This window comes from Haliea sp., assembly GCF_041395985.1.
GTDB lineage: Bacteria > Pseudomonadota > Gammaproteobacteria > Pseudomonadales > Halieaceae > Haliea.
The window spans coordinates 283946-510962 of record NZ_JAWKZJ010000001.1 but is presented as its reverse complement, the minus strand read 5'-3'; the positions used below and the strand labels follow the sequence as shown (position 1 = coordinate 510962).

Genomic DNA, 227017 nt, shown 5'->3' with positions numbered 1-227017 from the left:
CTGCGCGAAGTCTCTTCCGTGTACGACTACATCCTCATCGACTGTCCACCGTCCCTCAATATGCTCACGCTCAACGGGCTGGTCGCTGCCGACGGTGTGCTGATTGCAATGCAGTGCGAATACTTCGCCCTGGAGGGCCTGTCGGCGCTGGTGAATACCATCCAGCGCGTTGCGGAGTCCGTGAACCCGCTGCTACGCATTGAGGGAATCCTGCGTACGCTGTATGACCCCCGCAACAGCCTGACCAACCAGGTCTCCAACCAGTTGCACGAACACTTCGGTGAGGCAGTTTATCGTACGGTTATTCCGCGCAACGTGCGCCTCGCCGAGGCACCCAGCCACGGTCTGCCGGTGATGTATTACGACCGGCACTCCCGCGGGTCCCGGGCCTATATGGCCCTTGCGGGAGAAGTCATTCGCCGCGAGGAAAAGCGCCGCGCCGCCGCTGCAGGCACCGTGGTCAAGGAATAGGAGAGCACAATGTCAGCCAGAAAACGGGGTTTGGGGCGCGGCCTGGATGCGCTGCTGGGTGCTGGCACACAGCCCCGTGACGCGGGAGACGGTGAGGCCCAGGTCCCAGGTGATGACAAGGGCCAGCAGCAGGTGCTCAAGGATTTACCGGTAGACCTGATACAGCGCGGAAAATACCAGCCGCGCCGTGATATCGACCCGGAATCCCTGCAGGAACTGGCGGACAGTATCCGTGCCCAGGGCATCATGCAGCCCATTGTGGTGCGCCCGATCGGCGACCGCAAATACGAAATCATCGCCGGCGAGCGCCGCTGGCGTGCTGCCCAGCTGGCGGGCCTGGACCACGTTCCCGCCGTGATCCGGGACGTCAGCGATGAAGCCGCCATTGCCATGGCGTTGATAGAGAACATCCAGCGCGAGGACCTGAACCCGATTGAGGAAGCCATCGCGCTGCAGCGTCTGCAGCAGGAATTTCAGCTCACCCAGCAGGAAGTCGCCGATGCGGTGGGCAAATCCCGTTCCACCGTCACCAACCTGTTGCGGCTTATGTCACTGCAAAGTGATGTGCGTCTGCTGCTGGAGCGTGGCGACCTGGAAATGGGGCACGCCCGGGCACTGCTGGGTATCGAAGGTACCGCGCAATCGCAGGCCGCGAGAACCGTGGTCGGTAAAGGCCTTTCCGTGCGCCAGACCGAAGCGCTGGTGCGCGGCTTGTTGGCGCGCAAGGATGCGCCGCGGGAAGAGGCACCGCGTTTGGACCCGAACATCCGCCAGCTGCAGGACGACCTGTCGCAGAAAATCGGCGCACGCGTGCAAATCCAGCACGGCGCCAAGGGCAAAGGCAAGCTGGTGCTGACCTATAACAGCCTGGATGAACTGGATGGCATTCTGAGCCATATCCACTAGGCGCGGGGGCGGCGTTCACCACAGCATCTAGTGGCTGCCGGCACGCGCGCTACCAGATAAAGTAGGTCTCCCCGTATTCGCGGCAAAACGGGGCAAACGGGCGCCAACATGCTGCCAACGTCAGGGATATTTCGTACCCGGAAGCGCCGGATTTGGTTGAACCTGCCAGCCAATGCCCCTATAATGCGGGCGCCCAAAACGAGGAACAATTGTGTGGCAGTTGGCAAGGGGCTCGGCAGGAGTTTCGCGTGAGCGCGAACAGCATTCCCTCCCCCCCGGTCCACCGTGTAGCGCTGCTGCAGTTGGCCACGCTCGTTCCTTCGTGCCTGCTGGTCTGGTTGGCACTGGATGAAACGACGGCACTGTCAGCGTTATGTGGCGGTGCGGTGGCGGTGGTGCCACAGGCCTGGTTCGCTGCAAAGCTGTTTCGCGCGCGCGGCGCCCGTTCAGCCTCCGAGATAGCGCGGTCGGCACTGAGCGGCGAGATCGGAAAGTTCCTCTTGAGCGCGGTGGGGTTTGCCGCCGTGTTCGTTGTGTTGCGGCCGCTGGAAGCTGCCGCGGTGTTCGCCGGATACGTGGCGATGCTGATAGTACAAACGATAGGAAGCTGGTGGTTTTTGATGCGCCGCCAGCAGAAACAAACCGAAACACCGAAACAAGAGTTGTGATCGATGGCAGGCGAGAACCAGACGGTTTCAGAGTACATTGTCCACCACCTGACCAACCTGACCTATGGCAAGCTGCCTGCCGGTTATGAGCGCTACGACGGTTCCATCGTGGGTGATGGCGGCGCGTGGGTCATGGCGCACGGCGGTGCCGAGGCCGCTGCCATGGGTTTCACCGCAATCCACGTGGATTCAATGGCCTGGTCTATCGGACTCGGTATCCTGTTCAGCTGGCTGTTTTATCGCGTTGCCAAGAAGGCCTCCTCCGGTGTCCCCAGCGGTCTCACCAGCGCGGTGGAAATGATCGTCCAGTTTGTTGATAACACCGTGCGCGACACCTTCCACGGTCGTAACCCGCTGATCGCCCCGCTGTCCCTCACCATCTTCGTCTGGATATTCCTGATGAACCTGATGGACCTGGTGCCCGTGGATGTCGTGCCCGAATTGATGATGGCGCTGGGCGTTGAATACCACAAAATCGTGCCCTCTACCGATCCCAATATCACGTTTGGCATGGCCATCGGTGTGCTGATCCTGATTCTGTATTACTCCATCAAGGTCAAGGGCTTCGGGTTTGCCCGGGAACTGGCCATGAACCCGTTCAATCATCCGCTGTTCATCCCCGTGAACCTGTTCATGGAGATTGTCGGTCTGCTGGCCAAGCCCTTTTCGCTGGCACTGCGACTGTTCGGCAACATGTATGCCGGTGAAATGATATTTATCCTGATTGCAGCCCTGTTCAGTGCCGGCCTGGCCTGGATGGTGCCGGCAGGCCTGCTGCAGATCGGCTGGGCGATCTTCCACATTCTGGTGATCACCCTGCAGGCTTTCATCTTCATGGTGCTGACGATCGTTTATCTCAGCATGGCCCACGAAGACCACTGATTCACCTTTAACTTTGGTTATTAACGCTAGGAGAAAATCATGGAATTAGTTCTTATTGCTGCTGCAATTATGATCAGCCTCGGTGGTCTGGGTGCGGCTATCGGTATTGGCATGCTGGGCGGCAAACTCATCGAGGGTTCTGCGCGTCAGCCTGAACTGGCTCCCAAACTGCAGGTGACGTTCTTCCTGGGCGCTGGCCTGGTGGACGCTATTCCGATTATCGGCGTGGGTCTGGCGATGTACCTGATCTTCGTTGTCGCCCCTGGTATGGCCTGAGCACGACCAACAACGCAACCGTGAGCGGGGCGGCCGTACCGGCTGCCCCACCATATCTGTGAGGAGTATGGCGTGAATATCAACCTTACGCTTATCGGACAGGTCATCGCCTTTTTCGGCTTCGTCTGGTTCTGCATGAAGTTTGTCTGGCCGCCCATCATTGCGGCCATGCAGGAGCGCGAAAAGAAGATTGCGGATGGCCTGGCAGCCGCTGATCGTGCCAGTCACGATCTGGAACTGGCGCAGGAAAAAGCGCTTGAGCGGTTGAAAGAAGCCAAGCACGAAGCGGCCGGCATTGTCGATTCCGCCAACAAGCGTGCCAGCCAGATTGTGGAAGAAGCGAAAACAGCGGCGATAACGGAAGCGGAGCGGGTTAAAACTGCTGCGCGCGCGGAAATCGAGCAGGAAACCAACCGCGCCCGCGAGGCCCTGCGCGCGCAGGTTGCCGCGCTGACGCTGGCGGGAGCAGAGAAAGTGCTCGGTGCAACGATTGACCAGGACGCCCACGCGGACCTGGTGAATAAACTGGCTGCAGAGCTTTGATGGTGAGGACGTTATGGCCGAACTGACCACGCTGGCCCGCCCCTACGCGAAGGCGGCATTCGAGTACGCCCGCGACAGCCAGAGTCTGGCCGAGTGGTTGCCGCAGTTGCAGCTTGCTGCTGCCGTCAGCCGCGACAGTCGCATGCAGGCGCTGTTGCGCGATCCGGAGAAGGACGGTGCGCAGCTGGCAACCCTGCTGGCCGACGTGTGCGGCGAGGATCTCGGTCCCGCCCTGCGCAACTTCCTGAACATTCTGGCGCAGAACAAGCGTCTGCTCCTTTTGCCGCAGATCACCGTGTTGTTTGCCGGCTACAAGGCGAACCACGAAAAGTCAGTGGATGTTGAGGTCGTGTCTGCGTTTGATCTGGCGGACGATATGACTGACAAGCTGGCCTCCGCCCTGAGCAAGCGCCTGGAGCGGAAAATAAACGTGCACACCTCGACAGATCCCAAGCTGTTGGGCGGTGTGTTGATTAGGGCCGGCGATCTGGTGATCGATGGTTCCGTACGCGGTCGGCTGAACAAGCTCGCCGCGGCAATGAATTTGTAGGATTGAGGAACAGAGCATGCAGCAACTGAATCCGTCAGAAATTAGCGAGATGATCAAGCAGCGCATCGACCAGCTTGATGTGTCATCCGAGGCGCGCAACGAAGGCACCGTGGTATCGGTGACCGACGGTATTATCCGCATTTACGGTCTCACCGATGTGATGTACGGTGAAATGATCGAGTTCGAGGGCGGCATCTTCGGAATGGCGCTGAACCTGGAGCGCGACTCCGTCGGCGCGGTGATCCTCGGCGATTACAAGAATCTGGCCGAGGGCCAGTCCTGCCGCTGCACCGGTCGTATTCTTGAAGTGCCCGTGGGCCCCGAACTGCAGGGCCGCGTGGTCGATGCACTGGGTAACCCGATCGACGGCAAGGGCCCGATTAATGCCAAGTTGACCGACGCCCTGGAAAAGGTGGCGCCCGGCGTTATCGCCCGCCAGTCGGTGGACCAGCCCGTGCAGATCGGCCTCAAGGCTATCGACGCCATGGTGCCGATCGGTCGTGGTCAGCGTGAATTGATCATCGGCGACCGCCAGGTGGGCAAGACCGCTATTGCCGTCGACGCGATCATCAACCAGAAAGGTACCGGCATTAAGTGTATCTACGTGGCGATCGGCCAGAAGGCTTCCTCGGTGGCCTCGGTGGTACGCAAGCTGGAAGAGCACGGTGCCATGGAGCACACCATCGTGGTGGCCGCGACGGCCTCCGACCCGGCGGCAATGCAGTTCCTGGCGCCTTTCGCCGGTTGCACCATGGGCGAGTACTACCGCGATCGCGGTGAAGACGCCCTGATCATTTATGACGACCTGACCAAGCAGGCCTGGGCCTACCGCCAGATTTCGCTGCTGCTGCGTCGTCCGCCCGGCCGTGAAGCCTACCCCGGCGACGTGTTCTACCTGCACTCACGCCTGCTTGAGCGCGCGGCACGGGTGAATGCCGATTACGTGGAGCAGATGACCAAAGGTGCAGTGAAAGGCAAAACCGGCTCACTTACCGCGCTGCCGGTCATTGAAACCCAGGCGGGTGACGTTTCCGCGTTCGTACCGACCAACGTGATCTCCATCACCGACGGGCAGATCTTCCTTGAGGCCGACATGTTCAACGCAGGCGTACGCCCGGCGATGAACGCCGGTATCTCGGTCTCCCGTGTGGGCGGTGCGGCGCAAACCAAGATCATCAAGAAGCTGTCCGGCGGTATCCGTACCGCACTGGCCCAGTACCGCGAACTCGCGGCCTTCTCCCAGTTTGCATCGGACCTCGATGAAGCCACCAAGGCCCAGCTGGACCAGGGTGAGCGGGTCACCGAGCTGATGAAGCAGGGGCAATATGCACCACGTTCCATCGCCGACATGGGTATCGTGCTTTACGCTGCCAACGAGGGTCACCTGCGCAGCGTTGAAGTGAACAAGATTCGCGATTTCGAAGCGTCCCTGCTGTCCTTCATGCACAGCGAGTACGGCGACCTGATGAAGAAGATTGTCGAAACCGGCGATTACAACGACGAGATCGAGTCTGCCTTCAAAACGGCGATCGAAAAGTTCAAGGCCACGCAAACCTGGTAACCCCGAGGACAGCAGATGGCAGTCGGAAAAGAAATCCGGACAAAGATCCACAGTATCCGGAGTACGCAGAAGATCACCAGCGCCATGGAAATGGTGGCGGCGAGCAAAATGCGCAAAGCCCAGGAGCGTATGGCGCTGGGCAAGCCCTATGCGCGTCGTATGCGTGCGGTGGTCGGGCATATTGCCAACTCCGCGCCGGAGTACCGGCACGCCTACATGGTCGAGCGCGAGGTCAAGCGCGTGGGTTTTGTGGTGGTGTCAACCGATCGCGGCCTGTGCGGTGGTTTGAACATCAACCTGTTCAAGGCCACCGTCAAGGCCATGAAAGGCTGGGCGGACCAGGGCGTGGGCATCGACCTGTGCCTGATTGGCGCGAAGGCGGCGGCGTTCTTCAAAAGCTACGGCGGTAACGTCAAGGCGGCCGTGCGTGACATCGGTGAAGAGCCCACCTTGGGTGACCTCATCGGCAGTGTGAAGACCATGCTGGACGCCTATGAGGAAGGGCAGATCGACCGCCTGTTCCTGGTCAGCAACGAGTTCGTCAACACCATGACCCAGAGCCCGAGTGTCGAGCAGTTGCTGCCCCTGCTGGCGGAAGACAGCGCGGAAATGAAGCACCACTGGGACTACATCTACGAGCCCGATGCGATGCAGCTGCTGGAAAGCCTGTTGACGCGCTATATCGAATCGCAGGTGTACCAGGCGGTGGTGGAAAACGGTGCCTGCGAGCAGGCCGCGCGAATGCTGGCCATGAAGAACGCGACGGACAACGCCGGTGAACTGATTGATGACCTGCAATTGATCTACAACAAGGCACGACAGGCGGCGATCACCCAGGAGCTGTCGGAAATCGTCAGCGGTGCGGCGGCAATCGGCTAGGACCTAACCTATTTGGTAGCGCCGGGCTGTTCCTGCGCTGCCACCCAGAATTGAACTTTGATGCAGAGGATCCGGACATGAGCAGCGGACGAATCGTACAAATTATCGGTGCCGTCATCGACGTGGAGTTCCCACGTGAAGACGTACCCAAGGTCTACGATGCACTGTTGGTTACCGAAAAAGGCCTGACCCTGGAAGTCCAGCAGCAGCTGGGCGATGGCGTTGTGCGCACCATTGCCATGGGCTCCTCGGAAGGTGTGAGCCGCGATCTGGCGGTGGAAAACACCGGTGGCCCCATCGCAGTGCCGGTTGGCGTTGAAACGCTGGGCCGGATCATGGACGTGCTCGGCAACCCGATCGACGAATGCGGACCCATCGGTGAACAGGAGCGCGCCTCCATCCACCGCAAAGCGCCTGCCTACGATGAGCTGGCGGCTTCAGAGGAACTCCTCGAAACCGGGATCAAGGTAATCGACCTGGTCTGCCCCTTCGCCAAAGGCGGCAAGGTTGGCCTGTTCGGCGGCGCCGGCGTGGGCAAGACCGTGAACATGATGGAGCTGATCAACAACATCGCCACCGAACACTCCGGCCTGTCCGTGTTTGCCGGTGTGGGTGAACGTACCCGGGAAGGTAACGACTTCTACCACGAAATGCAGGAAGCGGGCGTGGTCAACGTCAAGGACTTCCCCAAGTCCAAGGTGGCCATGGTCTACGGCCAGATGAACGAGCCGCCCGGCAACCGTCTGCGTGTGGCCCTGACCGGCCTGACCATGGCGGAAAAATTCCGTGACGAAGGGCGTGACGTACTGCTGTTCGTCGACAACATTTACCGCTACACACTGGCGGGAACCGAGGTGTCGGCGCTGCTTGGCCGTATGCCCTCTGCGGTGGGTTACCAGCCCACGCTGGCCGAGGAAATGGGCGTGCTGCAGGAGCGCATTACCTCCACCAAAACCGGCTCGATCACCTCGATCCAGGCCGTATACGTGCCTGCGGACGACCTGACCGACCCGTCACCGGCGACCACTTTCGCCCACCTTGACTCCACCGTGGTATTGTCACGGGATATCGCCGCCAAGGGTATTTACCCGGCGGTAGACCCGCTGGACTCCACCAGCCGCCAGCTCGACCCGCTGGTGATCGGTCAGGAGCACTACGACGTGGCTCGCGGCGTGCAGACGGTGCTGCAGCGTTACAAGGAGCTGAAAGACATTATCGCCATCCTCGGTATGGACGAGCTGTCTGAAGAAGACAAGCAGACGGTTGCCCGCGCGCGGAAAATCGAGCGCTTCCTTTCACAGCCCTTCCACGTGGCGGAAGTGTTTACCGGTGCACCCGGCAAATACGTTTCCCTGAAGGACACCATTGCGGGCTTCAAGGGGATTCTGGCGGGTGAGTACGATCACCTGCCCGAGCAGGCCTTCTACATGGTCGGCAGCATCGACGAAGCGATTGAGAAAGCGAACAAGCTGTAAGGTTTGCGAACGAGGGGCTGGAGATGGCAATGACAATTCACTGCGACATCGTCAGCGCGGAGGAAGAAATCTTCTCCGGGCTGGTGGAAATGCTGGTGGCGACCGCCGAGCTGGGTGAGATGGGCGTGACCTACGGCCACGCGCCGCTGCTGTCCTCGCTGATCCCCGGGCCGATCCGCATCGTCAAGCAGGGCGGTGACGAGGAAGTGTATTATGTTTCCGGCGGCTTCATTGAAGTGCAGCCGGGCGTGGTGTCCATCCTTGCAGACACGGCCCTGCGTGCCGGCGATGTCGACGAGGCTGCCGCTGAGGAAGCGCGTCGCGAAGCCCTGCACACCCTCACCAACCAGTCGGGCGATTTCGACTACGGCCGCGCATCCGCGCAGCTCGCAGAAGCTGCCGCCCAGCTGGCCGTATTGCGCAAGATGCGTAACCGCGCCGGGCGCGGCTGAACCACCTTCCAGGGCCCTGTTCACCAGGGCCTTTTTGTTCTACGTCACACTTTTTGCCACAGCCTGAACAATCCGGTTGTTTCCATTTTCCCCCGCGTTAACATGCTAGCTGTCTGACAGTACAGCGCAGCCGCGCCCGACCTTGGTTGCGCCGGCAATAACAAAGGGATCCCGCTATGACTCTGGAAGTAATCATTCTGGCTGCCGGCCAGGGGTCGCGCATGCGCTCCAGTACGCCCAAGGTCTTGCACCTGTTGGGGGGCAAGCCGCTGCTGCAGCACGTGGTGGACGCCGCGCGCAGTCTCGAGCCCAGCGCAATCCATGTGGTGGTCGGGCACGGCGCGGACGCAGTCCGCAAGGCGATGGACGGCAGCGGCTTGTGCTGGGTCGAGCAGGCCGAGCAGCTCGGTACCGGGCACGCGGTACTCCAGGCCTTACCGGGGGTGCGCGATGAGAGCACGGTGCTCGTGTTGTATGGCGATGTGCCGCTGGTAGCACCCGATGTATTGCAGACACTGGTGGAGGCTGCGCAGGATGCTCCCGCGCTGCTGACCGCGGTGCTGGATGACCCGACAGGCTACGGCCGTGTTCTGCGCGATGGGGACAATGTGTTTTGTGCCGTGGTCGAGCACAAGGACGCCGGCCCCAAGGAGCTCGCGGTGCAGGAAGTCAACACCGGCATTCTGGCTGCACCCGCCAGCCTCTTCAGGCGTTTTCTGCCAAAGGTCGGTAACAGCAACCAGCAACGGGAATACTACCTGCCCGATGTGCTGTCACTGTCGGTTGCAGACGGTATTGCCGTGGGCACGGCGACCGTGGCCGATCCGCTGGCGGTGCTGGGGGTCAACGACCAACTGCAGCTGAGCCGCCTGGAGCGTGAGCTGCAGCGGCAGCGTGCCGAAGCGTTGATGACAGCCGGTGTGCGTCTCGCTGACCCCGCGCGTATCGACATTCGCGGTAACCTGCGCTGTGGGCGCGATGTCTTTATTGATGTGAACTGTGTGTTTGCCGGTGAGGTGATTCTGGAGGACGGTGTACACATCGGCCCCAACTGTGTGATTACCGCCAGCCGCATCGGCTCCGGCACGGAAGTACGCGCCATGAGCCATCTGGAAAAAGCCACGGTTGCAGATGACTGCACCGTCGGCCCCTACGCAAGGCTGCGCCCGGGCACCGCGCTGGCGCAGGGCGCACGCGTGGGCAACTTTGTGGAAACCAAGAAAGCGCGCATCGGTGCCGGCAGCAAGGTGAATCACCTCTCCTACATTGGCGATTGTGAGATGGGTGAGGGCGCTAATATCGGCGCAGGCACCATCACCTGCAATTACGACGGCGTCAATAAGCATATTACCCGGATCGGGGATGGCGCCTTTGTCGGTTCCAACGCGACACTGGTGGCACCTGTGGAGATTGGGTCCGGAGGCTTTGTGGCCGCTGGCTCGACCATTACCCGCGCGGTGCCCGAGGCTGAGCTGGCGGTTGCACGCGGCAAACAGCGGAATATTCCTGGCTGGAAACGGCCCGGCAAAGTGAACAAGGACTGAATCATGTGTGGAATAGTAGCGGCGGCGGCGCGGCGTGAAGTGTCGGAGATCTTGCTCGAGGGGCTGCGGCGGCTGGAGTACCGCGGCTACGATTCAGCCGGCATGGCGTTGGTGGACAACGAGCACAATCTGTTGCTGCACAAGCGCCAGGGCAAGGTGGCCGAGCTCGAGCAGGCCCAGGCCATGGACCCGAAGTACGGCTGCGTCGGCATCGCCCACACGCGCTGGGCAACGCACGGGGTTCCCTCGGCGGCCAACGCGCACCCGCATATTTCCGGGGAGCGTGTGGCGGTGGTGCACAACGGCATCATCGAGAACCACGAAGCCCTGCGCAAGGAACTGCAGGCGCAGGGCTACAGTTTCCAGTCGGGTACCGACACCGAAGTGATCGTCCATCTCCTGCACCAGCAGCTCAACCAGGGCAGTACCTTGCTGGAGGCCTTTCACGCGGTGGTACCGCGGCTGCAGGGAGCCTATGCCCTCGCTGCGGTGGATACCCGGCATCCCGATGAGGTTGTCGGCGCCCGGGAGGGCAGCCCGCTGGTGGTGGGCGTGGGGATCGGTGAGTACTTCCTGGCGTCTGACCAACTGGCCCTGCGCCAGGTGACCGACCGCTTCGTCTATCTCGAGGAAGGCGACGTGGTACGCATCACCCCAACCTCGCTGCAGATCTTTACCTCAGCGGGGGAGCCGGTTGAGCGCCGCATGACGCAGATCTCGGCGCTGGAAGAAAGCACCGGGCTGGGTGACTACGAGCATTACATGCTCAAGGAAATCCATGAGCAACCGCGTGCGCTGGCCAACACCATTCCCGTGGCGGGTACCCGCGACATCGACGACAGCGTCTTCGGGGCGGCCGCGGCCGCACTGTTCGACCAGGTGCGTGCGGTACAGATTGTTGCCTGTGGCACCAGCTACCACGCGGGGATGGTTGCCCGCTACTGGCTGGAAGAGCTCGCCGGGCTTCCCTGTACCGTGGAGGTGGCCTCCGAGTTCCGGTACCGCAAGCGGGTTCCCCTGCCGGGCACCCTGCTGGTGACCGTGTCGCAGTCCGGCGAAACGGCGGATACCTTGGCCGCCCTGCGCGACGCCACGGAGGATGCCTATCTCGGCAGCCTGGTCATCGCCAATGTGGACCACAGCTCACTGGTGCGTGAATCCGACCTGGTGTTTCTCACCCGCGCCGGCGCTGAAATCGGCGTGGCTTCCACCAAGGCCTTTACCACACAGTTGGCGGCCTTCCTGATGTTGACGCTGGTACTGGGCAAGCGCCATGGCCTGCCCACGGAAGCGGCCAGCGAGCTGGTGTCCGCGCTGCACACGCTGCCCGATTATGTGGAGCAAACCCTGCGCCTGGACCCGGTCATCAAGCACATGGCAACGGCCCTGATCATGAAGCACCACGCGCTGTTTCTGGGCCGCGGCATCCAGTACCCGATTGCCCTGGAGGGCGCGCTGAAGCTCAAGGAAATCTCCTACATACACGCCGAAGCCTACCCGGCTGGAGAGCTCAAGCACGGCCCCCTGGCGCTGGTGGACGCCGACATGCCGGTGATTGCCGTGGCGCCGGGCGATGCCCTGATGGAAAAGCTCAAGTCCAACCTGGAAGAAGTACGCTCTCGGGGCGCCGAGCTGTATGTCTTCGCTGACAGCGCGGCGCATTTTGCCGAGGAGCCCCGGGTGCATGTGATCGCGCTGCCGAGTTGCCCGGAGGTGCTAAAGCCCATTGTGTACACCGTCGCCCTGCAGCTTCTGGCCTATCATGTGGCCGTGCAGAAGGGCACCGATGTGGACAAACCGCGGAATCTGGCGAAGTCGGTGACGGTGGAGTAGACCCTCAAGGCCAGATAGCGCGCGAGCTTCGGCTTGACCTTGTCCCGTGTTTCGGCAACGCTGCAGAGACGCTCGCTCCACTGAGAGGCATGCATGGCCGACCGGATCCTGATTGTCGAAGACAACCGCGACATCCTCGCCAGCGTCGTTGACTACCTTGAAATCAAAGGCTTCGAAGTCGATGCCATTGAAAACGGCCAGGCCGCTCGCGCGCTCATCCAGGCGCACCCGTATGATCTGGTGGTGTTGGATATCGGCCTGCCCGGGATGGATGGTTTTACCTTGTGCAAAGAGCTGCGTGAGCGTGACCGCAACCCGTTGCCGGTGATTATGTTGACCGCGCGGGACGCAGTGGAAGACCGGCTTCTGGGTTTTGAGGCCGGTGCCGATGACTACCTGGTAAAACCCTTTGCCCTGCCCGAGCTGTACCAGCGCATCAAGGCCGTACTGAAACGTTCCCAGCGCAATTTCGAGCGGGTGTTGCAGGTGGGTGAGCTTTCACTGGACACTGCCTCGCGGCAGGTTCACCGCAGCGCGCAACCGGTCAAGCTGGACCGCAAGGGCTTTGTGTTGCTCGAGCTGCTGATGAAGCACTGGCCCGATGTTGTGTCACACGAAGACCTTAATCATGCGTTGTGGGGTGATGCGCCACCGGACAGTGCCGCGCTGAAGTCGCATATCTACCGCCTGCGCCAGGCCGTAGACGGGCCTTTTAACAGCCCCATGATCCGCAATGTGGCGGGCACCGGTTACACACTGGTGACCGATGCCCAGTAGATTTCGCTATTCCATTCGCGCGCGCCTGCAATGGAGTGTCATGGCGCTTATCGTGTCGCTCACCGCGCTCTGCGGGGTGTGCATGGTCTTGCTGGTGTTCTGGTTTGAGCGCACGCTGTTCTACAACCATCTGGTGGGCGACCTGAACAGCGACATTGTGCAGCACCAGGCCGTGCAAATCCCGATCAGTGTGCCGCACGGTGACAGCACGTTCTACAAGCTGCCAGGTACCGATCACCCGTTGTTGCCCGAGGCATTCCACAACTATCCGGAGGGGAATTTCGAGGTGCTCGGTGGCTCTCGCGCCTACAGCCTGATAGTGCGTCATGAGGCACCCTGGGTGTATGTGCTGGCGCAGGACCAGAGCGAGTTCGAGCGCTACGAAGTACTGGCCATTGCGGGTATTGTTGTCGGTTTCCTGCTGATATCCGGGCTTGGCTACCTGCTGTCTCGCTATATTGCCACGCAGGTCTTGCTCCCCGTAATGACGCTTGCCGCCTCAGTGACGGACGACGCCACGCCAGGGGGTGGTCTGGCGGCTTTCCCGCCGGAGGCCTATCCGAATGACGAGGTGGGCGCCCTGGCCCGCGCTGTGCAGGGCTATGCCGATCGTGTGGCGGATCTGCTGGAGCGCGAAAGGCAGTTCACGGGCGATGTCAGCCATGAATTGCGCACGCCGATGATGTCGATTCAAGCCGCCAGCGACCTGTTGCAGGAGATCACCGGGAAAGACCCTGCACAGCAGAAAGTGGCGGCGCGTATCCAGCGGGCGATCAATGATATGCAGCAGCAGATTGCGCTGTATCTGCAGCTTGCGCGCGACCCGGAGGAATGCCAGCGAGAGGCAAGCTGCACGCTGGCTGAAGCTGCCCAGGAGGCACGGGTGCTCTGGTGTGGGCGCGCGGAGGAAAAGGGTATTGCGCTTGTCTGCGAGCAGCAACCTGAGCGGGCAACCGCCCGCGTGCCGCAGTTTCTTATCGGCGCCGTGCTCAATAACCTGTTGCACAACGCCCTTAATCACACCGAGCAGGGTGCCATCACCCTTGAGGTGGGTGAGCATTCGGTTGCCGTGCGCGACACCGGCAGCGGTATCGATCCCGCCGTAGCAGCACGCATTTTTGAACGCGGTGTCCGCTCTCAGCAGGGCCCGGGTTCACGCTACGGGTTGGGGTTGTCTATATCAAAACGTATCTGCGATCACCAGGGCTGGCAGATCAGCGTGCAACCCAACCAGCCACGGGGTACCACTTTCACCGTAACCGTGTCTTAACGCCCATCCGCCCAGTATTTTTCCTGCTGTGACTTTTTTGTCACCTGCCACTCCCTAGTCTCCTGCCATCACTGTGATGCTCGCTGTGCCTGTCCTGCAGCAGATCGCAGGTTAAGGAGCTTACGCATGACATTGAAACCTCTGGGAATGAGCCGGTTTACCCTGCTGCTTGCCACCTACTTCGTACTGGTCATCAACATCCCGCTGACGGCGCGTCTGGCCACTATTCTGCAGCATACGGAAGGTTTGAGCCTGGGTATGGTGCTCTCGCTGCCGCTGTTCTTTGGCTCGGTCTTCTACCTGCTATTCAGCCTGTGGACCTTTCGTTACCTCGCCAAGCCCTTCGCCGTTGTCATGTTGCTGGCATCCTCACTGGTCAGCTACGCGATGTACTACTACGGCACCGTGTTCGATATGGACATGATCCGGAACCTGGTGGAGACCAATCCGGGTGAGGTACACGCCTATCTCAATCGTAATCTGGTTCTGTGGTGGCTACTGACCGGTGTAGTGCCTGCTGGCTTGCTCATCGCCATGCCCCTGCGCAGTCGCACCCCGGTTCGCGAGGTAGCGCAAAAGCTGGTCACCATGTCGATGGCGCTATTGGTGATCGTCGGTATTGCCGCGCTGTATTACAAGGATTACGCCTCACTGGGACGCAACAACCACGAATTGAACAAGCTGATTATCCCCACGCACTATCTGTACAGTGCTGGCAAGTTTGTCAGCCGCACTTACCTTGCTCCCCCCCGACCCCATCAGGTGATGGGTGAGGACGCCACGATCGCGGACGCCCACCCGGCGCGCAAGAAACGCCTGTTGGTGCTGGTGCTGGGCGAAACGGCGCGCGCACGCAATTTTGAGCTGAATGGTTATCCGCGGCCCACCAATCAGTTCACCCGTGATCTTGGCCTGGTCTTCTTCAGGCACGTGTCGTCCTGCGGTACGGCCACCGCGGTATCAGTGCCCTGCCTGTTTTCGCGACTCGACCGCACCGATTATGACGCCGGGGTAGCGAAGACCCAGGACAACCTGCTCGACGTGATTCAGCGTTCAGGGGTGGCCGTACGCTGGCTGGAAAACGACGGTGGTTGCAAGGGCGTCTGTGCCCGAGTGCCAACCCAGGCCTTCGAACCCAGCCCCGGCGTGCCGTTCTGTGACGGGGAATACTGCCGTGATGAAGTACTGCTGGAGGGCCTCAAGGCGCAACTGGCGGCACTGGGCGACAAGGACGCACTGGTGGTGCTGCATCTGGCTGGCAGCCATGGACCAACCTATAACCAGCGTTACCCGGATGCATTCCGGCGCTTCACGCCGGACTGTCCGCGCAGTGACATACAGAACTGTTCAGACCTGCAGATCGTCAATAGCTACGACAACACACTGTACTACGACGACTATGTCATGAGTCGTGTCATCGCATTGCTGGGCGAGCAGACCCAGTGGCAGGCGGGCTTGCTGTATGTGTCGGATCACGGTGAATCCCTGGGCGAAAACGGCCTATACCTGCACGGCATGCCCTATGCCCTGGCACCGCAGGAACAGACCCACATTCCCATGTTGCTCTGGATGTCGCCGGAATTTGCCGCCTCGCCGGGTTACGACGCGCGCTGCGTGGCGCGCAGCGCTGAGCAGGACACGTTATCCCATGACAACGTGTTTGATGCCGTCCTTGGCCTCATGCAGGTAGAAACCAGTCTCTATCGCCCAGAGTGGGACATGCTTCGCTCCTGTCGGGTGCCTGAGCTGCTGGCGGATGAATCCCGCGAAGTGGCGCCGCACGAAGGCGCCGCAGCCCGTAAGGGCTGAGCGTCCACGTCATCGCCTTCAACCCCCGAGTATTTTTGCCATGTCCATTGCCCTTCCCAGGCTGCTCGAGCGCATGCTGCGGCCTTTGTGGCTGTTTCTGTTTGCTGGCCTGCTGCTCACCACCACCAGTCGTGCAGGCCTTCTGCTGTGGCAGATCGACCGCTTCGGGGGCGTTGCCGATGTCCTGAAGGTCCTCGGGTTCGGCCTGCGCATTGACTTTGTGATGCTCTGCTACTGGATGATACCTGCGCTGTTGATGCTGCTGATCCTGCCCCTGCGTTTTCGGTCGGTGTGCGCTGCCGTCTGGCTGGCCCTCGGCTTTACGCTGCTGGCCTTCATGGAAGCGATCACGCCCGGGTTCATAGCCCAGTACGATCTGCGTCCCAATCGATTGTTTGTTGAGTATCTTCAGTACCCGCAGGAAGTGTTCGGGATGCTGCTCGGTGGGTTCATACTGGAAACCCTCTGTGGGCTCGCTGTGCTGTTGCTGGTACCGTGGCTGGCCTGGCGTGCGATACGTCGTGTTGCGCCGACTTCAGACGTGGCTGCCACCGGGTGGCTCAGGTTGCTGGTGCTGTTACTGCTGTTGCCGGTCCTGGTACTCGGTGCGCGTGGCACGCTGCGGCACCGGCCGATCAATCCCGGATTCACCGCGTTCAGCAGTGATCCACTAGTGAATGACCTCACACTGAATTCGCTGTATTCGGTCGCCTATGCAGTACGTGCCATGCGTAATGAGGTGGATGCATCCGGGCTGTACCCGCCGCTGCCGGATGCGGTGGTGTTTGCCGAGGTGCGCCGGGCCATGGGCGTGGCTGACGCGCAGTTTTTGTCCACCGACTACCCCACCTGGCATCTGCAAAAACCGTCCGTGACTGCACCACGCCTGCGTAACCTGGTTATTGTGTTGGAGGAGAGTCTGGGTGCGCAGTACCTCGGCACACTGGGCGGAGACGACCTTACGCCGGCCTTCGACGCGCTGGCTGAGCAGGGCTGGTTGCTGGAGGAGCTGTACGCCACCGGCACACGCTCCGTCCGTGGCATCGAGGCTGTGGTGACCGGTTTTGTGCCTACCCCGGCACGCAGCGTGGTGAAACTGCCGCGGTCACAGCAGGGTTTCTTCACGCTGGCTTCGCTGTTGCGCGAGCGCGGTTACGACACCTCATTCATCTACGGCGGCGAGGGCCATTTCGATAATATGGCGAGCTTCTTTCTCGGCAACGGCTTTGAGCGCGTGGTGGACCGGCGGCACTACGAGAACCCCGAATTCATGGGTTCCTGGGGGGTGTCTGATGGCGACCTGCTGCGCAAGGCGCACGAGGAATTCAGCCGTCTGCACGCAACCGGTGTGCCCTTTTTCAGCCTGGTGTTCAGCTCGTCCAATCACACGCCCTATGATTATCCGCTGAACGCCATAACTCCTGTGGAGCAACCGCCAAACACCAAGCGCAATGCGATCCGCTATGCCGATCACGCCCTCGGCGAATTCTTTGCCCTCGCACGTTCGAGCGACTACTGGGATGACACCCTGTTCCTGGTGGTGGCTGACCACGACGACCGGGTTTTCGGCAGACAGCTGGTGCCCGTGGAGCACTTCAGAATCCCCGGCTTGCTGATTGGGAACGGCATTCCGGTACAGCGTGATGCAAGAGTGCTGAGCCAGCTTGACCTGCCGCCTACGCTGCTGTCACTGCTGGGCATTGAGGCGGAGCACCCGATGGTGGGCCGGGATATGACACAGCTGCCGCCCGCTTATGAAGGACGCGCAATCATGCAGTACGGTGCCAACCAGGCTTATTGGCGCGGCGATCAGGTGGTGGTTCTGCAACCTGGAAAGGCACCGCAAACCTTTCGCTTCCAGCGAGAGGGGTTCACCTTTGGGCAGCCAATTGCCAACCCCGAACTGGAGCGTGAAGCCCTGGCGCACGCCCTCTGGGGCAGCCTCGCGTACCGACGCGGACTCTACCCACCCACCGTCGAGCGGTCGCGCTAGCGCACAGGCTGCCGGAGTTGCGGTGGGCCTGCTGTGGAGTGTGATCCTGCTTTTCTAACACATGCAATCGCCCGGGGAACACGCGGTTCCCGCAGCCCGGGTTGTACTCCTGCGCCCGCGGCGGGCTACACTGGGCCCTCTGCAGGAGGGCCTGGCATGTTTCACTACGACTTTTACCAGAAGAATATTCGCATACTCGGCGTTATCGCCATTCTCGTAAGCCTGGGTGCCTGGGCCATGGACTGGTTGGATGTGGTTTACGCCTGCCCCTTCTGCCAGGTGCAGCGTACGGTGATCGGCCTGCTCGGCGTTCTTATGCTGTTGGCTTCCAGCCATTTCATCGTCAAGTATGTCGCCTCGGTCATCGGCTTTTTTGGTACTGGTGTGGCGATGATGCAGCACTTCCGCGGCTGGGTGAGAATCCACAAGGGCGAATTCAGCTGGTACGAGCCGTTCTATCTGGATGCGTTTCTGCTGTCGGCGGCGGCGATGTTCATCATCATTGCGCAGCTGTGGATCATTTGCCTGAGAGACCGTCACATTCCTTAGCGGGGAACGTTCCGGCGCCATTCCAGAGCCTGGCAAGGCTGGTCTTCCGCGCGTCTCGCAGGTACTGTATCGGGCCAACTAACAACTGTTAATTAGCCTGAACGGGAGCCGCGTAATGAAGACCCTGGAAACCCTGCTGACTGAGACCTCGGACAAGATATTCACGATCACACTGAACCGGGAAAAGAACCTGAACGCCCTGTCCTCACAGGTGCTGGAGGAACTGGAGTACGCGCTCAATTCTGTGCGCTCCGACCCGGCCGTCTCGGTGATTGTGATCCGGTCAAAGGGCCGGGCCTTTTCCTCGGGTTACGAGCTCGGCAGTGAACACTGGGTCACATCCCAGTACCCGGGGCATACCGAGAACATCGATATCCAGGCCGATCGCCGCGATATTCACGACCTGGTGGATTACTGGATGCGGATCTGGCGCTACCCGAAGCCCATTGTGGCGCAGGTGCAGGGCGACTGCCTGTCGGGGGCCGGCGAACTGCTCGCGGTCTGTGATCTTGCCATCGTCAGCGAACGGGCGCGGTTTGGTCACCCGGCCGCCTGTGACCTGGGCATTCCGCCTTCGATCATGTTCTGGCCCATCCTCATTGGCCTGCGCAAGACCAAGGAGCTGTTGCTGACCTCCAAGCTGATCGACGCGCAGGAAGCGCTGAGCATCGGGCTGGTCAATGAAGTGGTGCCCCACGACGAGCTGGAAGCGCGTGTGCAGGCGATTGCCGCGAAGATTGCCAAGGCACCCTCGGACAATTCGATTCTCCTGAAGAGCATCTCCAACACCTGGTTCGAAAATATGGGTATGCAGCAATCCATACGCACCGGTGCTGACATCGACGCCATTTATCACCAGAACCGCAGCTACACCGACTTCTTCAAAACCCTGGAAGAAGAGGGTGTGCGGGAAGCGTTTGCCAAACGCGCGCGCCTGTACAGCTGAGGGGGCATTATGAGCCACGCAAAGAACGGCAGTCTGCCGGTATGCAGCACCTACGACGCGCTCTGCGAACAGTTCTCATGGTCGATACCGGACATGTTCAATATCGCGGATGCGATCTGCGATCGCTGGGCGGCGGACGAGCAGCGCGTCGCCATCACATTCGAGGATGCCGACCGGCAGGTGCGGCAGGTGACCTACCGCAGCCTGCAACAGCACGCCAACCGACTGGCGAACCTGTTTGCGTCCCTGGGGATTGTGCGTGGGGACCGGATCACGGTCTGTCTGCCGCAGCGCCCTGAATGCGCGATAGCGCACATTGCCTGCTTCAAGTCGGGCATTGTGTCCTGCCTGGCGTCGGTGCTGTTTGGCGAGGAGGCCCTGAAACACCGTATCAATGGCAGTCGCTCGCGCTTGTGCATTGTGGATGCCGATAACTACGCCAAAATCGAGGCCATTTTTGACGACTGCCCGACGCTGGAGCACATCCTGGTAGTGGGTGAGGTGGATGCCGCCGCGCCGCTGGAATTCTACGCCGCCACACGTGACCTGTCGGACCAGTGGGTGAATGTGGCTACGCGCGCGGAGGAGCCGGCCTGGATCAACTACACCTCGGGCACCACAGGCCTGCCCAAAGGGGTGGTGATGCCGCACCGCGCGGTGCTCGGCAACGTGTCCATTTTCGAGTACCTGTTCGACTATTACCCGCAGCCCGGGGATGTGCTGTGGTCCCAGGCAGACTGGGCCTGGGTGGCTGGCTTCGCCGATATCTTCCTGGTAGGCACCTTCCACGGCTGCAGAATCGTGTCCACCAGTATGAAGGGGTTCGACCCGGTCGAGGCCTTCCGCATTCTCTCGGAACACAAGGTCACCGTGTCGCTGCTCACGCCCACCATGCTCAAGCTGATGCGTGAAGCCAGTGCCCGTGTCGAAACCGACCAGGTGCAGTTGCGCGTTGTGCTGTCCGGCGGGGAAGCGGTTGGCGCCGAGCTTGCCCACTGGGCTGATGAACATTTCAACCTGACGATCAACGAGGGCTTCGGGCAGTCCGAGTGCAACGGCATGATTGGCAGCAATCCGAAGCTGATGCCGGTGCGCCACGGTTCTCTCGGCAAACCGACACCCGGAGCGGTGTGCGCCATTGTGGATGAGCAGGGCAACGAAGTGCCCGATGGAGAGCGCGGCGAGATTGCGATCCAGCGGCCTCACCCGGCCATGTTCCTGCACTATCTCGATGACCCGGCGGCAACCGCGAACAAGTTTCGCGGAGACTGGATGGTCACCGGCGACATCGGCAGCCGCGATGCGGAAGGTTACTTCTGGTTCCACGGCCGTTCCGACGATGTCATCACCAGCTCGGGTTACCGCATCGGCCCCACTGAAATCGAGGATGTACTGCTGTCCTCGCCGGCGGTAAAGATTGTGGCTGTGGTGGGTGTGCCGGATGAGCGCCGCACCGAACTCATCAAGGCCGTGGTGGTGCTCGCTGAAGGCGCGCAGCCCTCAGAGGAACTCACCGCCTCACTGCAGGAGCTGGTGAGAAAGAAACTGGCGAAGCACGAGGTGCCACACATTATCGAGTATGCCGACAGCCTGCCGATGACGCCCACGGGCAAGATTCTGCGGCGGGAGCTGCGCGGCACGTAACGGCAGTCTGTAGCTTCAAGTCAAGGATGTACCATGCAAGTCCCTCTACTGAATGAGCGCGACATCGAGTTCCTGTTGTTTCAGGTATTCGATACTTCAGAGGTCCTGACACGTGAGCGCTATCGCGAGCACACGCGGGAAACGGTCAGCATGACGCTGCAAACTGCGAGGAATGTAGCGGAGAAGTATTTCTTCAATCATTATGCCAAAGGCGATGCGCAGGAACCGGTGTTCGATGGCACGATGGTGACAACGGTAGCGGAAACCCGACAGGCTTGGTCTGCGTTTGCTGACGCCGGCTTCTTTGCCGCCACCTGTGACTTTGAGGAGGGCGGCATGCAGCTGCCCTACATCGTGATGCGCGCGGCCAATGCCTATTTCTACGCGGCCAACCCGGCTACCGCCGGCTACTGCCTGCTGTGTATCGCGGCCGCTGACCTGCTGGAAACCTTCGGCAGCGAGGCACAGAAAGCGGCCTATCTCCCGCACATGCGCTGCGGGCGGTTCACGGGCACCATGGCTCTCACCGAACCGGCGCAGGGGTCCTCACTGCAGGATATTACCACCCGGGCGAAACCGGCGGGCGATGGCAGCTACCGCCTGTTCGGGCAGAAGATGTATATCTCCGGTGGTGACCACGACCTGACGGAAAATATTATCCACATGGTGTTGGCCAAGACCCTGTGTCCGGAAACGGGCAGGGAAGGCATCTCCCTGTTTATCTGCCCCAAAGTGCTGGTGAATGCTGATGGCTCGCTGGGTGAGCGCAATGACGTGGCGCTGGCCGGTCTGCTGCACAAGATGGGCTTCCGCAACGCGACCTCGACGGTGCTGAATTTCGGTGAAAAGGACGGCGCAGTCGCCTACCTGCTGGGTGACCTGAACCGTGGCCTCGCACACATGTTCCAGATGATGAACGATGCGCGGATCGCGGTGGGCCTGTTTGCCACGGCGCTGGGCTATCAGGGCTACAACTACTCGCTACTCTACGCGAAACAGCGCAAACAGGGGCGGACGGCGCGGCCCGCGAAGGCGCAGCCGCGCGGCGCCCAGGTCGAGATTATCGAGCACGCGGATGTGCGTCGCATGCTGCTGGCCCAGAAGGCCTATGCGGAGGCCTCTCTGGCGATGACGTTCTACGCCAGCGTGCTGTTTGAAGACAGTCGCTCCGCACGCACTGCCGCTGACCGCGAGGCCGCTGAGTCGCTGCTCGACCTGGTCACGCCGGTGATCAAGTCCTGGCCTTCCAAATATTGCCTGGCCGCCAACGACCTGGCCATACAGGTACTTGGCGGGGCGGGTTATACCCGGGACCATCTGGTCGAGCAGTACTACAGGGATAACCGGCTCAACCCGATACACGAGGGCACAGAGGGCATACAGGCCATCGACCTGCTGGGACGCAAGATCGGCGCTGAGGGTGGCGCGGTGTTCAATCGCCTGATGGCGGCGATCAGGGCCGACCTCGAGCTTGGTGCGCAGGACGCGGATGCGGTGGTTGGCGAAGTCACAGCGACGCTGCAGGATGCGGTGGCCGCACTGACCCGTGTCACCGAGGCGCTGCTGCCCGACATTGCCCGGGACCGGACCGCCGCATTGGCTAACGCCGCTGTGTACCTTGATTTCTTCGGGCGGGTATTCGCTGCCTGGATGTGGCTGAAGCAGGCGCTGGCGGCCGCCGACAGCTTGCGCTCAGGCGCCCTGGCAACAGAAGAAGAGCACTTTTACCGCGGCAAGCTGCAGGCCGCGCGATTCTTTGCGCGCTGGGAACTGCCAAAGTATCAGCATGAGACACAGATCCTGTTACAGCAGTATGATGAAGCGTTGAGTATGCCGGCCGAGTGGTTCTAGTCGCGAGGAGCATGCAGCGCCGATGATTTCCTTCAAGCAGCTTCGCTATGCGCTCGCCGTTGCCCGCACGCTGCATTTCAAAAAGGCGGCGGAGCAGTGCGCCATCTCGCAGTCCGCCTTGAGTACGGCCATTGCCGAGCTGGAGTCACAGCTGGGTGTGCAGCTGTTTGAGCGGGATAACAAGAAGGTGCTGCTGACACCGGTGGGTGAACAGATTCTTGCGCGCGCCACCGCGATTTCCCTGGAGATCGATGATATCTACCGGCTGGCCACGGTTGCCCGGGAGCCGCTGAGTTTTCCCATGACCATGGGGGTCATTCCCACCATCGGGCCCTACCTGCTGCCGAAAGTCCTGCCTGCGGTGCGCCGTGAATATCCGGACTTTCGCCTGACCATCGCGGAGGAGCAGTCCCATGTACTGGTCGACAAGGTGCGCAGCGGTGAACTGGATACGGCCGTGCTCGCCCTGCCCTATGCGCATGAGGGCTTGCTGGAGTTTCCGTTCTGGGATGAAAACCTGGTGGTCGTCACCCACCGCGACAATCCCCAGCATCTGCCCTCACCGGTGCGCGCCGCGGACCTGCGGGAGGCGCGTTTGATGCTGTTGAAAGACGGGCACTGCCTGCGCGATCACGCGCTGGCGGCCTGCCATCTGCAGGCCTCAAGCCTGGACGAAACGTTGGAAGGGGCCAGCCTGTATACGCTGATTCAAATGGTGGCGGGCCACATGGGCTCCACACTGGTGCCGGAAATGGCGCTGGACCAGTTGTTGTCAGACAGCTCCGAGCTCACGGCGATTCCGCTGGAGGAGCCTGGTCCTCATCGCAGCATTGCCTTTCTGGCGCGGCCCAATTTCGGTGGCGTGAGTAACATCATGTCGCTGCGGGTTCTGTTCCGGAAGGCATTAATGGCGCATGCAGCGTCGATGCCGGGGTAAGGCTTGTGGGGAAAAGGGCGCTGCCGCGTGACGATGGGCAGCACCCGGGTGCGGATCAGTCGGGATTGGCGGCGCGGAACTCGCGAATTTCGGTGTTGAACTGCCCCGCCAGGGCCTCTTCAGCGGACACCGCCTCGTTGTAGGCTTCCACGTCTTTTTCGTAGGCGGCCTTTAGTGCCTCGGCATCGCTGGCCTTGCCTTCCTCAATGGTTTTCTTGGCAGCAGTGAACTGCGTTTCCAGGCAGCCCATGTACTCGAGGTTGGCGGCTTGGAACGCTTTCACTGCCTGCTGCCCGGCAATCATGTCGTCCATGGTTGCAGAGCTGCCATCGGGCAGTGTGGGGGATTCCGGCTGCACACATTCCGCCATGGCCATGGAACTGCCCAGTGCCAGCAGGGCCAGCAGGGATTTTGCAGTGTTCATGCTTGTACTCCTTATTGGATGGTAGGCAAACCTTAGCAGTCCCGCGTGTGACTGCCAAGATGGTGCCCTGTTCATTCCTTGCCGACCCAGAGTTTCGGCAGGTCGTATTCCCGTTCCAGCTGTCGGGCAACCGCCTGGGCGCTGCTGTCGGAAGCCAGCCCCACCACCCGCACCCGGTACAGGGTTTCGCCATTGCGTTGCGCGCTGCTCACGGTGACTTTCCCCGCGCCCGGCTTGAGGCGGGTGGACCAGCGTTCTGCCACACTGCGCTCACTGTAACTGCCGAAGTTGACGAACCATTCGCCGCTTGCGGCGGGAGCTGCCGGCTTCGCAGGCGCGGGTGCGCTGGCTGGCTTGCTCGCCGCAGGCGGTGTGGCGCGTGCCGTGGCGGCGCGCTGGACAGTCAGCTGCTGCTCCAGGCCGGCCAGGGTGTCGCTGAGCTGGCGGTTTTCATCGCGCAGGCTCGCCAGGCTCTCGGACAGCTGGCGGTTTTCGCTCTGCAGTGCCTCCAGGCTGGCGCGGGCATCGCTGACGTCATCGGGTTTCGCCGCCACCGCCAACTGTGCCTGCAGTTCGCGAATCTGCTGTTCCATTGCAGCGCGTTGTTTCATCACACCGTAGCCGCCGGCCGCCAGCAACACCAGGGCCAGTGCCGCCACCGCGATAAGGCCAATGGGCCAGGTGTCGGTGAAGCGCGCGGGCTCCGTCGCGTAGCGGACGTCTTCCTCAAACTCATCGTCTTCCCAGCCGTCGTCATAATCACCGCTGTCGATGCTGGCGTCGTCCCGTGCAGCGTCGCCGGGGCGCCGGCTGGCCGGCGGCTGCTGATCCGGCGCCCGCCCGGTGACCGGCAGTACCGGGGGCACCGGTGGCACACCGCGTTCTTCATCGTCGAAGTCGACTCCTGCGTCCAGTGAGTCGTCTCCTGCATCGTCGTCGCGTCCTGCGCGCGGAGCGTCTTCCTCACTGTCGTGAGAAAAGCTGGGCAGGTCGTCGTCGCTGGCGTCATCATCCATCCAGGGGGTCCAATCCTGGTCCGCGGAGTCCTCCTGGTTGGGATCGTCGCGCCTGTTGTCGTTCATCTGTTCACTCCGGTGTGCCCTGTGGCCTCGGCGAATAGTACCAGAGCCCCGTCCGCATTGCGCTTCGCCGCGCCACTCGCGATGCAATCCCCCCGATCCGATCGTTCGCCCGCGGGCGAATTTGGGTAGAATGGGTCGATGGACGTATCTGACATTCTCTCCCCCCTCAACGCCGCTCAGCGGGAAGCCGTTGCCGATGAAAGCCCCAACCTGCTGGTACTCGCGGGCGCCGGTAGCGGCAAGACCCGCGTGCTGGTGCACCGCATCGCCTGGCTGATCCGGGCGCAGGACGTGTCACCCTGGTCGATACTCGCGGTGACCTTCACCAACAAGGCCGCGCGCGAGATGCGTTCGCGCATCGAGGAGATTCTCACGCTACCCGCCCACGGGATGTGGGTGGGCACCTTCCACGGTCTGGCCCACCGTCTGCTCAAGGCGCACTGGAAGGAGGCGCGCCTGCCGCAGAACTTCCAGATACTCGATAGCGACGACCAGCTGCGACTGGTGAAGCGGGTCTGTCGAGAGCTGAACCTGGACGAGTCTCGCTGGCCCCCGCGGCAGGCACAGTGGTATATCAATGCCCAGAAAGATGAGGGGCTGCGCGCCGCGCACGTGGATGTGCCGGCCGGGGATCTGTTCGGGCAGACCATGTTGCAGGTCTATCGCGCCTACGAGACCGCCTGCGAGCGCGCCGGCCTGGTGGACTTTGCCGAACTGCTGTTGCGGGCGCATGAACTGTGGCTGCACAATCCGGGGGTGCTCAACCATTATCGGGGCCGCTTCCGCCAGATCCTGGTGGATGAGTTCCAGGACACCAATACTATCCAGTACGCCTGGCTGCGGGTGTTGGCCGGCGATCGCATCCCGGTGGTGGCAGTGGGCGACGACGACCAGTCCATCTACGGCTGGCGCGGTGCCAAGATCGAGAATATCCAGCGCTTCGGAGACGATTTTGCCCACACGCATACCGTGCGACTGGAGCAGAATTACCGTTCGACACAGACCATCCTGCGTGCCGCCAATGGCGTGATTGCCCACAACGCGGGCCGGCTGGGAAAAGAGCTGTGGACGGATGGTGAGACGGGCGACCCCATCTCCCTGTACGCGGGGTTCAATGAGCAGGACGAGGCGCGTTTCATTGTCGAGCAGGCAGAGGCGTGGATCAGCGAAGGCCGTGAGCGGGCCTCGGTAGCGATTCTGTATCGCTCCAATGCGCAGTCCAGGGTGCTGGAAGAAGCCCTGATTCGCAGCGGTATCCCGTACCGTATTTACGGTGGCCAGCGCTTCTATGAGCGCCTGGAGATCCGCAACGCCCTGGCCTATATGCGATTACTTACTAACCGGGGAGACGACGCCGCGCTTGAGCGTGTAATCAATACCCCACCTCGTGGCATCGGCAGTAAAACGCTGGAAACGGTGCGTGAAATCGCGCGTGAACAGGCCATACCGATGTGGCGGGCCATCGATGTGGCGCGTGCGGAGAAGCGTCTGCCGCCGCGCGCCCTCAGCGCCCTGGAGGGCTTCCAGGTGCTGATCAACGAGCTGGACTCCGGCACGGATGAGCTCACCCTGGATGAACTGGCGGAACAGGTGATCGAGGGCTCGGGCCTGGCGGACTTCCACCGCAACGAGAAAGGCGAGAAGGGACAGGCCAGGGTGGAAAACCTGGAAGAGCTGGTGAGCGCGGCGAAGCAGTTTGCCCCCGAGGGCGATGAGCTCTCACCCCTGCAGCAGTTTCTGGACAGTGCCGCACTGGATGCCGGTGATGCCCAGGCGGATGATTTTGAAGACAGTGTGCAGTTGATGACCCTGCACTCCGCCAAGGGCCTCGAGTTCCCGCTGGTGTTCCTGGCCGGTATGGAGGAAAACCTGTTCCCCCACCGCATGTCGCTGGAGGAGCCGGGTCGGTTGGAGGAGGAGCGCCGCCTGGCCTACGTGGGCATCACCCGGGCCATGCAGCGGCTGGTCATTACCTACGCCGAGTCCCGGCGCATCCACGGCAGCGAGAGCTACAACACGCCGTCGCGCTTCATTCGAGAGATTCCGGTTGAGTTGCTGCAGGAGGTCCGCCTGCATACCAGCATCAGCCGGCCGGTGAGCAGCCTGACCCAGGCCAGCGTGCCGGACACTGGCTTGAGCCTGGGCCAGCGCGTCCATCACCCGGTGTTCGGTGAGGGCACGGTACTGAATTTCGAGGGGAGCGGCGGCAATGCGCGGGTACAGGTCAATTTCGATGACGAGGGCAGCAAGTGGCTGGTGGTGCAGTACGCCAAGCTGCAGCCGCTGTGACTGCCGGTTTGTTCGCGCGCCCGGCAGTGCTATGCTCCAGTGCCCTAAGCAGCTGATTTTCCAACGATAAGTAGAACACTATGCCGCAACCCCGCTTCGAACGACGCTTCACCCCCGCGATCATACTGTTGTTGCTGGCGGCGCTGGTGCTGGTACTGGGGTTGTGGGCGGCGGAGCGTGCCGGTGGTATCAGCGCACTGGCGGGTCGGGATGGCACCCAGTCGGGCAGCGGCGGCGAGCAGGCGCACTACAGCTGGAAAATTGTCACGACCTGGCCGAAGAATTTTCCCGGCCTGGGCGCCGGGGCCGAGAACTTCGCCCGCATGGTGGGCGAAATGAGTAACGGTCGCCTCACCGCGCGCGTCTATGGCGCAGGCGAAATGGTGCCGGCATTCGAAGTGTTCGATGCCGTCAGCCAGGGCGTGGCCGATGCCGGACACGGCGCAGCGTATTACTGGAAGGGCAAGATACCGTCTTCGGTGTTCTTCACGGCCATTCCCTTCGGGATGACGGCGCAGGAGATCAACGCCTGGTTGCACTACGGCGGCGGCCTTGAACTGTGGCGAGAGGCCTACGCCCCTGCCAACATCATTCCCTTTGCCGGCGGCAATTCCGGTGTGCAGATGGCAGGCTGGTTTCGCAAGGAAATCAATTCGCTGGCTGACCTGCAGGGCCTGAAAATGCGCATTCCCGGCCTTGCCGGCGACGTGTTTACCGCGGCCGGCGGAACGTCAGTCCGCATTTCCGGTGGCGAGCTCTACACGTCGTTACAGACCGGGGTGATTGATGCTGCCGAGTGGGTCGGCCCCTATAACGACCTGGCTCTGGGTCTGCACGAGGTGGCCAAGTACTACTACTATCCGGGCTGGCACGAGCCCGGCGCCATGCTGGAGCTGATTATCAACAAGGACTCCTACGAGGCGCTGCCCCCCGACCTGCAGGCTATCGTGACCGCCGCGGCCCGCGCCGCGAACCAGATGATGCTGGACGAGTTCACGGCACGTAACAATGCGGCCCTCCGGGAACTGGTGGAGAAACACGGTGTACAGCTGCGGCAGCTGCCGGACGATGTGATGCAGGCCCTGTACCAGGCCAGTGAGCAAACCATGCAGGAGTTGGTGTCGAGCGACCCCCTGGCGGCGCGGATCCATGCCTCATTCAGGGCGTTCTATGAGGGGGTCAGAGCCTACCACCACATTTCAGAGCAGGCCTACATCAATGCGCGGGATGCCGTGCTGGAGAGCGAATAATCAGCGCTTAATGGCGCGCGTGCGGCCCTTCTCGTCAATCGCAACGAAGACAAACTCACCTTCGGTCACCTTGATCGGCTCACCGTCGTGTTTTGAATTGATCCACACTTCGACCACGATACGCACCGAGCTGCGCCCGACTTCCAGCACATCGCAGTAGCAGCTCACCACGGCGCCCACGTGCACCGGGGTAAGGAACGCCATGCCCTCGATGGCGACGGTGGCCACCCGCCCGCCGGCAACATCACTCGCGGTGATGGCGCCTGCCATGTCCATCTGTGACAGCAGCCAGCCGCCAAAAATGTCGCCATTGGCATTGGTGTCCCTGGGCATGGCCACGGTCTGAATGGACAGCTCGCCCTGAGGTACCGGTGTGTCGTCGATGTCGTTCATGTGTCGCCCGAATCCGTTTGCGAAAGAAGGGTATACGCAGCCGATGCTATTTCAGCGCAGCCGGCAACCAGGTTGCCAGCGGTGGCCAGACCCACAGGGCTGCCAGCACCAGCAGCTGGATGAGTATAAAAGGAATGACCCCGCGGTAGATAGCGCTGGTGTGCAGCGCGGCCGGGGCCACGCCGCGCAGGTAGAACAGGGCAAAGCCGAAGGGGGGCGTGAGGAAGGACGTCTGCAGGTTGATGGCTATCATGATACCCAGCCAGATCGGGTCCAGCCCCATCATCAGCAGCACCGGGCCGACTATGGGCACCACGACAAAGGTGATCTCGATAAAGTCGAGGATGAAACCCAGCAGGAAAATCACCAGCATCACGATCAGTGTGGCGCCGAAGACGCCCCCGGGCATGCGGTCAAACCAGTGGTGTATGAGATCTTCGCCGCCAAAACCGCGAAACACCAGTGAAAACACGGCGGCGCCGATCAGGATCATGAACACCATGCAGGTCACTTTCATGCTGTCGATAACGGCTTCCCGCAACCGCGGCAGCGGCATCTCGCGCTTGTACCATGCAAGCAGCAACGCGCCGGTCGCGCCGACGCCGGCGGCCTCTGTGGGGGTGGCGGCGCCGGCCAGAATGGACCCCAGCACCAGGCTGATCAAGAGCAGCGGCGGCGCGAGGCTACCCAGTATTTCCGCCGCCGATACCGGCTCGGTCTCGACGTTGGGCGCGCGGCGCGGGCTCAGGTGCGCGACCGCAATGATATAGGCGAGGTACAGTGCCACCAGCAACAGCCCCGGCAGCAAGGCGCCGACGAACAGGTCGCCGACCGAGACGGTTTTCGGGTTGAAAATACCCGCGTTCAGCTGCGCCTGCTGATAGGCATTGGACAGCACATCGCCCAGCAGTACGAGCGCGATGGAAGGCGGGATGATCTGCCCCAGCGTGCCCGTTGCGCAGATGGTGCCGGCCGCCAGGGCGGGGTCATAGCCTCCCTTGAGCATGCTCGGCAACGACAGCAGCCCCATCGTGACCACGGTGGCGCCAACGATGCCGGTGCTGGCCGCGAGCAGCATGCCCACCAGCACCACCGCGATGCCCAACCCACCGGGAAACGCCCCGAAACTGCGCGACATGGTGCCCAGCAACTGCTCGGCAATGCGTGACTTTTCCAGGATAACGCCCATCAGAATAAACAGCGGCACGGCGATCAGAGTGTCGTTGTTGATGGTGCCAAACATGCGCGCCGGCAGTGCGGCCAGAAACGCCGGGTCGAAGTGGCCGGCAATCACGCCGACGGCGGCGAAGGCCAGCGAAGTACCTGCCAGGGTGAAAGCCACAGGAAACCCGAGCATGAGCAGCAGGCAGATGCAGGCAAACAGGTACAGCGCGATAGTGCCGTCCACTAGCCTGGCTCCCCGATCAGCAGGCGGGCGTTGCGCAGGGTTTCCGCCAGCGCCTGCAAAAACAGGTTGAGCGCGAGCAACGGCAGCAGGGTTTTCAGCAGGAATACCGCCGGGATACCACCGGGCTCGGGGGACGTCTCGCGGATTGCCCAGGAGGCCATCACGTACTCCCAGCTGGAAAACAGGATAAAACCGCACAGGGGCATCAGGCAGGTGATGCTGCCAATGCTGTTGATCCACGCTTTGCCGCGGGGAGAAAAACGGCGGTAGAAAATATCCACACGGACGTGAGCATCGTGTTTCAGCGTGTACGCGGCGCCCAGCATGAACAGGCAGCCATGCAGGTACATGATGGCTTCCTGCGCCATGATTGAGCCGGAATTGAAGCCGTAGCGCAGCACCACCACGGTGGTGGTGACCAGCGCCATGGCGAGCACCAGCCAGGCAAGCAGGCGCCCCGAGGCTTCGGTAAACCGATTGATGACTAGAGCCACAAGGGCGAGCAGACGCATCTGTTATTGGTCTTTTTGAACAAACCGGTGCAGGGTATCATAGGCTGTAGATTCAGGCGAAAGCTGTGTATCCGGCGCGCGCCACCTACGGACAGAAATCCATGCTGACACTTATATCCCCGGCAAAAACGCTGGACTTCGACACGCCCCCGAGCACCCGCAAGAGCACCCAGCCGCAGTTTCTGCAGGAGGCGGAGGCTCTGGTGGAGGATGCGCGCCGGCTGGCGCCGGATGACATCCGTGAGCTGATGGGTGTCAGCGACAATATTGCCCAGCTCAACTATGCCCGATTCCACAACTGGGCGCCGCCCTTCACGCTGGACAACGCCAAGCAGGCGCTGCTGGCATTTCGCGGTGATGTCTATACCGGCCTTGATGCCGACACCCTGAGCAGTGCACAGCTGGCGTTCGCCCAGAAACACCTGCGCATCCTGTCAGGCCTGTATGGCCTGTTGCGACCGCTGGACCTGATGCAGCCCTACCGGCTGGAAATGGGCCTGCGCTTTGCCAACCGTCGCGGTGCCAATCTGTACCAGTTCTGGGGTGATGGCCTGACGCGCAGCCTGAACAGTCAGCTGGGCAAGAGTGGCAGCCGCGTGCTGGTCAATCTGGCCTCCAACGAGTACTTCAAGGCAGTGCAGCCCCGGGCCCTGGATGGGGACGTCATTACCCCTCAGTTCAAGGAGCTCAGAAACGGCAAATACAAGGTCATCAGTTTTTACGCCAAGAAGGCGCGCGGTCAGATGGCGCGCTTCATAATCGAGCACAGCCTGAATGATCCCGAGGCGCTGAAGGCGTTCAGCGTTGACGGCTACCGCTACAACCCTGCTGAGTCGGGGCCGCGGGAGCCGGTATTCACGCGCAAGGCGCCACCGGGCTGACTGCCGTCAGCCGCTGGGTAATAACACTAACAGGAACAGCCCATGAATCACTCCACGACCCACCAGGTCATCATTATCGGCGCTGGCATGTCTGGCCTCTGCATGGGCGTGCGCCTGAAAGCCCTGGGCATCGAGGATTTCCTGATCCTGGAAAAATCGGCGGGCGTGGGCGGCACGTGGCACGACAACACCTACCCCGGTGCCTGCTGCGATGTGCCCTCGGTCCTCTACAGCTACTCGTTCGAGCCCAACCCCAACTGGTCGCGCAAGTATTCACCGCAGGGTGAAATCCGCGCCTATTTCGAGCACTGTGCCGACAAGTACGGATTGCGTGAGCGACTGCGCCTGTCCACCGCGGTCAGCAGCGCCGAGTTTGACGAAGCCAGCGGTGCGTGGTTAGTGACGCTGGAGAACGGTGAACAGCTGCGTGCCAGGGCGGTGGTCAGCGGCCTGGGCCAGCTGAACATTCCCCACACACCCGCCTTTGCCGGGGCAGATTCGTTTGCCGGGGAGCAGTTCCACTCCGCCCGCTGGCGGCACGATATCGATCTCAAGGGCAAGCGCGTGGCGGTCATCGGCAACGCGGCCAGTGCGCTGCAGTTTATTCCGCAGATTGCGCGTGAGGCTGCGCAATTGCATGTCTACCAGCGCAGCGCCAACTACGTCGTCAAGCGCAATGACCGCGAGTACACGGCAGGCGAAAAGCGGCGCTTTGCGCGCTGGCCCTGGCTGCAGAAACTGCACCGTGCGGCCGTGTACCTGCGCGGTGAGCTGTTGTTCTACCCGGTGCTGCGCAACAGCAGCCTGCTGCGCCCCCTCTGGGAGAAATGGGCGCGCGAGCACCTTGAAGAACACATTGACGACCCTGTGTTGCGTCGTCAGCTGACACCCGACTATCCGGTCGGCTGCAAGCGCATTCTGGTCGCGGACGATTACTACCAGGCCTTCGCGCGCGACAACGTCGAGCTGGTGACTGCGGCCATCACCGGCGTGGATGAAGCCGGGGTGCTGTCGGCGGATGGGGTCTCCAGGCCGGTTGACGTGATTATCTATGGCACCGGCTTCAATACCTCGGCCATGCTCTCCGGCGTTAACTTTGTCGGCAGCGACGGGCGCAGCCTCGCCGAGGCCTGGCAGCAGGGCGCCGAAGCCTATCGCGGTGTCTGTGTGGCGGGTTTCCCGAACCTGTTCATGTTGTACGGCCCCAATACCAACCTCGGCAGCAACTCCATCATCTTCATGGTGGAACGCCAGGTGCGCTACGTGGCCGCCTGTATCGAAAAGCTGTTGACCCACGACCTGCGCGCACTCGCTGTCAATCCCGCGGCCATGCGAGCCTACAACGATCACATGCAGGGGGAACTGGCGGGTACGGTGTGGGTGGCCAACTGCGACAGCTGGTACAAGAACGCAGCGGGCAAGGTCGTCAACAACTGGCCGAACTCAACGCTCTATTACTGGTGGCATATGCGCTCGCCGGACTTCGCCGACTTCGACATGCGCTGAGCGGGGGCTCAGCCTTCGCGACGGAACGGCAGAAGGCTCGCCGCCTCGTCCCGGTAGGCTTCAATATGGGGGCGCTCCCTACGGGTGAAGTCGGCGACGGCTTCGGCCAGTCGTGGGTCCGCAATCCAGTGGTTGGAGTAGGTGAGTATCGGGCGGAAGCCGCGCTGGATCTTGTGTTCGCCCTGCGCACCGGGGTCAAAGCGTTGTAGCCCCTCGGCAATGCAGTAATCAATGCCCTGGTAATAACAGGCCTCAAAGTGCAGGCAGTCGAAATCTGCGCTGCAGCCCCAGTAGCGACCGTACAGCGTCGTGGATGAGCGAAAATACAGCGCTGCAGCCACCGCCTGGCCACTGTGCCGGGCGACCACCATGATCGTCTGGTCACCCAGTGAGGGTGCGGTCTGCAGGAAGAAGTCCCGCGTCAGGTAACCGCCGTGGCCGCTGCGCCGCGCGTAGGTGGTCTGGTAGAAGCGGTGAAACTGTCGCCAGTCGGCTGCGGTAATCTCCGCGCCGCGCAACAGCTGCAGGCTCAGGCCCTGCTGCGTCACGCGCTCGCGCTCGCGGCGCAGGTTCTTGCGCTTGCGGCTGGCGAACGCGCCGAGGAAGTCCTCGAAGCTGGTGTAGCCGTCGTTGAACCAGTGGAACTGTGTGGTCATGCGCTGTGGCAGCCCCGCTGCCAGCAGTTGCCCGGACACGGCCTTCTCAGGGAACAGCAGGTGCCAGGAGGACAGCCCGCGCGCGCGGGCAAACTGCTCTATCGCGGCCAGCACACAGGGCCACAGGCTGGCGCTATCCTCCCCATCGGCCACGCACAGGCGCGGCCCCGTGGCGGGCGTAAATGGTACGGCAGACACCAGCTTGGGATAGTAGGCCAGCCCTGCCCGCTGCCAGGCGTCCGCCCATGACCAGTCAAAAACGTACTCGCCATAGGAGTGTGCTTTCAGGTAGAGCGGCAGCAGACCGATCAGCCGGTTTTCCCGGCGCAGCAGCAGATGGCAGGGTTGCCAGCCGGTGTCAGCCGTTGTACAGCCGGTAATCTCCAGACCGTGCAGGAAGCGGTGCTGCAGAAACGGATAGTCCACGCCCGCCACCGCGTCCCAGTCAGCGGCGCTGACCTGTGCAAGGCTGTCGATGAATTCCGCATTCGGCATCGCGGCCGCCCCGCCCTGTACAGTGCCGTCGCTCACGCGGCGTTGTCGAGCAGATAATGCAGTGCAATGCCCATGAATACTGCCAGCCCCACCCAGTTGTTGTGACGAAAGGCACGAAAGCAGGCGTCCCGGTCACGCTCCCGTATCAGGTACTGGTGATAACCGAATAGCAGTCCGGCAACAAGTAGACCCAGGTAATAGGCGCCGCCGAGCTCGAAGCGCTGCCCGGCCAGCAGCCAGGCCAGCAGGCAGAGGGTCTGCAGGGCGCCCAATACGAGGCGGTCAGCGTCGCCGAAGAGCACGGCAGTCGATTTGATGCCCACCTTGATATCATCATCGCGATCGACCATGGCGTACTGGGTGTCATAGACCATCGTCCACAACAGATTAGCGATGTACAGCAGCCAGAGCGCTGAGGGCAGCGCGTTCTGCTGTGCGGCAAACGCCATGGGGATGGCCCAGGAGAACGCCGCCCCCAGTACGACCTGCGGCCAATAGGTGTAGCGCTTCATGAAGGGATAGGTGGAGGCCAGCAGCAGGCCGACGACCGAGAGCAGCGTGGTCAGCGTGTTGGTCAGCAAGACCAGGCCGAAAGCGGCCAGGCAGAGCAGCAGGAAGAGAACGCGCGCCTGGGTGACCGAGACTTCGCCGGTGACCAGCGGGCGCTCCCGGGTGCGCGCCACGCTGCCGTCCCAGTGGCGGTCCGCCAGGTCGTTGACGATACAGCCCGCGGAGCGCATCAGCAGGGTGCCAAGGCAGAAGATCACCACCAGGCGCGGCTCGGGCTTGCCCTCTGCGGCGATCCAGAGCGCCCCTAGGGTCGGCCAGAGCAGCAGCAGGGTGCCAATGGGCCGGTCGAAACGCACGAGCTTGAGCAGAGCGGACGCGGAAGTCAGTACGGGCATGCTTCGGGAGCTGTGAAGAAACCAGCGGCAAGCTTACTGCTTTACGCCGTGGATTGCAGCGTTCACTGTGCCTCGCTGGCTGCGGTGCACCGCCAATGACGCCTCCCAGGGGGTGAACCCCTGCAAAAATACCTCACTGACCAGCAGGCGCTTGCCGCTGATACTGAAGCAGGAGCGGCGTGCCCAGGCGGGCACGGTCTGTTTCACCCAGGGCGCGATATAGGCGCTGTCACCGCCCAGTCGTGCGAGCTCAAAGGGGCTTCGCTGCATGCCGGGATAACGAAACAGAATCGCACCGAGAGAGCGGTTCTGCAGTTTGCGCAGGTGAGCCAGTTCTCCGCTCAGGCTGCTGATGGGGAATACGCTGCGCGCGAACACCACAGCCTGTGAGTCCAACTGCAGCAGCACCTCGCGTACCAGTGCGCGCTGTCGCGCCGGTACCTGCAGCAGATGCTGCTCCGAGGGCAGAGGCACCTGCCAGCCCTGGTAGAGCCTGCGCACGCTGAAGGCGCCTGCCTCGAGAGCGATCAGGCGCGCGGTGAGCGAGCCGTCATCGAGCAGCCAGCGGCGGCAGGGCGCAGCGAGCTCTGCGCTGGTGAACCGTTGCTCGGGGCGCCATCGGGGGTCGCGGCCCGAGTCTGCCGGCAGGGAAGCGGGTACGATAACAGGGTCTCCGGAAATGCAAAGGCGCGAGCATGCGCCAGCTGCTGCGGGCATGCAAGGGTGTTAAACCGCGGCGAGGTTCCGTCCATGCCGCGCCTCCAAAGCGCTTGCACAATTTTCCTGTAACTCTATAGTGTTGCGCTTCAAATCAGGTCGTCCCCTGCCGCCGGTTGCATCGCGCGGCACCGTTGCGGGCGACCCGCGTAACCGACTGAGAGCGAGTGGCATTATGAGCAAGTGGGAATGCATAGTCTGTGGCCTGATCTACGACGAAAAGGAAGGCTGGCCTGACGACGGCATTGCACCTGGCACCAAATGGGAAGACGTACCCGAGGACTGGCTCTGCCCGGATTGTGGCGTGGGCAAGGAAGACTTTGAGCTGATCGAGGAGACACCGGTCGACGAAACACCGCACCATGAGGAACCGGTGGCCGACAAGGTACACCCCCCGGTGGTCATCATCGGCACGGGCCTGGCCGGTTACGGTGTGGCCAAGGAATTCCGCAAGCATGACAGCGAAACCCCGTTGATCCTCATCACCTCCGACGATGGTCGTGCCTACTCGAAGCCCATGCTCTCCACGGGCTACACCAAGGACACCAGCGCCGACGACCTCGCGCAGTTGGATGCCGGGTCCATGGGCAAGCAGTTGAAAGCCAGCGTGTGGACCATGACTCGCGTTGCAGGTATTGATACTGCCAACCAGGTGATCAAGGTCGGCGATGCGGAAACCGCGATTCACTACGGCAAGCTGGTGCTGGCACTGGGTGCGCAGACCATACAGCCGCCGATAGAGGGCGATGCGCTGGAACGGGTCTATTCGGTGAACGACCTGCTCGACTACGACGACTTCCGCACGGCGATGCAGAAGAATGCCGTGCGCAAGGTGTGCATCATTGGCGGTGGCCTTATCGGCTGTGAGTTCACCAATGACCTGCTCAACGGTGGCTACGAGGTAGAGGCGGTGGATCCCCTCGGCTACTGCCTGCCTACGCTGCTGCCGGAAACGGCAGGCAAGGCGGTGCAGGCGGCGCTGGAGGCCAAGGGCGCCCGCTTCCACTTCGGCCCGCTGGTCACCGCGGTCAACCGCGCGGAACAGGGCGTGGTGGTGAGCCTGAACAATGGCGAACGTATCAGCGCAGACATCGTGGTGTCTGCGGTGGGCGTACGGCCCCGGGTAGATCTAGCCAAAGCCGCCGGTCTGGAAGTGAACCGCGGGATCGTCACCAACCGCCTGCTGGAAACCAGTGCGCCCAATGTCTATGCCCTGGGCGATTGCGCCGAAGTGGCAGGTCACGTGCTGGTCTACGTGGCGCCGCTGGTGGCCTGTTCCCGCGCGCTGGGCAAGACCCTCGCCGGTGAGCCCACCGAGGTGGTTTACCCGCCCATGCCGGTGACCATCAAGACACCGGCCTGTCCGGTCGTTGTGGCCCCGCCGCCGGCCGGCGCCGACGGGGAGTGGCAGATCGATGCCGATGGCAGCGATGTGCGTGCAGAGTTCCGCAACGCTGCGGGTGAGCTGCTCGGCTTTGCCCTGACCGGTGACGCGACCAAGGCAAAAATCGAGCTGCAGAAAGCCCTGCCGGCCATACTGCCCTGAGCCGCGGCCCGCTGGATGTCCAGCGCGCCCGGCGGCAACTGGAGGCCTGGCTGGAAGGTGCCGTTGTCGGCCTGAACCTGTGCCCCTTTGCGCGCCCGCTGCTGGGTTCGCCAGCGCTGCGTATTGTAGTGTGCGGGGCCAACGGGAGCGCTGCAGGCCAGCGCGAGATGGACGCTTGCCTGCTCGCTGAGTTTGACCTCCTGCTGAACAGCACACAGGATGAGGTGGCAACCACGCTGCTGGCCTTCACCGGGGCGCTGGCTTCCTTCGACGCGTACCTGGATTACCTCGATCATGCGAACACGCTGCTGCAGGTCGCCGGTCTGGAAGGCATTGTGCAGCTCGCGAGTTTTCACCCGGAGTACCAGTTCGCGGGTGAGCCAGCCCAGGCAGCCAGCCACTACAGTAACCGGGCGCCGCTGCCAGTCATTCACCTGCTGCGCGAAGACCTGCTGGAAGAGGCGCTGGCTCGCTGGCCCAATCCCGAGCGTATTCCCGAGACGAACATTGCCCGTTTGAACAGTATCGGGCGCGCCGCGCTGGCGGCGCAGCTGGCGGAGTGGCAGGCACTGTAGCTGCAGTCAGACCTCGGCGAACTTCTCCCGCTGCGCGGTCCAGCGCTGAATCAGCGCTTCGATGACCGCGGGGTCCCCCTGCTGCAGGGTGTGGGCGATGGCGTGAACCGCGTCCAGCAGGTGATTGTGCGCGGGCAACTCGGCAATGCGGAAGGCAAGCAGCCCGGTCTGCCGGGTGCCCAGCACTTCGCCCGGGCCGCGCAGTTCCAGGTCTTTTTCCGCGATGTAAAAGCCGTCGTTGCTTTCCCGTAGCGCCAGCAGGCGCTGCTGTCCGCTGCGGGACAATGGGGACTGGTATAGCAGCACACAGTGACTGGCACCGCCGCCACGGCCCACGCGGCCGCGCAGCTGGTGCAGCTGTGCCAGCCCGAGGCGCTCGGGGTTTTCGATCACCATCAGACTGGCGTTGGGCACATCCACGCCCACTTCGATCACCGTGGTCGCTACCAGCAGAGCGATCTCGCCGCCCTTGAAGGCGTCCATCACCGAGGCTTTCTCTGCCGGTTTCATGCGCCCGTGCACCAGGCCGATCTGCAGCCCGGGCAGCGCCTCCTGCAGCAGTTCGGCGGTCGCCTCCGCCGCCTGCGCCTGCAGGGAATCACTCTCCTCGATCAGCGTGCACACCCAGTAGGCCTGTCGTCCGCTGGCGCAGGCGTGTGCGACCCGGGTGATCACCTGGTCACGACGCTGGCTGTCGATCAGCACCGTGGTGACCGGCTCGCGGCCCGGGGGCAGCTCATCGATCACCGAGAAATCGAGATCGGCGTAGGCGACCATGGAGAGCGTGCGGGGGATCGGTGTCGCGGTCAGTACCAGCTGGTGCGGCCGGCCCTCGCTGCCTGCTTTCTGGCTCAGGGCCAGGCGCTGGTGCACCCCGAATTTGTGTTGCTCGTCGACCATCACCAGCCCCAGCCGGTGAAACGCCACCGCCTCCTGAAACAGGGCATGTGTGCCGACCGCCAGGGCCGCCTCGCCCGTGGCGAGGCGCTCGGTCGCCACCTGTCGAGCTTTGCCCTTGACCCGTCCACTCAGCCATTCGACAGTGATGCCGAGCGGTGCGAACCAGTGTTCGAAGTTCAGCCGGTGTTGCTCGGCGAGAATCTCCGTGGGCGCCATCAGCGCCACCTGATAGCCATTGGCGATGGCCTGCAGTGCCGCATGCGCGGCCACCAGGGTTTTGCCCGAACCCACATCACCCTGCACCAGGCGGAGCATGGGCACGGGCCGCGCCAGGTCAGCGGCGATCTCCGTCATCACCCGCTGCTGGGCGACGGTGGGTGTAAACGGCAGGCTTTGCAGCAAGGCCTGTTGCAGGGGCTGCCCCCTGTCGACGTGCAAAGCGGGTGCCGGTGTGGCTTGCTGACGCGCCCGCAAGCGCAGCAGTGACAGGTGATGGGCGACGAGTTCTTCCAGCGCCAGACGCAGTTGGGCGGGATGGCGGCCCTCCAGCAGGGTGTCGAGGGGCGCGTCCGGTGGGGGTGCGTGCAGGTATTGCAGGGCCTGCACAAGGGTGAAAGGCTGGCCACTGTCTGTGGGCAGGAGGTCGCGGGGTTGCGCCCGTTGCAGAAAGCCCAGCGCCTGGCCGCACAGCTTGCGCCACTGGGCCTGGCCTATGCCCGTGGTGGTGGGATATACGGGGGTGAGCGTCTCCTCCCCGGTGCTGCGTGACGCGCCATGGGTCTCACCCGGTTCCAGGGCCCGGTACTCCGGGTGGAATATTTCGAAGCCGTTGGCGCCTCGACGCACCTGGCCAAAGCAGCGCAGGCGCGTTCCCGGTTGCAGGCTGTTTTTCTGCGCCGCGCTGAAGTGGAAAAAGCGCAGGGTAAGCGTGCCAGTGCCGTCCTGGATGCGGGCCACGAGGCTGCGACGGCGGCCGAAAACGATATCCGCGAGACGCACTTCCCCTTCCACGGTGACTTCGCTACCTTCCTGCAGGCCAGCGATGGGCGTGATCCGTGTGCGGTCCTGGTAGCGTAGCGGCAGGTGAAACAGCAGGTCCTCGACCTGGGTGATGCCGTAATCCGCCAGTTGTGCCGCCAGCCGCGGACCCACCCCGCGCAGCGCAGTCACCGGTAGGGGTTCAAGTACCGCCACGGTCTGCTCCCGCGCCGGATTGAGAATGGCCGACGCCGTGTGGCGTGTATTCGGGGGTACAATGCAGACGGGAGTAGCCTGGGATCACTGTGCGCGCCCATTCCGGTGAAAGCCCGCTAGTGTAACCAGTCAGGTAAGGCGATATGAAGAACAAAAGTGTGCTGATTGTCGGTTGTGGTGACCTGGGTACCCGGGCGGGGCTGCCCCTGGCGAGCGCCGGCTGGGGGGTGACTGGCCTTCGCCGGGACATTGGGCAGTTGCCTGTGGCGTTCAAAGGCCTCGCCGCGAATTACGCAGCCGCAAACGCCGATCTGTCGGCGCTGCAGGCACTGGCTCCGGATTTTGTGTTGCTCACCCTGAAACCTGCCGGCAGTGGCGAAGCAGGCTACAGGGCGGGTTTCAGCGATGCCATGGGCGCCGTGTTGCGGGGGCTGGGTAGCCACCGTCCGGCGGGCATACTCATGGTCTCCAGCACGCGGGTCTACGCGGAAGCAGATGGCGGCTGGGTGGAGGATGACAGCCCTCTCGTGACGACCGATCCTGCCGCTGGGGCGATTATCAACGCCGAACAGCAGTTGTTTGACTCACCCCACCCTGCCTGCACGGTGCGCAGTGCCGGTATTTATGGCGACCCGGAGGGATTCCTGTTGCGGCGTGTCGCGCGCGGTGAGCTGTGTGCAGCATCGCCGGTTCGCTACAGCAACCGCATACACCGGGAGGATGTGGGTGGCCTGCTGGCCTGGCTGCTGCAGCGCTGGGCGCAGGGTATCGCACCTGCTCCGCGCATCATTGCCGTGGACAACGATCCTGCACCGCAGTTCGAGGTGGAGACCTGGCTGGCCAGGGCGCTGGGGCTGGATGCCTGGCAGGCTGGCGCCTCAACGCCGCGCAGTGTGGCACACAAGCGCTGCCGCAACAGGGCGCTGACTGCGAGCGGCTATCGGCTGCGCTATCCCGACTACCGCAGCGGCTACAGCGCGGTGCTGCGGGCGCGTGTTACATCGGCAAAGACATGAGATCACACAGGTTGAGTATCTGGGCAATCACGTTGCGAGCGGCCATGGTGGCGGGTGTGTATGGGTTTCCTGTGGCTGTTGCCGTGGCGCAGCCCGCCCTGCCCGCAGACGCACTGCGGCTGACGTCCAGCGAAATCGTGGCGGCATTCTCCGATGTTCGTGATCAGGGTGAAGTGCAGGATGGCAGCGGTGGTGTTGCCGAGAACCACTGGTTTGCAGATGGCCGTTTCCGCAGCGAATGGCGCAGCGCGGCGGGCACGGGTATTGTTACCGGCCGTTGGCGCGCCGCTGGGGATATGCGCTGCATCATCATCGACAGCGGCCTGCCCGAGCGTGAAGGCGCGGAGGTGTGCACGCCGATTTACCGGCTCGGGGATCGGTATATCTCAGTGAATCCATCGGGTACTGTGCATGGCCTGCATACCCTGTCGCCCATGGAAACGGTGCGCTAGACGACCAGAATCGCCTCAACTTCAATGGCGACACCCTTGGGCAGGCCGGCTACCTGAACACAGGCGCGCGCCGGAAACGGCGGCTGCAGAAACTCCGCCATGACCTCGTTGACCGCCGCAAAGTCCGCCATATCAGTCAGCGAGATGTTGATCTTCACCGCGCTCGCGAGACTGCCGCCCGCGGCCTCGGCCACCGCGGCGAGGTTGCTGAACACCTGCCGGGCCTGGGCCTGAATATCACCCGTGACCAGTTCCATAGTGCCCGGCACCAGCGGAATCTGACCCGACAGCCACACGGTGTTGCCCACTTTCACAGCCTGCGAATAGGGCCCGATGGCTTCGGGGGCGTTTGGGGTGGAGATAATGGCTCGATTGGTCAACGGTTTGCTCCGGGTTTCACGCGCCGTGCCGGCGCTTCGTTTTTCAGTCGGGACACGCGGCGCACGGAGTTTACCGTGCGCAGCCGTTTCATGATGTTGGCGAGATGCACGCGGTTGGTCACCTGCATCGCCAGATCCACGAAGGTGAACTGGTAGTCCTTGTCTTCGGTGGAGATTTTTTCGATATTCACCCCCATGCTGTTGATGCGGGTGGCGAGCACCGCGATCATGCCGCGGCGGTTTTCTACCTCGATGCGCAACTCTGTCAGGTATTCACCCTGCACCTGGTCATCCCAGCGCAGGGCCACCAGACGCTCGCGGTTCTCCCGCATCTCCATCAGGTTCTTGCAGCGCTCGCGGTGCACGACAACGCCCTTTTCAGAGCTCAGGTAGCCTTCGATGGGGTCGCCCGGGATGGGGTGGCAGCAGCGTGCGTAGGTCACCATGAAGCCTTCGGTACCGCGAATCGCTACCGGTTGCAGCTTGCGTTCCGCGGACTCTGAGGGTTCCACAAATTCCCCGAGGATCTGCTGCGCGGTGATCGGCGGCAGGCGGTTGCCGCGTGCGATGTCCTCCAGCAGGTCATCCAGCGCGCTGTAGTCATTGTTGGCGAGGTAATCCTGCAGGCGGTCTTCAGGCAGCTGTTCGAGGGTGCTGTCGAAGGCTTGCAGGGCCTTGTCGAGGAGACGCCTGCCAAGGGCCACCGAATCTTCCCGCGTCTGGTGCTTGAGGAAGTGACGAATATTGGTGCGTGCCTTGGCGGTCACCGCGTAGTTGAACCAGGACGGGTTTGGACGAGCGCCCGGAGCGGTGAGGATCTCCACCGTCTGGCCGCTCTGCAGCGGCTCCGACAATGGTGCCAGACGCCGGTTGATACGGCAGGCGACGCAGCTGTTGCCGACATCGGTGTGCACCGCGAAAGCGAAGTCCACCGCCGTGGCACCGCGGGGCAGCTCGAGAATACGTCCCTTTGGCGTAAACACGTAAATCTCGTCGGGGAAGAGGTCGATCTTGACGCTCTCGATAAACTCCAGCGAGTTGCCGGCTCTTTGCTGCATCTCCAGCAGGCCCTGCACCCACTCCCGGGCCCGCGCGTGGCTGCCGTTCGCGGAGTGGCTGTCGCTTTTATACAGCCAGTGTGCCGCGATGCCGTTATTGGCCATTTCTTCCATTTCGCGCGTGCGAATCTGGATCTCGATGGGCACGCCATGCATGCCCATCAACACAGTGTGCAGTGACTGGTAACCGTTGGCCTTGGGAATGGCAATGTAGTCGCTGAACTCGCCGGGGACCGGCTTGTACAGACTGTGTACTGAGCCCAGTACCCGGTAGCAGGTATCAACCGAGTCGACGATGATGCGAAACGCGTAGATGTCCATGATCTCCGAGAAGGACTTCTTCTTGGACTTCATCTTGCTGTAAATGCTGTAGAGGTGCTTCTCGCGGCCGATCACCTCGACATCGTGGCCTTCCTGCTCCAGTGTGGATTCAATCTGGTGGCGGATTTTGTCCACCAGTTCCTTGCGGTAGCCGCTGCTGGCCCGGATGGCGGCCTTGATCCGCGATGCGCGCATCGGGTAGAGGGCGCTGAAGCCGAGATCCTCGAACTCCATGCGCACGGCATTCATACCCAGGCGCATGGCGATGGGCGCGTAGATTTCCAGGGTTTCGCGGGCGATGCGCCGCGCCTTGTCCTGGGGCAGCACACCCAGCGTGCGCATGTTGTGCAGTCGGTCGGCCAGTTTCACCAAAATGACGCGAATGTCGCGCGCCATGGCCAGCGCCATTTTCTGGAAGTTTTCGGCCTGCTTTTCAGCCAGCGAACTGAATTCCATCTGGGTGAGCTTGCTCACGCCGTCGACCAGCTCGGCGACGGCGGGGCCAAACTGGCTGCCGATGGAATCTTTCTCGATACCGGTATCTTCGATGACGTCGTGCAGCATGGCGGCCATCAGGCTCTGATGGTCCATGTGCATGTCGGCGAGGATCCCGGTCACGGCCAGTGGGTGCGTGACGTAGGGCTCGCCGGTGCGGCGGATCTGGCCGAAGTGCGCCTGCTCTGCGAAGTAGTAGGCGCGGCGGACCTGTTGCGCCTGCGCAGGGTTCAGGTAGCTGCGCAGGGTGGAGTCCAGGGCGTCAATGGTTTGCATGATAGCTTACCCGCTTACCACGGCAGCCCTGAACCGTTAGAGCGGTTCGTGGGCCCCCATGACCTCGGCGAGTTCCTCTTCCGCATCGCGCTCTTCGTCGCGCGAGAGAATAGAGGAATTGATCAACCCTTCGGCAATTTCGCGCAGCGCGATCACCGTGGGTTTGTCCGATTCTTCCTCGACCAGGGGATCCTTGCCGCCGGTGGCGATCTGGCGGGCGCGCTTGCTGGCGACCATGACCAGTTCGAAGCGGTTGTCGACGTTTTCGAGGCAGTCTTCTACAGTTACGCGTGCCATGTGCTGGTGATTCCTGTCAGGGTTAACGAACCCTCAATTATACCCGGATCCGGCCCCTTAGTGTATAGCGCGGCGGCTGTGTGAATAATACGCCCGGCGCGTGATTCAGGGCTTCAACAGATCCTGCAGCAGACCACTGAGCACCTGTTGCTGGCGCGCGGTCTGCAGGCGTTGGCCAATCACGATCGCCTCCAGCTCCGTCAGTGCCACCTCGAAGTCGTTGTTGACCAGGAGGTAGTCTGACTGCACGTAGTGGGACATCTCTTCCACTGCCTCCGCGAGGCGGCTGGCGATCACCGCGGGATCGTCCTGGCCGCGGCCCGTGAGACGCTGCTCCAGAGCCTCGCGCGAGGGCGGCAGGATGAAGATGCCACAGGTGTCGGGCAGCAGCCGTTTCACCTGGGCGGCGCCCTGCCAGTCGATTTCGAGAATAACGTCGGTACCGGCGGCCAGCTGCGCCTCAACCCAGGCCTGGGACGTGCCATAGAGGTTGCCGAAAACCCGGGCGTGCTCGAGAAAGGCGGCCTGTTCCAGCATGCCGATGAAGGTGGCTTCATCGACAAAATGATAGTTCACACCGTCCTGTTCGCCCGGACGCTGGGGGCGGGTGGTATGGGATACCGAGACTTGCAGCGAGGGGCGGCGCTCCAGCAGGGCATTGACCAGGCTGGTCTTGCCGGCGCCGCTTGGCGCGGAGACGGTGTACAGGGTTCCGGTGGCGTTCATGGGCAGCAGCTGTCCTTGTGGCATCGTGCAGTATCACAGACATTTTACACGTTGCGCGATACAAGTGGGCAGGTTGCCCGCCGCCAAGCCCGACTAGAGCGGGGTGATATTAACGTTCGGCGCCACCTGCCGGAAGAAATTGCGCAGCAGCTTCCAGCTCAAGTCGGCCTCCAGGGCACCCACCAGGGGGTGCAGGACCAGTGCATCATTATCGGCCATGCTCGGGGCCTTGCGCAGCACTTCCGCAGCGGTTGTTACCTGGTACGTGCCCAGCGCCTTGAGCGCCTCCGCATCCAGGGCGCTGCTGAACATCATGTCCTGATCGCTGTCCTGCTGCCACTGTGCATAACAGTTTGTTTCGTAGAGGGCGTAGGGGGCCAGTGCCGCCCAGTCTTCCTCTGGCGCATCGGAAACATACAGGAATGAAAAGGGCATCTCGGCCTGAAAGCGCGGGTGTTTATCCAGGCGTTCGCACTCGGCGGCATACACGGCGTTGAGCTGCGGCATGCCGCCGATGAAGCCGTCACCCAGCCGCGCAGCGCGGCGCGCCGCTGCGGCTGAACTGCCACCCATGAACAATGTGGGGTGTGGTGTCTGCAGCGGTTTGGGTGTGACCCGTGCCGAGCGCCCGCGGTACTGGAATGTCTCGCCGCGCCAGGCCTCCTTCAGCGCCTGCACACCCTCCTCCATCAGAGCGCCGCGTTGCTTCGGGTCAACCCCGAACATCTCCAGCTCGCGTCCGACATAGCCTCCCAACAACAGCACTTCCGCGCGCCCCCGGCTGAGATGGTCGAGCATGGCGACGTCTTCCGCCACGCGGAGTGGGTCGCTGAAGGGCATGATGACGTTGACCTGCAGGCGCACGTTGCGGGTGCTGCGGGCAGCCGCCGCGGCGAGCATGAGCGGACTCGGCAGGTAGCCGTCCTCACTGCCGTGGTGTTCACAGAAATTGATGGTGACGGGGTAGCCCTGTGCGTCAATCCAGGCAATCTGTTCCAGCGTCAGATCGTAGGTGTCGGCAAAAGACAGCCCTGTGGTGGCCGCCGGTGCCCGGCATTCGTACTTCACCATGACGGAAGGCATGTCGTTGTCTCCGGTAGCTGAGGGGTCAGGCTTCGTCGGGGACGCCGAAGAAATCCTGATAGCGCCGATAGAGCTGACGCTGGCTTTTATTCAGACTGTATTCATGCTTGCCGAACTTGCCCTGGGGTTTTCGCGCCAGGTAGGCCTGCATGGCATCGCGCCCCTGTGTGTCCAGCGGTGTGCCCATGGCACGGTAGAGGTTCTCCAGCGCCGCCAGGGGTTCCTGGATCAGGTCGTGATACAGGAAGCTGTGCAACTGGCCTGCGGGCAGCTGACCGTTTTCCAGCAGATCAACCACGGCGTTGAGTCGCGCAGCACCGGCTTCGGGCGTCATCAGGCTCTCGAAAGCGCGGGCGTCGAAGGGTTTGCCGCTGCGCATCCAGTACAGTGTGCCCAGCAGGTTGGTCACGGAGGCCTGCGCTACGATCGGGTCGCGGTGGGTGATGACCACCCTTGCATCCGGAAACACCTGAAACAGCACGGGCAGGTTGCCGAGGTGCGAGGGTGCCTTGAGCAGCCAGTGCTGACGCGGGTTTTTCCACTGCAACACTTTCAGCATGCGCTTGTAGTAGCGGTAGGCCGGTGCCAGATCCTGCTGGTAATACCAGTCGTTGTAGCTTGGTATCTGGTATTGGCCCGGCAGATTCTCACTGCGGAATGTGCAGCTCATGGCGACGATGCATTCGTTGGGAATTTCCGCACCCATTTCGTGCATGGTGGCATAGCTGGGGACCACGCGTTTCCACTGCGTCACCAGGTGTTCACAGCGCGCTATCCGCGGGTCGCTGCGGTAGTGCGCGGCTTCCGGGGGTGGGTAAGGAAACATGATTTCCCAATTGCGCGGGGAGCCAAAGCGCACGTCCTGCGCCAGCAACTCGAACAGGATAGACGTACCCGAGCGCGGCAGGCCCGTGATAACGACCGGCTGGTCAATCACTTCATCCTCGATTTCCGGGTGTTGTGCGTAAGCCGCTTCGATACCCAGTCGCGCTTCCAGCCAGCGCAGGATATCGGAGCGGGTCATCAGCCTGCCGAGCAGGTGCAGGTCAGCTTCCTTCTCCAGTGCCTGCAGGAAGACGTGAAAGCCCTCCAGCCAGTCATCACTGCCGAAATCAGCGAAGCCGGTATTGCGTCGGGCGGTCTCCATCAGCTCCTCGGCGCGCAGAGGCACCAGGCTGCGGATGTCCATGTGCTGCCCTTCGTCAATGACGCGCTGCACCCATTCAGGGCGGGCCGGCGGTGTCCATTCACTCATCTGTTTTCTCCCGGCGATGCTGCCTGACGGTGTCAGGGCATGTAGGCGCCGCCACTGACCGAAATCAACTGCCCTGTGACATAGCCCGAACGATCCGATGCGAGGAACAGCGCCATCCAGGCGATATCCTCGGGGCGCCCCAGTTTGGGGATGGGCAGGCCGCTCATGTTATAGAGGGTGCCCTCCTGCAATGCCTTTTCCATCGCATCGGGCTTGCCCATGGTCTCGAAACCAAAGCGGTTCCAGAAACTGCCCTCACCCACGTCATCGGCTTCGTACGGTACGATCCAGCCCGGACAGATATTGTTGACGCGTATCCCCTTGCCGGCCCATTCCCAGGCAAGGCCCTTGGAGAAGCTGTTGACGAAGCCTTTCACACCGCCGTAGTGCACAACATTGGCCGCAGCTTCACCCAGGAGGGAGGAATTGGAAGAAATGTTGATGATGCTGCCGGTCTTGCGTGACAGCATATCCTGCGCGACCGCCTGGCAGCAGTTCACCACGCCGTCGATATTCAGCGCAATTTCCCAGCGGCGCGCGTCGGCATCGAGCTCCTCGAGATTGGCGGGATGAGCGACTCCGCCCGCATTGTTGACCAGCACATCGACCGGCCCGAAAACCTCATTGGCACGCGCCACCATTGCGTCGACGCTGGCGCGGTCGGTGACGTCGGTGGCAACTGCCAGTACCTTGCCCGGCAGGCCAAGCTTCGCCGCCTCTGCGGCGAGTTTTTCGCCGGTGGCGACATCACGCGATGCGCTGACGACATTCAGACCCTCGCGGGCAAATTCCAGCACCAGGCCGCGCCCGATGCCACCGCTGCCGCCGGTGATGATGGCGGTCTTGCCTTGCAACTCCAGATCCATGATCTTGTCCTCTCGTTAATCATGATTGTGGTCTGTGACTCAAACCCCGAAACGCTGGATCACACCGCGGCGACGTGCGGCGATCTGGGCAGCCCGGCCCGCGGCATCCACGCGCCGGACGTCGGCCGGCAGCAGGGCGTCGAGCTCACTCAGCTTCACCTGCTGGGCCTGCGGCGTTGGGTAGTGGTCGGCCTGCATCCAGCGCACTGTGAGGTAACCCTCGTTGAAGCCGGCGGGGTCCAGCCAGTTGGCGTGACCGGTATCGACGTGAGCGATGACGAGAATCAGCTCGCCGTCATCCTGTAATTGCGCGTAGTGGCAGTTGGTGTTGCTGAGCACGCTGCGATAATCCATGGAGCACCACCAGTAGTTGCCGAACTCCACCGCCCAGTAGTGCGCCCTGGGCGGCTTCACGCGGACAACCAGCGCCTCGTCTGCCGGCAGTTGCCAGTAGGCGATCAAGGGTTCGCCGCCGGGGGTTGCGTCGATTGCGTTATCGTCGAGCTGGCGATAGGACAAAAAGGTGTTGGGGCGCGCTTTCCAGCGCTCGATCATGTCGGCCCAGTAGGCCAGGGAATCGCCTACCCACTGCGACACCGCGGCCAGGCCCCGTTCCAGCCGCGCGGTATCCATCACCGGCGCGGGTGCGGGCGCTCCGCTGATACGGTCGATGCTGGCGTGCATTGGCCGCTCGTTCTCCCAGTCCGCGAAGAATTGACGGAAGGTAACGCGGAACGTGTTGGGGGAGGTTTGCAGCCAGTTGCCCGGGTGTGGGTCGGGGCTGCAGATCAGTTCGAAGCTGCCGTCCTCGGCAACCTCCAGATCCTGGCCGAACAGCGTGTGTACAGCGGCTCCGCCCCAGGGGGTATTGCCGTGCTCTACCGCGGTGACCGCAAAATAGCGCGCGCTGCCGCGGTTGCCGTGAATCCGGTAGGTGTCGGTGCCGTTTATCGGGCCACCGACATACACGGCGTCGGGGTTGTCACCACCCTGCTTGCGAATGGGATCGAAGTAATGCAGGAGCTCCGGATGCAGTGGGTCGTCATTCTCCAGGAAGAACTGCATGCCCAGGCCAATATTCTGCGCCAGACAGCGAAAGCCTGCGGCGCGACTCAAATCGCCGCTGGGCACACCCTCGCTGAACGGTAGCCGCCCAGCGGATTTCAGCTGGTCGCAAAATTGATCCCAGGCACGGGTGAGTCTCTGATCTTCGCTGCGTCGATTCTCGTTGCTCATGCGATGTCCTCCCGGGTCAGGTTGTGCAAGGTGCGTTCTATGAGTTCGCGGAGGTGACGCGCCGAGTAATAACGGGAGTCCAGCAAGGCACCGCAGCAGGCCCCGGCCATAAACACCGTGAGATCTCCGGCGATCCGCGCCAGATCCGCCCCGGCATGAATTTCACCGCTCTCCAGCGCTGTTTCCAGGTCGCCATGATAGCGTTTGCGGGTCAGCGCCAGACGCTTCTGTTGCTCGCGCCGGTGCTGCGGTTCGATCGCTGCAACACTCCAGAAACACAGACGGATTTTCCACTCCTCGCGGGACTCCGTGTTCAGTGGCAAAACGGCGTTGAGACGCGCGCGCAGGGCATCCAGGCCGGTGCGCCCTGCGGTAAGCCGCTGTTCGCGGCGCATGTAACGGGCGTTCATCTGTTCCAGCGCTGCCGCGATGACGGCGTCCTTGTCGGCAAAGTAGTGTTCAACAATGCCTTTGGACACCCCCGAGGACTGTGCAATGGCGCGCATTGTGGTGCCTTGCAGGCCCTGCTCTGCGATACAGCGCGCGGCGGCTGAGGCAATCATGGCTCTGCGTTGTTCATGGTCGACTTTCTTGGGCATGGACGTTGTTTTTCCTCAGTGCTGTGGAGTTTGCGCCACTTCGCCGCTTTATGCAAGCCAGCTGGCCCATAAAAATAATCTCGATTCGGCGCAGGGTACTAATACATACGCAGGAGTTACTGCACGTTTTTTTTCTATACGCTCGGCGATAATAGCAATTTTTGACGTGCTGCATTCCAGCACGGACAGGCCAGCTTGCGATTTACTCAGGGAGACTGTTGTGACACAGAGTAAAGATATGTCCTCCGCGGAGACCCGCGGCGCGCGCGATGTATTGCCTCGCTTGAGGCCGGTGACGGCGGATGCGCTCCAGGAAAGGGCCAGGCAGCTGCGCCTCGACATACTGGACGTCATCAGTCACGCCCCGATGGGCCATTATTCCAGCAGCCTGTCCTGTGCGGAGATACTGGTCACTCTCTATCACCATGTGCTGCGCTTGCGCAGGGGAGAGCCGGGTTGGGACGACCGCGATCGTTTTCTGCTTGGCAAAGGCCATGTGGCCGTCGCGCTGTGGCCGCTGTTTGCCGAACTGGAGTTCTTTCCGCAGACATGGTTGCGAACCTTCGGTCAATTGGACAGCAAGCTCACGGATCATCCCGATATGCACCGTGCACCCGGCGTCGACTTCAGTTCGGGGTCGCTGGGCCACAACCTCTCCGTGGGTCTGGGCATGGCACTGGCCGCGCGGCGCCGCGGGAAGGACCACCGTATCTACGTGCTGTTGGGTGATGGCGAGATTCACGAAGGCCAGGTGTGGGAAGCGGCCATGGCCGCGGCACACTACAAGGTCGGGAACCTGGTGGCAATCGTGGATGCCAACGGCTCCTGTGCCGACGGCCCCACCGAGTCTGTTATGGGCATCGAGCCCCTGGCGGAGCGCTTTTCCAGCTTTGGCTGGCACAGCATTGAAGTGGACGGACACGATTCCGGGCCCTTGATGCAGGCCTTCGAGGGAGCGATGCGCGTTACTGACCAACCGGTATGTGTTGTGGCCCGCACGCTGAAAGGCAAGGGAATTTCGTTTATGGAGGCGTCTCCGCGCGAATGGCACCTCGGGGCCCTGAACGGCGCGGATCTGGAGCAGGCTCGGCGCGAAATCAGGGAGGCAAGACAATGAGCACCATGAGTGATCCTTTCAGCTTCAATGCCGGTGCGGTGGAAAGCAGCTACGTCGGCAATCTGGGTGAGGCGTTTCGTCGCTACGGGGAGCAGAACGAGGACGTGCTGCTGATTTCGCCAGATCTTGGTGCCGGCCCGGTTACCGGCGCCTTTGTTCAGCAGTTTCCGGAGCGCTTTATCGACGCCGGCATTGCGGAATGCAATGCCATGTCCATGGCGGCGGGTATGGCGACCTATGGTTATAAGGTGTTTGTCCTGCAAATGGGTGCCTTTGGCGCGCTGAAGTGCGCCGAGCAAATCCGTACCGACCTTGCGTTCTCTCAAGTTCCGGTGCGCATTCTGTCGGCCTGGAGTGGCCTTGCCATGGGCTTTTTCGGCACCACACATCACGCAGTGGAGGACATCGCGATTACCCGGGCCATTCCCGGCCTCACGGTGCTCGCGCCAGCCGACGACAACGCCGCGACAGCAATGCTGTCGGCGTCCGAGCAGGTACCGGGCCCGGTGTTCATCAGGCTGACCGACGCCAATATACATCCGGTGTATGACGCCCCCCCGGAGATTACGGTGGGACGCTTTGGGCGCTTGCGCGACGGTGTTGACGGAACAATCGTAGGCACCGGTCTGGGCGCGCAGCTGGCTGCCGGTGCCGCGGCGCTCCTCGCCCAGGAGGGCCTGTCGATTCGCGTACTGGACGCCTACAGTTTGAAACCCCTCGATGAGGCGGCGATTGTGGAGGCCGCGCGTGCGACCGGTGCGATTCTGACCGTGGAAGAACACCTGGTCACCGGCGGCTTGGGCAGTGCGGTGGGCGAGGTGCTGGCCCGCAACGGACTGGCGGTGGCGTTCGCCATTCACGGCCTGCCGGATGAGACGCTTACGGTGGGCATGCCGGAACAGCTGTACGCACACTATGGGCTCACGATTGAGGAAACAGCTCAACGCATGCGTTCCCTGGTGAGCGGCAAGCGCTAGCTGCGCCCCGCGCCAGCGTCAGTTGAATCGCGGCGAATTCGTGCGCGCCGAGACGCCGCCGTCGACACAGAGCAGAGCGCCGTTGATGTAGTCGGCCTGCCTCGAGGCGAGGAAGCAGATTGCGTTGGCGATCTCTTCCGGTTCGCCGAGGCGCCCGGGAACCGTTTGCGCGGCCCATGCCTCGACCCCGCCCGGGGACTGCTCCGCTGCGGCAACCATCGGCGGCGTCGCGATGGGGCCCGGCAGAATCACGTTACAACGGATGCCGGCGCGCGCGTTCTCCACTGCCGTGGTGCGGGTGAGATTTACCAGCGCGGCCTTCGCCGCACCGTAAGCTCCCAGACCCTCCTCGCCGGCCAGCGCGGCGCCGGAGGCGATGTTGATAATCGCCCCGCGCTGCGGGCCCGGGTTGTGGCGCATAACGGATACGGCGCTGCGAACACCGTAGAAGGCGCCATCCAGCGTGACGCGGAAGACGCTCTCCCAATCCTCGTTGCTGCAGTCCACAACCGGGCCAAACAGCGACCGGGCGGCATTGTTGACCCAGATATGCAGTCCTTCACCCGCTTCGACCGCAAGTGTGGCGAGACGCTCCGCGGTGGCTGAATCGCCGATGTCACCCGTCAGAATGACTGACCGGTCGGGCGTGTTCAGCGTGGCGCGTGTCGCTGCCGCCTGTTCTTCACTCACATCATTGAGTACCAGCCAGCAGCCCTCACGGCTGAGCCGCTGCGCGGTGGCGCGACCGATGCCGCTGCCCGCGCCGGTGATCACGGCCACCTTGCCCTGTAGATCCTGATACATGGGTTGTCTCCTGTTTGTTGTAGAACGGCAGCCGACAAGGGTGTGCCCTGGGCGGGGAAAAGACATCATGCATATTCATGAGCGGCATGGCTGGATGCGGCCCCGCATCGGGCATCCACCCCGGACCCGCCCTTTACAAGCCATAGATCGCGCGGATCACATGACTCACCAGGGATGACTGTTGCGTCACACCGACCTTGCGGAAGCTCGCATACAGATGCGTTCTCGCGGTGTTTTTGCTGATGCCTGTATCACTGGCAAAGCCCTCCAGCGTACCGCCGTTGGCCAGCGCGATGACCAGTCGTGCTTCCTGCGGTGTGAGCCCGAATGCGTCCATCACCAGTGGCGTTTGATCGATCTGGCGCAGCTCGGGGTCTGTCATGTACAGCGCCGCGTGCTGAATATCATCCAGGCTGTCCTCTTGCGCCAGCCGGCGCAGGGTGAGGAACAGCGGCGACCGACCCGTTTCCCGCTCCACCGGTATTACGTGCGGCACGGCCTGCGTGCTGTCGGTGAGCAGCTGCGCTACGGCCTGTTGCAGTTGCTGGTGCTCCCGGTGGTGCATGACGCGCAGCTTGCCGGCCACCCGCGCAATGCTGGTGTTGTCCTTCAGTAGTTGCTCGGCAACGCTGTTCATGTGAACGATACGGAGCCCGGCATCAAGCATGACGGTTCCCAGTGCCAGGCTGGTAAAAGCCTGTTCATGCAGCGTGTGTTCGCGGGCGAGGCTGCGGCCGTTCTCCAGCCAGACCGCAAGTTCACGGAACTGTGGTTTGAGAAGCTCCAGAATGTCGCGCTCCCGCGCCCCGAAGTCCGGTGCGCCGTGTCCACGAATCAGGCGAACGAACAGTGCCACCTGGCCGCTGCGCTGGATATCGAAGCCGATGATCTGCTCCTGGTCAAAGGGTTTCATGAAGGCGTTGTAGTACACGGTCCGGCGCAGCTGCGACCGGGGGATCAGGTCATCCAGTGCGACGGTGTCTCCGTCCGGCAGGTCGACCAGCGGCGCCAGCGCGGAATAGTTGTTGGCGAAGTTCATGAGATCCTGTGGTGAATAGTTCGCTCCACCCACGTACGCAATCCCGGCATCCCCCGGCGTTGGCAGCCGGAGTCCGATCACTGTCAGGCAGGGGTGACACAGTGCGCGCAGCTCGCTCAGGAAGTCCTGCCACGGCTCGGCCTGAAAGCGGCCGCGATAGAGCGCCGCGACCAGCGACGCGTATTGCCCCAGGGACAGTGCCCGTTCGCCAGCAGGCGCTTGTGTGTGATCGGGTACATGCGGCATCAGGGGTAGCCTGCAGTCAACAGCGTTGAAATGGTCGCCTGCCGCAGCGGCGTCGCACGCGGCAATTGATGTTCGGGATGCTAGCAGAAAATACGCCCGCAGGTTCAATCCGCACACGGTACTCATGCCGGCACTCCTGCAAATGCATGAGGTGGACAAAACGGCTAATTCGCTACTGTGCTGACTGCTGCCGAGGAACGTACCCGAAGGATCATGATGTGATGCGCAAAGCCATTCTAAGGACTCTGAGCCTGCTGTTATTCGCAGCGGGCTGCTGGCTTGTCGTTGGGGGCATACGCCTGGGCAGTCTCGGTGGGTCGTGGTTTTACATGCTCTGGGGCGCAGTAAGTCTTGCGGTGGCGCTGCTGGTCTGGCGCGGTAACCCACTGGGATTCTGGCTGTACATGGCCGCCACCCTGGCAACGCTGGTTTGGGCTCTTGCGGAAACCGGGCTCGCTTTCTGGTTGTTGCTGCCACGCATGAGCTTCCCCCTCGCTATGGCCGGACTCCTGCTGCTGGCATTCTGGGGCATAGCCCACCGGGATGCGCACGCGGGCTTCCGTCTCGGCGTCAGGGCGGGGATCCTGCCGTTTGCATTCCTGATCGCGGTGCTGGGTGCCGCCTTCCTGACCAGTGACGCCCCGGGACCCTCCACGACAAGCGCGTCGGCTCCGGAGGAAATCGGAGACGCTGTGGATGATGCCGGCGAGTGGCGCGATTATGGTCGCAACAAGGCCGGTACGCGCTATGTGCCCGCTGCGGGTATCACACGCGCCAACGTGGCGCAGCTGGAGGTCGCCTGGAGCTATCGCAGCGGTGATCTTCCCGCGGCGTATCCCGAGGCGCAAAATGCCTACAGTTTTCAGGCAACGCCGTTGAAAGTGCATGACAGCCTGTATTTCTGCTCGCCGCGTAATATCGTGATCGCGCTCGAGGCGGAAACCGGGGCAGAGCGTTGGCGGTACGATCCCGGCATTGATACCAGCGGCATTTACATGCTTGCCTGTCGCGGCGTCGCCTACTACGAGAGCGAAGGCGACGTGTGCCCACGGCGTATTCTCATGGCCACGCTGGACGCCCGCCTGATAGCGCTGAACGCCGATACCGGTGCACCCTGCACAGACTTCGGTGAGGGCGGTGAAATCTCACTCCTCGAGGGACTGGGAGAGGTAAAGCCCGGCTATTATCTGGTGACCTCGCCGCCCGCTGTGGTAAACGGCGTGGCAGTGGTTGGCGGATTTGTGCTGGACAACATGTCTGTGGACGAGCCGCCCGGGGTGGTGCGCGGCTACGCCGCGACCAGTGGTCGCCAGCTGTGGACGTGGGATGCCGGTCGCCCTGCAGAAGCCGGGCCCTGGCGGCCAGGTGACGACTACACACGCGGCTCCCCCAACGCCTGGAGCCTGTTCAGTGCCGACGAGGCCCTGGGGCTGGTGTATGTTCCAACGGGCAATGCCACCCCCGATTATTTTGGCGGCCTACGCAGTGCGGCACAGGAGCGTTACTCGAGTTCGGTCGTCGCGCTGGAGGCCACGACAGGAACACTGCGCTGGGCTTTTCAAACCGTGCACCATGACCTGTGGGACTACGACGTCGCCTCCCAGCCGGTGCTCGTCGACCTGCCGATCGCCGGCGAGCGCGTTCCCGCCCTGATCCAGCCGACCAAGCAGGGCGATATATTTCTGCTCGACCGCCGTGACGGAACGCCGCTGGCAGCGGTGCAGGAGCAGCCGGTTCCACAGGGCAAGGTGCCCGGTGAGCGCTATTCCCCTACGCAACCAGCGTCGCTGGGCATGCCCAGCCTGACGCCGCCACCGATGACGGAAAAAGACATGTGGGGCGTTTCGATGCTGGACCAGCTCTGGTGCCGCATCGCCTTTCGCCAGTTGCGCTACGAGGGCAAGTTCACACCCCCGGGCCTGGATCGCAGCCTCTCCTGGCCCGGCAACAATGGGGTCATGAACTGGGGCAGCGTGTCTGTCGATGAGTCACGGCACCTGATGGCGGTCAGTTCTTCATATATGCCCCTGTTGTTGCAACTCGTGAGCCGGGAGGATGCGCCGGCGGGTGAGCACATCAGTTTCGACGCAAACGGCGTGCCTGTTTCTCCCCAACTGGGTACACCTTTTGCCGTGCGCACGGAACGGCCTTTCCTGTCGCCCCTGGGGCTGCCCTGTAACGCACCGCCCTGGGGCAGGCTCGCCGTGATCGACCTGCAAGACCGCAAGCTGCTCTGGCAGCGCCCGCTGGGCACGACCCGTGACCACGCGCCCCTGGGTATTCCGTTGCCCGGGGCGTTTGCGCAGGGTGGTTCCATCATAACGGCGGGAGGACTGATTTTTATCGCCGCGGCGCAGGATGATTACCTGCGTGCTTTCGATGTGGACACCGGTGAGGAGCTCTGGCGACATCGCCTTCCGGCGGGTGGGCAGGCTACGCCGATGAGTTTTGTGTCAAGGCAAACCGGCAGGCAGTATGTCGTGATAGCCGCCGGTGGGCATGCCTACTTGCAGACCACGCTGGGCGATTATGTCGTTGCCTTCAGTCTGCCCGAACGAGAGGGCGCGACGCACCGGCCCTGAATGGCCGGTGCGCCAGACGGCTTCAGCGGTCGAAATCAACCCTGGTATTGATGTCCGGATTGCGTTGTTGCGCAATCTCCGCTGTTCGGGCCTCCAGCATGGGCATGAATGCCGTATCGGGTATGAGCCAGAACAGGCCGTCCTCAATGCCCCGAAAAACCTGCGCTGCAAATTCATCGGGGCTCGGCCCCATGGCGACGTTGTTGGCCACAACATCGTGGAATGCCTGCTCTGCTGCGCCAAGTTTCACCTGCTGATCAGCGGGCCGCAGGCGATCGGAGTGCCATATCCTGGTGGCAACCTCGGCAGGACACAGCACGGAGGCGGTGACGTCACCGGGCTCCTGGGCCAGTTCCTTGTAGAGACTCTCGGTCAACACTGCGACGGCATGCTTGGTGGTCTGGTACGGACTCATGAAAGTGCCGCCGCCCAGCAGTCCACCAATCGATGCCGTGTTGATGATTCTGGCCGCCTCCCCCTGTTGCAGCATTCTGGGCACAAAATGATGCAGGCCGTGCACAACGCCCATCAGGTTGACGTCGATTATCCAGCGCCAGTCCCGCAGTGGACGCTCCCAACACTTGCCGTCGACCAACACCCCTGCGTTATTGAATAACAGGTTCACTTTCCCGTATTTTGAATACACCCATTCGGCAAAATTCGCCACGGCATCGGGATCCGTGACATCCAGCGCACGCGTCGTCAGTTGCCCGCTGTTTTCGCCGGCGCTGTCTGTCAGTTCCTGCAGGCCCTTTGTGTCAACGTCAGCGCCGACCACCCGCATGCCTTGCCGCAAGGCTTGCCGCGCGAGCCCGGCGCCAATGCCACTGCCGGCGCCGGTGATAACGCAAACGCGACTCTCTGAACGATTCATATGGATTCCCCTGTGCTCGATTCTCTCGGTGTTATTGCATGGTTTTGCGACGGAAGTTTTACGCAGCAGTTTGCGCACGCAATATAGCACCGAGAGCGTGCTCGTTGTCTGCGTAAATTAAAAATATGAGGCAGAAAAGCATAAAGAATACTGCATGTATCACGAGGCTTTCTTCATACGAACGTATTATTTTCATGCTTGATATTCCGGGATTTCAAAAATAATTCTGCCTCGAAAAATAAGCCGTAATCCAGACGCAACAAAGCTTGACCATAAGCCAACTGTCCTATAATAATCTTTCAAGGCCGCGATAATCACCCCGTATCCAATAGCCGGTTTTCTCCTCGGGGAGACTCCGCCAGTCGATCGGGGCGAAAGGTGAAACGTGTGGATATATTCCGGTACTTTCATCGCGAGATTCGAAAAAGCAAATACCAATAAACAAGGGAAATGTTATGCGCAAGTCACTATATGAACGTAAATCAATTTCGCTTGCAGTGGCGCTCATAGTCAGCTCCGGGTACGCAGGATTGTCCAGCGCACAGTCGGATGCTGCGCTGGAGGAAATCGTTGTCACGGCGCAAAAGCGTGCAGAAAACATTCAGGAAACACCCATTTCAATTACCGCGTTGAGCGGCAGTGCGATTGAAAAACGGGGGATCACGAATTCCGGCGATTTGATGGGGGAGATACCGGGCGTCGCCGGCTTCGAGGCACCGGGCTCACGTGGTACCACGGGCCTCACTATCCGCGGCATGGCCAGCGGTGGCCCCAACAACCTTTCACTGGACCCCGCGATAGGCATTTACCTGGATGGTGTTTTCATCGGCAAGAATGTCGGCTCGGCCCTGGACGTCGCGGAGCTTGAGCGTATCGAGGTACTGCGCGGGCCCCAGGGCACCCTGTACGGTCGCAACTCGACTGGTGGCGCGGTGAACTTCATATCCCGAAAGCCCACCGGGGAATTTGGCCTGCGCGCTACCGGCGCGGTGGGTAATTATGACTACCGCAGCCTGAAACTGAATGTTGATTTGCCGGCAATCGGTGAGGTGGGGAGTGGACTGGGCCAGATCGCCTTCAATGTGGGCTATCAAACGCGCCTGCGCGACGGTTTTCAGGAGAATGACAGCCCGGGAGGTGCCGACTTCAACGACCTGGATCGCCAGGCCTGGCGGTTGGCCGCGAAGTGGGATCTGACAGAGCATTTTTCTGCCGACTATATTTACGACCACAGCGCACTGGATGAGTCCAACGCGCTGGAACAGGTTGTTGGGTTCAACCCCGTCGATGCGGCGGGGCTCGTTGACCGTGTTTCGGCACTGCAGGGCATTCTGCTCGGGGCGCGCGCCTGGGCGGCGACACCCGGCACGGATCCGCGCATCAGCGAGCGCTGGATCCCTTCCCTGGAACAGACCATAGCCTCTTATCAAGGCGCGCTTGCCCAGGGGCCCGGGCGTCAGAATCGCGGCTTTGCCGACTTCTCTCCGTTTACCGATACCGAGACTGACGGGCATGCATTGACCTTGACCTGGAATATCGGTGATCTGTCGCTGAAGTCCATCACCGCCTACCGCGAGATGGAGTCCTACGTGTTTGGCGACATCGAGAATATCGATAGCCGCCTCGACGGCAATGGCGCAGGCGCCTACAACGATCTGCTGCACCTCACCCTGGGGGGGCTGTACGGTGCGACGGGAGGTTTCGACCCCGGCATACCGCAGCTCCCCTTTGACGCCATCTGGGCGGGCGTCGATGATATTGGCGCCTTCCACACCAAACAGGATACAGACAACTTTTACGACCAGTTTTCCCAGGAATTCCAGCTGGTGGGGTCGTCAGAGTCTCTTGATTATGTTCTGGGTCTCTACTATTTCGAAGATGACGCGAAATACAGTCGACGGGCCATTTTTGTCGCGCCGCTCTCGGGCGCGCCAACCCAGAATTATGCATTGAGCACCGAGGCCACCGCCGTTTACGGGCAAGTGACCTGGCAGCCCGGCTGGCTGGATAACCGCGTGTCCCTGACCCTGGGTCTGCGCTATACGGAAGAGGACAAGGACATTGTTTGGGACTACCTCGCCTACTCCACGCCATTCGCCGGTGAGCTGCCGCGGCAGACCCTTGCGAATGCCGAGCGCTTCGACAATGTCAGTGGCAATTTCACCGCGGCTTTCCAGGCAACGCCGGACATCAACACCTTCCTGCGTTATGCCACGGGTTATCGGAGCGGCGGCTTCAACGGTGAGCAGATTGCCACACCGGCGTTCAACGAGGAAACCGTGGAGCAGTGGGAAATCGGCGTGAAAAGCGACTGGTGGGACGGACGTCTGCGCCTCAACGGCTCGCTGTACACCTACGTCTGGGAGGACATTCAACTGGCGAACACCGACTCCAGCGATGGATCCGCCACCACCCGTATCATCAACGCGGGTGAAGCCGACCGCTGGGGGGCGGAGCTTGAAATGCTGGTGGCACCACTGGACAGGCTTGTGCTCGGTGTCAGCTATGCCTATATTCATGGCGACTTTGACAAGTTTCCGGACGTCTGCGGCACCGCCGTCCCGCAAACCTGCATTGATGGCGTGAGCTCCGCAGTGCGACCTTATTCACCCAGTAACCAGTTAAGCCTTACGGCAGACTACACCTTTGCCGAAACCGCGCTCGGCGATGTCACGGGTTTCCTGCGAGTGAACTGGCAGGATGAATGGTATGAAAACGCGCTGTGGAATGGTGTCGTGGATGGACAGCCCGTAGCGTACCCCTCCGCAGTCATGGATGAACGAACCGTGGTTGGCGCCCGGGTCAGTCTTGAAAACATACAGGTGGGTGACGCGATGATGCGTGTCACGCTGTTTGGCGATAATCTGACGGACGATGATTATCCGGTCTATGCCATCAACTTTGGTGCCCTGGGTTTGATTACTGAACAGTACGGCGCACCGCGGACCTGGGGTCTGGAGTTGTCGTACGATTACTGATGTGGCAAGTGCGCTGACGCGCCCGAAAAAGGCATGACTCGACGAGGAACGGCCATGAAACGACGCAGCTTTATCACCGGCGGCAGTGCGTTGCTGGCCGGTTCCGGCCTTGGTGTCGCAGCGGCAGCTCCCGACGCAGTCGGGCCGGGCTTCGACCGCGAATTCGACCTTGTCGTCGTGGGTTCCGGTACCGGTCTGGCGGCTGCACTGATCGCGGCGAGTGAGGGCCTGAGCGTGCTGGTGCTGGAGAAGGCCGGCGTCATCGGCGGTACCACACTGGTGTCGGGTGGTGTGCTCTGGGTACCGGTGAATCGCGTCATGCAGCGCGAGGGCCTGGACGATAACCGCGACGATGCAAAACGCTATCTCACCCGGCTCTCCCGCGGGCAGGCCAGTGCAGAGATTATCGATGCGTTTATCGACAATGGCGCCGACATGCTGGAGGCTGTAGAGCGCCACAGTCCGATCCGATGGCGGGTTTCGCGATTCATGGGGCGCATGCCGGACTATCATGCCGAGTGGCCGGGAGCGATGACTCATGGGCGGTCGGTGGAAACGGCGGTGGAGGCCGCCGGCGCCCTGGGCGGGCACCTGATATCCCTGCTTTATGAAGGATGCCTGGCGGCAGGTGTCGAGTTCTGGACCGAGGCGCCGGCGCAGCGCCTCATCACCACTGAATTATCGGGCAGTCGCCGGGTGTCCGGTATCCAGGTGCGCCGGGGGACGGTCACGCAAAACGTGCGCGCCCACCGCGGTGTAATTCTTGCTACAGGCGGTTTCGAGCGCAATGCGGAAATGAAGACCCATTTTCTCCGCGGCCCCTCGCCCTACACCCTGGGGGCACCCGGAAACCGGGGCGATGGCATCCACATGGGCATGGCCGTCGGCGCCGACCTGCGCAACATGAACGAGTGCTGGCATCTGGTGGTATACAAGGCGCTCGCCGAGGCCCAGGGCCATCTGGCCGGGGGTGCGGGCCTGTTTGGCCAGGTCGACAAGACCCAGCCGGGTGCGATTGTCGTCAACCGTCATGGCGAACGTTTTTTCAATGAAGCCGGTTCTTATGATGCATCCTGGCAGAGTTTCCATACCTGGGAAAACTGGGGGGACTTTCGCTACCGGAATTTGCCGGCTTATACACTGTCGGACCACGCGCTGCGTGAGGCCGGGTTCGTGGCCGGCTGCCGTGCTGGCGAACCGCTGCCCGAATGGGTTCTGCAGGCGGACACCCTGGAGGGTCTGGCGGTGCAGGCAGGCATCAACGCTACTGCACTGCAGCGTACGGTGGAGCGTTTCAACCGTCACGCCGCGCAAGGCCGCGACCCGGATTATCACCGCGGTGAAAGTCTGATGGATACGCTGGGGTCCGGTGACGCCGCGGACACGCTGAGGCCACTGACAGAAGGCCCCTACTACCTTGCCGAGATCAGCCCCGCTGACCTCGGCACCAGCGGTGGTTTGCGGGTCAACGGCAAGGCCCAGGTGGTGGATGTGTTTGATCAGCCGATACCGGGACTCTACGCCTCTGGCAATACCGCCGGCGTTGGTGGCCCGGGAGCACTCTATGGCGGCGGCGGAGGCACGCTCGGGCCGGCGATGACCTTCGCTTACATCGCGGCCAGGCACGCAGCCGGGGCAGAGGCATATTCCGCGGTACCGCGCGAGGGCGCATAACGGCCGCCATTTGTCCGATCGGATGCCGGCGCCCGGTTGTATGGCAGACACGGCTATCGAATATACTGCCTGCGCAAGCCCTGGTGTACGCTCTTGAAGGAGCTAAAACGTGGCCAAGATTCCCGCAGCGCACCCGCTCAGCCAGATCATTTACGAAGGCGTCCTGGAAATGCCGCCTTGGAAAACGCTGTTGAAGTGCCTTGAGGATTTCATGCAGGTGCCGAGTGCCACGCTGGTTCTGCGCCGCCCTCAAACCCAGGACCCGGGACTGACACTGTACTTGTACCCGGAGTCGGACACCGGCGCGTTGCGGGCCTTCCAGTCGCGAGGCTACCAGGATTCGCCGTTTGCCGAGCTGCCCGAAAAAAGGTGTTTACACTCCACGAACGGGTTCCGCGAGCGGAGCTGGAGTCGCTGGATTTCGGTGCCTATCTGCAGGATCACGCCGTTACCGACCTGATGGGCTTCGATGTTTATGAACGCCAGAGCCTCATCCGCCTCAGGTTGCGGCTGGTACGGATCGGTGACGCGCCGCCCTTTTCGGCGAGCGACCGGCAACGCCTCGAGGGCCTGATTCCGCTTATGGACAACGCGCTGACACTCTACAGCGCGTATACCCACAATCGTTTTATCGAGCAGCTCTACGAGGAGCTTCTCGGCTCAATGGATATCGCCTGCATCATCATGAACGCCAGGCTGGAGGTGCTCTCCGCCAACCGGCAGGCCAGCGAGATTCTCGCGGCTCGCGATGGCGTATTGCTGCGCCATAACGTCCTCGCCTGTGCCGAGAGTGCCGATCAACAAAAGCTCGAGGAGCAGTGTCGCAATGTGCTCGACGCGGTTCAGGGCGAGCAGGGCCCGCCCGCCGCGCGCACGCTGACCGTGCAGCGCACGGGGCTTGATGCGAAATGGAATGTGCAGGTTCGCAGCGTGGAAAAGAAAAACGTGACGTTCGGCGAGGGCGGACCCGAGCTGGTGTTGCTGTTACGGGGTCCGGTTCGAGACTGCGTCCCCAGTCAGGCACGCCTTATGGACCTGTTTGGTGTCACGCCCGCGGAAGCCAAACTGGTCGCGCATCTGGTCGACGGTCAGACGCTGACCGCAGCGGCCAAAGCGCTGGGCATTTCCCGCAACACCGCGCGCGGTCAATTGGCCTCGGTCTTCACCAAAACCGGCGTCAACCGTCAAAACCAGCTGGTCAGGCTTGTTTCGGGTGCGGTCGCCGCGCACTGGGATTGAGCGAACACCTTAGTACAGGTGTACGGTGCCAGTCGGATAACTCGGCTGCTAGGCTGGGCCAAGGGAGCATGTGGACACTATGACAACGTACGCAACACTGGAAGATATCGAAAACTGCATGAACAACGGCTGGACTGATGGGCTTCCGGTTATTCCGCCCTACGGCAGTCTGGTTGATGCAATGCTGGAGGCGATGGGCTGGCAGGCGCACGATGTCGTGGGTGAGATTCCGAGCCAGAACATCGTCATCCGCGCCGAGAAGGCAGCGGCAACGGCGGTGATGGCGGGCTGCAAGGTGGAATACGGTGCCTTGCTCCGCGCCCTGACCGAAGCCGTGCTCGACCCCGCTTTCAACCTGAGCGGCGTCGAAGTGACCACCGGCGGAGCCGCCGTGCTGGTGATTGTCAGCGGCCCTGTGGTTGAAGACCTTGGCTTTGAGCACGGCCCCAACGCCCTGGGCGCCAATTGTCGGGCCAATGCCACCGTGGGTCGTTTCGCGCAAATGATGCGCTATTTCTGCGGGCGCGGTGGCGGCGTCCTGCAATCCCACGGCACCATCGGCCACCCAGGCCGGATCAGCTTCTGTGTCGCCGAGCATCCGCACACCGAGTGGGGCGCCTACCACACCCAGCATGGATTGCCGGAGGGGGTGTCGGCGGTCACGGTGATGTCTACCGAGGGGCCCAACTCCTGTAATAACCACTATGGCGATACGGGCGCCCAGGTTCTGGATACCATTGCGGACTGCCTCTGCCACTTCGGGCAGACTGCCTGGTATTACCGGTCGGGTGGCTTTGTGGTGGTTATTCCACCCGATCACATGGCGCTGGTGGCCAGAGATTTCAGCCGGGCGCAGGCGGTGGAGTATATCTACGCGCAGGCGCGACGCCAGACCGACGATCTTGAGAAGGTAGGGCGTATCGCGAAGGCGCCGATTGCGTTTGCAGAGGTAGTACCGGGCGAACTGCGGTCGCCCCTGAAAAATCCACAGCAACTGACCTTCGTGGAATGTGGCGGCACCGGCGGGCGCTTTTCAGCGGTTATCCCGCGCTGGGTCGGCAGCACGCACGCGGTCTGCAAACAGATTGTTTAACCAGCAATACAGGAGAGTGCAATGACGCAGGCGTCCAGTCATGGGCCGAGCGGCAACCCACCTGCCAAGCAGCTTGTCAGCTGCGGCGATGTCAGTTGTGAGTTGATGGTCGACCCCATACCCCGTCCGACACCAGATCCGATCACGATCACGCTCAAGCCACGGGTTGCCAGAGTGACATTCGTGGATCATCACAAACCCAACTCCAGGCTCGTCATGAAGTACGCCCAGGCCGTGCTGCGCGACCGCGGGATCGAGGTGAGAGACGATATCCTCATCAAGGACGACGCCAGCGTCCGTGACAGGGGGTTACCGCCGCCGTGAAGGGCGCTGGCAGGTGGCGGGCCAGTTCCGCACACAGACGGTTTGCCTGTGCTTCGATGTCTGCCACGGGCCGGGTGAGCTGGCGCAGCGTAGGCAGCGTTTCCGTGAGCGTCTCCGGATGGCGGTAAAGCTTGAGCACTTCGGCCAGCGCTGCCAGGGTCATGCTGTCGACGCGCAATGCCCGCTTCAGCGGGTTTTCACAAATTCGCTGCAGCAGCGCTTTCTTGCCGGCTATGATGCCGGACTGGGGCCCGCCGAGTAGCTTGTCGCCACTGAAGGTGATCAGGTCGACGCCGCTGTCAATATAGTCAGAAGCCTTCGGCTCACCGGGCAGGCCCAGGGTGTTAAAGTCGACAAGACAGCCACTGCCCAGGTCCACCATGCAGGGCAGACCATGTTCATGAGCGAGCGCCGCAAGCGTTTTTTCATCAACCGAAGCGGTAAACCCTTCCAGTCGATAATTGCTGGTATGCACTTTCATCAGCAGGGCCGTGTTCGCGGAAATGGCGGCACGGTAGTCTTTCAGGTGGGTGCGATTGGTGGCACCGACTTCCACCAGCCTGCAGCCAGAGGATTCCATCACCTCGGGTACTCGAAAGGAGCCGCCGATCTCTACCAGTTCACCGCGCGACACAGGCACCTCCATACCGCGCGCCAGCGTGCTCAGCACAAGCACAACGGCGGCCGCATTGTTGTTGACCACGGTGGCGGCTTCGCAGCCGGTGAGCTCGCAGATCAATGCTTCGATGTGACTGTCACGGTTGCCTCTTTTCCCCGTCTTCAGGTCGTACTCGAGGTTGTTGGGGAATATCGCCGCTGCCCTCGCGGCGTCGGCGGCCGCAAGGGGAAGACAGGCCCGGCCCAGATTGGTATGCAGTACAATGCCGGACAGGTTGATGACCGGGCGCAAGCCCCCCGCATCCATGGCCTGCAGCCGTCCGGCGACAGCCTCGCGCACATCGGTCGGGGTGCAGTCTGACGCCGTGGCGGGTTCCGCGGCATTGCGCAGGCGGTGCAGCTCTCGGCGTATGGCGTCGCTGACCCTCTGATGGCCCCAGCGCGCAACCAGCTCCTGAGAGGTCTGCAGCACACGGTCTACAGAGGGAAGCCTGCGCCTCAAGTCCTGCTTGCCGTTCATTTTGCATGTCCTCTGGTGTTTGCCCGATGCCTCGACAGCGTATCGGATCGCCCTCTTCCTGTGCACGATTTTAGGGGATAGCGCGCAACAACACAGCATGATGGAACCGCTCCCCCGCCAGCGCGGATTCAGGATTCTGTGCAAACCTCGAGAGGTTCGCCGGAGGTCTTGTCCGGCAGATGACGAAACAGCGTGCCCTCGGCGCCGGGGCCCGAGCCGCGTGTCCACCACTCCCGATCATCCCCCACGTAACGCGCACCACTGGCGGACACGGCACTGCGCATGAGGTAGGTTCTACCCTGATAAAGCACTTCTGCCGATTCGGTAGTGGGGTAGATTGCCGTAATGGTTGCGCCGCTGGCGCAGCGGTAGGTATGCACCGTCTGGGTGTGCTGTGTCACGTCCTGTTCTCCGGCACCGTCCTTATTGTCATGCGGCGGGTTTGCGCACCCGGACAGCAGCAATAAGGTGGCGCCGATGGCGGCGGCTTGTTTCATGAGGTATTCCTGTCTGTTGGTAGAAGATAGAGCGTTTACCGGTGGCTTCAGGGTTCCGTTACACCGGAAAAAGCGACGCCGGACAACAGGGCCATTTCGCGTTGCCAGGTTGCCAGGTCATTCTTGTTGAACAAGTGAAGTGCGTCGTGACCGCAGGCTCGCGCCATAACCCGCATGAGCTCCACAGACGCGTCCAGGAAGTTTCTCAACTGTCCTGCCGATTTGTCGATATTCAGTCGCTGTCGCAGGTCCGCGCGTTGTGTGGCTATCCCCGCCGGGCAGTTGTTGGTGTTGCAGATGCGTGCGGCAACGCAGCCTATTGCCTGCATGGCGCTGGTTGCAATCGCAACGCCGTCGGCACCCAGCGCGAGCGCCTTCACGAAATCCATGGGTGTACGCAGGCCGCCCGTGATGATCAGCGTTACCTGCCCACTGACACCCTGCTTGTCCAGATAGCGTCGTGCCCTCGCCAGGGCCGGTATTGTAGGCACACTGATGTGATCCCGGAACATTTGCGGTGCGGCACCCGTGCCGCCCCCGCGTCCGTCCAGAATGATGTAGTCGGCGCTGGCGTCCAGGGCAAACTGGATGTCACGCTCGATATGGTTGGCGCTGAGCTTGAAGCCGATCGGTATTCCACCGGTTATTTCGCGAACGCGATCGGCGAAGCGCCTGAAGTCCCTGGCGGTCGTCAACTCGGCGAATGCAGGGGGCGACACCGCGGGCTCTCCTGCGGGGATGCCGCGGATTTCAGCAATCCTGCCGGTGTTTTTGCTGCCGGGCAGGTGGCCGCCGGTGCCCGTTTTCGCCCCCTGGCCGCCCTTGAAGTGGAACGCCTGAACATTCCGTAATGCATTCTCGTCGTAGCCGAACTGCGCGCTGGCCAACTCGTAGAAGTAGCGAGAATTTGCAGCTTGCTCCTCCGGCAACATGCCTCCCTCTCCGGAGCAGATACCCGTTCCTGCAAGCTCGGCGCCTGTGGCCAGGGCGATTTTTGCTTCCTCGGAAAGCGCGCCGAAACTCATGTCGGAAACCAGCAGTGGCGTAGTGAGTTGCAGGGGTTTTCTGGATGCCGGGCCAATCACGAGCTCGGTGCGCACTGCTGCGCTCTCGGGCAGCGGTTTGGTTGCCATCTGCGCGGTCAGGATTTGCAGGTCATCCCACTGGGGCAGCAGGTGTCGGGGGATGCCCATTGCGGCCATCGGCCCATGACTTCCCAGCGTGGCCAGGCCGTCACGGGCCAATTGATGGATGAACTCTACCGTGGGCTCCTCTGTCGTTGCGCTGGCGGCGGGAGCCTTGGTGTCGTCTTTGTCGATGGCCGGTCCTTCCTGGCCGACCTCGCTGTCATCCAGCTTGTTGTGAGAACCATCGCAGAAGGGGGTATCTGCCGACTGCTTGCACTGGCACAGGAGGGACGCGCCGGATTCCTCCGGCGTAAAAGGTTTTGGTGTGAACGCTGTGCCCGCGTGCGAGCCGTCACAAAACGGCTGGGACTGAGAGCGGCCACAGGTGCAGAAGTGATACTCCTTGCCCTTTTCGAGTTCAACTTTTATCGGCTTGTTATCCGCGACGATGGGGTTCATGAGCTTGCTCCGTCTGTGCTGGGCCGGCTGGAGCGGCGGCATTCGGCCTGTGTCACCAGGGCTGTCGTGATCGCAGTGGCGCAGATCTTCAGCCATTCCGCTCAGCCAGTGTACGGTCCAGCGAGTACTTTCCGCCACCGGCAAAGGTCAAGGCTATGGTCATCCCCAGCAGGGCAAGGCCAAACTCATAGCCGTTGTTGCTCAAGAACAGGCCGTGTGGAAGATGCACTGCGACGATGGCGACCAGCATGGTCACCGCCAGAACGCAGGCGGCCGGTCGTGTGAGCAAGCCCAGGAGTAATGCCAGACCCCCGAAAAATTCGGCGCTGCCCGCTGCCAGTGCCATCAGGTAGCCCGGCTCCAAACCGATGGAGGCCATCCATTGCCCCGTGCCTTCCAGCCCATATCCGCCGAAGCTGCCGAACAGTTTCTGTGCGCCATGGGCGATGAAGATGATGCCTGCCGGAATGCGAAGCGCAAGGCTTGCGATCTGGTCGTTGGTCTCGATAGTGCGCATAAAAAGAGTCTTGTTCATGATGTTTTTCCTAATTAATTCAGAATATTTGTTGCCCATGTGCACAGTATTAATTATCTTTTCCGTAAAATAGCGGAATGATTTGAGCAATATGGTCAGAAATATTGAAGTATGCGTTTACTGTTAACGCTGGATGCCCTGCTGACACTGGATGCGATAGAGCGGCGCCAGAGCTTTGCCGCAGCGGCGGAAGAATTGCATCGCGTGCCATCAGCCGTTTCTTACACAGTGAATAAGTTGGAGGAGGACCTCGGGGTCAGCCTGTTTGATCGGAGCCGACGCAAGGCCGAGTTGACCGCCATTGGCCGATTGGTTCTGAGGCAGGGTCGGGAGATTCTCAAAGCCGCGGAAGAACTGACGGCGATGGCCCGCCGCGAGGCCGACGGCTGGGAAGTCGAGTTGCGGATTGGCGTCGACAGTGTTCTGAACTGCGAGCCCATCTACGAGTTGATCGAGGCCTTTCAGCGCATACAGCCCAAGACCGAGATTCGTCTTACCGAAGAGGTTCTCGGTGGTAGCTGGGACGCTTTGAGTCATGATCGCTGTGATCTGGTGATCGGCGCGACGGGCTCGCCTCCTGCCAGCGGCTTCCTGCGGCATGTCCTGGGGGAGGTCATTTTTGAGTTCGCGGTTGCCTCTGATCATCCCTTGACGGCGCTGCCGTTACCGCTTCCCGCTAGCGCCATCCTGGACTATCCAACGGTCATCGTCGCGGACAGCTCGCGGCGCCTGCCCGTGCGCTCGGCCCGGCTGCTGGATGGCCAGAGCCGCATCATCGTGCCCACGATCGACCATAAAATCGAGGTGCAGTGCAAGGGTCTGGGTGTTGGTTACCTGCCGCGCCATCGCATTGTTCGGGAGCTGGCAGAGGGGCGCTTGCGGATTCTGGAGCTGGATGTCCCCAAGGCGCCCGTTGAAATATCGGTGGCCTGGTCGCGCGGTAAGGGGGGAAGGGGTCTCAACTGGTTTGTCGATCGCCTCAAGCAGCTGCGTTTCGACCCGCTTGCGGGAACCCTGTCCTGAGTTGCAGCAGCGCTCCCGGGCTGCAGGTTTGGGGGGTGGCCGTTTGCCTCACTCGATATTCTGCACCTGCTCCCGCATTTGCTCGATCAGCACCTTCAGTTCAACCGCATTGTGCGTGGTGCTACTGGCGATCGACTTGGAGGACAGGGTGTTCGCCTCCCGGTTCAGCTCCTGCATGAGAAAATCCAGGCGCCGCCCGCAGGGGCCACCGGTGTCCAGCGTGTGCCGCACTTCGCGAATATGGGCCTGCAGCCGGTCCAGCTCTTCTTCCACATCGGCCTTCTGCGCCAGGTAGACCAGTTCCTGCTCCAGCCGCTCCTGGTCGACCTCCACCCGCAATTCCGCGAGGCGCGTCCGCAGTCGTGCCTGCTGTTGCTCGCGCAGCGCCGGTATCTGTGCGCGGGCCGCTGCGGTGGCAGCTTCGACCTGGTTCAGGCGGTCGCGAATGAGCGCCGCCAGCTGGGCGCCCTCGCGAGCCCGGTTTTCCATCAGGGTATCCAGTGCGGTGTCGAACAGCGCGTTGACGCTGTGCAGCAGTGTCGTTTCGTCAGTCAGTGCCGCGCTGCACACGCCTGGAAACTGCAACAGCTCCAGCGGGTTGATCGGTTGCGCGGCCGGCAGTGCGTGCGCGATGTCCAGGGCGGTCTCAATGACCTTTTGCAGGTGTTCCCGGTTGACCTGCAGCGCCGACCCCTTTGTCTCGCTGGCCTGAAAGCGCACCAGGCAATCCAGCTTGCCGCGGGACAGGCGTGCCGCGGCGCGGGCGCGCAGGGAGGTTTCTGCGCTGCGCAGCAGGTCGGGCAGTTTGAAACTGCAATCCAGGTAGCGGTGGTTGACGGTACGGAGTTCCACGGTAAGCTCGCCGCCCTGGCCGCTGCTGCTCTGCCTTGCGAAAGCCGTCATGCTGTAGATAGGTGTCGTCAAGCGTACTGCCTCTGCCGAAAGTGCCCACAGAGTCTAGCAGGCTGGCTGGCCGGCTCACACCCGCTCCGGCGCGCCAGGTGGCGCACTGCAGCCAGCTCGCGGCTCGCGTATACTGCGCGACCCACTGACCGGAGACTCCCCATGCAACGACCCAGCGGCCGCGCGCCTGACGACCTGAGAACTGTCATCCTCACCCGGGATTTCACCTGCCACGCGGAGGGTTCTGTGCTGGTCGAGTTTGGCGCCACGCGGGTCATCTGCACAGCCTCCGTAGAGCCCGGCGCACCCCGGTTTCTGCGCGGCACGGGCAGCGGCTGGGTCACGGCCGAGTACGGCATGCTGCCGCGCTCTACCGGTTCGCGCATGGACCGCGAGGCCAGTCGCGGCAAGCAGGGTGGTCGCACACTGGAAATACAGCGGCTGATTGGCCGCTCACTGCGCTCGGCGGTGGATCTGAAAAAGCTGGGTGAATACACCATCACCGTTGACTGCGACGTGATTCAGGCTGATGGCGGCACCCGGACCGCGGCCATTACCGGTGCCTGCGTGGCACTGGTGGATGCCCTGAATCACCTGCAGCGCAAGAAGCTGATCACCACCGACCCGCTGTTGCAGATGGTGGCTTCGGTGTCCGTTGGTGTCTTCCAGGGCGTACCCGTGCTGGACCTGGATTACCGGGAGGATTCCCGGGCCGATACGGACATGAATGTCGTGATGGGTGAGGACGGCGGGTTTATTGAAGTACAGGGCACCGCCGAGGGACAGCCCTTCCAGCGCGATGAAATGAACGCAATGCTGGATCTGGCAGAAACCGGTATACGCCAGCTTTTCGAGGCCCAGAGACGGGCGCTGGCGGGCTGAGCCGGTTCAGACTTCGATGTCGTAATCCATGATGACCGGGGCGTGGGTGGAGAACACCCGCGCCTTGTAGATGGCGCCGTAGTCCACCGCGTACTTCAGGCCCTTCGAAATGATCTGGAAGTCGGTACGCCAGCCGTTGCTGCCCGGCTCACCATCCGGCCACCAGCTGAACTCATCGCGGTCAGAGTTGATTTCCCGGAATGCATCGACATAGCCGCCGTCGATGAGCTCGTCCATCCACTGGCGCTCTTCAGCGAGGAACCCGGGGACAGTGCTGTTGCGCTCCGTGTCCTGGACATCAGCTGCGGTGTGCGCCAGATGCCAGTTGCCGCAGATGATGAACTCGCGGCGTTTGTTGCGAATTTTCTGCAGGTGGTTCTGCAGCAGGCTGTAGAACTCGTTTTTCCGCGCCAGCTGTTCTGCGTTGCCGGGTGCCGCATAGGGGGCCAGCAGGCAGCCTACACTCAGGTTCTCGTAGTCGGCCTGGATGTAGCGACCTTCCATATCGAAATCGGTGAACCCCAGGCCGGTCATGATGGCCTTCGGCAGCTTGCGGCAGTAAATGGCCACGCCGTTGGACTTGCCGTCCACGTCGTCGTAGAAGTAGGCGTTGTACTCGCGCGGGAAGTAGAGATCGTCGCGAAGATCGTACTCGGTGCAGCGCAGGTCCTGGATACAGATGAAGTCGGCATCCTGCTCGCTCAGCCAGTCATAAAATCCGTTACCAGCGGCGTTCTGGATGCCGTCGGCACTGAAGCTGATGATCCTCATTCTTGGCCCCTTGCTGAGAGAGCGTGTATCATGCCGAGTTCGGGTTCGCCGGGCGGCGGCACGGTGTCGAATGTCCAATCCCGGTAGAAGTGGAACGCTTATGGCTCCACGCTGCCTATGATACCGGCGTCACTGGAAAAGCATAACCCCAAACCGGCCAATTCGCAGCTCTTACTCCCCTTCGGAGTCACATATGAACGCATACCAGCAGGAGTTCATAGAACTCGCACGCCGTCACGATGTTCTCAAGTTCGGTGAGTTCACGCTGAAGTCCGGGCGCGTCAGCCCCTATTTCTTCAATGCAGGGGCGTTCTCCAGCGGGGCAGCCCTGGCAACGCTAGGACGCTGCTATGCGCAGAGCATCGTGGAGTCGGGAATCGACTTCGATGTTCTGCTCGGGCCAGCCTACAAGGGGATACCGCTGGCAGCTGCCACCGCCGTGGCGCTCGCCGATCATCACGGGCGTGACGTGCCCTTCGCCTACAACCGCAAGGAAGCCAAGACCCACGGCGAAGGGGGAACCCTGGTGGGAGCACCGTTGCAGGGCCGCGTGCTGGTCATCGACGACGTGATCACCGCGGGCACGGCAGTACGCGAAGTCATCGCCATGATAGAGGCAGCGGGCACACAGCTTGCCGGCGTTGCCATTGGCCTCGACCGCCAGGAGCGCGGTGCCGGCTCCGCCTCTGCGATACAGGAGCTGGAGCGCGAGCAGGGTATTCCGGTCCTCAGTATCATCAATATGGGCCACATCATCGATTACCTGCAGGCCGCGGGAGAGGCCTACACGGATGTGCTGGCCGCCATGCGCGATTATCGAAAGCGCTACGGCGTGTGACTTGTTGCCCCGGCTGGCAACCTCTATATTGGACTCCATGAAAAGACGGGCGGTCATACAGTTCATCAGCGCGGCGTTGTGCACTTGCCTGGCGGCCCAGGTGATGGCACAGGGCAACGAGCTGTATCGCTATCGCAACGACCAGGATGTGGTCGTGGTGGACGACAGCGTGCCACCGGAGTACGTCGCCCGCGGCTACGAGGTGCTGAACGAGCGCGGCGTGGTCATTCGTGTGGTGCCGAGGGTGCTCACCCCCGAAGAGCTCGCGGACGCCAATTCGCAGCTGCGGCTGGAGGAAGCTGCGGCGCTGGAGGAGCAGCGCCTGCGCAAGTGGGACCAGACCCTGCTGTTGCGCTACAGCTCGATTGAGGATATCGAGGCGCACCGCGACCGGGCGCTGGCCGACCTGAGGCTGCGGGTAGGTATCCTGAAAAGCAACCGGCGCAACTACAAGCAGCAGATCGAAACCTACCAGTCCCAGGCGGCTGATCTTGAGCGCCGTGGCCAGACGGTGGATGAGGCCCTGCTGAAGGCGATCGCCAGCCTGCAAAAGGAGCTTGCCGCCACCGATCGGCAGATCGCCGACCGCAATGAAGAAGTGGAGGAAGTGCGGGCCAGTTTCGAAGCCGACATCGAGCGCTTCAGGATGCTGGAAGAGGCGGTGCGCCTGCGCCGCGAGCTGAGTTCAAAAGCCGCGAGGGCGGATTAGCGCTGCCATCGCTTGGCGCAGTCATGAAAGTGCCACACCTTTTTCCTTGCACTTTTGTCACAATGTGCAACGCTTAGCGAAGAACTGAAAAAAAGTGAGGGAAGGGTATGCATCATCCACTGATCCAACGCGTCGGGCGTTGCCTGGCGTTTCTTGGGGCGCTGTCCGCCGGCTCGGTGCTGGCAGCCGACAAACCGAACATCCTGGTGATCTGGGGTGACGACGTTGGCCAGTCCAACATCAGCGCCTACACCCGTGGCCTGATGGGCTATCACACGCCAAACATCGACCGCATTGCCAACGAGGGCATGTTGTTTACCGACTACTACGGTGAGCAGAGCTGCACCGCCGGTCGGGCCTCCTTCATCATGGGGCAATCGGTGTTCCGCACCGGGCTGTCCAAGGTGGGCCTGCCAGGCGCTGAACTGGGTATGCAGGAAGAGGACCCGACCATCGCCGGGCTGCTGAAGAACCACGGCTACATGACGGGGCAATTCGGCAAGAATCACCTGGGTGACAAGGATGAGCACCTGCCGACCAATCACGGTTTCGATGAGTTCTTCGGTAATCTCTATCACCTGAATGCGGAAGAGGAGCCCGAAAACGAGGACTATCCCACCGATCCCGCCTTCCGTGAGAAATACGGCCCGCGTGGCGTCATCCGCTCCTATGCTGACGGTCGCATCGAAGACACCGGCCCGCTGACCAAGCGGCGCATGGAAACCGTAGACGACGAAACGGTCGCGGCAGCGAAAGACTTCATCACCCGTGCGGTGAAAGCCGATACCCCATTCTTCGTCTGGTGGAGCGGCACGCGTATGCACTTCCGCACCCATGTCAGCGACGAAAAAATGGCGATGGTGAAAAAACAGTACCCGCACGCCGATGAATACACCGCCGGCATGATCGAGCACGACATGCACATCGGAGAGTTCCTCACGTTGCTCGACGAGCTGGGTGTGGCGGACAACACGCTGGTGTTCTACTCCACCGACAACGGCCCGCACATGAACACCTGGCCGGATGCGGCAATGACGCCCTTCCGCGGTGAGAAGAACACCAACTGGGAAGGCGGCTGGCGGGTACCTGCAGCGGTGCGCTGGCCTGGCAAGATCACTGCTGGCAGTGTCTCCAACGATATCATGCACCACATGGACTGGTTGCCCACCTTCCTGGCGGTAGCGGGCGAGCCTGATGTGAAGGAGAAACTGCTCAAGGGGCACCGCGCGATCAACCGCAAATACAAAGTGCACCTGGACGGTTACAACTTCCTGCCCTTCCTCACCGGGGAAGTGGATACCGGGCCGCGCCGGGAGATTTTCTACTTCTCCGATGACGGTGACCTTACGGCCTTGCGTTATGACGCGTGGAAGCTGGTGTTCCTGGAGCAGCGCGTAGCGCAAACGCTGCAGGCGTGGCAGGAGCCGTTTGTGGAGCTGCGTCTCCCTTACATCTTCAACCTGCGTCGCGATCCCTACGAGCGCGCCCAGATCACATCCAACACCTACTATGACTGGATGTTGGACCGGGCCTACCTGCTGGTGCCCGCGCAGGACTACGTGGCGCAGTTCCTCGCGACCTTCAAGGAGTACCCACCTCGGCAGAAAGCCGCCAGCTTCTCGCTGGATCAGGTGATGGAAAAACTGACGGCGCCCGCCGGTACGCCCTGAGGCGATGGTCCACAGCCCCGCAGGTGAAAGCCTGCGGGGCTTTTTTGTGGGGATTCGGGGGTGCGTGCCGGTGGTGCGCGCCAGGTAGCCTGCGTCAGCGCGCCGCGGAGCCGGCCGGATCCACCAGGGGCGAGGTCACCGCCTGGCGGAAGAAGCCGTTCAGCAGAAGAGACCATTGCTCCTGCCAGTTTTCCGTTGGAGAGCGGCTGAAGCCGCTGCGCACAAACTGTGCGATGCGCCCCTCCGCCGTCGCCATCAACAGATTGGCGGCCGCGGGCAGTGGAATCACCGGTCGCAGGCCTTCCCGCAGCTCGGCTTCGCGCAGCACCTGCTTGAGCTGGGTCTCATAGCGGTCGAACAGCTGCGCCACGCGCTGGTGCAGCCGATCGTTCTCGCCTGCAAGGGCATCACCGGTGAGTATGCGGGTGATACCCGGGTTGCGTTCGGTGAAGGCCAGCAACAGCAGCAACATTTTTTCGCAGCGCCTGGCTACGCCGGCTTCCTCACTGAGAATGATGTTGATGCGGGAAAACAGGGTGTCTTCAATAAACTCGATCAGGCCCTCGAACATTTTCCCCTTGCTGGGGAAATGGCGATAGAGGGCCGCCTCGGAAACGCCAACCTCGCGCGCCAGCCCGGCGGTGGTGATGCGATTACCGGGGCTTGCCTCCAGCATCTGGGCGAGGGCCTCCAGGATCTGCTGACGGCGTTGGGATTTTTTCGGCGGCATGTCGCTCACGATCGTTGGCGGGTGACCTAATGCTATCGGCTCGTCGGGGCCGCTGCAACACGCTGGCCGGATTGGTGCACGGGTTTAGCTTGAGCGGCCGGTGATCAGCGTGCCGATGCCGGTGTCGGTGAATATCTCCAGCAGAACCGCATGGGGCACCCGGCCGTCGATGATATGCGCACTCGCCACGCCGGATTTCACCGCATCCAGGGCGCAGCCGATTTTCGGCAACATGCCCCCGCTGATGGTGCCGTCGGCGATCAGCGCGTCCACCTGGCGAGTGCTGAGGCCCGTGAGGATGTTCCCCTGCTTGTCCAGCAGGCCCGAGACGTTGGTCAGCAGCATCAGCTTTTCTGCCCGCATCACCTGGGCGATCTTGCTGGCCACCAGGTCGGCATTGATGTTGTAGGTATTGCCGGCATTGTCCACCCCAATGGGCGCGATGACCGGGATGAAATGGCTGCCGAGGATAACGTTCAGCACCTCTGTGTCGATCTGGTCGACTTCCCCCACATGGCCGATATCGACGATCTCCGAGGCACCAAGTTCCGGGCTGTAGCGGCTCACTGTGAGTTTGCGGGCGCGAATCAGCTGCCCGTCCTTGCCGGTGACGCCAATCGCCTTGCCACCCGCGCGGCTGATCGACGAGACAATTTCCTTATTGACGCTGCCGCCCAGCACCATCTCCACCACATCCATGGTTTCGCTGTCAGTCACGCGCATGCCGTTGACGAACTCGGTGTGGATATTGAGCTTCTTCAACAGTTCACCGATCTGCGGGCCGCCACCGTGCACCACCACCGGGTTCATGCCCACCAGCTTCATCAGCACCACATCGCGGGCGAAGCTTTCGTGCAGCAGGGGATCGACCATCGCGTTGCCGCCAAACTTCACGACAATGGTTTTGCCGGTGAAGTGCTGTATATAGGGCAGTGCTTCGGTCAAAACCCTGGCGATATTCAGGGCGGATTCGCGGTCGAGTGACATAGGGCTTCCTGGCGTGGCCCGCAGGGGGCCGCTGTGAATCGGGTTATTCGGGCAGCGTCAGTTGCGGTGATACCACAGCCATCTGGTCCCGGAAGTCGGCCATGATAGCGCGCAAGCGCTCGGCTGTGGAGGCCTCGAAGCGCGCGGTGAGCGCCGCTGAGGTGTTTGAGGCGCGCACCAGGCCCCAGCCGTCGTTGAAGTCGACACGCAGGCCGTCCAGGGTGTTCACCTTGCCTTCGGGGAAGTAGGCGCCGTCTATCAGCTGCTGCACCAGCGCGAACTTGTCGGCATCGGGGACGGGGATCAGGATCTCGGGCGTATTGGCTGATTGCGGCAGTGCGTCGAGCAGTTCGTCGAGGGTCTGGTTCTGGTTGCTGAGTATTTCGGCCAGGCGCACCGCGGCGTACATGCCATCGTCGAAGCCGTGCCAGCGTTCGCCAAAGAAAATGTGCCCGGAGAATTCGCCGCCGAGCAGCGCATTGGTCTCCACCATCTTCTCTCGCATGAACGCATGGCCTGTTTTTGACAGCACCGGCCTGCCCCCGTGCTCGACAATCAGCTGGCCCAGGTTGCGGCTGCATTTCACGTCAAACACGACGTCAGTGCCGGGATTCCGCGATACCACATCCTCCACATAGAGCATCATCAGCTGATCCGTGCGCAATATCCGGCCAGAGCCGGTCACCACGGCAACCCGATCCCCGTCACCGTCGAACGCAACCCCCAGGTCGGCGCGGTTGTGACGCACCGCCGCTGCGAGGTCGGCGAGGTTTTCCTCGCGGCTGGTGTCTGGCGAGCGGTTGGGAAAGCGGCCGTCCATCTCACAATAGAGCTGCATGACATCACAGCCCAGCTCGGCAAACAGCTGCGGTGCGATATCGCTGGTGGCGCCGTTGCCGGCGTCCACCACGACTTTCAAGGGCGCCGGCAGCGTGATATCGCTGATGATTTCTTCCAGGTACGCGGGCAAAGGGTCGGCCTTCGACAACGTGCCGCGGCCCTCGCGGAAGTCGCCGCCCAGCGCGGTGTCCCGTATGCGCTGCATCAGGCCTGCCGCGCTGGGTGCGTTCTTCAATACGATCTTGAGTCCGTTGGCGGCGGCGGGGTTGTGGCTGCCGGTGATCATCACGCCGGAACGTGTCTGCAGAGTGCGCGTGGCGTAGTAGAGCAGCGGTGTCGGTACGACACCGATGTCGATAACGTCCCTGCCCGTGCTGAGCAGCGCCTTGATCAGGGCGGATTTGATGCGTGGGCTGGAGGTGCGCCCGTCAGCGCCGACGATCAGCGTATTCTCCCCATTCTCCGCGGCAATAGTGCCCAGAGCGCGACCGATCAGGCTGACCGTGGTGTCGCCCAGATCACGCTCGGCATTGCCTCGAATATCGTAAGCGCGAAAGATTTGTGCGGGCAGGAATTCCCCGGCGTTGAGTACCGGCTCCTGGGTGACATCCAGAGTGTCCAGGTCGTCATCGCGGGTGTCCTCCACCGGGTCTTCTTCAACCAGTGGCGTGCGTTGAAACAGCGGGTGCATCAGGTGGTTATCGGCCTGACTGCTCCTGGGCTCTTCGGGGACCGCGGCCTCACCATCTTCGTCGTCCACAGCGCTGTGGCCCCGGTGTTCCGTGAGCAACTTGCGCAGGTGTTCCCCAAGGGGCACCAGGTGCGGCAGGTGTAGTTGGACCTGCCCGCGCAACCCGGCACCGCGAATGATCTGGGCCACATCGCTGGCCAGTAACCCGGGTATCCGTGAAAGCAGCAACAGCAGTCCCCCGGCCAGACCCAGCAGGATCACGGCCAGTATCAGCAGCAACGGCAGGCGGTTGACCTGAAATTGTGCAATCAGGGCATCCGAGGGCGTGAACTCGAGCTGCCAACTGGTATCCGGCACCGTGTACGCCACGCGGTAGCGCTCACCCGCGGCGTTGGCGCTGCCCACGGTGATCAGCTCGACACCGTTTTGTACATGATTCTGGGTCAGTGTGACCTGGCCGTTGGCGGGGTCGGCCAGTTCCAGCCAGCGGGGAATGAGGGTGTTGTCGAAGGTGCCCAGGATCACGGTCTGGCGCCCGGGGCTTTCCTCCGAGCGCACCAGCTGCGCCATGGAGGTGTAGATCTGGCCATCGGCCCGGTAGGTTTCCGGCTGGCTTGGGTCCCCCGCGGTGGCACGACGCACCAGGTCGAGCTCAATGTGGTTGCGCAACTGGTGACTGGATCCACTCAGGCTGGCGGTCCCGAGGTCACTCAGCAGCAGGGCGCGCACCTCGCTGAACTCCGGAAACAGCCGCAGGATCTGCCGTTCCAACGGTTCCGCGGCGGCGTCATCGGCGAGCAGCAGCTGTTGCCCCAGAGCGCTGTCCGCCACTTGCTGCAGACGCATGCGCAGATCGCCGGCGACCTGCGCCAGGGCACGCGCCTGCTCGCTGGCGATAATGTTCACCGCTGCGCGCGTATGCCGGTCCTGCAGGCCGGCGTCGCGCAGCAGCGCGAGGTAAGCGAAGCCAAGCAGTACAGGCAGTGTGATGACCAGTACGGCTATCAGGAGAATACGGTATAGCGTCGCCTTGCTGGCGATGACGCCAGCGGCGGTGTTCTTGATGCGTTTAGCCATCAGCCGCCTCCATGCGCTGGGCGATCAGTGAAATCAGCTCGCGTGCGATCGTGGCCTTGCTGGCCTCGGCAAGCGCCTGGCTGCCATTGTGCCAGAGGACCGTGACGGCATTGCGGTCGCTGTTGAAGCCAATCGCTGTATCGGACACATCGTTGGCGACGATCATGTCCAGGTGTTTGCGCTCAAGTTTGTCGCGCGCATAGCGTTCCACATCCTGGGTTTCTGCCGCAAAACCGACGGTGAAGGGTGCCTGTGCGTGGGCGCTGACTGTCGCCAGGATATCCGCATTGCGCTCCAACGCCAGGGTGATGCCTGCAGCATCCTTCTTTATCTTCTGCGCGGCGACCCTGACGGGCCGGTAATCCGCAACCGCGGCACAGGCGATGAACAGGTCGCAGTCGTCTACCCTCGCCAGACAGGCTTCCAGCATGTCGGCGGCACTGACGACATCAATCCGGGTGACATGGTCCGGGGTCGCGAGCTGAACCGGGCCGCTGACCAGCGTGACCTGTGCGCCTGCATCGACAGCGGCCCTGGCCAGCGCATAGCCCATTTTGCCGGAGCTGTGGTTGGACAGGTAGCGCACCGGGTCCAGCGCTTCGCGTGTCGGGCCCGCAGTGATCATGACCCGGCGCCCGGCAAGTGCACCACTGGCAAACAGCCCCGCTGCGGCGAGTGCGATATTGACCGGTTGCTCCATGCGCCCCGGACCGATATCACCGCAGGCTTGCTCGCCGGAGGCTGGGCCCACCAGTGACATACCCCGGTCCTGGAGCGTTGCAATGTTGGCTGCGGTTGCCGGGTCGCGCCACATCTGCTGATTCATCGCCGGCGCGATCAGCTTGTGCGCCGCGGTCGCCAGGGTCACCGTGGTGAGCAGGTCATCGGCGCGTCCGCCTGCAAGGCGGGCGATCAGGTCAGCGGTGGCAGGGGCGATAAGCAGCAGGTCGGCCCAGCGCGCGAGCTCGATGTGGCCCATGCCGAGTTCGGCGTCGGCGTCCAGAAGGTCGGTGTGCACCGGATGGCCGGACAGGGCCTGCAGGGTCAGCGGCGTAATGAACTCCTGGGCGCCGCGCGTCATGATCACCCGTACATCGGCGCCGAGTTCCTTGAGCTGGCGAATGAGCTCTGCCGATTTGTACGCGGCGATGCCGCCGCTGACGCCGAGCACAACATTGCGATTGAAAAGATGTGCCACTGCGGCTACCCAATTGGGACAATAGATGAATACAGATGCCGAACAATACCATTACACCGGGTGTTTGGACACCGCAGGGCCACAGCCAGGGAGGGCGTCGCCATGTCGATCAGGGAATGGGCCGCGGGGGAGGGGCCGCGCGACAAGCTGCTGCAGCGGGGGGCGAAGACACTCTCCGATGCCGAGCTGCTGGCCGTGCTGTTGCGAACCGGTCGCCGGGGCTATTCGGCGCTCGACCTTGGCCGCGATCTGTTGCAGCGTTTCGGTAGCCTGGGCGGCTTGCTGCGGGCCAGTCAGGAGACGTTGCTGGGCTACCCCGGCCTGGGCGCCGGCAAGTATGCCGTGCTCAGGGCAGGGCTGGAGCTGGCCCGACGGCACGCGCTGGAGCAGGCGCGCGCCGGAAGTGCACTGTGCAGCCCCCAGGCCACGCGGCAGTTTCTGCAGCATCACCTCGGGAGTCAGGCGCGGGAGGTGTTTACCTGCCTGTTTCTTGACAACCAGCACCGTATCCTGCGCTGTGAGGACCTGTTCTTCGGCACGCTGGATGGGGCTGCCGTGTATCCCCGCGAAGTGGCGGTTCGCGCTCTGCAGTACCATGCGGCGGCGGTCATTCTCGCCCACAACCACCCCTCGGGCGTTGCCGAACCCAGTCATGCGGACCGGCGCATCACAGAGCGCTTGCAGGCGGCGCTGGGCCTGCTGGATATCCGGGTGCTGGACCACATCATCGTGGGCCGCGGACAGAGCTATTCCTTCGCGGAGAGCGGTTTGCTGTAGCGCGGGTTTTGCTTGCGATGCCCCTGCTGTTCTGGTATAAAGTCGCGCTCCGCGCGGCCGGGGTACCCTTTCAGACCCGTTTGGCCACACAAATTCGACAAGTCCCGTGGTATATGGGAGAGGCAATCATGGCAAGAGTATGTCAGGTCACCGGCAAGCGTCCGGTCACAGGGAACAACGTATCACACGCAAAAAATCGCACTCGCCGCCGTTTTTTGCCGAACCTGCACCACCACCGTTTCTGGGTTGAGTCCGAGAAGCGTTTCGTGTCCCTGCGCGTGTCCAGCAAAGGTATGCGCATCATCGACAAGAAGGGCATTGACCAGGTGCTGAGCGATATTCGCGCCAGCGGCGTCAAGGTCTGAGCGGCGGAATCTGAAGGAGAGCAGTCATGAGAGACAAGATCAGAATGATTTCGTCAGCCGGTACGGGCCATTTCTATACCACTGACAAGAACAAGCGCACCACCCCCGACAAGCTGGAAATGAAAAAGTACGATCCAGTTGTGCGCAAGCATGTCATGTACAAGGAAGGCAAGATCAAGTAACGGGACCCTGTTTTTTGATACGCCTGGAACCCCGGCCTGTGTCGGGGTTTTTTATGGCCACGCAATATGCCTGAATTGCCTGAAGTTGAAACCACCCGCCGCGGCGTCGCGCCCTGGGCGGAGGGGCGGCGCGTGCTGTCCGTGGAGGTGCGGGAGCCACGCCTGCGCTGGCCGGTACCGGCGGACCTTGCGCAGCGCCTGCAGGGCCAGGAAATCACCGCAGTGGAACGCCGCGCCAAGTACCTGCTGTTCCACACCACCTCCGGCAGCCTGCTGGTGCACCTCGGCATGTCCGGCTCCCTGCGGGTGATTCGCGACGATAGCCCCCTGTTGCGTCATGATCACGTGCAGATCCTGCTTTCCAGTGGGGACCGTCTGCGCTACAACGACCCCCGGCGGTTTGGCTGCATGCTCTGGCTGGCGCCCGGTGAGTGCCACCCGCTGCTGGCCGGTCTCGGGCCGGAACCGCTGTCGGAGGCCTTCACGGGGGACCTGCTTTACCAGCGGTCCCGTGGCCGTCGCGGGCCGGTAAAGCCGTTTCTGATGGATGGCCGGGTGGTTGTCGGTGTGGGTAATATTTACGCCAACGAAGCCCTGTTTCTGGCCGGTATCCGCCCGGACCGCCCTGCAGGGAAGATCGGTCTGACCCGTTACCAGCGCCTCGCAGATGAAGTGAAGCGAGTACTTACTTTTGCGATAGGGCACGGCGGCACTACATTGCGTGATTTTGTCGGCGGTGATGGCAAGCCGGGCTATTTTGCTCAGCAGTTGTCCGTGTACGGTCGTGGTGGCCAGCCCTGTACCTGCTGCGGGAAGTCATTGCGCGAGGTGCGGCTGGGGCAACGCAGTACGGTGTATTGCGTGGCCTGTCAGCGCTGAACAGGCTACACTCAGCGTCTGTATGGTAGGGGCTATGTCCCGCGGGGGAGTGAACAATGAAAAGCAATTGCCTTAATCGCCAGCTCGCGTTTGCTGTGCTGGCCACATGCCTGACCATGCCACAGTGGGCTGCCGCCCAGAGCGCGGTTGATGAGAGCCCGTCTGCCGGCGCCATGGTGGGCGATCTGCTGATTGCGCGGCCCATCGGGGCGGTGATGACAGTGGGTGGAACGGCCGCGTGGCTGGTCAGCCTGCCCTTCACGCTGCTCGCGGGCCATGCCGGTGAGGCTGCTGAAACCCTGATGATCGGCCCCGCGGAGGCGACCTTCGTGCGCTGCCTGGGCTGCCGCGAAACCGGCTACACCAACAAGGATGTCGAGCGGAATCGGGCACGCAAGGCCGCAGCGGCTGCCGCCGAAGACTAGCGGAAGCGCGCCTGCAGTGCCCGGGCCACCGGCGCGGGCACGAAGGGTGTAATGTCGCCATTCAGGGCAGCGATTTCCCGCACCAGCGAGGACGAGATATAGGAGAGGTGTTCCGAGGGTGTCAGGAAGATGCTCTCGAACTCGCGGTCCAGCGCCCGGTTCATATTGGCGAGCTGAAACTCGTATTCGAAATCCGCGACGGCACGCAGGCCGCGCAGCACACAGCGCGACCCCTGGCTGTGCACGAAGTCGATCAGCAGATTGCTGAAGCCAACCACTTCCACGTTGTCCAGGTGTTGCAGCGAAGCCTTGCACAGGGCTACCCGCTCTTCCAGGGTGAACAACGGTGTTTTCTTTTCGCTGTGGGCTATGGCCACAACCACTTTGCCGAACAGGCGTGCCGCGCGCTCGGTGAGATCGACATGACCGTTGGTGATCGGGTCGAAGGTGCCCGGGTAAATGACTGTGTGTGAATTCATGCCAGCTGCTCAGTGCCTGAGAACAAGCTGCGGATGGTAAACACTCACTGTCGCGGGCGCAAACGGGAGCACCATCACGCCCCCGTGTGGAACAGGCGGTAGCGAACGGCGCCAGAGGTTTTGTCGCGGTGCAGCAGCCAATCCGCAGGCAGCGCTGCCTCGGGTTCGTCGGCCCCGGTTTCTACATAAATGCTGGCGCCCGGCGCCAGCGCGCCGCATTGCGCCAGCAGGGCGCAGCTGGGCTCCACCAGTTGCAGGCCGAAGGGGGGGTCGATGAAGACGATATCCCAGGGCCCGGCGCCGGCGGAGAGCAGGTCGAGGGCGTTACAGGCGTGGCAGCGGGCCTGGCTGGTCGCACCGAGCGCGTTCAGATGGTGGCGGATCTGGGCCAGGCTCTCGGGGTTGGTGTCGATGAAATCGCAGTGTGCCGCGCCCCGGGACAGGGCCTCTAGGCCGAGGGCGCCGGAGCCGCTGAACAAATCGGCACAACGTGCCTCCGGCAGCTCTGCCGCCAGCCAGTTGAACAGGGTCTCGCGGATGCGGTCACCGGTGGGGCGCAGCCCTTGTGCCGCAGTGAAGCGCAGCTTGCGGCCACGCCAGCGACCCCCGATGATGCGCAGGCTGCTGCTGGTCGACGCCGGTCGCGCCGAGGCCGGCCGCCTCGCTGACCGCCCGCGCGGTGCTGTCATTTCGTCGCCCCCTTCAGGAGTGTTAGGATACGCAGTCCTGCGGATGCCTCCCGCGAACTGTATCACGAGACCCATGAAGTTTTTCAAACGCAGTAAAAAGACGCCTGCGTCAGGCGCGCCGACGCAGGCCGCACCTGAGCCGGCCGCACCGAAGCCGGCCGCACCTGAAACGGACGCTGAGGTTCAATCGTCAGCAGAATCTGTACTACCAGCGGGCGGCGAGCCGGATAGTGCGGCGAAGGCGGCGTCCATCCCGGTGCCCGCCGCCGACGCGCTGGTACCGACCCCCGCGGCTGAGCAACCCGCGGAGGCGCCGGTGCAGCAACCGGTGGAGCGGCCAGTGGCTGCCTCGGAGGCCGGATTTTTTGCTCGCCTGCGGCGCGGCCTGGGGAAGACCAGCAACACGCTGGTAGAGGGGCTGGGAACCCTGTTTCTGGGGCGCAAGGAGATCGATGCGGAGCTGATGGAGGAACTGGAGTCGCGGCTGCTGCTCGCGGATGCAGGCGTCGACGCAACCGTCGACATCATCGGGCGCCTGACGCAGCGCGTGTCGCGCAGGGAGCTGACCCGGCCAGACGCCCTGCAGCGCGCCCTGCAGGAAGAGCTGCTGAGCCTGCTGCAGCCCTGCGAGGTGCCGCTGGATGTGAGCGGCCACAAGCCTTATGTGATTCTGATGGTGGGCGTGAACGGCGTGGGCAAAACCACGACCATCGGCAAGCTTGCGCGCCGCTTCCAGGCGGAGGGACGCTCCGTCATGCTGGCGGCGGGGGATACCTTCCGCGCCGCGGCTGTCGAGCAACTGCAGGTTTGGGGCCAGCGCCACAATGTGCCCGTCATCGCCCAGCATACCGGCGCCGACAGCGCCTCAGTGATCTACGATGCGCTGCAGGCGGCTCAGGCGCGCAAGGTCGATGTGCTGATCGCCGACACAGCCGGTCGCCTGCACAACAAGGACAATCTGATGGAAGAGCTGCGCAAGGTGGTGCGGGTGATGGGCAAGCTCGACGCCGCCGCACCGCACGAGGTGATGCTGGTGCTGGATGCGGGTACCGGGCAGAACGCTCTCGCCCAGGCCAGCCAGTTCCAGCAGGTTGTCGGCGTGACCGGACTCACCCTGACCAAGCTCGACGGCACCGCCAAGGGCGGCGTCATTTTTGCCATTGCCCGCAAGCTCGGCCTGCCCATCAGGTTCATCGGCGTGGGGGAAACCGCAGAGGATCTGCGCCCCTTCGCGGCCGAGCCTTTCATTGACGCCTTGTTTGCAGGTGCCGACGTCGAGCCATGATCACCTTTGACCGGGTCAGCAAGCGCTACGCCGAAGGTCATGAGGCACTGAGTGAAATCAGTGTCGATATCCGCCAGGATGAAATGGTGTTCCTCACCGGCCATTCCGGCGCCGGCAAGAGTACGCTGCTGCGTTTGATCATGCTCATTGAGCGGCCCACCCGCGGCCAGGTCATTGTCGACGGGGTCAATCTGGCCAAGGTGGGCGAGCGCGGCATTCCGCGCCACCGGCGGAATATCGGTGTTGTGTTCCAGAATCACCAGCTGCTGTTCGACCGCAACGTGTTCGATAACGTGGCCCTGCCGCTGGTGATCGCCGGTTACGAGCACAGGGAAATCGGCCGTCGCGTGCGCGCCGCGCTGGACAAGGTGGGTCTGCTGTCAAAGGAGCGTGCACTGCCGGTGACCCTGTCAGGCGGCGAGCAGCAGCGTGTGGGTATTGCGCGTGCGGTGGTGGCACGCCCGCGGATTCTCCTCGCCGACGAGCCCACGGGCAACCTCGACCCTCTGCTCTCGGCAGAGATCATGCAACTGTTCGAAGCCTTCAGCCAGGTGGGCGTCACGGTGCTGATCGCCAGCCACGACCTGGCGCTGATTTCACGGCTGCGGCACCGCATTCTCACCCTTCGCAACGGCCGCCTTGTGGGAGCCGGGTCATGAGTGCTGCAGAGAACAAACCGCGGCGGGATGGCGCCAGCGCGCGCCGCACACGCCTGCGGCATCTGCTGCAGGGCTGGCTCGCGCACCATCGCCTGTCTGCCGCGGACAGCCTGGCCCGCGTGCTGGATCACCCGTTTTCCAGCGCCCTGACCTGGCTGGTTCTGGGCATCGCACTGGCGTTACCGGCTGCGCTGACTGTGGCCCTGGACAATGCGCGTGCCCTGAGTGACCGCTGGGACAGTCCGGCGCAGCTGTCGCTGTTCCTCAGCGGGTCAGTGAGCGCCGATGAAGCACAGGCGCTGCAGGCTGCACTGCAGCAGCGCGAGGATATCGAGCAGGTTGTATTTGTCTCGCGCGACGCCGCGCTGGCCGAATTCAGCGCCCTTTCAGGTTTTGCCGACGTGCTCGATACGCTGGAGCGCAACCCGCTGCCGGATGTGTTGCTGGTCACCCCGCTGCCGGGGTCCGATGCGGTGACGGCATTGTACGCCGAGCTCAAGGGCGACCCCCGGATTGCCGAGGTGGTGTTGGACATGGCCTGGCTGGAACGCCTGAACACCCTCATGCAGCTCAGCCGACGCGTGGTGCTGGCGCTGGGCAGCGTACTGGTGGCTGGTGTCGTGTTGATCCTGGGCAACACCATTCGCCTGGCCATCGAGAGCCGGCGCGAGGAGATAGTGGTGATCAAGCTGGTGGGTGGGAGCAATGCCTTCGTGCGACGCCCGTTCCTCTACACAGGGCTCTGGTACGGCGTGGGCGGCGGTGCCTTTGCCGCCTTGCTGGTGGCTGCGGCGCTGTGGTTTCTCGGCGGCCCGGTGACCCGTCTCGCCGAACTCTACCAGAGCAACTTCCGGCTCGGTGGGTTGGGCATCATGGGCAGCCTCAATCTGGTGCTCATCGGCGGCTTGCTGGGGCTCGCCGGCGCCTGGCTGGCGGTCGCCAGACACCTGCGCCTGATCGCCCCGCGCTAGCGGGTTCACGGGCCTTCCAGGGAACTTTTCTGCTGTTAGCACTCTAAGGAAAAGAGTGCTAAAATCAGGCACATGACAGAGGGGGATATCCGCATGAGCAAAGCGTTGCTGCCAGTAGACCAGATGGTGCCAGGCGCCAATCTTGCGGCCTATGTACAGGCGGTAAGCAGCATCCCGTTACTGACTCCGGAGCGCGAAAAAGCGCTGGCGGAGGATCTCTATTTCAACAGTAATCTGGAAGCGGCGCGTGAGCTGGTGATGTCGCACCTGCGCTTTGTCGTGCATATTGCCCGCAGCTACTCTGGCTACGGCCTTCCCGAGGCAGACCTTATCCAGGAAGGCAACGTTGGCCTGATGAAAGCGGTAAAGCGCTTCAATCCTGAAAAAGGTGTGCGGCTGGTGTCCTTTGCCGTGCACTGGATCAAGGCCGAGATGCACGAATTTATCCTGCGTAACTGGCGCATCGTCAAGGTTGCGACAACCAAGGCGCAACGCAAGCTGTTCTTCAACCTGCGCGGGGCAAAAAAGGATCTCTCCTGGCTGAGCCGGGAAGAGGCGCAGGCGGTTGCGGACGACCTCGGCGTCGATATCGCCGAAGTCCAGCGTATGGAAGGCCGGCTCAGCAGCCGCGATGTTGCCTTCGATGCACCCGTGGGTCAGGACGATGACGAAGCCTGGCAGGCCCCACAATACTACCTTGAAGATCAACGCAGCGATCCTGCCCTGTCTGTCGAATCCGACAACTGGCAGGAAAACAGCGAGGACCAGCTTTACCAGGCACTGGGTGAACTGGACGAACGCAGCCGGGATATTCTCGCCCAGCGCTGGCTGGCGGAGAAAAAGGCCACCCTGCATGAATTGGCAGCCAAGTATGAGGTGTCGGCGGAGCGCATTCGCCAGCTTGAGCAGAACGCCATGAAGAAACTGCGCAGCGCAATCGCGGCCTGACGCATCCCCGGGAGTGCTACACTGCACTCCCGTGTTTTCCGGAGTTCCCCCATGGCACAGTTTTTCATTGCCAGTGCGGCGATCAGTGGCGCCCTCGCGGTCAGTTTCGGTGCCTTTGGCGCCCACGCGCTGAAGGCCCGGCTGGATAGCTATTCCCTGGATGTCTTCCAGACCGCCGTCCAGTATCACTTCATTCACTCGCTGGCCCTGCTGGGCGTCGGTATCCTGCTGCTGCAGAACAGCGAGCTGGGGTTGCTGCGCAGCAGTGGCTGGCTGTTCCTGCTCGGCATGCTGTTGTTTTCTGGCAGCCTTTATGTGCTCAGCCTGTCCGGCCTGCGCTGGCTGGGCGCCATTGCGCCGCTCGGCGGCCTGTCATTTATCGCGGCCTGGGGTTGCCTGGCGGCGGCGAGCTGGAAACTGGCGGTCTGATGAGCGATACCGCGCACCGCCCCATTCGCAGCTACGTGCTGCGAATGGGGCGACTCACGAGCGGCCAGCAGCGGGCCTGGGATCAGTACTGGCCGCGCTATGGGCTGCTGCACAGTGATGGACCACTGGACTACCGCGAAGCGTTCGGCCGCGAGGCGCCGCGTGTGCTGGAAATCGGCTTCGGCATGGGGCAATCCTTTGTTGAAATGGCTGCAGCCGCCCCGGACACCGACTTTATCGGCATCGAGGTGCACCGTCCCGGGGTGGGAAAAATGCTGCACAGCATGGCAGAGCGTGGCGTGGAGAACATCCGGGTGTACTGCCACGATGCGGTGGAAGTGTTGCGTGACTGCATTGCGCCTGCGTCACTGGACACTATCCAGATCTTCTTCCCCGACCCGTGGCACAAGAAGCGCCATCACAAGCGCCGGCTGATTCAGCCCGCCTTCACGACGGAGTTGGTCAGGTACCTGAAACCCGGCGGCGTGCTGCACCTGGCCACCGACTGGGAAAACTATGCAGAGCAGATGCTGGAGGTACTGGGCGCCACGCCGGGCTTGCGCAATCTGGCGCCAGATGGCAACTATGTACCCAGGCCCCCACAGCGGCCTTTGACCAAGTTCGAGCAGCGCGGTGAGCGCCTTGGGCACGGCGTCTGGGACCTCATGTTCAGCCGGTTGGGCGACTGAGGCGCTGCTGATGCTGCGCCCCTCAGCAGAGAAATTCCGTCACCACAGAATCGAGAAAGCGCCGCCCGAGGGCGCTGGCGCGCAACCGATTTCCCTCCTGCACTAACAGGCCCCGCGCCAGCAGGGTGTCCAGCGCCGGTTGCAGCGTGGACAGGGGGAGGCCGGTGCGCGCCGTATAATCCGCCAGCGCAAAGCCGGCATTCAGGCGCAGTGCATTGAGCATGAATTCCCCCGGCCTTTCCTCATCGCCCAGCCACTGCGGCTGCACGCGCCAGTCACCAGAGGCGGCCAGGTAGGCGTCGGGCTGGCGGCGTTTGGCGTAGCGCAGGATGCGCCCGTCGGGAAAGCTCACTTTGCCGTGCGCGCCGGCGCCGATGCCGAGATAGTCACCGAACTCCCAGTAATTCAGGTTGTGGCGGCAGTGCTCACCGGTCGCGGCCCAGGCAGAGACCTCATACGGGTGCAGGCCCGCCGCCTGCAGCCGGTGCTCGCCCGCGTCCTGGATATCCGCCAGTACGTCCTCCACAGGCAGGATGGGGGGCTGTTTGTAGAACACCGTGTTCTGCTCGATCGTGAGCTGGTACCAGGACAGGTGTCCTGTCCGGTAGGCGCTGGCGACGTCCAGGTCGGCCATCGCGGCGGCGGTACTCTGCCCCGGCAGTCCATGCATCAGGTCGAGATTGATCCGGGTAAAGCCCGCGTCACGCGCCGCGGCCACGGCGGCGTGGGCCTGGTTGCTGTCATGTACCCGGCCCAGAGCTGCCAGCTGCGCGTCCTGGAAAGACTGTATCCCCAGCGACAGGCGGTTGATACCGGCGGCGCGAAAACCGGCAAACTTCGCGGCCTCTGCACTGCCGGGATTGGCTTCCAGTGTCGCCTCGAGGTCGTCGGCCAGCGCCACCCGATCGGCGATGCCACGCATCAGGCGGTGAATCCCCGCGGCACTGAACAGGCTGGGCGTGCCGCCCCCGATGAACAGGGTCTGCACGACGCGGTCCTGCACGAAGGGCAGATCCGCCTCCAGATCTGCCAGCAGTGTAGAAATATACTCGGCTTCCGGCAGCGTGCGCGTCTCGTGGGAATTGAAATCGCAATAGGGGCATTTGCGCTCGCACCAGGGCAGGTGCACGTAAAGACTCAGCGGGGGGAGTTGCAGTGCGCCCATCAGCCCGGGGGCGGTGGCAGGCTGCGTTCCAGTGCCGCAACCAGCTGCGCGCAGGCCACCGCGCGGTGGCTCACCCGGTTTTTGGTGCGGGGCGCCAGCTGCGCGGCACTGCAGTTGAACGCCGCCACATGGAACAACGGGTCATAGCCAAAGCCGCCGTCGCCCTGGGGCGCCTCGAGAATATGTCCCTCCCAGCTGCCCTGGCAGATAATTGGCGTGGGATCTGTTGCGTGGCGCAGGTAGACGATCACGCACTGGTAGCGTGCGCTGCGCTGTTCCCGGTGCACCCCCTGCAGAGCCTCCAGCAGCTTGCGATTGTTGCCCTCATCGCCCGCCCCGGAATAGCGCGCTGAGTGGATGCCCGGTGCACCCTGCAGCCAGTCCACCTCCAGTCCGGAGTCGTCGGCGATGGCAGGCAGTCCCGTGTGCTGGGCGGCGGCGCGCGCCTTGAGAATCGCGTTCTCGACAAAGGTGAGCCCGGTTTCGGCAACCTCCGGCACGCCGAATTCGGACTGTGCCCGCAGGGTGAAGCCCAGCGGCGCGAGAATCCGTGACAGCTCCGCGAGCTTGCCGGCGTTGCCGCTGGCGAGCACCACTGGTTGCGGCAGGCGCGCGTCAGTCATCAGTTGATATACAGCTGGTGGCGATGTTCAAACCGGAAGGTGGTGTCGGAGCCCTCCGGCCGGAAATCGATATCGAAAAACCGCCACTCCTCGTTGATGAAATCAAATTCGGCAATGTAGTAGATGGCGCCGCTTTCCCGCACCTCCAGGAACTCCAGCGGCTGGCCGGTAATCAGATCGCGGGTATAGCCCTGCAGCAGCATGGGACGAGCCTCAGTGCCGCCATCGACGTGTTCGCGTACGGCAAGATTGAGAATACCGCGGTTCTTGCCGCGGGTGATGCCGTAGCTAGCGGCGACACGTGGTTCCAGGAAGGTCGTGTTGACCACGCTGTAATGCAGCTCGTAGCGGCCGAACATTTCCGACTGCTGGGCCGAGGCGAAAGCGGCGGACAGCAGCGCCGCCAGCGCAAGGCAGAGTGTCCTGATCATGGTGCTCTCCTCAGCGGCTGATGAGATAGATCGCGGTGACGGCGAACAGGTTGGGCCAGGCGCTCGCCAACAACGGGCGACGCTGCGTGTTGCCCACCATATCCCGGGCGAGTATGCGAATGCCGCGTTCTTCGCACAGGGCCTCGAAATCCTTCACCGTACAAAAATGGATATTGGGTGTGTCATACCAGTTATACGGCATAAACCGGGAAACAGGCATACGCCCGCGGGATCCGAGGTACAGTCGGCAGCGCCAATGGGCGAAGTTCGGAAATGTGACAATGCCCTGGCGACCAATGCGCAGCATCTCTTCCAGCACGCGGTCGGGAAAATGCACAGCCTGCAGGGCGTGCGCCATGACCACCGTGTCAAAACTCTGGTCCGGGAAATTACTCAGGCCCGCGTCCATGTCCTGTTCAACAATGTTCAACCCGCGGGCAACCGCATTGGTGATCTTATCCGGGTCGATTTCCAGTCCCAGGCCGCGCACCTGGCGCTCCAGCGCCAGCCGCTGCAGGAATTCGCCGTTGCCGCAGCCCAGATCCAGGACCTTGGAGCCCGGTGCTATCCACCGCTGGATGTGGGTCAAATCCAGGCGCATCAACAGGCTCCCCGCACGCGCTGCATATAGGCCCCGAACAGGGCGAGGTAGCGGGGAATCGGCATGAGGAACGCGTCATGCCCCTCGTTGGCCTCGATTTCCGCATAGGTGACCGGCCGGTCCGCGGCGATCAGCGCGTCGACAATCTCCCGGGAACGGCTGGGTGAAAAGCGCCAGTCGGTGGAAAAGGACAGCACCAGGAACGCGCAGTTTGCCGCGCGGAATGCCGCGACCGGATCGTCGCCGTATTCGCGGGCGAGGTCAAAAAAGTCCAGGGCCTGGGTCATGAGGATATACGTGTTGGCATCAAAGCTGCCGGAGAACTGGCTCCCCTGGTAGCGCAGGTAGCTCTGTACCTGGAATTCGGCGGGTTCTTCACCGCCCAGCTCAAGGCTGCCGGAGCGCAGGTCACGGCCGAACTTGTCGGCCATCGCATCGTCTGACAGGTAGGTGATGTGTCCCACCATGCGTGCCAGCGCCAGACCCTTCGCGGGCACGGTGTTGCGCGCGAGGTAATGGCCGTCGGCAAAACCCGGATCTGCCTGAATGGCCTGGCGGGCTATCTCGTTGAAAGCGATGTTCTGGGCACTCAGGCGCATGGCCGAGGCGATCACCACGCAGTGCCGCAGGCGTTGCGGATAGAGCAGCGCCCAGCGCATGGCCTGCATACCGCCCAGGCTGCCGCCTACCACGGCCGCCCAGCAGTCGATACCCAGCCGGTCTGCAAGACGGGCCTGGCTGTGCACCCAGTCGCGCACCCGCAGGGAGGGGAAGTCCGGACCCCAGGGCGCGCCGGTTTCGGGGTTGATGCTGGTGGGACCGGTAGAGCCGTGGCAGCCGCCGAGATTGTTCAGGCTGACCACGAAAAAGTGGTTGGTATCGATCGGCTTGCCCGGGCCGATGCACTCGTCCCACCAGCCGGGCTTGCGATCCTCGGCACTGTGGTAGCCGGCGGCGTGGTGGTGGCCGGAGAGTGCGTGACATACCAGCACGGCATTCGAGCGCGCGCTGTTCAGGGTTCCATAAGTCTCGTACACCAGCTCATACGCGGTGAGCACGCGGCCGCAGGCCAGCGCCAGCGGTTCGTCGAAGCGGGCGCGCTGCGGGGTGACGATGCCGACGCTTGAGGTCTTCACGGGGCCGCGTTCAGAGCCCGATAACCAGTGCTGCCGGCAGGCCCACGGCGGCTGCCATGTGCCCCAGCGCGATCTGGATCACGTTGATCAGGATAAAGACCAGTATGGGTGAGAAGTCGATTCCACCCATGTCCGGCAGCATGCGCCGGAAGGGCGCCATCACCGGCTCCGTCAGCTGAAACAGCAGCAACAGTGCGGGGTGTCGGCTGCCGGGGGCCACCCAGCTGAGAATGATCATCGCCAGCAGGGCGAAGAAGTAGACATTCACCAGCAGGCCCACAAGCCCCAGTATCGACCAGACGAGCAGGGTCAGCACCCCGGGCGGGCCGAAGCCGTTCAGGGCCAGCAGTGCCACAATGGCTGCCATCTGCAGCAGCAGCGCGAGCAGCAGCGTGGACAGGTCCAGGCCCCGCACACTGGGAATCAGACGGCGCAGAGGCAGAACCAGCGGGTTGGTCACCTTCGCCAGAAACTGGCTGACCGGGTTGTAGTAGTCGGCCCTCACCAGCTGCAGCAGAAAGCGCAGCAGCATGGCGAGTAGCGCCAGATTGAGTACGGTCTGCAGCAGGTAGGCAAGGATGTCGCTGAGCGCGTTCATGGCGTCTCCTGTTCCGAGTCAGCGGCCATGTCTGCGGCGCGTTGTTGCGCAGCCGTCATCGCATGGGCCACCAGATCCCGCAGCCCCTCGTGCTCAAAACACTCGACGGCGCGTTCCGTTGTGCCGCCCGGGCTGGTCACCCGCCGCCGCAGCTCCACCAGGTCGACATCGCTCTCCAGCGCCATGCGCGCGGCGCCCAGGGCCGTCTGTCGGGTGAGCGTTGTTGCACATTCGCGGGACAGCCCCATGCTGCAGCCGGCATTGATCATCGCTTCCATGAACAGGAAAAAGTAGGCCGGGCCACTGCCGGAGAGGGCGGTGATTGCATCCAGCAGGGGTTCAGCATCGACCCACTCCACCAGGCCGACGGCGCCAAGGATGCGGTCGGCGAGCTCGCGCTGGCCCGGCGCTACCTGCGCGTTGGCGTATACCCCACTGGCGCCTACACCCAGAAGGGCCGGCGTGTTCGGCATGCAGCGCACAATGGCGGCACCTTCACCGAGTGACTGCTCCATGCTGGCAATGGTGGTGCCCGCTGCAATGGAAAGGACCAGCGCCCCGCGCTTGCGAACAGGCGCCGCAATGCTCTCCAGCGCTGCGCGCATGACCTGCGGCTTTACCGCCACTATCACTACATCCGCTTGGGCGCAGGCGTCGGCATTGTTGTGGTAGGTGTGCACCGGGCCCAGCTTGCGCAGGTTCGCCAGGCTCTCTGCGGAGGGGTCGGCAGCGTGCAGGCTGCTTGCAGGGTGACCGCTCTCGAGCAGGCCCCCGATAATGCTTGAGGCCATGTTGCCGGCGCCAATAAAAGCGATAACCGCGTTGGTCATAGTCTGTGTGTCGGTTGCTCAGGGAAAGGGCGCAGTATACACGCCGCAGCTCGCCGAAATCATCCGCCCGGCGGCGTTGCGCGGGGCCCGAACAGGTCGGTGCCTACACGCACAATGGTCGCGCCTTCGGCAATGGCCGCCTCGAGGTCGCCAGACATGCCCATGGAAAGGGTGTCCAGCGTGGGCAGTGTTGCCTGTAGCGCTACCAGGGCGCTGCGCAGGCGGGCGAAGGGCACGCGTTGCTGGGCCAGCGTGTCAGCGGGCGCTGGAATTGCCATCAGGCCGCGCAGCTGCAGCCGGGGCAGTTGCGCTACGGCTGTGGCCAGCGCCATCAGTTCGGTGGGGTCGACGCCCGACTTGCTGTCTTCCCCGGAAATGTTGACCTGCAGGCAGACCTGCAGGTCCGGCAGCTGCGCCGGACGCTGCGCACTCAGGCGCTGGGCGATCTTGAGCCGGTCGACACTGTGCACCCAGGCAAAATGCTCGGCGATGGCGCGTGTCTTGTTGGACTGTATGGGGCCGATGAAGTGCCAGCAGAGATCGAGCCCGGCCAGTGCCTCGATCTTCGCCAGGCCCTCCTGCACATAGTTTTCGCCGAAATCCCGCAGCCCAAGGGCGGCAGCGGCCCGCACCTCTTCTGCATCGCGGGTTTTGCTGACTGCGAGCACGCGTATCGCCTCCGGCGCGCGCTGGCTTTTTTCCGCGCTGAGTCGTACTCTTCCGAGGAGCCTGGAAATGCGTTGAGCGAGTTCTTCATTCTGCATGCCGCAGATGGTAGCGGATTTTGCTACTCCCAGGCGAGTTGAGAATCATGTGTTGCCGTGCGGCGTGCGGTGCGCAGCAGACTCCGGTGCGCGCGTCGGACCGGCCCAGAGGGAGTGGAACGGTGGATATTACAGAGCTTCTCGCGTTCAGTGCCAAACAGGGTGCATCGGATCTGCACCTGTCTGCCGGCCTGCCGCCCATGATCCGTGTCGATGGCGATGTGCGCCGCATCAACCTGCCGCCGATGGATCACAAGCAGGTACACGATCTCATCTACGACATCATGAACGACAAGCAGCGCAAGGACTACGAGGAGTTCCTGGAGACCGACTTCTCGTTCGAGGTGCCGGGCGTTGCGCGTTTCCGGGTCAACGCCTTCAACCAGAACCGCGGCGCAGGGGCGGTATTCCGTACCATTCCCTCCAAAGTGCTGACCATGGAAGATCTTGGCATGGGCCCGGTATTCCGCGATATCTCCATGATGCCCCGGGGGCTGGTACTGGTGACCGGGCCCACCGGTTCCGGCAAGTCAACCACACTGGCGGCCATGGTCGACCATATCAACGACAACAAGTACGAGCACATCCTCACCATCGAGGACCCTATCGAATTCGTGCACGAGAGCAAAAAGTGCCTGGTCAACCAGCGCGAGGTGCACCGCGACACACTCGGCTTCTCCGAGGCGTTGCGCTCGGCGTTGCGGGAGGACCCGGACATTATCCTGGTGGGTGAGATGCGCGACCTGGAAACCATCCGCCTGGCGCTGACTGCCGCGGAAACCGGCCACCTGGTGTTCGGCACGCTGCACACAACCTCCGCTGCGAAAACCATCGACCGCATTGTCGATGTGTTCCCCGCGGCAGAGAAGTCCATGGTGCGCTCCATGCTGTCTGAATCGCTGCAGGCGGTTGTGTCGCAGACCCTGCTCAAGCGCGCCACCGGTGGCCGCGTGGCGGCGCACGAAATCATGCGTGGCACCTCGGCCATCCGCAACCTGATCCGTGAGGACAAAGTGGCCCAGATGTATTCGGCGATCCAGACCGGGCACGCGCTGGGCATGCAGACCATGGACCAGTGCCTCAAGGACCTTGTGGAACGCCGTGTCATTACCCGTGATGTGGCCCGGGAAAAGGCGCGCATGCCGGAAAACTTCTAGAACTCACGGATTGGAGAACGGATCATGTTGATTGATGAGTTGTTGCGACGGGTCGTCAAGGAACAGGCTTCCGACGGCTTCATCACGGCGGGTGCGCCGCCGAGTATCAAGATTGACGGCCAGATCTACCCGATCAGCAAGACCCGCTATACCGATGAGCAGACCCGCGAGATCGTGCTGTCGACCATGAGTGAGCGGCAGCAGGAAGAGTTCCTGCGCACTCACGAGTGCAACTTTGCGCTGGCCGTGCCGGAGCTCGGCCGTTTCCGGGTCAATGCCCTGGTGCAGCGCGGCAGCATGGGCCTCGTCGTTCGCCGCATCCATACAGAAATCCCCGAGATCGAGGCGCTGGGTCTGCCACCGATTATCAAGGAACTGGCCATGACCAAGCGTGGCCTGGTGATCTTTGTCGGTGCCACAGGCACTGGTAAGTCCACCTCCCTCGCCGCGATGGTGGGCTACCGCAACCAGAACAGCCGCGGCCATATCATCAGCATCGAAGATCCGATCGAATTCATGCACGATCACGGCAACTGCCTGGTCACCCAGCGTGAGGTGGGTATCGACACCGAGTCCTTCGACGTGGCGCTGAAGAATACACTGCGCCAGGCGCCGGACGTCATCATGATCGGCGAGGTGCGCTCCGCCGATACCATGGCCCAGGCGCTGACTTTCGCCGAAACCGGCCACCTGTGCCTCTGCACCCTGCACGCCAACAACGCCAACCAGGCGCTGGATCGTATCCAGAGTTTTTTCCCTGCCGACCTGCACTCCCAGGTGTGGATGGACCTGTCACTGAACCTGAAAGCCATGGTGGCCCAGCAACTGCTGCCGCACAAAGAGGGCAAGGGGCGAACGCCAGTGGTGGAGGTGCTCCTGAACTCACCGCTGATCCAGGACTACATCCGCAAGGGCGACGTGCACCTGATCAAGGATGTGATGGCGAAGTCCACGGAGCAGGGCATGCAGACCATGGACCAGTCGTTGATTCACGCCTACAAGAACAACCTGATCAGCCGCGAGGACGCGATTCGCTATGCCGACTCGGCCAACGATGTGCGGCTGATGATCAAGATGTTCGACAAGGGGCAGGCGACGGTCGGTGACGACCTCGACCTGAGCTTCGACGAATCGGATCGCGGCAAGCATATGGGTCGCAAGTAGCGCCTGCAGGGCTGTTCAGGCGCTCTGCCGGTTGAGCCAGGCCTGCAGGATCAATTCTGCTGCGTGACTGTCAACGGGCACCGCGCGGTAGTCGCCCCGGTGTCCCCGCTCGCGCTGTTCGGCTTTCACTGCGTAGCTTGTCAGACGCTCGTCACTCATTTCCACAGGTATTCCCAGGCGTCCGTGCAGGCGCCGGGCGAATTTGCGTGCCCGCAGTGCCAGTGGGCTCACGCTACCGTCCATGTTCAGCGGATCACCTACCACGATCAACCCGGGCTGCCACTCGGCCACCAGCGCGTTGACCTGTTCCCAGTCCGGTATGCCATCGCGGGCCCGCAGCACGCAGAGCGGCTGGCAGGTGCCGAGCAGGGAGTTGCCCACCGCCACGCCGATCTGGCGCAGGCCATAGTCGAAGGCCAGCAGGGTGCTGCTGCCCGCCCGGGCGTCGGGCGGTGGCTCAGGCATGCCCGGCCTGGGCACTGATCAGGTTCATGTCGATGCCCAGCGCGCCCGCCGCCGCCGACATGCGGCGTTGCCAGGGCGTCGCAAACAGGATATCGCTGTTGGCGGGGACGGTGAGCCAGCTGTTGCGCGACAGCTCGTCTTCCAGCTGACCCGCAGACCAGCCTGCGTAACCCAGTGCGATCAGGTACTCCTGCGGGCCGCTGCCGTCCGCGATCGCCACGAGAATATCGCGCGATGTGGTGAGGGTGATGTCGTCGGTGACCTTGAGACTGGCGTCCCAGTGCTTGTTGGCGCCGCGGTGCAGCACAAAACCGTGATCCAGCTGCACGGGCCCCCCGGCCATGACCGGTTCGTCACTGAAGTCGCGGCTGGGCCGGATTTTCAGGTGCTCGAAGATCTCGGCGACGCTCAGGTCGAGGGGCTGGTTGATCACCAGGCCCATGGCGCCACTCTCACCGTGCTCGCAGAGGTAGGTGACGCTGTGCGAGAACAGGCCCTCGTTGAGGCTGGGCATGGCCAGCAGGAAGTGATCACGAAGGCAGGCGCCGCTGTTGCTGACGTTGCTGGAAACCGGCATGTGAGTGGGTGTTGACCTCATGACAACCCGTACCGCCGTTGTGGCGGTACGCTCACCCTGAGCTTAGCCGGTTTTCTTCAAATTGCCACGTCCGGACGATCTCCAGCTTGTCGGTGGTCGCCTTTAACGCGGCAGGAAACGGCGCGAACGGCGCCGCCATGCGGACGATTTTCATCGCCGCTTCATCGAGCACGGCGTAGCCCGAGGAGCTGAGGATACGAATGTCCTCCAGCTGCCCCTCGTAGTTGATCACGACCAGCAACTGCAGGCTGCCATACAGCCCGTAGCGGATAGAGGCCTCCGGGTAATACTGGTTGCCCACCGCTTCCACGCGCCGGCGCCAGTCGTGCAGGTAGGCGGCGTCGATGGCCTCTTTGGCCGAAACAGCACTGAGGCGACGCACACGGGGCGCGCTGGACCGGGTGTCCAGGTCCTCATCGATATCCAGTTCGGCGCGCTCGTCCTGCAGGCGGGCGGTCAGGCCAACGGGTTGGGGGGCCGCCATCGGCGTGGCTTCGCGTTGCCGCTCGCGCTCTTCAGCGGTCTGCTCACGACTGCTGCGCGCGCTCAGCGCGGTATCGGCGCGGGTCGCTTCCGACGTGTCGCTCGCTTCCCGCGCCTGCGCCTGTTCCGGTGCACCGGAGGTGCGCCCCCCCATGCGGTCCTCGTTGGCCGCATCGCCGCTGCCCACCTGGCTGAACTGGGCGAGGTGGGTGATGTCCTCCGGGGTCAGTGCACTGCGCTGCTGGGCGAGGGTGATCGCCAGTTGGGGCGCCGGTGGCGTCGGTGGTTCGAAGTCGAAGCCGAGACCGAGCAGCAGAATGAGATGCAGGGCCCCCGCCAGGAACAGCGCTATGCTGAAACGGTTGTCCACCGGCGGAGCGGTTGTTGCGGACATCTGCAGCGTGCCCTAGCGGGAGGCCAGCTCCGCGGCAATGCAGTCCATGAGCTGGCCGCCGATATCGACATCGTAGGCGCGCTCGATTTCCTGGATACCGGTGGGGCTGGTCACGTTGATTTCGGTCAGGTAGTCGCCAATGACGTCCAGGCCGACAAAATACAGGCCGCGCTGGCGCAGGCTGGGACCCACCTGCTCGGCAATCCAGCGATCCCGCGCGGACAGCGGTTGCGGCCGCCCGGTGCCCCCGGCCGCAAGGTTGCCACGGGTTTCACCGACCGAGGGAACCCGCGCCAGGCAGTAGGGTATCGGCTCACCATTGATCATGAGTATGCGCTTGTCCCCCTCTGTGATTTCGGGAATGAAGCGCTGGGCCATGATCGTGCGCCTGCCGAAATCCGTCAGCGTTTCCAGAATCACGTTCAGGTTGGGGTCGCCGGGTTTCACCCGGAAAATGGACGATCCGCCCATGCCGTCCAGCGGCTTGAAGATCACATCGCCATGCTCGGTCTGGAAGGCCTTCAGGCGTCGTGTATTGCTGCTCACCAGCACGGGCGGACAGCACTGGGGGAACTGGGTGGCGAACACCTTCTCGTTGCAGTCGCGCAGACTGTGGCAGCGGTTGACGATGAGCGTACCTTCCCGCTCTGCGGCCTCAAGTATGTACGTGGCGTACACGTACTCGTTGTCGAAGGGCGGATCCTTGCGCATGAGGATGGCATCGAGTTCGGTAAGGTCCTGGACATGTGCGTCGCCCAGGGTGTACCAGCTGTCCGGATCGCGGAACACCGTCAGGTGCGAGACGCTGGCGCGGGCCTTGCCCTGTTCCAGGAACAGGTCGCCGGGCTCCATGTAGTAGAGCTGCCAGTCACGGGCCTGTGCGGCCCAGAGCATGGCCAGGGTGCTGTCCTTCTTGAACTGCACCCGGGAGATGGGATCCATTACAACGCCGATCTTGGTGGTCATCACTGCTGTCCGCAATTAGTGTTGCCGTAAAGTACGCAATGGGTGTGTCCTGCGCAAGCGCAGCAGCGGCCCGCGCTGCCGGCGCTGCTAGCCGTGCAGCGGCATATCGCCCCAGTGGGCCTGCAGTATGGCCAGTGCTGCCAGCGGCGCCGTCTCCGTGCGCAGTACGCGCGGTCCCAGTGCCAGGGGCAGGAAGCCGGCGCCTTCCGCGGCGTCGATTTCGGCCGCACTGAGCCCGCCTTCGGGCCCGACCAGCAGGCTCAGTGAAGCGGGTGGGGCTGCGGCGGAGGGCAGTGCTACGGCGCGGTGGTGCAGCACCAGTCGCTGGTCGTCTGTGCAGTTGTCCAGCCAGGAGGGCAGTGTCTCTGGCGCGAATACCTGAGGCAGGCAACTGCGGCCGGACTGTTCGCAGGCACTTACGGTGATCTGCTGCCAGTGTTGCAGCTTGCGTGCCTCCCGCTCCCCCCGCAGGCGCACCTCGGTACGCTCGGTATACAGGGGAGTGATGGCGGCCACGCCCAGTTCAGTGGCCTTCTGTACCACCCAGTCCATGCGCTCTCCGCGCGAGACACCGATGCCCAGATGAATGCGCAGCGGCGACTCGGCCAGACCGGGCTGGCCCTGTTCCAGCGCCACCGTCACGGCGCGCTTGTCCGCTGTCAGGATGGTGGCTGGAAAATCGCTGCCGCTGCCGTCGAACAGGCAGACCGCCGCGCCGGGGCCCATACGCAGCACTTTGGCCAGGTGCTGGCTGGGGCCGGCCTCCAGCGTCAGGCTGCTGCCGCCGGCAAGCGCCTGGGCCGTAAAAATGCGTGGGATCCGCATCGCTGCGCCTTACAGCCCCAGGTTGTTGCGAATCTGCCGCGTCGGTTCTATCTGGTTCATGGTGTAGAAGTGCAGGCCCGGCGCACCGCTTTCGAGCAGTGTCTGGCACAGCTGGGTCACCACGTCGATGCCGAACTGCCGAATGCTCTCCTGGTCGTTGCCGAAGCCCTCTATGCGCTGGCATATCCAGCGCGGGATTTCGGCGCCACAGTTGCGTGAAAAACGCGCCAGGTTGGCAAAGTTGGTGATGGGCATGATCCCCGCGACGATGGGCTTGTCGATACCGATGGCGGCGCACTGGTCGAGGAAGTAGAAGTAGGACTCGACATTATAGAAATACTGGGTGATGGCGCTGTCGGCACCGGCATCCAGCTTTTCCTTGAGAAACCGCAGGTCGCTGTCGTAACTTTCGGCCTGCGGGTGGATTTCCGGATACGCAGCCACCTCGATATGGAAATGATCCCCCGTGTGTTCCCGGATAAACGACACCAGCTGGCTGGCATACACCAGCTGGCTCGCACCCCCCATGCCGGAGGGCATGTCGCCGCGCAGGGCCACCAGACGACGCACACCCATCTCCCGATAGCGCTGCAGCAGGTCGCGGATGGTGTCTTCACCGTCGCCACCAAAGCTCAGGTGCGGCGCAACGTCGATGTCGCGCTCGCGCAGTGCCGATACCACGCCGAAGGTGCTGTCGCGTGTCGACCCGCCGGCGCCGTAGGTGACCGAAAAGAAACCGGGGTCCAGCGCCTGCAGAGCGGGGGTGGTCCGCTCCAGCAGGGCTGTTTTTCCGTCCGCCGTCTTGGGCGGGAAGTACTCGAAGCTGATGGTGGGCATGGCGCGCCTAGTACTTGTAGCTGTCAGGCTTGAAGGGGCCTTCCTGCTTGACGTTGATGTACTCCGCCTGCGCCTTGGTCAGTCTGGTGATGACGCCACCAAAGCCGGCCACCATGTGCGCAGCCACTTCCTCGTCGAGTTTTTTCGGCAGGACTTCCACACGCAGCGCCGCGGGTTTCATTTCCGGCTCCAGGTTGGCGAAGCGGCGTTCGTAGAGATAAATCTGCGCCAGTACCTGGTTGGCGAAGGAGCCATCCATGATGCGCGAGGGGTGGCCGGTCGCATTACCCAGGTTCACCAGGCGGCCCTCAGACAGCAGAATCAGGTAGTCGCTGCGGCTGTCGTCCCGATAGACCTTGTGTACCTGCGGCTTCACTTCTTCCCACTGCCAGTTACGGCGCATGAAAGCGGTGTCGATTTCGTTGTCGAAGTGGCCGATGTTGCACACCACCGTGCCGCTCTTCAGGGCGCGCAGCATGTTTTCGTCGCAGACGTTGTAGTTGCCGGTGGTGGTGACCAGCAGATCCACGTTGCCCAGCACATTCGTGTCGATGCAGTCAGCGGCGCCGGTGTTGACGCCGTCGATGAAAGGCGACACCACTTCGTAGCCATCCATGCAGGCCTGCATGGCACAGATCGGATCGATCTCCGTGACGCGCACGATCATGCCCTCCTGGCGCAGCGACTGCGCGGAACCCTTGCCCACGTCGCCGTAACCGATGACCAGTGCCTTTTTGCCGGCCAGCAGGTGGTCGGTGCCGCGCTTCACGGCATCGTTCAGGCTGTGGCGGCAGCCGTACTTGTTGTCGTTCTTGGACTTGGTGATGGAGTCGTTGACGTTTACCGCTGGAATCTTCAGCTCGCCGCGCGCCAGCATTTCCTGCAGGCGATGCACGCCGGTCGTGGTTTCCTCGGTGACCCCGTGGATATGGTCCAGCATCGCGGGGTATTTCTGGTGCAGCATGGCGGTCAGGTCGCCGCCATCGTCCAGCACCATGTTGGCGTCCCAGGGCTTGCCGTCCTTGAGGATCGTCTGTTCGAGGCACCATTCATACTCTTCCTCGGTTTCGCCTTTCCAGGCGAAGACCGGTATGCCGGCCGCGGCGATCGCAGCAGCGGCGTGGTCCTGGGTAGAGAAGATGTTGCAGGATGACCAGCGCACTTCGGCACCCAGTTCGATCAGGGTTTCGATAAGCACCCCGGTCTGGATGGTCATGTGGATGCAGCCGAGGATCTTGGCACCGGCCAGCGGCTGGCTGGCGCGGTATTTTTCGCGCATGGCCATGAGGGCCGGCATTTCGGTCTCGGCGATCTCGAGCTCGCGGCGGCCCCAGTCGGCGAGGGAAATATCGGCGACTTTGTAGTCGGGCTTGTTGTCGAGTTTGGTCACTGTGCTCATGGTCATGTCCTTCTTGCTGGTTGATTCGATTGCTACTGTTTGTGTTTCGTGTTTCTGGTTTGGGCGCGCTGTCGTGCGGCCTCGCCTGCCCTCCGCCGCGGGCGGCCCGGTCGGGCGGCCGTTGGCTGCCCTCACTGCGGCCCCTGCTCCGGGCCCCGCCCCGACGCGCTTCCTGCGCGACGGGGCTTTCCGGCACATCCCTGTGCCTCCAGGCCCTGCGCAGGGGCCTTCGTTCGGCGCCCTCTACGGTCCTCTCGCGGCGGAGGGCAGGCGGGGCCTCGGGTTACTGCCAGGTCGACGTCTTGGCCAGGACGACACCACCGGACCCCATGCGGCAACCAGTCGAGGCCCGCCTGCCGCGCCGGCCTCACAGAGTCCCATCGACTCACGCCTGCGGGAGCGTCTGACCCGGCCGAGTCACATCGCCCTGCGCAGCGCCTCCGCCTTGTCGGTTTTCTCCCAGGTAAAATCCGCATCCTCGCGGCCAAAATGGCCATATGCAGCGGTTTTACGGTAAATCGGCCGCTTCAGATCCAGCATGTCGATAATGCCCTTCGGGCGCAGGTCGAAATGCTCGCGCACCAGCTTCACAATGCTGGCATCAGACAGCTTGCCCGTGCCGAAGGTGTTGATCGAAATCGACGTCGGCTCAGCCACCCCGATCGCGTAGGACACCTGGATCTCGCAGCGGTCTGCCAGGCCGGCGGCGACGATATTCTTGGCCACGTAGCGACCGGCATAGGCGGCGGAGCGGTCGACTTTTGATGGGTCCTTGCCAGAGAAGGCGCCGCCGCCGTGGCGCGCCATGCCGCCGTAGGTGTCGACAATGATCTTGCGCCCGGTCAGCCCACAGTCGCCAACCGGACCGCCGATGATAAACACACCGGTGGGATTGATGTGGTAGCGGGTGTCGGCGCTGAGCCACTCTGCGGGCAGCACTTCCTTGATGATCAGGTCCATGACCGCCTGGTGAATATCGGCCTGGCTGATGCTTTCATCGTGCTGGGTGGACAGTACCACCGCGTCGATGCCGACGGGCTTGCCATTCTCGTAGCGCAGGGTCACCTGGCTCTTGGCGTCCGGGCGCAGCCAGGGCAGTGTTCCATGTTTGCGCAATTCGGCCTGGCGCTCGACGAGGCGGTGTGCGTAGTAGATTGGAGCGGGCATCAGCGTGTCGGTTTCGTTGGTGGCGTAGCCGAACATCAGGCCCTGGTCACCCGCGCCCTGTTCCTTTTCGTCGCTGGCATCAACGCCCTGGGCGATGTCCGGGCTCTGTTTGCCGATGGCGTTGAGCACCGCGCAGGAGGCACCGTCGAAGCCCACCTTTGAGCTGTTGTAGCCAATATCCAGCACCACGTTGCGCACCACATCTTCCAGGTCAACGTAGGTCTTGGTGGTCACTTCGCCGGCAATCACGACCATGCCGGTCTTGACCAGGGTCTCCACGGCGACACGCGCGTCGGCATCGTCGGCGAGTATTTTGTCCAGAATGGCGTCGGAGATCTGGTCGGCCATTTTGTCGGGGTGCCCTTCGGACACTGATTCGGAGGTGAAAATCGCGTACTCGCTCATACCGTGGTTCCTGTTGCTGTGTGTGGGTGGCCGAAGAGGCGCACCTGTATCTGAAATCCGTTGCGCTGGGCCAGGTAGACACTGGCAATGTCGTTCAGGCCGGCATCGCTGGCCCATGCCGCGAGGTCTTCGGGGGCGAAGCCCAGCCACAGATCACCGCAGTTTTCCCGCGCCCAGGCCTGGTCGTGGCGGCAGAGATCGGTGACCAGCACCACGCCGCCGGGCGCCAGGCAGGTGGCGATGTCGCGCAGGATCTGTCGGGGCTGCGGGGTGTGGTGCAGCACCATGTTGATGACGACGCAGTCCGCCTGCAGGCTGGCCAGCCGCTCGTGGCCGGTGTCGCCATGCACAAATTCGATGTTGTCCAACCCCTGCGTGGTGGCGCGAGCCCGCTCAAGCATGGCGGCGGCATTGTCCAGCGCGACGACATGGCGGAACCGGGGGGCCAGGGTGAGCAGGAAACTGCCGTCACCGGGGCCCACTTCCAGTGCCGTGTCGAAACGGGGCAGCGGGGCGTCCCGCAACACCTGGGCGACGGTGTCGGCATACTGCTCATAGCTGGCGATGAGGTCCTGCTGCTGGCGGAATTTATGGGCGTTGTCGCGGAAGAAATGGCGTGAATTGGCCTCCCGCTGGCACTGTACCTGCTGCAGCCGCTGTTCCAGCAATGGCGGCAGGGGCACGGCGTCCAGGGCGTCGAAGAGCTGCTGCTGCAGGGCCTCCAGGCCGGGTTGCTGGCCGAGCTCGCTGCGCCGGTAGAAAATGGAGTTGCCCTCGCGTCGTGACGCCACCAGCCCCATGCCGGCGAGTACCTTGAGGTGATGGCTCAGCGCGGGCTGCCGGGTCGCGAACAGGGCACAGAGTTCGGACACGGCGAAGGAGTCGTTGCGCAGTACACGCAGGATCTGCAGGCGCAGAGGGTCTGCGCTGGCCTTGCACAGGTTGGCCAGGGATTCGATGCGCGCATCGGGGCTGGTATCGCGCGGACTGGATTGTGGGCTGGCAAGTAGCATGGCAGCGGAGTGTAGCAGGCCCTGCAATCTATATCAAAAAAAATTGATATAGATGCCAATCCCTTCCGGCAGGCCGCCCAGGCGCGCAATATGTTGGCGATTTGTTTGCCGTGGGCCGCCGCTTACGCGAAAATAGCGCCCCTTTGTTCACCGGCCCCAGCGCCCAGCCCACGGAGCATGCCAATGCCATCCCGCCTTGAACTCGCCAACGCCATTCGTGCCCTCAGTATGGATGCTGTCCAGCGCGCCAACAGTGGTCACCCCGGTGCGCCGATGGGCATGGCAGATATCGCCGAGGTTCTCTGGAACGACTTCCTGCAGCACAACCCGGCGAATCCACACTGGCCCAACCGCGACCGCTTTGTGTTGTCCAACGGCCACGGCTCCATGCTGATCTACTCGCTGCTGCACCTGAGTGGATACGAGCTGCCCATGGAGGAGTTACAGAAGTTCCGCCAGCTGCACAGCCGAACGCCCGGGCATCCCGAGTACGGTTATGCCCCGGGGGTGGAAACGACCACCGGGCCGCTGGGCCAGGGCATCAGCAACGCGGTCGGCATGGCGCTTGCCGAGAAAGTGCTGGCGGCGCAGTTCAACCGCCCCGGACACACCGTGGTTGATCACTACACCTATGCGTTTCTGGGTGACGGCTGCCTGATGGAGGGTATTTCCCATGAGGCCTGCTCCCTCGCCGGCACGCTGGGCCTGGGCAAACTGATTGCGTTTTATGACGACAATGGCATCTCCATTGACGGCGAGGTCGAGGGCTGGTTCACCGATGACACACCGGCACGGTTCCGGGCCTACGGCTGGCAGGTGATCCCCCGTGTGGACGGCCACGACCCGGAGGAGGTGCGCCAGGCGATCGAGACCGCGCGCGCCGAACAGGGTATGCCCACACTGATCTGCTGCAAAACCATTATCGGCAAGGGTGCGCCGAACAAGCAGGGCAAGGAATCCTGTCACGGCGCTCCCCTGGGCGCGGACGAAATTGCCGCGGCGCGCGAGGCCCTGGGTTGGACGCATGCCCCCTTCGAGATCCCCGAGGCGATCTACGGCGGCTGGGACGCGCGGGCCGCGGGTGCAACGCGGGAGCAGGCCTGGGAGGCGAGCATGGACGCCTATGCAGCGGCGTTCCCCGAAGAGGCCGCGGAACTCCGCCGCCGACTGGCAGGAGAGCTGCCGGCGGATTTCCAGACCCGTGCCCAGGCCTGGATAGACCAGTGCCAGGCCGAGGGCCAGAGCATCGCCTCGCGCAAGGCGTCACAGAATTGCCTGAGCGCGTTCGGCCCGCTGCTGCCGGAGCTGCTCGGCGGTTCGGCGGATCTCGCCGGCTCCAATCTGACCCTGTGGCAAGGCGCGCAGGGCATCACCCGGGAGGACGCGTCCGGCAATTACGTGTATTACGGCGTGCGCGAGTTCGGCATGTCCGCCATCATGAACGGCATCGCCCTGCACGGCGGGTTTGTGCCCTACGGCGCGACCTTCCTCATGTTCATGGAATACGCGCGCAACGCCGTGCGCATGGCGGCCCTGATGAAGCTGCGCAGCATCTTCGTGTACACCCACGACTCCATCGGACTCGGCGAGGATGGCCCGACGCACCAGCCAGTGGAGCAGCTTACCGCGCTGCGCGCGACACCCAACCTGCACACCTGGCGGCCCTGCGATACTGTGGAATCCGCGGTGTCCTGGAGCGCTGCCCTGCAGCGCACAGTGGGCCCCACTGCCCTGGTCTTCTCTCGCCAGAACCTGGCCCACCAGGCGCGCACCCCGGCCCAGGTGGCGGATATCGCCCGTGGAGGCTACACCCTGGTGGACTGTGAGGGGCACCCCGAGCTGATCCTCATCGGCACCGGATCGGAAGTGCAGCTCGCGGTGGAGGCCGCCGAGCGCCTCGCTGCGGCAGGGCGTCGTGTGCGCGTGGTGTCGCTGCCCTGTGCGGAGCTGTTCATGGAGCAGGACGCGGCCTACCGCGAGGCGGTACTGCCCAGCGATGTGCTGGCACGGGTCGCCGTAGAGGCCGCCCACGCCGACTACTGGTACAAGTTTGTCGGCCTCGATGGGCGCATCGTCGGCATGACCAGTTTTGGCGAGTCTGCGCCGGCCGCGGATCTCATGGCGTATTTCGGTTTCACGGTGGATGCCGTTGTGGCTGCCGCAGACGAGGTCCTGTCGGGAGACTGAGGCCGTGCTGCGTCTCGCCATCAATGGCTATGGCCGCATCGGGCGCAGTATCCTGCGCGCGCTGTATGAGGGGCGGCAGCGGCAGCACATGCAGATCGTCGCCATCAATGAGCTGGCTGACGCGCGCACGGTGCTGCACCTGACGCGCTACGACAGCACACACGGTCGCTTCACCCTGCCGCTGACCGGCGCTGTGGGCGAAATGAATATCGACGGCGATCGCATCGCCCTGCTCAGCCAACCGGATGTCGCTCGCCTGCCCTGGGCGCAACAGGGCGTGGACCTGGTGCTCGAATGCACCGGCGCCTTCAGCGACCGGGCAACGGCGGAGCTGCACCTGCAGGGCGGCGCCGGTCGGGTGCTGTTTTCGCAGCCCGCGCAGATGGATGTGGACGCCACCGTGGTCTTCGGTGTCAACCACGAGACCCTGCTACCGGAGCATCGCATCGCCTCGGCGGCATCCTGTACCACCAACGGCATTGTGCCGGTGATCGATGCGTTGCACCGGGCCCTTGGCGTGGAAAGCGGCACCATCACCACCATCCACTCGGCGATGAACGATCAGCCCGTACTGGATGCCTACCACCATACCGACCTGCGTAAAACCCGCGCCGCGTCGCAGTCGATTATTCCCGTGGATACCGCACTGGCGCGGGGCATCGAGCGGATACTGCCGGAGCTGGCCGGGCGCTTCACGGCGCAGGCCCTGCGCGTGCCCACACAGAACGTGTCGGCGATGGACCTGACCGTGCAGGTCATGCGCGATACCACCGAGCAGGAGGTGAACCGGATCCTGCGCGATGCTGCGGCGAATGCCTACCACGGGGTGTTGGGCTTCACCATGGAGCCGCTGGCGTCCTGCGACTTCAACCACGACCCGCGCTCAAGTATCGTAGACGCCAGCCAGACCCGGGTCAGCGGTCGGCGCCTGGTGAAGGTGCTCACCTGGTTCGACAATGAATGGGCCTATGCCAACCGCATGCTGGATGTGGCTGCCTGCTGGGGCGGCTGCGAATTGACTGATTGCGCAGGAGAGCAGACATGAAGCGGATGACCGATATCGACCTCGCCGGCAAGCGCGTGCTGATTCGCGAGGACCTCAATGTGCCGCTGAAAGCCGGCGAAGTGAGCAGCGATGCGCGCATACGCGCGGCCCTGCCGACACTGCAGCAGGCACAGGCGGCGGGGGCGCAGGTGCTGGTGATGTCGCATCTGGGGCGTCCCGAGGAAGGCGTGTTTGCCGAGGAGTTCTCCCTGGCTCCGGTGGCGTGGCGTCTGTCGCAACTGCTGGGTCAGCCGGTGTCTCTGCTGCAGGATTGGCAGCAGGGCGTGACCCTCGCCGATGGCGAGATTGCACTGCTGGAAAACGTGCGCTTCAACCCGGGCGAGAAGAAAGACGACGAAACGCTGTCGCGCGCCTACGCGGCCCTGTGTGATGTGTTTGTCATGGACGCATTTGGTACGGCCCACCGCGCCCAGGCCTCAACACACGGAGTGGCCCGTTTTGCCCCCGTCGCCTGTGCTGGCCCCCTGCTCGCTGCGGAACTGGAAGCACTGGACAAGGCCCTGGCCAACCCGGCCCGTCCCCTCGTGGCGATTGTCGGGGGCTCCAAGGTGTCTACCAAGCTGACGGTCCTGGAAACCCTGGCCGACAAGGTGGATCAACTGGTGGTGGGCGGCGGTATTGCCAACACCTTCCTCGCCGCCAGCGGTCAACCGGTGGGCAAGTCGCTGTGCGAACACGACCTGATCCCCGCGGCACAGGCGCTGATGCGCAAGACGCATATTCCACTGCCTGCAGACGTCGTCACCGGCAAAGCCTTCTCCGAATCCGCTGTCGCCGAAACCAAGCTGGCCAGTGCCGTGGTCGACGATGACATGATTTTCGATATCGGCCCGTTGGCCGCGGCAGCCATCAGTGACATTCTGGCCCAGGCGGGTACCATCCTGTGGAACGGTCCGGTGGGCGTGTTCGAATTCGACCAGTTCGGCGGGGGCACAGAAGCACTGGCCCGCGCCATCGCCGCAAGCCCGGCATTTTCTCTGGCCGGTGGTGGCGACACGCTGGCGGCAATCGACAAATACGGCATCGCCGACCAGGTGTCCTATATTTCTACCGGTGGCGGTGCGTTCCTCGAGTATGTCGAGGGCAAAACGCTGCCGGCGGTGGCCATTTTACAACAGCGCGGGGAAGAGGCCTGAGGGCGCACCTGCACCAGAACCCATCGAGGATAGAGCTATGGCACTTATCAGTATGCGTCAACTGCTGGACCACGCCGCAGAGTATGGCTATGGCGTGCCCGCGTTCAACGTCAATAACCTGGAGCAGACCCGCGCCATCATGGAGGCCGCTGACGCCACCAACTCGCCGGTGATCATGCAGGCCAGTGCGGGCGCGCGCAAATATGCCGGCGCGCCGTTCCTGCGCCACCTCATCCAGGCGGCCATTGAGGAGTTTCCCCACATTCCCGTGGTGATGCACCAGGATCACGGAGTGTCTCCCGCCGTTTGCCAGCGCTCCATCCAGCTGGGTTTCAGCTCGGTGATGATGGACGGCTCGCTGGGCACGGACGGCAAGACGCCCATGGATTACGACTACAATGTCGACGTAACCCGTCGCGTGGTCGAAATGGCCCACGCCTGCGGCGTATCGGTCGAGGGTGAGCTGGGCTGCCTCGGTTCGCTGGAAACGGGGCAGGCCGGTGAGGAAGACGGTGTCGGCGCAGAGGGCACCCTGAGCCATGATCAGATGCTCACTGATCCCGAAGAAGCGGCGGCCTTTGTTGCCGCCACCAGCGTCGATGCACTGGCGATCGCCTGCGGCACCAGCCACGGTGCCTACAAGTTCAGCCGGCCGCCCACCGGCGATATCCTCGCCATCGACCGGATCAAGGAAATCAATGCACGTATACCCAACACCCACCTGGTGATGCACGGCTCGTCTTCGGTACCGCAGGAGTGGCTGGCAATCATCAATGAGTTCGGCGGCAATATCCCGGAAACCTATGGCGTTCCCGTGGAGCAGATTCAGGAAGGCATCCGCCACGGCGTGCGCAAGATCAACATCGACACCGACCTGCGGCTGGCATCGACCGGCGCCGTGCGCCGTTTCCTGGCCCAGAACCCCGCTGAATTCGACCCGCGTAAATTCCTCGCGGTGACCACCACGGCCATGAAAGAGATCTGCGTGGCGCGCTACGAAGCCTTCGGTACCGCCGGCCACGCCGACAAGATCAAGGTGCGTTCACTGATTGCCATGCAGGAGGCGTACGACGCCGGGAAGTTGGGGCCGCAGCCGCGGTAGATGCCCCTCAGCGACGTGGCGCCGGATGCCGCAAGCCTGCAGGCCCTGCGCGCTGCCTTGCCGCGCTTCGGGGACGAGGCCCGGGTTCCCGGGCTGGACCGCTACCTGGCCTTCTACGGGCTGGCATTCAGCCGTGAGTACGGCGCCTGCCGACACCGGATAGGGCGTGTTGCCTCCGGCCCCTACGCACTCGCCACCCAGTGCTGGGAGCTGCCCGGTGCACGCCACACCCTGTTGCTGGTGCACGGCTTTCTTGACCACGTTGGCCTGTACCGTCATATCATCGGGCATGCCCTGGCGCGCCAGTGCAATGTCATCGCCTTTGACCTGCCCGGGCATGGCCTGTCGACGGGGACTCCGACGGCGATCAATGATTTCAGCGAATACGCCGATGCCATCCAGGCTGTACTCCATGCCGTCGACCTGCCACCGCTGCCGTTGCAGGTGGTGGGCCAGAGCACCGGGGGCGCGGCGCTGGTCGCCTATGCCCGGCAGTGCGCTGCCTGGCCCTTCACCGGCACGGTACTGCTGGCACCGCTGTTGCGTCCTGCCGGCTGGCAGCGCGTGCGCGCGGCCCACGCGCTCATCCACCGCTTTGTTGACAGCGTGCCGCGCGGCTTTGCACAGAATTCCTCTGACGCGGATTTTCTTGCCTTTGTGCGCGCCGATCCACTGCAGTCGCGGCGCATTCATGTGAGCTGGGTCGGTGCCCTGCGCCGCTGGCTGGCGGAGCTGCCCATTGCCGATCTCGGCGTGGGGCCGGCGCTGCTGGTACAGGGCGATGCGGACGGTACGGTGGACTGGCGCTTCAACCTGCCGCGTTACGGCCAGCTGTTTCCCGGGCTGCGTATCGAACTGCTGCACGGTGCCGGGCACCAGCTGGCGAACGAGTCCGAGCCGTTGCGTGCGCGCTATCTGCGGCAGGTGGATCGGTATCTGGGGTGGGGTTGAGTTCTGTGGCCTGTAATTATGCGTGCCCTGAAGTCGGCTCTGGGGGTGTTGGCGCTCTTGAGGGCACGCCGTACACCCCGCCTCGCGCCCCGCGCTACGAAGCGCCCCTCACGGCTACGCGATACCTCGTCAACCCCCCGTCAGGTTGAGAAACTTCTGCACACCGTCAAAGAACATCTGCACCGAAATGATCACCAGGATCATCCCCATCAAGCGCTCCATGGCGAGCAGGCCGCGGGCGCCCAGGGCCTTGAGCAGTAGCGGCGCCATCATCAGCAGCGCCGCGCACACGCCCCAGGCCCCGACAACTGCAATGGTCCAGTCCATCATCCGGTCCGGATCCTTGTGCACCAACAGCATGGTAATGGCCAGCGCCGACGGCCCGGCAACCATGGGAATGGCCAGCGGCACGATAAAGGGTTCGCCATCCGGCGTGTCCCCCATCAGGCCATAGGGCGAGGGGAAAATCATGCGCAGTGCTATCAGGAACAGGATGATGGCGCCGGCAATGCTGATCGACTCCTGTCGCAGGTTCAGCACGTCGAGCATGGCGGAGCCCGCATAGAGGAAAAGCAGCAGCACGATCAGGGCGATGACCAGTTCGCGGAAGATCACCCACTGACGACGTCGCGGCTCTACATCCTTCAGTACCGAGAGGAAGATGGGCACGTTGCCCAGCGGATCCATCACGAAGGCGAGGGTGACAAAAGCGGAAATGGTATCCATGTGAACTCCGAAGCAGCAGCGCCCAGTGTAACCCGTGGGGGGCGTCCGGCAGTAGGGGCGCATCATGCGGGTCCCGGTGCTATGCTGAAGGCATGCACTGTGGGAGGAACGTAACGTGACACAGTCGATAAACGCGTTTTTGCGCGGCACGGTGCTCGCCGCTGCTGCGCTGCTCAGCGCCTGTGCGGCGCAGCCACCGGTGGAACGTGCCGTGGCGGTAACGCAGGCCGAACTGCTGTCCGGCGCGCGGCTGGGCGTGGCGGCGAACGCCCGCCCGTCGACCGCCGCGCTCACGGCGGTAAACGACGATATGCGCGAGTTTCTGCGCCAGCATGTTCCTGCCGGGCTCGGACCCACCCGGACCATCGAGTTGATACTGCAGGCGATTCTGGATGACGGACTGCAGCTGCGCTACGATAATTTCCGCACCCTCACGGCGCAGGAGGCGTTCTATAGCCGCGAGGGGAACTGCATGTCCTTCACCAACCTGTTTGTCGCCCTGGCACGCGAGGCGGGCGTCAAGGTGCATTACCAGGAGGTGGAGATACCGCCCTCGTGGACTGCGGAGGGCGACACCTGGCGCTATAACCTGCACATCAACGCGTTGGTCAAACTGCCGGGGGCCGAGCAGGTGGTGGACTTCAACCTCGGGGATTACGATCCCGGTCTGCACCGGCGCGTCCTGAGTGACGAAGAGGCGCTGGTGCGCTATCACAACAACATGGGTGTGCACTGGATGACCGAGGACGAGGGGCAGCGCGCCTTCCTGCACTTTCGGGAGGCGCTCTCACTGCGCCCTCGCACTGCTCACGTGTGGACCAATCTAGGCACCCTCTACCGGCGTGCCGGCGATCTGGCCGCGGCGGAGTCGAGCTATCTGCGTGCCGTCGACCTTGCCGATGATGCCGCCGCCAACAGCAACCTTGCGCGCCTTTACGCCCAGCTCGGTGAGCAGGCATTGAGTGACTGGTATCGGAACCGCGTGCAGCTGTTCCGTCAGCAGAACCCCTATTATCTGCTGCACCTTGCGCGGGAGGCCTATGCGTCAGCGGACTATCCCGCGGCACAGCGTCTGTTGCAGCGGGCCATTCGCAAACAGCCCGACGAGCATGAGTTCTATCGTCTGCTGGGTCTCACTGACCTGCAGCAGGGCGATTTGCGTGCCGCGGCTGATCATTTCACTGCAGCACTCGCGCACGCCGATGCCGAGGCCGGGGCGCGTTACCGGCACAAGCTGGAGCTGCTGGCAGGGCAGTGATCTGCGCCGGTTGCGCAGAATTGCACAGGACCCTCTGGTAAACTGGACGCTTCTGGAGTCGGGTCGGTCTTGGGGGAGTCAATGAAGCTATTGCAATCGGGGGTCTGCGGCAGCGCGGTGCCTCCACGCGCCGGTGCCTGCGCATGAGCGGTGCACCCCAACAACGCCTGCAGTCGGCACTGGAAGCACTGCGAGCCGGGCGTGCGGCTGAGGCGGAAGCGCTGCTTGATGAGCTGACCCGTGGCGGCAACGCGGTGGCCTCGACCTGGCTGGCACTGGCCTTTGCCCGCGTCAATCTGGATCGGGCAGAGGACGCACTGCTGGCCGTGGACCGCGCGCTGCAGCTGGAGCCGCGCAATATTCGCGCCCTGTTGTTCAAGGCCGATCATCTCGACCGGCTGGGGCGTGAACGCACGGCGCTGGGCTTCTACCAGGGTGCCCTGCGCGTTGCCGCCAGCATGGCGCAGATACCCGAGGATGTGCGGCGCGGGCTGGCGCGCGCGGAAGAGGTCTGCGATCGCTGGGCTGCGCACTACGAGAACTACCTGCTGGAGAATCTGGAGCAGGCGGGGTTTACCCGCGCCGAGTTCCCGCGCTTTGCGGAATCCCTGGATATTGCCTGTGGCAAAGCGCCTGTGCAGCTGCAGCAGCCCACCCGCTACTATTTCCCCGGCCTGCCGCAGCGCACCTTCTATCCTCGCGAGATGTTCCCCTGGGCGGCGGCGCTGGAAGCGCAGACGGCGCAGATCCGCGACGAGCTGCTGGCCGTCATGCGCGATGACGGTCACTTTCAGCCCTACCTGGAGTCCAGCCCCGACCAGCCGCAACTGAATATCAGCCGCAATCTGGACAGGATGGACTGGAGTGCCTGCTACCTGTGGCGCGACGGCGTGCGTGTCGAGGCACTGGCAGAGCGCTGCCCGGCGACCTTTGCCGCACTGGAGGCCGTGCCCCTGTGCCGTGTGCCGGGGCAGATGCCCTCGGCGCTGTTTTCGCGTCTGGCGCCGGGTGCGCGTATTGAGCCCCACCACGGCGCCGTCAACACACGGCTGATCTGTCACTTGCCGCTGGTGGTGCCGCCACAGTGCGGCGAACTGCGGGTGGGCAACGACCGGCGCAGCTGGCGGGAGGGCGAGCTGCTGGTGTTTGATGACAGCATGGAGCACGAGGCCTGGAATGAGAGTCGCGATGAGCGAGTGGTCCTGTTGTTCGACATCTGGCGACCCGAGCTCAGCGAAGCCGAGCGGCACTGGGTGTCGGCCATGCTGCAGGCCGTGAAGGCCTACGAAGCCCTGTGACGGCGCGGGGCCCTGCCAGCCACGCCGGTGCCTGGGATACCTACTGGCGCGGCACCCGGGAGAATGCAGCCCATCGCGAAGGCGGCCCCCAGGAACCGGTGCTTGCGGCTTTCTGGGCCAGTTTTTTCCAGACGGCATTGGCCACCGGCAATCCGCCGGCCCTGCTCGACCTCGCCTGCGGCCACGGCGCGGTGACCGGCCATGCGCTGCAGGTGTCACCGTCCCTGGCGCCCTGTTGCAGTGACTACTCGCTCAGTGCCCTGCAGGGGCTGCAACAGCGCTACCCCAGGGCGCGCTGTGTGGTGGCCGATGCCGGTCATACACCCTTTGCGGACGCCAGCTTCGATCTGGTGGTCAGCCAGTTTGGCGTCGAGTACGCCGGGCCGGAAGCGCCGTACGAGGCGGCGCGGCTGGTCGCTACCGGCGGCACGCTGGCCCTGCTGGTGCATGTGGAGGGCGGGGCGATTTACCGCGAGTGCGCGGATAACCGCGATACGGTAATGGCGCTGCGGGAGCTGAACATTCTCGGCCTGGCGCAGGCGGCATTTGACGCCGGCTTTGCACTGAATGCGGGGATCGGCACGCCCGAGGCCTTCAAGGCGGCGGAACGGGCGTTTACGCCCGCCGTGAGGGGGCTGGAACAGCTGTTGCAGACACGCGGCCCGCAGGCGGCCGGGGGCCTTTTGCAGCAGCTGTACACCGATATTGCGCACATGTACCGGCGCATGTCGGCCTATGCGCCCGAAGATGTGCGCAACTGGCTCGGCGGGATGGACGGAGAACTCACCGCCTACATCGGCAGGATGCAATCTATGCTGGACGCAGGCTTTAGCCGTGCCGGCATGGATGCCGTGGCGCAGGGCCTGAGCGCAACAGGTTTCAGCCTGCGCGAGTTATCGCAGCTGCGGGTGTCGGAGCAGGCGCAGGCGGCCGCCTGGGTGCTGGTGGCGCAACGCCGCTGAGCGCAGGCGCAGCGGCGTCAAATAGGTTGCAGGGGCGTATCAACCGCCGCCGGGGCCAGCACTCTGGGCACTGTTGTTCTGGATACCGGTGGCCGCGTCGCGGCTGTCCATGGATTCCTGTTTCCATTGCTCGTCGGTCTTGCACACCCGCGTGCCCAGCCGCGTACCGGTCTTGATGATGGTGCGGCAGGTCAGGTTGTCAGTGCTTGCAACGGCCTGGGCCGGCGCGCTGGCATCGGCGGTCGCTGAGGGGCTGGTGCTTGAGCAGGCCGCGAGCATGGCCAGTGCGGCGCCGGCCGCGCAAACGGTAAGGTAACGTTTCATAGCTGTCTCCTGAGTGACTGTTCAGTCTCCACTGTGACGTTCTGCAGGTCAATCCGCTGTTTGTGGACTTGCCTGAAAACGATGAAATAAAAAGCCCGGCACGAGGCCGGGCTGGGTCCTGCACCATCAGGCGGCCGGTACCGGCCGCCTGATGGGGGGTAGCTTAGAAGCTGACGCTGACGCCGACGAACATGTAGCGACCCAGTGCGTCGTACATGCCGGGGAACACGTTACCGTTACCGTTGATAGACGGACCGGCTGCGTTGCCCGCGATCGGCGGCTCTTTGTCAGTGATGTTGTTCACACCAAGGCGCACAGAGGCGTTCTCGGTGACATCCCATGAACCGGCCAGGTCAAGGTAGTTGACGGAAGGCAGGTCACGGTTACCGTTCAGGTCAGTCACTGAGCTGATGTGACGCCAGTAGGCGCTCACGCTCACGTCCCAGGGAGTCATCCAGGTAGCGCGCAGGTTGTTGCGGAAATCCGGTGTGGGGTAACCGCACTCACCGCCCCAGTTGCCCTTACAGTCAACAACCGGTGCACCTTCGAGTTCCTGCTGGTCCCACGTGTCGATGATGGACATGGTGTTGTTGAAGGCCAGGCTGCCCATGTCGCCGATGGTCAGGTCGTAGTCGGCGATCACGTCCCAACCAGTCACTTCCTCGATGGCGAGGTTGTCCAGCAGGGCGGATACACGGCCACTGGTGTTCACATCAGAACCGATCCACAGGTCACCCAGCGGGCCGCGACGGACGTTTTCACACAGGCTGTCGTTGCCGTCCAGACACTGGTTGAGGATGAACTCGGGGCCGAGGTTGTCGATGCCTTTCTCGATTTCGATCGAGTAGTAGTCAACGCTCAGCACCAGGCCTTCCACGAACGCCGGCGACCAGATGAAGCCCACAGAGTAGGTGTCTGACTCTTCCGGCTCCAGTTCGGTGTTACCGCCCTGGAGGAAGTTGTACTGGCCTGCGAAGGAGTTCAGGATGTTGCCGTACTGGGCAGCAGTGACTCCGGTGCGGGCGCAATCTTCCAGGCTACGCTCGGGGGTAGGGCCACCACAGGGGTCCACATCCATGTCAAACAGGTTGAAGCCCTGGGGCAGGAACAGTTCGCGGATGTTGGCAGCGCGGACAGCGCGCTGGTAGCTGGCACGCAGCTTCACGTCCTGGTTGATTGCCCAGCCGCCGCGCACACCGTAGGTATCGGTGGTCACGTCAGTGGAGTAATCGGAGTAGCGGTAGCCCAGGTCCAGCGTGATTTCTTCAGCGAAGGCAGCGCCTTCCACCAGCGGGATGCTGGCTTCCATGAAGTATTCAGTCACGTCGTAGTCACCGGAAACCGCACCAGTGGCACCGCCCTGGCCAGCGCCCAGGCCGAGGCGGAAGCCTTCGTCCGGGTTGAAGTCCAGCGTTTCCTTGCGGTATTCAGTACCGATAACCACTTCCACGCCGTTGTTGGCGGAAGGCAGCTTGAAGCCGTAGTCGCCCAGGCTACCCGCAACGAAGGCGTTGAACACTTTCTGCGTGGTGGTACCGCGTGCGAACAGGGGCAGGGTCAGGTATTCGGCGGCTTCGGGTGTTACACCACCGGTTTCCCAGATGTTCCAGGGCACACAGTTCGGGTCGCTGCCGTCAACAACGGACTGACAGGTGATGTTGCCCTCGTCGTCCAGTACGGCGTTCAGCGCGTTCTGGATTTTGGCGTTGGACAGGTCGTTGTTGTAGGTGTTTTCCATGCTGACTTCTGAGTACAGGCCAGACACGTCGTAACGCCAGGTGTCGTTGATGTCACCACGGAAGCCCAGCACACCGCGGAAGGAGGTGTGACGCAGGTCCTGGTTACGCGGGCCGCCTTCTACGTTGCGGCGACCAACCGTGACAGTTTGCGTGTCGTCGGCACCCAGGCCGTAGTCGCCACAGATGGCGCCGACCTGCTGGTCAGACAGCAGCGGGTTGTCACAGGCGATGGGTACGGTCAGGAAGAACGAGCCAGACGGCGCGATCTGCGCGTTGGTCTGGTTGTCCATGAACATCAGTTCGGTGTAGGTCTCTACGTGCTCGTTGATCTGGTAACGACCAAAGGCACCAGCGGTGTAACGCTCGTCGGGACGCTGGTAGTAGTTCAGGGGGCCGTAGTTGTAGACCTCGGTGGGGGTGACCAGCTGGTTGCCGGAGACACGGTATACACCCTGGCTGCCGTCGCCGGGGATGATGGTGCCCGCAGCGCTGGTGCCGGAGCCGAAGCAGCCCGTGGCGTCGTTGTTCAGGGCGCAGGCGCTGTAGTCACGCTCGCTCTGCAGAACGGGGTCGATTTCACGGTAGGTGGCGTAGGCCGTCACGTTGCCGCGGCCGTTGTCGAAGTTGCCGCCCATGACCAGCGACCAGTTCTGGATCTCGCCGTCGGTGTTGCTACCGTCGGGGAAGGGGAAGCCCGCATCGCCAACGATCTGCTGGATGCCACCGTTGTCGTTGTCGTGCTGGTACTGGCTGAACTGGTAGTCGAACTGCACGCCTTCGAAGTCGTCAACCATCACGAAGTTGACAACACCCGCAACCGCGTCGGAACCGTAGGTCGCGGAAGCACCACCGGTCAGTACTTCAACACGCTGGATCAGGGCTGCCGGGATCTGGTTGATGTCGGCGCCGGTACCGCCCTGCAGCGGAGAGCCCGCGGGCAGGCGACGGCCGTTGACCAGTACCAGGGTACGCTCGTCACCCAGGTTGCGCAGGTTCAGGGTAGCCGTACCCGTGGCGCCGTTGGAGGTGGATGAGTTCTGGTTGGAGTAAACCTGTGGCAGGTTCTTCATCAGGTCTTCAACGCGGGTGGTGCCCTGGAACTTGAATTCCTCGGCATCGACCTGCGTGACCGGGCTGGCGGAAACCAGGTTTGCCCGCTGGATACGCGAACCGGTAACAACCACTTCTTCCAGCATCAGCTGGTCGTCCTGGGCGTTTGCTACAGTCGGCATTACCGCCGCTGCGCTCATGCCCAGGGCAGCTGAAACTGCCATGGTCAGACGATTTTTCCTTAACATATCAATACCCCTGTACTTGACTGTAAGCATGCTAATCCGGTGGCCAATGCCACTGGAGACGAACATTAAACGAATTCAGCGGCAGGTTCCTCAGAGTTCCCTGCCACTTTTGTGACTTATTCACAAAAAACGCGGGGAACTCGGCAAATTACCAGAAATTACCTGACCTAACACGAGCAGGTAGCTGAAATCCAAGTACTTTCAGCGGCGGTGGCGGAGCGATGTGCTAGCGTACGCGGCTCACCCCCACGGTCTTGTCGGTGGCCGTTACCGTCATCCGGTAGAAGCCGAGGAAGTTCTTGTCGATGACCACCGCGGTGTCGTCGCCGCGGTGCAGGTAGCGCCCGGGCAGCCGCTGCCGCCAGACCTGCCCGTTGTCCAGGTAAAAGAGGGTCTCTCCCGACCAGCCTTCGAAGGGCGGCTTGATGTTGGCCTCGATACGGATGGACTCGTCGGCCGCGATCACTTCCGGGTTGCTGCGCAGCAGGGTGGGGGCTTCCGCGGCGGTGTAGGTGACCAGCCAGCGGTTCAACGCTGCGCGCTCGACGTCACTGAGTTTGTCGAGGCCGGCGGCCCGGTACTCCTCGCTGGACATCAGTTTCTCGACACCGGGAAACTCGCCTTCCGGCCCGGCAGCCAGGGCAGGCATGCTGCCGGCAACGGTGAGGAACAGCAGGGAAAGCAGGGTACTGCGCATGGTCTACTCCGGGTTCAGAAGCGCTGGCTGATACGGGTGTACCAGAAGCGCCCCCTCAGTTCGTGGGTACGGGCGTCGATGTTATCGTTAAATGCGGACGCCGCCAAAGGCGCCGCGGCATCGAACAGGTTGTCGATACCGAGGGTCAACCGCAGCCCCGACAGCACATCGAACACGTAGCTGACCTGCATGTCGTGCACGGTCCAGCTGTCAATTCCCCGGGTCTGTGTGGTTCCGGGGAGGACTTCGTCCATGGCGCTCACGTGGTGCATCTCGTAGCTGGCGAGCCAGCGATCGCGTTTCCAGCGCAGGCCGAGCTGGCCCTTCCACTCGGGTATGCCGCCGAGGCCTTCGGAGGCCTCGTCGCGGAAGGTGCCGGCCAGGTCTATCTGCGGCCCGCCATCGCCGGGCTGGGAGAGGTACTCGTGAATCCAGGCTCCGCTGCCGGTAACCGAGACCTGGCCCCAGGGCTGATCCGGGAAGTAATAGGCGAGGCTGAGGTCGGCACCGCGCACCCGGCGCTTGCCGAAGTTGATATTGTTCGCGGTGACCCGGACGAGATTGCCCAGCGCGTCGCGGCTGACCTGGTCGGCGAAGGCACCGGTGGCCGCGTTGCGGTCGACAAGGGACTGCGCGCTGGAGCTGACCACGTCTTCCTGGCGGATTTCGAAGTAGTCGAGTGACACCCGCAGGCCGGGTATCACGACCGGCGTCCAGATGGCCCCGGCACTCACGGATTCGGAGGTTTCCGGGTCCAGATCCGGGTTGCCGCCCTTCACGGTGAGAAACTGATTGCGGGTGGCGTCAGCCAGTTGCGTGCAGCCCGGCAACTGGCCCACATTGGCGGCGATGGTGCAGGGGTCAGCGATAAAGGCCTGTTGCTCGCTGCTGCCCTCGTAGAGCTCGCTCAGGCTGGGGGCACGGAAGCCGAAGGCATAGCCGCCGCGCAGCGTCAGCGAGGGGCCGAGCTGCCATTTCAACCCGACCTTGGGGTTGGTGCTGCTGCCGAAGTCGCTGTAGGCGGAGTGGCGGATGGCAGCTTCCAGTTGCAGGTTGCGGCCACCGCTGGCGTTACTCCACAGCGGCACGCGGCTCTCGGCATACAGTTCCAGAATCTTGCGCTCCCCGCGGGTGGGCTGGAAATTGGTGGCGCCGATGGTGCCGATTGAGGCCAGCCGCTCGTCGGGCACTTTGGACGTCGATTCGTGGCGGAATTCCAGGCCCAGCGCAAGGTCACCCCGCCCCGCCGGCAGGTTCAGCAGCGCGTTGCTGAGGTTCAGCGCCGCGCTGGAGAGGGTGGTATCGCCCCGGGTGCGCCCGTCGAGGCGCAGGTAGTCCACCTGCTCGGCACTGATGCTGCCCGCCGGCCCCATGATATCCACGGGTACACAGCCGTCGACATCGGCCCCCTGGCAACCGGCGGCCGGCCCCAGTGCCCGCCGCAGGCGGTTGGCATCGACCAGGTTGGTGGCGGTTTCCCGGGCCTGGCTGCGGCTCCAGTTCACCCCGATATCCCAGTGCCAATCGGCGTAAAGGCCTTCCACGATGGCGCTCAGGCGGCCGACTTCAGACTCGTTCAGCTGCAATCTTCCGGGAAATTCGATTAATCTGCGCCTGACGTCGGTTATTTCCTGGGCAAAGTCGTTGTAGATGTTGTCTGCGGCAACGCTGATCGGCTCCTGCTCAAAGCCGGTGAACAATGGGGTGGGTGCCAGGTTGGCACGGGCGTTGGTCCGCAGGTAGGTTGCTTCGAGCAGGGCGGTCACCTGTTCGCTGAGGTCCCGGGTGACACTCGCATAAACACTGCTGCGGCGCAGCGGGACAACAGCGGAGGTAAATGCCGCGTAGTCGAACAGATCCTCACTGCCTGCGGGTCGGTAGCCGGCGCCGTCGGCGATCAACGAGCGGCCATCCGGGAGCACCACGCGCGCATCGGGGGTGGCGCTGGAGCGCAGATCGGTACCGCCCAGCGTCCGCGTATCTGCGCTGCGTGATACCACCCGGTCGCGGCTGAACAGCGGTTCCTGCTCGTAGTGCGAGGCGCTGATAAACAGTCCGCCGTCCCGGAAACTGGTGCCGTACTGCAGCGTCTGTGTCGTGGTGGTGAGGTCGCCGCGGCTGCTTTCACCGACGTACGATTCCGCCAGAAACCCGTGGAAATCGCGCTTCATGATGATATTGACCACGCCCGCGATTGCATCCGAGCCGTAGATCGCAGATGCGCCGTCCTTGAGTATCTCCACCCGCTCCACGGCGGCCGGGGAAATGCTGTTCAGGTCCACGGACTCGCCAGCCAGCCCGTCGTTGGCGATGCGGCGCCCGTTGATCAGGATGAGCGTGTTGCTGGCCGGAAGTCCGCGCAGGGTGACAGTGGCTGTGCCATCACCGCCGTTGGAGATGGCGGTGCTGGTCGAGTTGCCGATGACCGCCGGGACGAAGCGCAGCAGTTCGCCAAGCGTTTGGGCACCGCTGCGCTCGATGTCGGAGCGCGCATACACCTCCACCGGGGCGCTGAAGCGATTCGGGTCCCGGCGTATGCGCGAGCCGGTCATCCGGCTGCCATAGACGTAGGTTTGCTCCATGCCCGGCTCATAGACGGGCAGTAAAGCCTCGGTCTGCAGCGGATCATCGCAGCGTTCGCGCGGGCAGTTTTCGGCGTAGATCGCCACGATGCGGTCATCGATGAGCTCCCAGCCCAGTCCGCTCTCTGCCAGCAGGCGGCTGAGGGCGTCGTCCCGGCCCATGTCGCCGACCAGGGCGGGTGCCGAGAGGTGTCCGGTAAGCCGGTCGGAGAACACAATCGGGGTATTGCTCTGGCGGCTGAACTGGATCAGCGCGGCAGACAGCGAGCTCTCGCGGATGTCGTAATGCGTGAGGGGTTCCGCCGCGGCGGTTTTCGCAGTCCAGCCGAAGACGATGAAGATCGCCAGCCACGCCGAAACGATCCCCTGCGCGAAAAACCCTGTCGCCCGGGACGCGGCAAGCATGTTCTCACCCTGCCAGATTGATGGTCGCAACGCACTGATAATTCAGGAGAGTTTGTCGGCCAGGGGAGCTGGCCAGGCAAGAAGGTGTTATATCCTACTGCGGGGCTTTCAGCAACTGCACGGAGCCTTTGTTCAGGCGTACAACACGCAGCCCCAGGCTGCGTTCAAGGGCCTGGATGACAGTGTCCGGGTGGTCGAGACTGAAGACGCCGGACACGGTGAGGTTGGCGACCTCGCGCTCGCTGATAAGAATGCGGGTATCCGAATAGCGGGCCAGTTCGCTGGCGAGCTCTGCGAGGGTCAGGGCGTCGGCGACGATCTCTCCGCGCTGCCACGCGGTGTAGTGTGCGGTATCCACGGTCTGGCGGGTGCCGATGCCACTGCTGCGTGAGGTCTCCAGATGCTCGTTGGCATCCAGCAGTACGCTGGCCACTGCGCTGCCGCTGGCGGCCGGGTTGCTCACCCGCACCCTGCCCTCGGTTACCGTGATTTCGGTGGATCCGGCGCGGCGGTACACATTGAAGGCCGTTCCGATGGCGGTCACTGTCGCGTCACCGGTGCTGACCGCAAAGGGTCGCTGCGGATCGTGGGCGACGTCGAAATAGGCCTCGCCTTTCACCAGGGTCAGCTGGCGGTTGCCGCGGCTGAACGCCACATCCAGCTGACTGTCGGTGTTCAGGGTGACGCGCGAGGTGTCGCTGAGTGTGTAGGTGGTCCGCTCCCCCTGGGCCGTGCGCAGTGACTCAACGACGTCCGGGCCGCGATCCAGAGGCAGCAACACGACAGCCAGGGCCAGGCTGGCGGCGAGCGCTGTGGCCCCGGCCAGCCACTGGCGGCGGGTTGGCCCGCTGTGCAGGGCCGTGGGCTCTGGCTGCTCCACCTCGAGCGGCAGGTGCTGCACACTGCCCAGGTCATCCCAGAGCTCCAGCATCAGGTCCATGGCCTGGCGGTGACCCGCATCGGCAGCCAGCCACAGGGCGAATTCACGGTGATCCTGGTCGGTCGCCTCGCCACGGAAACGAGCGATCCACGCCAGTGCGGTGTCGCAATGTCGCTCGAATTCTTGTGTCAAGGTCTGGCTCATCGTGTCCCCAACGCCCGCCGGTTGTTGCTTCCCGGGGTGCGGCGCTACCCCTCAGGGGCGCTTGCCTGTCTTATGTCCTGTTAGTGTAACGAGGAAACACAAAGTTCCCTCAAGTAAATTTGTCTCAATCAACCATTCTCGCCCGGCGGATACAACGCGGCCAGGCGCTTGCGACAGTGCTGCAGCGCCTGCAGGATGTATTTCTCCACGCTGGACACGGAAACCTGCATGGCATCGGCGATTTCCCCGTAGGAGAGTCCGTTGCGCCGGTGCAGCAGGAAGGCCTGGCGCACATTGACCGGCAATTCCTCCACGGCCGCCATGATCAGGCCGAGTTTTTCCCGCGCGCCGAGGATGTGCTCGGGGGACGCCGCGCTGCCATTGATGTCCGGTGCCTCGCCGTCTTCGGACTGCTGCCGTTCGCCGTGCATGAACTGCAGATGCAGCTTGCGCCGCCGCAACTGGTCGACGGCGAGGTTGGTCGCCACCTGGAACAGGAAGGCGCGGGCGTTGTCCAGGGTTTCCGGCGACTCCAGCCGGTGCAGGCGCAAAAAGGCCTCCTGGGCGACTTCGGCGGCGTCCTCCGGGCTGTCCAGTTTGCGGGCGAGATAGCGTTCCAGGGCGCCGCCATGGTCGTTGACCAGGCGCGCGAGGAACGCATTCTTGCGGTTTGCTACGACAGTGATGGCGAATCCCTCGTGGTAGCGCGGTATGCCAGCGGGCGTGGCCTAGAATAGTACGCGACTGCGGATTGTACCGTCTATGCTGGCCAGCTTTGCCAGCGCGACGTCCGAGTATTCGGCGTCGACATCGATCACCACGTAGCCCACCGCCTCGTTGGTTTGCAGAAACTGGGCCGACACGTTGATGTCGTACTCGGAAAACACCCGGTTGATGGCGCTCATGACCCCGGGGACGTTGTGGTGGATGTGCAGCAGGCGATGGCTGCCCTCGTGCTCCGGCAGGGACACCTCGGGGAAGTTGACGGACGACGTGGTGGCCCCGGTATCGCTGTAACGGGCGAGTTTTTCGGCCACTTCAACACCGATATTGGCCTGTGCCTCCACGGTGCTGCCGCCGATGTGCGGGGTGAGGATGACGTTGTCGAAAGCCCGCAGCGGAGAGATGAACTCCTCGTCATTGGCGCGTGGCTCAACCGGGAACACATCGATACCCGCACCGCCCAGGTGACCGGATTCCAGGCTGGCGGCCAGGGCGTCGATATCCACCACGGTGCCCCGCGATGCGTTCAGCAGGATGCTGCCTTTGGGCATCTGTGCCAGTTGTGCGGCGCCTATCATGTTGCGCGTGCCGCGGGTCTCCGGAACGTGCAGGCTGACCACATCCGATTGCGCCAGCAGTTGCTCCAGGGAGGGCAGCTGACGGGCGTTTCCCAGGGGCAGCTTGCTCACCACGTCACAGAACTGCACCTGCATGCCCAGGCCCTCCGCGATCACGCCGAGCTGCATGCCGATGTTGCCGTAGCCGACGATGCCCAGCCGCTTGCCGCGGATTTCATAGGCGTTGGTGGCGCTTTTCTGCCATTCGCCGCGGTGCGCAGCGGCATTGCGGGCCGCCACACCGCGCAACAGCAGAATGGCCTCGGCGATCACCAGCTCCGCCACGCTGCGGGTGTTGCTGAAGGGGGCATTGAACACGGCGATACCGCGGCGTGTGGCGGCCGGGAGGTCAACCTGGTTGGTGCCTATGCAGAAGCAGCCGATGGCGACCAGTTTGCGCGCCGCATCCAGCACGTCCTCGGTGAGCTGCGTGCGCGAGCGGATGCCGACGAAGTGTGCGTCTGCGATGGCCTTCTTCAGGTCGGCGGGCGCCAGCGCCTTCTGATGCAGCTCTATATTGTCATAGCCGGCATTGCGCAGGGTATCGACCGCGGACGGGTGGACACCCTCCAGTAACAGGAAGCGGATTTTGCTTTTTTCAAGCGACTTTGGCGCCATACGCGGTGGTGCTCCCTGAACGGTGTGTAGTGGGCGGGAATAAGCGGGCGCGTATGCTACCATACTGCGCCCTGTTTGCGTCCCTCGACTAACTCGACTGCGGAGTATCCCTGTGTCCACCATCAGCCCGGAAGTGTTGCAGGCGTTGCAAGCCTGTGTTGGCGAGTCCCGTGTCCTGACCGACGCAGACTCCCTCGAGCGCTACGGTCGCGACTGGACGCGGGTGCACACCCCCGCGCCGTCCGCCGTCGTGCTACCCGGCAGCATCGAGGAGGTGCAGGCCCTGGTCGAGGTCGCGCTGGCCCGGCAGCTGGCGCTGGTGCCTTCCGGTGGTCGCACCGGGCTCAGTGCCGGGGCCGTGGCTTGCCAGGGAGAGGTGGTCATCGCGCTCGACCGCCTGAACCGGATCGACGAATTCAACCCGGTTGACCGCACGGTGCGCTGCGGGGCCGGTGTGGTGACAGCCCAGCTGCAGGCTTTCGCTGCGGAGCAGGGGTTGTTCTACCCGGTGGATTTTGCCTCCAGCGGGTCCAGCCAGATCGGCGGCAACATTTCCACCAACGCCGGTGGTATCAAGGTCATACGCCACGGCATGACGCGTGACTGGGTGGCGGGCCTGAAGGTGGTGACCGGTCGTGGCGAACTGCTCGACCTGAATCGCGGCCTGGTCAAGAACAATGCCGGTTACGACCTGCGCCAGCTGATCATCGGGGCCGAGGGCACCCTGGGCATCGTTGTAGAGGCCACCATGCAGCTGGCGCGGCCCCCGCAGAACCTGACGGTGATGGTGCTCGGAGTGCCGGATATGGCCGCCGTGATGCAGGTGCTGGAAACCTGGCAGGGTGCCATGGATCTGCAGGCCTTCGAATTCTTCTCCGAACTGGCGCTGCAGAAGGTCGTCGCGCACCAGGGTCTGCAGCGGCCATTCGAGACCGTCAGCGGGTTTTATGCCCTGCTGGAGTTCGAGCAGCACACCGAGGCGGAACTCGATCAGGCCATGGCGCTGTTTGAGCACTGTGTGGAACAGGGCTGGGTGGTGGATGGCGTGGTCAGCCAGAGCGTGGCCCAGGCGCAGGCCCTGTGGCGGCTGCGCGAGGATATCTCGGAAACGATCTCCCGCTGGACGCCCTACAAAAACGACATCGCCACCACGATCGTGCGCGTGCCCGACTTCCTTGCAGAGGTGGAAGCCGTGGTCAACCGGGCCTATCCCGACTTCGAGATCGTCTGGTTTGGGCACATCGGCGACGGCAATGTGCACCTGAACGTGCTCAAGCCGGATGAGTTGCCCATGGCCGAGTTCCAGCAGCGCTGTGGAGAGGTGAGCCGCTGGGTGTTTGAGATTGTGCAGCGCCACGAAGGCAGTGTGTCAGCAGAGCACGGTGTTGGCCTGTTGAAGAAGGATTACCTGCACTACAGCCGTTCGGAGGCGGAAATCGCGATCATGAAACAGATCAAACAGGTCTTTGACCCCCAGGGCATTATGAACCCGGGCAAGATTTTCGACCTGTAGGCGCGCGGACTCAGCTGGCGCGCAGGGTTTCCACACCCTGCGCTGTGCCCAGCAGCAGAACATCTGCCGGCCGCAGGGCGAACAGGCCGTTGGTGACCACGCCGGTGATATTGTTGATTTTCGCCTCCATGGCCAGCGGTTGCGGGATGGAGAAGTTGTGGACGTCGAGGATGACGTTGCCGTTGTCAGTGACCACGCCCTCCCGGTAGACCGGATCGCCGCCCAGCTTCACCAGCTCCCTCGCTACGTGGCTGCGGGCCATGGGGATAACCTCCACGGGCAGCGGGAACTGACCCAGGGTGTGCACGCGCTTGCTTTCGTCTGCAATGCAGATAAAGGTGCGCGCCACGGCGGCGACAATTTTCTCACGGGTCAGCGCCGCACCGCCGCCCTTGATCAGTTGCAACGCAGCATTGGCTTCGTCCGCACCATCAATATAGAAGTCGACCTGGTTGACGCTGTTCAGGTCGCTCACCTGGATGCCGTGTTGGCGCAGTCTGGCTGCAGAGGCCTCGGAGCTGGCGACGGTGGTATGGAAGTCACCCCGCAGTGCGGCGAGCAAGTCGATGAACAGGTTGGCGGTGGAGCCTGTGCCGATGCCGAGCACGGTGTCGTGCTCCAGATGGGGTTTGATGAAATCCAGCGCAGCCTGTGCGACCGCCTGCTTGAGCGCGTCCTGTGTCATATTCGCCTGCCCGCTTCATGCCAAAAGAGAAAGTATAAAGCATAACGGGGCGTGTCCGGCGGATATCGAAAAAACCCGCACCGCGCCTGCAATCAGTGCTGAAAATCCGCGTCAGCTCCATTACCATGGCGGGCTGGCTTTTTACTGGATCACGCATATGCCCTCCTCGTATATCAAGCGCATTCTCGATGCTCGCGTGTACGACGTCGCGCGCGAGACCCCGGTCGATGAAGCCATGTTGATGTCGCGTCGCCTCGGCAACCGCGTGCTGTTCAAGCGCGAGGACTTGCAGCCCGTGTTTTCCTTCAAGCTGCGTGGCGCCTACAACAAGATGCAGAAGCTGTCCGCCGAACAGCGCGCCTGTGGCGTGGTGGCCGCGTCTGCCGGCAACCATGCCCAGGGCCTGGCCATGGCGGCGCAGCATATGGGCGTCAAGGCCACCATCGTGATGCCGCGCACCACCCCACAGATCAAAGTCGATGCGGTGCGCAACCGGGGCGCGAGGGTGGTTCTGCACGGAGACACCTTCGACGAGGCATCGGTCTACGCGCAGAAGCTGGTGGCGGAAAAATTCATGGTGTACGTGCACCCCTTCGACGACCCGGATGTGATTGCCGGGCAGGGCACGGTTGGCATGGAAATCGTGCGTCAGCTGCAGCGGCCGCTGGACGCGATCTTCGTGCCGGTGGGCGGCGGTGGCCTGCTTGCCGGCGTCGCCGCCTATATCAAGTACGTCTGGCCCGAAACGCGGTTGATCGGCGTGGAGCCGGAGGACGCCGCCTGCCTGCAACTGGCGCTGCGCAAGGGCCGCCGCGCCGTACTGCCGGAAGTCGGCCTGTTCGCGGACGGCTGTGCCGTGGCGCAGATCGGCAAGGAGACCTTCCGCGTTATCCGCAGCACGGTCGATGAGGTGATCACCGCCACCACGGACGAGATCTGCGCCGCTATCAAGGATATCTTCGAGGATACCCGCGGCATTGCCGAGCCTGCGGGCGCGCTGGCGCTGGCTGGCCTGAAGAAATATGTCGAAACAACGGGAGTGCGCGACCAGGACCTGCTGGCGATTGTCAGCGGGGCGAACACCAACTTTGACCGGCTGCGCTATATTTCCGAGCGCACCGAGGTGGGCGAGCACCGCGAAGCGGTGATCAGCGTGACGATTCCCGAGCGCCCCGGCAGTTTCCGCACCTTCTGCAGTGCCCTCGGCCGGCGCAATATCACCGAGTTCAATTACCGCTATTCCGATGCCGGGTCTGCGCTGGTGTTCCTGGGCCTCTCTGTGATTCCTGGCGGCAGTGACCTGAGCGACCTGCTGCAGGACCTCGGCGAGCAGGGTTACGCCACAGAAGACATGACCAACAACGAGATGGCCAAGTTGCATATCCGGCATATGGTGGGCGGCAGAGCGCCCGCTGACCTGACGGATGAAGCGGTGTTTCGCGTGGAATTCCCCGAGCGGCCGGGTGCGCTGCTGAAGTTCCTGTCGGGCCTCGGGCAGCGCTGGAACATCTCCCTGTTCCACTACCGCAACCACGGCGCGGCCTATGGCCGCATCCTGCTCGGTGTGCAGGTGCCGCGCGCGGAGCGCAGGGCGTTTCGCGACGTGCTCGATGCGGTAGGTTACCCGTGGTGGGATGAATCCGATAATCGCGCCTATCAGTTGTACCTCGGCCAACCCCAAATGGGGCAGTAATGCCCCGTTGATAAGGAAAATGTCGAGATTTCAATAGTTTCGGGGTTTTCTTTCGATAAACGCTGAGCTAGACTTCAAAAAATAGTGTGAAAAATTGCCAAAAAGATTCAGTGCAGGGCCGAAAAGAGCCTTGGGAAAGTGGAGGGCGCCGGCGGTCTGTGTCGGCGTCATCCGGGGGTGCGGTAGGGTGGCTTGCCAGGTGCGAAGCCGCCTGCCGTCTTGGATTGCGAGAACTGTGTACAAAGAGTGTCGTTGTGAAGAATAAGCCAGACTTCTTCCTGTTGATTGCTGCCGCCTTCGGCATCGGCGTGCTGGTGACCATGTTGTTGCCCCTGTCCGCGAGCGATTCGGTTGCCGCACCCGCCTCCGAGTTACAGGCCGGCGTTATCATCGAGTAGGCGCCCTCTCCTGCACGTCGCAGGCTGTCAGGCCCGACTCCGTCAAAACCCAGTGTACTGGGATGTCCCAGGCTGCTCCGTTCAAGCCGGTAATCTGCTGGCATGCGTAAGCCAGGCCCACACACAATAGACCCCGGGCGTCCGCCAGGGTCCGATCATAAAAGCCACCACCCATGCCCAGACGGTAGCCGTCACGCTGCCAACCCACCAGCGGCATAACCAGCACGTCCAGTTCCCCCGCGGTGCGGCTGCGGTGGCTGCTGTCGGGTTCGGGGATGCCGTAACGGTTGGCCTGCATTGCCTGATTGTCCAGCCACTCGCGAAAGACCAGCGTGCGCTGTTGCGTCAGGACCGGGAGATAGGTTCGCTTGCCCTGTGCCCGGCAGGCCTGTGCCAGAGGCTGCGTGCCGAGTTCGCCATCGTTGGGCCAGTACAGGCCGATATGCCGCGCAGCGTCCCAGCCGGGCAGCTTGTGGATGTGCTCGGCAACGGCGCGTGCGGCTGTGGCCTGTTGTTCGGCTGGGAGTGCCTTGCGTCGCTCGCGGAGCTGGCGCCGCAGGACGTCGCGTGCGTCCGGTTCAGATGGCATGAGAGAGGTGGATTCCCGGCATGACGTTGACAGAGTTGCCCTGAACCCGACGGTTCAAGGAGGAGGGCCCTGTACTGTATCAGGCTTTCCGGACAGCGCCGGACATGCACACCAACAACAACGAGGAACCTCCGGGTATAGACTTATCGGCTCGAGGACTGTCTGCCTGGCGCCCATGCCAGGGATCCAGCGGCCAGTATACACGATCTGGAGGTCGGGCTGGCTGCGATCAGCCGATTTCCAGCTGCCGCAGCTGGTAGAGTGCCTCATCCACTTTGCGCTGCAGGCTGGCGACTGCCGTCGTGTCGACCGCTTCATCCGCCACCGCAGGCACCGTGCCCTGTCCGGAGGCCTTGAGCAGTTCGTGGCTGATGTTGAGTGCCGCCATGACCGCGATGCGCTCCAGGCCGATGACCTTGCCGGTGTCACGTATCGCGCGCATCTGCTTGTCGAGGTAGCGGGCTGAGATGATAAGCTCAGCCTGCTGGTCTTCGGGGCAGGCGACCTGGTATTCCTTGTCCAGAATATGCACCGAAACGGTGTTGACCGTACTCACTGGCGTTGCTCCATGGACCGCAGGCGGGCGATCATTGCTTCGACTTTGTTACGCGCCAGGTTGTTTTTACTGATGAGGTCCTCACGCTCCAGGCGCCAGCCGTCATTCTCGCGTTTCAGGCGCTGATTTTCCCGGTTAAGATCCCGGCACAGGGCGATCAGTTCATCGATTCTGGTCTCCAGAGTCTGGAGCTGGGTATCTGCCATGACGTGCTACTTGGGCTGTCTGGATATAGCGCTTACTATAGAGCCGGCTGTGTGACAGGTCAACGCAGCAAAAGTTTTTAAATTTCAATGGCCTGCCGACCTTTTCGTAGTATCCGGTGGAACTGCGGTGGTGGTTTACGCCGAAAACGGGCGCAACAGGGAGTAACTTGGATGTTCGACAGGCTACCCGGTGATACCGGGCTGTTTGACTTCGACGACGTCGCCGACCAGTTGCTGGAGCAGGGCGTGTCACTGTCACCAGCGGAGGTGCACGGCTGCCTGGTCGGGCTGCTCGCCGCGGGCCACAGCGCGGAACCGGGTGCGGGGCTCAATGCATTGAACCAGGCCCTGGATCTCGATTTGCACGGCGCCCTCGCGGATGAGGTCATGCAGCTGTATGCGCAGTGCAGCGAGGCGCTGGGAGAGGACCTGTTCGATTTTACGCCGCTGTTGGCGGATGAAAGTCACGATCTCGCGGTGCGCACAGAAGCCCTGGCCGACTGGTGCCGGGGCTTTCTTACCGGCTTCGCCCGGACGGTGGCCGCCAGTGGCACCGGGGGTGAAACACTGCCCGGTGACAGCACGGAAATACTGCGCGACTTCGCCGCCATGGCCCAGGCCAGCGCCGAGGACGAGGATGAAGACGATGAGGACGCGGAGAATGCCTATTTCGCGCTGGTCGAATACCTGCGCGTGGCCGCGGTGAACGTGTTTCTTGACACGCGCGCCCGCCAGGAGGATCGCGAGCGCGCGCTCAAGGGCAAGCCCGATGCGCTGCATTGAATGGAACGCTGCGCAGCGCAGTGGCGAGGGGATCACGGCGTGAAAATCAGTCGACAGGAATTCGCGCGGCGGCGCCAGCGGCTGATGGCCCTGATGGAGCCGAACAGTATCGCGATCATACCCGCCGCGCGCGAGCAGTTGCGCAGCCGCGATACCGAATATCCCTTCCGTCAGGACAGCGATTTCCACTACCTGTGCGGGTTCCCGGAACCGGAGGCGGTGCTGGTGCTGATTCCGGGCCGCGGACATGGCGAATACGTGTTGTTCTGCCGCGAGCGGGACCCGACGTTGGAGCTCTGGCACGGCTATCGCGCGGGCCCTGAGGGCGCCTGCAGTGACTACGCCGCCGACGATGCCTTTCCGATTGGCGATATCGATGACATTCTGCCCGGCTTGATCGAGGGCCGCGAGCGCGTGTACTACTCCATGGGGCGCAGCGCGGACTTCGACCGCCGCATCATGGCCTGGGTCAACCTGATCCGCAGTAAAGAGGCCAGCGGCTCGGTGCCACCGGGTGAATTCACCGATCTCGACCACATGCTGCACGACCTGCGCCTGAAAAAGAGTGCCGCCGAACTGCGCCTGATGGCCCGGGCGGGGGAGATCACCGCCAGGGCCCACCGCCGCGCCATGTGCAGTGCGGCGCCTGGCGTGTATGAGTACCAGCTGGAGGCCGAATTGCTGCATGAATTCGCGCAGGGCGGCGCCCGTTTTCCGGCCTATCCGTCCATCGTCGGCAGCGGGCCGAACAGTTGCATTCTGCATTACACCCAGAACGCGCGCGCGATGCGCAAAGGGGAGCTGGTGCTGATCGACGCGGGCTGTGAATACCAGGGCTACGCCGCCGATGTCACGCGCACATTCCCGGTGGACGGCCGTTTCTCGCGGCAGCAGCGGGCGATCTACAACATCGTGCTGGAAGCGCAGCAGGCCGCCATTGCCGCGGTGCGCCCCGGCAATCACTGGAACGCGCCGCACGAGGCCACGGTGGAGGTGATTACCCGCGGCCTGCGCGACCTCGGGCTGCTCGCCGGCGACGTCGCCGACCTGGTGGCCGCGGGGGCCTACCGCCCCTTCTACATGCACCGGGCGGGTCACTGGCTCGGGCTGGATGTGCACGACGTGGGAGATTATCGCGTGGCCGGCACCTGGCGGCAGCTGGAACCCGGGATGGTGCTGACGGTTGAGCCCGGTATCTACATTGCGCCGGACAACAGCGACGTGGCACCGCGCTGGCGCGGGATCGGTGTGCGCATCGAAGACGATGTCGTGGTCACGGAGGACGGCTGTGAGCTGCTCACCGGGCTGGTGCCACGAGAGCCGGACGCGATTGAGGAACTGATGGCGGCGGGGCGGCGATGAGCGCGCGGGATGTCGTCATCGCCGGCGGCGGCATGGTGGGCATCAGCCTGGCCCTTGCCCTTGCCCGAAAGCTGCCCGAGCAGGTACGCATCACGCTGGTCGAGGGCTTTACACTGCCACCGCCGGCTGCTGCAGCGCCCGACTATCACCCCGCCTTTGACGCACGCTCCACGGCACTGAGCTACAGTTCCGAGCGCATTTACCGGTCCCTGGGGCTGTGGCCGCTGTTGCAGCGTTGGCTGTGTCCGATAAGCACTATTCATGTTTCCAGCCGGGGCCATTTTGGCAGCAGCATTCTGCGCGGGGCGGACTATGGCTGGGGTGCCCTGGGCCATGTGGTCGAGAACGCATGGTTGGGGCAGGCCCTGTTGCATGCGCTGCGCAGCGAGCAGCGCGTGGAGCTGCTGAATCCGGCGCGTGTGACCGCAGCCAGGCCGACGCCCGAGGGTGTGGTGCTGTCGCTGGACGGGGAGGCCCCCGCCACGCTGACCACGGCGCTGCTGGTGGTTGCCGACGGTGCCGACTCCGGCCTGCGGGAAGGCCTGGGCGTCGCCGCAGCGGAAAAGTCCTACCGCCAGCATGCACTGATCTGCAATGTCGCGACCGCGGAGCCTCATGCCGGTTGCGCCTTCGAGCGCTTCACGGATGAAGGGCCGCTGGCCCTGTTGCCACTGCTGCCCGCGGCGGGTGCCCAGCATCGCAGCGCGCTGGTCTGGACCTTGCCACCGGAGCGCGCGGCGCAGCTACTGGAGTGCCCGCAGGACGCGTTTCTCGCCGCCCTGCAGCAGCGTTTTGGCTACCGGCTGGGGCGCCTGCAGCAGGTGGGGGCGCGCCACGCCTACCCGCTCACCCTGCGCCACTGCGACGAGCAGGTGCGTGCCGGTATCGCGGTCATGGGCAATGCCGCCCACGCCCTGCATCCGGTAGCGGGCCAGGGATTCAACCTGGCCTTGCGCGACATCTGGGCGCTCTGTGATGTACTGGCAGCGGGTGTGGCGCGCGGCCAGAGCCCCGGCGCTCTGAGCCTGCTGCAGCAGTACCGTGCGCGGCAACAGGCCGATCAGCGGCGCACGATCGAGTTCAGCGACCGCTTGCCGGCGCTGTTCATGCACAACGACCCGATGCTGGCCCTGGCCCGCGACCTCGCCCTGTCCGGCCTGGACTGGGTGGCACCGCTGAAGCGTGCCTTTGTGGCACAAGCCGCCGGCCTGCAGGCACTGGAGGCCGCGCATGACTGAGCTGCCGCCCTGTGATGTGGCCATTGTTGGCGCTGGCATTGCCGGTTCGGCGCTGGCGGCGGCGCTCTCTGGCCGCGGGCTGCAGATTGTGGTGATTGAGGCCCAGGGAGATGAGCGCGCGGTATTGCCGGATGCCCTGGCACTGGAGAGCTTCGATCCTCGCGTGGTCGCGCTGAACCCCCGCTCCCGCCGCCTGCTCGATGAGCTCGGGGCATGGCAGGCGGTGGCTGATTACCGGCTCTGTGCCTACGACCACATGACGGTCTGGGACGCCGAGGGCACCGGCTCCATTGATTTCGACAGCGCCGATGTCGGTGCTGCAGCGCTCGGTTACATTGTGGAGAATCGCGCCCTGGTGCGCGCGCTGCTGGGCAGGCTGGCGGCGTGCCCCGATGTCCGCCTGCTGGCCCCCGAATCCCTCGCCGGCTGCGAGCGCGCCGCCGATGGTACCCTGACCCTGACTCTGGCCTCGGGTGCGCAGTTGCGCCCTGAACTCGTGGTGGCCGCGGATGGGGCGCATTCGCGCCTGCGGGAGCTGCTCGCCTTCCGTACCCGGGAGTGGGACTACGGCCACCACGCCGTAGTCGCGACGGTGCAGGTCGAGCGACCGCACCAGACCACCGCCTGGCAGCGCTTCCTGCCGACCGGTCCGCTGGCGTTCCTGCCGTTGCCGTCCACCCCCGACGCACAGTACTGCTCGATTGTCTGGTCGCTGGATTCCTCCCGCGTAGAGGGTATCCAGGCGTTGCAGGCAGCGGAGTTCTGCGTCGCGCTGGAGCGCGCCTTCGAGGGGCGCCTCGGGCGGGTAGTGGGCTGTTCGCGGCGCTTCGCGTTCCCTCTGCGCCAACGCCACGCGGTGGACTACGTGCAGCCCGGCGCCGCGCTGGTGGCCGATGCCGCGCACACCATCCACCCGCTGGCGGGACAGGGTATCAACCTCGGTCTGCAGGATGTGGCGGCACTGGCGGAAGAAGTCTTGCGTGCACGGGAGCGCGGCGAGCAGCCGGGCAGTATTGCGGTATTGCGCCGCTACCAGCGTCGGCGCAAGGGCGAGAACCTGGCGATGATGGCAGCGATGGAGGGGTTCAAACGCCTGTTCGAGCAGCCTGCGCTGCCCCTGCGCTGGCTGCGCAATGCCGGCATGCGCGGTGTTGATCGCGCCGGACCGCTGAAGCACCAGCTGATGCGCCAGGCCATGGGGCTGACGGAATCAGGCGCCCTCGAGTAGCGCACTGTCGGCGGTACCCGATACGGGGACAGATTGTTTTTCAGAGGTCTCCCGGTAGAATGCGCGTTTCCCCTGTCGGCCGACGCCGATCACCGTACGAGAGGACGCACCATGAGCATGACCCCGAGTGAATTGAAGTACGCGAGCAGCCATGAATGGGCGCGTCTGGAAGAGGACGGCACCGTGACGATCGGTATCACCGACCACGCGCAGGAGGCTCTGGGCGATGTGGTGTTTGTTGAAGTGCCCGGTGTGGGTGATCGACTGGCGGCCGGCGACGAGGCCGGCGTCGTGGAGTCCGTCAAGGCCGCATCGGATATCTATGCGCCCATCAGCGGTGAAGTCATCGCGGTGAACGAGGCACTGGAAGACGAGCCCGAGACGGTTAACTCCGACCCGTACAACGACGGCTGGTTTTTCCGCCTGCAGCCCGAGGACACCAGTGAACTCGAGAAACTGCTGAGTGCCGAGGACTACGCCAACCACTGCGCCGACGAGTGAACACCGACCTGTTCCTGCGCGCTGGGGCCGACCGGCGCCTGGCCGCGGGGCACCTCTGGGTATTTTCCAACGAAGTCGATGTCCAGCGCAGCCCGTTGCAGTCCTTTGCCGCGGGTGACCTGGTGCAGGTGCGTCGCGCCAACGGCGCCCTGCTTGGCTCTGCCTACATGGAGCCGCAATCCCTGATATGTGCCCGGCTGTACGCCCACGGCCGTGAGCAGGCGCTGTCCAGCCAGTGGCTCTCCGCCCTGGTGGCGCGCGCGCTCGCCAGTCGTGAGGCGTTGCTGCCCGGGCAGTGCTACCGCCTGATCTACGGCGACAGTGACGGCATCCCCGGCCTTGTGGTCGACCGCTTCGGCGATTACCTGGTCATGCAGTTCCACAATGCAGGAATAGAGCAGCATGAGGCCGCAGTCATTGAGGCGCTGGCCCGTGTGCTGCAGCCCGCCGGCATCCTGCTGCGGGCAGACAGTCGCAGTCGTCGCGAGCAGGGCCTTGCAGACCGGGTGGAGGTGGTATTCGGCGAGGTGCCCGAGGTGCTGCCTCTGCAGGAAAACGGTGTGGCGTTTGCGGCACCGGTGTTGCAGGGGCAGAAGACCGGCTGGTTCTACGATCACCGCATGGCCCGGGCCCGCCTGCGGGACTATGCACCCGGTCAGCGGGTGCTGGACGTCTACAGCTACATAGGTGGCTGGGGAATTCAGGCAGCGGCCTGCGGCGCCAGCGCCGTGCTCTGTGTCGACAGTTCGGCGGCGGCCCTGGCCGGCGTGGAGGCGAATGCCCGGCTCAACGGCCTGGAAAGCAGGGTGGCGGTGCGCCAGGGGCAGGCCGCCGATGTGCTGCAGGCCCTGCGCGACGAGGGCCGGCAGTTCGATCTGGTGATTGTTGATCCGCCGGCGTTTATCCAGCGGCGCAGGGATATCAAGAAAGGTATCAAGGCGTACCAGCGGATCAATGAGCTCGGTCTGGGCCTGCTCAGCCCCGGCGGCGTGCTGGTGTCCGCCTCCTGCTCCATGCACCTGTCACGGGCAGACCTGCTGCTGGCCATACAGGGCGCGGCGCGGCGCAGTGAGTGTGACGTGCGCGTGCTGGAGCAGGGCGGTCAGGGGCCGGATCATCCCGTCCACCCGCTGATCCCTGAAACCGAATACCTGAAGTCGGTGTTCTGCCGGCGGCTCAGTCCCGCAGCGATATAACCGGCCAGCCGGCGGCTATCGCGTGGGCCCTGAGGGTCGCATCGGGGTCCACGGCGACGGCGAAGTCGACGCACTCCAGCAGCGGCAGGTCATTGTGGGAGTCGCTGTAGAACCAGCTGCCTGCGAGGTCCAGCTGCCTGCTTTCCAGCCAGGCCTGCAGGCGCAGCACCTTGCCCTGGTGATAGGACGGAATACCCGTGGGCTCGCCGGTGTAGCGTCCCTCCTCCAGTTCGGCTTCACAGGCCAGCAGATCGCTGATACCCAGGGCGTCCACAATGGGCCGCGTGATGAAATGGTTGGTCGCGGTAATCACCAGCAGGTGGTGCCCCTGTTCGCGGTGGTTGGCGATCAGGGCGCGCGCGCGGGGCAGCATGATGGGCTCGATTTTCTCGCGCATGAATTGCCGGTGCAGCGGCGCCAGTTCCTCGGGTGAGCGCCCGCGTAGCGGACCCAGCGCGAAGCGCAGGTAGGCCTCGATATCCAGCGTGCCGGCCTGGTAATCGCGGTAGAAGCGCTCGTTGTCCTCGGCGAACCGGCTGCTGTCCACCAGGCCCTGTTCACAGACGAACTGACCCCAGAGGTGGTCGCTGTCACCCTTGATGAGGGTGTTGTCGAGGTCGAAAATGGCAAGTGTCATGGCGCGCTCCAGGCAGGGCGCGAGAATAGCGTGCTGTGCCGGCAGAGTAAATTTCTCAGACACCGGAAAGTATGGAACAATAGTCGGTCGCATAATAAGGATGGTATCCGGTGATCGATTCAGAGGGATTCAGGCCCAACGTCGGGATCATACTGGCCAATGACGCGGGCCAGCTTCTGTGGGCGCGCCGTATTGGCGGCCGCGATGCCTGGCAGTTTCCCCAGGGGGGTATCAACCCCGGCGAAACGCCTGAAGAAGCTCTGTACCGCGAGTTGCACGAAGAAGTCGGCCTCGGCCCCGAAGCAGTCAATGTCGTCGCAGCCACCCGGGGCTGGCTGCGCTACCGCCTGCCGCGGCGCTTTGTGCGCAAGGATCAGAACCCGGTGTGCATTGGCCAGAAACAGAAATGGTTTTTGCTGCACCTGCGTGCTGCCGACGAGGCCGTGTGCCTCACGGCGAACCAGAAACCCGAGTTCGACCACTGGCAATGGGTGAGTTACTGGTACCCCCTGAACCAGGTGGTGTCGTTCAAGCGTGAAGTCTATCGCCGCGCACTGAAGGAACTGGCGCCGCCGCTCGCACGTCTCACGGATGCGCACAGCTGATGGCAGCCATGATGCTTGAGACGCTCCGCAACATTGTGCAGGAGGTGAACGCCGCCGAGGGGCTCAATGATGCGTTGCAGATCATCGTCAAGCGGGTCCGCGATGCCATGGGGACCGAGGTCTGCAGCGTCTACATGCGCGATGAGGCCAGCGGACGTTTTGTGTTTCGCGCCACGGAAGGCTTGAACCCACTGCAGGTGGGCGAGGCCAGCCTGGCGCCGGGTGAGGGGCTGGTCGGCCTCGTCGCCCAGCGGGAAGAACCGGTCAACCTCGAGGACGCAGAGAGCCACCCCAGCTTCCAGCTGCTGGAAGGTCTCGGCGAAGAGCCGTTCCACGCCTTCCTGGGTGTGCCCATCATTCACCAGCGCGATGTACTGGGCGTGTTGATCATTCAGCAGGCCAAACGGCGCCGTTTTGACGAAAGCGAGGAAGCCTTCCTGGTGACCATGTCCGCGCAGTTGGCGGCGGTCATTGCCCACGCCCGGGTTACCGGTGCGGTGCAGGAGGAATTGCTCGGGGGCGCTGCGGCCCCGGCGCGGATCAACGGCATACCCGGTGCGCCGGGTGTGGCGATCGGCACCGCAGTGGTGGTTTCGCCGGTGGCCGACCTGTATGCGGTACCGCGCAAGACCGCCAGCGACCGGCGCCAGGAGCTGCGCGCGTTCAAGGCGGCACTGGCCAGTGTGCGCGCCGATATCCAGGGCGTCTCCGATAACCTGCGCGGGGAGATGAGCGCCGAGGATCACGCCCTGTTTGACGTCTACCTCGGCATCCTCGACGACTCGGCCATCGGCGGCGAGGTGGCGAGCCTGATCAAGGCCGGGCAATGGGCGCAGGGCGCCCTGAGCGAAGTGATGATTCGCCACATCCGCCATTTCGAGCGCATGGAGCACAGCTACCTGCGCGAGCGTGCGGTGGATGTGAAGGATCTGGGTACGCGAGTGCTTGCTTACCTGCAAGACGCGGCCCGCTCTGAGCAGGTGGTGTACCCGCCACAGACGATCCTGGTGGGCGAAGAACTGACCGCATCCTCCCTGGGCGAGGTGCCCCGGGAGCAGCTGGCCGGGCTGATTTCGGTGCGCGGCTCAGGCAATTCGCATGTCGCCATTCTCGCCCGGGCCATGGGTGTGCCCACGGTGATGGGCGCTGTCGACCTGCCCTACACCCGCCTGCAGGACCGGGAGCTGGTGGTCGATGGCTACAACGGCATCGTACACCTTAACCCGCTGCCGGAGGTGCGGGCGCGGTTTCAGGAGGTGGTGGACCAGGACCGCGCCGTCTCCCGCGATCTCGAGTCCCTGCGCGACCTGCCCTGCGAGACTCTGGACGGTCACCGCCTGCCGCTGTGGGTGAACACCGGGCTGATGGCCGATGTGACGCGTTCACTGGAGCAGGGCGCGGAGGGCGTCGGCCTGTACCGCACCGAAGTGCCGTTCCTGCTGCGGGACCGTTTCCCCAGTGAGGAAGAGCAGCGGCAGATCTACCGGGAGCAGCTTGCCGCCTTTGCCCCGCGTCCGGTCACCATGCGCACCCTGGACATCGGCGGTGACAAGGCGCTGCCGTACTTCCCGATCGCCGAAGACAACCCCTTTCTGGGCTGGCGTGGCATCCGCGTCACGCTGGACCACCCGGAGATTTTCCTGGCACAGGTGCGCGCCATGCTCAAGGCCAATGCCGGCTACGGCAACCTGCGCATCATGTTGCCCATGATCAGCAATATCGCGGAATTCGAAGAGGCCCTGGCGCTGATCCACCGCGGTCACCGGGAGATCGTGCAGGAAGGTACCGAGGTGGCCCTGCCACCCATCGGCGTGATGGTGGAGGTGCCGTCCGCCGTGTACCAGGCGCGGGCCCTGGCACGGCGCGCCGATTTTCTCTCGGTGGGCAGTAACGACCTGACGCAGTACCTGCTCGCTGTCGACCGCAACAACGCCCGCGTCGCCGGCCTGTATCACGCCTATCACCCGGCGGTGCTGCAGGCGCTGTGTATGGTCGCGGATGCCGGTGTCGCAGAGGGCAAGCCGGTGAGCATCTGCGGTGAACTCGCCGGCGACCCGCTGGCCGCCGTGCTGTTGATGGCCATGGGCTACGAGGTGCTGTCCATGAATGCCACGGCCTTGCCGCGGGTCAAGAAGTCCCTGCGCAGCCTGACCCACGCCGAGGCGCGCGAACTGCTGGCGGAGATCATGTTGCTGGAGCACGCCGAGGCGGTGCAGTTGCGTCTGCAGGCCTTCATGGCTGCGCATGGCCTGCAACAGTTTATCCACGCCCCCCTGGGCTGAGTGCCGCAACGAACCGGTAGTCAGTGCGCCCGGCCTGTTGGCCGCTGTGGTCAAACCGGGTTTCCCGCCAGGCGATAGTGGTCTCGGCGCCGTTGCCCGCACGCTGTATCGTCAGTGTCGTGGTGGCCCGGGTACCGTAGTCAGGGGTGACGATGAATTGCGCGGAAAGCCTGCGGTCCATGCGCGCCCCGTGCTCCGACGGATGCAGGGCGTGCCCGGGCGCGAGGTTGCGGTCTGCGACGGCGGTCTGCAGGGCGTCGTGGTCCAGGGTGCCGGCGTCAATCAGCGCCGACAGCCGTGAGCGGGCGCGCAACAGCTTGGGCCAGGGCGTGTCCAGACGTTCATTGCTCAAGCCGTAAATGCCGGGAGGCAGGGGCCTTGCCGGCTCGTCGCCCAGGCGATTGCTGTAATACCAGAGTTCCCCCACGGTCCCGACCAGCAGATTGAACCCCGCGTAGTCGTCCGCGGCAGCGGCCAGACTGCGCAGATAGTCCTCCGGCGTGGTTTCCCCCGTGAGGAAATTGACGGCGAGTTCTCCGCGGGAGCGTGCGGCCGGTGCGGTTTGCGCGGGGTCGCGGAAGTTGGTGACCGCGGCAAAGCGTCCGTTGCGCGTTACGCCCATCCAGGTGCCGCCAGCCTCCAGATCGCGCCCTGCCAGCATTGCCGGGTGCTCCTGCCAGAATCCGGCTGCGGCGGTGGGCCGGCGGTAGAATTCGTCCCGATTGGCCGCCAGCACCAGCGGTGTATCGGTAAGGACTTTCCAGCCAAAAGCAATCAGGCACATGCCGTGTCTTCCCTAATCCGGCTGACCATCGTGCCATCCGCGGTGAGAATTGTGAATCGCGCGCGCGTGCCGGATAATGCCCGCTCGCTCGCCCGGCGCGCGACAGCGCTGGACCGTTGTCATACTCTGCATCTTTTTACTCGGGAACAACGCCATGTTGCCTTACCCTGATATCGACCCCGTCGCCGTTTCTCTGGGACCGATCCAGGTGCACTGGTACGGGCTGGCCTACCTCGCTGGTCTGGCCTTTGCGTGGTGGCTGGGCGTGCGGCGCAGCGCGCGTCCGGACGTGCCCCTGTCCCGGGCGCAGGTGGACGACCTGATTTTCTTCAGCGCCCTGGGGGTGGTTCTGGGCGGGCGGATTGGCTACGCCCTGTTCTACGGCGGTGAGCGCCTGATGCAGGATCCGCTGTGGTTGCTGCGGGTCTGGCAGGGCGGTATGTCCTTTCACGGTGGGATGATCGGGGTGATCATTGCGGTCGCCTGGTTCGCCCGCAGTCGCGGCCTCGCATTCGGTGCGGTGCTGGATCTCGCCGCGCTGCTGACCCCGATGGGCCTGGCGCTGGGCCGCCTCGGTAATTTTATCGGCCAGGAGCTCTGGGGTCGCCCGACGGACGTGCCCTGGGCCATGGTGTTCCCGGCGGACCCACTGCAGCTGGCCCGGCACCCGTCGCAGCTGTATCAGTTTGCCCTGGAAGGGGTGTTGCTGTTTGTTATCCTGCTGCTGTTCAGTGCCCGGCCCCGGCCAATGTGGGCAACCTCCGGACTCTTCGCGGTCGGCTATGGCTGCCTGCGGTTCGTCGCGGAATTCTTTCGCCAGCCGGACGCGCACATCGGCTTCCAGGCCTTTGGCTGGCTGACCCGCGGCCAATTGCTCTGCCTGCCGATGATTGCGTTGGGCCTATTCCTGTTGTGGTGGGCCTATCACCGTCAGACGCCTGCGGGCAGTGGGAGGAAAGTCGCATGAAGCAGTACCACGCGCTGCTGCAGGATATTCTCGACAACGGGGTCGCCAAGGGCGACCGCACCGGCACCGGGACCTTGTCCGTGTTCGGCCGCCAGTTCCGGCACAACCTGGCGGACGGGTTTCCGCTGCTGACGACCAAGAAGCTGCACCTGAAGAGCATCGTCAACGAGCTGCTGTGGTTTCTGCGCGGTGATACGAATATCGCGTGGCTGAAGGAAAACGGTGTCAGCATCTGGGATGAATGGGCAACAGAGAGTGGCGATCTCGGCCCGATTTACGGTGCCCAGTGGACCGCCTGGCCAACCCGGGACGGCGGCACCATCAATCAGATCGACTACGTGCTGCAGTGCCTGCGGCACAACCCGGACAGCCGGCGTATTCTGTTTCACGGCTGGAATGTGGAGTTCCTGCCCGATGAAACCCTGAGCCCGCAGGACAACGCCCGCGCCGGGCGTATGGCGCTGCCGCCCTGCCACCTCCTGTACCAGTTCTATGTCGCCGAGGGGCGTCTGTCGGCGCAGCTGTACATCCGCTCCAGCGACTCCTTCCTGGGATTGCCCTACAACATGGCCAGCCTCGCCCTGCTGACCATGATGCTGGCGCAGCAGTGTGATCTGGTGCCCGGGGAAATCATTATCGCCACCGGGGATTCGCACCTCTACAGCAATCACCTGCAGCAGGTGCGTAAGCAGCTGGCGCGTGAGCCGCGTGCACTGCCGCAGCTGGAGATCCTGCGCCGGCCACCGACTATTTACGACTACCGCTTCGAGGATTTCCGCCTGGTGGGCTACGACCCCCATCCGCATATTCCGGCACCGGTGGCGGTTTAGCGGTGGCCATACGCGTGGCACTGATGGTGGCGGTGGCCGCCAACGGCGTGATTGGCCGCGATAACGCCCTGCCCTGGCACCTGCCCGAAGATCTCCGGCATTTCCGGCGCACGACCCTCGGCAAACCAGTGGTCATGGGCCGCAAGACCTTCGAATCCATCGGCCGGCCCTTGCCGGGCAGGCCGAATATCGTCGTCACGGGCACGCCTGGCTGGCAGGTCGAGGGTGTGACCGTGACCGATTCGGTTCCGGCCGCCCTGGAACTGGCGCGTGAGCTGGCGCGCGCGGAGGGTGTGGACGAGCTGGTGGTGATCGGCGGAGCGACGATTTATGCCGCAGCATTGCCGCTGGCCCAGCGACTTTATGTTACGGAAGTGCACGCGGACGTGGAGGGTGATACCTGGTTTCCTCCCGTCGACCGGGCTGACTGGCAGGAAATACAGCGCGAAGAGCTGCCCGCGTCGGAAGATAACCCATACGCCTATGCGTTCGTCTGTTTTGAGCGCCGGGGCACGCACTCTGATAGTTAGCAGACTCGAACAAGTGTTACTTTAGGCGTTTTGCATCGCCTGGATTGTCACCGATCTACACGTTTGAGAAAAATGCCTGCGGGCGCGCTCTTGATTGATTGAAAATACCGGGGTATTGGGTTTAAAGTCTCCGCCTCGGTTTACCGTTAGTTAATTTTTCACTATAAACGTAACAGCAACCTGAATAGTAACGAACCATGCTATCTCAGCACTGAATCACTCTTGTCGGAAATAGGAAGCACAATTCCCATGACTATGCATCGATTGAAGAACGTATTGATCGCTGCGCTTGTTGCGACCGGCGCCCTCGCGGGTGGCGTAGCGGCAGTGCAAGCCAATACCCTCGACTCCGTTCTGGAGGTGGGGGAAGCCCGCAACGAGGCGGCGCGCAAGTCGCAGCAGAAAATCGACCGCCTGGCCGATGAGACGCGCGACCTCCTGTCCGACTACAAGTCAGTCATGAAGCAGGTGGACGGCCTCAAGGTCTACAATGCGCGGCTGCAGCGCCAGATTGACAACCAGATGGCCCGCATTGCGGACATTGAGGAGTCGATCAATGAAGTGACGGTGATCCAGCGCCAGATGACCCCGCTGGTCATTCGCATGATCGACGGGCTTGAGCAGTTCATCGAACTGGATGTGCCGTTCAACCTCGAAGAGCGTCGTGAGCGCATTGCCTTCCTGCGCAGCAATGTGGACCGCTCTGACCTGACGGTTGCCGAGAAATTCCGCCAGGTGCTGGAAGCCTACAACATCGAGCTGCAGTATGGCCGCGGTTTCGACAGCTACAGCGCCGCCATCGACATCAATGGCACCACGCGCGATGTGGACTTCCTGCGCATCGGGCGCCTCGCCCTGGTTTACCAGACCACTGACGGTACCGAGAGCGGTGTCTGGAACAACGAAACCCGGAGCTGGGAGCCGCTGGACTCTGGCGACTATGCCAACGCTATCCGCAAAGGCGTCCGCATTGCCAAGCGTCAGGCGACCATCGAACTTCTTAACATGCCCGTTGCTGCACCGGAGGCTCAATAATGAAAGCGCTTAACACGATTTTTTCCGCCCTGGTGCTGGGCGGAGCGCTGGCAGTATCCGGCGTTGCCATGGCTCAGGATGCGCCTGCGCGTGACGCCGCCAGCCTCGAGGAGCTGCTGGGCCTGGTCAAACAGGGCCAGGCACAGGAAGCCCGCGAAAATGCCGAGCGTGAGCGTCGCTTCGCCGCTGACAAGGCGAACCAGGCCAAGGCCCTGCAGGACGCGAAAGCGGAACGTACACGTCAGGAGCAGCTGTCCAGCACGCTGGAAGCCAAGTTCGAAGAGAACGAATTGCTGGTCGCCGCCAAGCAGGAACAGCTGCGTGAGCGCCTGGGGTCCCTGACCGAGCTGTTCGGTCACCTGACTGCGGCGGCGGGCGACCTGTCCTCCAACATCGAGGTGTCACTCGTATCCTCGCAGTACCCCGACCGTGAAGTGTTCCTGAAAGAGCTGATCGCCAAGATGAGCGGTTCCGACAAGCTGCCGCGCATCGAGGAAATCGAGCGCGTGTGGTACGAAATGCTGCGCGAAATCACTGAAACCGGCAACGTGGTGCGCTTCAATACCGAAGTGGCCACGGCAACCGGCGAGCGCGCGGACCGCGAAGTGGTGCGGATCGGTGCGTTCAACGTGATTGACACCGATGGCAACTACCTGGCCTTCAATAACGGCAATCTCAGCGTGCTGCCGCGTCAGCCGGCCGGGCGCTACAACGCCTGGGCGAAAGAGCTGGCCAACGCAGACAGCGGGATCCACCAGTTCGGCATCGATCCCACCGGCCCCACGGGCGGTTCCTTCCTCGCGGCTATCATCGACAGCCCGACGCTGGAAGAGCGCTGGCACCAGGGTGGCTATGTCGGTTACGCGATCACTGCAGTGGGTGTGTTCGCCTTCATCCTGGCCATCTTCCGCCTGATCGTGCTGTCTGCGGTCGGCGCCAAGGTGAGCAGCCAGCTGAAGAACAAAACTGCCAACACCAACAACCCGCTGGGTCGCGTGCTGAAAATCCACGAGGACAACCCGGGCATGGATGCAGAAACACTCGAGCTCAAGATGTCCGAGGGTGTTATGCGTGAAACGCCGAAGCTGGAGTCCGGCCTTACCCTGCTGAAGATCATCGCCGCGGTGGCACCGCTGATGGGTCTGCTCGGTACGGTGACAGGTATGATCATCACCTTCCAGGCGATCACCATCTTCGGCGCGGGCGATCCCAAGGCGATGGCAGGCGGTATCTCCTCCGCACTGGTCACCACCGTACTGGGTCTGCTGGTTGCCATCCCCACTGTACTGCTGCACACCATCGTGAATGGCCGCGCCCAGCGCATCATCCACGTGTTGAACGAGCAGGCGACCGGGATTGTAGCCGAGCACTCTGAATCCAGCGGCAAATAAGCAGAGGTTCGACCATGTCGGGAGGAATTTTTGACGGTGTTCTCGCCTTTATGGACAAGGGCGGGGATGTGCTCTGGCTCATCGCCATCCTGGTGTTCGTGATGTGGACGCTGATTTTCGAGCGGCTGTGGTACTTCACGTTCGCCTGGCGCAAGGAAGCTCGCGCCATCATCAACACCTGGGAGGGTCGCGGCGAGCGCAAGTCGTGGAATGCCAAGCAGATCCGCGCCCGGCTGTTGTCCCAAAGTCGCGAGGCCATCAACGCCAACCTCCCGGTGATCACCACCATGGTCGCACTGTGCCCGCTGCTGGGTCTGCTGGGCACGGTGACCGGCATGATCGAGGTGTTCAACGTGATGGCGGTGACGGGTGGTGGCGACGCCAAGTCCATGGCGGGCGGGGTGGAGCGTTCCACGATCCCCACCATGGCAGGCATGGTGGCTGCACTGTCCGGGCTGTTCGCGAACACCTATCTGAACCGCGTGGCTGCGCGGGAGCAGGAATTCCTACAGGATAACTTGACGTCCGATCACTGATCGGGCGCTGACAGGTAACAATCAGATGCGCAGACTTGCAAAACAGCAGGAAGAAGAAGGGGCAGAAATCGACCTGACGCCGATGCTGGACGTTGTGTTCATCATGCTGATCTTCTTCATCGTTGTCGCTTCGTTTATCAAGGAAGCCGGCATTGAAGTAAGCCGGCCGGACAGCGCGAAGTCGGACCCGAGCGACGCCACCAGTATTCTGGTGAACATTCGCAGCGACAACCAGATCTGGATGGAAAACCGGCGGGTTGACGCCCGGGCGGTGCGGGCGAATATCCAGCGCCTGCTCGCCAATGACCCGGAACAAGCGGTCACAATCAAGGTCGAAAAAGGTGCCAAGGCCGGAGCGGTCGTGGATGTGGCGGACGCTGCACGTGAAGCCGGTGCTGGCGCGGTCAACTGGGCCAGCGAAGGGAAATAGGATCCATGAGCATTCGAGATAACGCAGCCAGAAAGACTGCGGCGGACGAGGGCAATATCGACCTGACGCCCATGTTGGACGTCGTGTTCATTATGCTCATCTTCTTCATCGTGACGTCCTCCTTCGTGAAGGAGCCGGGTGTGGAGTTGTTCAAGCCACAGGCGACAACTACGGAAGCCTGTGTGCGGGGCACGATTATCTTCGCGGTCGACGACCGTGGGGATATCTACTACGACAAGAACCGCGTGTCCCTGGATCGCGCGGCGCGCCTGGCAGAGGGTGCCAAGAAAGAGGCACCTCAGGCGAACATTGTGGTACAGGTGGATCGCGATACGCCCGCCTTTGCGGTTGAACAGCTGGTTGACGAGCTTCGTCCGCTGCTCACGGCTCCGCCCTGTATTTCAACGGACGACGAGGTGTAAACGAAATGGGCAGCAGCTTTGTTAGGGTACTGGTGGGTGCACTGGTAGCGATCCCTGTAGCGATCGGCCTGTTTTTCGTCATGCAGAGCCTGATCAGCCGGGAATACCAGCAGGAAGAGATCGAGAATCGCAAGATTGCGGATATCGTCGTTCCCGAGACTGAAATCGAAGTTAATGTGGCGCAGAAGAAGCCAGAGAAAGTAGAGGATCCCGAGGAGCCGCCACCAGAGCTGGATACCCCGGATATCGACATGGACATGGACATGAATGTGGTGAATACCGCGCCACGCGCCAGTGTGGACGTATCCATCAGCTCCACCGGCATGTCCAGTGGTGACGGCGAATACCTGCCGATCGTGAAGGTTGCGCCGGTCTATCCGCGTCGCGCCCAGACCCGCGGCATCAGCGGCTACTGCATCGTGGAATATACGGTGACCCGGAACGGTTCAATCCGCGATCCACGGCCGGTGGATTGCCAGCCTTCAGGGGTATTCGAGTCAGCCTCGGTGAAGGCAGCGGAGAAGTTCAAGTACAAGCCGCGGGTGGTCGATGGCGAACCGATTGAGGTCGCCGGCGTCCAAAACAAATTCACCTACGAGCTGGAACAGTGAGCGTTATGAAACTGTACGATCCCACACGCTGGCTGCGCTCTGCGATGCTGGCGTTACCCCTCGCCGCAACCCCGGTCCTGCTGGATCGGGCCGCTGCTGATTTTGGCCTTGCTCCCCTGGCAGCGGCCGTTGCCCAGGAAGGTGGCGGTGACCAGCGTGAGACACGTCGAACCCCGGCGCTGCGCAACGCGGTCTATGAAAAACTCTCCGAGGCGCAGGCCGCAGCAGAGGCACAGGATCTCGGCACAGCCGCCCGTGTGCTGGACGAAATGCTCGGCGCTGGCGGCAAGAATGAGTTGAACAGCTACGAGTTGGCGAACGTCTACAACCTGTATGCCTTCATTCATTATTCCCGTGAAGACTACAACAAGGCCCTGCAGGCCTATGAGAATGTCGTGCGTCAGCCTGACATTCCGCTGGCGATGGAAATCAACACCCGGTATACCATCGCCCAGCTGTACTTCGTGCAGGAGCAGTGGCAACAGGGCGTGAACGCCCTGCTTGCGTGGTTTGCCATGACCGATAACCCGCCGGAGGACGCCTATGTCCTGCTGGCCCAGGGTTACTATCAGCTCAACGACTACCCGAAATCCCTGAACAATGTTGAGAAAGCGATCAGCATGTACAAGGACAAGGGCAAGATACCGAAGGAGCAGTGGTATAACCTGGCGCGCTTCCTGTACTTCGACAAGAACGACGTCACCAACGCTGTGCGAGTGTTGGAAGAGCTGCTGACGCACTATCCTGACAAACAGTACTGGGTTCAGCTGTCCCATATGTATGGCGAGCAGAAGCGTGACAGCGAGCAGCTCGCTGCCATGGAGGCTGCCTACGTCCAGAACATGCTCGACAAGGGTTCTGAGCAGGTCACCATGGCCTACCTGTACCTGAATGCCGAGGTGCCCTACAAGGCGGCCAAGGTGATCGATAAAGGGCTGGGCAACAAGTCGATAGAGGCGACCTCGCGCAACTACGAAATTCTCGGTAACGCCTACCGTCAGGCCCAGGAAATCGACAAGGCGATCCCGGCGATGGCTGAAGCGGCAGCGCGCTCCGAGGACGGCGAGTTGTATGCGCGCCTCGGCAACATCTATCTGGATGGCGACGAGTTCAAGAAGGCCATTGATGCGATCAACAAGGGCCTTGCCCGCGGCGGCGTCAAGCGGCCGGATACAGCGCGTCTGGTGCTGGGCATGGCCTACTTCAACGACAAGCAGTACGAGAAGGCCCGTGAAGCCTTCAAGGCCGCCGGGCGCGATGAGCGTTCAGCGAAGTACGCCTCCCAGTGGATCCAGTACATGGATTCCGAACTGGATCGGCAGCGTCAGCTGCAGGAAGGCTAGGGCGGCGCGATCCGCCCCACAAAAAAAGGAGCGCCAGGCGCTCCCTTTTTTGTGGTCTGGAAAACCCTGGCTTAGATCGGTGTAACGTTCTCTGCCTGGGGGCCTTTCTGACCGTTGGTGACGGTGAATTGTACCTTCTGGCCATCCGCGAGGGTTTTGAAGCCATCGCCCTTGATTGCGCTGAAGTGTACGAATACGTCGGGGCCGTTTTCGCGCTCGATGAAGCCGAATCCCTTGGTCTCGTTGAACCACTTAACGGTGCCGGTTTCTGTAGACATATGTGTTACCTGTATAACATGGGAAAGCCCGGTTCGGGGCTCCAGGGGTTAGTCACTATTTATGTTCAACGTACCGAGGAACTTAAGGGAACTTCGACCACGCGCATAAATACCACTGATTGCTCAGCTCCCAAGAGTTTAGCACCGGGTTTTAAAGCTGGTATCCGCTGCCAGCGAAATATTTTGGGCAATATTACGTGTTTGCAGCCGCTAGTCGCCTGCATCGGCAAGCGGCGCATACCCCGCCCCCAGAAGCCCGGGATGGCGGTGGGTGATGACGTTCACCGCGGTGCGCTGCAGCGTCGCCTGCAGGGGCCCGGTATCGTGAAAGCGGGCCAGAAAGGGGCTTTCCTGCAGGAACGCCAGCATGCGGGGTAAAATGCCACCCGCCAGATACAGGGCCTCATAGCAGCCGTTCGCCAGCAGGAAGTTGGCACAGGCGGCCCCCAGCAGGGCGCAGAACTGCTCCAGCGCCGCCACACACAGGGGGTCGCTCCCGGCCAGTCCGGCCGTGGTAATCCCGGCGGCCTCAAGGTTGTGCGTAGCCCGGCCCTCGACCTCCCCCAGCGCACGGTAGAGCCGCTGCAGCCCTGCACCGGACAGCAGCAGCTCTGCGTATATGCGCGGGTGCTGCCGCTGCAGTACCGCCCACAGAGCTGCCTGTAGTGCGTCACGCGGTGCGATATCCATCTGCCCGGGCTCGCAGGGAATGACGTGGGGTCCGGACGCGCGCATTTCCAGAACAGCGCCGCCCAGGCCGGTACCCGGCCCCAGTACGGCGAGGCGGCGCGGCACGGCCGTGTCGCCTAGCTGCAGGGTGTAGCAGTCCTCCCGCCGCAGCTGCGGGAGGGCGAAGGCATTGGCCTGGAAGTCGTTGATCAGTCGCAGCCTGCCGATACCGAACTGCCGCGCCAGCTGCGGGCCGTGCAAAACCCAGTTGATATTGCTCATCCGTGCGGTATCGCCGCTCGGCGGTGCCGCTACGGCGATACAGGCCGCCTCCGGCGACGCCGCGCGTGCGTCCTGAAACCAGGTTTCCAGCACGGCACCGAAATCGCTGTGGTCTGCGTTCCGGTAGTCGCGCAGCGCGTGCAGGCTGCCGTCAGCCGGGTTGAACAGGGCGACCCGGCTGTTGGTACCCCCCACATCGGCTACCAGTCGCAATCCCGCGATCTCTCCGTTCACGGCACCGACAGTATCTTCATGATGTTGGTCGACCCCGGGCGGCCCATCACAGAGCCCTTGGTCAGGAGAACGGCGTCATCCTTGTGCAGCTGGCCTTCGTCGCAGAGAAACTCGATTGCACTGGCCTCAATGGTCTCGGGGTCGAATACGCTGGCATCGAAGAACAGCGGAACAACGCCACGGCAGAGGCAGAGACGCTGCAGGGTTTCGCTGCGGTGGCTGAGTGCGAAAATCGGCAGACCGGATGACAGGCGCGACATTTGCAGCGGCGTGGTTCCCGACTCCGTCAGGCAGGCAATGCCGCGCACGGCGCTGTAGTGGTTCGCCGCATAGATTGCGGACATGGCGATGGCTTCCTGGGCGCTGGCGAACTGCTTGTCCAGGCGGTAGCGCGAGGTGCGGGCCACCGGGTGTCGCTCGGCGCCCAGTGCCGCCTCGGCCATGGCGGTGACCACCTCGACCGGAAAGCTGCCGACCGCGGTCTCGGCCGAGAGCATAACCGCATCGGTGCCGTCCAGCACGGCATTGGCCACGTCGAACACTTCAGCGCGTGTGGGCATCGCGCTGTTGATCATGGATTCCATCATCTGGGTTGCCGTGATCACCACCCGGTCCATCTTGCGCGCCCGGGAGATCAGCGTCTTCTGCAGGCCAATGAGCTCTGCATCACCGACCTCCACGCCCAGATCACCGCGCGCTACCATGATGCCGAAGGACGCATCGATGATACCGTTGAGCGTGGCATCGTCGTACACCACCTCGGCGCGCTCTATCTTGGCGATAATGGCGGAGGTCAACTGGTGCGCGAGGAGTAACTCGCGGGTCTGGAAAATATCCTGGGCGCTGGAGACGAAAGACACGGCGACGAAATCCGGACGGACCTCGGCGAGGCTATCGATGTCGGCAATGTCCTTGGGCGTCAGTGCCGGCGCAGCCAGGCCACCGCCAAGACGGTTGATACCCTTGCGCGAGCCCAGCGTACCACCGACCAGTACAGTGCACTCCACGGCGCTATCGAGTACTTCATCTACCCGCAGCCGCAGGCGGCCGTCGTCCAGCAACAGGGTGTCGCCGTGGAATACGCTGCGGGTCAGTTCCCGGTAGTCGAGTCCCACGCAGCTGGCGTCGCCTTCGCCCTCGCCTACGGTAAGGTCAAGCCGGAAGCGATCCCCGTTTTCCAGTTTGACGGAACCGTCACGGAAGGTGCTGATGCGAATCTTGGGGCCCTGCAGGTCGGCGAGAATGCCGACATAGCGTCCGGCCAGCGCGGCCTGCTTGCGAATGCGCTCTGCCACCCGCGCGTGCTGCATTGCCGAGCCATGGCTGAAATTCAGGCGAAAAACGTTGACGCCGGCATGGATCAGGCGAGCGATCATGTCCTCCGACTCGCTGGCGGGGCCGATCGTAGCCACGATCTTGGTGCGGCGATTCACTTTGGGTGTCACTGTTGGTTCCTGTGTTGGCGGTGATCCTGCAAGAAATCACGGGCGAGGTCGGGGAAGTCGGTGAAGACCCCGTCCACGCCCACCTGATTGAAGAACAGGTCGAGAAGGGCGGTAAAGCTGTCGATCCCCTCGGGCAATGCATCGGCGCGGAACGTATAGGGGTGCACCTGCAGGCCACGGGCATGGGCCAGCGCAACCAGGTCGCTGAGCAGCGGCTCGCCGTTGGCATCGCGGCCCAGGTAGATCTGTTCCAGCCACGGACCGATGCCGTCGGCATAGCGGGCGACGTCGTCGAGCCCGGCGGCAGTTTGCAGAAACGCATAGTCGACGGCGCTGTCCTCGCCCCAGCCCGGGTCGGCAATGAGCTGGATCAGGGGCAGGGGCGTTTGCAGCTCGTGTCGCAGATAGCGCAACGTGGCATCGTCAAAGCACTGCAGGAATACCTGCCCCGTGCGTTGGTCGTAGCCTTTCTCCCGCAATACCTCGAGCACCCGCAGGGCAATATCCTGGCCCTCGTTGCGATGAAAGCGGGGGCCCTTGAGTTCAATGTAGAGCCCGGTGCGGCGCTGGCGACTGTGGTCGAGGCCGCTGATAAGGTCGATCTCCTCGGCCAGTGTCGGCACCCGGAAATTCCCCGTGTGCGCCGGGAAGCGACCCGGATAGACCGCTTGCCCGTCGCTGCCCAGTCGTTCCTGCGCGCGCAGGCTGCGGATCTCGTCGAGGCTGAAGTCAATCGCGTAGTAGCGCCCATCAGCCCGCGCCCGGTCGGGAAAGCGCGCCGCGACGTCGGTGGTGGCGTCCAGGTGGATGTCGTGCAGCACCACGGGCACGCCGTCGCGGGTCAGCACGACATCCTGTTCGATGAAATCGGCACCCATCGCGTGGGCCATGGCCTTGGCCGGGAGGGTATGTTCCGGCAGATAGCCGCTGGCGCCGCGGTGGGCGATCACGATGGGAAGGGAAGCGGCGGCTGTCATAGCCGCCCATGGTAGCAGGATAGCGCTGATCAGGGCGAGATGACGAAGCCGCTGCAGGCGCCTCATCCCGCCTCGCCCGTTACTTCTTGACCTGCATACTGATGGTTTTCTCTGTGGCTTTGCCATAGGGCGGTAGCATGCCCCCAAGTTTGCCCACATTCACGCCCGCCTGGCGATAGATCGACTTGGCATGGCTGAAGGTGCGGAACCCCTCCTCGCCATGGTAGGCACCCATACCGCTGGGACCCACGCCGCCGAAGGGCAGTTCCTCCTGCATGATGTGCATGATGACGTCGTTGATGCAGGCACCGCCGGAGGTGGTGCGCGTCAGCACCGCGCGTTCCTCGCTCTTGTCCTGCCCGAAGTAATAGGCGGCCAGGGGCCTGGGATGCGCGTTGACGTAGTCGATGGTTTCGTTGAAGTCCTTGTAGGTGCGAATCGGCAACAGCGGGCCGAACAGTTCCTCCTGCATGACTTTCAGGTCTTCCGCCGGCTGTGGAATCAGTGTGGGTGGAATCTTGCGGCTGCCTTCACCCGATGCAAAGTTCTCGCCGGCCGGGTTGATCGGAATCGTCTTTACACCGCGCTCCTCGGCTTCGCGGAGGTAGCCTGTCAGACGCTCATAGTGGCGCTGGTTGACCACCGCGGTGTACTCCGGGTTGTCGAGAATGGTGGGATACATGGCGCTTACCGCCTTCTGGGCGGCGGCGATAACCTCGTCCAGTTTTTCCTCGGGCACCATCAGGTAATCCGGCGCCAGGCAGATCTGTCCCGCATTCAGGGTTTTACCGAGCATGATCCGTTCCAGGCTTTTCTCAATGTCGGCACTGCGGGAGATGATCACGGGAGACTTGCCACCCAGTTCCAGCGTTACCGGTACCAGGTTGCGTGCGGCGGCGGCCATGATGTGCCGCGCAACCGAGGTGGCGCCGGTGAACAGCAGATGGTCGAAGGCCAGCCCGGAAAAAGCCTGGCCGACCTCCGGCCCCCCGGTGAACAGCGCGACTTCCTTTTCATCCCAGGCTTCGGCGACCATCTCGGCCATCACTTCACTGGTGGCGGGAGTGAACTCCGAGGGCTTGATCAACGCGCGGTTGCCTGCGGCAAGTATGCCGGCCAGCGGTCCAAAGGTCAGGTTGACCGGGAAATTCCAGGGTGAGATGACACCGACGACACCCAGTGGCTGGTACTCGATGCGGGAGCGCCCGCCGAGCAGGTTAAGCGGAAACATGGTGGGCCGTCGCTGCGGCTTCATCCATTTGCGCAGGTGTTTGCGTGCATGCTTGAGGGGCGTGACCGAGGCGGCAACGTCGGTCAGCAGGCTGACCTCGCGCGCACGGCAGCTGAAATCGGTGTTCAGCGCGTCGACCACTTTGCCCTGGTACTTGAGCAGCACGTCAATGCCGCGGTCGATGCGGTCGATGCGCGTCTCGGCAGAGACCACGCCCTCGCGCAGGTAATCCTGGCGCTGCGCATCAAGGACCTGCTGCATGCGCTGTTCGATGTCCTCTATGGATCCAATACTCTGTGGTGCATTCATGGCTCTTATCCTCGAGTCGGCCTGACCTAACACTCAAGTATAGAAGGCGCCGGAGACAATGATAACCGCAGCAACGGGTTTATTGTGGCCACCACAGCCTGACGCAACCCGGACTGTACGGCCGCGCGCTGTTGTCCGGGCTTGGCAAAGTACGGTGCGCCTGTTACAACACGCCCATGAGCAGAGACACTGACAGCACGCGGCCGTTCGCTGCGGTTCCGGGGCACGCCAGCCCGGGGTACGCCACCGAGTCACCCGCGGTGGACACGCGCACCCCGTCGCCCCCCTACGGGTACTCGCGGGAGTGCCACTACAGCAGGGAACGGCAGCTGCATATTGTCGCGGAGTTCCATGCCCACAAGATCCGTCCCAGTCGTATTGCCTATCGCGTGGGTATTGATATTGCGTTCATCGAGGCACTGATTGCCGGGGAATTGGAGGCGGAGCGCTTTCCGCGGCTGGTGGCTGATTACCGCCGGCAGCGGTTCCAGCAGCGCATGCGCGACAGCGTGCGTCTCAACGGTGTATCCCGCTTTGAGCAGCAGCAACGTATCGAGCGTGACTTTCAGCGCGAGGTGGACTTGTAGCGCGCCTGGCTACGAGGTTTTGCTCTTCGGTTCCTCTTCCTGCTCAATGCGCTCCTGAAGCCAGGCATCGCGCAGCTCCAGTTGACGAACTTCCTCCTCCAACGCAGGTTTCTGCTGGTCTGCCGCGGCTTCGCGCCGGTCGATGGCGGCGGCCAGTGCTTCCTTGGTGGCGCCGCGCTCGTCCTTTAACTGCTCCAGTGTGGCAGCTTCCTCCGCCTTGTCGAAAATGCGCTCCTCGGGTGCCGCCTCTGCGCGGCGGGATGTGCCGGCATGCATCACCGGTGTGGCGGGGATGACCTTGCTGGCCGGGTCCTGCCGGCGCTGGTTGACGAAACTCGGCGAGACGATCTCGATGCCGTGTCCGTGCAACTGTTCCAGCATGTTCTTGCGCAGATTGGAGCGTGCGGTGAGCGGCGTCTTGCTTTCGGTCAGGAACCCGCATATCCGGTACAGCACGGCGTGATCCAGCAGCTCCAGCAGCAGGACAAAGGGATCGCTGAGGCCGGCGTTTTCCGCGGCCTGCAACAACAGGTCCTGAACGTCGGTGTAGGGTATGTCGTAGCCCAATGACACCTCTGCGGAGATGATGGTGCCGTCGCGGTGCATAACGGTGATTGGATTCGCGACCAGCAACATGTTCGGCAATGTCGTCATGTCACGCATTTCGGTCTGCAACTGGGTGTTGATCAGCGAGCGCCGGGTGACCCGGCCAAACTGCTCACCCACCCGCAGGTAGTCGCCCGGGCGGAAGGGTTGCGTGGTCTGCAACATGATTCCCGCCATGGCGTTGGCAACGAAGGTCGTGGATGAGAGCGCAATCACCGCGGTGAGCAGAACCCCCAGCAAGCCCAGAATCTGTCCCTGGGTCTCATCGCTGATCGGCAGCACGACCACGCAGGCAATGATGCCGGCGGAGCCTGTCAGCCACACACCGAGTTGGAACAGCAGGGTCTCCGTGCCCGCATCCTGGCGCCTGGCGAGCCAGTAGCCGGCACCGATCAGCGCCCCCGTCAGGGCCACGACCACGCCGGCCGGGAAAAGGGCTACCGCGGTTTCAAGCCATTGCATCATGGTCCGGCCTCGCTGTGTTTATGGCGCTGTGTCGTCTGGCATCCGGTGGCCCCCTGTCACCGCCCGTTCGCGCGTCCGCATACCTCGCGAAAGCCCGCGGCGACAAAGGGAATCATATGATCGTAGGCGGCCTGGAAGTCGGCTGACCGGCACTTGCCGCCGGAGAGTTTGTCGATGCGGCCGGTCTGCGCCAGTGTCAGGGTAAGGGCGCCGGACAGGTTGTGGTAGCACCAGTAGATGTCTTCGTCGCGTGCGCCGGGCAGCGCGTCGCGCAGGGCGCTTATGAAGGCACTCACCAGGCTGTCGAACAGCTTGGACATCATGCGTGGGCCCCAGTAGGGAGAGTTGTTGATGTAGGCGATCAGTGCAAGGTAGTTCTGCCAGCCCGGGTCACCGGTTTCCTGGGCCAGTTCCAGGGGGCGCAGGAAGGCTTCGATAATCTGTTCGACGCTGGGGCCCGCGGCGCCGGCCGAGGCCTGGCAGGCTTTCAGTGCATCCAGTCGGGCGCTGTTCAGATGTGCGGCGCGGCGCTCGAAAACCGCGTTGAAGAGGTCCAGCTTCTTGCCAAAATGGTAGCTGGCGAGGGCGACATCGACGCCGGCGTCCTTGGCAATCTGGCGCAGGGTAACGCCGTCATAGCCGCGCAGGGCGAACAGCTCCTCGGCGACATCCAGAATCCGCTCTCGTTTTGGTGCTTGCCGGGATTTCGTCATGCAGGAATCCGCCCTAAATCGCGGGGACAATAGCATAGAATATTTTTCAACGCTTGTTGAAATGCGGTCGGGCTTTCGTCAGAATCGGGCGCACTCCAATAATACGATGCAGCGAGACCGCGCCCATGACACCCGAACTGTTCAAGTACGCCATGTCCCTCGCCTATGTGATTCTGGTGTTCTGGCTGTCCTGGGTGGGTATGCGCCGAACCCGGGATATTCGCGGGTTCTCCATTGGCAACAAGGATATGAACCCCTACCTGATCGGGATCACGCTCGCCGCGTCCATCGCCTCCACGGCCACCTTCGTGATCAACCCGGGGTTTGTGTACAGCCACGGCCTGAGTGCCTATCTGCATTACGGCCTTGCCGGTTCGCTGGGAATTCTGAGCGCGTTTCTGGTGCTGACCCGGGGCTTTTTGCGCCTCGGCGAAAGTCACAACGCCCTGACCATCCCCCAGTGGATCTTCTACCGCTATAACCATCGCGGTTTCAGCCTGTTTTTCGCTTTCATCAATCTCCTGTCGATTACCTTTGTGGTGCTCATTCTGGTGGGTTGCAGCCTGCTGCTCACCGGCTTGTTCCCGGTGGAACAGAAAACCGCGCTGGTCCTCGTGCTGCTGTTTGTTTTCGCTTACGTGTTGATGGGCGGAACCTATGCGCACGCCTATACCAACACGCTGCAGGGCGTGATGATGCTGGCCATCACCGTGATCCTTGTAGTGCAGGGCTGGAAGTACTTTGGCGATGCACCGCTGGCAGCGCTGCGCGCCGTGGGAACGGGCTATGCCGACGCCTTCAACGCGGGCAGTGACCTTTACTCGGACTTCTTTTCCGTGTTTGTCAGCGGGTTTGTCGTGACCTTTGCCCTCATGCTGCAGCCCCACATCCTGACCAAAGTGCTGTATCTGCGCAGTGAGCGCGACATTGGCAAGTTCATTGGCACCACCGTGGTCGTCGGCAGCGTCTTTACACTGATGTTGATGATCGGCTTCTATGCGCGGCTGGCGGGGCTCGATATTCCCGAGCAGGACACGGTGGTGCGTGAATACCTGCTGTTCGAGTTCGGTACATCGCTGTGGGGTGAGTATGTCCTCGTGTTCATTTTCCTCACGCTGCTCGCGGCGGGTATGAGCACACTGGATGGAATACTGGTGTCGCTTTCGGCGATGGTCGTCAACGACATCGTGCAGCCACTGTACGGGGAGCGTTACAACGCGCTTGCCCTGTCGCGCTACGTGTTGGTGGCCGTGGGCCTGCTTGCCGTTGTGCTGGCCTGGAATCCGCCGCCCCTGATTGGGCTGTTTGCGCAGAAAGGCGTTTACGGGCTGGCGGCCGCGTCCCTGGTGCCGGTGCTGTTCGGTGTGCTGGTGCGTCGTCACATACCGCTGTGGGTGGTGGTGGGCGCTGCGCTGATTGGCCTCGGCGGGCATTTGCTGCTGAACCTGTCAGGTGCGGTGGTCAACCCGGCGGTGTCCGCGAGCTACGCGATCCTGCTCTCCCTGGCCTACGGGTTGCTGGGGCTCTGGTGCACCCGGGAGCGCACCCGGCATGCAGACGCTGTGACGGAATGAGGTGATCGCGCTTGACATTTCAACAAACGTTGAATATGTTTCACGCGTAATTCAACAAGTGTTGAACCGGCCAGACATCCGGCTCAAGACAAACGATAAGATAACGATCAAGGTGAACCTCATGAAAGCATTTGCTCCGCGCTCCGCTGTCGCGCTCGCCGTTTCCCTGGCCTACGCACTGCCCCTGTCCACCGTTCAGGCGCAGGACGGTCCTGCCCTGGCTCTGGAAGAGGTGGTCGTCACTGCCCGTCGCCGCGCGGAGAATCTACAGGATGTCCCGATCGCGGTTACGGCCCTCTCCGGCGATGCCCTGCGTCTGCGCGGCGCCTCCGATATCAGCGAACTGGCGCAGATTATTCCCAGCGTCACGCTGGAGCCCTCGCGGGCGACCAGTACCACGCTGACGGCCTTCATTCGCGGCGTCGGCCAGCAGGACCCCCTCGCCGGCTTTGAGCAGGGCGTGGCACTGTACCTTGACGACGTCTACATCGCGCGGCCGCAGGGCGCGTTGCTGGATATCTACGATGTGGAGCGTGTGGAGGTACTGCGCGGGCCGCAGGGTACGCTGTATGGCCGCAATGCGGTTGGCGGGGCGATCAAGTATGTGACCCGTCGCCTCAGCGACGAAACGGATGTGCGCCTGAAGGCCTCCTATGGCAGCTATGGCCAGCTCGACCTGGTGGGCACTGCGTCAACGCCGGTGACCGATACATTCCGCGTGGGAGCGACGGTTGCCTCGCTCACCCGGGATGGCTACGGGGAGAACCTGACCACTGGCGACGAGCACTACGACAAGGACCTGTTTGCCTGGCGCGCCAGCGCCGAGTGGTTGCCCAGCGAAAACTGGCTGGTGCGTCTGGCCTACGACAAGCTGAACGACAAGACCAATCCAGTGGCGGGCTACCGGCCTTTCCCCGGTGCGGTTAGCGGTGTACCGGTGCTGTCTGACCGCTACGACACCACTGCCGGCGCCCAGGACTCCATCGCCACTGCAGGTATCAACGGCAACAACGAGATCGATGGCGAAGGCGCCATGCTGTCGGTGGACTGGAACCTAAGCGACACGACGACGCTGCGTTCGATCAGCGCCTGGCGTGAGGATTACACGGAGTCCGTGATCGACTTCGACGGCCTGGAGGTCATCGATTTTGACGCACCGGTTGTCTATGACAACGAACAGTTCAGCCAGGAATTCCAGATGCTGTACAACGCCGATCGCTGGAATGCGGTGGCCGGCTTCTACTACCTCGACGCCACGGCCTCCAACGACTTTGACGTGGTGCTGGGCCAGATCGGCCCGGTGACCGCCTACACCGGCGGCACCGTGGATACCGAGGCCTGGTCGGTGTTTGCAGATGTTACCTACCGCCTGACTGAGTCGCTGGCGCTGTCGGTAGGCGGCCGCTACACCGAAGACAAGCGCAGCGCGGACATTTTCCGCGGTACCTACCTCGGCTTCGGCTCGCCGTTCTTCGGCAATGACACCGCCCTGCTCCTGGCGACAACCAGTGATTACGAGGCTGAGAAAACCTACACCGATTTCTCGCCGCGGATAAACCTCAGCTACACCATCAATGATGACACCACGGTCTATGGCAGCTACAGCCAGGGTTGGAAGGCTGGCAGCTTCGACCCGCGCGGCGCCAACTTCGCCACCCCTGAAGTCGAGCGCGGCTTCGACCCGGAAACGCTGGACTCATGGGAACTGGGCCTGAAAACTACCTGGCTGGATGGTCGCGCACTCACCAACATTGCGGTGTTCTACAGCGACTACCAGGACATGCAGATTCCCGGCTCCGTGGGCGTAGACAGCGACGGTGACGGCATCAATGACGGCTTTGTCGGTACGGTCACCAATGCCGGCCAGGCGGAAATCTCCGGCATCGAGGTGGAAGGTAACGTATTGCTGAGCGAGCACTTCAGCGTGCAGCTGGCGATGAGCCTGCTCGATGCAGAGATCAAGGAGTGGCTGCTGAACGGCGTGAACGTTGCCGATCAGCGCGCGGTGCAGAACACGCCGGAGGAAATGCTGTACCTCGGCGTCACCTACACCACGGATTTCGCTGCGGGTGACCTGACCGCCAACCTGAACTGGTCCTACAAGGGCGATGTGACGCAGTTCGAGGCGCCGGTTCCCGTGATCGATCAGGACGCCTACGACGTGATCAACGCCAGTCTGGTCTGGATGAGCGGTGACGAACAGTGGCTGGTGGGCCTGCACGCCAAGAACCTTGGTGACGAGGAAATCAAGACAGCCGGGTACTGTTTCGGTGAAGGTGGCTGTCCCTCGACCCTCGGCCTGGAAAACAACACCACCGTGTTCTATGCCCCCCCGCGTACGCTGACGGCGACAGTGGAATACCGTTTCTAGAGCCAGCTCCCTGCCCCGGCCTTGGGCCGGGGCGTTTGCCAGCATGACAGGGATAGACACTGTGACTGGATTTGAGGCCCCGGTGCCCTTGTTGCCGGAAATTCTTGCTCTGCACGGTCAGTGGCGGGCGCCCAGGGCGGCCGTCATCTGTGGCGACACCACGCTCGACTGGCGGGCGTTCACGGCGTCCAATCACCGCTTTGCACACGCCCTGGCAAGTCGCGGTATTGCCGCCGGCGACCGCGTGGGCGTGGTGATGTCCAACGGATTGCCGATGGTGCAGGTGCTGTTTGGCAGCCTGGCAGCCGGTGCCGTATCCGTGCCGATAAACCTCTCGGTCAGCGATGAGGCGCTGGTCGCCATGCTGGTGGATGCGGGCATTCGCGCGCTGGTGGTCTCGGCGGACCAGCAGCACCGGCTGACACCGCTGCTCCAGCAGTTGCCCGACGCCCTGCGCGTCACCGTCACCAGTGGTCCGGGTGAGGACGCCTGGGAGTCCCTGGACGTATTCTGTGCCGGGCAGCCTGATACCTTGCCGGATGTCGTGCGTGCGCTGGATCCTGATGCGCCCCTGAACATCATTTACAGCTCCGGTACGACCGGGTTGCCCAAGGGCATTCTGCATACCCAGCGCACCCGGCGCGACTGGGCCTATGACCTGGCTATTGCCTTGCGCTATCACGGTGCGGCGCGGACCCTGCTGACCATCGGCCTGTACTCGAATATTTCCTGGGTGGCCATGCTCTGCACGGTTCTGGCCGGCGGCACTCTGGTGTTGCACGAGCGCTTTGACCCTGCCGCGTTCGTCGCCACGGCGGCCAGCGAGCGCATCACGCACACCGCCATGGTGCCCATCCAGTTCCAGCGGGTGGTGGAACACCTGCAGGCGCACGGCGGCGATGTGAGCAGCCTGCAGGCCATGATGAGTTGTGGTTCGCCGCTGCGTGAAGGGCTGAAGCGCGACATCTTTGCCCATTTTCCCTGCGGCATTATTGAACTGTACGGGCTTACCGAGGGCATCATTACCACCCTGGACCCGGAGGACGCGGAAGGCCGATGGGCGTCGGTGGGGCGGCCGCTGATCGGAACAGACCTGCGGATTGTTGATGAGCACAACCGGGAGCTGCCGCACGGCGTGTCCGGCGAGATTGTCTCCCGTGGTCGCATCAGCATGCCCGGGTACTGGCGCCGGGAGGATGCCAACGCCGAGGCGCAGTACATCGATGCAAATGGGCGTCAGTGGTTGCGCTCCGGAGATATCGGCTACGTGGACGCAGAGGGCTTCCTGTACATCGTGGACCGGAAGAAGGACATGATTCTCTCCGGTGGACAGAATATATACCCCCAGGATATCGAGGCGGTGCTGGTACAACACCCCTGTGTCAGCGATGTTGCGGTCATCGGCGTGCCGAGCGCGCGCTGGGGTGAGTCTCCGCTGGCGCTGGTGGTCCCCGCGCCGGGGGCTGCGGTGGCCGAGGGCGAGCTGCTGGCCTGGGCCAACGCGCGGCTGGGCAAGCAGCAGCGCCTCGCTGACCTGAAATTCATCGACGCCTTGCCGCGCAATCCCAATGGCAAGATACTGAAGCGGGAATTGCGACTGCAGTTTGCGGAGTGAGCCTGTGAGTGGATTTGACGACCTCTGGTATCGCAGCGACGACGGTTTGACATTGTACGCGCGCGACTACGCGAGCCCTGGCGGCGACGCGCCTGTGGCGCTGTGCATGCACGGCCTGACCCGCAACGCCGCAGATTTTGCCGGCCTCGCCCCACACCTGGCGCAACGCTACCGTGTGCTGGTTGCCGACCAGCGTGGCCGCGGCCGCTCCGACTACGACCCTGATCCGACACGCTACCAGCCCCTGACCTATGTGCAGGACATGTTCCGTTTGCTGGACAGCCAGGCGATACAGCGCGCTGTTCTGGTCGGCACCTCCATGGGTGGGCTGATGGCGATGATGATGGCGGCGATGCAGCCTGCGCGGGTCAGCGCGATCGTACTCAATGATATCGGTCCAGAAGTCGATCCCGCGGGCCTGGCGCGCATCAAGGCCTATGTCGGCAAGGCCGAGCCTGTGGCGGACTGGGCGGCTGCCGTGGCGCAAACCCGTGCCATCAACGGGGCTGCCTTTCCCGACTTTTCGCCCGAGGACTGGCTGCACTTCGCCCGGGGACTCTATCGCTCCCGGGCCCAGGGTGGGGGACTTGAACTCGCCTACGATCCTGCCATCTCAACGCCGCTGTCTGCCGCCGCCGACAACGCCGTGCCCCCTGACCTGTGGCCGGTGTTCGGGGCCCTGTCCGCTCTGCCGGTGCTGGTGCTGCGCGGAGAGCATTCAGACATTCTGTCTGCGGCGGGGCTTGCCGCCATGCGCGCGCGCAAACCTGACCTGGTGATCGCCGAGATCGCCAACCGCGGCCACGCGCCCACACTGGATGAACCCGACGCCCGCGCGGCCATCGACGCCTTCCTCGCTATTCCCGCCTGACGCCAGCCGTGGACAGAACGCCGGCTTGGTGGCATGGTTGGCGGGATGGACACAGCGCAAGGTTCGGGTATGCAGGTACTGTCACGTTGGCATGACATTGTGCGCAGCGGAGATCCCTCCGGGCTCGCGGAGATACTGGCCGAAGACTGTGTATTCTGGTCGCCCGTGGTGCATCGCCCCCAGGCGGGGCGCGACCTCACGCAGCTGTACCTCACCGGCGCCATGTCCGTATTCAACGACAGCTTTCGCTACGTCAAGGAAGTGGTGGCAGCGCCGCATGCGGTGCTGGAGTTCGTGTGTGACATTGACGGCATCACCATCAACGGGGTTGATATCATCACGGTGAATCCAGAAGGCCTGATTATCGAGTTCAAGGTGATGGTGCGGCCATTGAAGGGCGTAAACCTGCTGCACGCAAAAATGGCTGCAATGCTGGAGACCTTATCGGCATGAAGAGCAATGCAATGGTGGTTGCGAGAGGTGGTGTGCTGGCGGTCACATGCCTGCTGGCCGGTGTGCTCGGCGGCTGCGGGCAGCAGACAGGGGATGTGGCGATGGATCAGGCAGCGGGCGTCATTGAAGGTACCGTGCTGTACCGCGAGCGCATGATGCTGCCGCCGGACGCCCAGCTGGAGATTCAGCTGGAGGATGTGTCACGCGCCGATGCACCGGCCACCGTGCTGGCTGTGGTAACGCAGGCGACCGCAACTGCGCCGCCCTGGCCGTTCCGAATCAGCTACGACCCGACGACACTGGATCCGCGGCATCGCTACGGCCTGCGTGCCACCGTGCGCCATGAGGGGCAGCTGGTGTTCACCTCGGACAGCTTCGTCGACGCTTTTGCCGAGGATGCGCCGGAAATCGTGTTGGTGCGTGTGCCCCGAAGCGCCCCGGCGCCGACCGCAGCGGCAGGCGGTCTGCCCGCTGGGCAGTGGCAGCTGCTTTCGTTGCACGGTGAGCCTGCCGATACGGGCGCTGGGGACAAACCCCTGACGCTGGTGATTGATGAGTTGGAGTCCCGCGTGGCGGGCTTCTCGGGCTGCAACCGCTATACCGGCCCGTACACGCTGGAGGCCGGCGTGCTGGCGCTGGGGCAACTGGCGGTCACCCGCATGGCCTGCATGGATGGAGCAGATCTGGAGCAGCGCTACCTGTCGACGCTGCGCAGCGTCGACGGTTTCAGCCTGCTGGAAAGCCGCCTGCAACTCAAAGTAGGTGCCGCAACGGTGGCGGTGTTCCAGCCGCTTGATGACAGCGCCGACGCCGGGCAATAACGATGGCCTGTGCCGATCACTGCGTTTATACTCGCGCGACCCTGATTGTGTAACAGTATCATGGCATTCCAGTTCGCACTGACAACACAAGCTCGACGCACCGCGCGCCTGATCGCGGTGCTGGCGCTGCTGTGTCTGAGCGGTGTGCAGGTGCTGGAGGCCAGCCACGCCCACGGTAGTGCCGATGTACAGGCGGAGTGTCTGCTCTGCAAGTCCTCGGCGCCAGCCGCTCTGTCGGCGGCTCCGGCCCTGCCGCTGTTTCTGGTGCTGGCAGCCTGCCTTATCGCCGCGTTGCGCCCCGTGCACATCGCTCCCCGCTACCTTCCCCTTCAGGCCCGAGGCCCCCCGCAGTACTCCTGACAGAACCCCTTTTTTTCTATTTTCAGGAGTAGTTCATGAAACGTTTCATGCCTCTTGCGCTGGCTGTGGCCAGTGCAAACGCGGCGGCGCAGTCGCTGCCGGTTGAACATGTGCTGGTAACGGCGCCCTTGAGCAAACAGGAAGCGGAGACCGCCCTGCCGGTGACGGTGCTGACGGGCGACGACCTCAGTCGCAGCGCGCGCGCGACCATTGGCGATACGCTGGGCGATATCCCCGGCCTGGCCAATGCCTCCTTTGGCCCCGGCGTCGGTCAGCCGGTCATTCGCGGCCAGCAGGGCCCTCGGGTCACGGTGCTGCAGAACGGTACCAGTAGCGCCGATGCCTCGGCGGTGAGCGCTGACCACGCGGTGTCCGTTGAACCCATGCTCGCTGACAGCATTGAAGTGTTGCGTGGCCCCGCAACCCTCCTCTACGGCGCTGGCGCCATCGGCGGGGTTGTGAACGTGATTGACAACCGCGTACCCAGATCGCGTGTCGAGGGGGTCGAAGGTGGCGTTGAGCTGCGCCACGACGGCGCATCCGATATGGATACCTCAGTACTGCGCCTGGATGGAGGTACCGGTGATTTTGCCTTCCACCTCGACGCACTCTATCGCGACTGGAACAACCTGCGTATCCCCGGCCTGGCTGCCAGGGACGTGGACGACGACCACGACGACCACGACGACCACGACGACGAGCACGGTGACGAGGAGACGACCAACGGCTACGTTGACAACACCGGGGGCCGCACGCGCAATGTGACCCTGGGTGCGAGTTACCATTTCGACCGTGGCCTGGTCGGCCTTGCTGTGGCCAGGCTGGAAAACCAGTACGGGATACCGTCTGGCGCTCACGAACATCACGACCATGAAGAGGATGAGCATGATCATGACGAGGATATGGAGCATGACGATCATGATCATGAGGCGCACGAGGAGGAAGAGGGCGGTATAAAACTCGATGTGGAGCAGACCCGCTACGACCTGGTGTTCGAACTCAGCGAGCCGCTGCCCGGCTTCGAGTCCCTGCGCAGCACGGTGACCTACACCGACTATGAGCACGCAGAAGTTGAAGGGAACGGTGAGGTGGGCACCCTGTACAGCAATGAAACCTGGGAGACCCGGGTGGAGATGGTGCATGCCGAGGTAGCGGGGCTGCGCGGCGCAATTGGCCTGCAGGCGCGCAGTGGTGAGTTCAGCGCTCTGGGCGAGGAAGCGTTTATCCCGGTCACTGACAGCACCGACCTCGGCCTGTTTCTGATCGAGGACTACCGCACTGACCACTGGCTGTTCGAAGCGGGCCTGCGCGTGGACCGGGATGAGCGTGACCCCGCAGCGCAAACCGCGGGCAAGCGCGACTTCACGGCCATCAGCGCATCCGGCTCGGCGATCTTCAACGTCACACCGGATTGGCAGCTGCGCCTCTTCCTGGCGCGGTCAGAACGCGCGCCTTCGATCGAAGAACTGTTCTCCAATGTCGATGGCACCGGGCCGGAAAACTGGGTGCCGCATGCGGCGACGGCGGCGATCGAACTGGGCGATCCCGATCTCGACACGGAGGTTTCGAACAACGTGGATCTCTCGCTGCACTGGCACAACGGCAACAATGACCTCGAGGTTACCGTGTTCCACAACGATTTCAGCGACTACATCACCCTGATGAATACCGGCGCGGAAGTGGATGAACTCCCGGTGTTGGCCTACGTGCAGAGTGACGCCACCTTTTACGGTGTAGAGGTGAACGCGGAGTTCGGCTTCGGTACCTTTGTCGGCGGCGATGTGCGACTGGGTCTGTTCGGTGACGTGATACGCGGCGAGCTGGATAATGGCGACGACGTGCCGCGGCTGCCGCCACACCGCATCGGTGGCCGCCTGAGTTGGTCCACGGACGTGCTGGAACTGTGGACACGGGTGCAGGACGCCGGAAGCCAGAATCGACCGGGTCCGAACGAGGAGTCGACGGCTGGCTACACGCGCTGGGACCTGGGGGCTGACTACCGCCTGCCACTGGGCGATTCAGAGCTCACCCTGTTCCTTGCGGCGCGCAATCTGGGTGATGAGGAAATTCGCCTGAGCACCTCCTTCCTGCGCGATGTGTCGCCGGAGGCCGGGCGCTCCGTCGAGGCGGGTGTACGCTACCGCTTTTAGGGGTTCTCCCAGGCGTATAGGCACAGGGCCTCGGCCTCGGGTGTGAGCTGGATCATCGACTCATACGCGAAGCCGAGGCTTTCCAGCAACTGGCGTGAGGGCTGGTTCCCGGGGGTGACGATGGCCACCAGTCGGCGCAACCCGAGCTCGTCCCTCGCATGGTCAAGCACCGCGCGCGCCGATTCCAGTGCCAACCCGCGACCGCGGGCTGCGGGCAGGAAGGCGTAGCCGATATCCACATCGGCCAGTGTGGCGCGTTTCACCAGTCCGCAGATGCCGATTGGCTCACCCCCCTCCCCTGGCCGCACCGCCCAGAGGCCGAAGCCGTTCTCCTGGTAGCTCAACAGCGGGCCGTCACGCAGGTACTGGCGAGCCTGATCCACGCTGCGCACGCCGCGGTCGGCGATATGCAGGATGAAATCGGGGTCGTTCAGCAATGCCAGCATGAAGGGCGCGTCGTCTTCAGTGAGCGGGTCGATCAGCAGTCGCGGCGTATGCAGCATGGCGCGGGTATCCCTCGGCAACAGAGTCGACAAGGGTACTACAGCTGCCCCGCCAGCACCGTACGACAGTGAAATCACAGCGCCGTGCTGGTAAAGTGCGAGGTCTTTCGGCGCGGCAGGGCAGAGCATGGCACAGCGGATCATCGTCGGCATCAGCGGCGCCTCGGGCATCGTCTATGGAGTGCGTGCACTCGCAATGCTGCGCGACTGTGGCGTGGAAACGCACCTGGTGATCACCAAGTCTGCAGAGCTCACGCTGCACCATGAGCTGGACATGTCCCTGGATGAGATCAAGGCGCTGGCCACCGAAGTCCACCCCATTCGTAACGTCGGTGCCTCCATTGCCAGTGGTTCTTTCCGCACGGCCGGCATGCTGATTGCGCCGTGTTCGGTGCGCACCATGGCAGAGATAGCCACCGGCGTGACCTCAACACTGCTGACCCGGGCGGCGGACGTGGTGCTCAAGGAGCGCCGCAGGCTGGTGCTGGTTGTACGCGAAACGCCCCTGCACACCGGGCACCTGCGCACACTGACCCAGCTGTCGGAAATGGGCGCGGTAATCGCACCGCCGGTGCCCGCGTTTTATGCGCAGCCGGAGTCCCTCGATGCGATGGTCACCCAGACTGTGGGTCGACTGCTGGACTTGTTCGATATCGATTCGGGGCAGGTCAGGCGCTGGCAGGGCGAGTGAACGCCTTGCACACATCACGTCCGCAGCCGGCTGTGGCGGCCTGATGCCCATTCTGTTCGGTGTGGTGCTGCTCGACCTGATCGGATTCGGCATCGTTATCCCGATTTTGCCGTTCCTGTCACCGCAGCTCGGTGCAACAAAGATCGATATTGCCCTGATTATCGTCACCTATGCCGTGTTTGCCGGCATATCGGGCCCCTTCTGGGGGCGCCTGTCGGATCGTCGAGGGCGCAAGCCGGTCATTATGATCTGTCTTGCGGGAGCGGCCGCCTCCTATGTCATGCTTGCCCTCGCCAGTGAGCTGTGGATGATATTTGCCGCGCGCGCCTTCGCCGGCATCATGGCGGGCAATCTTGGTGTCGCCTCGGCGATGATGAGTGACATTACCGCGCCGGAAAAGCGGGCCAAAGGGATGGGGATGATCGGCGCGGCATTTGGCCTGGGTCTCGTTCTGGGGCCCTTGCTGGGTGGTCTGCTGGCGGGGAGCAGCGGCAGTTTTGTTCTGCCCTGCCTGGTGGCGGGCTGTATGTCGATGCTTGCGATCCTTGCCGCGGCTCTGTTTCTGCCGGAGTCGGTGACGGCCCAGCGCCGTGCGGCCCACCGCCAGGCACATCGCGACGGGTCGCGGCAGTCGACGCGGGCGATGCTGCGCGCAACAGGCAATCGCCTGCTGGTGCTGCAATATGTGTTGCACGCCGCGGCGATAAGCTCGGTGACGTATCTGGTCCCGCTGTGGCTGGGGGATGTGCTGGGCTGGGGTGCGCGGGAAGTCGGGCTGGTGTTCGGCGTACAGGGCGCCATCATGGTGCTGCTGCAGGGGGGATTGCTGGGCACGCTGGTGCGCCTGTTGGGCGAGTGGCAGCTCCTGCGTCTGTCGGTTGCCGCCTTCATGGCCGGCCTCTGTCTGGCGGTGCTGGCTGGCGGTATGCCCCTCATGCTGGCTGCCGTGTACATTGCCATGTCAGGCTCGACATTGTGCATGCCGCTGCTGAACACGATTACCAGCCACCGCACACCCGCGGACCTGCGCGGACAAATGCTGGGTACCACCGCTTCCGCTGCATCCTGGGGCCGCGTGGTCGGCCCACTGCTGGCCGGCGGCAACCTCGCGGCCTTCGGCTATACCGGGGCCTGGTTGGGCTGTATCGTGCTGGTCAGCATGTATCTGGCCTGGGCGCTGAGCCCGCATCCAGCCCCCCTTGTTTCACAAGCATCATCAACGGAGGAGACGCCTTCTCATGACTACCCAACTGTTTGACCTGAATGGGCGCATAGCGCTGGTAAGTGGCGCCAGCCGCGGTATCGGTGAGGCTATTGCCCGCCTGCTGGCGGAGCAGGGGGCACATGTTATCGTGTCCAGCCGCAAGCTGGAGGGCTGCCAGCCGGTGGCCGATGCCATTCGTGACGCCGGTGGGAGCGCCGAGGCCCACGCCTGTAATGTGGGGGACATGGGTGACATCCAGGCCCTCTTTGCCCACATCCGCAACGCGCACGGGCGCCTCGATATCTGTGTCAACAACGGCGCCACCAACCCGTACTTCGGACATGTGCTGGACACCGACCTGGGTGCCTTCCAGAAAACCGTCGATGTGAACGTACGCGGTTACTTCTTCATGTCCATCGAGGCTGGAAAGCTGATGCGCGAGCAGGGCAAGGGGGCCATCGTCAACACGGCCTCGGTCAATGCACTGCAGCCGGGCCCCATGCAGGGCATCTACTCGATCACCAAGGCCGCTGTGGTCAACATGACGCAGGTGTTCGCGAAGGAGTGCGGCCCCCTGGGCATTCGCTGCAATGCGTTGCTGCCAGGCCTGACCAAAACAAAGTTTGCCGGTGCGCTGTTCAGCAATGAGGACATCTACCAGGCGGCCATTGAGAAAATTCCCCTGCAGCGCCACGCGGAGCCGGAAGAGATGGCTGGAGCCGTGCTCTACCTGGTCTCTGATGCCGCCAGCTACACCAACGGTGAATGCATTGTGGTGGACGGTGGCCTGACGATCTAGGCGGCGTTACGCGCTGCGTAGGTAGGTAAAGCCGCCCTCTTTGATGTACAGCTCGCAGTAGTTGTTACTGGTCGGGTTGATCGCACCGCCTGCGGGAATGCGCAGCCAGCAGTGGGTGCCGTAGTGCCCGTAATCGTCCGCGAAGTTGCCCCGCAGTACCAGGATTTCAGCACCCTGGGGAAAGTTGATCTGGCCGATGGCTGACGGCTCGTCCCAGCTCTCCAGGCGCATGAAATCGGTGTAGGGTTCCTGGGCGTAGAGCTTCTTCCAGCTGGTATTCTTGCGGATCGATGGCTGCCACGGGGTGTTCTGCGTGGCGATGGCGACATGTTCGCGGTCCGCACCCGGAAACTGGCGCAACTTCACGAAGAGCAGGCAGCCGTCGCGTGAGAAAGGCGCATGCCTGAAGCCCTCGGGGTTGAGCAGGTAGCTGCCTGCAGGCCAGTCGCCATGCTCATCGGAAAATACGCCCTCCAGCACGAGGATCTCTTCACCCTGTGGATGATCGTGCGCGGGAAAACTGGCCCCGGCTTCGTAGCGAACCAGCGACGTCACCTGACCTGACTCCGCCTGGCCTACCCGGTGCAGGCGTTTGCGCAGCACGTGTCCTCCAGGGCTGGGCGTCCACTCCAGGGTGCCTGGGTCTACCACGGTGCGCAGGGAGAGGTCGCCATTCAGGGCAACGCGGTTATCGGACATCTTGTTACCTGTAAGCAGTAGGGGGATGTGCGCCGGCAGGCTATTCGACTGCATTGGGAGGGCGTGGTTCCTCAGCATATGATAATCGGATTGCCGGCGGACACAAACTCTGTTTGTGTCCGGATAGGCCGTCCGGACAGGCTGGCCGCCCTCGACTGGTTGCCGCTGCGCTGTTTTCTGTCACAGTCTTTGGGGTATGCTCAACCTATGGAAAAGAAAGTGTTCGTGACCCATGAGTTGCCCGGTGAGGTGATCCACCAGTTGTCCGGGCTGTGTGATGTCAATGTCTGGCTGGGGCCGGGCCTGCTGCCGGCGTCGGGTTTGCGCGAGGAGTTGTCTGATTGCGACGGGGTAGTCTGTCTGCTCACTGACCGCATCGATCGCGAGCTCGTTGAGGCGCTGCCCGGTTTGCGTTTTGTGTCGTCCATGTCAGTCGGTGTCGACCACATTGACGTGCAGGCCCTGACTGCCCGGGGTATACCCCTGGGCCACACACCGGGCGTGCTGGTGGAGACGACAGCAGACACGGTGTTCGCCCTTTTGCTGGCTGCGGCACGGCGCGTATCAGAGGCCGACCGCTTTGTGCGGCAGGGAGAATGGCGCCGTGAAAACCGCTGGTCTCCGGATTTCTTTACCGGCAAGGATGTGGGTGGCGCCACCCTGGGCCTGGTGGGCCTCGGTGAGATTGGTCAGGCTGTCGCGCGCCGTGCACAGGCCTTCGGCATGCGTGTCATTGCCTGGAATCGCACACCGAAGGCGGTACCGGGCGTGCGGTTGCAGAGTCTGGAAAGCGTACTGGCCGAGAGCGACTTTCTTTCCGTGCACCTGGCGCTGGCACCCGAAACACAGGGCTTGCTCAACACCTCACGTATCGCCGCGATGAAGCCCGGCGCGGTGCTGATAAACACCGCCCGCGGCGGCATCGTCGATGAACAGGCGCTGGCGGAGGCGCTGTCCAGCGGCCGGCTCTATGCGGCAGGTATCGATGTCTTCGCCGAAGAGCCGGTGCCCGTTGACAACCCCCTGCTGTCGCTGCCCAACGTCGTGCTGACGCCACACATCGGCAGCGCGACCGCCCGCACCCGGGCGCGCATGGCGGATATCGCCGCCGCCAACGCCATCGCGGCGCTGCGGGGGGAGCCGATGCCGCACTGCGCCAACCCCGAGGTCTACGCGCGCTGAGTCACTTGCGCACAGAACTCCGGTAAGCGCGCGGCGACAGACCCACCGTCTGCTTGAACAGGCGGGAGAAATACAGCGCATCCTCATAGCCCACTGCCGCCGCAATTGCCTTGATGCGCATTTCCGTGCTGTCCAGCAGCTGGCAGGCGTATTCTATCTTCATGTGCAGGAAGTGCTTGATCGGTGAATAGCCGGTCAGGGCCTTGTAGCGACTGGCGAAGTGGTATTTCGACAGGTGCGCAATGTTGGCCAGTTCTTCCAGCTCCAGGCTGGTGTGAATGTTGTCCTGCATCGTCGACTGAATGGCGTCGAGATCCAGCCCGGCGGGGTGGCTGGCCCGCTGTTGTGTGGCCTCCAGCACAATCTGGGTAAACAGGTGGCGGCACTGGTTGGCGGCATTCACGAACGCTGAACTGCTGTAGCCGGTGCGGTTCACCGCCAACAGGTTGTGGAAGGCAGCAATCAGGCTGGGCGCGATGCCGGCCTGTACGACGGGTCGCCCCTCGCGGTAGCCGAGGTATTCCATGAACAATCCGCTGCTGATTCCCTGGAAATGTATCCAGTAAATACTCCAGGGTGTGTCGCGACTGGCGCTGTAACTGTGCGGGACACCCTGGGGCAGGAGTATCAGGTCGCCCGCACTGATCGTGTGGCGCTGTTCCCCAAGACGCAGACTGCCGCTGCCATCAACACAATAGAGAAGCAGGTTGTCATCATGCCGCAGCCTGCGCATCCGGTGGCCGCGGGCCTGCGGATAGTAGCCCATGGCCGTGGGGTAGCAGTCCCGTGTCAGGGGATGCCGATGCAGCTTCTCCAGCATGAAGGCGGGCGTCAAAAAACGCACACCTTCAGCGGGCAGCGGCCACTTCGAGGTGGTGCTCATGGACCACCGTTCAGGCGGTCCACATCCAGTGTGCGCAGCCGGTCGAAGTCGTAGGCGCTGAGGGTGAAAAACAGGTCGTAGCGGGCATCGCGCACGAACTGTTTGTCCTCCAGCGTATAGAACGCCAGCTGCCGCTCGCCTTCGGCGTCGCCGGTTGCAAGGCTGAAGGCCGGTTGGCGGGCACTGAGCTGCCGTCGCTGATCTTCATCGGCCACGCCGTCTACCTGCAGGTTGGCCAGTCCCAGTAGCAGCGCCTCCAGCTCCCGCGGCTCAGGTGATGCACCTGTGGCCGACTGCCAGCGGTTGCCCTCGCGGGTGAGCTGGAACCCGTCACCCCGCACCCGCTGCGGGTCCGCTACGCGCAACAGAGTCCGGTCAAGCCAGCCGCCGGCGTTTGCGGGTGCATCGAACGCACTGAAGGGCAGGCTGTAGATGGGGTCCCGGTTTGCATGGCGCGCATGAACCTGCTGGAAGGCCGGCGCCGTGCCGAGGAACACCGTGCTCTCCTCGCCCTCCGCGGTGGAAAGGCGGATACGCCGCTGGTAGTGGTAGTCCGCGACCTCGAAACGCTGCCGTGCCGGCACACTGGAGGCAACGGGAAAGCCGTGCCTGACCTCTGTTATCGCCTTCAGCAGGCGATCGACCTGCGCCGAATCGGCGCTGAGACCCGCCAGTTCAGGCAGGGTCCACCCCGCGGGGGTGCGCAGCAGCTCAACCTCCGCGCCCTGTGCATCGGCGATGCTGATCCGCGTGACGGTTTCCGCTGCAACGCTGAGCAGCGCTTCGCCCGGGTTCTCTGCCGCGAGGTGCTCCTGCGGCCAGTAGACGGCGGCGGTGATGGCGCACTGGATCATCAGTATCAGCAGCAGCACGCGAATCACAGTCCCAGCCTCCGCCGGTAGGCGCGCCGGCGCAGCGAGGTGCGCAAGCGGTGCACGCCAGCCAGTATCAGCAACCAGACGACCGCAAGGCCATAGTTCAGGTACTCGATCCACTGCTGGGCCTCGCGGCTCATCGGTGGCAGAGTGCGGTTGAAATGTGCCCGATTGCGGATGGACAGCAGTGACTGATCCTGCAGCGACCACTCCAGGGTATTCATGAACAGCTCCAGGGGGCTCAGGTACTGTGTGCCTGCTGCAGCGACCATGGCGTTCAGCATCTGGTCGTCCATGAAGTCGTTGGAACTGAACAGCACCAACCGTGCGGATTCCGCGGATCGCCGGAGCAGGCCCCGTGGTTCACGCCCGTTCTCTGCGCCGATGGCTGGCGCCCCCCGGGACGCGAAGGCCGACTGGAAGCGGCCCTCCAGCACAACGCCCAGGACCTGGCTGCCGGTTTCCCCTTCGACGACAAAGCGGGGACCGGCCTGACCTTCCTGCTGCGGCAGAATATCGCGATTTGCCGACGTCCAGGCCCGCTCTGAACTGCGCAGCAGTGTGATGCTGCGCAGGCCCTGAACGGGCTGCACCTCGATAGGCGCCGCCCAGCCCAGTGTCAGCTGCGGCAGGTTGGCGGTGATCGGGTGTTGCGGGTTCAGTGCCGGTGGCCTGATGTCGAGGAAGTAGGGGTAGTCGATCATCTGTACATCGCGGAACTCGTAGTCACCCACGCGGCGCAGAACCGGCGCCGGGAATGGTGCATTCTGTTCATCGAGCACCAGTTCAGGCGCAATGTGCAGTCCGTGTGCTGCCAGCCATGTGTCGAGGCCGCTGGGATAGTCCAGCAATCGCATCTCGCCATTGCTGAGCTCCACGCTGAACGGAGCGGTTGCCAGTACAACCGTGCCACCCCGCATCAGGAACTGGTCGATGGCAAACAGGCTGGCGGCATCCAGCGCGCGCGGTGCAACGACGGCGAGGATGTCCGCGTCGGGGTCGACACTGCCATCGCTGAGCTGTTCGCTGCGAATGGTGTAGTCCCGGGTGATGGCCTGCTCAAGATTGGCGAAGGTGGGCGCGCCGAGGTGAAAGCGTGCCATTTGCTCATTCATCTCCGGCACGGCCAGCGCCACGGTTTTGGTCAGGCCACCGGCGAAGCGGCGCAGACCCGCCTCCAGCACGGTGGCGAAGTCGTCCGGATCGAAGGCATCGGTGGGCAGCTGTACCACCTGGCGCTCGTCTTCCAGCGTGAGGTAGAACCAGAAACGCTGCTCTTCTCCCAGCCCGGCGATCATCGGCTGAAAGCCCCAGGTGTCGGCCAGGTGTTGCGCCAGCGCGCCGTCATTGGCTTCGGGCTCTGCAAAGCGGTAACTGAACTTGCCACCGGAGTTGGCAACCTGCGCATCCAGTTGCGCCTGGATGGCGTCGCGGTACTGGCGCAGCCGCTCCGGCAGCAGGGCGTGGGGAGAAACATACGCCACCAGCTGCACGGGTTGTTCGATGGTGCTGAACAGGTCATCGCCCAGCTGGTACTGCTGCAGTACATCCCGGATTGCCCGTGTCAGGTCGAACTCCGGATTGCGTAGGCGCACCTCCGCCTCCGTGTTGCCGGCGCTGCGCACATCGATCAGGTCGGTGAAGCCGAGCGTCGTGAACTCATCGCCATAGCGCACCAGGATGTGGAACCAGGCATTGACCAGCGTTGACTGGTAACGATCCGCGATCTGCAGCGGGGTGGCGTTCATGCGGAAGCGGTCCCGTGCCTCGCGCTCCAGCTCCGGGTGTTCCGCCGGATCGATGAACTCAACCCTGATCCTGCCGCTGCTCGCGCTGGCATACTCCTCAATCAGGTCGCGCAGCTGCGGCACCAGGGGCGCCAGCAGGGGATGGGTGCGATCGCTGAAATAGCCCCGGATTAACAGGGGCTCCTGCAGCTGGCCAAGGATCTGCTGCGTGGTGGGCGAGAGTGAGTACAGTCTGCCTTCGGTAACATCCAGCCTCATGCCGGACAGCGGCTGCAGCCAGAGGTTGGCCAGCAGCAGGTTGGCTAGCAGCAGTAAGATCGCGGCGGTCGCCCGCTGCTGCTTGCGGCTACGTATGTCGCGGGCCCAGCGCTCGCGCTCCAGACTGAACACGTTCAGGGCCAGAAAGCCGATGATCAGGCTCAGGCACCACCCCAGGTCGCGGATGTCGAGCACGCCCCGGGTGATATTGTCGAAGCGCGCGCCGCTGCCCAGCAGGCGCAGCCTTTCGGCGCTGCTGTCGGTGACCAGGGCTGTCAGCGTGCTGCTGCTCGCCAGATACAGCAGGCTACCCAGAACTGCGCTGCCGATGAGGCTCACAATGGGGTTATCCGTGCGTGCGGACACAAACAGTCCAATGCTGATGTATACCGCGCCGAGTAGCAGCGAGGCCAGGTACCCCGCAGCGACCGGGCCCCAGTCGAGGTCGGCCATGAGCGCGGCACTGACTGGCAGGGGCAGCGTTGCCAGCAGCGCCAGCAGTAGCAGGCCGGTGCAGGCGAGGAATTTCCCCAGCACGAAGCGCCAGATGCCTACCGGTTGCACCAACACGTGCTCAAGGGTGCCGGTGCGGCGTTCTTCACTCCACATGCGCATGGTCAGGGCCGCGCTGAGCGGTATCAGCAGCAGCGGCATCCATTCAAACAGCGGCCGCACATCGGCAATGTTGCGCGCGAACCAGGATTCCACCCAGAAAAACAGGAACAGGGTCAGCGCCGCAAAACCGGCCAGGAACAGCCAGGCGACAGGTGAGCCGAAAAACAGCCGCACCTCCTTCTGTGCCACGCGACGAATGACGCTGTTGGTGGTCACGTGCCGGCCTTCCCGGATGTGGCATCCCGGAAGATGCTGTCGAGGTCGCGCAGTTGGGGCTGCAACTGGAACAGGCTGGCGCCGGCCCGGACCACGCACTGGGCAATATTGTTTGCCGCGGTGTCGGCGTCTGCGTTTTCACGCAGTGTGAGCAGCCAGCTTTCTCCTCCGGCGATGTCGGCGCGCGGATGTACGGCCGCAATCTGCGGCAGCCGGCGCAGCCAGCGCTCGAGATCGGGCTCCTCGGTGCCCGCGCGCAGCACCAGGGTGCGGCTTTTACGCAGATCGGCCAGCGGTGCGTCCAGTACCAGACGGCCAGCGGCCATCACCAGCACCCGGTCGCAGACCGCCTCAACCTCCTGCATGATGTGCGTGGAGAGAATTACCGTGGCGCGCCGCGCCAGCCGCCGCAGCAGGTCGCGCATCTGGCTGGTCTGCCCGGGGTCCAGGCCATTGGTGGGTTCATCCAGAATCAGCAGTTGTGGCTGGCCGAGGATTGCCTGCGCCACCCCCACGCGCTGGCGCAGCCCGCGGGAAAGCTGGTGGATCGGGTCCAGTGCGCGTTCCCCCAGTGCCGTTGCGGCAATGGCTTCCTGCAGCGCCAGAGCGCGCTCACGCCGCGGGATGCCCTTCAGCGTCGCCACATAGTCAAGGTAGTCCGCCACCAGCATTTCGGGGTAGATCGGCAGGTGCTCAGGAAGATAACCCAGGGTCGCCTGCACCTGGCGGGCACCCTCTGCCATGTCGACGCCGGCGACAGTCACACTGCCGGTGGAGGGCTCCAGATAACCGCTGAGCATGCGCATGATTGTGGTCTTGCCGGCGCCGTTGTGCCCCAGCAGACCAACCACCTCGTTGGCGCCAATCTCGAACGAAACGTTGTCCACGGCCAGTGTGTTGCCGTAGCGTCTGGACAGCGAATCGACAGATATCATGCGGAAATCGCCGGTCTGTTCAGTCTTCGTGCCAGGGTTCGCGCATGGTGACGAACTCTTCGGCAGCGGTGGGATGGATGCCGATGGTGGAATCGAACAGTGCCTTGGTAGCACCTGCACGCAGTGCGATAGCCATACCCTGAACAATTTCTCCGGCATCGGGCCCCATCATGTGCAGGCCCACCACGCGGTCGGTGGCCTTGTCGACGACGAGTTTCATGAAGGTTTGTTCGTCGCGACCGCTGATGGTGTGCTTCATCGGGCGGAAGGTTGCCTTGAACAGGCGGATATGGCCGAACTTCGCCCGCGCCTGCTCCTCCGTGAACCCTACCGTGCCGATATTCGGCTGGCAGAAAACGGCGGTGGGTATGAAGTCATAGTCGACCTGCTGGCCCGCCTCACCGAACTGGCGTCGCGCGAAGGCCATGCCTTCCGCCAGCGCGACCGGCGTGAGCTCCATGCCACCGATCACGTCTCCCAGGGCAAAGATGCCGGGCTCATCGGTCTCGAAATGCTCGTCCACGGCGATGGTGCCAAACTCGGTGAGCTTGATGCCGGTCTGCTCCAGGCCCAGGCCGTCGAGGTGCGACTTGCGTCCGGTCGCATACAGCACGGCATCGGCGGTGAGCCGTGACCCATCCGTGAGCTCCAGTTCCAGGCCGTCAGCGCCGCGTGAGATGGATTCGACGTTAACCTCGAAGCGCAGATCCACGCCGGTTTTGGCAATCTCCCGCGCCGCGTGCGCGCGGATATCGGCATCGAAGCCGCGGAGGAACAGCGGGCCGCGATACAGCTGTGTGACGTGCGACCCCAGGCCGTTGAAGATGCCGGCGAACTCCACGGCAATGTAGCCGCCACCGACGATCACCAGGCGCTCGGGAAAGCTGTCCAGGTCAAACACGTCGTTGGAGGTGATCGCCAGTTCGCTGCCGGGAAACTGCGGAATATGCGGCCAGCCTCCGGTGGCGATGAGGATCTTTCCGGCGCTGTATTCGCGGTCCCCCACGGCGACGGTCGTCGCGTTGACGATGCGCGCCCGGCCGTCGATGACGTCGGCGTTGGCCCCTTTGAGCATCTTGCGGTAGATCGCGTTCAGTCGGGAAATTTCCGTTTTCTTGTTGTCGCGCAAGGTTGCCCAGTCAAACGCCGGTTTGCTGCTGTCCCAGCCAAATCCCCGGGCGTCCTCAAATGCCTTGCCGAACTCAGATGCGTAGACATAGAGTTTTTTTGGCACACATCCCACGTTGACGCAGGTGCCGCCCATATAGCGGTCTTCGGCGATTGCCACACGGGCGCCGAAGCTCGCCGCCATGCGTGCGGCGCGCACGCCGCCGGAGCCGGCGCCGATGACAAACAGGTCGTAATCTTTCTCGCTCACAGTGATCTCCCAGATTGAAGGGGCCAGTCTACCAGCCGCCGAGCATGCGCATAAGGCGAGGCAAATCCTGTATTATAGGCGGTGCTCGATGAATTCAAGGAACTGGGGAACATGAAGCGGATTATTCACTCTTTGCGCCCGGCGGTGACCGCCGTAGCGCTGGCGTCAGGCATGCTCGCGGGGAGCGCACTTGCTGCTGACGAAATCGTTCTCAAAAACGGCTCTCGTATTCTGGGAACAGTCACTGGCGTGCGCGATGGTGTTGTTACTGTGGATACCGAGTTTGCAGGCACGCTCAAGATACAGCAGGATCAGGTGGCAAGCCTTACGGCCAGCGAGCCGATTGTGCTCAAGCTCGCTGATGGCACGGTGGTTGAGGAGCCGGCGCTGCGTGTCGAGGACGAAACCCTGCTGCTGGCATCTGCAGGAGCGCCCGCGGCGACCTATCCGCTGCAGGAACTTGCCGTCAGCAACCCGCAGCCCTGGGAGCTGGGCATGGGCTACCGCTGGACCGGGTTGGCCAGCCTGGCGCTGGAGATGCAGCGCGGCAATACCGATACGGATGAGTTGGATTACAGCCTGGAGAGCGTTTGGCGCAGCCTTCAGGACCGCTACACGGTGCGTGTCAATGGCGAGAACGATGAGGCCAACGAGGTCAAGAATGCCCAAAACTGGACAGCGCTTGGCAAGTATGACCGCTTCCTCGAAGGGCCCCTCTACTGGGGTGTGAATGCATCGGCAGAGCACGACAAGTTTGCCGACCTCGACCTGCGCTACTACGTCGGTCCCTACATCGGTCGCCAGTTCCATGAGCGTCCCCTCTTGACCCTCTCCGCGGAAGTGGGCGGCGTCTATGTCAATGAGGACTACATTGTCGCGGAAGACCAGGACTACCTGGGTATGAACTGGTCGGTCGATGCCTCCAGCAACTATATCAGCGATGTGTCCAAGCTATACCTGAAACACACCGGCATCTGGAACCTGGACCAGTTGGAGGATGTTATTCTCGACCTCACCCTGGGCCTGTCGTTCCCGCTGATGTTCAACATCGAAGGCGCTGCGGAGATCCTGCTCGAGTACGATTCCGGCCTGCCACCCGAGGTGGACAAAATGGACCAGACCTACCGTTTCCGCGTGGGTTACAGCTGGTAGACCGGCTTCACTGGCTGCGGCGCACGGCCGCCGCCAGTTGCTCCAGCAGCGGCACCGTCTCCGCCAGTGACAGGCAGGCGTCAGTGATGCTCTGGCCGTAGTTGAGCGTCTCGCGTTCGGCGATTGGCTGGTTGCCACGCAGCAGGTGGCTTTCCAGCATCACACCCCGGATGGCACGCTGCCCCTGCTCCATCTGATCGCAGAGCGACGATACCACCACGGCCTGGCGCCCCGGGTCTTTGTCGCTGTTGCCGTGGCTGCAATCCACAATCAGGGATGCAGGCAGGTCGTGCTGTGCCAGCGCTGTTGCCGCGGCCTGCACCGCAGCGGCGTGGTAGTTGGCGCCGGTGGCACTGCCACCACGCAGGATCAGGTAACCGTGAGGGTTGCCGGTGGAGTGGAGTATCGCCGGCGTGCCTTCCTTGGTCAGCGATGGGAACCAGTGGCTGTGGCGCGCGGAGCGAATGGCATCGATGGCGACATCGATGTTGCCGTTGGTCCCGTTCTTGAAGCCCACCGGCATGGACAGGCCGGAGGCCAGTTCGCGGTGAATCTGGCTTTCCACCGTGCGCGCACCGATGGCCCCGAAGCTCACCAGATCGGCGTAGTACTGGCCAAAGGTGGTGTCGAGGAATTCACTGGCGGCGGCCAGGCCCAGTGTGGCCACGTCCAGCAGCACACGGCGGGCCTGGCGCAGCCCCTTGTTGATGCGGAAGCTGCCGTCCAGGTCGGGGTCGTTGATCAGTCCCTTCCAACCCACAACCGTGCGCGGTTTCTCGAAATACACCCGCAGCACCGGCAGAATCGCATCCTCAAGTGGTGCGCAGGCGCTTTGCAATTGACTGGCGAAATCCAGCAGCGCAACCGGGTCGTGCACAGAGCAGGGGCCCACGATCGCCAGCAGGCGGCGGTCCTCGCCAGCGAGTACGGACTCGATGGTCCGCCGCGCACTGGCAATGGCGCCACGTTGTGCTGCGGGTAGTGGCAACTCCTCGGCCAATACCCAGGGCGTGATTAACGGCTGTGCGCCGTGAATGCGCACGTCATCCGTGAGGTCTGGCAGGTTGTGGTCGGTCATTGGGGTGCCGTTCGGGAATGTGGTCGGCCATTGTCGCGCACGGCTGCCGGGCCGACAAGGCAACCTGCTGGTGTCAGCCTTCGGGGTTGGTCTGTCGCCGCGCGGCAATCTGCGCCTGCACCGCCTCAACATGGGCCTGGCTGCTGCTGACGCGCGAAATAATCCACAGCGCGGCCAGCAGGGGTGGAATGACCCCGAGGCCGAGTGCGTAGACCAGGCCATGCTGCGTGGCGAGAGGTACGTCACCGGGGCGCATCCCGGTTTCCAGGCCGATGATGTCCAGTGCCAGGCCACCGTAGAGCGGCCCGGCGACGGTTGCCAGCTTGCTGACGAAGTTGATGACGGAGAAAAACCCGGCTTCCTGCCGCATGCCGTGGTCCAGTTCATGCTCGTCGGTGAGGTCGGCCACGATGGAGGTGCTGCTGACGATGCGCACCATGAACAGGTACATGAAGATGAGCATGAAGATAAAGTTCAGGATGAAGGTCAGGCTGCTGCTGTCGGTTGGCAACCAGCCGAACAGTTGCAGTGGGTAGAGCCACAGGCAATTGAGAATCAGGCAGGAGAGTGACAGCTGCACCAGGCGCTGCTTGGAAAAACGGCGGCCGAGGGGGCCCAGCGTCAACATGGCCAGTGCCACGCCGAGCAGCGTTGGCAGGGACAGGATGATGGAGATCTCGGCAGCGGAAAATGCCCAGAAGAACGTCCATACCAGAATATTCAGCGTGCTGATGACACCGTAGGCCGAGGTGGCTGCGATGTCGTAGCCGATCAGCAGGCGAAAATTGCGGTTGCCCAGGGTGCGCCGCAGATCACTGAACAGGGTCCGCAGTGTGGTGCGACTGTTGCCCCCGGGCTGGGCCACCTCCGGCTGTATATGGCGCCGCGTACCCAGGGTGCTGAGTGTCGCCATGACCCACACCACCGCGCAGGACAGCATGCCATACAGCGGATAGCGCGAGGGATCAAAGCGTCCGTCCACGCCATCCTGCTCGGGGAAGATGACGGTCAGGGCCACGGCGGGCAGCAGCACGGCGCTGAGGAACATGAAGCCCATGCGCGCGCCGAGCACCTGGCTGCGTTCGTGGTAGTCGCTGGTGATTTCCGCCGACAGCGCGAGATGGGGTATGGCGAAGGTCGTGACAAAGGTCCTCACCCACAGCGACCAGAACAGCAGCCAGCCTGCAAGCCAGGTGCTGTTGTCGACCACTGCTTGCGGCGGGGTGAACAGGCCGACAAAACCCAGCCCCAGCGGGATGATGCTCAGCGCCATGAAAGGGTGACGACGCCCGTGCCGGCTGCGCAGCCGGTCGGAGAGGGAACCGACGAGTGGATCGGAAATACCGTCCCAGATCAGGCTCACCGCGATAATCAAACCCGTGATGGTTCCGCTCAGGCCCAGCACCTGCGTGTAGAACAGCAGGATAAACATCGTGTACGCCGCTTCCTTGGCTGCGCCGACAGCGCCGCCAGCGCCGTACAGAACGCGGGTACCGAGTGAGGTCGTCATCTGGCTTGCGCCTTGCCTGCTCTGTCTAGCGCGCCCCCTTGATCAGGCTGCGGAAGCGGTCAACCAGTGTTTCATGCTTGTAGTCGGTGAACTCGCCGGCGTCCATGAACAGGCCATGTTCACTGCAGGTCTCGTACCAGATGTGCGGCTGTTCCGGGTCGCAGGTCTTCTCCATGTCCCGCTGACAGCGGGGGCAGGCAATGTCTTCCACCGCATCCCACTTGCGGCCTTCTGCAGGGAGGCCGACATCCAGTGCGTCTCCCATCCAGCGTGCTTTCAACCGGTCGGCTTCTCCGCTATCGAACCAGAGGCCCTGGCAGTGGCTGCAGCGATCAATGGTGATGTTCCCGTAACTCACCTCGTTCATGCCGTGGCCGCATTTGGGGCATCTCAGGCTGTGTTGGTTCGGGTCGTACTCCATGGCGGTTCCTGTTCAAGACGGTGCGTACCGCATCCGGGCGGTACTGGGGGAAAAGCGTGTCGATGAGTCTAGCGCAGCATCATTTGTTTGTCCCCTGTCGGTTGGTCCCCCTTTTGTCGTGACGCAGATGCTGCGCACCCGATACTCGTGAGATGCGAAAGCTGGTAGATTTGCCGCGTTTGTCCGGTTTCACAGGATACCCGTATGCCCGCTTCTCTCCTGTCGCTGCTCGGTTTAATGCTTGCGACCCTTGCGTTCGCCTCCCAGGCCGAAGTGCCTGACGCTGCTGAATTGTACGCCCCCTGTGCGGCATGCCATGGGGCATCGGCAGAGGGTAATGTCGCCCTGCGGGCACCGCGTCTAAATCACTTGCGCCCCGTCTATATCCTCGCCCAGCTGGACAAATTCCAGCGTGGCCTGCGCGGTGGAGCAGACGCCACGCTGGCGGCGCAGCAGATGGCGGCGTCCACCGGTCTGTTGCCGCCGGTGGAGCGTCTGCCAGATCTGGCCATTTATATCAGCGAACTGGAGAGCGGCGCCTCGCCGTCCACACTGGCTACCGGCGATGCGATAGCGGGCGGCAGGACATTCATGCGCTTGTGCGGGGCTTGCCACGGCGCGAACGCGGACGGCAATGTGGCGCTGAACGCGCCTCGCCTGGCGGGCGCGGACGACTGGTATCTGCTCGCCCAGCTGCACGCGTTCCGCGAGGGCCAGCGGGGTCGACACCGGGAAGACCGCACCGGCCGGCAAATGCGCAACATGGCGGCGATGCTGAACGACGAGCAGGCGCTGCAGGACGTCATTGCCTACATCCGCAGTCAGGGAGAGTGAGCCCGCAGTGTGGCGGCCTGCGGGTCCAGTGTGCCGATTCACGGTGGCGTGAGACAGATCAATAAATAGGCATTGCGCGCAGAGCAATTCCGCCTACACTGAAGAAGCGGTACCCGTTTATTCATTAGAGTGAAATGCCCATGCTGGAAAGAGAAATGTCGCAGGCCGTAAAAATGGCTGAGCAGGCGAATAAGAAGGTTGAGCAGCTGCAGAAGAAACTGCTTTCCGAAACGGAAAAGGCGCACGCCAAGGTCAAGGCAGACCTGACCGCGGCGCGTAAAAAACACACCGCGGCCAATACCCGCCTGAAAAAGGCGCGCAGTGCATTGCGCGGCAAATCCAGCACGGCAAGCCAGAAGCGTGTGGAAGAACTGGTGAAGCAGGTGCAGGAGCTGGCAGAGTCGGTGGCGAAAATGGCCAAAGCCGCTTATGCCTCCTTCGAAAAGCTGGTGCCCATCCAGGCTGATCTCGCGCTGGAGTCACGGCGGGCGCAGGCTGCCGATAAAGCAGCGTCCATGGTAGAGAAAGCGGCTGCGCGGCGTAAGGCAGCGAGTAAGCCGGCGGCGAAAAAGAAAGCGTCCGGCGGAAAGGCCAAGGCACCAGCCAAACGCAAAGCGGCAGCGAAAAAAGCGACGGTGAAGAAGGCCCCGGCGAAGAAAAAAGCGGTGGCCAAAAAAGCACCCGCCCGCAAAGCTGCGCCGAAAAAAGCCGCTGCGAAACGCGCACCGAAGAAAGCCAGCGCCAGTTAAATGGCCTTCTGATCCCCGTTCCGTCGCGCCCGGCGTGGCGGGGGTCAACGCGTTGGCGTGACCCTGATCAGGGCGCCGTTTTCCGCGTCGGTCAGCAGGTAAACGAAACCGTCAGCCCCTTCCCGCACGTCCCTGATACGCGCACCGAGTTCTGCGAAAAGTGGCATTTCATCGATCACCACACCATCGCGCAGTGTGAGAAGGCGTACTTCCTTGTCGACCAGCGCGCCGACCAACAGCTTGCCCTGCCAGGCGGGAAACTGCTCGCCGCCATACCACGCCAGGCCAGAGGGTGCGATGCTCGGTACCCAGACCTGCAGCGGTGGCGTCATGCCCGGCAGCTCACTGTAGGGAGAAACGTAGGCGCCGCTGTAGTCCACGCCATGGGTCGCCGCCGGCCAGCCATAGTTGCTGGCTGCGCGCAGAACGTTCACCTCATCCCCGCCCTTGGGCCCGTGTTCGTGCAGGTAGATTGTGCCGCTTGCGCGATCCAGTGCGAGCCCCTGCGGGTTGCGGTGGCCCAGCGTCCAGACCCGCTCGCTGCCCGGCGCCCGAAACGGGTTGTCATCGGGTACGCTGCCGTCCTCGCGGATGCGCAGCACCTTGCCCAGTTCGTTGCTGCCATCCTGCGCTTTCTCGCGGAAGTCAAAACCGTCTCCGGTCGCCAGCAGCAGCGTGCCGTCGGGCAGGAACAGCATGCGCCCACCGTAGTGCTGCGCGGTGTTTTTCTGGTCAGCGACCCAGAGAATATCCTCTCCGCCCACCAGCCTTTTGCCGCTGAGGCGCGCGCGGAAGATCGCGGTACCGTTGGCGAACTGATCGCCCTTGGCGTAACTCAGATAGACCAGCTGATTGCTTGCAAACTGCGGGTGTAGCAGGACATCGAAAAACCCGCCCTGGCCAGCAACGAAGGTCTCTGGTACGCCCTCCAGCGCTGTACGGCCAGTGCCGTCAGCCTGAATGTGCAGCAAGGCACCGTTGCGTTCAGTGACAAGAAAACTGCCATCGGGCAGTTGAGCGACAGACCAGGGGTGTTGCAGACCCTCCGCCAGGGTTTCAAGACGATAGGTACTCGCTGCCGCGGCGTCGGCTGCCGCAGCTTGGGCTGACCCGGCATGCAGACTGAGGCTGAGGCCGGCAGCGGCGAGAAAACGAAGTGTGACGGCGAGAACAGGCATGGGCTTTTCCTTTGCGGTGCGCCGGTTCATTATAAACACTCCCTGCACTACCGGTAGTCGCCCATGATTCGCGTCCTGAAAGCTTTTTTCCCTGCGGTATTGCTCGCCTATGTCGTTGCAAGCCTGTTCGCCACCCAGACGGTGCTGGCCAATCTGGGGGACCTGGGTGTGCCAGTGCCCATGGCGGTACGGCTGGAGGCAAGCCTGCACGACCTGATGGGTATGACGGCCTACCTGCTGCTGATTCTGCTGGCCTTTGTGCTGGCCATGCCGGTGGCGGCAGGCCTTGTGCGGGCGCACAGGGCGCCGGGGTCGCGCCTGTTCTGGTTCACGCTGGCAGGTTTCAGCGGGATGCTGGCACTGCACCTGATCATGCGCGAGGTGTTGGGTATCTGGGTAGTTGCTGCGGCGCGGGAGTGGGACGGACTGTTGCTGCAATGCCTTGCCGGCGCGCTCGGCGGCTGGCTGTTCGCCGTTATCAGCAAGGCGCGCCCCGCCAGCGCCTGATACGGGTGTGGAGCGCGCTAGATGATGCGCGAGAACCGGTTGCCTGACAGCTTGGTGTGATCGATGTAGGCGTCGAACTCCATGCAGAGCCGCCGCACCAACAGACGACCCGCGGGCATCACACGAATGCCCCCGGCATCCAGTTCAATCAGGCCGTCGCGCGCCAGGGCAGGCAGGCGCGCCAGTTCGGGCGCAAAATAGTCCTGAAAGTCGATACCGAACGCTGTCTCGATAGCGGCGTAGTCCAGGCCGAAATTGCAAATGAGCTCGTTGATGACTGCCTTGCGCAGCAGATCATCGTCACTGAGGCTGATGTGTTTCGCCAGCGGCAGTTGTCCGGACTCGATAGCCTGTGCGTAAGAGGTCACATCCTTGTGATTCTGGAAGTGGCTGTTGCCGAGGGCATTGATGGCAGAGACACCGAAGGCCAGCAGGTCGCAGTCCTTATGTGTTGAATAGCCCTGAAAATTGCGGTGCAGTGTGCCCTGCATCTGGGCCAGGGCCAGCTCGTCCCCGGGGAGGGCAAAGTGGTCCATGCCGATGTATTCATAGCCCGCCGCCAGCAATTGCTCAATGCTCTGGTGCAGGATGGCCATTTTCACGGCGGGCTCGGGCAGTTGCCGCTCGTCGATCTGGCGCTGGGTCTTGAACATTTGCGGCATGTGCGCGTAGTTGAACAGGGAGAGGCGGTCCGGCCGCAGCGCGATCACCTGGTCCAGCGTGCGTGCGAAAGAGCCCTCGCTCTGTCGCGGCAGGCCGTAGATCAGGTCCATGCTCAGTGACTTGAAGCGTTCTCTGTGAATCGCCGCCACCAGTGCAGACACTTCTTCCACGCTGTTGAATCGGTTTACCGCCTGTTGTACATCGGGGTCGAAATCCTGCACGCCCATACTCACCCGGTTGAAACCCAGCCCGCGCAGGTGCGCAATGCGTGCCGGCTCCATGCCGCCCGGATGTATCTCGATCGAGAACTCACCGCTATCGTCATCCGCAAGCTGGAAGTGTTGCCGGGTCTGCGCCATCAACGCCTGCATTTCGTCATCTGAAATGTAGGTCGGTGTGCCTCCCCCCCAGTGCAGCTGGCGCACAATGCGTCCGGGCCGCACAGCATCGGCCTGCAGGGCGATTTCCCGGTACAGCAGCTGCAGGTAGTCCGTGGCCCGCTGCCGGTTTGCGGTGATGATTTTGTTGCAGGCGCAGTAGTAGCAGACGGTGTTGCAGAACGGGATGTGGAAGTACAGTGACAGCGGCGCGCCCGCCGTGTTGCTGGCAGCTACGGCTTCGCGCCACAGCGTGTCGCTGGCATCGTCCTGAAACTGTGCGGCGGTGGGGTACGACGTGTAGCGCGGCCCGGCGAGGTTGTAGCGCGCGATCAGGGCCGGGTCCCACAGCGAAGACCCGGTCAACCCCGGGGTGGGCACGGAGAGTGCGGTCATGGCGAGAGGCCTGTTACAGGAGCAGTGCGCAGTGTAATGCGCGCTACCCCGGTTGCTGTTGACCTGCATCAAGCCATTGCGCTGCCGGTTCAGCGCATCCTGCCTATTCCCCGCTGTGTGTCCCGTGTGCCCGTACTGGTGTCGGGACCACTCGGCAGGCTGATGAAGTGTTCCACGGGAAAGTCGATGGCGTCGCGGTCGCGGTCAAGCACGATCAGGCCTGGCTCATCCGTTGTCAGCCAGGCTCCGCAGGCCTCGCCGGCATCGCAGATGAACAGGTCGTTGTCGGCGTCGGTACCGGCAAACAGCTGGTAGTTGCCTGCGGCAAGATCGCGGAACCGGAACGCGTAGCGCCCGGCTTCTGCCCGCGCCACGCTCTGTGCGACAGCCGCATCCAGCGCCGGGTCGTAGACAATGATGTACACGACACCGACGTCAGCGACTGCCGCATCGCCTACAGACAGCAGCGCCCGAATCTGCAGAGTGTTGGCGCTGGAGCGCGCGCTGACGTTACCTGCGTAGAGGCCGTCGGCGAGGCCATCGCGGTCAACCTGAAGGCGGTAGCGGCCGAGGCCACTGGCATCCACTTCCAATTCCGTGACGCTCAGCCAGGCCGCATCGCTGTTGATCTCCAGGACGTGCAGTTCGCCGCCACCGCCATTGCTGAGGGTGATCTCCAACTGCTCCCGTGTGCCACCGAAGTTCAGCGACTGGCTGGACGCGCGCAGGGCGGCCGGCGGTGCAAACACCTCTCCAATGCTGTCCAGTGCCGCCGCCACAGCTTTGCGGGCATTGACCAGCCCGTGGCCATAGCGGTCGTCCCGTCCCGCTGCGCCCAGGTCATCCGTGAGGCTGCCGCTCTGCAACAGCGATTCCACCTGCGGCCCGTTGAGTTCAGGGTTGATGCTTTTCATCAGCGCGATGACCCCTGCGACGTGCGGTGCGGCCATCGACGTGCCATTGAGGAAGGTGTAGGCGAACTCCACACTTCCGGCCTCGGCGGATCCGCTGGTGCTCAGCACGCCATCCGGATACCCGTCGCCGTTGAAATCCGTACTGCCATCACCGCCGGGTGCCGCAATATCAATGGACGCGCCACGGTTGCTGTAACTGGCCAGTTCCCGCTGTGCGTCCACGGCCGACACGGCAAGTACGCCATCGTAGGAGGCCGGGTAGGCGGGCGTGCTGGTGGCTTCGTTCCCCGCCGAGGCGACGACGATGATGTCGCGTTCCCGCAGCTGTCGGTACAGTGACTGGTTGATCTCGCTGAAGCCCTCGCCGCTCAGGCTCAGGTTGATAATGGCTGCGGGCGTCGCGGGAAAGGTGCCGGAGTCGTTGGCGAGGCCCGCGGCAAAACGCACCGACTGAGCCACGTCGTAGGAGGTGCCGCCGTCGTCGTCCAGTGCCCGCAGGGGCATGATGCGCGCGCCCCAGGCGACGCCTGCAACACCGATGCGGTTGTTGCCCCGCGCCGCGATCGTGCCCGCGACGTGGGTGCCGTGAAACCGGCTGTTGCCGGGGTTGGCCCGGTTGCCCGGGTCTTCGGGATTGGGGTCGATGCCGTTGCCGTCAGCCGCCGGGTCGCGCACAAAGTCATAGCCCGGTACCAACTGCCCGGCGAGGTCGGGGTGGCCGGAGAGAATGCCGGTATCGATCACCGCCACAATGACACCGGGGTCACCGATGGTCACCTCCCAGGCTGCGGGCAGCCCGATCAGCGGATAGTGCCATTGCAGGCCGTAGGCATTGTCGTTGGGTTCCAGTGCGGGACGCAGGCGGTAGTTGGGTTCCGCATGACGTACGTCGGCCTGCTGGCGCAGCTGCTTGACGCTGATCAGGGTCTCCCACCGCCCGCGCAGCGGCGCGGAGCGGAAATCATCCGCTCGCTGTGCCGCCGTGCCCAGTCGCTGCCGCTCCGCCTGGCCGGCGAGGATTTCCAGAAGGCGGGCACGCCCCGGGCCACCGGCGCGCTCTTGCATACCCATCTGGTAAGCGAGGTCGGCATGGAAGAAGCCGGGGGCGAGCAGGTCGCCCTCCGCGAATTCGACAATTACCTCCCCATGGACCAGCTCCGCGTCGACACGGGCGCCGGGCAGGGCGGGGCTGCCCACCGCGAGGATATAGTTGGTGGCGCCGACAAAGGCCGTTACGTTGACCAGGTAGCTGCCATTCTCCGGTGCACTGACGGTTTCGATTTCGCCGGTTTCCACGGAGAAGTCCACGACCTCGCCATCTTCACTGTACAGGTACAGGTCGGCATCCGCGTCCTCGAAGTCTGCCACCAGCAGGGTGACTGACTGCCCCTCCAGCAGTTCGAGGCGGAAATAGTCATCGATATCGCCATTGACCTGCGAGCGCCCCTCGGCGCCGGTGCCCGGCTGGTTCACATAGCCGCCCAGGGTCACCGGGTTAGCGAGGGGCTGCGCACTCGCCGGCGTATCGTTGGGCGTGTAGAGGCTCGCGGTGTCGTTGGTGTCGCCATCCACCGCCTGGCTGCTGGCGGCCAGTACGCTGCCGCTCAGCTCCCAGCGGGTGAGGGCGTTGCCGGTCACTGCCACGGTGGTGGACGCGTTGCTGCTGGCCCCATCGTTGTCGGTCACTGTCAGTGAGAAGGCGAGGACGAGGTCGGCGCTGCTCTGCGGCGCTGTGAAGCTGGCGGTTGCGGTGTCGTCGCCCGCCAGCGTGACGGCGGGCCCCTGGGTCTGGCGCCATTCGTAGCGGCTGATGCTGCCATCAACGTCCCTGGAGCTGCTGCCGTCCAGGGTGACCTGGCTGCCCCCCGCCACGGTGGCGGGGGCTGTTACCTGCGCAACCGGGGCCTGGTTGACCGCAGGTTGCGCGGTCCCGCCACCGCCGCCGCCACCGCAGCCTGCCAGCAACGCCGCCAGGCATAGCAGTCCGATGAATCGCTGTCCGATAGGGTATCCCGTGCTGTAGCGTCGCTGCGACATGTTCTGGTTTCCGGCAGGGTGCTGTCGCAGTATAGCGGCAAATACGGCGCAGGAATCCGCCCCTGCGATACGCGCTGTGGGTGCCCTTGTGCTGTCCCGATCCTGCCCATGAAAAGCCGTGGATTTGTTGCTTTTACAAAAACATTGCTCTAATTTGTACACACGTGTGCAATTTTTGTGCAGCGCCAAACCCTAACCGATAATTCAGTGCCAACCGCAGAGAGAGAAGGTCATGTCCGATAAATTGATTGTGGTGTCGTCCGACTGCCACGCAGGCCTCCATATCGCCGATTACAAGCCCTATGTGGAATCCAAATACCACGACATCATGGATGTGGCGGTACCGGTGCAGATGGAGATGACGCAGAAGGCCGAGCAGAGCTTCCTGATCAAGGAAATCAACGATGCCTGGCGCGCGCCGATCCAGCAGCAGCTGACCGGTGCCTGGAGCTACGATGAGCGCATCAAAATGCTCGCCAACGACGGTATTGCTGCCGAGGTGATTTTCCCCGATGGCATCACCGAGATGAATACCCCGCCCTTCGGCGCCGGGCTGGGACTGTCGCCCCGTGACGCCGTGCCCGAACTGCAGTGGGCCGGCGCCATGGCACACAACCGCTGGCTGGCGGAGTTCTGCGCCAACGATCCCGCGCGCCACATCGGCGTGGCTTCGATCCCCCTGCTGTGGGATGTACAGCAGGCGGTTGATGCTGTGCGCTGGTGTGTCGACAACGGCCTGAAATCGGTGATGATTCCGACACTCTGGGGCGACAACGATCCCTATCACCACGTCAAGTACGATCCATTCTGGGAGGTCTGCCAGGACCTGGGTGTGATCATCCACTTCCACTCGGGGCCCGCGCCACAGCCCGAATACTTCGGCAAGCAGTGGCCGGCAGAAGATCTCAGCGACCAGCTCCCCGGTGCCATGGGTATCTATGTCTCCGAGGTGATGTGGTGGCTTTACCGTCCCCTGACTTTCATGATCTGGGGCGGCGTGTTCGAGCGTTTCCCGCGCCTCAAGGCGGTGATGACAGAAGGGGGCACCGTGTTCATGCTGCCGCCGTGGCTGCGCCTGCTGGACCACAACTACTTTGATGTGCAGTTCTCGGCCAAACTGGGCGATTTCCGCAGTCACCTGTCGATGTCACCGGGTGAGTACTTCCAGCGCAACATCGCGGTGGGTGCCTCCTGTGTGCCGCGCAGGGATATTGAGCTGCGCGGCGTGCTGGGTGTGGACAAAATGATGTGGGGCAGCGACTACCCGCACCCCGAGGGTACCTGGCCCAACACCCAGCAGTATTACCTGGAGACCTTCGCTGGCATTCCCGAGGCCGATGGGCGCAAGATTCTCGGCGAAAATGCGATTGCCTGGTACGGCCTGGACCGCAACCGCTTGCAGGCCGTGGCCGACAAGATCGGCCCCAGCAGTGCTATCTTTCACGCCACAGGAGAAGCCGCATGACCAGAATCGTCGAAGCCTGCGAGTCCAAGACCAACACCACTCCGGAGTTCCCGATGGGCTGGTACTCCGTGGCCCGCAGCCACGAGTTGCAGGTCGGGGAGGTGAAGCGGGTACACGCCTTTGACCGTGAGTTTGCGCTTTATCGTACGCGCTCCGGCCAGGCCGTGCTGCAGGATGCCTTTTGCCCGCACCTCGGTGCGCACCTGGGTGTCGAGGGGCGCGTTGTCGGCGAATCCCTGCGCTGTCCCTTCCATGGCTGGCGGTTCGACACGCAGGGCACCTGTGTCGAGATCCCCTACTGTGATGAGATCCCCGAACGGGCACGGATTCGCACCTGGCACACCGAGGAGGGCAATGGCGAGGTATACATCTGGTTCCATCCGCAGAATCTGGCGCCAAAGTGGCCCCTGCCCAAGCTGGCAGAGCTGAGTGACGAACACTGGACGGCGCCGCGCTACGCGGAATTCGAAGTGCCGGCCCACATTCAGGATATCGCGGAGAACTCCTGCGATCCGGTGCACTTCCGCTATGTGCACAAGCAGCCTGATGTGCCGCCGTCGGAAGTGACTGTGGATGACGATGGACGCACCCTGCACCTGCGCTCGGATTCCAGCCAGTCGCAGTTTCCCAGCCAGCTGCACGCCATGGTGCTCAACCCCGGCCTCGCCGTTGTGCGCACCAGCTATGGCCCGAATGCGGAAATGGTGGTGTATAACAGCGCCCAGCCGATCGACCGCCACACCACACTGCTGCGCTGGACACTCACTGTGCGTCGGGAGATCGAGGACCTGGCCGGGGACGATGTGATGAAAGGCATCATCGCGGGTATCCAGGACGACTACCCGATCTGGGCGAACAAGGTGCACAAGCACAAGCCGGTCTTCTGTCGAGAGGACAAAACCCTGGTGCTGTACCGCAAGTGGGTGCGCCAGTTTTATATTAACGCTGAGGACATTAGCTGATATGCAGGACTTTACAGGTAAGGTCGCCGTTATCACCGGCGGCGCAAGCGGTGTAGGCCGGTCACTGGCCTTCGCCCTTGGCCGTCGCGGTGCGCGGATTGTGGTCGGCGACGTGGATGAAGCGGCCATGCAGGATATCGACCAGGCCCTCGCCGCCGAGGGCATTGAAGCCCGGGTCGCGCACTGCGATGTCACCAGCGTGGCCAGTCTGGAGAGCCTTGCCAATGTCGCCAGTGAGCACTTTGGTGGTGTGCAGCTGGTGTTCGCCAACGCGGGTATTGGCGCAGGCGAATCCGGCGCCATGTGGGACTATTCGGAAAAAGACTGGCAGTGGTGCTTCAACGTCAATATCTGGGGCGTCATCAACTCCATTCGTGTCTTCATGCCGCGACTGATCGCCGCCAACGCGCCCGCGCACTTCGTGGTCACAGGCTCCGGTAACGGCGCACTGCTGGTGTTCCCGGACGCGCCCATCTACACCGCCAGCAAGGCTGCCGTGCACGCCATCACCGAAAACCTGCACTATCAGGTGCAGGCGGCGCAGAGCCCGGTCAAGGTCAGCGCCCTGTTCCCGGGCCCGCACGTGGTGGAGACGGGCTTGTTCAACTCGGGACGTGTGCGCCCGGAGGCCTTGAAAAAAGAGGTTGAAGGCAACGCCTCCGGCATCAGTTCGGTGGAGGACATGAAGCGCATGGCGGCGGAATACGGCATTGAGCTGCAGACCACGCACCCCGATGAGGTGGCGGCAATGGCGGTGGCCGGCCTGGAGCAGGATGCCTTCTGGCTACTGGCAACAACCCCGGAAACCGATGAGAAGATCCGGGCCCGGGCCGAGATGATCCTGAACCGCACGACGCCGGTGCCCGCCATGGTGGGTGGCTGAACACGCTTCAGGACTGTGATAACCACAATAAGGAAGATAAACGATGTCTACAGCAACAGCTGCCCCACAGGGCAATACGGGCGATATCGCCAATTGGCCGATGCTCAAGATTGTCTACCGCACGGACCCGGAGGCCATCGCCGCCGTGCTGCCCCCGGGGATCACGCCCGGGGCTGATCCCTACGTCAACCTGACGATCTACAACGTGCCAGTGCCGGATGAGCCCGAGTACGGCATCCTGCAAACGGTGAATGCCGACTATAACGGTATCGCGGGCGAGTACGCGTTGGGCTACGGGATTGATCAGGAATCGGCGATTTTTATCAGCCGCGACCACAATGGGCAGCCCAAGTATCCCTGCGAGACTGACTACTATCGGCTGGGGTCCGCCGTGCGTGCACGCTGCACGCACCAGGGCTACACATTTGTCGAGTTTCGCGGCACGGCGAGTGGAGAGAACGAGCCGCAGGCGGAATTCGACATGCACGAGTGGTGGGTCAAGTTTTCCCTGGCAGTCGGTGTGATGCCGGACGCGGCCCACGGCTATGACTTCCCGCCGCATGTGGTCCATGTGCTGAGCCGCTACGGCTGCGCCTGGAAGGAGCGCGTGGACGGCGAGCTGGTGCTGCACGACAGCCCCTGGGATCCGCTCGCGAGCCGCCTGCCACTGCGTGAGCAGATCTCGGCGCACCTGTGGTGGCCGACTTTCCTCGGGCGGGAGATCAAGCTGGCAGGCAAGCTCGACCCCGAAGCCTTCAAACCCTTCACGGATACCATTTCCGGTTCCCGCTGGAAGGGCACCCAGGGTGGGCCACTGCGCACCTGAGCGACCGCATCACAGGCAAAAAAAATGGCCAGCCCCGCAAAGGGCTGGCCATGGGTTACCGCGGCTAATCCGCGCGATCAGATGTCGAAGCGGTCCAGGGTCATAACCTTGGTCCATGCCGCAACGAAGTCACGCACGAATTTCTCCTTCGCATCATTCGCTGCATACACTTCCGCGATGGCACGCAGCTCCGAGTTGGAACCGAACACCAGGTCAACCGGCGTGGCAGTCCACTTCAGTTCGCCCGAGGCGCGATCGCGACCCTCGTAGATGCCCGCAGTGCTTTCCGACTTGGACCACACGGTGCCCATGTCCAGCAGGTTGACGAAGAAGTCATTGCTGAGCGTGCCGGGGCGGCTGGTGAAGACGCCGTGATCCGCTCCGCCCGTGTTGGCGTCCAGTGCACGCATACCGCCCACCAGCACGGTCATTTCCGGCACCGTCAGTGTCAGCAGGTTGGCGCGATCGACCAGCTGGTCAGCTGGTGACCGGTAGGCTTCTGCACTGTAGTAGTTGCGGAAGCCGTCAGCCTTCGGCTCAAGCGGTGCGAAGGAGGCCGCATCGGTCATCTCTGCGGTCGCATCGGTGCGGCCCGGCACGAAGGGGACGTCGATCTTGACCCCGGCCTCTTTCGCCGCCTGCTCAATGGCTGCGGCACCGCCCAGCACGATCAGGTCAGCCAGTGAGACCTGCTTCTTGCCCCGGCGCTGTGCTGCATTGAACTCGCTCTGCACTGACTCCAGGGCAGCCAGTACTTTCGCCAGCTCCGCCGGATCGTTGACCGGCCAGTCTTTCTGCGGTGCGAGGCGAACCCGTGCACCGTTGGCGCCACCGCGCATGTCAGAGCCGCGGAATGAGGAGGCTGAAGCCCAGGCTGCGCGCACCAGTTCCGGCCCGGTGAGGCCCGTGTCCAGGATCGCGTCCTTCAGCTTGCTGATGTCCTTGGCATCGACCAGCTCGTGCGTGACCTCGGGGACAGGGTCCTGCCAGATCAGCGTTTCTTCCGGTACGTCGTCCCCGAGGTAGCGCGCCCGTGGGCCCATGTCGCGGTGGGTCAGTTTGAACCAGGCGCGGGCAAAGGCATCCTCGAAGGCCTTGGGATTTTCCAGGAAGTTCTGGGAAATCTTGCGATAGGCCGGGTCAAACTTCAGCGACAGGTCGGTTGTGAACATGATGGGCTGGTGCGCCTTGCCCGGGATGTGGGCATCCGGCACGGTGTTGGCGGCCTGGCCGTCCTTGGGCACCCACTGGATGGCGCCGGCAGGGCTGCGCGTCTGTTCCCACTCGAAGGCGAACAGGTTGCTCAGGTACATCATGCTCCACTGTGTGGGCGCTGCCGTCCAGGCACCTTCAAGGCCGCTGGTCACGGTGTCTTCGGCATTGCCCTTGCCGCAGGAGTTCTTCCAGCCCAGGCCCTGCTCTTCCAGCGGGGCCGCTGCGGGTTCGGGGCCCACGCACTCATCCGGCTTGTGCGCACCGTGCGCCTTGCCGAAGGTGTGGCCGCCGGCGATCAGCGCAACGGTTTCCTCATCGTCCATGGCCATGCGACCAAAGGTTTCGCGGATGTCCTTGGCGGCCAGCAATGGGTCGGGGTTGCCGTTGGGGCCTTCGGGGTTCACGTAGATCAGGCCCATCTGCACCGCAGCCAGGGGGTTGGCCAGCTTGCGGTCGCCGCTGTAGCGTTCATCGGCGAGAAATTCGTTTTCCGGCCCCCAGTAGACCAGGTCGGGTTCCCAGTCGTCTTCACGGCCGCCGGCAAAGCCAAAGGTCTTGAAGCCCATGGACTCCATGGCGACGTTCCCGGTGAGGGTCATCAGGTCGGCCCAGGAGATGCTGCGACCGTATTTCTGTTTGATGGGCCACAACAGGCGCCTGGCCTTGTCGAGGCTGACGTTGTCGGGCCAGCTGTTCAGGGGCTCGAAGCGTTGCTGGCCACCACCTGCGCCACCGCGACCGTCGGCGATGCGGTAGGTGCCCGCTGCGTGCCAGGCCATGCGAATGAAGAACGGACCGTAGTTGCCGTAGTCAGCGGGCCACCAGTCCTGCGAGGTGGTCAGTACGGCTTCGATATCTTTCTTTACCGCATCGAGGTCCAGCGCATTGAATGCAGCCGCGTAGTCAAAGGCCTCACCCATAGGGTTGGATTCGGCCGCGTGTTGCCGCAGGGGCGAGAGGTTCAGTTTCTCCGGCCACCAGAACTGGTTGGACATGGGCGCCTGCTGGGCGCTGGCGATAGTGGATGACACAGCGAGTGCCACCGCTGCCAGCAAGGGCATCTTTTTAGTATGCATTGCAACCTCCTGTGGTTGAGCAAGTCAGACGTGGCGAATGCTGCAGGTAGCAACATCCGAACGGACACCATACCGCGGGGGAGGCCTATTGGCATACTTAAAAAAAATGGAAGAACTGATCGATTTAATCGATTCACCTGTGGCGCCATGGGCGAGGCGCGCCAATTTCGGCAGACGGCAGCGCAGGAGGGGCCCTCGTTGAGCGGCTTGCGCGCTGGTCCCGGACGGGTAATCATGGGCGTTTAGCGCGCAGGACAGGGAGTTGTCACAGTGGCCTTGAGTGCAGTCCAGGCTCTGCAGTTGACCCTGGTGGTCGTCAGCCTGGTGTTTGCTGGCGCCTGCTTCCTGGGCTGGCGCCTGTTTGAGCGGCCGCGGCACGCACTGATCTGGAGTGGCGCGTTTCTGCTCGCGGCGATTCAATATGGCCTGAATCTCACCCGTGACCTGTTCCCATCCTATGAGTGGTGGTGGGTGTTGGTGAGCGTGGTGTCCTGTCTCTTGGTGGTCACGGCGGCGCTGGGCCATCGTGTGCGTCTGGGCCTGCCCACGCCCGCTCGGCTGCTGGCCGCCGTTGTCTTGGTCGTGGCACTGCTGCAGATCCTGTTTACCGTGCTATTGAAACGCGACGACGTGCGGGTCGCCCTGGGCCCTGGGCTCGCCTGCGTGGCCTTCCTGCATATCGCCTGGGTTCTGTTGCGCCACGGTCCACAGCCGCGGCTGGCCCAGCGCGTTGCGGCGGGTGTTCACCTGCTGTTCGGACTGGCCCAGGGGCTGGCCACCGGCATTGCCCTGCAGTTCGGCATCGAGGCGCCGGCAGCGCTGCGCGACACCTACAACCTCGTCAACTTCGCCCTGATGCCCACCTTCTTCGTGGCAATGGGCGTGACCGTGATATTTCTGCTTGCCACCGACCTCTCCAATCGCCTGCGGCTGCAGGCGATTACCGACCAGCTCACCCAGGTGTCGAACCGACGCGGTTTCCTGATCGCTGCTGACCTGCTGATGTCCAGCGCACGTCGTTACAAGCGCCCGTTGGCCGTTGTGCTGGCGGACATTGATTTCTTCAAGCGCATCAATGACCGGTACGGACACGCCGTGGGTGATCGGGCACTGGCCCATTTCACGCAGATTCTGCGCGAGTGCGTGCGCAGTGAAGATGCCATCGGACGTATCGGCGGTGAGGAGTTCGCCGTCATGATGGGCGATTCCAGTGCTAAGGATGCCGGTCGTATGGTCGCTCGTGTGCGACAGACACTGCTGGACAGACCACTGCTGGAGCGCGGCCAGATGATTGTGATCACCGCAAGCTTCGGCATTGCCGAGTTCCACATCGAAGACGACAAGGAGGATCTGCTGCTGCGCGCAGACCAGGCCCTGTACGATGCCAAGGCCTCCGGGCGTGATACGGTGCGGGTGGCCGGCAATCGACACCTTGTCGGTATGGTATCTCACGGCTGACTTGACCATAATCAGGTGCCGAGTCCTCCCCCTTATAAGTACAACGCACACTACTCCGGAGTTCAGAATGTCGCTGCGCAAGATCAAACACACCATTACCCTGCTTTTGATGAAGACCCTCGCGGGACTCGGGCCCTCGCCGGCGTACATGGTCTATCTGGGTGGGGGCAGCGCAGCGCAGCTGTGTCGGCATATCGCCCGCAGCGGCGTGCGTAAACTGCTGATTGTGACGGACAAGCCGCTGCGCGAACTGGGCATTGTCGACCAGGCGACGGCAGCGCTCGCTGAGGCGGCCCTGCCGACTGTGGTGTATGACGGCGTCGAACCCAACCCGACCTACGCCCAGGTGGCCGCAGGCAAGGCGTTGATGCTGGAGCACGGTTGCGACGCGGTACTGGCCATTGGTGGCGGTTCATCGATTGATGCAGCCAAGATCATCGCCGCATCCGCCACCAGTGACGAGGATCCGAAGACCTGGGTGGGTTTCGGCAAGGTCAAACACGAGGTGCCCGCGCTGTACGCCATTCCCACCACGTCGGGCACGGGCTCAGAGGCAACCATGGGCGCAGTCATCTCCGACACGGTCACCCATGAGAAAGGGGTTATTTCAGGAGCCACTTTGCTGCCGGCGGCGGTCGCCCTCGACTCCGACCTGATGCTGGGCATGCCGTCGCCGATCACCGCCGCAACCGGCATGGACGCGCTGACGCATGCCATCGAAGCCTACATTTGTGTGTGGGACCGGGGAACGCGCAAGCAACATGCAAGCATGGCGGTGCAGCTGATCTTTGCCCATCTGCGCGACGCTGTGGCCGATGGCAGCGACCGCGAAGCGCGGGATGCCATGGCACTTGCCGCGTACTATGCGGGCATCGCCATCAACCAGGTGAACGTGGGCAATGTACACGCGATTGCACACCAGATCGGCGGCAAATACGGCATTCCCCATGGTCTTGCCAACTCACTGGTGTTGCCGCATGTGCTGAATTTCTGTCGCCGGGAATCGGTCAACGAACTCGCGGAACTCGCCGTGCTCGCCGGTGTGGGGGAGCCAGGGCAGACGCCTGACCGGCTCGCAGGCCAGTTTATCGATGCGGTGGTGCAGCTGCGCGCCGACGTCGGCATTGGTGAAACGTCCGACCGTATTCGTCCTGAGGACTACGGGTATCTGGCGGACCTCGCCTTGAAAGAATGTGAGGGCTATCCGGTGCCGAAACTGCTTGAGCGCGATGCCACACTGGACATTCTGCGCGCCATTACCGCCCGGTAGCGCGACCGCGTTCAGTGCGCGTCGGAGCGTCCGGCGGCACGTCTGTCCAGCCACTGGCGGGTAAGTGCCATGAAATGCTGGAAATCGGGGTTCGGCCCCTGTGAGCAGGCGAAGCCGTGCTCGGCGTTGGCATAGTGGTGTTGCGTCATATCGACCCCCGCGTGTTCCAGCGCGGTTCCCAGTGCTCGCCCCTCGTCCCGTAACGGGTCGCGTTCCGCCGTCACCAGCAGGCAGGGGGGCAGGGAGCTCAAGTCCGGGCGCCCTGCAATCACCGCACCGGCGGCGCTCGCCGCGTCAGCGCCTTTACCTTCCAGCCAGGTATCCCAGAACCAGCGCATGAGTGCGCTGGTCAGGGTTTGCCCACGTGCGCGCTCGGTGTAGGACGGGTAGGGACGGCTGTAGTGGTCGACCACGGGGTAGATGAGGAGTGCGCCGGCAAGACGGGAGCGAAGCGCCGCATCGACGGCCAGCGCCGTGCAGGCGGCGAGGTGACCGCCAGCGCTGTCACCGGCAAGCACAAACTTGCCATTCGTGGGGCCAATGCTTTCGACGTGACCGGCCAGCCAGCGGGTGGCCGCAAGGCAGTCGTCCAGCGCTGCAGGACAGGGGTGTTCCGGTGCCAGTCGGTAGTCCACTGCCACCACGGTACAGCCTGTGTGCTCACGCAACTGCTGACAAAAGGGGTGGTGGGTCGCGAGGTCGCCAATCACCCAGCCACCGCCGTGGAAGTAGATGATCAAAGGTTTGTCGCGGCCCTGTTTGCTGCTGTACACGCGCGTCTGCAGCTGTCCGCCGGGCCCCGGCAGCTGCAGCGTGCTGAACGGCGCATCGGTGAACTTGCCACGCCAGGCCCGGGCGTTGGCCCGGCGGTAATAGGCTCGCGTAGCCCAGACTCTCACGGTTTGCAGCATTGTGCGGATAGCGCGCTCCCGCCGCTCAGTCGAAGGCGATGGATTCAGGCAACTGGAAGTACCAGCGCACACCCGTGTCATCGGTGCGGAAATCGATCTGGCGGCGGCGACGCAGGCAGTTCAGGTGCGCGATGGTTTCACCCGTGGCGAGGCTGAGGTGGTGTTCGGTAATCTCGCGCTTGAATAGCGCGGGGAAGCAGTCCACCACCCGTTTCGGCTCGGCGAGGTGGTCGTAGAGCTGGTTGAGTTCTTTCTTGTGGGTCTCGATCAGCTGCGTCAGGCGCACGTGCAGGCCGTAGAACGGTGCTTCATGGGCCGGCAGCACCAGCAGATCCTCCGGCAGCAGTTCGCGAATGCGGGCACAGGACTGCAGCCATTCCTGCAGCGGGTCGCTCTCGGGCTCGGTGGGGAATACACTGACGTTGGGCGTGATCCGGGGCAGCACCTGGTCACCGGAGATCAGCAGTTTCAGTGCGGGGCAGTACAGGCAGGCGTGCTCCGGCGAGTGTCCGCTGCCCACGATGACCTGCCAGTAGCGCCCCCCAATGGTGAGCGTCTCGCGGTCCTTGAGCCGATGGAAGCTGTCCGGCAGGCGGTAGACCGCGCGGCCGAATCCACCGAAAGCCCGGCGGTAGTTGTCGATCTGCTCATCTGTATACCCCGCTGCCTTGAAATAGCGAATCGCCACTTCCGGTGCCGGTCTGCCAGTGTCGCTGACCAGGGAGCGGCACATCAGAAACTCTTCCCGGGTCATCAGCAATTGGCAGTCAAAACGCTCGGTCAGCCAGCCCGCGAGGCCGACATGATCCGGGTGCATGTGGGTACAGATGACGCGGGTGATGCGTTTGCCGCTGAGGAAGCCGGTGAACAGGTTCTCCCAGATCTCTCGTGAACGCGGCAGATCGAGGCAGGTGTCGACAACCACCCAGCCATCGCCGTCCTCCAGCAGCCAGATGTTGATGTGATCCAGCCCCATGGGCATGGGGAAACGCACCCAGTACACGCCCTCGGCAACCTGCTGCGGCACCCCCGATTCCGGATTGACGGCACGGGTCCAGGGGTAGGTGAGGCCGGCGTAGTTTTCAGGGTTGGCGACAAGCATCCGGGTTTCCAGGCTAGAGTGGCAGGTCCGGTATGTTCGACGTTGCTGGCGGGAAAGTCCAGCATGCAGCGGGTCGCGCGCGGGCTCGCGCGAGGTGAGAGCCGCTGCGCTGCCGTCGCGGAGTGCTTTCCATCCGCACCGGGCTGCCGTATTCTGCCGGCTTTTTTCGGCGGATCTGCGATGTCACCCACTGATACGCTGCGCCTGCTGCTGCTTTCGTCACTGTGGGGGTTTTCGTTCATCTTCCTGCGTGTGGCGGCACCTGAATTCGGGGCTCTGCCCCTGATCCTTGTGCGCATGCTGCTGGGCGCCCTGCTGCTGTTGCCGCTGCTCTGGCGACGCGATTACCTGCAACTGCTCCGCAGCCACGCGGGTCCCCTGTTCCTGCTGGGGCTGACCAATGCGGCGCTGCCCTACACCTTCCTGGCAGTGGCCACCCTGCGTCTGGAGGCGGGCGTGACCTCCCTGATCAATGCTGCGACGCCGATTTGCACGGCGCTGATGGGGGCGGCCTTGTTCGCCACGCCCATTCTGCGCCGGCAGGTGCTGGGGCTGGCCCTGGCCTTTGCCGGGGTCGCCGTGCTCTCGGCCGGTCGCCTGGACTTCAGTGCCGGCGGCGACGGCTGGTTTATTCTCTCGGCGCTCGCCGCGACGCTCTGTTATGGCTTTGCGGGCAACTACTCGCGCACCCGGCTTGGGCATCTGCCGACGCGGGTGCTGGCGGCGGGTAGCTGTGCCGCCAGTGCCCTGATTCTGCTGTTGCCGGGCGTGTTGCTCTGGCCCGCGGAACCGGTCAGTGCCACGGCCTGGGGTGCAGCCATTGGTCTGGGCGCGGTGAGTACCGCGGCCGCGCTGTTGCTGTTCTTTGCACTGCTCTCGAGTGCCGGTGCAACGGCGGCGTCGACGGTGACCATGCTGGTGCCGGTGAGTGCCCTGGTCTGGGGTTTCCTGCTATTGCAGGAGCCCATTACCCTGCAGGTGCTGGCCGGCATGACCATCACCCTGCTGGGCACGGGCATTGCCACCGGTGTTGTCAGTCGCCGCAGATGGCGAGGACTTGCCTGATCACCGCTGCTGCGGGCACGGGCTCAGCTGACGCCACGGGCCTCCTTGCTCCAATAGCGGGCGCGCAGGGCCTTTTTGTCCGGTTTGCCCACCGGCGTGAGGGGAATGGCATCGACGTAGTCCACGCTCTTCGGTGCCTGCACCGAACCCTTGGCGTCTTTCACCGTCTGCTTCAGGTCCGCGGCAAGTGCAGCATCGGCAGCGATACCGGATTTGACCACCACCACTGCCTTTACCGCCTCACCCCACTGGGCGTCAGGCACGCCGATCACGGCTACCTGCTGCACGGCCGGGTGCCGGCTCAGCACGTCCTCCACCTCCCGCGGGTAGACGTTGAAGCCCCCGGTGACGATCATGTCCTTGGTGCGATCGACAATGTACAGAAAGCCCTCGTCGTCCAGGCGCCCGATATCGCCGGTGTGCAGCCAGCCGCCGGCGAAAGCCTCGGCAGTGGCCTCCGGCATGTCCTTGTAACCACTCATGACCAGCGGGCCGCGCACGCAGATCTCGCCAGCCTCACCCGCTGCAACCGGTTTGCCGTCAGCGTCCAGCAGCGCCAGCGGCACCCAGGGGGAGGGTCGCCCACAGGCGCCCAGCCGCTGGGGCCGGCCCAGGTCGTGCTCCTTGCGCCGCATGTTGGCCACCACCATGGGCGCCTCTGACTGGCCAAAAAACTGGTAGAACACCTGCCCCCACAGCGTGATAGCCTGCTGCAAACGCGCGGGGCTCATCGGCGATGCGCCATAGAAAATGGTTTGCATACTGGACATGTCGGCGCTCTGCGCGCGTGGTGAGTCAAGCAGGAAATACAGCATCACCGGTACCAGCATGGTCGCCGTGATGCGGTGTGCCTGCACCATGTCGAAAAACGCGTCCGGGCTGAAACCCTGCATCACGTAGAACGCGCCACCCTTCTGCAGAACGGGTATGAAAAAAGCCGCGGCAGCATGGGAGAGCGGTGTGGCGATCAGCATGCGCAGATCATCGGGGAATTCCCACTCGGCCAGCTGTACCTGTGTCATGTAGCTGGTCACGCGGTAGCTGCTCATCACCCCCTTGGGTCGCCCGGTGGTGCCGCCGGTGAAGTTGATGGAGGCAATATCCTCCGGGTTGATGTCGGGGGCGACCAGAGGTTGCGGCGTGAAGCCGTCAGCCAGTGCCAGGTAGTCCCTGCCGTGGGTGCTCGGGCCGAAGGCCAGCAGGTGCTTGACACCGGGGACCCGCGCCTGCAGTCGGGCCGCGTGCTCGTCGAAGGTGGCCGGATCGAAAACCAGCGCATCGATTTCCGCCGCTTCAAGTATGTAGGCGTGATCATCAAGTGACCCCAGCGGATGCAGGGGCGTGCCGATACAGCCGTTGAGCTGCATGGCTGCGATATTGGCCAGCACTTCCGGGCGGTTGCCCGAGATGACCGCAATGCGGCTGCCCTTGCCAAGGCCAACCGACTGCAGCGCCTGCACCAGTTGGCTGGTGCGCTCGCGCACCTCGCGGTAGGTCGCCACCTTGTCGCCAAGAAACAGGCAGGGCTGGTCGTGGTGGCGGTTCAGCCCCTCGATCAGCAGCTGCGGCATCAGGGGCGGCTGGTAGAGCCTGCTCGTATCCATGCTGTGGATGCCCCCGGGCAGCTACTGTGATGACTCGACGCAGAGACCGCGGCCCAGGGCGGTCAGCATGTCTGCCACACCGCGTTTACTGAGCGCAGCATCCACCACCATGCTGGAGCCGTGGAAGGTCCCCGGGTAGCAGTGAATCTCGGTGGAGACGCCGGCCGCCAGCAGGCGCTGGGCATAGATCAGCGCCTCATCCCGCAGCGGGTCGAACTCCATGGCAGTGACGCAGGCGGGCGGCAGCCCCTGGAGGTTCGCTGCGCGCGCCGGGGCGGCCAGCGCGGGGACCTCCGCCGTGCCGCGCTGCAGCGCGCTGCCCAGGTAGTAGTCCCAGCTTTGTTCGGCGTTGGCCAGGTGCCAGATAGGGGTGTCGGTGAAGGCCTGCATGCTCGGCGTATCGAGGCGGTCGTCGAGCACCGGAATGGAAAGAAACTGGTAGCACAGGGCCGGCCCGTTCTCATCGCGGGCGCGCAGCGCGCACGCGGCCGCCAGGCAACCCCCGGCACTCTGCCCCATGACGCCGAGCCGCCGCAGATCGATGCCCAGCGTCGCTGCGTTGGCCTGCGTCCACAGCAGGGCGGCATAACAGTCGTCCAGCGGGCCCGGGAAGGCGGTCTCCGGCGAGAGCCGATAGTCAACGGACACCACGACAATGCCCAACTGCCGGCTGATAGCGAGGCAGGTCGCGTGTTCGCTCTCCAGATTGCCGAACACAAAACCGCCGCCGTGCAGATAGAGCAGCCCCGGCAGTGCAGCGGTGGCGCTCTCCGGCCGATAGACCCGCACAGGGACCTCCGGTGCGCCAGCCAGACCGGGAGCCGCGTGATCGCTGATGGCGGTGCCGCTGGTATCCAGCGCTGCATTGGCCGGGCCGACCATAGCATCCATGGTGGCGCGCATGGTGGCGGGGTCTGCGAGATCGAAAGGCGGCAGCAGATCGAGGATCGGGCGCAGTTCGGGGTCGATGTTGTATTTCATGGTGGCTAACTCCCTGTTTTATGATGGTTCTGTTGTGGATGCAGGCTCAGGCCTGGCAGTCCAGCACGATCTTGCCGGGCACTGCGCCAGCGCCGATCAGCCGGTGCACCTCGGCCGCGTCGCGCAGTGGCCGTACTTCTGCTACAGCGGGGTGCAGGCGTCCTTCCCCCAGCCACTTCATCAGGGTGGCCACATCGTTGCGGAACTCCTCCGGCAGTTTGCGCCGTCGGCTGAGGATGTTGTAGAAACTGCTCTTGCGCCCGTCCGGACGCAGGCGCCACAGGCCAAGCAGTTTGGCGAACCCCCACAGCAGGCTGGGCACGCTCTCCTCGCCGGTGGTTACCTGCAGCGCGCCAAAGCCCACCAGGCGGCCACCCCTGGCCACGCAGCGGTAAGAGCGCGCCCAGGACTTGCCGCCGATGGTATCAAACACGGCCTGTACGCCCTTGCCCTGGGTGAGGTGGAGGATTTCAGTGACAAAGTCCGTGTTGCGGTAGTCGATGGGCGTGGCGCCGAAGCTCCGCACCAGGTCGTGCTTGCTGCTGGATGCGGTACCGTAGACCGTGAGCTTCAGCTCGCGGGCCAGCTCCAGCAGCGCCGTTCCCACGGCGCCACCGGCTGCGTGTACCAGGATGGGATCGCCCGGTTTCAGGTCGCATTCGCGCGTCAGCATCTGCCAAGCGGTGGTGTAGGACAGCATCATGCATACGGCCTTGAACGGGTCGAGGCCGGCGGGGCAAGGCACCACGCTGCTTGCGTCCACGCACAGGTATTGCGTATAGCCACCGATCGCCGGCATGTCCGCGACGGTGTCACCCACCTGCAGACCGCTGACACCGCTGCCGAGTGCGTCGACGACGCCCACCCAGTCGTAACCGGGAGTAAAGGGCGGCTTGTCCTTCACGTCGACGTACTGACCCTGGCGCACGATGGTGTCGGTGAACCCGGTGCCAGCTGCCAGCACCCTGACCCGAATCTGTCCCGGCCCGGGCTCGGGAAGCGTGTGCTCGGTGACCAGGTGCAGGTTTTCCGGGCCCCCGAATGCGCTGAGCTCAATGCGTTGCCAGTCTTTTGCCGTCATACCTGCCTGTCCTTGCTCGTCCGGTTCCACGTCCTGCGTTGCGCCAGGGCGACGCCTCCGGACGTTGTTGGCAGCAGAGTATGTCTGGGCCTTGCGCCTCTGTCTAATCGCGGTGGTGTGGATGTTTGGTCTGTAGCGTACAGCTGGCGTATGCTGGCTGTGGCACGCGCCTTTCCACACCAGGAAAAGGTGTGCGTTGCCATCACCGAGGGTTCTGTCAGGTCATGAGGTAACCATGTCGCTGCGCCAGACAAATCTCGCCAAACTGGCGGGGCAGGAGTTTGATGTGCTGGTCATCGGCGGCGGCATCAACGGCGCCGTGTCGGCCGCTGCGCTGGCCGGGCGCGGTGTCAACGTGGCCCTGATCGAGGCTGAGGACTTCGCCAGCGGCGTCAGCTCCCAGTCTTCCAATCTCGCCTGGGGTGGCATCAAGTACCTGGAGAGCTACGAATTCCTGCTGGTGAACAAGCTGTGCCGCTCGCGCAACGAACTCATGCGCGCCTACCCCTCCACCGTGAAGGAAATCCGCTTCTTCACCACCATCCAGAAGGGCTTTCGCTGGCCACCGTTCATCATCTTTCTTGGGAGTGTGCTGTACTGGGTGATGGGGCGCTTCAAAACCCGGCCACCGAAATATGTAAGCGCTCGCAAACTTGAGGTTGCAGAGCCGGTGATCGACACGCGGCAGGCAGCGGGTGGCCTGGAGTACTCCGACTGCTATCTCTACGACAACGATGCCCGCTTTGTCTTCGGCTTTGTGCGCAAGGCGCTGGACTATGGCTGTGTCGCGGCCAATTACGTGGCCGCCACGTCCCTGCGCCGTGAAGGCGGGCGCTGGTTGGTGCAGGCACGCGATGCGGTCAGTGGCGAGACCTTTACCATCGCCGCCCGTGCGCTGGTCAATGCGGCAGGGCCCTGGCTGGACGGACTGAACCAGGCCGCCGGCGTGCGGACCAGGCACCACCATGTGTTCTCCAAGGGTATCCACCTGATTGTCGATCGGGTCACCGACAACAAGCGCGTGCTCACCTTCTTTGCCAGCGACGGCCGGCTGTTTTTCCTGATTCCCATGGGGTCGCGGACCTGCGTGGGGACCACGGACACGCGGGTGGAGTCGCCGGAGGTCGGGGTGACCGACGAAGACCGTGATTTCGTGCTTTCGAATGTCAATGCGCTGCTGGATATGGACCCGCCGCTGACCCGCGAAAGCATCATTGCCGAACGCTGTGGTGTGCGGCCGCTGGCGGTCGGGGGTGACGGCGACGGGGCCGACTGGGTACAGCTTTCCCGCAAACATGTGCTGGAAGTGGATCGCGAACGGCAACACGTCAGTATTCTCGGCGGCAAGCTTACGGACTGCCTGAATGTGGGCGACGAGGTGGTCGCGGCGCTGTCCAGGCTGGGTATCGATGTGCCAGAGCCGCGGGCAGCCTGGTATGGCGAGCCACCGCCCGGCGTGCACGAAGAGTATTTGCGTCAGGCGCGGCTGATGCAGCTGGATGAGTTGACCGCACCCACCTCCTCGGAGCCCTTGAGCGAGCGCTTCTGGCGTCGCTACGGGCAGGCGGCCTTTCACCTGCTGGAACGCATCCGCGCCGACCGCAGCTGCGCCCGCCTGTTGATTGGCCGTGCCGAATACACGCGCTGCGAAATGGAGATGACGGCGCAGCGCGAGATGGTGGTGAAACTGGAGGATTTCATGCGCCGACGTTCCAAGATCGAGCTGGTGTTGCGTCGGGAGGAGATTGCCGAAGCGCCCGGGTTGCGCCGTGCAGCGGAAATCCTCTTCGGCGACGAGGCAGAGCAGCGTCTCGCGGAATACCTCGCGGAGAATCTGGTCTAAACTGACTGGGGGCGGACACTGGGTCGCAGGACAGGAATCTGGATAACAGGAAGGGGAATGGGATGAATTGGTATCTCGACGTATTGAAAAACAAGTATGCGATGTTCAACGGGCGGGCGCGTCGCAAGGAATACTGGTTTTTCGTGCTGTTCAACATTCTGGCGAGTATTGCCCTGGGCATCGTCGACACGATCACCGGCACCTTCAACGATGAGATGGGGGTGGGGCTTCTCGGCGGTATTTACTGGTTGGCGGTGCTGATACCCGCGATCGCCGTCGCGGTACGTCGCCTGCACGATACCGGGCGCACAGGCTGGTGGTTGCTGCTGGCCTTTATCCCGGTCATCGGTGGGCTCGTGTTGCTGATCTTCATGGTCTTCGACAGCGAGCCCGGTGACAACCAGTATGGGCCAAACCCCAAGCTGGAGTCCGGCGTGCCTGTGTGAGCACCGCTTGGCGTTGATCACACCCTTCACCGAGCTGATATGCCCCCTGGACAGTCAGCCGCTTGCGGTCAGCGATGGCAGTTGGTGTTGCCCCAGTGGTCACAGCTTTGACATTGCCAGGCGCGGATACGTCAATCTCCTCGCGGTACAGAACAAGCGCTCCCGGGACCCGGGCGACAGTCGGGAGATGGTTGCCGCCCGTGCGCGTTTCCTCAACGCGGGCCACTATGACCCGTTGGCGGCTGCGGTCGCGCGCACTGTGCTGGGATCAATACCACGGGTCGACCCGCTGTGTTGTATTGATGCCGGTTGCGGCGAGGGCTACTACCTGCGCGAACTGGCAAGGGTTGCCGGTGCCAGCCAGCCACTCAGGCTGGGCGGCGTGGATATTTCCAAATGGGCCGTGCAGGAAGCGGCGCGGCAGGATCGGCGCTCAGCCTGGATGGTGGCGAGCAACGCCCGCCTGCCCGTCGCCGGGAGCAGCGTGGACAGGCTGTTGTGCCTGTTTGGCTTTCCTGTCTTTGCCGAGTTCGCTCGTGTGTTGAAGCCGGCCGGTGAGTTGCTGCTTGCGGAGGCGGGTCCGGCGCATTTGCAGGAGCTGCGTGAGGTCATCTACCCCGCACTGAAACAAAAACCCGCGGCAGCGCCCCGCACGCACGCGGGTTTTCAGTTGCTGGCGGAGGAGTCGGTGCGCTTTCAGGTACTGCTGCATGACAGCGCGGCGATCGCCGATTTACTGGCGATGACGCCCCACATGCACCGTGCACCGCCGGCGGGACGGGCAGCGGCCCTCGCGCTGACCTCACTGCAGGTCACCGTGGATGTACGGCTGCGGAGCCTGGTGTCGAACTCAGCGTTTTGAGGTCCTTCGGGGTCGGCAGGACGGCGCGCTTGGCATAGAATAGCGCCATGCACGTTGACCCGGGCCACGTGCCTTTTTCCCCGCAAGCGAGTGTTCATATGACCGATGTTATTACTGTTCCCGTTTCTTTTGGCGAGGTGCTGGACAAGATCACCATTCTGGAAATCAAGTCAGAGCGCATCAGTGACCCCGACAAGAACGCCAATGTGAAAACGGAACTGGACGCCCTGAACGGCATATGGGCGGCTGCTGTGCCGGATGAGTCGGCGATTGCCGAGTTGCGGGCGCAGCTCAAGGCGGTCAATGAAGCGCTCTGGGTAATCGAGGATGACATCCGGGATTGTGAACGCGCCCAGGATTTCGGCGCCACGTTCATCGAGCTGGCGCGCTCGGTGTACTTCACCAACGACAAACGGGCCGCCCTGAAAAAGTCCATCAACCTGGCGCTGGGCTCGCGCTTTGTTGAAGAAAAGTCGTATCAGGACTACACGGCCTAGCGGGGCCTGCCTGACTCTGCGGTCGCCGGTTTCTGCGCCGCCAGCCACTGGTCCAGCTTCCCGGTGGCATCCGCAACCGTCACCAGCTCCATGGCTCCCGGCACCTCCACCTTTGCGCCCCAGCGGGCTTCATCAACGCTCTGCTGGCGGAAGCGGCGCAGTGCATCGGGGTAGCGGTCCACGCACCAGTGCAGCGAGTTGTAGGGGCCGGAACGCTGTGGGTTACTGGCGGCAAACAGTCCCAGCACATCGGTGCCTACGCTGCTGGCGATATGCGCTGGCCCTGTGTCCGGCGCTACCAGCAGGTCGGCACCGGCCAGCAGTGCGGCGAGCTGTTTCAGCGTGTCCTGGCCGCAGATATTCTCGACGGGTTGCTGCATGGCGGCGGCTATGGCCGCGCAGGTTTCCTGCTCATGGGCCGCCGGGCTGCCCACGAGAATGACCTGCATGCCGTGAGTCCCCGCGGCGTAATCGGCGAGCGCAGCGTAATGGCTTACGGGCCAGTTGCGCAGGGCATGGCTGGAGCAGGGGCTGATCACCAGGGTGCGCCGGTCGGCAGCCAGGTGGCGCCGCGCGAAGGCATGGTCCTTCTCGTCCAGCGGGATGTGCCAGCGCGGCGCTGCGGGTTGTAATCCCAGCGGTTGCAGAAAACTGGCCAGGCAATCGCGTACATGTTGCCTGGGCGCCGGCGCGATGCGCCGGTTGATGCACAGGCCGTGCCCGTCCTTGCTGCGCGCACGGTCGTACCCGACCCGCAGGCGTGCCCGCACCAGCAGGGAAACAAGGTTGGCGCGGGCGGCCACCTGCATGTGCAGCAGGGCATCAAAGCGCTGGCCGCGCAGCGTCCTGTACAGGTCGCGGTAGCCGCGCCAGCCGGCGCGCTTGTCGAAGACGATGAACGTCACCCCCGGCAGGTCACCCACCAGGCGCGCTTCGAGCTTGCCGATAATCCAGGTGATACCCACCCCCGGAAGCTGCTCCTGCAGGCTCAAGACGACAGGTATCACATGGGTCACATCGCCCAGGGCTGACAGGCGCAGCAAGCAAATCGATTGAAGTGGCGTTTGTGACATCGCGGGTTCCAGCGGCGGTAGAGCTTGATGCATCATCATTGCTACACTGCATGCATTCTATCCGAGTCTCCCGCCGGGGTCTTTACCGCTGCCGCCGGTGACGGCTCGCACTGAGGACGTTGACGTGCCGTGAGCGGCGTGACAGAGCACATTGTTCCCGGGCATCGCTCCCTGTTGCTGTGCAACCCGGCCGTAGACGGTGTGCAGGCCGCGTGGCTGGAGCCGCAGTTCTGGGGTGAGCGCGCGCGCCCGGTGGCGGTCGGTGGTCGCGGCGGGGCGTTTTTTGTACAGGCTGACGCCGGCGAACTGGTGCTCCGGCAGTATCTGCGCGGCGGTATGATGGCGCGGATCACGCACCGCAGTTACCTGTTTACGGGCTTCAATCGCTGCCGTTCGCTGCGCGAGTTCCGCCTGCTGCAGCGCTTGCGTGACATGCACCTGCCTGTGCCGGAACCTATCGCTGCGCTGGCAGAGCGCGACGGTCTGTTCACCTGTCGCGCGGCCATCCTGTTGCGCCGCATACCCGGGGCGGTGCCGTTGCCGGTGTCCCCTGCAGTGGGGGACCCGGAGCTGTGGCAGCGGCTCGGTGCGCTTTTGGCCAGGTTTCATGCAGCGGGCCTGGACCACGTGGACTTGAACTGCGACAACGTGCTGCATGCCCCTGAGGGCATCTGGTTGATCGATTTTGACCGCTGCAGGCTGCGTCACCCCGCGCAACGCTGGCAGCAGGCCAATCTCGATCGCTTGCAGCGTTCGGTTGCGAAGCGTTGCCATGCGCTCCCGGCAGCGCAGCGGCGTGCACTGTGGTCAGCGTTAATGCAGGGCTATGCTGCCATGAAGCCAGATCAGGAGAGGCAATGAAGGTATTGGTCACCGGCGCAGCCGGCTTTATCGGGTGCGAAACGGCGTTGCAGTTGCTGGCGCAGGGACACGAGGTGGCCGGCATCGACAACCTCAATGACTATTACGACGTCACGCTGAAGCAGGCGCGTCTCGCGCGCCTGCGGGCTCAACCGGGTTTCAGCGAGGCCGTGTTCTGCCTGTCTGATGCGGCCCGGCTGCGGGACTGGTTCAGCCATTTCCGTCCGGACGCTGTCATTCACCTGGCCGCGCAGGCGGGTGTGCGCTACTCACTGACGCACCCCGAGGCCTACCTGACCTCCAACCTGGTGGCGTTCGGCAATATGCTCGAATGTTGCCGGCATTTTCCGGTGGAGCACCTGGTCTACGCCAGTAGCAGCTCCGTTTACGGCAGCAATGCGCGTCAGCCCTTCAGTGTCAGCCACAGCGTGGACCACCCGGTGTCGCTGTACGCCGCCACGAAAAAGGCCAATGAGTTGATGGCGCACTCCTACAGCCATCTCTACCAGTTACCCACGACGGGGCTGCGCTTCTTCACGGTCTATGGCCCCTGGGGTCGTCCAGACATGGCGCCGATGATTTTCTGCCGCAAGATTCTGGCCGGGGAGCCGCTGGAGGTCTTCAACCACGGACAACACCGGCGCGACTTCACCTTTATCGAGGACATCGTCGACGGGATTCTGGGCGTGCTGGCCAGGCCTCCGGCGCCCAACCCCGATTGGGATGCCCTGGCTGCCGATCCTGCCACCTCCAGCGCCCCGTATCGTATTTTCAACATCGGTTGTGAGCGCCCGGTGCATTTGCTGGAGTTCATCGAATTGCTGGAACAGCGCCTGGGGCGCAGGGCGGAGAAGATCATGCTGCCCATGCAACCCGGTGACGTTGCCGAAACCTATGCCGATGTCAGCGCGTTGCGCGAACTGACAGGCTATGCGCCGCGCACAGGAGTTGCCGAGGGCGTGACGCGTTTTGTTGACTGGTATAAAGACTATTACGGGGCAGAGGCCAGCCGCTCCTGATACCAGGCGTAGGTGTTTACCGCGGTCTGCTCGGCATTGAATGCCTCTGCGATGCGGCGCCGCGCATTCTTCGCGCGCTGTGCCGCAGCCGCAGTATCCTGCAGGGCGTCACGGATTGCCGCGCTCAGTGCTGCGGGGCTGCGCTGCGGTACCAGCAGGCCGGTTTCACCGTGCAGCACGAGCTCCCGAGTGCCGCCGGCGTCAGTGGCGACAACGGGGGTGTTCACCGCCATCGCTTCGATGACAACCCGCGGCAGGCCTTCGCCGCTTTCCGAGGCTGACACCAGCAGATCGGCGGCGCTGAGTATCTGTGTGACATCAGTCCGGTAGCCGGTAAAGTGCACGCGCTCGGGGTGCCGGCAGCGGGCGGCGCGCTCGCGCACTCTGGCATTGCTGTCCACAGAGCCGATCAGCAGCAGATGGCTGTTCAACTCGGTGGGTAGTGCGTCAAAGGCATCAAGCAGGGTCAATGCGCCTTTTTTGGCGCTGTTGCGGCTGATGCAGCACAGGGTTATGGCATCCTCAGGCACGCCAAACTCCGTCAGCGCCGCCGGCTCCACGTCATACCAGTCAAGTTCATGACCCTTGTGGATCGTTTTCAGCTTTTCGGGCGGCAGGTGCAACCAGAGCAGGCGCACGGCCAGCAGCGCATCCCGGATGGCATCGGCGACGCACAGGATCCCGTCCAGGCGCGGATTGAGGAAGGTCAGCCAGGCTTCCGGCTTGCCATAGCCGACACCGGTCGTGACGCCCCGGTAGGCGAGCAGGCGGGCGCGGTGCCCGCCTGCGGCGCGCAACATACAGGTCACAGCGCGTGAATTGAACGCATGCACAATGTCGTAGTCGCCGGCGTACACGGTATCCCGGATCAGGGCTGTTGCCTCGCGATCGAAGCGGCCGCGGATTTTCAGGGGAATCACCTCGAGCCCTGCGTCCACCAGCAGGCTGTGATAGCGGCCGGCCGGATTGCTCATGATCGCAAAGCGTTCCATGCGATGGGCGAGCCGAATGAACAGCTCCGTTTCCGGGCGGTCTGCACAGTCTGTGATACAAAGCGCTTTCATCGGGCCGGGTCCTGTCTCGGCGTTGGAATCCGCGGGAACACCTGCGCTATAGTAGCGGCGCGGCTGGCGGCCCCGGTGGGTCGGCGTTCGCCACAGTGGCTACGCAGATCGACGAGAGTATACACAATGATTTCATCGGCACGAGGCCAACAGGTGCTGGCAGGCCTGGCGGTCGCCGGTTTTGCCGGGTCTCTGCTTTATTCCAGCCTGTTGTCCGCCGCCGTCATCCTGCTTGCGCTGGCCGCTGCGCTGCCTGCGTTGCGCCGGGAACTTCACGCCGGCGGGTGGGAACAGCCGCGCGAACTCCGTCTCCTGCATTTTGCCTGCTGGTTCCCGGTGGGGATTTTCCTGCTCTACTGGGCGGCAAGTGGTTTTGATTATCGTGGTCTCAAGGAGCTGGACGGCCCCGCTCGTCTGCTGCTCTTCTGGCCCCTGGTGCTGTCCCTCAGCTGGTCGGGCCTGAGTGCCCGTGGTGTATTTGCCGGCTTTGCGCTGATGGCACTGGGTGCTGCGGTGCACACCGTGGCCAGCCTGCTTTTCGCGGCACCCCCTTCGCCGGGGGAATCCATGCGCGCAGGGCTCTGGCTCAACCCCATTACCCTTGGCAATCTCTCGCTGCTGGCAGCGGCGGTGTTGCTGTCAGCCGCGTTGTACTGGCAGCGCTTGCAGCACAGGGGTTATGCGAGCCTGGCACTGGTGCTGGCGGGTCTCGCGCTGGCGGCTGCACTGCTTACCCAGACTCGGAGCAATGTGCTGGCGCTGCCCGTGTTGCTGGCTGTGCTGTTGCCACAGATGCGCCCACCTCAGCGTGTCCTGGCGGTGCTGGCCGGCCTGGTGTTTCTGACGCTGACCGTGGTTGGCAACGCACGTTTTCTGGAAACCGTGATCAGTCTGCAGGCGGGCGATTTCGACGTGCAGACCGCCTCTCGTCTGGCCATATGGCAGATTGCCTGGGCTGAGTTTGTCGCCCAGCCCTGGTTTGGTGGGGGGCTGAATGCCTATCACGATGCGGTGCGGGCGGCGGCCGCGGCGGGCGCGCTGGACCAGCCGCAATTTGTGCTCAATTGCTGTACCAGCCATGCCCACAACGACCTGTTGCAAAGCCTGGCGACCCGTGGGCTGCTCGGCGGCCTGAGCTGGCTGTTGCTGCTGCTGATTCCACTGCGGGTCTTTGCCCGTCATCTGCGCGCGCCGGAGCCGGCGGTGGCCTTTATCGCCTCAATTGGCGTGCTGCTGCCCGCGGGGTACGCCGTCTTCGGGCTCACCGAAGCCGTGTTCTCGCGCAGCGTGTTCATCACCTTTTACCTGCTCGCGCTGGCGGTCTGTGGCGCGGTACTGGTGACCGAGTTGCGGCGCGCCTGCACGCGCCAGCGCGCTGTAAGCCTGTCGGTAATTGTGATCACCAAGAACGAAGAGGAGCATATCGGCGCCTGCCTTGCCTCCGTGGCCGCAATAGCCGATGAGATCATCGTGGTCGACAGTGGTAGCGCCGACCGGACGGTGGCTATCGCACGCGAATTTACCCCCCACGTGGTCGAGACGGACTGGCCCGGTTTCGGCATCCAGAAACAGCGGGCGCTGGCGCGTGCCAGCGGCGACTGGGTGCTATCGATTGATGCGGACGAGCGGGTGAGTCCCGGGCTGGCGGCGGAGATCAACCACGTGCTGGCGGCGCCGTCTGCGGATGCCTACTGTCTGCCCTGGGCGGTGACCATCTATGGCACCCGGCTGGATTTTGGGCGTAGCGGTCGTGCACCACTACGCCTTTTCCGGCGCGACGGGGTGCGTTTTTCCGATGCCCTGGTGCACGAAAAAATCCTGTTGCCGGCGGACCGCCGCGTGCGCACCTTGCGCGGGCGGCTGGTGCACTTCACCCACCGTGACTTCGGTCATGCGCTGCAGAAGGGCGCCCAGTACGCCTGGCTGGGCGCGCAGGAAAAGCACCGGCAGGGTAAACGGGTGCGCTCGCTGGTCTACCCCACGGCCCGCGGCCTGTTGACGTTCGTGCACGTGTATCTGTTGAGGCTGGGCTTTCTCGACGGGCAGGTGGGCTTTCTGTCAGCCGTCCTATACGCCCAGGTAAGTTTCAACAAATACGCCGGCCTGTGGACCCGGAATCGCCCCCGTTACGGCACTGACTGAGCCGTAGCGGCGAGCGCCTTGCGCAGTCGGCGGCGCATCTTCAGCTTGCGCCACAGGTTCAGTGGTTTGGATTTGGGCGGTGGTCCGGCAGCGAGCGCCTCATCAACCGCATCCAGTACCCTGGCGCTGGCATGTCCATCGGTAAACGCGTGCAGTTCTGTACACAGTGCCCGGGCCGCCTCCAGCAGCGCGGGTGGCCGCTCCAGCGCCTGCGCCAGCGCGGGCTCCACGGCATCCACCTCCTGTACATCCAGCAACCAGGGTCCGGCCATGCGGCTGCGGTAGGTCACCACCGGCCGGTCGAGGAACATGAACTCGAACATGATGGAGGAGGTGTCGCAGAGCATCACATCAGCCTCGGGGAGAATCGGCAGCAGATCCGCGTTGCTCTCCACGAAGCGCAGGTTGGGTCCGCTCATCTCCCGATAGCGCTGGACGATCTCCGGGTCCATTTTCGGGTGCAGGGTCACAATGAAGCGCCACTTGCCGGAGTCTGCCAACCGGGCGATCACACCCTCCAGCGCAGGTGCCGAGGTGATGGCCCGGCTGAAGGTGGAGGCGTAGAACACTACCGGAGGCTCGTCGCTGGCACGCAGGCGCTGCCCGGCAGGCGTGCCCGAGGCGAACAGTGGATCCAGTTTTGGCCAGCCGGTGCGGGCAACGCGGAAGTGCCCATGCTCTGCCGCCAGCGCCGAGAATTTCTGTGTGTCGTTGCTGGCATGCGTGCAATAGAGGTCGAACCAGCCGCGAATGGTGTAATGGTCGCTGGCGTCCTCCGTGGCGTGCCCGCGCTTGTTGCGCGCCAGACCATGGAACACCTCCACCTTGATGCCGGGGAGAAAGTGCGGCACCCAGTCGCCGGGTACAAAGGTAGCCACCGCGGGATAGGCGCGCGCTTCTTCCAGTGTCCGCAGCAGGTGTTCGTCAGCCTGCAACGGCGCAGTGCTGCAGCCCGCAACAAACCAGGCCGCCTCATCGCCGCGGCGACGGATTTCGGCCTGCAGTGGACGCAGGATGGAGTAGGCGTAGGGCTGGTTGACGAAGAACAGGTAGTGGCGCATGCGGGCGTCGTGTCGGGTGGGGTTGGCCAGTTTAGCACACGGCGTCAGGGCGCCTTGCGGTAGGGGTCCGGCTGGCCGGGCGGGCGATGACGAAAGCGTTTGTATTCCCACTGGTACTGCTCGGGTGCCTCGCGCACACAGGCTTCCACCGAGCGATTGAGTGCGCTCGTTGCCACCACGGGATCCGGGTCTGCCATGCCCTCCTCACAACGCCGCACGATCAGGCGAAAGCCACGGCTGTTCGGCAGGCGCTGGCACCAGGTCATCAGGGGCACCGCGCCGGATTTTTGCAGCAGTTTGCTCACCAGTGTCATGGTGCGCACCTCCATGCCGAAAAACGGGGCATAGGCGCTACCGGCGGAACGGGGGCTCTGGTCGGGCAGGATGCCCGAAACCTCGCCTTCGCGCAGCAGCCCGATCAGTCGCGCGAGTCCGCGGCGATCTCCGGGAACATACTCTCCGCCGAAGCGGCCCCGGCACGCGGTCATGTAGTCTTCGAAGCCGGGTAGCGACGGCGGACTGTAGAGTGCAGCCATCCGGTAGCGGGAAGAAAAGTACAGCCCACAGAGCTCCCAGTTCCCGAGATGTGGGGCAAGCAGCAGCAGGCCCTTGCCGCCGGCCCTCGCCTCGGTGAGCAGTTCCTCCCCTTCGATCTCCTGCACCAGTTCCAGGCAGCGCTCCACCGGCCACTCCCAGATCAGCGGAATTTCCAGCGCCACCCGGCCAGTATGCTCGAGGCTCTGCCGCGCCAGGGCCTTGCGCTCGCGCTCGCCGAGCTCGGGGTAGGCGATGGCAAGATTGATCTGCGTCACCCGGCTGGAACGGTTGGGCAAGCGGCTTACGAGGCCGCCCAGCAGGGCACCGAGCCGCTGCGCGCTGGCCAGGCTCAGCCGGGCGAGCAGACGAATCAGTGCGATCAGCAGGGTTGCGCGGGTCAATGCCATAAAGCGTATGCTCAAACAGTGCCAACAGGTTGCAACGCTATCACCGTCGAGCGCGTCACGCTAACGCTCCCTGCGGTAGGGGTCGGCATCCCGGGGGCTGGGGCGGGTCTTGAAGCGTCTGTGCATCCACAGGTACTGCTCCGGATGGCGGCGCACCTCGCGTTCGATGGTGGCGTTGACCAGCCTTGCATCGGCCTCGTCGTCACCGGAGGGAAAGTGCTCCAGCGGTGGGTGGAAGTAGATGTCGTAGCCCGGCACACCGTCGCTGCGGCGAAAGTGGCTGAAGGGCATGACCGCGCAGCCGCTGCGCTCCGCAATGCGAGAGGTCGCCGTAATGGAAGCGGTTTCGACGCCAAAGAAAGGTGCGAACACGATGCCCTTGCGGCCATAATCCTGGTCGGTTGCGTACCATATCGTGCGGTTTGCCCGCAGCTGCCGCAACAGGCCACGCAGGTCCTTGGCCGATAGCGCCACCCCGTAGCGGCGCTCACGGGCGCGGGTCATCACGGCATTGAGCAGGGCATTGTTGTGGTCGCGCTGCATGACGTCTGCTTCGACAAATTCGGTCACCAGGGTGCCGCACAGATCCAGCGAACTGTAATGCCCACCGAGTGCCAGAATGCCTTTGCCCTGAGCCAGCGCCCGTTCAACGTGCTCCAGGCCGTGCACCCGTGTCTGCGGCAGGAACGCGGCCGGGTCACGAAACCAGGCGAGGCCGATCTCCAGAATGCCGATGCCATTGGAATGAAAGGCACGCCGTACCAGGCTCGCCTGCTCTTCCGCACTCAGTTCCGGAAAGCACAGGCGAATGTTGACTTCGGCGATGTGCCTGCGGCGCGGGAGGGCCCGGTAGGCCAGTTCTCCCACGCCTTTGCCGAGCCACCACTGCGCCCGCAGCGGCAGCCGTGACAGCAGCCACATCAGCCCGATCAACAACCAGGTCGGCCACCAGCGGGGGTGCAGGTAACTGCCGTAGCGCGTGTCGCGGATGCGTTGCCGTGGGGTGCTCACCGGGTGGCACACTCTCATTCATCGAACGGAGCCCGAAGTTTAACAGCCCTGCAGGGTCAGGCGGGAATAGTTCTGCGGCAGCGGGCGCGGGCATTGGGTAGAATGCGGGCTGTCCTGTGTTCCGGAATCGCCATGCTGCGCGCGCTGTACTCTTTTGTGTTTCGCCTTGCACTGCCCCTCGTGTTGCTGCAGCTGTGGTGGGCAAGCCGGGGTAATGCCACCCTGCGCGGCAACTGGCGTGAGCGTCTCGGTTGGGTGGCCCCGTCCTCCGGCCCCGTCATCTGGGTACACGCGGTGTCCGTGGGCGAGACCATCGCCGCCGCGCCCCTGGTGGATGCCCTGCTGCGGCGCCACCCCGGTTGCCGCATCCTCATGACCGCCATGACAGCCACCGGCTCGGCGCGGGCCCGCGCCCTGTTCGGTGACCGCATACGGTATGCGTTTTCCCCGTATGACACGCCGGGCGCGGTGTCACGCTTCCTGGACAGGGCGCGCCCAGCCGCCCTGATCATCATGGAAACCGAGCTGTGGCCGAACATGGTGGCCCTGACAGAGGAGCGCGGAATTCCCGTGGCGCTGGTGAATGCCAGACTGTCGGAGCGCTCGGCCCGCGGTTACCGGCGTATCGCCGGACTGGTCCACCCCATGGTAGCGCAGCTTGCCTGGATTGCCGCGCAGGGTGCGGACGATGCGCGGCGTTTTCGGGAAATCGGCGCTTCCGGCGAGCGGGTGTCGGTGACCGGCAGTATCAAGTTCGATGTGGTGGTCGACAGTGTATCGCGCGCGTCGGCGGAGCGCTTGCGTCGTCAGCTGGGCGAATCCCGTCCGGTGTGGATAGCGGCCAGTACCCACGACGGGGAGGACGAGCAGATTCTCGCCGCGCACCGGCGGGTACTGGAGCGCTGGCCCGAGGCCCTGCTCATGCTGGTGCCGCGTCACCCGGAACGTTTCGAGGCTGTTGCCCAGCGGATACAGGCCGGTGGCTTTGCGCTGGTCCGGCGCTCCGCAGGCGGAGATGACGCGCTGGCGCCCGGCACCCAGGTGTATCTGGGTGACACGATGGGTGAGTTGCTGCTGCTTTATGGCGCGGCGGATATTGCCTTTGTGGCAGGGTCGCTGATTCAGCGCGGTGGGCACAACCCGCTTGAACCGGCGGCCTGGGGCCTTCCGGTGCTGGCAGGCCCCCACGTATTCAACTTCGAAGCGATCTACGCCGCGCTGGATGAGGCCGGTGGCCTGGTGCCAGTGACAGGCGCCAACAGCCTGGCCAGCGCCGTGCAGGCCCTGCTGGCCGACAGCGACCTGCGGCGGCGGACGGGCGCTTGTGCCCTGGCCCTCATTGAAGCCAACCGTGGGCCGCTGGAGGCTGTGTTGCAGGGGCTGGCACAACGCCTGCCGGTACTGGGTGCGAGCCCACCCTAAAGGCTGCCGATCAGGGCCTCGCGCAGGGCCGGGCGACTGGTATCGGGCGAGAGCCAGATGGCAACGAAGTGCTCCCCGAAGTCAGCATCGTCAATGACGCCCAGTTTTTCGTTGTTGAAAAAGAACGTGCTGCGGTTATCGACATCGATTTCCAGCGCTATCACATCGTTCTTGCCCACATCCGGCCACAGTGTGGCGAGCTGTTGCAGCCACTGCTCGCGGCGCTCATGTGACAGTTGCAGGTGATCCCACTCTTCGCCGGTACGCTGTACCAGGGCCCTGGCCTCGAAGTCACGCAGATACTGGATCTCCAGGCGCAATGGCCGCTGGTCGGGCTCGTAGCGGCCATTGGCGGTGTACAGCCTGGAGTCGTAGACCGACCAGAACATGACGTTGAGGCGCGCTTCGCCCACCAGCTGCAGATTGCCGGGTTGCGGAGTGTCGCTGGCAGACACCGCAGCCGGTAGAGCGAGGGCGCAGGCAAGGCTGAAGAGAAGGCTCGTGCACAGGCGTTTCATGGGTCTGTTACTCCTTGGCCTGAAAGAGACGTTGCTGCAGGTAGTATAGCGCGGGCAGGGTAAGCGACCAGATGGCGCTCATCATGAGCAGGCTCTGCCACAGCGGCCAGCCGAATTCCACGGCCCCGAGCTGGCTGCCCGCATAGTAATTGAACGGAAGCACGAGTGCGCCGGCCGCGGCTGTCAGCCATGGACGGCTGGCGAAGAACACGAGGCTGCGACCCAGCGTAGTGGCGAATGCCAGCCACAGCCCACAAAGCCAGAGGGGCAGGAGGACACCGTCAGTGAAGCGGAACACACCCAGTGCGCTGAGGCTGGCATCCACCGCCATGCCAATGCCGCCCAGCAGAAAGAGCTGGCGGAGCTCGCGGCCTCGCAGTGGCACCAGGGCAAAATGCAGTCCGATCAACCCCAGGGTGACGGCCAGCAGGGTATCCTGGCCGAGCACCGCACAAAACCAGGTGGTCTGAAACCACAGGGCATTGAACCACGCCTTCTCGGTGAGCTGGCGGGCGAAGGGTAACGGTGCTGTCGGACTGTCGGCGACGGGGTTACTCATGCGGGTGGTCCCACGTGATGGGTGCCTTGTTACGCTGCTCCCCGGCCGCCGGATCAGCCTGCTGTCAGTGGCTCGGCTTGCTGCCGTGCACGCCCAGGTAGTGGGAACTCAGGCTGGGAGCGGCAGCCAGCGGTTCGTTGATTTCGTAGAGACGCTCGTAGCGGGTCTCGCGGATCAGCCAGCGGCCGTCCTCCTTGACGTAGCGATCCCAATACAGTGCGGTGCCGGTGGTCAATGACTTGTATTCCAGCTGCCACATGTGGTCTGCAAGATACCAGATGCCGGTCGCTTCGCTGGCGCTGAGAATCTGGATTTCAGGCTGGTGGCCGTTGTGGTGTCCGATGGTGCCCGCATTGAAGGCGCCGCCGATGTTGGCCAGGTAATCATCGCGGCCGTTCACCTTCCACTCGTAGGTGCCGCCCTTGAAGTGCACCTCAACATCTTTGTGGAACAGCTGTGCCAGTTCTTCCAGGTTCGCGGTGTCGATGCAGCGGAAGTAGGCGTGCTTGAGCTGCTTGATGGCTTCCAGATCCATGAGCTGTTGAATATTCCGGCGCAGGCCCTCGATATCGGTGCCTGTGGCTTCCAGTGGGAGCCCTTCCTTGATGCCCATGGTGGTCTTGTTCAGTTTCTGGCGTTCTGTGCTCATGTTGCCCTCCCCGGGTTTATTGTCGTTACGCCGCAGTCTAAGCGGCGTGCCGGCGGGGGTCACCACGGGGCAGGCTGAATAGTTAGGCCTGCCGCGGACATCTGCCGCCCGGGACCGGTTCGTCTGGGTCCCGCCCGCGCGACAGGCGGTGCCCTTAGGGCCTGCGCCTACTTCACGCCGTAGTGCGCTGCGGTTTCGTCCAGTGCCTGCAGCAGCTTTTCCACCAGCGTGTCGATCTCCGCCCGCTGACTGACCAGTGGCGGCGCCATGATCATGGCGTCGCCTGTCTGGCGCACCATGAGGCCGTTGCTGTTGGCCCGGTCGCGGCAGTACACGGCAGCTTGGCTGTCGGGTGCCAGGCGTTCCCGGGAGTGTTTGTCGCGCACCAGTTCCACAGCGGCGAACATGCCCCGGCCTCGCACCTGGCCGACGATGGGATGACTCTGCAGGGTCTGTAGCTGGCTCTGGAAGTGCGGGGCGATCTGTTCCGCTGCCGTCTGGATGATGTTGGTTTCACGCAGTGTACGCAGGGTGGCAATGCCCGCGGCGCAGGATGCCGGGTGGCCGGAGTAGGTAAGCCCATGGGTGAATTCGCCACCATGCGCCAGCAGCACATCGGCAATCTGGTCGCTGATCATGACGCCGCCCAGCGGGATATAGCCATTGGTGATGGCCTTGGCGAAGGTCATCAGATGCGGTCGAATGCCGTAGGTGTCGCTGCCGAACCATTGCCCGGTGCGGCCAAAGCCACAGATCACTTCGTCGGCGATCAGCAGAATGT

Annotated in this window: 217 protein-coding genes and 1 other RNA gene (2 of these 218 cut by a window edge); 118 read left to right on the top strand and 100 right to left on the bottom strand. The window is 63.2% G+C overall.

Going from position 1 to position 227017, the window contains the following annotated elements; all coding sequences use genetic code 11:
* The 22 genes from R3E49_RS02330 to R3E49_RS02225 all read left to right on the top strand — a co-directional run.
* Positions 1 to 471, top strand: the 3' portion of a protein-coding gene (locus R3E49_RS02330) for a ParA family protein (RefSeq protein WP_371293559.1). It extends 333 nt beyond the left edge of the window; the window shows 471 of its 804 coding nt (coding positions 334-804); its start codon lies beyond the left edge, outside the window; the stop codon is at positions 469 to 471.
* Positions 472 to 480: 9 nt separating this feature from the next.
* Positions 481 to 1377, top strand: a complete 897-nt coding sequence (locus R3E49_RS02325; RefSeq protein WP_371293558.1) for a ParB/RepB/Spo0J family partition protein — start codon at positions 481 to 483, stop codon at positions 1375 to 1377.
* Between the two features lie 248 nt (positions 1378 to 1625).
* A complete protein-coding gene (locus R3E49_RS02320; RefSeq protein ID WP_371293557.1) occupies positions 1626 to 2045 on the top strand; it encodes an ATP synthase subunit I in 420 nt (139 codons plus the stop codon).
* Positions 2046 to 2048: 3 nt separating this feature from the next.
* Positions 2049 to 2927, top strand: coding sequence for a F0F1 ATP synthase subunit A (gene atpB, locus R3E49_RS02315; protein ID WP_371293556.1), 879 nt, complete (start codon positions 2049 to 2051; stop codon positions 2925 to 2927).
* A 39-nt stretch (positions 2928 to 2966) separates the two neighbouring features.
* Positions 2967 to 3203: a F0F1 ATP synthase subunit C gene (gene atpE, locus R3E49_RS02310; RefSeq protein WP_027949997.1), complete on the top strand. Its 237-nt coding sequence runs from the start codon at positions 2967 to 2969 to the stop codon at positions 3201 to 3203.
* A 72-nt stretch (positions 3204 to 3275) separates the two neighbouring features.
* Complete coding sequence (locus R3E49_RS02305) at positions 3276 to 3746, top strand: F0F1 ATP synthase subunit B (protein WP_371293555.1); 471 nt, start codon at positions 3276 to 3278, stop codon at positions 3744 to 3746.
* Between the two features lie 13 nt (positions 3747 to 3759).
* Positions 3760 to 4296: a F0F1 ATP synthase subunit delta gene (locus R3E49_RS02300; RefSeq protein ID WP_371293554.1), complete on the top strand. Its 537-nt coding sequence runs from the start codon at positions 3760 to 3762 to the stop codon at positions 4294 to 4296.
* 16 nt (positions 4297 to 4312) lie between these two features.
* Complete coding sequence (gene atpA, locus R3E49_RS02295; protein WP_371293553.1) at positions 4313 to 5857, top strand: F0F1 ATP synthase subunit alpha; 1545 nt, start codon at positions 4313 to 4315, stop codon at positions 5855 to 5857.
* A 15-nt stretch (positions 5858 to 5872) separates the two neighbouring features.
* A complete protein-coding gene (gene atpG / locus R3E49_RS02290) occupies positions 5873 to 6736 on the top strand; it encodes a F0F1 ATP synthase subunit gamma (RefSeq protein ID WP_371293552.1) in 864 nt (287 codons plus the stop codon).
* 77 nt (positions 6737 to 6813) lie between these two features.
* Positions 6814 to 8211, top strand: coding sequence for a F0F1 ATP synthase subunit beta (gene atpD / locus R3E49_RS02285; protein ID WP_290740826.1), 1398 nt, complete (start codon positions 6814 to 6816; stop codon positions 8209 to 8211).
* Positions 8212 to 8234: 23 nt separating this feature from the next.
* Positions 8235 to 8663 carry a F0F1 ATP synthase subunit epsilon gene (locus R3E49_RS02280; protein ID WP_290740823.1) on the top strand — a complete coding sequence of 143 codons (429 nt, stop codon included), beginning with the start codon at positions 8235 to 8237 and terminating at the stop codon, positions 8661 to 8663.
* Between the two features lie 176 nt (positions 8664 to 8839).
* Complete coding sequence (gene glmU / locus R3E49_RS02275; protein ID WP_371293551.1) at positions 8840 to 10207, top strand: bifunctional UDP-N-acetylglucosamine diphosphorylase/glucosamine-1-phosphate N-acetyltransferase GlmU; 1368 nt, start codon at positions 8840 to 8842, stop codon at positions 10205 to 10207.
* Positions 10208 to 10210: 3 nt separating this feature from the next.
* On the top strand, positions 10211 to 12040 hold the full coding sequence (gene glmS / locus R3E49_RS02270; protein ID WP_371293550.1) for a glutamine--fructose-6-phosphate transaminase (isomerizing): 1830 nt from the start codon (positions 10211 to 10213) through the stop codon (positions 12038 to 12040).
* A 93-nt stretch (positions 12041 to 12133) separates the two neighbouring features.
* Entirely contained in the window at positions 12134 to 12817 is a 684-nt protein-coding gene (locus R3E49_RS02265) for a response regulator transcription factor (RefSeq protein ID WP_371293549.1), read from the top strand.
* Complete coding sequence (locus tag R3E49_RS02260; RefSeq protein ID WP_371293548.1) at positions 12807 to 14087, top strand: sensor histidine kinase; 1281 nt, start codon at positions 12807 to 12809, stop codon at positions 14085 to 14087. Before R3E49_RS02265 ends, R3E49_RS02260 begins: the two co-directional genes overlap by 11 nt.
* A 126-nt stretch (positions 14088 to 14213) precedes the next feature.
* Positions 14214 to 15896: a phosphoethanolamine transferase gene (locus tag R3E49_RS02255; RefSeq protein WP_371293547.1), complete on the top strand. Its 1683-nt coding sequence runs from the start codon at positions 14214 to 14216 to the stop codon at positions 15894 to 15896.
* A gap of 40 nt (positions 15897 to 15936) precedes the next feature.
* Entirely contained in the window at positions 15937 to 17889 is a 1953-nt protein-coding gene (locus R3E49_RS02250) for an LTA synthase family protein (RefSeq protein ID WP_371293546.1), read from the top strand.
* A gap of 156 nt (positions 17890 to 18045) precedes the next feature.
* Positions 18046 to 18438 carry a hypothetical protein gene (locus tag R3E49_RS02245; RefSeq protein WP_371293545.1) on the top strand — a complete coding sequence of 131 codons (393 nt, stop codon included), beginning with the start codon at positions 18046 to 18048 and terminating at the stop codon, positions 18436 to 18438.
* Between the two features lie 115 nt (positions 18439 to 18553).
* Positions 18554 to 19384 (top strand): enoyl-CoA hydratase/isomerase family protein, encoded by an 831-nt coding sequence (locus R3E49_RS02240; RefSeq protein ID WP_371293544.1) that lies wholly within the window; start codon positions 18554 to 18556, stop codon positions 19382 to 19384.
* Positions 19385 to 19393: 9 nt separating this feature from the next.
* Positions 19394 to 21028, top strand: coding sequence for an acyl-CoA synthetase (locus R3E49_RS02235; RefSeq protein ID WP_371293543.1), 1635 nt, complete (start codon positions 19394 to 19396; stop codon positions 21026 to 21028).
* A 33-nt stretch (positions 21029 to 21061) separates the two neighbouring features.
* Complete coding sequence (locus R3E49_RS02230) at positions 21062 to 22879, top strand: acyl-CoA dehydrogenase (protein WP_371293542.1); 1818 nt, start codon at positions 21062 to 21064, stop codon at positions 22877 to 22879.
* 22 nt (positions 22880 to 22901) lie between these two features.
* Complete coding sequence (locus R3E49_RS02225; protein WP_371293541.1) at positions 22902 to 23816, top strand: hydrogen peroxide-inducible genes activator; 915 nt, start codon at positions 22902 to 22904, stop codon at positions 23814 to 23816.
* 55 nt (positions 23817 to 23871) lie between these two features.
* Here the strand turns inward: R3E49_RS02225 and R3E49_RS02220 are convergent, their stop codons facing one another.
* A complete protein-coding gene (locus R3E49_RS02220; RefSeq protein WP_290740784.1) occupies positions 23872 to 24240 on the bottom strand; it encodes a hypothetical protein in 369 nt (122 codons plus the stop codon).
* A 71-nt stretch (positions 24241 to 24311) separates the two neighbouring features.
* Positions 24312 to 25322, bottom strand: a complete 1011-nt coding sequence (locus R3E49_RS02215; RefSeq protein WP_371293540.1) for an SPOR domain-containing protein — start codon at positions 25320 to 25322, stop codon at positions 24312 to 24314.
* A gap of 138 nt (positions 25323 to 25460) precedes the next feature.
* Between R3E49_RS02215 and uvrD the strand changes: the two genes are divergently transcribed.
* Entirely contained in the window at positions 25461 to 27611 is a 2151-nt protein-coding gene (gene uvrD, locus R3E49_RS02210) for a DNA helicase II (protein ID WP_371293539.1), read from the top strand.
* Positions 27612 to 27691: 80 nt separating this feature from the next.
* Positions 27692 to 28861 carry a TRAP transporter substrate-binding protein gene (locus R3E49_RS02205; RefSeq protein WP_371293538.1) on the top strand — a complete coding sequence of 390 codons (1170 nt, stop codon included), beginning with the start codon at positions 27692 to 27694 and terminating at the stop codon, positions 28859 to 28861.
* On the opposite strand, the gene R3E49_RS02200 is transcribed toward R3E49_RS02205, so the two are convergent.
* From R3E49_RS02200 to R3E49_RS02190, 3 genes are read right to left on the bottom strand one after another with little or no spacing between them, the layout of a single operon-like run.
* Entirely contained in the window at positions 28862 to 29254 is a 393-nt protein-coding gene (locus R3E49_RS02200) for an acyl-CoA thioesterase (RefSeq protein WP_371293537.1), read from the bottom strand.
* Between the two features lie 46 nt (positions 29255 to 29300).
* Positions 29301 to 30662 carry a TRAP transporter large permease subunit gene (locus R3E49_RS02195; protein WP_371293536.1) on the bottom strand — a complete coding sequence of 454 codons (1362 nt, stop codon included), beginning with the start codon at positions 30660 to 30662 and terminating at the stop codon, positions 29301 to 29303.
* A complete protein-coding gene (locus R3E49_RS02190) occupies positions 30662 to 31174 on the bottom strand; it encodes a TRAP transporter small permease subunit (RefSeq protein WP_371293535.1) in 513 nt (170 codons plus the stop codon). The genes R3E49_RS02195 and R3E49_RS02190 overlap by 1 nt, the downstream gene beginning before the upstream one ends.
* 101 nt (positions 31175 to 31275) lie before the next feature.
* Between R3E49_RS02190 and yaaA the strand changes: the two genes are divergently transcribed.
* Both yaaA and R3E49_RS02180 read left to right on the top strand, forming a co-directional pair.
* A complete protein-coding gene (yaaA, locus tag R3E49_RS02185; RefSeq protein ID WP_371293534.1) occupies positions 31276 to 32055 on the top strand; it encodes a peroxide stress protein YaaA in 780 nt (259 codons plus the stop codon).
* 42 nt (positions 32056 to 32097) lie between these two features.
* A complete protein-coding gene (locus R3E49_RS02180; RefSeq protein WP_371293533.1) occupies positions 32098 to 33561 on the top strand; it encodes a flavin-containing monooxygenase in 1464 nt (487 codons plus the stop codon).
* 8 nt (positions 33562 to 33569) lie between these two features.
* Here the strand turns inward: R3E49_RS02180 and R3E49_RS02175 are convergent, their stop codons facing one another.
* From R3E49_RS02175 to R3E49_RS02165, 3 genes are read right to left on the bottom strand one after another with little or no spacing between them, the layout of a single operon-like run.
* Positions 33570 to 34748, bottom strand: a complete 1179-nt coding sequence (locus R3E49_RS02175; protein WP_371293532.1) for a GNAT family N-acetyltransferase — start codon at positions 34746 to 34748, stop codon at positions 33570 to 33572.
* A complete protein-coding gene (ubiA, locus tag R3E49_RS02170) occupies positions 34745 to 35617 on the bottom strand; it encodes a 4-hydroxybenzoate octaprenyltransferase (RefSeq protein ID WP_371293531.1) in 873 nt (290 codons plus the stop codon). Before ubiA ends, R3E49_RS02175 begins: the two co-directional genes overlap by 4 nt.
* A 33-nt stretch (positions 35618 to 35650) precedes the next feature.
* Positions 35651 to 36334, bottom strand: a complete 684-nt coding sequence (locus R3E49_RS02165; RefSeq protein ID WP_371293530.1) for a chorismate lyase — start codon at positions 36332 to 36334, stop codon at positions 35651 to 35653.
* Positions 36335 to 36509: 175 nt separating this feature from the next.
* On the opposite strand from R3E49_RS02165, the gene R3E49_RS02160 reads away from it, so the two are divergent.
* Together R3E49_RS02160 and R3E49_RS02155 are read left to right on the top strand one after the other, a co-directional pair.
* Positions 36510 to 37880: an FAD-dependent oxidoreductase gene (locus R3E49_RS02160; RefSeq protein WP_371293529.1), complete on the top strand. Its 1371-nt coding sequence runs from the start codon at positions 36510 to 36512 to the stop codon at positions 37878 to 37880.
* Entirely contained in the window at positions 37877 to 38455 is a 579-nt protein-coding gene (locus tag R3E49_RS02155) for a DUF1415 family protein (protein WP_371293783.1), read from the top strand. Before R3E49_RS02160 ends, R3E49_RS02155 begins: the two co-directional genes overlap by 4 nt.
* A 6-nt stretch (positions 38456 to 38461) precedes the next feature.
* On the opposite strand, the gene recG is transcribed toward R3E49_RS02155, so the two are convergent.
* Entirely contained in the window at positions 38462 to 40549 is a 2088-nt protein-coding gene (gene recG, locus R3E49_RS02150) for an ATP-dependent DNA helicase RecG (RefSeq protein ID WP_371293528.1), read from the bottom strand.
* Between the two features lie 143 nt (positions 40550 to 40692).
* Here recG and R3E49_RS02145 point away from each other — a divergent pair, with 143 nt between their 5' ends.
* Both R3E49_RS02145 and R3E49_RS02140 read left to right on the top strand, forming a co-directional pair.
* Positions 40693 to 41565, top strand: coding sequence for an epimerase (locus tag R3E49_RS02145; RefSeq protein ID WP_371293527.1), 873 nt, complete (start codon positions 40693 to 40695; stop codon positions 41563 to 41565).
* Positions 41562 to 42017: a hypothetical protein gene (locus R3E49_RS02140; RefSeq protein WP_371293526.1), complete on the top strand. Its 456-nt coding sequence runs from the start codon at positions 41562 to 41564 to the stop codon at positions 42015 to 42017. The genes R3E49_RS02145 and R3E49_RS02140 overlap by 4 nt, the downstream gene beginning before the upstream one ends.
* On the opposite strand, the gene R3E49_RS02135 is transcribed toward R3E49_RS02140, so the two are convergent.
* The 9 genes from R3E49_RS02135 to R3E49_RS02095 form a co-directional block, all read right to left on the bottom strand.
* The gene (locus R3E49_RS02135) at positions 42014 to 42397 is read right to left on the bottom strand and encodes a RidA family protein (RefSeq protein ID WP_371293525.1); all 384 of its coding nucleotides are present in this window, start codon (positions 42395 to 42397) and stop codon (positions 42014 to 42016) included. The genes R3E49_RS02140 and R3E49_RS02135 overlap by 4 nt on opposite strands.
* Complete coding sequence (gene spoT, locus R3E49_RS02130; protein ID WP_371293524.1) at positions 42394 to 44547, bottom strand: bifunctional GTP diphosphokinase/guanosine-3',5'-bis pyrophosphate 3'-pyrophosphohydrolase; 2154 nt, start codon at positions 44545 to 44547, stop codon at positions 42394 to 42396. The genes R3E49_RS02135 and spoT overlap by 4 nt, the downstream gene beginning before the upstream one ends.
* A 36-nt stretch (positions 44548 to 44583) precedes the next feature.
* Positions 44584 to 44844, bottom strand: a complete 261-nt coding sequence (rpoZ, locus tag R3E49_RS02125) for a DNA-directed RNA polymerase subunit omega (protein ID WP_371293523.1) — start codon at positions 44842 to 44844, stop codon at positions 44584 to 44586.
* 105 nt (positions 44845 to 44949) lie between these two features.
* Positions 44950 to 45570, bottom strand: a complete 621-nt coding sequence (gene gmk, locus R3E49_RS02120; RefSeq protein WP_371293522.1) for a guanylate kinase — start codon at positions 45568 to 45570, stop codon at positions 44950 to 44952.
* A 93-nt stretch (positions 45571 to 45663) separates the two neighbouring features.
* Complete coding sequence (locus R3E49_RS02115; protein ID WP_371293521.1) at positions 45664 to 46653, bottom strand: LLM class flavin-dependent oxidoreductase; 990 nt, start codon at positions 46651 to 46653, stop codon at positions 45664 to 45666.
* A 25-nt stretch (positions 46654 to 46678) separates the two neighbouring features.
* Positions 46679 to 47908 (bottom strand): sulfotransferase, encoded by a 1230-nt coding sequence (locus tag R3E49_RS02110; protein ID WP_371293520.1) that lies wholly within the window; start codon positions 47906 to 47908, stop codon positions 46679 to 46681.
* A gap of 32 nt (positions 47909 to 47940) precedes the next feature.
* On the bottom strand, positions 47941 to 48774 hold the full coding sequence (locus R3E49_RS02105) for an SDR family NAD(P)-dependent oxidoreductase (protein ID WP_290740725.1): 834 nt from the start codon (positions 48772 to 48774) through the stop codon (positions 47941 to 47943).
* 39 nt (positions 48775 to 48813) lie between these two features.
* The gene (locus R3E49_RS02100; RefSeq protein ID WP_290740722.1) at positions 48814 to 50010 is read right to left on the bottom strand and encodes a DUF1214 domain-containing protein; all 1197 of its coding nucleotides are present in this window, start codon (positions 50008 to 50010) and stop codon (positions 48814 to 48816) included.
* Positions 50007 to 50609 (bottom strand): TetR/AcrR family transcriptional regulator, encoded by a 603-nt coding sequence (locus tag R3E49_RS02095; RefSeq protein WP_371293519.1) that lies wholly within the window; start codon positions 50607 to 50609, stop codon positions 50007 to 50009. Before R3E49_RS02095 ends, R3E49_RS02100 begins: the two co-directional genes overlap by 4 nt.
* Before the next feature lie 220 nt (positions 50610 to 50829).
* Between R3E49_RS02095 and R3E49_RS02090 the strand changes: the two genes are divergently transcribed.
* Both R3E49_RS02090 and R3E49_RS02085 read left to right on the top strand, forming a co-directional pair.
* Complete coding sequence (locus tag R3E49_RS02090; RefSeq protein ID WP_290740716.1) at positions 50830 to 51726, top strand: transketolase; 897 nt, start codon at positions 50830 to 50832, stop codon at positions 51724 to 51726.
* Entirely contained in the window at positions 51723 to 52703 is a 981-nt protein-coding gene (locus R3E49_RS02085) for a transketolase family protein (protein WP_290740713.1), read from the top strand. Before R3E49_RS02090 ends, R3E49_RS02085 begins: the two co-directional genes overlap by 4 nt.
* Positions 52704 to 52721: 18 nt before the next feature.
* Here R3E49_RS02085 and R3E49_RS02080 read toward each other — a convergent pair whose 3' ends face one another.
* Positions 52722 to 53507 (bottom strand): SDR family NAD(P)-dependent oxidoreductase, encoded by a 786-nt coding sequence (locus tag R3E49_RS02080; protein ID WP_371293518.1) that lies wholly within the window; start codon positions 53505 to 53507, stop codon positions 52722 to 52724.
* A gap of 133 nt (positions 53508 to 53640) precedes the next feature.
* Complete coding sequence (locus R3E49_RS02075) at positions 53641 to 54792, bottom strand: hypothetical protein (RefSeq protein WP_371293517.1); 1152 nt, start codon at positions 54790 to 54792, stop codon at positions 53641 to 53643.
* Positions 54793 to 55013: 221 nt separating this feature from the next.
* On the opposite strand from R3E49_RS02075, the gene R3E49_RS02070 reads away from it, so the two are divergent.
* Entirely contained in the window at positions 55014 to 57374 is a 2361-nt protein-coding gene (locus R3E49_RS02070; protein ID WP_371293782.1) for a membrane-bound PQQ-dependent dehydrogenase, glucose/quinate/shikimate family, read from the top strand.
* A gap of 22 nt (positions 57375 to 57396) precedes the next feature.
* Here R3E49_RS02070 and R3E49_RS02065 read toward each other — a convergent pair whose 3' ends face one another.
* A complete protein-coding gene (locus tag R3E49_RS02065; protein WP_290740705.1) occupies positions 57397 to 58248 on the bottom strand; it encodes an SDR family NAD(P)-dependent oxidoreductase in 852 nt (283 codons plus the stop codon).
* 455 nt (positions 58249 to 58703) lie between these two features.
* On the opposite strand from R3E49_RS02065, the gene R3E49_RS02060 reads away from it, so the two are divergent.
* The 6 genes from R3E49_RS02060 (at position 58704) to R3E49_RS02035 (ending at position 65556) form a co-directional block, all read left to right on the top strand.
* On the top strand, positions 58704 to 61226 hold the full coding sequence (locus R3E49_RS02060) for a TonB-dependent receptor (protein ID WP_371293516.1): 2523 nt from the start codon (positions 58704 to 58706) through the stop codon (positions 61224 to 61226).
* Positions 61227 to 61280: 54 nt separating this feature from the next.
* The gene (locus R3E49_RS02055; RefSeq protein ID WP_371293515.1) at positions 61281 to 62900 is read left to right on the top strand and encodes an FAD-dependent oxidoreductase; all 1620 of its coding nucleotides are present in this window, start codon (positions 61281 to 61283) and stop codon (positions 62898 to 62900) included.
* Positions 62901 to 63009: 109 nt separating this feature from the next.
* Positions 63010 to 63360, top strand: coding sequence for a hypothetical protein (locus R3E49_RS02050; protein ID WP_290740691.1), 351 nt, complete (start codon positions 63010 to 63012; stop codon positions 63358 to 63360).
* A complete protein-coding gene (locus tag R3E49_RS02045; RefSeq protein WP_371293514.1) occupies positions 63270 to 64139 on the top strand; it encodes a helix-turn-helix transcriptional regulator in 870 nt (289 codons plus the stop codon). The genes R3E49_RS02050 and R3E49_RS02045 overlap by 91 nt, the downstream gene beginning before the upstream one ends.
* A gap of 79 nt (positions 64140 to 64218) precedes the next feature.
* On the top strand, positions 64219 to 65232 hold the full coding sequence (locus tag R3E49_RS02040) for a hypothetical protein (protein WP_371293513.1): 1014 nt from the start codon (positions 64219 to 64221) through the stop codon (positions 65230 to 65232).
* 21 nt (positions 65233 to 65253) lie between these two features.
* Positions 65254 to 65556: a hypothetical protein gene (locus R3E49_RS02035; protein ID WP_290740682.1), complete on the top strand. Its 303-nt coding sequence runs from the start codon at positions 65254 to 65256 to the stop codon at positions 65554 to 65556.
* Here R3E49_RS02035 and selA read toward each other — a convergent pair.
* The 4 genes from selA to R3E49_RS02015 form a co-directional block, all read right to left on the bottom strand.
* Positions 65510 to 66694 carry an L-seryl-tRNA(Sec) selenium transferase gene (gene selA / locus R3E49_RS02030; protein WP_290740678.1) on the bottom strand — a complete coding sequence of 395 codons (1185 nt, stop codon included), beginning with the start codon at positions 66692 to 66694 and terminating at the stop codon, positions 65510 to 65512. The genes R3E49_RS02035 and selA overlap by 47 nt on opposite strands.
* Positions 66695 to 66822: 128 nt before the next feature.
* A complete protein-coding gene (locus R3E49_RS02025; protein WP_290740675.1) occupies positions 66823 to 67191 on the bottom strand; it encodes an MliC family protein in 369 nt (122 codons plus the stop codon).
* Positions 67192 to 67238: 47 nt separating this feature from the next.
* Positions 67239 to 68777, bottom strand: coding sequence for a glutamate synthase-related protein (locus R3E49_RS02020; RefSeq protein ID WP_371293512.1), 1539 nt, complete (start codon positions 68775 to 68777; stop codon positions 67239 to 67241).
* Between the two features lie 88 nt (positions 68778 to 68865).
* Complete coding sequence (locus R3E49_RS02015; protein ID WP_290740669.1) at positions 68866 to 69312, bottom strand: DoxX family protein; 447 nt, start codon at positions 69310 to 69312, stop codon at positions 68866 to 68868.
* 111 nt (positions 69313 to 69423) lie between these two features.
* Here R3E49_RS02015 and R3E49_RS02010 point away from each other — a divergent pair, with 111 nt between their 5' ends.
* On the top strand, positions 69424 to 70335 hold the full coding sequence (locus tag R3E49_RS02010; RefSeq protein WP_290740666.1) for a LysR family transcriptional regulator: 912 nt from the start codon (positions 69424 to 69426) through the stop codon (positions 70333 to 70335).
* 48 nt (positions 70336 to 70383) lie between these two features.
* Here the strand turns inward: R3E49_RS02010 and R3E49_RS02005 are convergent, their stop codons facing one another.
* Positions 70384 to 71259 (bottom strand): YicC/YloC family endoribonuclease, encoded by an 876-nt coding sequence (locus R3E49_RS02005; protein ID WP_290740663.1) that lies wholly within the window; start codon positions 71257 to 71259, stop codon positions 70384 to 70386.
* Between the two features lie 141 nt (positions 71260 to 71400).
* On the opposite strand from R3E49_RS02005, the gene rph reads away from it, so the two are divergent.
* Entirely contained in the window at positions 71401 to 72120 is a 720-nt protein-coding gene (gene rph / locus R3E49_RS02000; protein ID WP_371293511.1) for a ribonuclease PH, read from the top strand.
* Positions 72121 to 72126: 6 nt separating this feature from the next.
* On the opposite strand, the gene R3E49_RS01995 is transcribed toward rph, so the two are convergent.
* Positions 72127 to 72891, bottom strand: coding sequence for an exodeoxyribonuclease III (locus R3E49_RS01995; protein WP_290740656.1), 765 nt, complete (start codon positions 72889 to 72891; stop codon positions 72127 to 72129).
* A 193-nt stretch (positions 72892 to 73084) separates the two neighbouring features.
* Here R3E49_RS01995 and pyrE point away from each other — a divergent pair, with 193 nt between their 5' ends.
* From pyrE to R3E49_RS01980, 3 genes are all read left to right on the top strand, one after another.
* Positions 73085 to 73729 (top strand): orotate phosphoribosyltransferase, encoded by a 645-nt coding sequence (gene pyrE / locus R3E49_RS01990; RefSeq protein WP_371293510.1) that lies wholly within the window; start codon positions 73085 to 73087, stop codon positions 73727 to 73729.
* A 37-nt stretch (positions 73730 to 73766) separates the two neighbouring features.
* The gene (locus R3E49_RS01985) at positions 73767 to 74438 is read left to right on the top strand and encodes a hypothetical protein (RefSeq protein WP_371293509.1); all 672 of its coding nucleotides are present in this window, start codon (positions 73767 to 73769) and stop codon (positions 74436 to 74438) included.
* A gap of 107 nt (positions 74439 to 74545) precedes the next feature.
* Positions 74546 to 76108 (top strand): arylsulfatase, encoded by a 1563-nt coding sequence (locus R3E49_RS01980; RefSeq protein ID WP_371293508.1) that lies wholly within the window; start codon positions 74546 to 74548, stop codon positions 76106 to 76108.
* 94 nt (positions 76109 to 76202) lie between these two features.
* Here R3E49_RS01980 and slmA read toward each other — a convergent pair whose 3' ends face one another.
* The 4 genes from slmA to coaBC all read right to left on the bottom strand — a co-directional run bounded on the left by slmA (position 76203) and on the right by coaBC (position 81631).
* Positions 76203 to 76838, bottom strand: a complete 636-nt coding sequence (slmA, locus tag R3E49_RS01975; RefSeq protein WP_371293781.1) for a nucleoid occlusion factor SlmA — start codon at positions 76836 to 76838, stop codon at positions 76203 to 76205.
* Positions 76839 to 76922: 84 nt separating this feature from the next.
* Positions 76923 to 77825 (bottom strand): acetylglutamate kinase, encoded by a 903-nt coding sequence (gene argB, locus R3E49_RS01970; RefSeq protein WP_371293507.1) that lies wholly within the window; start codon positions 77823 to 77825, stop codon positions 76923 to 76925.
* A gap of 43 nt (positions 77826 to 77868) precedes the next feature.
* Positions 77869 to 80433 carry a phosphomannomutase/phosphoglucomutase gene (locus R3E49_RS01965; RefSeq protein ID WP_371293506.1) on the bottom strand — a complete coding sequence of 855 codons (2565 nt, stop codon included), beginning with the start codon at positions 80431 to 80433 and terminating at the stop codon, positions 77869 to 77871.
* Complete coding sequence (gene coaBC, locus R3E49_RS01960) at positions 80426 to 81631, bottom strand: bifunctional phosphopantothenoylcysteine decarboxylase/phosphopantothenate--cysteine ligase CoaBC (protein WP_371293505.1); 1206 nt, start codon at positions 81629 to 81631, stop codon at positions 80426 to 80428. Before coaBC ends, R3E49_RS01965 begins: the two co-directional genes overlap by 8 nt.
* 102 nt (positions 81632 to 81733) lie before the next feature.
* Between coaBC and radC the strand changes: the two genes are divergently transcribed.
* The 5 genes from radC to R3E49_RS01935 all read left to right on the top strand — a co-directional run bounded on the left by radC (position 81734) and on the right by R3E49_RS01935 (position 84259).
* Complete coding sequence (gene radC, locus R3E49_RS01955) at positions 81734 to 82408, top strand: DNA repair protein RadC (protein ID WP_371293504.1); 675 nt, start codon at positions 81734 to 81736, stop codon at positions 82406 to 82408.
* A 128-nt stretch (positions 82409 to 82536) separates the two neighbouring features.
* The gene (gene rpmB, locus R3E49_RS01950) at positions 82537 to 82773 is read left to right on the top strand and encodes a 50S ribosomal protein L28 (protein WP_027950178.1); all 237 of its coding nucleotides are present in this window, start codon (positions 82537 to 82539) and stop codon (positions 82771 to 82773) included.
* Between the two features lie 26 nt (positions 82774 to 82799).
* A complete protein-coding gene (gene rpmG, locus R3E49_RS01945; protein WP_027950179.1) occupies positions 82800 to 82955 on the top strand; it encodes a 50S ribosomal protein L33 in 156 nt (51 codons plus the stop codon).
* A gap of 66 nt (positions 82956 to 83021) precedes the next feature.
* Positions 83022 to 83834 carry a bifunctional DNA-formamidopyrimidine glycosylase/DNA-(apurinic or apyrimidinic site) lyase gene (mutM, locus tag R3E49_RS01940; RefSeq protein ID WP_371293503.1) on the top strand — a complete coding sequence of 271 codons (813 nt, stop codon included), beginning with the start codon at positions 83022 to 83024 and terminating at the stop codon, positions 83832 to 83834.
* A 56-nt stretch (positions 83835 to 83890) separates the two neighbouring features.
* Positions 83891 to 84259, top strand: coding sequence for a hypothetical protein (locus R3E49_RS01935; protein WP_371293502.1), 369 nt, complete (start codon positions 83891 to 83893; stop codon positions 84257 to 84259).
* On the opposite strand, the gene coaD is transcribed toward R3E49_RS01935, so the two are convergent.
* Positions 84256 to 84738 carry a pantetheine-phosphate adenylyltransferase gene (coaD, locus tag R3E49_RS01930; RefSeq protein WP_371293501.1) on the bottom strand — a complete coding sequence of 161 codons (483 nt, stop codon included), beginning with the start codon at positions 84736 to 84738 and terminating at the stop codon, positions 84256 to 84258. The genes R3E49_RS01935 and coaD overlap by 4 nt on opposite strands.
* A 74-nt stretch (positions 84739 to 84812) precedes the next feature.
* Complete coding sequence (rsmD, locus tag R3E49_RS01925) at positions 84813 to 85427, bottom strand: 16S rRNA (guanine(966)-N(2))-methyltransferase RsmD (protein WP_371293500.1); 615 nt, start codon at positions 85425 to 85427, stop codon at positions 84813 to 84815.
* A 73-nt stretch (positions 85428 to 85500) separates the two neighbouring features.
* Between rsmD and ftsY the strand changes: the two genes are divergently transcribed.
* The 6 genes from ftsY (at position 85501) to trmB (ending at position 90408) form a co-directional block, all read left to right on the top strand.
* On the top strand, positions 85501 to 86712 hold the full coding sequence (gene ftsY, locus R3E49_RS01920) for a signal recognition particle-docking protein FtsY (RefSeq protein ID WP_371293499.1): 1212 nt from the start codon (positions 85501 to 85503) through the stop codon (positions 86710 to 86712).
* Complete coding sequence (ftsE, locus tag R3E49_RS01915) at positions 86709 to 87371, top strand: cell division ATP-binding protein FtsE (protein WP_290740569.1); 663 nt, start codon at positions 86709 to 86711, stop codon at positions 87369 to 87371. Before ftsY ends, ftsE begins: the two co-directional genes overlap by 4 nt.
* A complete protein-coding gene (ftsX, locus tag R3E49_RS01910) occupies positions 87368 to 88342 on the top strand; it encodes a permease-like cell division protein FtsX (protein WP_371293498.1) in 975 nt (324 codons plus the stop codon). Before ftsE ends, ftsX begins: the two co-directional genes overlap by 4 nt.
* Before the next feature lie 93 nt (positions 88343 to 88435).
* A complete protein-coding gene (gene rpoH, locus R3E49_RS01905) occupies positions 88436 to 89290 on the top strand; it encodes an RNA polymerase sigma factor RpoH (RefSeq protein ID WP_290740562.1) in 855 nt (284 codons plus the stop codon).
* 51 nt (positions 89291 to 89341) lie between these two features.
* On the top strand, positions 89342 to 89719 hold the full coding sequence (locus R3E49_RS01900; protein ID WP_371293497.1) for a DUF423 domain-containing protein: 378 nt from the start codon (positions 89342 to 89344) through the stop codon (positions 89717 to 89719).
* The gene (gene trmB, locus R3E49_RS01895) at positions 89719 to 90408 is read left to right on the top strand and encodes a tRNA (guanosine(46)-N7)-methyltransferase TrmB (protein ID WP_371293496.1); all 690 of its coding nucleotides are present in this window, start codon (positions 89719 to 89721) and stop codon (positions 90406 to 90408) included. The genes R3E49_RS01900 and trmB overlap by 1 nt, the downstream gene beginning before the upstream one ends.
* Before the next feature lie 22 nt (positions 90409 to 90430).
* Here trmB and hemW read toward each other — a convergent pair whose 3' ends face one another.
* From hemW to R3E49_RS01855, 8 genes are read right to left on the bottom strand one after another with little or no spacing between them, the layout of a single operon-like run.
* Positions 90431 to 91537: a radical SAM family heme chaperone HemW gene (gene hemW / locus R3E49_RS01890; RefSeq protein ID WP_371293495.1), complete on the bottom strand. Its 1107-nt coding sequence runs from the start codon at positions 91535 to 91537 to the stop codon at positions 90431 to 90433.
* Positions 91538 to 91572: 35 nt separating this feature from the next.
* On the bottom strand, positions 91573 to 92196 hold the full coding sequence (gene rdgB / locus R3E49_RS01885) for an RdgB/HAM1 family non-canonical purine NTP pyrophosphatase (protein WP_371293494.1): 624 nt from the start codon (positions 92194 to 92196) through the stop codon (positions 91573 to 91575).
* Positions 92196 to 92627: a DUF4426 domain-containing protein gene (locus R3E49_RS01880; protein ID WP_371293493.1), complete on the bottom strand. Its 432-nt coding sequence runs from the start codon at positions 92625 to 92627 to the stop codon at positions 92196 to 92198. Before R3E49_RS01880 ends, rdgB begins: the two co-directional genes overlap by 1 nt.
* Positions 92628 to 92637: 10 nt before the next feature.
* Positions 92638 to 93228 carry a methionine biosynthesis protein MetW gene (gene metW / locus R3E49_RS01875; protein WP_371293492.1) on the bottom strand — a complete coding sequence of 197 codons (591 nt, stop codon included), beginning with the start codon at positions 93226 to 93228 and terminating at the stop codon, positions 92638 to 92640.
* The gene (locus R3E49_RS01870; RefSeq protein WP_371293491.1) at positions 93228 to 94364 is read right to left on the bottom strand and encodes a homoserine O-acetyltransferase; all 1137 of its coding nucleotides are present in this window, start codon (positions 94362 to 94364) and stop codon (positions 93228 to 93230) included. The genes metW and R3E49_RS01870 overlap by 1 nt, the downstream gene beginning before the upstream one ends.
* A 10-nt stretch (positions 94365 to 94374) precedes the next feature.
* Entirely contained in the window at positions 94375 to 94962 is a 588-nt protein-coding gene (locus R3E49_RS01865) for a YggT family protein (RefSeq protein ID WP_371293490.1), read from the bottom strand.
* Positions 94959 to 95792, bottom strand: a complete 834-nt coding sequence (proC, locus tag R3E49_RS01860; RefSeq protein WP_371293489.1) for a pyrroline-5-carboxylate reductase — start codon at positions 95790 to 95792, stop codon at positions 94959 to 94961. Before proC ends, R3E49_RS01865 begins: the two co-directional genes overlap by 4 nt.
* 59 nt (positions 95793 to 95851) lie before the next feature.
* Complete coding sequence (locus tag R3E49_RS01855; protein ID WP_371293488.1) at positions 95852 to 96556, bottom strand: YggS family pyridoxal phosphate-dependent enzyme; 705 nt, start codon at positions 96554 to 96556, stop codon at positions 95852 to 95854.
* 122 nt (positions 96557 to 96678) lie between these two features.
* Between R3E49_RS01855 and R3E49_RS01850 the strand changes: the two genes are divergently transcribed.
* Together R3E49_RS01850 and R3E49_RS01845 are read left to right on the top strand one after the other, a co-directional pair.
* Positions 96679 to 97713 (top strand): type IV pilus twitching motility protein PilT, encoded by a 1035-nt coding sequence (locus R3E49_RS01850; protein WP_290740531.1) that lies wholly within the window; start codon positions 96679 to 96681, stop codon positions 97711 to 97713.
* Positions 97714 to 97737: 24 nt separating this feature from the next.
* Positions 97738 to 98877 (top strand): PilT/PilU family type 4a pilus ATPase, encoded by a 1140-nt coding sequence (locus tag R3E49_RS01845; protein WP_371293487.1) that lies wholly within the window; start codon positions 97738 to 97740, stop codon positions 98875 to 98877.
* Positions 98878 to 98892: 15 nt separating this feature from the next.
* On the opposite strand, the gene ruvX is transcribed toward R3E49_RS01845, so the two are convergent.
* From ruvX to R3E49_RS01800, 9 genes are all read right to left on the bottom strand, one after another.
* Positions 98893 to 99342 (bottom strand): Holliday junction resolvase RuvX, encoded by a 450-nt coding sequence (gene ruvX, locus R3E49_RS01840; RefSeq protein WP_371293486.1) that lies wholly within the window; start codon positions 99340 to 99342, stop codon positions 98893 to 98895.
* On the bottom strand, positions 99335 to 99919 hold the full coding sequence (locus R3E49_RS01835) for a YqgE/AlgH family protein (RefSeq protein WP_371293485.1): 585 nt from the start codon (positions 99917 to 99919) through the stop codon (positions 99335 to 99337). The genes ruvX and R3E49_RS01835 overlap by 8 nt, the downstream gene beginning before the upstream one ends.
* Before the next feature lie 52 nt (positions 99920 to 99971).
* Positions 99972 to 100817 carry an energy transducer TonB gene (locus R3E49_RS01830; protein WP_371293484.1) on the bottom strand — a complete coding sequence of 282 codons (846 nt, stop codon included), beginning with the start codon at positions 100815 to 100817 and terminating at the stop codon, positions 99972 to 99974.
* Between the two features lie 12 nt (positions 100818 to 100829).
* Complete coding sequence (gshB, locus tag R3E49_RS01825; protein WP_371293483.1) at positions 100830 to 101783, bottom strand: glutathione synthase; 954 nt, start codon at positions 101781 to 101783, stop codon at positions 100830 to 100832.
* Positions 101784 to 101870: 87 nt separating this feature from the next.
* A complete protein-coding gene (locus tag R3E49_RS01820) occupies positions 101871 to 102608 on the bottom strand; it encodes a 16S rRNA (uracil(1498)-N(3))-methyltransferase (protein ID WP_371293482.1) in 738 nt (245 codons plus the stop codon).
* Between the two features lie 9 nt (positions 102609 to 102617).
* Positions 102618 to 103445 (bottom strand): methylenetetrahydrofolate reductase [NAD(P)H], encoded by an 828-nt coding sequence (metF, locus tag R3E49_RS01815; protein WP_371293481.1) that lies wholly within the window; start codon positions 103443 to 103445, stop codon positions 102618 to 102620.
* Positions 103446 to 103452: 7 nt separating this feature from the next.
* Positions 103453 to 104844: an adenosylhomocysteinase gene (ahcY, locus tag R3E49_RS01810; protein ID WP_371293480.1), complete on the bottom strand. Its 1392-nt coding sequence runs from the start codon at positions 104842 to 104844 to the stop codon at positions 103453 to 103455.
* Positions 104845 to 105261: 417 nt separating this feature from the next.
* Positions 105262 to 106416 carry a methionine adenosyltransferase gene (gene metK / locus R3E49_RS01805; RefSeq protein ID WP_371293479.1) on the bottom strand — a complete coding sequence of 385 codons (1155 nt, stop codon included), beginning with the start codon at positions 106414 to 106416 and terminating at the stop codon, positions 105262 to 105264.
* The gene (locus tag R3E49_RS01800) at positions 106413 to 107429 is read right to left on the bottom strand and encodes an ArsR/SmtB family transcription factor (protein ID WP_371293478.1); all 1017 of its coding nucleotides are present in this window, start codon (positions 107427 to 107429) and stop codon (positions 106413 to 106415) included. The genes metK and R3E49_RS01800 overlap by 4 nt, the downstream gene beginning before the upstream one ends.
* Before the next feature lie 183 nt (positions 107430 to 107612).
* Here R3E49_RS01800 and tkt point away from each other — a divergent pair, with 183 nt between their 5' ends.
* The 5 genes from tkt to R3E49_RS01775 are packed head-to-tail and all read left to right on the top strand — an operon-like array spanning position 107613 to position 113871.
* The gene (tkt, locus tag R3E49_RS01795; RefSeq protein ID WP_371293477.1) at positions 107613 to 109616 is read left to right on the top strand and encodes a transketolase; all 2004 of its coding nucleotides are present in this window, start codon (positions 107613 to 107615) and stop codon (positions 109614 to 109616) included.
* Between the two features lie 4 nt (positions 109617 to 109620).
* Positions 109621 to 110661 carry a glyceraldehyde 3-phosphate dehydrogenase NAD-binding domain-containing protein gene (locus R3E49_RS01790; RefSeq protein ID WP_371293476.1) on the top strand — a complete coding sequence of 347 codons (1041 nt, stop codon included), beginning with the start codon at positions 109621 to 109623 and terminating at the stop codon, positions 110659 to 110661.
* A gap of 5 nt (positions 110662 to 110666) precedes the next feature.
* Positions 110667 to 111818, top strand: coding sequence for a phosphoglycerate kinase (locus R3E49_RS01785; protein WP_371293780.1), 1152 nt, complete (start codon positions 110667 to 110669; stop codon positions 111816 to 111818).
* A gap of 37 nt (positions 111819 to 111855) precedes the next feature.
* A complete protein-coding gene (gene fba, locus R3E49_RS01780; protein ID WP_371293475.1) occupies positions 111856 to 112920 on the top strand; it encodes a class II fructose-bisphosphate aldolase in 1065 nt (354 codons plus the stop codon).
* Positions 112921 to 113871: an alpha/beta hydrolase gene (locus R3E49_RS01775; protein ID WP_371293474.1), complete on the top strand. Its 951-nt coding sequence runs from the start codon at positions 112921 to 112923 to the stop codon at positions 113869 to 113871. It begins immediately after the preceding gene.
* A gap of 129 nt (positions 113872 to 114000) precedes the next feature.
* On the opposite strand, the gene R3E49_RS01770 is transcribed toward R3E49_RS01775, so the two are convergent.
* Positions 114001 to 114597, bottom strand: a complete 597-nt coding sequence (locus tag R3E49_RS01770; RefSeq protein WP_371293473.1) for a YhgN family NAAT transporter — start codon at positions 114595 to 114597, stop codon at positions 114001 to 114003.
* A gap of 115 nt (positions 114598 to 114712) precedes the next feature.
* On the opposite strand from R3E49_RS01770, the gene R3E49_RS01765 reads away from it, so the two are divergent.
* The 3 genes from R3E49_RS01765 to R3E49_RS01755 all read left to right on the top strand — a co-directional run bounded on the left by R3E49_RS01765 (position 114713) and on the right by R3E49_RS01755 (position 118115).
* Complete coding sequence (locus tag R3E49_RS01765) at positions 114713 to 115855, top strand: tetratricopeptide repeat protein (RefSeq protein WP_371293472.1); 1143 nt, start codon at positions 114713 to 114715, stop codon at positions 115853 to 115855.
* 143 nt (positions 115856 to 115998) lie between these two features.
* On the top strand, positions 115999 to 117153 hold the full coding sequence (locus R3E49_RS01760) for an aspartyl/asparaginyl beta-hydroxylase domain-containing protein (RefSeq protein WP_371293471.1): 1155 nt from the start codon (positions 115999 to 116001) through the stop codon (positions 117151 to 117153).
* Complete coding sequence (locus R3E49_RS01755) at positions 117150 to 118115, top strand: class I SAM-dependent methyltransferase (RefSeq protein WP_371293470.1); 966 nt, start codon at positions 117150 to 117152, stop codon at positions 118113 to 118115. Before R3E49_RS01760 ends, R3E49_RS01755 begins: the two co-directional genes overlap by 4 nt.
* 39 nt (positions 118116 to 118154) lie before the next feature.
* Here R3E49_RS01755 and R3E49_RS01750 read toward each other — a convergent pair whose 3' ends face one another.
* The 7 genes from R3E49_RS01750 to serA form a co-directional block, all read right to left on the bottom strand.
* The gene (locus R3E49_RS01750; protein ID WP_371293469.1) at positions 118155 to 118439 is read right to left on the bottom strand and encodes a hypothetical protein; all 285 of its coding nucleotides are present in this window, start codon (positions 118437 to 118439) and stop codon (positions 118155 to 118157) included.
* Positions 118440 to 118602: 163 nt separating this feature from the next.
* Positions 118603 to 121452, bottom strand: coding sequence for a TonB-dependent receptor domain-containing protein (locus tag R3E49_RS01745; protein ID WP_371293468.1), 2850 nt, complete (start codon positions 121450 to 121452; stop codon positions 118603 to 118605).
* Positions 121453 to 121702: 250 nt separating this feature from the next.
* Complete coding sequence (locus R3E49_RS01740) at positions 121703 to 122173, bottom strand: hypothetical protein (protein ID WP_371293467.1); 471 nt, start codon at positions 122171 to 122173, stop codon at positions 121703 to 121705.
* A gap of 14 nt (positions 122174 to 122187) precedes the next feature.
* Positions 122188 to 125160, bottom strand: coding sequence for a TonB-dependent receptor (locus tag R3E49_RS01735; RefSeq protein WP_371293466.1), 2973 nt, complete (start codon positions 125158 to 125160; stop codon positions 122188 to 122190).
* 94 nt (positions 125161 to 125254) lie between these two features.
* Positions 125255 to 126232, bottom strand: coding sequence for a FecR domain-containing protein (locus R3E49_RS01730; RefSeq protein WP_371293465.1), 978 nt, complete (start codon positions 126230 to 126232; stop codon positions 125255 to 125257).
* Positions 126233 to 126372: 140 nt separating this feature from the next.
* Positions 126373 to 126888, bottom strand: coding sequence for an RNA polymerase sigma factor (locus R3E49_RS01725; RefSeq protein ID WP_371293779.1), 516 nt, complete (start codon positions 126886 to 126888; stop codon positions 126373 to 126375).
* An 84-nt stretch (positions 126889 to 126972) separates the two neighbouring features.
* Positions 126973 to 128202: a phosphoglycerate dehydrogenase gene (serA, locus tag R3E49_RS01720; protein ID WP_290740458.1), complete on the bottom strand. Its 1230-nt coding sequence runs from the start codon at positions 128200 to 128202 to the stop codon at positions 126973 to 126975.
* Positions 128203 to 128314: 112 nt separating this feature from the next.
* On the opposite strand from serA, the gene R3E49_RS01715 reads away from it, so the two are divergent.
* Positions 128315 to 129715 (top strand): FAD-binding oxidoreductase, encoded by a 1401-nt coding sequence (locus R3E49_RS01715; protein WP_371293464.1) that lies wholly within the window; start codon positions 128315 to 128317, stop codon positions 129713 to 129715.
* A 10-nt stretch (positions 129716 to 129725) separates the two neighbouring features.
* Here R3E49_RS01715 and rpiA read toward each other — a convergent pair whose 3' ends face one another.
* Positions 129726 to 130400, bottom strand: a complete 675-nt coding sequence (gene rpiA / locus R3E49_RS01710; RefSeq protein WP_371293463.1) for a ribose-5-phosphate isomerase RpiA — start codon at positions 130398 to 130400, stop codon at positions 129726 to 129728.
* 157 nt (positions 130401 to 130557) lie between these two features.
* On the opposite strand from rpiA, the gene ilvA reads away from it, so the two are divergent.
* On the top strand, positions 130558 to 132093 hold the full coding sequence (ilvA, locus tag R3E49_RS01705) for a threonine ammonia-lyase, biosynthetic (protein ID WP_371293462.1): 1536 nt from the start codon (positions 130558 to 130560) through the stop codon (positions 132091 to 132093).
* A gap of 254 nt (positions 132094 to 132347) precedes the next feature.
* The gene (locus R3E49_RS01700) at positions 132348 to 132491 is read left to right on the top strand and encodes a hypothetical protein (protein ID WP_290740446.1); all 144 of its coding nucleotides are present in this window, start codon (positions 132348 to 132350) and stop codon (positions 132489 to 132491) included.
* On the opposite strand, the gene R3E49_RS01695 is transcribed toward R3E49_RS01700, so the two are convergent.
* The 4 genes from R3E49_RS01695 to R3E49_RS01680 form a co-directional block, all read right to left on the bottom strand.
* Positions 132481 to 133080, bottom strand: coding sequence for a 5-formyltetrahydrofolate cyclo-ligase (locus tag R3E49_RS01695; protein ID WP_371293461.1), 600 nt, complete (start codon positions 133078 to 133080; stop codon positions 132481 to 132483). The genes R3E49_RS01700 and R3E49_RS01695 overlap by 11 nt on opposite strands.
* Positions 133081 to 133088: 8 nt before the next feature.
* Positions 133089 to 133268: non-coding RNA, 6S RNA (ssrS, locus tag R3E49_RS01690), on the bottom strand.
* A 41-nt stretch (positions 133269 to 133309) separates the two neighbouring features.
* Positions 133310 to 133636, bottom strand: a complete 327-nt coding sequence (locus R3E49_RS01685; RefSeq protein ID WP_290740441.1) for a cell division protein ZapA — start codon at positions 133634 to 133636, stop codon at positions 133310 to 133312.
* Entirely contained in the window at positions 133633 to 133842 is a 210-nt protein-coding gene (locus R3E49_RS01680) for a TIGR02449 family protein (RefSeq protein ID WP_371293460.1), read from the bottom strand. The genes R3E49_RS01685 and R3E49_RS01680 overlap by 4 nt, the downstream gene beginning before the upstream one ends.
* 171 nt (positions 133843 to 134013) lie before the next feature.
* On the opposite strand from R3E49_RS01680, the gene R3E49_RS01675 reads away from it, so the two are divergent.
* The 6 genes from R3E49_RS01675 (at position 134014) to R3E49_RS01650 (ending at position 140150) form a co-directional block, all read left to right on the top strand.
* The gene (locus tag R3E49_RS01675) at positions 134014 to 134625 is read left to right on the top strand and encodes a UPF0149 family protein (RefSeq protein WP_371293459.1); all 612 of its coding nucleotides are present in this window, start codon (positions 134014 to 134016) and stop codon (positions 134623 to 134625) included.
* Between the two features lie 39 nt (positions 134626 to 134664).
* Positions 134665 to 135987 (top strand): Xaa-Pro aminopeptidase, encoded by a 1323-nt coding sequence (gene pepP / locus R3E49_RS01670; protein WP_371293458.1) that lies wholly within the window; start codon positions 134665 to 134667, stop codon positions 135985 to 135987.
* Positions 135984 to 137225, top strand: a complete 1242-nt coding sequence (gene ubiH / locus R3E49_RS01665; protein ID WP_371293457.1) for a 2-octaprenyl-6-methoxyphenyl hydroxylase — start codon at positions 135984 to 135986, stop codon at positions 137223 to 137225. Before pepP ends, ubiH begins: the two co-directional genes overlap by 4 nt.
* Positions 137218 to 138453, top strand: a complete 1236-nt coding sequence (locus R3E49_RS01660) for a UbiH/UbiF/VisC/COQ6 family ubiquinone biosynthesis hydroxylase (protein WP_371293456.1) — start codon at positions 137218 to 137220, stop codon at positions 138451 to 138453. Before ubiH ends, R3E49_RS01660 begins: the two co-directional genes overlap by 8 nt.
* 111 nt (positions 138454 to 138564) lie before the next feature.
* The gene (gcvH, locus tag R3E49_RS01655; RefSeq protein WP_371293455.1) at positions 138565 to 138954 is read left to right on the top strand and encodes a glycine cleavage system protein GcvH; all 390 of its coding nucleotides are present in this window, start codon (positions 138565 to 138567) and stop codon (positions 138952 to 138954) included.
* The gene (locus R3E49_RS01650) at positions 138951 to 140150 is read left to right on the top strand and encodes a class I SAM-dependent rRNA methyltransferase (RefSeq protein ID WP_371293454.1); all 1200 of its coding nucleotides are present in this window, start codon (positions 138951 to 138953) and stop codon (positions 140148 to 140150) included. The genes gcvH and R3E49_RS01650 overlap by 4 nt, the downstream gene beginning before the upstream one ends.
* Here R3E49_RS01650 and R3E49_RS01645 read toward each other — a convergent pair.
* A complete protein-coding gene (locus R3E49_RS01645; RefSeq protein ID WP_371293453.1) occupies positions 140131 to 140787 on the bottom strand; it encodes an HAD family hydrolase in 657 nt (218 codons plus the stop codon). The two genes, R3E49_RS01650 and R3E49_RS01645, sit on opposite strands and share 20 nt — an antisense overlap.
* Before the next feature lie 110 nt (positions 140788 to 140897).
* Here R3E49_RS01645 and R3E49_RS01640 point away from each other — a divergent pair, with 110 nt between their 5' ends.
* Both R3E49_RS01640 and ptsP read left to right on the top strand, forming a co-directional pair.
* On the top strand, positions 140898 to 141392 hold the full coding sequence (locus R3E49_RS01640) for an RNA pyrophosphohydrolase (RefSeq protein WP_290740415.1): 495 nt from the start codon (positions 140898 to 140900) through the stop codon (positions 141390 to 141392).
* Between the two features lie 11 nt (positions 141393 to 141403).
* A complete protein-coding gene (ptsP, locus tag R3E49_RS01635; RefSeq protein ID WP_371293778.1) occupies positions 141404 to 143674 on the top strand; it encodes a phosphoenolpyruvate--protein phosphotransferase in 2271 nt (756 codons plus the stop codon).
* Here the strand turns inward: ptsP and R3E49_RS01630 are convergent.
* Positions 143652 to 144458 (bottom strand): NRDE family protein, encoded by an 807-nt coding sequence (locus tag R3E49_RS01630; RefSeq protein ID WP_371293452.1) that lies wholly within the window; start codon positions 144456 to 144458, stop codon positions 143652 to 143654. The genes ptsP and R3E49_RS01630 overlap by 23 nt on opposite strands.
* A 154-nt stretch (positions 144459 to 144612) precedes the next feature.
* Here R3E49_RS01630 and lgt point away from each other — a divergent pair, with 154 nt between their 5' ends.
* The 10 genes from lgt to R3E49_RS01580 all read left to right on the top strand — a co-directional run bounded on the left by lgt (position 144613) and on the right by R3E49_RS01580 (position 152553).
* Positions 144613 to 145425, top strand: coding sequence for a prolipoprotein diacylglyceryl transferase (lgt, locus tag R3E49_RS01625; RefSeq protein WP_371293451.1), 813 nt, complete (start codon positions 144613 to 144615; stop codon positions 145423 to 145425).
* A complete protein-coding gene (locus R3E49_RS01620) occupies positions 145422 to 146255 on the top strand; it encodes a thymidylate synthase (protein ID WP_371293450.1) in 834 nt (277 codons plus the stop codon). The genes lgt and R3E49_RS01620 overlap by 4 nt, the downstream gene beginning before the upstream one ends.
* Before the next feature lie 23 nt (positions 146256 to 146278).
* A complete protein-coding gene (locus tag R3E49_RS01615) occupies positions 146279 to 146785 on the top strand; it encodes a dihydrofolate reductase (RefSeq protein ID WP_371293777.1) in 507 nt (168 codons plus the stop codon).
* A 249-nt stretch (positions 146786 to 147034) separates the two neighbouring features.
* Positions 147035 to 147820 (top strand): DUF3450 domain-containing protein, encoded by a 786-nt coding sequence (locus tag R3E49_RS01610; protein ID WP_290740404.1) that lies wholly within the window; start codon positions 147035 to 147037, stop codon positions 147818 to 147820.
* The gene (locus R3E49_RS01605; protein WP_371293449.1) at positions 147820 to 149211 is read left to right on the top strand and encodes a MotA/TolQ/ExbB proton channel family protein; all 1392 of its coding nucleotides are present in this window, start codon (positions 147820 to 147822) and stop codon (positions 149209 to 149211) included. The genes R3E49_RS01610 and R3E49_RS01605 overlap by 1 nt, the downstream gene beginning before the upstream one ends.
* A 14-nt stretch (positions 149212 to 149225) precedes the next feature.
* Entirely contained in the window at positions 149226 to 149747 is a 522-nt protein-coding gene (locus R3E49_RS01600) for a MotA/TolQ/ExbB proton channel family protein (RefSeq protein ID WP_371293448.1), read from the top strand.
* Positions 149748 to 149772: 25 nt separating this feature from the next.
* The gene (locus R3E49_RS01595; protein ID WP_290740396.1) at positions 149773 to 150177 is read left to right on the top strand and encodes a biopolymer transporter ExbD; all 405 of its coding nucleotides are present in this window, start codon (positions 149773 to 149775) and stop codon (positions 150175 to 150177) included.
* 5 nt (positions 150178 to 150182) lie between these two features.
* Entirely contained in the window at positions 150183 to 150599 is a 417-nt protein-coding gene (locus R3E49_RS01590) for an ExbD/TolR family protein (protein ID WP_371293447.1), read from the top strand.
* A gap of 5 nt (positions 150600 to 150604) precedes the next feature.
* A complete protein-coding gene (locus R3E49_RS01585; RefSeq protein WP_371293446.1) occupies positions 150605 to 151210 on the top strand; it encodes an energy transducer TonB in 606 nt (201 codons plus the stop codon).
* Positions 151211 to 151215: 5 nt separating this feature from the next.
* Positions 151216 to 152553, top strand: a complete 1338-nt coding sequence (locus R3E49_RS01580; RefSeq protein WP_371293445.1) for a tetratricopeptide repeat protein — start codon at positions 151216 to 151218, stop codon at positions 152551 to 152553.
* A gap of 71 nt (positions 152554 to 152624) precedes the next feature.
* On the opposite strand, the gene R3E49_RS01575 is transcribed toward R3E49_RS01580, so the two are convergent.
* The 5 genes from R3E49_RS01575 to R3E49_RS01555 form a co-directional block, all read right to left on the bottom strand.
* Positions 152625 to 152831, bottom strand: coding sequence for a cold-shock protein (locus R3E49_RS01575; protein WP_290740386.1), 207 nt, complete (start codon positions 152829 to 152831; stop codon positions 152625 to 152627).
* A gap of 210 nt (positions 152832 to 153041) precedes the next feature.
* The gene (glk, locus tag R3E49_RS01570; protein ID WP_371293444.1) at positions 153042 to 154016 is read right to left on the bottom strand and encodes a glucokinase; all 975 of its coding nucleotides are present in this window, start codon (positions 154014 to 154016) and stop codon (positions 153042 to 153044) included.
* A complete protein-coding gene (gene pyk / locus R3E49_RS01565) occupies positions 154013 to 155461 on the bottom strand; it encodes a pyruvate kinase (RefSeq protein WP_371293443.1) in 1449 nt (482 codons plus the stop codon). The genes glk and pyk overlap by 4 nt, the downstream gene beginning before the upstream one ends.
* Positions 155458 to 156504: a glycerophosphodiester phosphodiesterase gene (glpQ, locus tag R3E49_RS01560; protein ID WP_371293442.1), complete on the bottom strand. Its 1047-nt coding sequence runs from the start codon at positions 156502 to 156504 to the stop codon at positions 155458 to 155460. Before glpQ ends, pyk begins: the two co-directional genes overlap by 4 nt.
* Positions 156505 to 156517: 13 nt before the next feature.
* On the bottom strand, positions 156518 to 157978 hold the full coding sequence (locus tag R3E49_RS01555) for a coniferyl aldehyde dehydrogenase (RefSeq protein WP_371293441.1): 1461 nt from the start codon (positions 157976 to 157978) through the stop codon (positions 156518 to 156520).
* A 176-nt stretch (positions 157979 to 158154) separates the two neighbouring features.
* Here R3E49_RS01555 and R3E49_RS01550 point away from each other — a divergent pair, with 176 nt between their 5' ends.
* Complete coding sequence (locus R3E49_RS01550) at positions 158155 to 158565, top strand: hypothetical protein (RefSeq protein WP_371293440.1); 411 nt, start codon at positions 158155 to 158157, stop codon at positions 158563 to 158565.
* Positions 158566 to 158574: 9 nt separating this feature from the next.
* Here the strand turns inward: R3E49_RS01550 and R3E49_RS01545 are convergent, their stop codons facing one another.
* A complete protein-coding gene (locus R3E49_RS01545) occupies positions 158575 to 159636 on the bottom strand; it encodes a mechanosensitive ion channel family protein (protein ID WP_371293439.1) in 1062 nt (353 codons plus the stop codon).
* A 56-nt stretch (positions 159637 to 159692) separates the two neighbouring features.
* Positions 159693 to 160349, bottom strand: coding sequence for a TetR/AcrR family transcriptional regulator (locus tag R3E49_RS01540; RefSeq protein WP_371293438.1), 657 nt, complete (start codon positions 160347 to 160349; stop codon positions 159693 to 159695).
* A 125-nt stretch (positions 160350 to 160474) separates the two neighbouring features.
* Between R3E49_RS01540 and R3E49_RS01535 the strand changes: the two genes are divergently transcribed.
* From R3E49_RS01535 to R3E49_RS01500, 8 genes are all read left to right on the top strand, one after another.
* Positions 160475 to 161923 carry a sodium:solute symporter family protein gene (locus R3E49_RS01535; RefSeq protein WP_371293437.1) on the top strand — a complete coding sequence of 483 codons (1449 nt, stop codon included), beginning with the start codon at positions 160475 to 160477 and terminating at the stop codon, positions 161921 to 161923.
* Positions 161924 to 162044: 121 nt separating this feature from the next.
* On the top strand, positions 162045 to 164294 hold the full coding sequence (locus R3E49_RS01530) for a TonB-dependent receptor (RefSeq protein ID WP_371293436.1): 2250 nt from the start codon (positions 162045 to 162047) through the stop codon (positions 164292 to 164294).
* Between the two features lie 61 nt (positions 164295 to 164355).
* Positions 164356 to 165909 (top strand): class I adenylate-forming enzyme family protein, encoded by a 1554-nt coding sequence (locus R3E49_RS01525; protein ID WP_371293435.1) that lies wholly within the window; start codon positions 164356 to 164358, stop codon positions 165907 to 165909.
* Positions 165910 to 165913: 4 nt separating this feature from the next.
* On the top strand, positions 165914 to 166780 hold the full coding sequence (locus tag R3E49_RS01520) for an alpha/beta fold hydrolase (RefSeq protein ID WP_371293434.1): 867 nt from the start codon (positions 165914 to 165916) through the stop codon (positions 166778 to 166780).
* Positions 166781 to 166849: 69 nt separating this feature from the next.
* Positions 166850 to 167233: a nuclear transport factor 2 family protein gene (locus tag R3E49_RS01515; protein ID WP_371293433.1), complete on the top strand. Its 384-nt coding sequence runs from the start codon at positions 166850 to 166852 to the stop codon at positions 167231 to 167233.
* Positions 167230 to 168054: a YbaY family lipoprotein gene (locus tag R3E49_RS01510; RefSeq protein WP_371293432.1), complete on the top strand. Its 825-nt coding sequence runs from the start codon at positions 167230 to 167232 to the stop codon at positions 168052 to 168054. Before R3E49_RS01515 ends, R3E49_RS01510 begins: the two co-directional genes overlap by 4 nt.
* A gap of 60 nt (positions 168055 to 168114) precedes the next feature.
* Positions 168115 to 168414: a hypothetical protein gene (locus R3E49_RS01505; protein WP_371293431.1), complete on the top strand. Its 300-nt coding sequence runs from the start codon at positions 168115 to 168117 to the stop codon at positions 168412 to 168414.
* 35 nt (positions 168415 to 168449) lie between these two features.
* Complete coding sequence (locus R3E49_RS01500; protein ID WP_371293430.1) at positions 168450 to 170564, top strand: TonB-dependent receptor; 2115 nt, start codon at positions 168450 to 168452, stop codon at positions 170562 to 170564.
* Here R3E49_RS01500 and R3E49_RS01495 read toward each other — a convergent pair.
* Positions 170561 to 171067, bottom strand: coding sequence for a GNAT family N-acetyltransferase (locus R3E49_RS01495; protein ID WP_371293429.1), 507 nt, complete (start codon positions 171065 to 171067; stop codon positions 170561 to 170563). The two genes, R3E49_RS01500 and R3E49_RS01495, sit on opposite strands and share 4 nt — an antisense overlap.
* Positions 171068 to 171194: 127 nt before the next feature.
* Here R3E49_RS01495 and R3E49_RS01490 point away from each other — a divergent pair, with 127 nt between their 5' ends.
* From R3E49_RS01490 to R3E49_RS01480, 3 genes are read left to right on the top strand one after another with little or no spacing between them, the layout of a single operon-like run.
* Positions 171195 to 171758 carry a UbiX family flavin prenyltransferase gene (locus R3E49_RS01490; protein ID WP_371293428.1) on the top strand — a complete coding sequence of 188 codons (564 nt, stop codon included), beginning with the start codon at positions 171195 to 171197 and terminating at the stop codon, positions 171756 to 171758.
* Positions 171759 to 171801: 43 nt separating this feature from the next.
* On the top strand, positions 171802 to 173016 hold the full coding sequence (locus R3E49_RS01485; RefSeq protein WP_371293427.1) for an MFS transporter: 1215 nt from the start codon (positions 171802 to 171804) through the stop codon (positions 173014 to 173016).
* The gene (locus R3E49_RS01480) at positions 172997 to 173761 is read left to right on the top strand and encodes an SDR family oxidoreductase (RefSeq protein ID WP_371293426.1); all 765 of its coding nucleotides are present in this window, start codon (positions 172997 to 172999) and stop codon (positions 173759 to 173761) included. Before R3E49_RS01485 ends, R3E49_RS01480 begins: the two co-directional genes overlap by 20 nt.
* Positions 173762 to 173767: 6 nt before the next feature.
* Here R3E49_RS01480 and R3E49_RS01475 read toward each other — a convergent pair whose 3' ends face one another.
* On the bottom strand, positions 173768 to 174460 hold the full coding sequence (locus tag R3E49_RS01475) for a cupin domain-containing protein (RefSeq protein WP_371293425.1): 693 nt from the start codon (positions 174458 to 174460) through the stop codon (positions 173768 to 173770).
* A gap of 207 nt (positions 174461 to 174667) precedes the next feature.
* Between R3E49_RS01475 and R3E49_RS01470 the strand changes: the two genes are divergently transcribed.
* A complete protein-coding gene (locus R3E49_RS01470; RefSeq protein WP_371293424.1) occupies positions 174668 to 175642 on the top strand; it encodes a 2-hydroxyacid dehydrogenase in 975 nt (324 codons plus the stop codon).
* Between the two features lies 1 nt (position 175643).
* Here the strand turns inward: R3E49_RS01470 and R3E49_RS01465 are convergent, their stop codons facing one another.
* Genes R3E49_RS01465 through gorA form a run of 5 tightly spaced genes read right to left on the bottom strand, consistent with a single transcriptional unit; the run spans position 175644 to position 182550 of the window.
* Entirely contained in the window at positions 175644 to 176525 is an 882-nt protein-coding gene (locus R3E49_RS01465; RefSeq protein WP_371293423.1) for an AraC family transcriptional regulator, read from the bottom strand.
* Positions 176522 to 177406 carry a DUF4340 domain-containing protein gene (locus tag R3E49_RS01460; protein WP_371293422.1) on the bottom strand — a complete coding sequence of 295 codons (885 nt, stop codon included), beginning with the start codon at positions 177404 to 177406 and terminating at the stop codon, positions 176522 to 176524. The genes R3E49_RS01465 and R3E49_RS01460 overlap by 4 nt, the downstream gene beginning before the upstream one ends.
* Positions 177403 to 180237: a Gldg family protein gene (locus R3E49_RS01455; protein ID WP_371293421.1), complete on the bottom strand. Its 2835-nt coding sequence runs from the start codon at positions 180235 to 180237 to the stop codon at positions 177403 to 177405. The genes R3E49_RS01460 and R3E49_RS01455 overlap by 4 nt, the downstream gene beginning before the upstream one ends.
* A complete protein-coding gene (locus R3E49_RS01450) occupies positions 180234 to 181172 on the bottom strand; it encodes an ABC transporter ATP-binding protein (RefSeq protein ID WP_371293420.1) in 939 nt (312 codons plus the stop codon). The genes R3E49_RS01455 and R3E49_RS01450 overlap by 4 nt, the downstream gene beginning before the upstream one ends.
* 19 nt (positions 181173 to 181191) lie before the next feature.
* Positions 181192 to 182550, bottom strand: coding sequence for a glutathione-disulfide reductase (gorA, locus tag R3E49_RS01445; RefSeq protein WP_371293419.1), 1359 nt, complete (start codon positions 182548 to 182550; stop codon positions 181192 to 181194).
* 111 nt (positions 182551 to 182661) lie between these two features.
* Here gorA and R3E49_RS01440 point away from each other — a divergent pair, with 111 nt between their 5' ends.
* On the top strand, positions 182662 to 183702 hold the full coding sequence (locus R3E49_RS01440) for a YdiY family protein (RefSeq protein ID WP_371293418.1): 1041 nt from the start codon (positions 182662 to 182664) through the stop codon (positions 183700 to 183702).
* A gap of 7 nt (positions 183703 to 183709) precedes the next feature.
* Here R3E49_RS01440 and R3E49_RS01435 read toward each other — a convergent pair whose 3' ends face one another.
* The 3 genes from R3E49_RS01435 to R3E49_RS01425 all read right to left on the bottom strand — a co-directional run bounded on the left by R3E49_RS01435 (position 183710) and on the right by R3E49_RS01425 (position 186711).
* Positions 183710 to 184780: a 3-deoxy-7-phosphoheptulonate synthase gene (locus tag R3E49_RS01435; RefSeq protein WP_371293417.1), complete on the bottom strand. Its 1071-nt coding sequence runs from the start codon at positions 184778 to 184780 to the stop codon at positions 183710 to 183712.
* A gap of 73 nt (positions 184781 to 184853) precedes the next feature.
* The gene (locus R3E49_RS01430) at positions 184854 to 186290 is read right to left on the bottom strand and encodes an MFS transporter (RefSeq protein ID WP_371293416.1); all 1437 of its coding nucleotides are present in this window, start codon (positions 186288 to 186290) and stop codon (positions 184854 to 184856) included.
* 25 nt (positions 186291 to 186315) lie between these two features.
* Entirely contained in the window at positions 186316 to 186711 is a 396-nt protein-coding gene (locus tag R3E49_RS01425) for a zf-TFIIB domain-containing protein (RefSeq protein WP_371293415.1), read from the bottom strand.
* A 204-nt stretch (positions 186712 to 186915) separates the two neighbouring features.
* Here R3E49_RS01425 and R3E49_RS01420 point away from each other — a divergent pair, with 204 nt between their 5' ends.
* Both R3E49_RS01420 and R3E49_RS01415 read left to right on the top strand, forming a co-directional pair.
* Positions 186916 to 187545 (top strand): cytochrome c, encoded by a 630-nt coding sequence (locus R3E49_RS01420; RefSeq protein WP_371293414.1) that lies wholly within the window; start codon positions 186916 to 186918, stop codon positions 187543 to 187545.
* A 134-nt stretch (positions 187546 to 187679) separates the two neighbouring features.
* Entirely contained in the window at positions 187680 to 188294 is a 615-nt protein-coding gene (locus tag R3E49_RS01415; protein ID WP_371293413.1) for a hypothetical protein, read from the top strand.
* 44 nt (positions 188295 to 188338) lie between these two features.
* Here the strand turns inward: R3E49_RS01415 and R3E49_RS01410 are convergent, their stop codons facing one another.
* Positions 188339 to 189472, bottom strand: coding sequence for a PQQ-dependent sugar dehydrogenase (locus R3E49_RS01410; protein WP_371293412.1), 1134 nt, complete (start codon positions 189470 to 189472; stop codon positions 188339 to 188341).
* A 63-nt stretch (positions 189473 to 189535) separates the two neighbouring features.
* On the opposite strand from R3E49_RS01410, the gene R3E49_RS01405 reads away from it, so the two are divergent.
* Complete coding sequence (locus R3E49_RS01405; protein WP_371293411.1) at positions 189536 to 189979, top strand: hypothetical protein; 444 nt, start codon at positions 189536 to 189538, stop codon at positions 189977 to 189979.
* 17 nt (positions 189980 to 189996) lie between these two features.
* On the opposite strand, the gene hemN is transcribed toward R3E49_RS01405, so the two are convergent.
* Together hemN and R3E49_RS01395 are read right to left on the bottom strand one after the other, a co-directional pair.
* Positions 189997 to 191415 carry an oxygen-independent coproporphyrinogen III oxidase gene (hemN, locus tag R3E49_RS01400; protein ID WP_371293410.1) on the bottom strand — a complete coding sequence of 473 codons (1419 nt, stop codon included), beginning with the start codon at positions 191413 to 191415 and terminating at the stop codon, positions 189997 to 189999.
* Positions 191416 to 191504: 89 nt separating this feature from the next.
* Positions 191505 to 194366, bottom strand: coding sequence for a S8 family serine peptidase (locus R3E49_RS01395; RefSeq protein ID WP_371293409.1), 2862 nt, complete (start codon positions 194364 to 194366; stop codon positions 191505 to 191507).
* Between the two features lie 232 nt (positions 194367 to 194598).
* On the opposite strand from R3E49_RS01395, the gene R3E49_RS01390 reads away from it, so the two are divergent.
* From R3E49_RS01390 to R3E49_RS01375, 4 genes are read left to right on the top strand one after another with little or no spacing between them, the layout of a single operon-like run.
* On the top strand, positions 194599 to 195831 hold the full coding sequence (locus tag R3E49_RS01390; protein WP_371293408.1) for an amidohydrolase family protein: 1233 nt from the start codon (positions 194599 to 194601) through the stop codon (positions 195829 to 195831).
* Positions 195828 to 196793: a Rieske 2Fe-2S domain-containing protein gene (locus tag R3E49_RS01385; RefSeq protein ID WP_371293407.1), complete on the top strand. Its 966-nt coding sequence runs from the start codon at positions 195828 to 195830 to the stop codon at positions 196791 to 196793. Before R3E49_RS01390 ends, R3E49_RS01385 begins: the two co-directional genes overlap by 4 nt.
* Position 196794: 1 nt before the next feature.
* On the top strand, positions 196795 to 197676 hold the full coding sequence (locus R3E49_RS01380; RefSeq protein WP_371293406.1) for an SDR family NAD(P)-dependent oxidoreductase: 882 nt from the start codon (positions 196795 to 196797) through the stop codon (positions 197674 to 197676).
* A 43-nt stretch (positions 197677 to 197719) separates the two neighbouring features.
* On the top strand, positions 197720 to 198502 hold the full coding sequence (locus tag R3E49_RS01375) for an acetoacetate decarboxylase family protein (RefSeq protein WP_290740278.1): 783 nt from the start codon (positions 197720 to 197722) through the stop codon (positions 198500 to 198502).
* Between the two features lie 77 nt (positions 198503 to 198579).
* Here R3E49_RS01375 and katG read toward each other — a convergent pair whose 3' ends face one another.
* A complete protein-coding gene (gene katG / locus R3E49_RS01370; protein ID WP_371293405.1) occupies positions 198580 to 200793 on the bottom strand; it encodes a catalase/peroxidase HPI in 2214 nt (737 codons plus the stop codon).
* Between the two features lie 270 nt (positions 200794 to 201063).
* Between katG and R3E49_RS01365 the strand changes: the two genes are divergently transcribed.
* Both R3E49_RS01365 and R3E49_RS01360 read left to right on the top strand, forming a co-directional pair.
* Positions 201064 to 202251: a diguanylate cyclase gene (locus tag R3E49_RS01365; protein ID WP_371293404.1), complete on the top strand. Its 1188-nt coding sequence runs from the start codon at positions 201064 to 201066 to the stop codon at positions 202249 to 202251.
* Positions 202252 to 202318: 67 nt separating this feature from the next.
* Positions 202319 to 203521: an iron-containing alcohol dehydrogenase gene (locus R3E49_RS01360; protein ID WP_371293403.1), complete on the top strand. Its 1203-nt coding sequence runs from the start codon at positions 202319 to 202321 to the stop codon at positions 203519 to 203521.
* 11 nt (positions 203522 to 203532) lie between these two features.
* Here R3E49_RS01360 and R3E49_RS01355 read toward each other — a convergent pair whose 3' ends face one another.
* Positions 203533 to 204420, bottom strand: coding sequence for an alpha/beta hydrolase (locus R3E49_RS01355; RefSeq protein ID WP_371293402.1), 888 nt, complete (start codon positions 204418 to 204420; stop codon positions 203533 to 203535).
* A 37-nt stretch (positions 204421 to 204457) separates the two neighbouring features.
* Complete coding sequence (locus R3E49_RS01350; protein WP_371293401.1) at positions 204458 to 205534, bottom strand: MBL fold metallo-hydrolase; 1077 nt, start codon at positions 205532 to 205534, stop codon at positions 204458 to 204460.
* 180 nt (positions 205535 to 205714) lie between these two features.
* On the opposite strand from R3E49_RS01350, the gene R3E49_RS01345 reads away from it, so the two are divergent.
* On the top strand, positions 205715 to 206599 hold the full coding sequence (locus tag R3E49_RS01345) for a DMT family transporter (protein ID WP_371293400.1): 885 nt from the start codon (positions 205715 to 205717) through the stop codon (positions 206597 to 206599).
* Positions 206600 to 206622: 23 nt separating this feature from the next.
* On the opposite strand, the gene R3E49_RS01340 is transcribed toward R3E49_RS01345, so the two are convergent.
* Genes R3E49_RS01340 through R3E49_RS01330 form a run of 3 tightly spaced genes read right to left on the bottom strand, consistent with a single transcriptional unit; the run spans position 206623 to position 210265 of the window.
* Positions 206623 to 208203, bottom strand: a complete 1581-nt coding sequence (locus R3E49_RS01340; RefSeq protein WP_371293399.1) for an AMP-binding protein — start codon at positions 208201 to 208203, stop codon at positions 206623 to 206625.
* A gap of 21 nt (positions 208204 to 208224) precedes the next feature.
* A complete protein-coding gene (locus R3E49_RS01335) occupies positions 208225 to 209184 on the bottom strand; it encodes an alpha/beta hydrolase (protein WP_371293398.1) in 960 nt (319 codons plus the stop codon).
* 46 nt (positions 209185 to 209230) lie between these two features.
* Positions 209231 to 210265 (bottom strand): medium chain dehydrogenase/reductase family protein, encoded by a 1035-nt coding sequence (locus R3E49_RS01330; RefSeq protein ID WP_371293397.1) that lies wholly within the window; start codon positions 210263 to 210265, stop codon positions 209231 to 209233.
* A 235-nt stretch (positions 210266 to 210500) separates the two neighbouring features.
* Here R3E49_RS01330 and R3E49_RS01325 point away from each other — a divergent pair, with 235 nt between their 5' ends.
* From R3E49_RS01325 to R3E49_RS01310, 4 genes are all read left to right on the top strand, one after another.
* Positions 210501 to 212108 (top strand): FAD-dependent oxidoreductase, encoded by a 1608-nt coding sequence (locus tag R3E49_RS01325; RefSeq protein ID WP_371293396.1) that lies wholly within the window; start codon positions 210501 to 210503, stop codon positions 212106 to 212108.
* Between the two features lie 62 nt (positions 212109 to 212170).
* A complete protein-coding gene (locus R3E49_RS01320) occupies positions 212171 to 212554 on the top strand; it encodes a DUF805 domain-containing protein (RefSeq protein ID WP_371293395.1) in 384 nt (127 codons plus the stop codon).
* Positions 212555 to 212561: 7 nt separating this feature from the next.
* Positions 212562 to 213416 carry a putative RNA methyltransferase gene (locus tag R3E49_RS01315; RefSeq protein WP_371293394.1) on the top strand — a complete coding sequence of 285 codons (855 nt, stop codon included), beginning with the start codon at positions 212562 to 212564 and terminating at the stop codon, positions 213414 to 213416.
* Between the two features lie 98 nt (positions 213417 to 213514).
* Positions 213515 to 213913 carry a DUF6165 family protein gene (locus tag R3E49_RS01310; RefSeq protein WP_290745616.1) on the top strand — a complete coding sequence of 133 codons (399 nt, stop codon included), beginning with the start codon at positions 213515 to 213517 and terminating at the stop codon, positions 213911 to 213913.
* Here R3E49_RS01310 and R3E49_RS01305 read toward each other — a convergent pair.
* A complete protein-coding gene (locus tag R3E49_RS01305) occupies positions 213910 to 214986 on the bottom strand; it encodes a glycosyltransferase family 9 protein (protein ID WP_371293393.1) in 1077 nt (358 codons plus the stop codon). The two genes, R3E49_RS01310 and R3E49_RS01305, sit on opposite strands and share 4 nt — an antisense overlap.
* 129 nt (positions 214987 to 215115) lie before the next feature.
* Here R3E49_RS01305 and R3E49_RS01300 point away from each other — a divergent pair, with 129 nt between their 5' ends.
* Positions 215116 to 215847: a 3-deoxy-D-manno-octulosonic acid kinase gene (locus R3E49_RS01300; protein ID WP_371293392.1), complete on the top strand. Its 732-nt coding sequence runs from the start codon at positions 215116 to 215118 to the stop codon at positions 215845 to 215847.
* On the top strand, positions 215844 to 216866 hold the full coding sequence (locus R3E49_RS01295) for an NAD-dependent epimerase (protein WP_290745608.1): 1023 nt from the start codon (positions 215844 to 215846) through the stop codon (positions 216864 to 216866). The genes R3E49_RS01300 and R3E49_RS01295 overlap by 4 nt, the downstream gene beginning before the upstream one ends.
* Here R3E49_RS01295 and R3E49_RS01290 read toward each other — a convergent pair.
* A complete protein-coding gene (locus tag R3E49_RS01290) occupies positions 216839 to 217930 on the bottom strand; it encodes a glycosyltransferase (protein ID WP_371293391.1) in 1092 nt (363 codons plus the stop codon). The genes R3E49_RS01295 and R3E49_RS01290 overlap by 28 nt on opposite strands.
* 126 nt (positions 217931 to 218056) lie before the next feature.
* Between R3E49_RS01290 and R3E49_RS01285 the strand changes: the two genes are divergently transcribed.
* Positions 218057 to 220072, top strand: a complete 2016-nt coding sequence (locus R3E49_RS01285; protein WP_371293390.1) for a glycosyltransferase — start codon at positions 218057 to 218059, stop codon at positions 220070 to 220072.
* On the opposite strand, the gene R3E49_RS01280 is transcribed toward R3E49_RS01285, so the two are convergent.
* Genes R3E49_RS01280 through lpxL form a run of 3 tightly spaced genes read right to left on the bottom strand, consistent with a single transcriptional unit; the run spans position 220057 to position 223088 of the window.
* Positions 220057 to 221133, bottom strand: coding sequence for a CDP-glycerol glycerophosphotransferase family protein (locus tag R3E49_RS01280; RefSeq protein ID WP_290745599.1), 1077 nt, complete (start codon positions 221131 to 221133; stop codon positions 220057 to 220059). The two genes, R3E49_RS01285 and R3E49_RS01280, sit on opposite strands and share 16 nt — an antisense overlap.
* A gap of 44 nt (positions 221134 to 221177) precedes the next feature.
* Positions 221178 to 222077 carry a lysophospholipid acyltransferase family protein gene (locus R3E49_RS01275; RefSeq protein WP_290745596.1) on the bottom strand — a complete coding sequence of 300 codons (900 nt, stop codon included), beginning with the start codon at positions 222075 to 222077 and terminating at the stop codon, positions 221178 to 221180.
* A 60-nt stretch (positions 222078 to 222137) separates the two neighbouring features.
* Positions 222138 to 223088 (bottom strand): LpxL/LpxP family Kdo(2)-lipid IV(A) lauroyl/palmitoleoyl acyltransferase, encoded by a 951-nt coding sequence (gene lpxL, locus R3E49_RS01270; RefSeq protein ID WP_290745594.1) that lies wholly within the window; start codon positions 223086 to 223088, stop codon positions 222138 to 222140.
* A gap of 132 nt (positions 223089 to 223220) precedes the next feature.
* Here lpxL and waaA point away from each other — a divergent pair, with 132 nt between their 5' ends.
* Positions 223221 to 224510, top strand: coding sequence for a lipid IV(A) 3-deoxy-D-manno-octulosonic acid transferase (waaA, locus tag R3E49_RS01265; protein WP_371293389.1), 1290 nt, complete (start codon positions 223221 to 223223; stop codon positions 224508 to 224510).
* On the opposite strand, the gene R3E49_RS01260 is transcribed toward waaA, so the two are convergent.
* The 4 genes from R3E49_RS01260 to R3E49_RS01245 form a co-directional block, all read right to left on the bottom strand.
* Positions 224507 to 225028 carry a chalcone isomerase family protein gene (locus tag R3E49_RS01260; RefSeq protein WP_290745590.1) on the bottom strand — a complete coding sequence of 174 codons (522 nt, stop codon included), beginning with the start codon at positions 225026 to 225028 and terminating at the stop codon, positions 224507 to 224509. The two genes, waaA and R3E49_RS01260, sit on opposite strands and share 4 nt — an antisense overlap.
* Before the next feature lie 7 nt (positions 225029 to 225035).
* Positions 225036 to 225587, bottom strand: coding sequence for a DUF2878 domain-containing protein (locus tag R3E49_RS01255; RefSeq protein ID WP_290745588.1), 552 nt, complete (start codon positions 225585 to 225587; stop codon positions 225036 to 225038).
* A 64-nt stretch (positions 225588 to 225651) separates the two neighbouring features.
* Positions 225652 to 226236 carry a nuclear transport factor 2 family protein gene (locus R3E49_RS01250; protein ID WP_371293388.1) on the bottom strand — a complete coding sequence of 195 codons (585 nt, stop codon included), beginning with the start codon at positions 226234 to 226236 and terminating at the stop codon, positions 225652 to 225654.
* Between the two features lie 167 nt (positions 226237 to 226403).
* Positions 226404 to 227017: the 3' end of an aminotransferase gene (locus R3E49_RS01245; protein WP_371293387.1), read on the bottom strand. Its footprint extends 748 nt past the window's final position; only the last 614 of its 1362 coding nucleotides appear in the window; the start codon falls outside the window, past its right edge; its stop codon occupies positions 226404 to 226406.

Excerpts from the sequence above, each read along its gene's own strand:
- R3E49_RS02325 (WP_371293558.1), top strand. The coding sequence starts at position 481 with ATGTCAGCCAGAAAACGGGGTTTGGGGCGCGGCCTGGATGCGCTGCTG.
- atpB (WP_371293556.1), top strand. The coding sequence starts at position 2,049 with ATGGCAGGCGAGAACCAGACGGTTTCAGAGTACATTGTCCACCACCTG.
- atpE (WP_027949997.1), top strand. The coding sequence starts at position 2,967 with ATGGAATTAGTTCTTATTGCTGCTGCAATTATGATCAGCCTCGGTGGT.
- R3E49_RS02300 (WP_371293554.1), top strand. The coding sequence starts at position 3,760 with ATGGCCGAACTGACCACGCTGGCCCGCCCCTACGCGAAGGCGGCATTC.
- atpA (WP_371293553.1), top strand. The coding sequence starts at position 4,313 with ATGCAGCAACTGAATCCGTCAGAAATTAGCGAGATGATCAAGCAGCGC.
- atpG (WP_371293552.1), top strand. The coding sequence starts at position 5,873 with ATGGCAGTCGGAAAAGAAATCCGGACAAAGATCCACAGTATCCGGAGT.
- atpD (WP_290740826.1), top strand. The coding sequence starts at position 6,814 with ATGAGCAGCGGACGAATCGTACAAATTATCGGTGCCGTCATCGACGTG.
- R3E49_RS02280 (WP_290740823.1), top strand. The coding sequence starts at position 8,235 with ATGGCAATGACAATTCACTGCGACATCGTCAGCGCGGAGGAAGAAATC.
- glmU (WP_371293551.1), top strand. The coding sequence starts at position 8,840 with ATGACTCTGGAAGTAATCATTCTGGCTGCCGGCCAGGGGTCGCGCATG.
- glmS (WP_371293550.1), top strand. The coding sequence starts at position 10,211 with ATGTGTGGAATAGTAGCGGCGGCGGCGCGGCGTGAAGTGTCGGAGATC.
- R3E49_RS02265 (WP_371293549.1), top strand. The coding sequence starts at position 12,134 with ATGGCCGACCGGATCCTGATTGTCGAAGACAACCGCGACATCCTCGCC.
- R3E49_RS02260 (WP_371293548.1), top strand. The coding sequence starts at position 12,807 with ATGCCCAGTAGATTTCGCTATTCCATTCGCGCGCGCCTGCAATGGAGT.
- R3E49_RS02255 (WP_371293547.1), top strand. The coding sequence starts at position 14,214 with ATGACATTGAAACCTCTGGGAATGAGCCGGTTTACCCTGCTGCTTGCC.
- R3E49_RS02250 (WP_371293546.1), top strand. The coding sequence starts at position 15,937 with ATGTCCATTGCCCTTCCCAGGCTGCTCGAGCGCATGCTGCGGCCTTTG.
- R3E49_RS02245 (WP_371293545.1), top strand. The coding sequence starts at position 18,046 with ATGTTTCACTACGACTTTTACCAGAAGAATATTCGCATACTCGGCGTT.
- R3E49_RS02240 (WP_371293544.1), top strand. The coding sequence starts at position 18,554 with ATGAAGACCCTGGAAACCCTGCTGACTGAGACCTCGGACAAGATATTC.
- R3E49_RS02235 (WP_371293543.1), top strand. The coding sequence starts at position 19,394 with ATGAGCCACGCAAAGAACGGCAGTCTGCCGGTATGCAGCACCTACGAC.
- R3E49_RS02230 (WP_371293542.1), top strand. The coding sequence starts at position 21,062 with ATGCAAGTCCCTCTACTGAATGAGCGCGACATCGAGTTCCTGTTGTTT.
- R3E49_RS02225 (WP_371293541.1), top strand. The coding sequence starts at position 22,902 with ATGATTTCCTTCAAGCAGCTTCGCTATGCGCTCGCCGTTGCCCGCACG.
- R3E49_RS02220 (WP_290740784.1), bottom strand. The coding sequence starts at position 24,240 with ATGAACACTGCAAAATCCCTGCTGGCCCTGCTGGCACTGGGCAGTTCC.
- R3E49_RS02215 (WP_371293540.1), bottom strand. The coding sequence starts at position 25,322 with ATGAACGACAACAGGCGCGACGATCCCAACCAGGAGGACTCCGCGGAC.
- uvrD (WP_371293539.1), top strand. The coding sequence starts at position 25,461 with ATGGACGTATCTGACATTCTCTCCCCCCTCAACGCCGCTCAGCGGGAA.
- R3E49_RS02205 (WP_371293538.1), top strand. The coding sequence starts at position 27,692 with ATGCCGCAACCCCGCTTCGAACGACGCTTCACCCCCGCGATCATACTG.
- R3E49_RS02200 (WP_371293537.1), bottom strand. The coding sequence starts at position 29,254 with ATGAACGACATCGACGACACACCGGTACCTCAGGGCGAGCTGTCCATT.
- R3E49_RS02190 (WP_371293535.1), bottom strand. The coding sequence starts at position 31,174 with ATGCGTCTGCTCGCCCTTGTGGCTCTAGTCATCAATCGGTTTACCGAA.
- yaaA (WP_371293534.1), top strand. The coding sequence starts at position 31,276 with ATGCTGACACTTATATCCCCGGCAAAAACGCTGGACTTCGACACGCCC.
- R3E49_RS02180 (WP_371293533.1), top strand. The coding sequence starts at position 32,098 with ATGAATCACTCCACGACCCACCAGGTCATCATTATCGGCGCTGGCATG.
- ubiA (WP_371293531.1), bottom strand. The coding sequence starts at position 35,617 with ATGCCCGTACTGACTTCCGCGTCCGCTCTGCTCAAGCTCGTGCGTTTC.
- R3E49_RS02165 (WP_371293530.1), bottom strand. The coding sequence starts at position 36,334 with ATGCCCGCAGCAGCTGGCGCATGCTCGCGCCTTTGCATTTCCGGAGAC.
- R3E49_RS02160 (WP_371293529.1), top strand. The coding sequence starts at position 36,510 with ATGAGCAAGTGGGAATGCATAGTCTGTGGCCTGATCTACGACGAAAAG.
- R3E49_RS02145 (WP_371293527.1), top strand. The coding sequence starts at position 40,693 with ATGAAGAACAAAAGTGTGCTGATTGTCGGTTGTGGTGACCTGGGTACC.
- R3E49_RS02140 (WP_371293526.1), top strand. The coding sequence starts at position 41,562 with ATGAGATCACACAGGTTGAGTATCTGGGCAATCACGTTGCGAGCGGCC.
- spoT (WP_371293524.1), bottom strand. The coding sequence starts at position 44,547 with ATGCAAACCATTGACGCCCTGGACTCCACCCTGCGCAGCTACCTGAAC.
- rpoZ (WP_371293523.1), bottom strand. The coding sequence starts at position 44,844 with ATGGCACGCGTAACTGTAGAAGACTGCCTCGAAAACGTCGACAACCGC.
- gmk (WP_371293522.1), bottom strand. The coding sequence starts at position 45,570 with ATGAACGCCACCGGAACCCTGTACACCGTCTCCGCGCCAAGCGGCGCC.
- R3E49_RS02115 (WP_371293521.1), bottom strand. The coding sequence starts at position 46,653 with ATGCCTTCCGTCATGGTGAAGTACGAATGCCGGGCACCGGCGGCCACC.
- R3E49_RS02110 (WP_371293520.1), bottom strand. The coding sequence starts at position 47,908 with ATGAGTGAATGGACACCGCCGGCCCGCCCTGAATGGGTGCAGCGCGTC.
- R3E49_RS02105 (WP_290740725.1), bottom strand. The coding sequence starts at position 48,774 with ATGGATCTGGAGTTGCAAGGCAAGACCGCCATCATCACCGGCGGCAGC.
- R3E49_RS02100 (WP_290740722.1), bottom strand. The coding sequence starts at position 50,010 with ATGAGCAACGAGAATCGACGCAGCGAAGATCAGAGACTCACCCGTGCC.
- R3E49_RS02095 (WP_371293519.1), bottom strand. The coding sequence starts at position 50,609 with ATGCCCAAGAAAGTCGACCATGAACAACGCAGAGCCATGATTGCCTCA.
- R3E49_RS02085 (WP_290740713.1), top strand. The coding sequence starts at position 51,723 with ATGAGCACCATGAGTGATCCTTTCAGCTTCAATGCCGGTGCGGTGGAA.
- R3E49_RS02080 (WP_371293518.1), bottom strand. The coding sequence starts at position 53,507 with ATGTATCAGGATCTACAGGGCAAGGTGGCCGTGATCACCGGCGCGGGC.
- R3E49_RS02075 (WP_371293517.1), bottom strand. The coding sequence starts at position 54,792 with ATGCCGCATGTACCCGATCACACACAAGCGCCTGCTGGCGAACGGGCA.
- R3E49_RS02070 (WP_371293782.1), top strand. The coding sequence starts at position 55,014 with ATGCGCAAAGCCATTCTAAGGACTCTGAGCCTGCTGTTATTCGCAGCG.
- R3E49_RS02065 (WP_290740705.1), bottom strand. The coding sequence starts at position 58,248 with ATGAATCGTTCAGAGAGTCGCGTTTGCGTTATCACCGGCGCCGGCAGT.
- R3E49_RS02060 (WP_371293516.1), top strand. The coding sequence starts at position 58,704 with ATGCGCAAGTCACTATATGAACGTAAATCAATTTCGCTTGCAGTGGCG.
- R3E49_RS02055 (WP_371293515.1), top strand. The coding sequence starts at position 61,281 with ATGAAACGACGCAGCTTTATCACCGGCGGCAGTGCGTTGCTGGCCGGT.
- R3E49_RS02040 (WP_371293513.1), top strand. The coding sequence starts at position 64,219 with ATGACAACGTACGCAACACTGGAAGATATCGAAAACTGCATGAACAAC.
- R3E49_RS02035 (WP_290740682.1), top strand. The coding sequence starts at position 65,254 with ATGACGCAGGCGTCCAGTCATGGGCCGAGCGGCAACCCACCTGCCAAG.
- selA (WP_290740678.1), bottom strand. The coding sequence starts at position 66,694 with ATGAACGGCAAGCAGGACTTGAGGCGCAGGCTTCCCTCTGTAGACCGT.
- R3E49_RS02025 (WP_290740675.1), bottom strand. The coding sequence starts at position 67,191 with ATGAAACAAGCCGCCGCCATCGGCGCCACCTTATTGCTGCTGTCCGGG.
- R3E49_RS02020 (WP_371293512.1), bottom strand. The coding sequence starts at position 68,777 with ATGAACCCCATCGTCGCGGATAACAAGCCGATAAAAGTTGAACTCGAA.
- R3E49_RS02015 (WP_290740669.1), bottom strand. The coding sequence starts at position 69,312 with ATGAACAAGACTCTTTTTATGCGCACTATCGAGACCAACGACCAGATC.
- R3E49_RS02010 (WP_290740666.1), top strand. The coding sequence starts at position 69,424 with ATGCGTTTACTGTTAACGCTGGATGCCCTGCTGACACTGGATGCGATA.
- rph (WP_371293511.1), top strand. The coding sequence starts at position 71,401 with ATGCAACGACCCAGCGGCCGCGCGCCTGACGACCTGAGAACTGTCATC.
- R3E49_RS01995 (WP_290740656.1), bottom strand. The coding sequence starts at position 72,891 with ATGAGGATCATCAGCTTCAGTGCCGACGGCATCCAGAACGCCGCTGGT.
- pyrE (WP_371293510.1), top strand. The coding sequence starts at position 73,085 with ATGAACGCATACCAGCAGGAGTTCATAGAACTCGCACGCCGTCACGAT.
- R3E49_RS01985 (WP_371293509.1), top strand. The coding sequence starts at position 73,767 with ATGAAAAGACGGGCGGTCATACAGTTCATCAGCGCGGCGTTGTGCACT.
- R3E49_RS01980 (WP_371293508.1), top strand. The coding sequence starts at position 74,546 with ATGCATCATCCACTGATCCAACGCGTCGGGCGTTGCCTGGCGTTTCTT.
- slmA (WP_371293781.1), bottom strand. The coding sequence starts at position 76,838 with ATGCCGCCGAAAAAATCCCAACGCCGTCAGCAGATCCTGGAGGCCCTC.
- argB (WP_371293507.1), bottom strand. The coding sequence starts at position 77,825 with ATGTCACTCGACCGCGAATCCGCCCTGAATATCGCCAGGGTTTTGACC.
- R3E49_RS01965 (WP_371293506.1), bottom strand. The coding sequence starts at position 80,433 with ATGGCTAAACGCATCAAGAACACCGCCGCTGGCGTCATCGCCAGCAAG.
- radC (WP_371293504.1), top strand. The coding sequence starts at position 81,734 with ATGTCGATCAGGGAATGGGCCGCGGGGGAGGGGCCGCGCGACAAGCTG.
- rpmB (WP_027950178.1), top strand. The coding sequence starts at position 82,537 with ATGGCAAGAGTATGTCAGGTCACCGGCAAGCGTCCGGTCACAGGGAAC.
- rpmG (WP_027950179.1), top strand. The coding sequence starts at position 82,800 with ATGAGAGACAAGATCAGAATGATTTCGTCAGCCGGTACGGGCCATTTC.
- mutM (WP_371293503.1), top strand. The coding sequence starts at position 83,022 with ATGCCTGAATTGCCTGAAGTTGAAACCACCCGCCGCGGCGTCGCGCCC.
- R3E49_RS01935 (WP_371293502.1), top strand. The coding sequence starts at position 83,891 with ATGAAAAGCAATTGCCTTAATCGCCAGCTCGCGTTTGCTGTGCTGGCC.
- coaD (WP_371293501.1), bottom strand. The coding sequence starts at position 84,738 with ATGAATTCACACACAGTCATTTACCCGGGCACCTTCGACCCGATCACC.
- rsmD (WP_371293500.1), bottom strand. The coding sequence starts at position 85,427 with ATGACAGCACCGCGCGGGCGGTCAGCGAGGCGGCCGGCCTCGGCGCGA.
- ftsY (WP_371293499.1), top strand. The coding sequence starts at position 85,501 with ATGAAGTTTTTCAAACGCAGTAAAAAGACGCCTGCGTCAGGCGCGCCG.
- ftsE (WP_290740569.1), top strand. The coding sequence starts at position 86,709 with ATGATCACCTTTGACCGGGTCAGCAAGCGCTACGCCGAAGGTCATGAG.
- ftsX (WP_371293498.1), top strand. The coding sequence starts at position 87,368 with ATGAGTGCTGCAGAGAACAAACCGCGGCGGGATGGCGCCAGCGCGCGC.
- rpoH (WP_290740562.1), top strand. The coding sequence starts at position 88,436 with ATGAGCAAAGCGTTGCTGCCAGTAGACCAGATGGTGCCAGGCGCCAAT.
- R3E49_RS01900 (WP_371293497.1), top strand. The coding sequence starts at position 89,342 with ATGGCACAGTTTTTCATTGCCAGTGCGGCGATCAGTGGCGCCCTCGCG.
- trmB (WP_371293496.1), top strand. The coding sequence starts at position 89,719 with ATGAGCGATACCGCGCACCGCCCCATTCGCAGCTACGTGCTGCGAATG.
- rdgB (WP_371293494.1), bottom strand. The coding sequence starts at position 92,196 with ATGACTGACGCGCGCCTGCCGCAACCAGTGGTGCTCGCCAGCGGCAAC.
- R3E49_RS01880 (WP_371293493.1), bottom strand. The coding sequence starts at position 92,627 with ATGATCAGGACACTCTGCCTTGCGCTGGCGGCGCTGCTGTCCGCCGCT.
- metW (WP_371293492.1), bottom strand. The coding sequence starts at position 93,228 with ATGCGCCTGGATTTGACCCACATCCAGCGGTGGATAGCACCGGGCTCC.
- R3E49_RS01865 (WP_371293490.1), bottom strand. The coding sequence starts at position 94,962 with ATGAACGCGCTCAGCGACATCCTTGCCTACCTGCTGCAGACCGTACTC.
- proC (WP_371293489.1), bottom strand. The coding sequence starts at position 95,792 with ATGACCAACGCGGTTATCGCTTTTATTGGCGCCGGCAACATGGCCTCA.
- R3E49_RS01855 (WP_371293488.1), bottom strand. The coding sequence starts at position 96,556 with ATGCAGAATGAAGAACTCGCTCAACGCATTTCCAGGCTCCTCGGAAGA.
- R3E49_RS01845 (WP_371293487.1), top strand. The coding sequence starts at position 97,738 with ATGTTGATTGATGAGTTGTTGCGACGGGTCGTCAAGGAACAGGCTTCC.
- ruvX (WP_371293486.1), bottom strand. The coding sequence starts at position 99,342 with ATGCCTGAGCCACCGCCCGACGCCCGGGCGGGCAGCAGCACCCTGCTG.
- R3E49_RS01835 (WP_371293485.1), bottom strand. The coding sequence starts at position 99,919 with ATGCCGGTTTCCAGCAACGTCAGCAACAGCGGCGCCTGCCTTCGTGAT.
- R3E49_RS01830 (WP_371293484.1), bottom strand. The coding sequence starts at position 100,817 with ATGTCCGCAACAACCGCTCCGCCGGTGGACAACCGTTTCAGCATAGCG.
- gshB (WP_371293483.1), bottom strand. The coding sequence starts at position 101,783 with ATGACCACCAAGATCGGCGTTGTAATGGATCCCATCTCCCGGGTGCAG.
- R3E49_RS01820 (WP_371293482.1), bottom strand. The coding sequence starts at position 102,608 with ATGCGGATCCCACGCATTTTTACGGCCCAGGCGCTTGCCGGCGGCAGC.
- metF (WP_371293481.1), bottom strand. The coding sequence starts at position 103,445 with ATGCCCACCATCAGCTTCGAGTACTTCCCGCCCAAGACGGCGGACGGA.
- ahcY (WP_371293480.1), bottom strand. The coding sequence starts at position 104,844 with ATGAGCACAGTGACCAAACTCGACAACAAGCCCGACTACAAAGTCGCC.
- metK (WP_371293479.1), bottom strand. The coding sequence starts at position 106,416 with ATGAGCGAGTACGCGATTTTCACCTCCGAATCAGTGTCCGAAGGGCAC.
- R3E49_RS01800 (WP_371293478.1), bottom strand. The coding sequence starts at position 107,429 with ATGCTACTTGCCAGCCCACAATCCAGTCCGCGCGATACCAGCCCCGAT.
- tkt (WP_371293477.1), top strand. The coding sequence starts at position 107,613 with ATGCCATCCCGCCTTGAACTCGCCAACGCCATTCGTGCCCTCAGTATG.
- R3E49_RS01785 (WP_371293780.1), top strand. The coding sequence starts at position 110,667 with ATGACCGATATCGACCTCGCCGGCAAGCGCGTGCTGATTCGCGAGGAC.
- fba (WP_371293475.1), top strand. The coding sequence starts at position 111,856 with ATGGCACTTATCAGTATGCGTCAACTGCTGGACCACGCCGCAGAGTAT.
- R3E49_RS01775 (WP_371293474.1), top strand. The coding sequence starts at position 112,921 with ATGCCCCTCAGCGACGTGGCGCCGGATGCCGCAAGCCTGCAGGCCCTG.
- R3E49_RS01770 (WP_371293473.1), bottom strand. The coding sequence starts at position 114,597 with ATGGATACCATTTCCGCTTTTGTCACCCTCGCCTTCGTGATGGATCCG.
- R3E49_RS01760 (WP_371293471.1), top strand. The coding sequence starts at position 115,999 with ATGAGCGGTGCACCCCAACAACGCCTGCAGTCGGCACTGGAAGCACTG.
- R3E49_RS01750 (WP_371293469.1), bottom strand. The coding sequence starts at position 118,439 with ATGAAACGTTACCTTACCGTTTGCGCGGCCGGCGCCGCACTGGCCATG.
- R3E49_RS01745 (WP_371293468.1), bottom strand. The coding sequence starts at position 121,452 with ATGGCAGTTTCAGCTGCCCTGGGCATGAGCGCAGCGGCGGTAATGCCG.
- R3E49_RS01740 (WP_371293467.1), bottom strand. The coding sequence starts at position 122,173 with ATGCGCAGTACCCTGCTTTCCCTGCTGTTCCTCACCGTTGCCGGCAGC.
- R3E49_RS01735 (WP_371293466.1), bottom strand. The coding sequence starts at position 125,160 with ATGCTTGCCGCGTCCCGGGCGACAGGGTTTTTCGCGCAGGGGATCGTT.
- serA (WP_290740458.1), bottom strand. The coding sequence starts at position 128,202 with ATGGCGCCAAAGTCGCTTGAAAAAAGCAAAATCCGCTTCCTGTTACTG.
- rpiA (WP_371293463.1), bottom strand. The coding sequence starts at position 130,400 with ATGACACAGGACGCGCTCAAGCAGGCGGTCGCACAGGCTGCGCTGGAT.
- ilvA (WP_371293462.1), top strand. The coding sequence starts at position 130,558 with ATGCCCTCCTCGTATATCAAGCGCATTCTCGATGCTCGCGTGTACGAC.
- R3E49_RS01695 (WP_371293461.1), bottom strand. The coding sequence starts at position 133,080 with ATGCCATCTGAACCGGACGCACGCGACGTCCTGCGGCGCCAGCTCCGC.
- R3E49_RS01680 (WP_371293460.1), bottom strand. The coding sequence starts at position 133,842 with ATGGCAGATACCCAGCTCCAGACTCTGGAGACCAGAATCGATGAACTG.
- R3E49_RS01675 (WP_371293459.1), top strand. The coding sequence starts at position 134,014 with ATGTTCGACAGGCTACCCGGTGATACCGGGCTGTTTGACTTCGACGAC.
- ubiH (WP_371293457.1), top strand. The coding sequence starts at position 135,984 with ATGAGCGCGCGGGATGTCGTCATCGCCGGCGGCGGCATGGTGGGCATC.
- R3E49_RS01660 (WP_371293456.1), top strand. The coding sequence starts at position 137,218 with ATGACTGAGCTGCCGCCCTGTGATGTGGCCATTGTTGGCGCTGGCATT.
- gcvH (WP_371293455.1), top strand. The coding sequence starts at position 138,565 with ATGAGCATGACCCCGAGTGAATTGAAGTACGCGAGCAGCCATGAATGG.
- R3E49_RS01645 (WP_371293453.1), bottom strand. The coding sequence starts at position 140,787 with ATGACACTTGCCATTTTCGACCTCGACAACACCCTCATCAAGGGTGAC.
- ptsP (WP_371293778.1), top strand. The coding sequence starts at position 141,404 with ATGCTTGAGACGCTCCGCAACATTGTGCAGGAGGTGAACGCCGCCGAG.
- R3E49_RS01630 (WP_371293452.1), bottom strand. The coding sequence starts at position 144,458 with ATGTGCCTGATTGCTTTTGGCTGGAAAGTCCTTACCGATACACCGCTG.
- lgt (WP_371293451.1), top strand. The coding sequence starts at position 144,613 with ATGTTGCCTTACCCTGATATCGACCCCGTCGCCGTTTCTCTGGGACCG.
- R3E49_RS01620 (WP_371293450.1), top strand. The coding sequence starts at position 145,422 with ATGAAGCAGTACCACGCGCTGCTGCAGGATATTCTCGACAACGGGGTC.
- R3E49_RS01615 (WP_371293777.1), top strand. The coding sequence starts at position 146,279 with ATGGTGGCGGTGGCCGCCAACGGCGTGATTGGCCGCGATAACGCCCTG.
- R3E49_RS01610 (WP_290740404.1), top strand. The coding sequence starts at position 147,035 with ATGACTATGCATCGATTGAAGAACGTATTGATCGCTGCGCTTGTTGCG.
- R3E49_RS01605 (WP_371293449.1), top strand. The coding sequence starts at position 147,820 with ATGAAAGCGCTTAACACGATTTTTTCCGCCCTGGTGCTGGGCGGAGCG.
- R3E49_RS01600 (WP_371293448.1), top strand. The coding sequence starts at position 149,226 with ATGTCGGGAGGAATTTTTGACGGTGTTCTCGCCTTTATGGACAAGGGC.
- R3E49_RS01595 (WP_290740396.1), top strand. The coding sequence starts at position 149,773 with ATGCGCAGACTTGCAAAACAGCAGGAAGAAGAAGGGGCAGAAATCGAC.
- R3E49_RS01590 (WP_371293447.1), top strand. The coding sequence starts at position 150,183 with ATGAGCATTCGAGATAACGCAGCCAGAAAGACTGCGGCGGACGAGGGC.
- R3E49_RS01585 (WP_371293446.1), top strand. The coding sequence starts at position 150,605 with ATGGGCAGCAGCTTTGTTAGGGTACTGGTGGGTGCACTGGTAGCGATC.
- R3E49_RS01580 (WP_371293445.1), top strand. The coding sequence starts at position 151,216 with ATGAAACTGTACGATCCCACACGCTGGCTGCGCTCTGCGATGCTGGCG.
- R3E49_RS01575 (WP_290740386.1), bottom strand. The coding sequence starts at position 152,831 with ATGTCTACAGAAACCGGCACCGTTAAGTGGTTCAACGAGACCAAGGGA.
- glpQ (WP_371293442.1), bottom strand. The coding sequence starts at position 156,504 with ATGAGGCGCCTGCAGCGGCTTCGTCATCTCGCCCTGATCAGCGCTATC.
- R3E49_RS01555 (WP_371293441.1), bottom strand. The coding sequence starts at position 157,978 with ATGAATGCACCACAGAGTATTGGATCCATAGAGGACATCGAACAGCGC.
- R3E49_RS01550 (WP_371293440.1), top strand. The coding sequence starts at position 158,155 with ATGAGCAGAGACACTGACAGCACGCGGCCGTTCGCTGCGGTTCCGGGG.
- R3E49_RS01545 (WP_371293439.1), bottom strand. The coding sequence starts at position 159,636 with ATGATGCAATGGCTTGAAACCGCGGTAGCCCTTTTCCCGGCCGGCGTG.
- R3E49_RS01540 (WP_371293438.1), bottom strand. The coding sequence starts at position 160,349 with ATGACGAAATCCCGGCAAGCACCAAAACGAGAGCGGATTCTGGATGTC.
- R3E49_RS01535 (WP_371293437.1), top strand. The coding sequence starts at position 160,475 with ATGACACCCGAACTGTTCAAGTACGCCATGTCCCTCGCCTATGTGATT.
- R3E49_RS01530 (WP_371293436.1), top strand. The coding sequence starts at position 162,045 with ATGAAAGCATTTGCTCCGCGCTCCGCTGTCGCGCTCGCCGTTTCCCTG.
- R3E49_RS01515 (WP_371293433.1), top strand. The coding sequence starts at position 166,850 with ATGCAGGTACTGTCACGTTGGCATGACATTGTGCGCAGCGGAGATCCC.
- R3E49_RS01510 (WP_371293432.1), top strand. The coding sequence starts at position 167,230 with ATGAAGAGCAATGCAATGGTGGTTGCGAGAGGTGGTGTGCTGGCGGTC.
- R3E49_RS01505 (WP_371293431.1), top strand. The coding sequence starts at position 168,115 with ATGGCATTCCAGTTCGCACTGACAACACAAGCTCGACGCACCGCGCGC.
- R3E49_RS01500 (WP_371293430.1), top strand. The coding sequence starts at position 168,450 with ATGAAACGTTTCATGCCTCTTGCGCTGGCTGTGGCCAGTGCAAACGCG.
- R3E49_RS01495 (WP_371293429.1), bottom strand. The coding sequence starts at position 171,067 with ATGCTGCATACGCCGCGACTGCTGATCGACCCGCTCACTGAAGACGAC.
- R3E49_RS01490 (WP_371293428.1), top strand. The coding sequence starts at position 171,195 with ATGGCACAGCGGATCATCGTCGGCATCAGCGGCGCCTCGGGCATCGTC.
- R3E49_RS01485 (WP_371293427.1), top strand. The coding sequence starts at position 171,802 with ATGCCCATTCTGTTCGGTGTGGTGCTGCTCGACCTGATCGGATTCGGC.
- R3E49_RS01480 (WP_371293426.1), top strand. The coding sequence starts at position 172,997 with ATGACTACCCAACTGTTTGACCTGAATGGGCGCATAGCGCTGGTAAGT.
- R3E49_RS01475 (WP_371293425.1), bottom strand. The coding sequence starts at position 174,460 with ATGTCCGATAACCGCGTTGCCCTGAATGGCGACCTCTCCCTGCGCACC.
- R3E49_RS01470 (WP_371293424.1), top strand. The coding sequence starts at position 174,668 with ATGGAAAAGAAAGTGTTCGTGACCCATGAGTTGCCCGGTGAGGTGATC.
- R3E49_RS01465 (WP_371293423.1), bottom strand. The coding sequence starts at position 176,525 with ATGAGCACCACCTCGAAGTGGCCGCTGCCCGCTGAAGGTGTGCGTTTT.
- R3E49_RS01450 (WP_371293420.1), bottom strand. The coding sequence starts at position 181,172 with ATGATATCTGTCGATTCGCTGTCCAGACGCTACGGCAACACACTGGCC.
- R3E49_RS01440 (WP_371293418.1), top strand. The coding sequence starts at position 182,662 with ATGAAGCGGATTATTCACTCTTTGCGCCCGGCGGTGACCGCCGTAGCG.
- R3E49_RS01435 (WP_371293417.1), bottom strand. The coding sequence starts at position 184,780 with ATGACCGACCACAACCTGCCAGACCTCACGGATGACGTGCGCATTCAC.
- R3E49_RS01430 (WP_371293416.1), bottom strand. The coding sequence starts at position 186,290 with ATGACGACCTCACTCGGTACCCGCGTTCTGTACGGCGCTGGCGGCGCT.
- R3E49_RS01425 (WP_371293415.1), bottom strand. The coding sequence starts at position 186,711 with ATGGAGTACGACCCGAACCAACACAGCCTGAGATGCCCCAAATGCGGC.
- R3E49_RS01420 (WP_371293414.1), top strand. The coding sequence starts at position 186,916 with ATGCCCGCTTCTCTCCTGTCGCTGCTCGGTTTAATGCTTGCGACCCTT.
- R3E49_RS01415 (WP_371293413.1), top strand. The coding sequence starts at position 187,680 with ATGCCCATGCTGGAAAGAGAAATGTCGCAGGCCGTAAAAATGGCTGAG.
- R3E49_RS01410 (WP_371293412.1), bottom strand. The coding sequence starts at position 189,472 with ATGCCTGTTCTCGCCGTCACACTTCGTTTTCTCGCCGCTGCCGGCCTC.
- R3E49_RS01405 (WP_371293411.1), top strand. The coding sequence starts at position 189,536 with ATGATTCGCGTCCTGAAAGCTTTTTTCCCTGCGGTATTGCTCGCCTAT.
- hemN (WP_371293410.1), bottom strand. The coding sequence starts at position 191,415 with ATGACCGCACTCTCCGTGCCCACCCCGGGGTTGACCGGGTCTTCGCTG.
- R3E49_RS01395 (WP_371293409.1), bottom strand. The coding sequence starts at position 194,366 with ATGTCGCAGCGACGCTACAGCACGGGATACCCTATCGGACAGCGATTC.
- R3E49_RS01390 (WP_371293408.1), top strand. The coding sequence starts at position 194,599 with ATGTCCGATAAATTGATTGTGGTGTCGTCCGACTGCCACGCAGGCCTC.
- R3E49_RS01385 (WP_371293407.1), top strand. The coding sequence starts at position 195,828 with ATGACCAGAATCGTCGAAGCCTGCGAGTCCAAGACCAACACCACTCCG.
- R3E49_RS01380 (WP_371293406.1), top strand. The coding sequence starts at position 196,795 with ATGCAGGACTTTACAGGTAAGGTCGCCGTTATCACCGGCGGCGCAAGC.
- R3E49_RS01375 (WP_290740278.1), top strand. The coding sequence starts at position 197,720 with ATGTCTACAGCAACAGCTGCCCCACAGGGCAATACGGGCGATATCGCC.
- katG (WP_371293405.1), bottom strand. The coding sequence starts at position 200,793 with ATGCATACTAAAAAGATGCCCTTGCTGGCAGCGGTGGCACTCGCTGTG.
- R3E49_RS01360 (WP_371293403.1), top strand. The coding sequence starts at position 202,319 with ATGTCGCTGCGCAAGATCAAACACACCATTACCCTGCTTTTGATGAAG.
- R3E49_RS01350 (WP_371293401.1), bottom strand. The coding sequence starts at position 205,534 with ATGCTTGTCGCCAACCCTGAAAACTACGCCGGCCTCACCTACCCCTGG.
- R3E49_RS01345 (WP_371293400.1), top strand. The coding sequence starts at position 205,715 with ATGTCACCCACTGATACGCTGCGCCTGCTGCTGCTTTCGTCACTGTGG.
- R3E49_RS01340 (WP_371293399.1), bottom strand. The coding sequence starts at position 208,203 with ATGGATACGAGCAGGCTCTACCAGCCGCCCCTGATGCCGCAGCTGCTG.
- R3E49_RS01335 (WP_371293398.1), bottom strand. The coding sequence starts at position 209,184 with ATGAAATACAACATCGACCCCGAACTGCGCCCGATCCTCGATCTGCTG.
- R3E49_RS01330 (WP_371293397.1), bottom strand. The coding sequence starts at position 210,265 with ATGACGGCAAAAGACTGGCAACGCATTGAGCTCAGCGCATTCGGGGGC.
- R3E49_RS01325 (WP_371293396.1), top strand. The coding sequence starts at position 210,501 with ATGTCGCTGCGCCAGACAAATCTCGCCAAACTGGCGGGGCAGGAGTTT.
- R3E49_RS01320 (WP_371293395.1), top strand. The coding sequence starts at position 212,171 with ATGAATTGGTATCTCGACGTATTGAAAAACAAGTATGCGATGTTCAAC.
- R3E49_RS01310 (WP_290745616.1), top strand. The coding sequence starts at position 213,515 with ATGACCGATGTTATTACTGTTCCCGTTTCTTTTGGCGAGGTGCTGGAC.
- R3E49_RS01305 (WP_371293393.1), bottom strand. The coding sequence starts at position 214,986 with ATGTCACAAACGCCACTTCAATCGATTTGCTTGCTGCGCCTGTCAGCC.
- R3E49_RS01295 (WP_290745608.1), top strand. The coding sequence starts at position 215,844 with ATGAAGGTATTGGTCACCGGCGCAGCCGGCTTTATCGGGTGCGAAACG.
- R3E49_RS01290 (WP_371293391.1), bottom strand. The coding sequence starts at position 217,930 with ATGAAAGCGCTTTGTATCACAGACTGTGCAGACCGCCCGGAAACGGAG.
- R3E49_RS01285 (WP_371293390.1), top strand. The coding sequence starts at position 218,057 with ATGATTTCATCGGCACGAGGCCAACAGGTGCTGGCAGGCCTGGCGGTC.
- R3E49_RS01280 (WP_290745599.1), bottom strand. The coding sequence starts at position 221,133 with ATGCGCCACTACCTGTTCTTCGTCAACCAGCCCTACGCCTACTCCATC.
- R3E49_RS01275 (WP_290745596.1), bottom strand. The coding sequence starts at position 222,077 with ATGGCATTGACCCGCGCAACCCTGCTGATCGCACTGATTCGTCTGCTC.
- waaA (WP_371293389.1), top strand. The coding sequence starts at position 223,221 with ATGCTGCGCGCGCTGTACTCTTTTGTGTTTCGCCTTGCACTGCCCCTC.
- R3E49_RS01260 (WP_290745590.1), bottom strand. The coding sequence starts at position 225,028 with ATGAAACGCCTGTGCACGAGCCTTCTCTTCAGCCTTGCCTGCGCCCTC.
- R3E49_RS01255 (WP_290745588.1), bottom strand. The coding sequence starts at position 225,587 with ATGAGTAACCCCGTCGCCGACAGTCCGACAGCACCGTTACCCTTCGCC.
- R3E49_RS01250 (WP_371293388.1), bottom strand. The coding sequence starts at position 226,236 with ATGAGCACAGAACGCCAGAAACTGAACAAGACCACCATGGGCATCAAG.